This window comes from Porphyromonas endodontalis ATCC 35406, from assembly GCF_000174815.1.
Classification (GTDB): Bacteria; Bacteroidota; Bacteroidia; order Bacteroidales; family Porphyromonadaceae; genus Porphyromonas; species Porphyromonas endodontalis.
The window spans coordinates 1-230,686 of sequence record NZ_ACNN01000026.1; the positions used below are offsets into that span (position 1 = coordinate 1).

At 46.1% G+C, this 230,686-nt stretch carries 184 protein-coding genes and 3 tRNA genes (1 of these 187 cut by a window edge); 70 read left to right on the plus strand and 117 right to left on the minus strand.

The genetic code is table 11. The annotated features are described in order from the left end of the window. Positions 1-163: 163 nt before the first annotated feature. The 29 genes from rho to glsA all read right to left on the minus strand — a co-directional run bounded on the left by rho (position 164) and on the right by glsA (position 36,213). Positions 164-2,113 (minus strand): transcription termination factor Rho, encoded by a 1,950-nt coding sequence (gene rho, locus POREN0001_RS05900; protein ID WP_004334346.1) that lies wholly within the window; start codon positions 2,111-2,113, stop codon positions 164-166. A gap of 398 nt (positions 2,114-2,511) precedes the next feature. After that, complete coding sequence (locus POREN0001_RS05905; RefSeq protein WP_004334268.1) at positions 2,512-3,099, minus strand: RNA polymerase sigma factor; 588 nt, start codon at positions 3,097-3,099, stop codon at positions 2,512-2,514. A 210-nt stretch (positions 3,100-3,309) separates the two neighbouring features. Next, entirely contained in the window at positions 3,310-4,536 is a 1,227-nt protein-coding gene (locus POREN0001_RS05910) for an ROK family transcriptional regulator (protein ID WP_004334330.1), read from the minus strand. A gap of 36 nt (positions 4,537-4,572) precedes the next feature. Beyond that, positions 4,573-5,928, minus strand: a complete 1,356-nt coding sequence (locus tag POREN0001_RS05915) for a DEAD/DEAH box helicase (RefSeq protein ID WP_004334337.1) — start codon at positions 5,926-5,928, stop codon at positions 4,573-4,575. A gap of 263 nt (positions 5,929-6,191) precedes the next feature. Continuing rightward, positions 6,192-6,590: an HIT family protein gene (locus POREN0001_RS05920; protein WP_004334106.1), complete on the minus strand. Its 399-nt coding sequence runs from the start codon at positions 6,588-6,590 to the stop codon at positions 6,192-6,194. A gap of 38 nt (positions 6,591-6,628) precedes the next feature. Next, positions 6,629-7,099 carry a transcription elongation factor GreA gene (greA, locus tag POREN0001_RS05925; RefSeq protein ID WP_004334269.1) on the minus strand — a complete coding sequence of 157 codons (471 nt, stop codon included), beginning with the start codon at positions 7,097-7,099 and terminating at the stop codon, positions 6,629-6,631. 371 nt (positions 7,100-7,470) lie between these two features. Then, positions 7,471-9,396, minus strand: a complete 1,926-nt coding sequence (mutL, locus tag POREN0001_RS05930) for a DNA mismatch repair endonuclease MutL (protein ID WP_004334310.1) — start codon at positions 9,394-9,396, stop codon at positions 7,471-7,473. Then, positions 9,393-9,803: a hypothetical protein gene (locus POREN0001_RS09065; protein WP_052296692.1), complete on the minus strand. Its 411-nt coding sequence runs from the start codon at positions 9,801-9,803 to the stop codon at positions 9,393-9,395. The genes mutL and POREN0001_RS09065 overlap by 4 nt, the downstream gene beginning before the upstream one ends. After that, entirely contained in the window at positions 9,716-11,695 is a 1,980-nt protein-coding gene (locus tag POREN0001_RS05940; RefSeq protein ID WP_052296693.1) for an OstA-like protein, read from the minus strand. Before POREN0001_RS05940 ends, POREN0001_RS09065 begins: the two co-directional genes overlap by 88 nt. A 70-nt stretch (positions 11,696-11,765) precedes the next feature. Further along, positions 11,766-13,151: a peptidylprolyl isomerase gene (locus POREN0001_RS05945; protein ID WP_004334149.1), complete on the minus strand. Its 1,386-nt coding sequence runs from the start codon at positions 13,149-13,151 to the stop codon at positions 11,766-11,768. 37 nt (positions 13,152-13,188) lie between these two features. Continuing rightward, entirely contained in the window at positions 13,189-15,363 is a 2,175-nt protein-coding gene (gene recQ, locus POREN0001_RS05950; protein ID WP_004334372.1) for a DNA helicase RecQ, read from the minus strand. A 35-nt stretch (positions 15,364-15,398) separates the two neighbouring features. After that, a complete protein-coding gene (gene clpX / locus POREN0001_RS05955) occupies positions 15,399-16,661 on the minus strand; it encodes an ATP-dependent Clp protease ATP-binding subunit ClpX (protein ID WP_004334219.1) in 1,263 nt (420 codons plus the stop codon). A 49-nt stretch (positions 16,662-16,710) separates the two neighbouring features. Beyond that, positions 16,711-17,397, minus strand: a complete 687-nt coding sequence (clpP, locus tag POREN0001_RS05960; protein ID WP_004334212.1) for an ATP-dependent Clp endopeptidase proteolytic subunit ClpP — start codon at positions 17,395-17,397, stop codon at positions 16,711-16,713. Positions 17,398-17,684: 287 nt separating this feature from the next. Then, complete coding sequence (locus POREN0001_RS05965; protein WP_004334285.1) at positions 17,685-19,853, minus strand: ATP-dependent Clp protease ATP-binding subunit; 2,169 nt, start codon at positions 19,851-19,853, stop codon at positions 17,685-17,687. A gap of 197 nt (positions 19,854-20,050) precedes the next feature. Beyond that, positions 20,051-20,126, minus strand: a tRNA-Pro gene (locus POREN0001_RS05970). A gap of 193 nt (positions 20,127-20,319) precedes the next feature. After that, entirely contained in the window at positions 20,320-21,684 is a 1,365-nt protein-coding gene (locus POREN0001_RS05975) for an Ig-like domain-containing protein (RefSeq protein ID WP_004334237.1), read from the minus strand. 126 nt (positions 21,685-21,810) lie between these two features. Then, the gene (locus tag POREN0001_RS05980) at positions 21,811-22,560 is read right to left on the minus strand and encodes a cell division protein FtsQ/DivIB (protein WP_004334068.1); all 750 of its coding nucleotides are present in this window, start codon (positions 22,558-22,560) and stop codon (positions 21,811-21,813) included. Positions 22,561-22,572: 12 nt separating this feature from the next. Next, positions 22,573-23,967 carry a UDP-N-acetylmuramate--L-alanine ligase gene (gene murC, locus POREN0001_RS05985; protein ID WP_004334195.1) on the minus strand — a complete coding sequence of 465 codons (1,395 nt, stop codon included), beginning with the start codon at positions 23,965-23,967 and terminating at the stop codon, positions 22,573-22,575. Positions 23,968-23,987: 20 nt separating this feature from the next. Beyond that, the gene (gene murG, locus POREN0001_RS05990; RefSeq protein WP_004334291.1) at positions 23,988-25,112 is read right to left on the minus strand and encodes an undecaprenyldiphospho-muramoylpentapeptide beta-N-acetylglucosaminyltransferase; all 1,125 of its coding nucleotides are present in this window, start codon (positions 25,110-25,112) and stop codon (positions 23,988-23,990) included. Next, a complete protein-coding gene (locus POREN0001_RS09070) occupies positions 25,105-26,523 on the minus strand; it encodes an FtsW/RodA/SpoVE family cell cycle protein (protein WP_004334115.1) in 1,419 nt (472 codons plus the stop codon). The genes murG and POREN0001_RS09070 overlap by 8 nt, the downstream gene beginning before the upstream one ends. 22 nt (positions 26,524-26,545) lie before the next feature. Beyond that, on the minus strand, positions 26,546-27,904 hold the full coding sequence (gene murD, locus POREN0001_RS06000; RefSeq protein ID WP_004334351.1) for a UDP-N-acetylmuramoyl-L-alanine--D-glutamate ligase: 1,359 nt from the start codon (positions 27,902-27,904) through the stop codon (positions 26,546-26,548). 50 nt (positions 27,905-27,954) lie between these two features. Continuing rightward, complete coding sequence (locus POREN0001_RS06005; RefSeq protein WP_004334086.1) at positions 27,955-28,410, minus strand: GatB/YqeY domain-containing protein; 456 nt, start codon at positions 28,408-28,410, stop codon at positions 27,955-27,957. Positions 28,411-28,460: 50 nt separating this feature from the next. Further along, positions 28,461-30,002 carry a cell division protein FtsZ gene (locus POREN0001_RS06010; RefSeq protein ID WP_004334282.1) on the minus strand — a complete coding sequence of 514 codons (1,542 nt, stop codon included), beginning with the start codon at positions 30,000-30,002 and terminating at the stop codon, positions 28,461-28,463. A 27-nt stretch (positions 30,003-30,029) separates the two neighbouring features. After that, positions 30,030-31,484: a cell division FtsA domain-containing protein gene (locus tag POREN0001_RS06015; RefSeq protein WP_040580984.1), complete on the minus strand. Its 1,455-nt coding sequence runs from the start codon at positions 31,482-31,484 to the stop codon at positions 30,030-30,032. A gap of 575 nt (positions 31,485-32,059) precedes the next feature. Continuing rightward, the gene (locus tag POREN0001_RS06020; RefSeq protein WP_004334074.1) at positions 32,060-32,830 is read right to left on the minus strand and encodes an SDR family NAD(P)-dependent oxidoreductase; all 771 of its coding nucleotides are present in this window, start codon (positions 32,828-32,830) and stop codon (positions 32,060-32,062) included. 38 nt (positions 32,831-32,868) lie between these two features. After that, positions 32,869-33,864, minus strand: coding sequence for an ROK family protein (locus tag POREN0001_RS06025; RefSeq protein WP_004334327.1), 996 nt, complete (start codon positions 33,862-33,864; stop codon positions 32,869-32,871). A gap of 137 nt (positions 33,865-34,001) precedes the next feature. Next, the gene (locus POREN0001_RS06030) at positions 34,002-34,385 is read right to left on the minus strand and encodes a YraN family protein (protein WP_004334134.1); all 384 of its coding nucleotides are present in this window, start codon (positions 34,383-34,385) and stop codon (positions 34,002-34,004) included. A gap of 8 nt (positions 34,386-34,393) precedes the next feature. Further along, positions 34,394-35,338, minus strand: coding sequence for a glycine N(alpha)-acyltransferase GlsB (gene glsB, locus POREN0001_RS06035; protein WP_004334323.1), 945 nt, complete (start codon positions 35,336-35,338; stop codon positions 34,394-34,396). A gap of 32 nt (positions 35,339-35,370) precedes the next feature. After that, entirely contained in the window at positions 35,371-36,213 is an 843-nt protein-coding gene (glsA, locus tag POREN0001_RS06040; RefSeq protein ID WP_004334098.1) for a 1-acyl-sn-glycerol-3-phosphate acyltransferase, read from the minus strand. Between the two features lie 588 nt (positions 36,214-36,801). Between glsA and POREN0001_RS06045 the strand changes: the two genes are divergently transcribed. The 12 genes from POREN0001_RS06045 to POREN0001_RS06100 all read left to right on the plus strand — a co-directional run bounded on the left by POREN0001_RS06045 (position 36,802) and on the right by POREN0001_RS06100 (position 51,166). Beyond that, positions 36,802-38,157, plus strand: coding sequence for a hypothetical protein (locus POREN0001_RS06045; RefSeq protein WP_004334221.1), 1,356 nt, complete (start codon positions 36,802-36,804; stop codon positions 38,155-38,157). Positions 38,158-38,674: 517 nt separating this feature from the next. Continuing rightward, complete coding sequence (serC, locus tag POREN0001_RS06050; RefSeq protein ID WP_040580986.1) at positions 38,675-39,757, plus strand: phosphoserine transaminase; 1,083 nt, start codon at positions 38,675-38,677, stop codon at positions 39,755-39,757. 101 nt (positions 39,758-39,858) lie between these two features. After that, complete coding sequence (locus tag POREN0001_RS06055) at positions 39,859-40,782, plus strand: NAD(P)-dependent oxidoreductase (protein WP_004334053.1); 924 nt, start codon at positions 39,859-39,861, stop codon at positions 40,780-40,782. Positions 40,783-40,898: 116 nt separating this feature from the next. Further along, complete coding sequence (locus POREN0001_RS06060; protein ID WP_004334101.1) at positions 40,899-42,146, plus strand: DUF1015 domain-containing protein; 1,248 nt, start codon at positions 40,899-40,901, stop codon at positions 42,144-42,146. 218 nt (positions 42,147-42,364) lie between these two features. Beyond that, entirely contained in the window at positions 42,365-43,345 is a 981-nt protein-coding gene (gene msrB / locus POREN0001_RS06065) for a peptide-methionine (R)-S-oxide reductase MsrB (RefSeq protein ID WP_004334084.1), read from the plus strand. A gap of 198 nt (positions 43,346-43,543) precedes the next feature. Beyond that, a complete protein-coding gene (locus POREN0001_RS06070) occupies positions 43,544-44,134 on the plus strand; it encodes a hypothetical protein (protein ID WP_004334080.1) in 591 nt (196 codons plus the stop codon). A gap of 7 nt (positions 44,135-44,141) precedes the next feature. Next, entirely contained in the window at positions 44,142-45,053 is a 912-nt protein-coding gene (locus POREN0001_RS06075) for a DUF2764 family protein (protein WP_004334102.1), read from the plus strand. A gap of 7 nt (positions 45,054-45,060) precedes the next feature. Beyond that, positions 45,061-46,812 (plus strand): V-type ATP synthase subunit A, encoded by a 1,752-nt coding sequence (locus POREN0001_RS06080; RefSeq protein ID WP_004334349.1) that lies wholly within the window; start codon positions 45,061-45,063, stop codon positions 46,810-46,812. A gap of 39 nt (positions 46,813-46,851) precedes the next feature. Further along, positions 46,852-48,183 carry a V-type ATP synthase subunit B gene (locus POREN0001_RS06085; protein ID WP_004334140.1) on the plus strand — a complete coding sequence of 444 codons (1,332 nt, stop codon included), beginning with the start codon at positions 46,852-46,854 and terminating at the stop codon, positions 48,181-48,183. Between the two features lie 12 nt (positions 48,184-48,195). Beyond that, positions 48,196-48,813 (plus strand): V-type ATP synthase subunit D, encoded by a 618-nt coding sequence (locus POREN0001_RS06090; protein ID WP_004334374.1) that lies wholly within the window; start codon positions 48,196-48,198, stop codon positions 48,811-48,813. Then, positions 48,810-50,636 carry a V-type ATP synthase subunit I gene (locus POREN0001_RS06095; RefSeq protein ID WP_004334069.1) on the plus strand — a complete coding sequence of 609 codons (1,827 nt, stop codon included), beginning with the start codon at positions 48,810-48,812 and terminating at the stop codon, positions 50,634-50,636. The genes POREN0001_RS06090 and POREN0001_RS06095 overlap by 4 nt, the downstream gene beginning before the upstream one ends. A 50-nt stretch (positions 50,637-50,686) precedes the next feature. Then, positions 50,687-51,166: a V-type ATPase subunit K gene (locus POREN0001_RS06100; protein ID WP_004334321.1), complete on the plus strand. Its 480-nt coding sequence runs from the start codon at positions 50,687-50,689 to the stop codon at positions 51,164-51,166. 236 nt (positions 51,167-51,402) lie between these two features. Here POREN0001_RS06100 and POREN0001_RS06105 read toward each other — a convergent pair whose 3' ends face one another. The 11 genes from POREN0001_RS06105 to POREN0001_RS06155 all read right to left on the minus strand — a co-directional run bounded on the left by POREN0001_RS06105 (position 51,403) and on the right by POREN0001_RS06155 (position 63,488). Further along, positions 51,403-51,873, minus strand: a complete 471-nt coding sequence (locus POREN0001_RS06105; RefSeq protein ID WP_040580990.1) for an HU family DNA-binding protein — start codon at positions 51,871-51,873, stop codon at positions 51,403-51,405. Positions 51,874-52,204: 331 nt separating this feature from the next. Continuing rightward, positions 52,205-52,804, minus strand: a complete 600-nt coding sequence (locus tag POREN0001_RS06110) for a response regulator transcription factor (RefSeq protein ID WP_004334299.1) — start codon at positions 52,802-52,804, stop codon at positions 52,205-52,207. Positions 52,805-52,857: 53 nt separating this feature from the next. Next, positions 52,858-53,568 (minus strand): hemerythrin domain-containing protein, encoded by a 711-nt coding sequence (locus tag POREN0001_RS06115; protein ID WP_004334104.1) that lies wholly within the window; start codon positions 53,566-53,568, stop codon positions 52,858-52,860. Between the two features lie 120 nt (positions 53,569-53,688). Continuing rightward, positions 53,689-54,702, minus strand: coding sequence for a glycosyltransferase family 2 protein (locus tag POREN0001_RS06120; protein WP_004334056.1), 1,014 nt, complete (start codon positions 54,700-54,702; stop codon positions 53,689-53,691). Between the two features lie 7 nt (positions 54,703-54,709). Then, a complete protein-coding gene (gene mtaB, locus POREN0001_RS06125; protein ID WP_004334289.1) occupies positions 54,710-56,047 on the minus strand; it encodes a tRNA (N(6)-L-threonylcarbamoyladenosine(37)-C(2))-methylthiotransferase MtaB in 1,338 nt (445 codons plus the stop codon). Positions 56,048-56,056: 9 nt separating this feature from the next. Continuing rightward, positions 56,057-57,550 carry a replicative DNA helicase gene (gene dnaB / locus POREN0001_RS06130; protein WP_004334062.1) on the minus strand — a complete coding sequence of 498 codons (1,494 nt, stop codon included), beginning with the start codon at positions 57,548-57,550 and terminating at the stop codon, positions 56,057-56,059. A gap of 32 nt (positions 57,551-57,582) precedes the next feature. Then, a complete protein-coding gene (lepA, locus tag POREN0001_RS06135) occupies positions 57,583-59,370 on the minus strand; it encodes a translation elongation factor 4 (protein ID WP_004334342.1) in 1,788 nt (595 codons plus the stop codon). A gap of 26 nt (positions 59,371-59,396) precedes the next feature. Next, complete coding sequence (gene lpxB / locus POREN0001_RS06140; RefSeq protein ID WP_004334118.1) at positions 59,397-60,542, minus strand: lipid-A-disaccharide synthase; 1,146 nt, start codon at positions 60,540-60,542, stop codon at positions 59,397-59,399. 15 nt (positions 60,543-60,557) lie between these two features. After that, on the minus strand, positions 60,558-61,337 hold the full coding sequence (surE, locus tag POREN0001_RS06145) for a 5'/3'-nucleotidase SurE (RefSeq protein ID WP_004334108.1): 780 nt from the start codon (positions 61,335-61,337) through the stop codon (positions 60,558-60,560). Between the two features lie 47 nt (positions 61,338-61,384). Next, on the minus strand, positions 61,385-61,939 hold the full coding sequence (locus tag POREN0001_RS06150) for an FKBP-type peptidyl-prolyl cis-trans isomerase (protein WP_004334325.1): 555 nt from the start codon (positions 61,937-61,939) through the stop codon (positions 61,385-61,387). Then, a complete protein-coding gene (locus tag POREN0001_RS06155) occupies positions 61,932-63,488 on the minus strand; it encodes a glycine--tRNA ligase (RefSeq protein WP_004334283.1) in 1,557 nt (518 codons plus the stop codon). The genes POREN0001_RS06150 and POREN0001_RS06155 overlap by 8 nt, the downstream gene beginning before the upstream one ends. A gap of 516 nt (positions 63,489-64,004) precedes the next feature. Here POREN0001_RS06155 and POREN0001_RS06160 point away from each other — a divergent pair. The 3 genes from POREN0001_RS06160 to cdd are packed head-to-tail and all read left to right on the plus strand — an operon-like array spanning position 64,005 to position 67,826. Next, on the plus strand, positions 64,005-65,600 hold the full coding sequence (locus POREN0001_RS06160; protein WP_040580995.1) for a hypothetical protein: 1,596 nt from the start codon (positions 64,005-64,007) through the stop codon (positions 65,598-65,600). Positions 65,601-65,657: 57 nt separating this feature from the next. Then, the gene (locus tag POREN0001_RS06165; RefSeq protein WP_040580997.1) at positions 65,658-67,340 is read left to right on the plus strand and encodes an OmpP1/FadL family transporter; all 1,683 of its coding nucleotides are present in this window, start codon (positions 65,658-65,660) and stop codon (positions 67,338-67,340) included. 12 nt (positions 67,341-67,352) lie between these two features. Then, on the plus strand, positions 67,353-67,826 hold the full coding sequence (gene cdd, locus POREN0001_RS06170; protein WP_004334303.1) for a cytidine deaminase: 474 nt from the start codon (positions 67,353-67,355) through the stop codon (positions 67,824-67,826). A 482-nt stretch (positions 67,827-68,308) separates the two neighbouring features. Here the strand turns inward: cdd and POREN0001_RS06175 are convergent, their stop codons facing one another. From POREN0001_RS06175 to upp, 8 genes are all read right to left on the minus strand, one after another. Beyond that, a complete protein-coding gene (locus POREN0001_RS06175; protein WP_004334324.1) occupies positions 68,309-69,025 on the minus strand; it encodes an ABC transporter ATP-binding protein in 717 nt (238 codons plus the stop codon). Between the two features lie 6 nt (positions 69,026-69,031). After that, complete coding sequence (locus POREN0001_RS06180; RefSeq protein ID WP_004334249.1) at positions 69,032-69,802, minus strand: MlaE family ABC transporter permease; 771 nt, start codon at positions 69,800-69,802, stop codon at positions 69,032-69,034. 15 nt (positions 69,803-69,817) lie between these two features. Beyond that, positions 69,818-70,873 (minus strand): thiamine-phosphate kinase, encoded by a 1,056-nt coding sequence (gene thiL / locus POREN0001_RS06185; protein ID WP_004334047.1) that lies wholly within the window; start codon positions 70,871-70,873, stop codon positions 69,818-69,820. 32 nt (positions 70,874-70,905) lie between these two features. Further along, on the minus strand, positions 70,906-71,982 hold the full coding sequence (gene lpxK / locus POREN0001_RS06190; protein ID WP_004334078.1) for a tetraacyldisaccharide 4'-kinase: 1,077 nt from the start codon (positions 71,980-71,982) through the stop codon (positions 70,906-70,908). A gap of 110 nt (positions 71,983-72,092) precedes the next feature. Then, a complete protein-coding gene (sppA, locus tag POREN0001_RS06195; RefSeq protein ID WP_040581000.1) occupies positions 72,093-73,844 on the minus strand; it encodes a signal peptide peptidase SppA in 1,752 nt (583 codons plus the stop codon). Positions 73,845-74,182: 338 nt separating this feature from the next. Further along, on the minus strand, positions 74,183-74,452 hold the full coding sequence (gene rpsO / locus POREN0001_RS06200) for a 30S ribosomal protein S15 (protein ID WP_004334214.1): 270 nt from the start codon (positions 74,450-74,452) through the stop codon (positions 74,183-74,185). Positions 74,453-74,584: 132 nt separating this feature from the next. After that, positions 74,585-76,453, minus strand: coding sequence for a peptidase U32 family protein (locus POREN0001_RS06205; RefSeq protein WP_004334244.1), 1,869 nt, complete (start codon positions 76,451-76,453; stop codon positions 74,585-74,587). A gap of 12 nt (positions 76,454-76,465) precedes the next feature. Continuing rightward, complete coding sequence (gene upp, locus POREN0001_RS06210; protein WP_040581056.1) at positions 76,466-77,122, minus strand: uracil phosphoribosyltransferase; 657 nt, start codon at positions 77,120-77,122, stop codon at positions 76,466-76,468. A gap of 150 nt (positions 77,123-77,272) precedes the next feature. Here upp and porT point away from each other — a divergent pair, with 150 nt between their 5' ends. After that, the gene (gene porT / locus POREN0001_RS06215) at positions 77,273-77,965 is read left to right on the plus strand and encodes a type IX secretion/gliding motility protein PorT/SprT (RefSeq protein WP_224208877.1); all 693 of its coding nucleotides are present in this window, start codon (positions 77,273-77,275) and stop codon (positions 77,963-77,965) included. Here the strand turns inward: porT and queG are convergent. The 26 genes from queG to POREN0001_RS06345 form a co-directional block, all read right to left on the minus strand. Then, complete coding sequence (queG, locus tag POREN0001_RS06220) at positions 77,946-78,911, minus strand: tRNA epoxyqueuosine(34) reductase QueG (RefSeq protein WP_040581003.1); 966 nt, start codon at positions 78,909-78,911, stop codon at positions 77,946-77,948. The genes porT and queG overlap by 20 nt on opposite strands. Before the next feature lie 32 nt (positions 78,912-78,943). Then, positions 78,944-79,969, minus strand: coding sequence for an HU domain-containing protein (locus POREN0001_RS06225; RefSeq protein ID WP_004334058.1), 1,026 nt, complete (start codon positions 79,967-79,969; stop codon positions 78,944-78,946). A 78-nt stretch (positions 79,970-80,047) separates the two neighbouring features. Continuing rightward, positions 80,048-82,018, minus strand: a complete 1,971-nt coding sequence (locus POREN0001_RS06230; protein ID WP_169307833.1) for a putative porin — start codon at positions 82,016-82,018, stop codon at positions 80,048-80,050. A gap of 105 nt (positions 82,019-82,123) precedes the next feature. After that, entirely contained in the window at positions 82,124-82,582 is a 459-nt protein-coding gene (locus tag POREN0001_RS09075; RefSeq protein WP_004334072.1) for a hypothetical protein, read from the minus strand. A gap of 18 nt (positions 82,583-82,600) precedes the next feature. Further along, the gene (locus POREN0001_RS06240; RefSeq protein ID WP_004334277.1) at positions 82,601-83,017 is read right to left on the minus strand and encodes a hypothetical protein; all 417 of its coding nucleotides are present in this window, start codon (positions 83,015-83,017) and stop codon (positions 82,601-82,603) included. A gap of 27 nt (positions 83,018-83,044) precedes the next feature. Further along, complete coding sequence (gene pyrE, locus POREN0001_RS06245; protein WP_004334089.1) at positions 83,045-83,680, minus strand: orotate phosphoribosyltransferase; 636 nt, start codon at positions 83,678-83,680, stop codon at positions 83,045-83,047. Between the two features lie 13 nt (positions 83,681-83,693). Continuing rightward, positions 83,694-84,386, minus strand: a complete 693-nt coding sequence (trmD, locus tag POREN0001_RS06250; RefSeq protein WP_211205619.1) for a tRNA (guanosine(37)-N1)-methyltransferase TrmD — start codon at positions 84,384-84,386, stop codon at positions 83,694-83,696. 183 nt (positions 84,387-84,569) lie between these two features. Continuing rightward, positions 84,570-86,732, minus strand: coding sequence for a methylmalonyl-CoA mutase (scpA, locus tag POREN0001_RS06255; protein WP_004334366.1), 2,163 nt, complete (start codon positions 86,730-86,732; stop codon positions 84,570-84,572). A gap of 17 nt (positions 86,733-86,749) precedes the next feature. After that, positions 86,750-88,609 carry a methylmalonyl-CoA mutase small subunit gene (mutA, locus tag POREN0001_RS06260; RefSeq protein WP_004334205.1) on the minus strand — a complete coding sequence of 620 codons (1,860 nt, stop codon included), beginning with the start codon at positions 88,607-88,609 and terminating at the stop codon, positions 86,750-86,752. A 92-nt stretch (positions 88,610-88,701) separates the two neighbouring features. Then, the gene (locus POREN0001_RS06265) at positions 88,702-91,764 is read right to left on the minus strand and encodes a PD-(D/E)XK nuclease family protein (protein ID WP_004334326.1); all 3,063 of its coding nucleotides are present in this window, start codon (positions 91,762-91,764) and stop codon (positions 88,702-88,704) included. A 9-nt stretch (positions 91,765-91,773) separates the two neighbouring features. Further along, positions 91,774-92,529, minus strand: coding sequence for a CPBP family intramembrane glutamic endopeptidase (locus tag POREN0001_RS06270; protein ID WP_004334094.1), 756 nt, complete (start codon positions 92,527-92,529; stop codon positions 91,774-91,776). 506 nt (positions 92,530-93,035) lie between these two features. Next, positions 93,036-93,881, minus strand: coding sequence for a 3-hydroxyacyl-CoA dehydrogenase NAD-binding domain-containing protein (locus POREN0001_RS06275; RefSeq protein WP_040581068.1), 846 nt, complete (start codon positions 93,879-93,881; stop codon positions 93,036-93,038). 63 nt (positions 93,882-93,944) lie between these two features. Then, entirely contained in the window at positions 93,945-94,721 is a 777-nt protein-coding gene (locus POREN0001_RS06280) for an enoyl-CoA hydratase-related protein (RefSeq protein WP_004334307.1), read from the minus strand. A gap of 21 nt (positions 94,722-94,742) precedes the next feature. After that, positions 94,743-95,756 (minus strand): electron transfer flavoprotein subunit alpha/FixB family protein, encoded by a 1,014-nt coding sequence (locus POREN0001_RS06285; RefSeq protein ID WP_040581074.1) that lies wholly within the window; start codon positions 95,754-95,756, stop codon positions 94,743-94,745. Positions 95,757-95,764: 8 nt separating this feature from the next. Then, positions 95,765-96,550 (minus strand): electron transfer flavoprotein subunit beta/FixA family protein, encoded by a 786-nt coding sequence (locus tag POREN0001_RS06290; protein WP_040581076.1) that lies wholly within the window; start codon positions 96,548-96,550, stop codon positions 95,765-95,767. An 18-nt stretch (positions 96,551-96,568) separates the two neighbouring features. Then, on the minus strand, positions 96,569-97,708 hold the full coding sequence (locus tag POREN0001_RS06295) for an acyl-CoA dehydrogenase (protein WP_004334333.1): 1,140 nt from the start codon (positions 97,706-97,708) through the stop codon (positions 96,569-96,571). 41 nt (positions 97,709-97,749) lie between these two features. Continuing rightward, positions 97,750-98,412: a 3-oxoacid CoA-transferase subunit B gene (locus POREN0001_RS06300; RefSeq protein WP_004334146.1), complete on the minus strand. Its 663-nt coding sequence runs from the start codon at positions 98,410-98,412 to the stop codon at positions 97,750-97,752. A 44-nt stretch (positions 98,413-98,456) separates the two neighbouring features. Then, entirely contained in the window at positions 98,457-99,260 is an 804-nt protein-coding gene (gene kamE / locus POREN0001_RS06305; protein ID WP_004334313.1) for a lysine 5,6-aminomutase subunit beta, read from the minus strand. Continuing rightward, positions 99,257-100,828 (minus strand): lysine 5,6-aminomutase subunit alpha, encoded by a 1,572-nt coding sequence (kamD, locus tag POREN0001_RS06310; RefSeq protein ID WP_004334103.1) that lies wholly within the window; start codon positions 100,826-100,828, stop codon positions 99,257-99,259. The genes kamE and kamD overlap by 4 nt, the downstream gene beginning before the upstream one ends. Before the next feature lie 3 nt (positions 100,829-100,831). Further along, on the minus strand, positions 100,832-102,223 hold the full coding sequence (gene kamC / locus POREN0001_RS06315) for a lysine 5,6-aminomutase reactivase ATPase KamC (protein ID WP_040581079.1): 1,392 nt from the start codon (positions 102,221-102,223) through the stop codon (positions 100,832-100,834). Then, positions 102,220-103,185: a lysine 5,6-aminomutase reactivase subunit KamB gene (gene kamB, locus POREN0001_RS06320; RefSeq protein ID WP_224208847.1), complete on the minus strand. Its 966-nt coding sequence runs from the start codon at positions 103,183-103,185 to the stop codon at positions 102,220-102,222. The genes kamC and kamB overlap by 4 nt, the downstream gene beginning before the upstream one ends. A 71-nt stretch (positions 103,186-103,256) precedes the next feature. Then, a complete protein-coding gene (gene kamA, locus POREN0001_RS06325; RefSeq protein ID WP_004334271.1) occupies positions 103,257-104,513 on the minus strand; it encodes a lysine 2,3-aminomutase in 1,257 nt (418 codons plus the stop codon). A gap of 250 nt (positions 104,514-104,763) precedes the next feature. After that, positions 104,764-105,807, minus strand: a complete 1,044-nt coding sequence (gene kdd, locus POREN0001_RS06330; protein WP_004334052.1) for an L-erythro-3,5-diaminohexanoate dehydrogenase — start codon at positions 105,805-105,807, stop codon at positions 104,764-104,766. Positions 105,808-105,848: 41 nt separating this feature from the next. Further along, entirely contained in the window at positions 105,849-106,676 is an 828-nt protein-coding gene (gene kce / locus POREN0001_RS06335) for a 3-keto-5-aminohexanoate cleavage enzyme (RefSeq protein WP_004334180.1), read from the minus strand. 13 nt (positions 106,677-106,689) lie between these two features. Next, positions 106,690-107,082: a 3-aminobutyryl-CoA ammonia lyase gene (kal, locus tag POREN0001_RS06340; protein ID WP_004334096.1), complete on the minus strand. Its 393-nt coding sequence runs from the start codon at positions 107,080-107,082 to the stop codon at positions 106,690-106,692. A gap of 44 nt (positions 107,083-107,126) precedes the next feature. Continuing rightward, positions 107,127-107,777, minus strand: coding sequence for a CoA transferase subunit A (locus POREN0001_RS06345; RefSeq protein WP_004334316.1), 651 nt, complete (start codon positions 107,775-107,777; stop codon positions 107,127-107,129). A 552-nt stretch (positions 107,778-108,329) separates the two neighbouring features. Here POREN0001_RS06345 and POREN0001_RS06350 point away from each other — a divergent pair. The 17 genes from POREN0001_RS06350 to POREN0001_RS06430 all read left to right on the plus strand — a co-directional run bounded on the left by POREN0001_RS06350 (position 108,330) and on the right by POREN0001_RS06430 (position 126,783). Next, positions 108,330-108,620 carry an HU family DNA-binding protein gene (locus POREN0001_RS06350; protein ID WP_004334174.1) on the plus strand — a complete coding sequence of 97 codons (291 nt, stop codon included), beginning with the start codon at positions 108,330-108,332 and terminating at the stop codon, positions 108,618-108,620. Between the two features lie 433 nt (positions 108,621-109,053). Further along, a complete protein-coding gene (locus POREN0001_RS06355) occupies positions 109,054-110,622 on the plus strand; it encodes an Rne/Rng family ribonuclease (RefSeq protein WP_004334182.1) in 1,569 nt (522 codons plus the stop codon). Continuing rightward, a complete protein-coding gene (gene recR, locus POREN0001_RS06360) occupies positions 110,623-111,243 on the plus strand; it encodes a recombination mediator RecR (protein ID WP_004334239.1) in 621 nt (206 codons plus the stop codon). A 41-nt stretch (positions 111,244-111,284) separates the two neighbouring features. After that, positions 111,285-111,827: a GNAT family N-acetyltransferase gene (locus tag POREN0001_RS06365; RefSeq protein WP_004334172.1), complete on the plus strand. Its 543-nt coding sequence runs from the start codon at positions 111,285-111,287 to the stop codon at positions 111,825-111,827. Continuing rightward, positions 111,815-113,830 carry an NAD-dependent DNA ligase LigA gene (gene ligA, locus POREN0001_RS06370; protein WP_004334067.1) on the plus strand — a complete coding sequence of 672 codons (2,016 nt, stop codon included), beginning with the start codon at positions 111,815-111,817 and terminating at the stop codon, positions 113,828-113,830. Before POREN0001_RS06365 ends, ligA begins: the two co-directional genes overlap by 13 nt. Positions 113,831-114,797: 967 nt before the next feature. Continuing rightward, complete coding sequence (locus tag POREN0001_RS09080) at positions 114,798-115,301, plus strand: helix-turn-helix domain-containing protein (RefSeq protein ID WP_052296697.1); 504 nt, start codon at positions 114,798-114,800, stop codon at positions 115,299-115,301. 59 nt (positions 115,302-115,360) lie between these two features. Beyond that, positions 115,361-116,137 (plus strand): dihydroorotate dehydrogenase electron transfer subunit, encoded by a 777-nt coding sequence (locus POREN0001_RS06380; RefSeq protein ID WP_004334055.1) that lies wholly within the window; start codon positions 115,361-115,363, stop codon positions 116,135-116,137. Continuing rightward, on the plus strand, positions 116,134-117,057 hold the full coding sequence (locus POREN0001_RS06385; protein WP_004334241.1) for a dihydroorotate dehydrogenase: 924 nt from the start codon (positions 116,134-116,136) through the stop codon (positions 117,055-117,057). The genes POREN0001_RS06380 and POREN0001_RS06385 overlap by 4 nt, the downstream gene beginning before the upstream one ends. Positions 117,058-117,312: 255 nt before the next feature. After that, on the plus strand, positions 117,313-117,900 hold the full coding sequence (locus POREN0001_RS06390) for a nitroreductase family protein (protein WP_004334275.1): 588 nt from the start codon (positions 117,313-117,315) through the stop codon (positions 117,898-117,900). A gap of 108 nt (positions 117,901-118,008) precedes the next feature. Continuing rightward, positions 118,009-118,079, plus strand: a tRNA-Gln gene (locus POREN0001_RS06395). A 137-nt stretch (positions 118,080-118,216) separates the two neighbouring features. Beyond that, positions 118,217-119,293, plus strand: coding sequence for an LptF/LptG family permease (locus tag POREN0001_RS06400; protein ID WP_004334293.1), 1,077 nt, complete (start codon positions 118,217-118,219; stop codon positions 119,291-119,293). Between the two features lie 46 nt (positions 119,294-119,339). Continuing rightward, on the plus strand, positions 119,340-120,137 hold the full coding sequence (locus tag POREN0001_RS06405) for a thymidylate synthase (RefSeq protein WP_004334076.1): 798 nt from the start codon (positions 119,340-119,342) through the stop codon (positions 120,135-120,137). 7 nt (positions 120,138-120,144) lie between these two features. Next, entirely contained in the window at positions 120,145-120,657 is a 513-nt protein-coding gene (locus tag POREN0001_RS06410; RefSeq protein ID WP_004334224.1) for a dihydrofolate reductase, read from the plus strand. Continuing rightward, positions 120,654-122,024 (plus strand): histidine--tRNA ligase, encoded by a 1,371-nt coding sequence (hisS, locus tag POREN0001_RS06415; RefSeq protein WP_004334286.1) that lies wholly within the window; start codon positions 120,654-120,656, stop codon positions 122,022-122,024. Before POREN0001_RS06410 ends, hisS begins: the two co-directional genes overlap by 4 nt. Before the next feature lies 1 nt (position 122,025). Beyond that, entirely contained in the window at positions 122,026-123,933 is a 1,908-nt protein-coding gene (gene dxs, locus POREN0001_RS06420) for a 1-deoxy-D-xylulose-5-phosphate synthase (RefSeq protein ID WP_004334063.1), read from the plus strand. Then, positions 123,930-125,276 (plus strand): Trk system potassium transporter TrkA, encoded by a 1,347-nt coding sequence (gene trkA, locus POREN0001_RS06425; RefSeq protein WP_004334113.1) that lies wholly within the window; start codon positions 123,930-123,932, stop codon positions 125,274-125,276. Before dxs ends, trkA begins: the two co-directional genes overlap by 4 nt. A 13-nt stretch (positions 125,277-125,289) precedes the next feature. Then, the gene (locus POREN0001_RS06430; protein ID WP_004334095.1) at positions 125,290-126,783 is read left to right on the plus strand and encodes a TrkH family potassium uptake protein; all 1,494 of its coding nucleotides are present in this window, start codon (positions 125,290-125,292) and stop codon (positions 126,781-126,783) included. A gap of 447 nt (positions 126,784-127,230) precedes the next feature. Here the strand turns inward: POREN0001_RS06430 and trxA are convergent, their stop codons facing one another. From trxA to POREN0001_RS06455, 4 genes are all read right to left on the minus strand, one after another. After that, positions 127,231-127,545, minus strand: a complete 315-nt coding sequence (gene trxA, locus POREN0001_RS06435) for a thioredoxin (RefSeq protein WP_004334189.1) — start codon at positions 127,543-127,545, stop codon at positions 127,231-127,233. Positions 127,546-127,594: 49 nt separating this feature from the next. Next, a complete protein-coding gene (gene dnaE / locus POREN0001_RS06440; RefSeq protein WP_004334370.1) occupies positions 127,595-131,350 on the minus strand; it encodes a DNA polymerase III subunit alpha in 3,756 nt (1,251 codons plus the stop codon). A gap of 607 nt (positions 131,351-131,957) precedes the next feature. Next, positions 131,958-132,755, minus strand: a complete 798-nt coding sequence (locus tag POREN0001_RS06450) for a class I SAM-dependent methyltransferase (protein WP_004334192.1) — start codon at positions 132,753-132,755, stop codon at positions 131,958-131,960. Positions 132,756-132,848: 93 nt separating this feature from the next. Next, the gene (locus POREN0001_RS06455; RefSeq protein WP_004334334.1) at positions 132,849-133,463 is read right to left on the minus strand and encodes a DNA alkylation repair protein; all 615 of its coding nucleotides are present in this window, start codon (positions 133,461-133,463) and stop codon (positions 132,849-132,851) included. 219 nt (positions 133,464-133,682) lie between these two features. Between POREN0001_RS06455 and POREN0001_RS06460 the strand changes: the two genes are divergently transcribed. The 19 genes from POREN0001_RS06460 to POREN0001_RS06550 all read left to right on the plus strand — a co-directional run bounded on the left by POREN0001_RS06460 (position 133,683) and on the right by POREN0001_RS06550 (position 152,491). After that, the gene (locus tag POREN0001_RS06460; RefSeq protein WP_004334066.1) at positions 133,683-134,543 is read left to right on the plus strand and encodes a glycosyltransferase family 2 protein; all 861 of its coding nucleotides are present in this window, start codon (positions 133,683-133,685) and stop codon (positions 134,541-134,543) included. 119 nt (positions 134,544-134,662) lie between these two features. Then, the gene (locus tag POREN0001_RS06465) at positions 134,663-135,574 is read left to right on the plus strand and encodes a YitT family protein (RefSeq protein ID WP_004334280.1); all 912 of its coding nucleotides are present in this window, start codon (positions 134,663-134,665) and stop codon (positions 135,572-135,574) included. Further along, positions 135,571-136,266 (plus strand): peptidylprolyl isomerase, encoded by a 696-nt coding sequence (locus POREN0001_RS06470; protein WP_004334097.1) that lies wholly within the window; start codon positions 135,571-135,573, stop codon positions 136,264-136,266. Before POREN0001_RS06465 ends, POREN0001_RS06470 begins: the two co-directional genes overlap by 4 nt. 17 nt (positions 136,267-136,283) lie before the next feature. Further along, on the plus strand, positions 136,284-136,997 hold the full coding sequence (locus tag POREN0001_RS06475; RefSeq protein WP_004334050.1) for an SAM-dependent methyltransferase: 714 nt from the start codon (positions 136,284-136,286) through the stop codon (positions 136,995-136,997). Positions 136,998-137,009: 12 nt separating this feature from the next. After that, positions 137,010-138,449: a methyltransferase RsmF C-terminal domain-like protein gene (locus POREN0001_RS06480; protein ID WP_004334298.1), complete on the plus strand. Its 1,440-nt coding sequence runs from the start codon at positions 137,010-137,012 to the stop codon at positions 138,447-138,449. A 143-nt stretch (positions 138,450-138,592) separates the two neighbouring features. Then, on the plus strand, positions 138,593-139,054 hold the full coding sequence (gene queF / locus POREN0001_RS06485) for a preQ(1) synthase (RefSeq protein ID WP_004334117.1): 462 nt from the start codon (positions 138,593-138,595) through the stop codon (positions 139,052-139,054). A 23-nt stretch (positions 139,055-139,077) separates the two neighbouring features. Next, positions 139,078-139,983, plus strand: coding sequence for a diacylglycerol/lipid kinase family protein (locus POREN0001_RS06490; RefSeq protein WP_004334125.1), 906 nt, complete (start codon positions 139,078-139,080; stop codon positions 139,981-139,983). Continuing rightward, complete coding sequence (locus POREN0001_RS06495; RefSeq protein WP_004334295.1) at positions 139,980-140,990, plus strand: calcium/sodium antiporter; 1,011 nt, start codon at positions 139,980-139,982, stop codon at positions 140,988-140,990. The genes POREN0001_RS06490 and POREN0001_RS06495 overlap by 4 nt, the downstream gene beginning before the upstream one ends. Positions 140,991-140,996: 6 nt before the next feature. Further along, positions 140,997-141,533, plus strand: coding sequence for an FHA domain-containing protein (locus tag POREN0001_RS06500; protein ID WP_004334142.1), 537 nt, complete (start codon positions 140,997-140,999; stop codon positions 141,531-141,533). Positions 141,534-141,554: 21 nt separating this feature from the next. Then, on the plus strand, positions 141,555-142,721 hold the full coding sequence (gmd, locus tag POREN0001_RS06505) for a GDP-mannose 4,6-dehydratase (RefSeq protein WP_004334320.1): 1,167 nt from the start codon (positions 141,555-141,557) through the stop codon (positions 142,719-142,721). Positions 142,722-142,742: 21 nt separating this feature from the next. Beyond that, a complete protein-coding gene (locus tag POREN0001_RS06510) occupies positions 142,743-143,828 on the plus strand; it encodes a GDP-L-fucose synthase family protein (RefSeq protein WP_004334315.1) in 1,086 nt (361 codons plus the stop codon). A gap of 49 nt (positions 143,829-143,877) precedes the next feature. Further along, positions 143,878-145,176 carry an L-cysteine desulfidase family protein gene (locus tag POREN0001_RS06515; RefSeq protein ID WP_004334136.1) on the plus strand — a complete coding sequence of 433 codons (1,299 nt, stop codon included), beginning with the start codon at positions 143,878-143,880 and terminating at the stop codon, positions 145,174-145,176. A 42-nt stretch (positions 145,177-145,218) separates the two neighbouring features. After that, the gene (locus POREN0001_RS06520) at positions 145,219-146,964 is read left to right on the plus strand and encodes a hypothetical protein (RefSeq protein ID WP_004334153.1); all 1,746 of its coding nucleotides are present in this window, start codon (positions 145,219-145,221) and stop codon (positions 146,962-146,964) included. Between the two features lie 27 nt (positions 146,965-146,991). Further along, the gene (gene pncB / locus POREN0001_RS06525) at positions 146,992-148,170 is read left to right on the plus strand and encodes a nicotinate phosphoribosyltransferase (RefSeq protein ID WP_004334332.1); all 1,179 of its coding nucleotides are present in this window, start codon (positions 146,992-146,994) and stop codon (positions 148,168-148,170) included. A gap of 33 nt (positions 148,171-148,203) precedes the next feature. Further along, the gene (nadD, locus tag POREN0001_RS06530; protein ID WP_052296698.1) at positions 148,204-148,770 is read left to right on the plus strand and encodes a nicotinate (nicotinamide) nucleotide adenylyltransferase; all 567 of its coding nucleotides are present in this window, start codon (positions 148,204-148,206) and stop codon (positions 148,768-148,770) included. Positions 148,771-149,093: 323 nt separating this feature from the next. Then, positions 149,094-149,819, plus strand: coding sequence for a 4-hydroxy-tetrahydrodipicolinate reductase (locus tag POREN0001_RS06535; protein WP_040581016.1), 726 nt, complete (start codon positions 149,094-149,096; stop codon positions 149,817-149,819). Positions 149,820-149,861: 42 nt separating this feature from the next. After that, on the plus strand, positions 149,862-151,271 hold the full coding sequence (gene lepB, locus POREN0001_RS06540; RefSeq protein WP_004334061.1) for a signal peptidase I: 1,410 nt from the start codon (positions 149,862-149,864) through the stop codon (positions 151,269-151,271). 24 nt (positions 151,272-151,295) lie between these two features. Further along, a complete protein-coding gene (locus POREN0001_RS06545) occupies positions 151,296-151,859 on the plus strand; it encodes a S26 family signal peptidase (RefSeq protein ID WP_004334065.1) in 564 nt (187 codons plus the stop codon). Beyond that, positions 151,856-152,491 carry a WbqC family protein gene (locus POREN0001_RS06550; RefSeq protein ID WP_004334344.1) on the plus strand — a complete coding sequence of 212 codons (636 nt, stop codon included), beginning with the start codon at positions 151,856-151,858 and terminating at the stop codon, positions 152,489-152,491. Before POREN0001_RS06545 ends, POREN0001_RS06550 begins: the two co-directional genes overlap by 4 nt. A 1-nt stretch (position 152,492) precedes the next feature. Here the strand turns inward: POREN0001_RS06550 and dnaA are convergent, their stop codons facing one another. The 15 genes from dnaA to rplM form a co-directional block, all read right to left on the minus strand. Continuing rightward, on the minus strand, positions 152,493-153,908 hold the full coding sequence (gene dnaA, locus POREN0001_RS06555) for a chromosomal replication initiator protein DnaA (RefSeq protein ID WP_004334357.1): 1,416 nt from the start codon (positions 153,906-153,908) through the stop codon (positions 152,493-152,495). A 622-nt stretch (positions 153,909-154,530) separates the two neighbouring features. After that, a complete protein-coding gene (locus POREN0001_RS06560) occupies positions 154,531-155,670 on the minus strand; it encodes a glycosyltransferase family protein (protein ID WP_040581093.1) in 1,140 nt (379 codons plus the stop codon). An 11-nt stretch (positions 155,671-155,681) separates the two neighbouring features. Beyond that, positions 155,682-156,788 carry a DNA-processing protein DprA gene (gene dprA / locus POREN0001_RS06565; RefSeq protein ID WP_004334046.1) on the minus strand — a complete coding sequence of 369 codons (1,107 nt, stop codon included), beginning with the start codon at positions 156,786-156,788 and terminating at the stop codon, positions 155,682-155,684. A 21-nt stretch (positions 156,789-156,809) separates the two neighbouring features. Then, on the minus strand, positions 156,810-160,496 hold the full coding sequence (gene purL, locus POREN0001_RS06570; protein ID WP_004334230.1) for a phosphoribosylformylglycinamidine synthase: 3,687 nt from the start codon (positions 160,494-160,496) through the stop codon (positions 156,810-156,812). Positions 160,497-160,683: 187 nt separating this feature from the next. Beyond that, positions 160,684-161,118 (minus strand): ribose 5-phosphate isomerase B, encoded by a 435-nt coding sequence (rpiB, locus tag POREN0001_RS06575; RefSeq protein ID WP_004334311.1) that lies wholly within the window; start codon positions 161,116-161,118, stop codon positions 160,684-160,686. Between the two features lie 195 nt (positions 161,119-161,313). Next, positions 161,314-162,042: a response regulator transcription factor RprY gene (rprY, locus tag POREN0001_RS06580; protein ID WP_004334336.1), complete on the minus strand. Its 729-nt coding sequence runs from the start codon at positions 162,040-162,042 to the stop codon at positions 161,314-161,316. Between the two features lie 66 nt (positions 162,043-162,108). Continuing rightward, positions 162,109-163,701 carry a sensor histidine kinase gene (locus POREN0001_RS06585; protein ID WP_004334199.1) on the minus strand — a complete coding sequence of 531 codons (1,593 nt, stop codon included), beginning with the start codon at positions 163,699-163,701 and terminating at the stop codon, positions 162,109-162,111. Between the two features lie 500 nt (positions 163,702-164,201). Beyond that, positions 164,202-164,276: transfer RNA gene (locus POREN0001_RS06590), tRNA-Pro, on the minus strand. A 31-nt stretch (positions 164,277-164,307) separates the two neighbouring features. Continuing rightward, positions 164,308-165,390 carry a 3-dehydroquinate synthase gene (gene aroB / locus POREN0001_RS06595; protein ID WP_004334049.1) on the minus strand — a complete coding sequence of 361 codons (1,083 nt, stop codon included), beginning with the start codon at positions 165,388-165,390 and terminating at the stop codon, positions 164,308-164,310. Positions 165,391-165,393: 3 nt separating this feature from the next. Then, positions 165,394-168,018, minus strand: a complete 2,625-nt coding sequence (alaS, locus tag POREN0001_RS06600) for an alanine--tRNA ligase (RefSeq protein ID WP_040581019.1) — start codon at positions 168,016-168,018, stop codon at positions 165,394-165,396. A gap of 200 nt (positions 168,019-168,218) precedes the next feature. Then, on the minus strand, positions 168,219-169,142 hold the full coding sequence (locus POREN0001_RS06605; protein WP_147286656.1) for a hypothetical protein: 924 nt from the start codon (positions 169,140-169,142) through the stop codon (positions 168,219-168,221). A gap of 339 nt (positions 169,143-169,481) precedes the next feature. Then, a complete protein-coding gene (gene tsf / locus POREN0001_RS06610) occupies positions 169,482-170,306 on the minus strand; it encodes a translation elongation factor Ts (protein ID WP_004334090.1) in 825 nt (274 codons plus the stop codon). Between the two features lie 38 nt (positions 170,307-170,344). Next, the gene (gene rpsB / locus POREN0001_RS06615) at positions 170,345-171,214 is read right to left on the minus strand and encodes a 30S ribosomal protein S2 (protein ID WP_004334284.1); all 870 of its coding nucleotides are present in this window, start codon (positions 171,212-171,214) and stop codon (positions 170,345-170,347) included. 236 nt (positions 171,215-171,450) lie between these two features. Next, positions 171,451-171,837, minus strand: a complete 387-nt coding sequence (rpsI, locus tag POREN0001_RS06620) for a 30S ribosomal protein S9 (RefSeq protein WP_040581099.1) — start codon at positions 171,835-171,837, stop codon at positions 171,451-171,453. 11 nt (positions 171,838-171,848) lie between these two features. Then, a complete protein-coding gene (gene rplM / locus POREN0001_RS06625) occupies positions 171,849-172,304 on the minus strand; it encodes a 50S ribosomal protein L13 (RefSeq protein ID WP_004334296.1) in 456 nt (151 codons plus the stop codon). 489 nt (positions 172,305-172,793) lie between these two features. Here rplM and cobM point away from each other — a divergent pair, with 489 nt between their 5' ends. Continuing rightward, complete coding sequence (cobM, locus tag POREN0001_RS06630; protein ID WP_004334210.1) at positions 172,794-174,629, plus strand: precorrin-4 C(11)-methyltransferase; 1,836 nt, start codon at positions 172,794-172,796, stop codon at positions 174,627-174,629. 22 nt (positions 174,630-174,651) lie between these two features. Further along, complete coding sequence (gene cbiD / locus POREN0001_RS06635) at positions 174,652-176,466, plus strand: cobalt-precorrin-5B (C(1))-methyltransferase CbiD (protein WP_004334305.1); 1,815 nt, start codon at positions 174,652-174,654, stop codon at positions 176,464-176,466. 60 nt (positions 176,467-176,526) lie between these two features. On the opposite strand, the gene POREN0001_RS06640 is transcribed toward cbiD, so the two are convergent. From POREN0001_RS06640 to POREN0001_RS06690, 11 genes are all read right to left on the minus strand, one after another. Further along, positions 176,527-177,678: a hypothetical protein gene (locus POREN0001_RS06640; protein WP_004334288.1), complete on the minus strand. Its 1,152-nt coding sequence runs from the start codon at positions 177,676-177,678 to the stop codon at positions 176,527-176,529. 4 nt (positions 177,679-177,682) lie between these two features. Continuing rightward, positions 177,683-178,462, minus strand: coding sequence for a class I SAM-dependent methyltransferase (locus POREN0001_RS06645; protein ID WP_169307834.1), 780 nt, complete (start codon positions 178,460-178,462; stop codon positions 177,683-177,685). A gap of 148 nt (positions 178,463-178,610) precedes the next feature. Then, entirely contained in the window at positions 178,611-179,405 is a 795-nt protein-coding gene (mazG, locus tag POREN0001_RS06650; protein WP_004334338.1) for a nucleoside triphosphate pyrophosphohydrolase, read from the minus strand. 6 nt (positions 179,406-179,411) lie between these two features. Then, the gene (locus POREN0001_RS06655; RefSeq protein ID WP_004334263.1) at positions 179,412-181,511 is read right to left on the minus strand and encodes a protein-disulfide reductase DsbD family protein; all 2,100 of its coding nucleotides are present in this window, start codon (positions 181,509-181,511) and stop codon (positions 179,412-179,414) included. Between the two features lie 17 nt (positions 181,512-181,528). Next, positions 181,529-182,521, minus strand: a complete 993-nt coding sequence (locus tag POREN0001_RS06660) for a pseudouridine synthase (RefSeq protein ID WP_004334345.1) — start codon at positions 182,519-182,521, stop codon at positions 181,529-181,531. Further along, complete coding sequence (locus POREN0001_RS06665; protein ID WP_004334128.1) at positions 182,518-182,877, minus strand: hypothetical protein; 360 nt, start codon at positions 182,875-182,877, stop codon at positions 182,518-182,520. Before POREN0001_RS06665 ends, POREN0001_RS06660 begins: the two co-directional genes overlap by 4 nt. 24 nt (positions 182,878-182,901) lie before the next feature. Continuing rightward, the gene (locus tag POREN0001_RS06670; RefSeq protein ID WP_004334328.1) at positions 182,902-183,264 is read right to left on the minus strand and encodes an FtsB family cell division protein; all 363 of its coding nucleotides are present in this window, start codon (positions 183,262-183,264) and stop codon (positions 182,902-182,904) included. 340 nt (positions 183,265-183,604) lie between these two features. After that, positions 183,605-184,057, minus strand: a complete 453-nt coding sequence (coaD, locus tag POREN0001_RS06675) for a pantetheine-phosphate adenylyltransferase (protein ID WP_004334152.1) — start codon at positions 184,055-184,057, stop codon at positions 183,605-183,607. 63 nt (positions 184,058-184,120) lie between these two features. Further along, positions 184,121-186,058: a DNA topoisomerase IV subunit B gene (locus tag POREN0001_RS06680; protein WP_004334302.1), complete on the minus strand. Its 1,938-nt coding sequence runs from the start codon at positions 186,056-186,058 to the stop codon at positions 184,121-184,123. Continuing rightward, positions 186,058-187,185 carry a hypothetical protein gene (locus POREN0001_RS06685; RefSeq protein WP_004334364.1) on the minus strand — a complete coding sequence of 376 codons (1,128 nt, stop codon included), beginning with the start codon at positions 187,183-187,185 and terminating at the stop codon, positions 186,058-186,060. The genes POREN0001_RS06680 and POREN0001_RS06685 overlap by 1 nt, the downstream gene beginning before the upstream one ends. A gap of 43 nt (positions 187,186-187,228) precedes the next feature. Continuing rightward, a complete protein-coding gene (locus POREN0001_RS06690; RefSeq protein ID WP_004334187.1) occupies positions 187,229-188,902 on the minus strand; it encodes a Na/Pi cotransporter family protein in 1,674 nt (557 codons plus the stop codon). Between the two features lie 115 nt (positions 188,903-189,017). On the opposite strand from POREN0001_RS06690, the gene POREN0001_RS06695 reads away from it, so the two are divergent. From POREN0001_RS06695 to POREN0001_RS06750, 12 genes are all read left to right on the plus strand, one after another. Beyond that, positions 189,018-190,685: a nucleoside kinase gene (locus POREN0001_RS06695; RefSeq protein ID WP_004334266.1), complete on the plus strand. Its 1,668-nt coding sequence runs from the start codon at positions 189,018-189,020 to the stop codon at positions 190,683-190,685. A 12-nt stretch (positions 190,686-190,697) separates the two neighbouring features. Beyond that, positions 190,698-191,027 (plus strand): translation initiation factor, encoded by a 330-nt coding sequence (locus POREN0001_RS06700; protein WP_040581022.1) that lies wholly within the window; start codon positions 190,698-190,700, stop codon positions 191,025-191,027. A gap of 76 nt (positions 191,028-191,103) precedes the next feature. Further along, complete coding sequence (locus POREN0001_RS06705) at positions 191,104-192,153, plus strand: DUF4837 family protein (RefSeq protein WP_004334111.1); 1,050 nt, start codon at positions 191,104-191,106, stop codon at positions 192,151-192,153. A gap of 36 nt (positions 192,154-192,189) precedes the next feature. Further along, positions 192,190-193,305: a 4-hydroxythreonine-4-phosphate dehydrogenase PdxA gene (gene pdxA / locus POREN0001_RS06710; protein ID WP_004334331.1), complete on the plus strand. Its 1,116-nt coding sequence runs from the start codon at positions 192,190-192,192 to the stop codon at positions 193,303-193,305. Positions 193,306-193,332: 27 nt separating this feature from the next. Continuing rightward, on the plus strand, positions 193,333-194,943 hold the full coding sequence (locus POREN0001_RS06715) for a UvrD-helicase domain-containing protein (RefSeq protein WP_004334057.1): 1,611 nt from the start codon (positions 193,333-193,335) through the stop codon (positions 194,941-194,943). Continuing rightward, positions 194,921-196,606: a 3'-5' exonuclease gene (locus POREN0001_RS06720; RefSeq protein ID WP_004334292.1), complete on the plus strand. Its 1,686-nt coding sequence runs from the start codon at positions 194,921-194,923 to the stop codon at positions 196,604-196,606. The genes POREN0001_RS06715 and POREN0001_RS06720 overlap by 23 nt, the downstream gene beginning before the upstream one ends. Positions 196,607-197,035: 429 nt before the next feature. Then, positions 197,036-197,605 carry a hypothetical protein gene (locus POREN0001_RS06725; RefSeq protein WP_004334091.1) on the plus strand — a complete coding sequence of 190 codons (570 nt, stop codon included), beginning with the start codon at positions 197,036-197,038 and terminating at the stop codon, positions 197,603-197,605. A 247-nt stretch (positions 197,606-197,852) separates the two neighbouring features. Next, entirely contained in the window at positions 197,853-198,707 is an 855-nt protein-coding gene (nfo, locus tag POREN0001_RS06730; protein WP_004334123.1) for a deoxyribonuclease IV, read from the plus strand. Between the two features lie 23 nt (positions 198,708-198,730). Then, entirely contained in the window at positions 198,731-200,170 is a 1,440-nt protein-coding gene (locus POREN0001_RS06735; RefSeq protein ID WP_004334341.1) for a DUF4836 family protein, read from the plus strand. Between the two features lie 38 nt (positions 200,171-200,208). Then, positions 200,209-205,113 (plus strand): translocation/assembly module TamB domain-containing protein, encoded by a 4,905-nt coding sequence (locus POREN0001_RS06740; protein ID WP_004334353.1) that lies wholly within the window; start codon positions 200,209-200,211, stop codon positions 205,111-205,113. Next, positions 205,097-207,415, plus strand: coding sequence for a translocation and assembly module lipoprotein TamL (tamL, locus tag POREN0001_RS06745; RefSeq protein WP_004334335.1), 2,319 nt, complete (start codon positions 205,097-205,099; stop codon positions 207,413-207,415). Before POREN0001_RS06740 ends, tamL begins: the two co-directional genes overlap by 17 nt. Positions 207,416-207,428: 13 nt before the next feature. Continuing rightward, complete coding sequence (locus POREN0001_RS06750) at positions 207,429-208,409, plus strand: glycosyltransferase family 2 protein (RefSeq protein ID WP_004334319.1); 981 nt, start codon at positions 207,429-207,431, stop codon at positions 208,407-208,409. Positions 208,410-208,535: 126 nt separating this feature from the next. Here the strand turns inward: POREN0001_RS06750 and POREN0001_RS06755 are convergent, their stop codons facing one another. Then, on the minus strand, positions 208,536-208,955 hold the full coding sequence (locus POREN0001_RS06755; RefSeq protein ID WP_004334318.1) for a 5-fold beta-flower protein: 420 nt from the start codon (positions 208,953-208,955) through the stop codon (positions 208,536-208,538). Positions 208,956-209,133: 178 nt separating this feature from the next. On the opposite strand from POREN0001_RS06755, the gene POREN0001_RS06760 reads away from it, so the two are divergent. Continuing rightward, positions 209,134-209,841: a peroxiredoxin gene (locus POREN0001_RS06760; RefSeq protein WP_004334051.1), complete on the plus strand. Its 708-nt coding sequence runs from the start codon at positions 209,134-209,136 to the stop codon at positions 209,839-209,841. 270 nt (positions 209,842-210,111) lie between these two features. On the opposite strand, the gene POREN0001_RS06765 is transcribed toward POREN0001_RS06760, so the two are convergent. The 5 genes from POREN0001_RS06765 to POREN0001_RS06785 all read right to left on the minus strand — a co-directional run bounded on the left by POREN0001_RS06765 (position 210,112) and on the right by POREN0001_RS06785 (position 217,175). After that, positions 210,112-212,271: an elongation factor G gene (locus POREN0001_RS06765; RefSeq protein ID WP_004334261.1), complete on the minus strand. Its 2,160-nt coding sequence runs from the start codon at positions 212,269-212,271 to the stop codon at positions 210,112-210,114. Between the two features lie 332 nt (positions 212,272-212,603). Next, complete coding sequence (locus tag POREN0001_RS09085; RefSeq protein WP_004334301.1) at positions 212,604-213,932, minus strand: VWA-like domain-containing protein; 1,329 nt, start codon at positions 213,930-213,932, stop codon at positions 212,604-212,606. Then, positions 213,929-214,996, minus strand: coding sequence for an AAA family ATPase (locus POREN0001_RS06775; RefSeq protein WP_004334157.1), 1,068 nt, complete (start codon positions 214,994-214,996; stop codon positions 213,929-213,931). Before POREN0001_RS06775 ends, POREN0001_RS09085 begins: the two co-directional genes overlap by 4 nt. Before the next feature lie 32 nt (positions 214,997-215,028). Continuing rightward, positions 215,029-215,874 (minus strand): hypothetical protein, encoded by an 846-nt coding sequence (locus tag POREN0001_RS06780; protein WP_147286657.1) that lies wholly within the window; start codon positions 215,872-215,874, stop codon positions 215,029-215,031. A gap of 275 nt (positions 215,875-216,149) precedes the next feature. Next, entirely contained in the window at positions 216,150-217,175 is a 1,026-nt protein-coding gene (locus POREN0001_RS06785) for a hypothetical protein (RefSeq protein ID WP_004334144.1), read from the minus strand. Between the two features lie 358 nt (positions 217,176-217,533). Here POREN0001_RS06785 and dapA point away from each other — a divergent pair, with 358 nt between their 5' ends. Genes dapA through POREN0001_RS06800 form a run of 3 tightly spaced genes read left to right on the plus strand, consistent with a single transcriptional unit; the run spans position 217,534 to position 219,882 of the window. Further along, positions 217,534-218,445, plus strand: a complete 912-nt coding sequence (gene dapA / locus POREN0001_RS06790) for a 4-hydroxy-tetrahydrodipicolinate synthase (protein WP_004334281.1) — start codon at positions 217,534-217,536, stop codon at positions 218,443-218,445. Between the two features lie 11 nt (positions 218,446-218,456). Next, positions 218,457-219,575, plus strand: a complete 1,119-nt coding sequence (recF, locus tag POREN0001_RS06795; RefSeq protein ID WP_004334070.1) for a DNA replication/repair protein RecF — start codon at positions 218,457-218,459, stop codon at positions 219,573-219,575. A gap of 16 nt (positions 219,576-219,591) precedes the next feature. Next, positions 219,592-219,882: a DciA family protein gene (locus POREN0001_RS06800; RefSeq protein ID WP_004334198.1), complete on the plus strand. Its 291-nt coding sequence runs from the start codon at positions 219,592-219,594 to the stop codon at positions 219,880-219,882. 176 nt (positions 219,883-220,058) lie between these two features. On the opposite strand, the gene POREN0001_RS06805 is transcribed toward POREN0001_RS06800, so the two are convergent. The 7 genes from POREN0001_RS06805 to POREN0001_RS06835 form a co-directional block, all read right to left on the minus strand. After that, on the minus strand, positions 220,059-220,640 hold the full coding sequence (locus POREN0001_RS06805) for a superoxide dismutase (protein WP_004334079.1): 582 nt from the start codon (positions 220,638-220,640) through the stop codon (positions 220,059-220,061). A 162-nt stretch (positions 220,641-220,802) separates the two neighbouring features. Then, positions 220,803-223,352 (minus strand): zinc-dependent metalloprotease, encoded by a 2,550-nt coding sequence (locus POREN0001_RS06810; protein ID WP_004334226.1) that lies wholly within the window; start codon positions 223,350-223,352, stop codon positions 220,803-220,805. Between the two features lie 81 nt (positions 223,353-223,433). Then, on the minus strand, positions 223,434-224,585 hold the full coding sequence (locus tag POREN0001_RS06815) for an iron-containing alcohol dehydrogenase (RefSeq protein WP_004334059.1): 1,152 nt from the start codon (positions 224,583-224,585) through the stop codon (positions 223,434-223,436). A 301-nt stretch (positions 224,586-224,886) separates the two neighbouring features. Then, a complete protein-coding gene (locus POREN0001_RS06820; RefSeq protein ID WP_004334203.1) occupies positions 224,887-225,657 on the minus strand; it encodes a tRNA1(Val) (adenine(37)-N6)-methyltransferase in 771 nt (256 codons plus the stop codon). 29 nt (positions 225,658-225,686) lie between these two features. Continuing rightward, positions 225,687-228,914, minus strand: a complete 3,228-nt coding sequence (carB, locus tag POREN0001_RS06825; RefSeq protein ID WP_004334163.1) for a carbamoyl-phosphate synthase (glutamine-hydrolyzing) large subunit — start codon at positions 228,912-228,914, stop codon at positions 225,687-225,689. Between the two features lie 90 nt (positions 228,915-229,004). Further along, a complete protein-coding gene (carA, locus tag POREN0001_RS06830) occupies positions 229,005-230,072 on the minus strand; it encodes a glutamine-hydrolyzing carbamoyl-phosphate synthase small subunit (RefSeq protein ID WP_004334235.1) in 1,068 nt (355 codons plus the stop codon). 1 nt (position 230,073) lies between these two features. Continuing rightward, positions 230,074-230,686, minus strand: the end of a protein-coding gene (locus POREN0001_RS06835) for an amidophosphoribosyltransferase (RefSeq protein WP_004334208.1). Its footprint extends 1,280 nt past the window's final position; the window shows 613 of its 1,893 coding nt (coding positions 1,281-1,893); the start codon falls outside the window, past its right edge; it ends in the stop codon at positions 230,074-230,076.

Sequence of the window (230,686 nt, forward strand, 5' to 3'; positions counted from 1 at the left end):
AAGGGTACTCCCAAATAATTGCTCCCTCAATCGAACAGTTAAGTGTCACTGTATCTTGTTGAGTGGGGAGGTTGCCTCCTTAAAAAGAACTCCCCATAACAAAAAAGTACCTACACTCCTATCTGGAGAGAAGGTACTTATAAACCATTGAACTATGGCCTTTTTAGCTATTCATCGATGCTAAGAACTCAAGATTCGAATCCGTAGATTCAATACGTTGTTTAACGAATTCCATAGCTTCGATGGGATTCATATCTGATAGATACTTCCGCAAGATCCACATGCGATTGAGGGTTACAGGATCGAGAAGAAGATCATCTCGGCGGGTGCTACTCGACATGATATCCATAGCCGGGAAGAGGCGTTTATTGGCGATTCTTCTGTCGAGTTGCAACTCCATATTCCCTGTTCCCTTAAACTCTTCGAAGATCACTTCGTCCATCTTGGAGCCCGTATCGGTGAGGGCTGTTGCGAGTATCGTAAGACTCCCTCCGTGTTCGATATTACGAGCCGCACCAAAGAATCGTTTAGGCTTTTGTAGAGCATTCGCATCAACACCCCCTGAGAGGACTTTGCCGGAGGCCGGTTGCACAGTATTGTATGCTCGGGCAAGGCGCGTGATTGAGTCTAGTAAGATTACAACATCATGCCCACATTCCACCATACGTTTTGCCTTGCTTAGCACGATTTCTGCAATCTTTACATGACGCTCAGCCGGCTCATCAAAGGTGGAGGCGATAACCTCAGCATTAACGTTGCGAGCCATATCTGTCACTTCTTCAGGGCGCTCATCAATGAGCAATATGATCTCATAGACTTCGGGATGATTGGCTGCAATGGCATTGGCAATGTCCTTTAGAAGCATTGTCTTACCCGTCTTAGGCTGGGATACGATAAGCCCACGTTGTCCCTTCCCAATAGGGCAGAATAGATCTACAATGCGCATGGCTGTTTTATCGAATACGCCTGCCACATCAAGACTTTCGAGCTTGAATTTTTCTTCGGGGAAAAGCGGAGTCAGGTGGTCAAACGGCACTCTGTCTAAAATCTCCGACGGGAGCTTCCCATTCACCTTCTCAAGAGAAGCAAAGGGGAAATATTTCTCTCCATCTTGAGGAGGATAGATGGTTCCCTCTACCACATCTCCCGATTTTAACCCATAGGTCTTGATCTGCTGTTGTGAGAGGTATATGTCATCCGGCGAGGAGAGGTAGTTGTAATCGGCACTACGCAAGAAGCCGTATCCATCAGGCATAACCTCCAGCACTCCAATGCAAGGAAGCATACCTTCGAAATTGTATAGAGGGGTTTCTTCTTCGCCGTGGCTCTCTGTTTTTCCCGCTTTATCTTGGCGATTTTGCTGATTACGATTGCTCTTTTCTGCATTTTTCTGTCCCTTACGCTCCTGGGGTGCTGCAGGCTTCTCTCCATTTGTACCCTTTGTAGGGGTAATTAGCGGCATAATAGAGTCGAGGAGGGAGTCTTTGGCATTAACATTGGTGAATACCATTTGAGTGGGTTTATTCGGAGAATTCGACTCTTGAGACTCTTTGGCTGCCGGAGTGTCGGGGAGGATGGCTGCCGCCCCCTTGGGGTATGTATCTTCGTTTTTGATGGTTGAAGCTATTTCTTCCGGGATGGAGCTGGAAGAGAGTAAAGCCGGATGGATTGAGGAGCTTTCCGTCTTAATATTTCCTGTTAGATGACTTGCGCTCTCGGCTGAGGCAGCTTCGATGGCTTTTTTCCGCGCTTCGTCGTCCATGTCCGGAGAGAAGAGACTCTTCTGCTTGGGAGAAGAGGAGCTATTTGTAGAGGCCCTTTCTGCCCCCTTGGGGGTATTGGAGCGATCTTTCTCCTTAGATTGAGAAGAGGACTTCCCCTCTGTTGTATTTGTATTGCCTGTATCGGGACGCTTAGAGTTACCCCGGTCTGCTTTAGATTTTCCTTGTTCTTTTCCAACTTCTGCCTGGAGTTCTGCCTGGAAGTCTAGAATGGCATAAATGAGTTTATCTCTGCCCGAGGGGGTGTCTTTCATCCCTAATTCTTGGGCGATAGCGCGCAGCTCTTCGTCTGTTTTGCCATCAAGAGATACAATAGTGTACTTTGTTTGCATCGTGTGTATTACCTTCTGCTATTTTGCTTTTATGCTCCTTTAGTCTTTTCTCCTTATCTCAAAAGATTATGCAGACTATGGAGATGATAAATATATGATTGGCTACGATGGAGAATCAATCAATTCCAAAAACTTACGAAACTCGAAAATAAATCACTTTCCCAGAGGAGAAAGTTTTACTTAGCGATTAGTTCAGAAAAAGGGACGATTCTTTCTACAAGGACAAGGAAGACTTTATACCTCCTAATATAGATCCATCGATACTATTTCCCTGCAAATGTACAATACAAAATCTAAATAGCGGTGCTTAAAAAACACAAAACTCCTTATGAAAGCTTTTTTGTTTCCTCCCGACTGGAGGGAGAGTGCTTTAGACTTTTGTAAGGAGTCTGGCTGTTTTAGTCAAAGGCTTGACGAGGTGCCATCTTGCGCAAGTTCATAAGAGCATAACGCATTCGCCCCAATGCCGTATTGATACTGACTCCAGTATAATCGGCAATCTCCTTGAAACTCATATCTTTATGGTAGCGCAAGATGAGTACGTCTCGCTGTTCTTTGGGGAGACGTGCCACACAAGAGTGTAATAGATCTCTGCGATTTCGCTCTACCAACTGCTCCTCTATATTAGGGCTAGGGTAGGGAAGTCTATCAAGATACTCTTCGCGAAAATTTTCGTCATGGATCGAGACAACATGCTGTGCCTTGGTGCGTCTAAAATAGTCTATCACCATGTTACGAGCGACCCTAAACAGCCACTGGCGGAACTTGCCTTGCATCTGATAGGTACCGGCACGGAGCACATGAATAACCTTGATAAAAGTATCTTGGAATAGGTCATCTGCCACATCGCTATCGCCTACTTGTAGACGTATATAAGAAAACAACTCACCGTCATATCTGTCGATAAGTGCATCGAAGGCTTCGTTGCAACCTTCAACATAGAGTGAGATCAACTCATCGTCTGATCTCAGCTTTATATCTTTCATATTGCTATGATCTTCTAATAATTAAAGAGTAGCAATGTTTCGATAGGCAATCGTGATCTAGTTTTATATTCCTCAGAGAGAGAGAGAGAGCAGCCTTGGTAGACTATTCCTCCCTCTCTGGTGCAAAGTAACACTATTCTTACGAAATATGCAACAAGAGGGAGGGAAATTGGAGGGGAAGAAATTTTTATCCTCCCCTCTGTTTTTAGATTAGTTTGTTTTGCCAAAGCGGCGAGAGCGAGCCATCATGCAAGAGCCAATAAGCCCGGCTTCTTTTCCAAGAGTGGCAATCTTGATAGATGTGTCGTTACTTACAACATTGAGTGTATAGGTACGTACAATAGTCTCAACGGGGAGGCGTAAGAACTCGCCTGTTGCTGCCAAAGCTCCTCCCAAAATCACTACTTCGGGGTTGAAGATATTGATGAGTCCTGCAAGTTGTCTACCTAGTTTGCGTCCAATCGAATCAAGAACTTCGAGGCAAAGTACATCCTCATGATTGATAGCATCGATGATGTCGGACAGTGTGATATTCTGCCCTTTGTTGTAGAGGTCAGAAAGCACAGATACCTCTCCTGCAGCAATACGTTGTGTGAGGACGCGATGGAGGGCGAGTCCGCCAATCTCGGTTTGCATACAGCCTTTCTTTCCACAAGGGCAAAGTATCTCATTGTCGAAGATGCTCATATGTCCAAACTCACCACTGAAACCGGATTTACCTGTGTAGATTTTACCATCGAGGATAATACCAAGCCCAAGTCCCCAGCTTAGATTGAGGTAGAGAACGTTCTTAGCATCAGAGCCTGCTGTTACCCCTTGCGTATATTCTCCGTAAGCCATGCCTCGTGTATCGTTGTCCAACGAAACATTAAAGCCTAGTTCTTTATTGAGAATCTCTGCGAGCGATATTTCTTTTTGTAGCTGTTGGAAGAAGGTATAGCTATGCCCTGTTAGAGAGTTGATACGCCCCGGCATATTGACATTGATATTGAGTAGGTTGCTCGTGTCAACCTTATGTTCCGAGATAAAGGAGCGAATCAGGTTGCAAAGCTCGCTGAGAGCTTCCGGGGTATCACTTAGCGTGTAAGGAATATCGTAGTCTTGTAGGAGGATGTCTCCCACCAAATTCATAAGTCCAATGTGGATACGATCGTGCTGTACATCTACTCCGATGAATATCCCTGCTTCGGGGTGTAACCCATAGATGTAGGGATAACGCCCTCCATTAGTCTCTAGCTTGCCATAGTTGGCAATGCACTTTTTGTTCTCTAGCTCTGTGATGAACTTAGTAACGGTAGGCGTGCTAAGCATTAAATGATGCGCGAGATCGGTAATGGTAGAAGGACCATGTTCGATACAATATGCAATGATCTGGCTTTTCGTTTGTCCAACCTTTGTCCCAGATGAGACTTCACTGAGTAATATGGGTTCTTTCATTGATTTCTTCATTATTGGCAATAGAGATAATAGTGTTTATTCTTCCCCCTTAGATCGCTTTTTTCTGAAAAAGGGTTTTCTAGAGCGGTGCGAAACCCGTCCTTTGGGGGTTGTTCCGTTTTCAGATTGTGTCTGTTTTTGTTTTCCGTTAGAAGCTCTTTTAGCTTGCTTTTCGCCCTTCGGGCGACGTCTATTCCCTCCGTTATTGTAACGCTTTTGAGATGTTTTTGGAGAGTACTTAGGGGCTTCTCCATACTCCGACCCTATGGGAACTTTGTATATCGAGTATCCTAGGAAGTGTTCTAAAGCAGCAAAGCTACGTTGTTCTTCTTCGTTGACAAGGGTGATAGCAACGCCTCTTCCGTCAGTCCCTCTTGCCGTACGTCCGATACGGTGTACGTAGTCTTCGGGATCATGAGGCATATCGTAATTGATTACCACCTTGATGTCATCAATGTCAATACCTCTGGCCACAATATCTGTAGCTACAAGCACCTCCACATAACCCGTTTTGAAGTCACGCATTACCTGTTCTCTCGTGGTCTGGTCGAGGTCCGAGTGCATTTCTGCAACATTTACTCCTCTGCTTTTTAGAGCAGTAGCAAGCTGATGTACCTTGAGCTTTGAAGAGGAGAATACCACCGTTTTGGTTGGTTTCTCTTCAGACATTGAGGACAAGAGATCTGTAACAATGGGTAATTTTTGTGCTTCGTAGCAGATATAGGCACTCTGTAGAATGGTCTCGGGAGGTTTGGAAATTGCGATGGCAACGTGTACCGGATCCTTAAGAATACTACGAGCGAGTTCCTCTATCTTGGGAGGCATTGTGGCCGAAAAGAGTGCAATTTGGCAGGTCTTAGGTAGATGTCTACAGATGCTCATTATATCATCATAGAAGCCCATATCGAGCATTCTATCAGCCTCATCAATAACAAAATAGGAAGTGTGAGATATGTCCGCAGCTTGTAGATTTAGCATGGAGATTAGCCTACCCGGGGTGGCTACAACAATATCGGTCCCCCGCTCGGCTCCCCGCTGAGCTTGTGCCCAAGCTGATCCATCAGTCCCCCCATATATGGCAAGAGAGGAGATAGAAACAAAGTATCCAAATCCCGTAATTTGCTGATCTATTTGTTGTGCTAATTCTCGTGTAGGAGCCATTACGATAGCCTTGATATACCCCTCTTCGAACTCGCCTAAATAGATTCGATTAATGATGGGAAGAAGATAAGCTGCCGTTTTGCCAGTACCCGTTTGGGCACATCCAAGAAGATCTCGCCCCTCCAAAAGAGGTGGAATAGTCGCCTCTTGTATGGGGGTTGGCTCTGAAAAATTCATGGCATCCAGTCCGTCTAGGACTTCGTCTGCAAAGTCAAAATCGAAAAAATTCATTACATACAATCTTTCCCTAGCAAAGATAGGAGTTTTTTCTTTATAATGGCCTTTTTGTAGAAGAAATGTTTTTGAAACTCTATAATAGCTCCCTTTGCTTGCTTATCTCTTGCTTTCTAAAGTGTTTTATATCTAAACTATTCTTTGAAAATCTCTTTGACTAAAAAAAGAACTCCCATACAAATAATAAAACTTGTATGGGAGTGATAGGATAGGGCAGATTTGCCTTTGGAGGAGGGACTCCTGCTTGGTTCGTTTCTTCTTTATTTGATCCTTTGTGCTATACTGTCTGCAATACGTTGCATCTCTTCGCTACTTAGCGAGAGGTGTTGCCCCGAGGCAAAATTTACGCTCGATTCGTCTTGTAGGGGTATGAGGTGGATATGTGCATGGGGAACATCTAATCCCAATACAAAAGAACCTACCTTGCGACATGGAATAGCCTCGCCAATGGCTTTTGCTACCTTTTTGGCAAATAGGTGAAGGGCAGCTGTACTCTCATCATCGAGGTCGAATATGTAATCGACTTCTTGCTTAGGAACTACAAGAGTGTGCCCTATGGCCTTAGGATTGATGTCTAGGAATGCAAAATGATGCTCGTCTTCTGCCACCTTATAACAAGGTATCTCTCCTGCAATAATTCGAGAAAAAATCGAACTCATAGCTTATTACCAATTTGTAATCTTACGGAGTGAGACCCTTAGATAGAGATCTCCAAAATTTCGAAGCGAAGAAGCCCTATAGGTACTTGTACTTCGGCTATCTCTCCTACCTTTTTCCCGATAAGTCCTCGGGCGATAGGGGCAGTAACGGAGAGTTTCCGCTCTTTGAAGTTGGCATCTATCTCGGGCACAATCGTGTATTCTATAATAGAATTGTCATCAAGGCGCTTCACTTTTACCTTGGTTAGTAGTTGCACCTTGCTAGTATCAATCGTACTTTCGTCTATAATGCGTGTGTTGGCAGCTTGTGTTTTAAGTTGCGAAATCTTTGCTTCGAGCAGCCCTTGAGCTTCGCGAGCAGCGTCATACTCCGCATTTTCTGAGAGGTCTCCTTTGTCCCGAGCCTCAGCAATTGCTTGGGCTATGGCAGGACGCTCCTCCCTTTCCAGACGACTAATTTCATCCATTAGACGGTCGAATCCGTCTTGAGTCATGTAGTGATATTCCATTTCTCTTGGGTTAGAACCATTTCTCTTGCTCTTTCATTTACTCATTGGGAGGAGGAATGGCTATTGTTTTCACCTTAATGTCAAAAAAACAATGGGCAGGTTCTCTATGCGTCCTTCTTGGTTTCCCTGTTCTAGAAGTCAGAAAAAAGTTTCTGTTTCATAGAGTGCTTGACCCATTATGTGCTGCGACACCGTAATAGGCCTTTATCGCAATACGAGTGCAAAAGTAGCTATTTCTTTTTAATGTAGGCCTATCCTCCCTATCCCCTTTTAGAAATACAATCCCATCAGCTCTAGAGTAATCTTATTGTAGCACATGTGGTTAAGACCTAGAGCTTGAGGGAGAAAGAAGGGCGTGGAGAGATAAGCTTTTAGTCGAAGCTTTGCTGTATTTCGTTGTTAGACAATACGCGCATGATTAGTTTCCCTTGCGGAGTGTAGGTACTCTCTTGGCAAGAGAATAGTTTTGCAATAAGAGCTTCAATCCCCTCTGGAGAGACTGGGAGGTTGCTAATTGCCCCCCTATAATTCGATAATTTGAGGGCGAGGATTTCTACAAGAGCCTCCTTAGTAGAGATGGATTGCTCTAGGGCATTGGATATAATTTGTTCGACTAGTTCTTTTGCATCAGTCTCTACCATTTCCGGAACTGCCAAGATAGAGTAGCTCCCTCCCCCGAGTGAGGAAATCTCGAATCCGATGGATTCTAGTTCGGGAAGAAGGCTATCCACCAAAGCAACATCCTTTGTAGGGAATGAGCATAACTCAGGAAAAAGTAGCTTACGAGTTGCGTGTTCTTTTCCCTCTTTGGCAAACTCCCTCTTTACCTCTTCGTAGATAATCCGTTGTTGAGCTCGCTTGTAGTCGATGAGAACAACACCTCTACTAACAGAACTAACGATGTATTTATTGTCGTGGAGAAAGCAGGGTGTTTTCTCTAGAGATACTGCCTGAGAAGAAAAATTTTCTTGGGTAGAAAAAAGTTGATTTTGGGGTGGATTTTTTTCCGAAACTAGGCAGCTTTCCGGAGAGATTGGGGCTGCTTCTTTTTGAGAGAAGGTTGTAGCCCTGTTTTCTTTGTGTTGCTCGAAGCTCTCGAACATGGACTTCCAATCCACCTTCGGTCGCCGAGAGGGGGCTGAATACCCCTTAGCACTTGACTGGGTAATGGGTAGGTCTGTCGAATTAAACGGATTGTAGTCCGGGTCTAAAGGCTGATCGGGAGAGGGGAGTACCTCTTTTTGTTTCCCTGAGTAAATGGGGATATCTACAACGTTTTTATGCTCGAAGTCTATGGTCGGTACAGCCATAGTTGTGCTCAGCGACTGCCGAATGGCGATAGCTAGGAGCTTGAAGATGGCTTGTTCGTCGAGGAATTTTATTTCCGTTTTTGTGGGGTGTATGTTTACATCAATACGAGAGGGATCGATGGAAAAGAACAGAAAATAATTGGGGGCATAGCCGGGGGAGAGTAGCTTCTCGTACACAGAGAGGATGGCACGATGGAAGTAGGGATGGCGCATATATCGCCCATTGACAAACAGATATTGCTCTGCACCTCGTTTCTTTGCGTAGTCCGGTAGGGAAACGAATCCGTTGATATTGGAGATTTCGTTTTCGAAATGGATGGGAATTAACCCCTTATCCACAGACTGTCCCAGCGTGTCTGTGATACGGCGCCGCTGTGTAGTGGCCGGTAGATTGAGCGTCAGGTTTCCATCACTATAAAAGGAGAAAGAAACCCCGGGATAGACCAATACGATGCGCTCGAATTGTTCTATAAGGTGTTTTAGCTCGGTCTGATTGGATTTGAGGAAGCGCCTACGTGCCGGTACATTGAAGAAGACATTTCGTACCATAAAACTACTCCCTACGGGGGCAGCAACGTTGCGTACACTCACAACGTCGGAGCCATTAAGGGTAAGTTGGGTAGCCATTTCGTCTTCAGCGCGTCTCGTAGTCAGCTCAACTTGCGCAACGGAGGCAATAGAGGCTAGAGCCTCCCCCCGAAATCCCATTGAGCGTAGAGAAAAGAGATCTTGGACGTCAGAGATTTTGCTGGTGGCATGACGCTCAAAAGCCATGCGAGCATCCATTTGAGACATTCCGCAGCCATCGTCCGTAACCTTGAGACTCGCCTTCCCGGCCTCTTCTACTTCCACAATAATACGCTTTGCACCGGCATCAAGAGAGTTCTCGACCAATTCTTTCAGGATGGATGCAGGACGCTGGATAACCTCCCCGGCTGCTATTTGGTTGGCAATACTATCGGGGAGTACATGTATTATATCGCTCATTTTTTATAATAGAGGAACCATACCAATACTCCCAATACGAGGAGTACGAGCAGGATCTTTAGTATTTCATTTATTCTCCCTCTGCCCGATATCCCTTTCTCTTCTTGCTGACTAAGATGGCGCATGTTTTGCAACATAGAGGAGTGGAGTTCGTCAGCAAATTGAGTGCGATGCTCCTCTGTTTGTGCCTTCTTTTTTGCCTCGTGCTCGGCAATTTGTTTCCCTAAAAGAGTCTCTGTATTGTAGAGGTCTACTTCTTTGTCGGGAGAGATCTCTCCTTTTTCTTCGAGTTCTTTTCGGATGCGTGCTACTCGCTCCTCTAGGGCTTCTCGCTCTTGATTCCAATAGATTGGCCTGTGTTCGAAGCGTCTTGCTCGTTGATTGTTGAAGAAGAAAAAGAGTCCCATAGTTGTTTCATTGCATTATTGAAAATATCAAGAGGCTGGGGAGCCAGCCAAGAGGGTGTGCTTTCATCGGGACGGCGAATGTAGAGACTTAGTTTCTCTTCTTGCTCCGCTTTGTCCTTATCGTTGCCATCGTTTTGAGACTCTTTCTGCTCTAGAGCGGCTTGCTGAGTCTCTAGCTTCTCTACCTCTTTGTCTAGGAGTTGATAAGCTGCCAATGCGGCTTGTGCTCCGCTAAAGCCTCGGAGGGTGGAGGCTTGAGGGTGTGTGTAAGGGATGGGAGTTCCTAGAGAATCTAGCTCTTGGGTAAATAGATCGTCGGGAGATTGGGGGCGTTTCTCCGGCTGCCAAACCAAGCCGCTAATCCTAGATATGTCTGGGCTTACACTCTCAATAGGGTGAATCCCTCCCGAGGCGGGGCCTTGCCATATTGTTTTTTGCAAAGTATCCGCAGCGAGATAGGTATATACATGCGGCGACTTTATGCGACCCACCGCATAGTAGTGCTTGATGGATTCTTGCAAGGCATAGTACACCATCTCGACCTCTCCGTGGGCTTGCATCTCTCGTATGCTACTATCCGCAAAGAAAGCAATGAGAGAATCCCCTTTGATTTGTTCGAACTTATCGTCTTCCAACAGGCGCATGGCCTTTGCATTGAGCCAAGCCGTTGCATGATGTAGCGTGTCATCAGCAAAGTGCAGGCGTATTGTGTCACCCTCTAGCTGCATGCTATCCCTCCATAGAATAGGGGCTCCATAGAGAGCCATTGTAGAGTCCATAGAGAAGTAATGGAGGGAGTCTGCTACCGCTTGGGCGTCATTTCTATACACCCTTGTATTGTGGTAGGCTCGCGTTATGCGAATGTCTTTGGGTTCCTGCTTTCGGGTGATTAACTCAAGAGTATCGGCTCCGAGATAGAGAGTATCGGGCTTTGAGTAATCCGTAAGCCAAGCGTGTTGGGTAGAAAAGGCATACTCTTTATTCTCGTCATAATAACCATATTCCCCTCTGAGTATTGCTTGATTTACGGTATCAATCAGCACCATATTACCAAAGGCCTCTGCAAACTTCAACCGATTGTCATAGAGTAGAGAATCTCCCTCTACGGTACCGTGTGTGTTGTACACTATAGAGCGATCGAGTAGGATACCTAGGTCTTGTTCTGTGTCGTACACTCCCCGTGTGCTTTCTATATGACCGGAGTCCGAAACAATATATGTAGGCCCATCATATACTGCAATTTTTGTTCGCGTATTGTAGACGAGATAGTCTGTATTCAGAGTAAAATCGGGATTGACAAGTTCTACTGCATCCCGAAAGATAGCTTGGTCTGTACTGGGGGTGTACTCCCCATAGATGGAGGTTAAGGTATTGAGAGAGTCTACAATGGTTCCCGTATCGAAGTAATACCCTTTACCTGCAACCCTGTCATAATCCAAACTATCGGTGTAGAGGGTGGCTGTGGAGTTACGAAGCTCCACGGTATTTCTGAGTCTTGCAAACCGAGCCATTCCATCGTAATTCAGGTATTTCGATAGGATGGTTATAGAGTCCCCTTCGTGTATTTCCACATTTCCGAAAGCTTCAAATTGATCCGTCTCTTGGTCGAGAAAGGCACTATCACAGGTCATTACCCAATTGAGATGGCGCAGCTGGACATTTCCAACAAGACGCTGTACTCCGGGAGTAAGTTCGGCATTATACTCTAGGCGATCTGCATGATCAAGGATAATGCGTCGCGTCCCTTTTGCTTGCGTGTTACCCCCTAAGGTAGGAGGTGGTGGCATTAGGGCGAACGAAGAGAAGAGAATAAATAAACCAATGAGCACCACAGTGGAAATCTGCCACCGTGCGTGCTCTTTAGTGTGAGGGTGAGAGTCTTTGTTCGACATTCTCTATCGAGATAGGGATCAATCCATGCTCTTAGGGAGGGAGAATGGCTTTTGTGCGACCTTTGTTCGGTTATTTATTATCGTGAATCCAACCTGGGTACTTGAAGTCACAATTGCGATAACCCTCGGCAACTTCGATAAATGTTTTGAGTTGTTGTGTGCGTACCCAATCATCGAGCTCTTGGTTTCGCTTTTGCTGGAGAGCCATTTCTTTGATTGTTTGATAGTCTTCTGTAAGCGTAGCGCGGTGAGCATCGTGTTTATTGCGAAGTTTTACTATCAAGACCTCTCTATTGCCTTTCTCATTGATCATTACGAAAGCTCGTGACAGCTCTCCTACCTTTAGATTAGCCACTTCTCGGCTAATATCTTGGGGAAGCTCCTCAAGAGGGAAGAACGAACTGCCGGCATAGGTGCTTTGGTAATTGGTATTTACGAGTAATCCCTCGCTATTGCTTGTTTCTTCGTCTTGCGAATATTGAGCTACAGCAGCCTCAAAGGAGAGGGCTCCACTCGTTATCTGACCGGCTATACTATCGAGTTTGGTAACCTCCGTCTCAAGGGCTTCGTCGGCAACTTTGGGGCGCAAGAGAATGTGGCGGAAGTTGATAAGATCTCCACGTTTTTCTATGATTTGTACAATGTGGTAGCCTTCTTCACTTTGGATAATGGGAGAAACTCGTTTGTTGTTGGGCATATCGAAGAGAATGCGAGCGAACTCACTTTCCAAACTCGTTTTGGCCACAAATCCATATTCTCCGCCATTGAGGGCTGTACGAGTGTCTTCGCTGTAGAGGCGAGCAAGGGTGGAGAAAGAAGTTTTTCCGGAGTTGACCTCTTCAGAGTATTCGCGAAGTTTTTGTTTAATACGATCGATCTCCGATAGCTTTACAATGGGCTTGCGCACAATTTTTTGTACTTCTAGTCGGGTAGGAATATAGGGTAGAGAGTCTGTGGGGATGGAGGCGAAGTAAGCACGTATCTCCGACGGACTTACCGAGATGTTCGACACCAGCTTTTGCTGCATGGCACGCACGATCTCTCCGCTTTTGGCCTGCCGTCTCTGGTCTTCTCTAATCTGAGTTAGACTTTTATTGAAGTACTCTTCGAGTTTCTCTTTAGAACCCACTTCCGCTATCATCCCTTGGATATTGGCTTCCACATAGCGATTGATCATCGCATCATCTACCGTGATGCTATCAATTTTTGCCTGGTTGAGGAAGAGCATTTGCACGGCAAGTTGCTCCGGTAGGGCGCACTCTGAGTTGGCATCTAGGCGTACACCTTGAGAGAGAAGGCGTAGCTTTTGATATTCTACATCGGAGCGAAGGATCGCTTCATCCCCCACCATCCAAACTACTTCGTCTATGACTTGCTGAGCCAATAGGGTACACATGGAGACACATGATAGCCCGATGGCTAGAATCCAAGGGCGTAGGGAGTTGAGTCTTTTCATTTTCTTTATTGCTTAGAGAAATGGGGGTTGGGCTAGGTTAATTGGCTTGCTCGGATATGAATTTGATGCGAATAAGACGTAGCTCCTCTAGGGAATAGACATCCCCAAACTCTTCGAGAACAGCATCTATGGAGTCCGTCTCTGATTGCTTGAGGTAGGTATATACCTCCAAAACATCACTATCATCCATTATCTCTTTGATGGCATAGTCGATATTGATGCCCGTGCCAGAGTATACGATTTCTTCCAATTCGGTGAGGAGCTCATCAATCTCTAAATTGTTGAAGAAAGCGATATCTTCGAGCGATACCTTGCGGTCGATCTGTTCGATAATGGTGAGCTTGATCTTAGACTTGTTGGGGATAGTACGTACATGGAAGTCTATGGGGCGTTCTATTTCATTCTCCTCCACATGTTTGCGAATGAGCTTGAGGAATTCGGCTCCGTAGCGCTTTACCTTACTCGAACTTACTCCGGGAATGTTCTGTAATTCCTCCTCGGTGGTGGGGTAGAGTGTAGCCATAGCCTTGAGAGAGGCATCTTGGAAGATCACGTAAGCCGGCACCTTTAGTTGTAGAGCCATCGTCTTACGAAATTCTTTCATGATAGAGAAAAGCTCGGGGTCTCCTGCCTCTCCGGAAGCATCCTCTTTACCTACCATGGCATCCTCTTCATCGTCTTGATCATCAATTACGACCTCGAATTTGGTGGGCTTCTTTAGGAACTTTTTTCCCTTTGCTGTTACCTTCAGGATACCATAGTTCTCTACATCCTTGTCTATAAATCCTCCTATCACAGCTTGGCTAATGACGCATTGCCATAGATCGGCATCTACATCATTTCCTTGCCCAAAGCACTCTAGTTCGGTATGGCCATAGGCTTCTGTATCCGCAGTATCCACGCCTCTTAGCACGTCTACTACGTATTCTGCTTTGAATTTTTCTTTGAGTGCGAGTACCGTCTCTATGAGAGATTGTAACCACTCACTTGCGTTTAATTTCTTTTTTGACATCGTACAATTGTCACAATTTCCACAATTCTCCTCTCTGTATTCTTCTCCAAAATAATGAAGTAGGAGCTTGCGCCTACATAGGGCGGACTCGGCATAGTTACTTGTTTCTGCAAGCAGTTGTTTGCCTATCTCTCGCTCACTATTGCTCTTGTCTTGCATAAACTTTTCCAACCGTTGCATGTCGCTCTGGCTGTAGTAAGCAATGCATACTCCCTCTCCTCCGTCTCGTCCCGCTCTACCGGTCTCTTGATAATATCCCTCAAGACTTTTAGGCATATCGTAGTGAATGACAAAGCGTACATCGGGCTTGTCTATCCCCATGCCAAAGGCGATGGTTGCTACAATTACCTGGCACTCTTCGCTAAGGAATGCATCTTGATTAGCGGCTCGCTCTTGAGCATCTAAACCGGCATGATAAGGAAGGGCACGGATACCATTGATCCGAAGAATCTTGGCAAAAGTAGTGACTTTGCTCCGACTCATGCAATAGACTATGCCACTTTTTTGAGGATTTGAGAGAACAAATCGAACAATATTTCGATCAACATCCTCATTTTTAGGGAGTATGCTGTAGAAAAGATTGGGTCGATTAAATGAAGATCGGAAGATATGAGCTTGAGGAATTTGTAGGGTTCGCAGGATATCGTGCTCCACCTTGGGGGTGGCTGTTGCCGTGAGAGCAATGATGGGACGGCGTCCTATAACATCGATCATAGGGCGTATTTTACGATACTCCGGACGGAAGTCATGACCCCACTCAGAGATGCAATGAGCTTCGTCTATGGCAAAGAAGGAAATAGAAATAGATTGTAAGAAAGCTTGGTTCTCCTCCTTAGTAAGACACTCGGGGGTAACATAGAGAAGTTTGGTTCGCCCCGCTAGGGTGTCCTGTCGCACAAGATCCATTTGACTCTTGCGTAGAGACGAATTAAAGAAGTGCACTACACAGTCGTCATTACAGTAGCTACGTAAAGCATCTACTTGGTTCTTCATAAGAGCAATGAGAGGAGAGATGATAATTGCCGTCCCCTCAGAGATAAGGGCGGGCAACTGGTAACACATACTTTTCCCCCCTCCGGTAGGCATCAACACAAAACAATCTTTGCCCTCCAATAGGGCGCAAATAATCTCTTCTTGGTGATTTTTGAATGTCTCGAAGCCAAAATGCTCTTTGAGATGAGCCAGTAGGGTTAGATCCATGTTAGAGGAGTGGGGGATAGAATGCAATCTCTCTTCTAATTGCGAATATGTAGTTCCTTGCTATGCTCTTGTGCGTATTCTCGTGTTACGAGAAGTTCGGAAACGTCGGTATTACCCGGGAGGGTGTACATCGCTTCCATCATGATTGTTTCCACTACGGAGCGAAGTCCTCTAGCTCCCAGTTCCTCTTTGATCGTTTTGTCTACGATATAGTCGAGAGCCTCATCGGTAAAATGAAGTTTGATTCCATCCATTGCAAAGAGTTTTACGTACTGACCGATAATGGCGTTTTTAGGTTCAGTAAGAATGCTCTTGAGGGTACTTCTTTCTAGAGGATCAAGATAAGTAAGGATGGGGAGACGCCCAAGGATCTCGGGAATAAGCCCATAGGCTCTAAGATCTTGGTGGGAGACATGTTTGAGAAGATGCTGAGGATCAACATGAGAACGCTCACCTTCTTCTTGGTAACCAATGTAGCGAGTATTTAATCTGTTGGCAATTTTTCGTTCGATACCATCGAAAGCCCCTGCACAGATAAATAGAATATGACGAGTATTTACGTGGATGAACTTTTGATCGGGGTGCTTGCGACCGCCTGCCGGAGGTACATTGATAATGGACCCCTCAAGCAACTTGAGCAACCCTTGCTGCACACCCTCTCCACTCACGTCGCGAGTAATGGAGGGATTATCACTTTTGCGCGCAATTTTGTCTATCTCATCAATGAATACGATTCCACGCTCTGCTGCTCTTTCGTCGTAGTTGCACGATTGCAAAAGACGAGTGAGGATACTTTCAATATCTTCCCCTACATAACCAGCTTCGGTAAGTACGGTAGCATCTGCAATGGCAAAGGGTACGTCTAGCATACGGGCTATAGTCTGGGCAAGGAGTGTCTTACCTGTACCCGTAGGCCCTACCATGATGATATTGCTTTTTTCTACCTCAATATCTTCGTCATTGGGCACTTGGAGCACCCGTTTATAGTGATTGTATACAGCAACCGAGAGGTATTTTTTTGCAGCATCTTGTCCAACTACATATTGGTCTAAGAAGGCTTTTATGTCTTTGGGGCGGGGCAATTTTTCAAAACAAAGGTCTGCTTTGGGAGGGTTCTCTACCGTGCTATCTACAGGAGTAGGACCCATCGCTTGGCGGATCATCTTGTTCATTTCGTTGATACAAAGGTCACATATGGCTACACCTTCTTCGCCTTGTATCAAGAAGTTTACATCTTCTTCTCCACGTCCACAATAGCTGCAATGCTTATGATTGCCGTCTTTCTTTTTAGGAGCCATCTCTCTTTTTACTGGAGGAGTACTATCTCTTTGTGTGTATAGAGGTCAATCAGTTTCCTTTCTTTGGCTTGGGGCTGAGTACCTTATCAATCATACCATAAGCCTGAGCCTCTTCGGCTGTCATCCATTTGTCTCGATCGCTATCGCGTTCAATGACTTCTAGTGGTTGCCCGGAGTGCTCAGAGATGATTTTGTAAAGCTCTCCCTTTACACGCAAGATCTCTTTTGCTGCGATCTCTATATCACTGGCTTGCCCTTGCATTCCGCCCAAAGGCTGATGAATCATGACACGAGAGTGCGGTAGTGCAAACCTTTTTCCATGAGAGCCGGCTACTAACAGTACTGCCGCCATAGAGGCTGCCATACCCGTACAGATAGTAGATACGTCGCAACTGATATACTGCATTGTGTCGTAGATCCCATAACCGGCATATACAGATCCGCCTGGGGAGTTGATATAAATAGAGATGTCTTTTCCGGGATCAGAGCTATCCAAGAATAGTAGTTGAGCTTGTATTACGTTGGCGGTATAATCGTCTACACCCGCACCAAGGAAAATGATCCTATCCATCATAAGACGAGAGAATACGTCCATTTGAGCCACATTGAGCTGGCGTTCTTCTATGATAGTAGGGGACACATAACCTCCGTTTGCGGATATGTAATGGTGTAGGGTATTGCTGTTGAGCCCTAGCTTACGGGTTGCAAAGTGCTTAAATTCGTCTTGTACTGTCATCTTGTATCTGTTTCGCTATCTCTATGCTTATAAGATGCCTTTAGGGTAGGTAAGCCCTCAAGAGAGATTCCCTATCTACCAAAACAAAGGTAATAAAAACAATAACAATAATCTCCCCCTTTCATCCATCTCTCAAGCAAGAGGAGGGGGAGCAATGGTGTGCTAGAGGGGTGTTTCAGAATCTCTTCTTAGAAGACAGACTTCTTACTTCCCCTCTGGTAGAGAATCTATTGAAGGCAAAAGAAAGAATTACAGCCCATGGATTTCTTCTCCACGGGCTGTAAAATTTAGATATTGGTAAACGTGAATTTCTTCGTCTCTGCATCCACATCAATATGGATGGGGCGATCCTTGTCAACACTATTCCCCAGCAAAGCTTTTGAGAGCTCGTTGAGGATCTCTCTCTGCAATACACGTTTGAGAGCTCGCGCCCCGAACTCAGGGCTGTAACCCAACTCCGTGAGTCGAGCAACGGCAGCGTCTGAGTAGGTCAGTTCTATGTCGCTACTCTTTAGGAGTGCGCCAATAGACTGCAACTGCAGGCGTACGATGCTTGCAATCTCTTGTGCAGTGAGAGGCTTAAACATTACAACTTCGTCAATACGATTGAGGAACTCGGGTCGGATACTTTTCTTGAGTATAGCCCAGACCTCTTCTCGCGCCTCTTCCTCTACTCTTTCCCTATTCTCAGGGGTAATGTGGGCAAACTTTTGATTAATCTCGTAGCTCCCTAAGTTGCTTGTCATTATGATGATCGTATTCTTGAAATTGACCACATGCCCCTTATTGTCTGTTAGACGTCCGTCGTCCAATACTTGCAATAGGAGATTGAATACATCGGGATGCGCTTTTTCGATTTCATCGAATAGAACCACAGAGTAAGGTTTGCGTCGTATGGCTTCGGTAAGCTGCCCCCCCTCTTCGTATCCAACATACCCTGGAGGTGCACCAATCAATCGGGTTGCACTAAACTTCTCTTGATATTCGCTCATATCAATACGAGTCATCATGCTTTCGTCATCGAAAAGCACCTCTGCCATAGCCTTGGCAAGTTCTGTTTTCCCGACTCCGGTGGTACCCAAGAAGATGAAGCTACCGATAGGGCGGCGAGGGTCTTGTAGGCCGGCTCGAGAGCGACGTACAGCATCGGAAACCACGCGTATCGCTTCGTCTTGCCCAACTACTCTCTTATGCAATTCTTCCTCTAAGTGGAGTAGCTTTTCTCGTTCACTCGTAAGCATACGATTCACTGGGATGCCGGTCCATTTGGCTACAATCTCGGCAATATCGTCGCTGCCGACTTCCTCTTTGATAAGAGGTTCTCCTGAGCGGATTTCATCTAGCTTCTTTCGCTCTTCTTCTACTCGGGCATCAATATCTCGTATCTTACCATAGCGGATCTCTGCTACCTTGCCATAATCTCCTTCTCGTTCGGCCTTATCGGACTGAATGGATAGTTGCTCCTTGTCGGACTTCAATTGCTGGATGGTGTTGATGATCGTCTTCTCCTTATTCCAGCGAGATGATAGTTCGCTTTCTTGCTTACGGAGCTCTTCAATCTCCTGGGAGAGTTGAGACACCTTTTCCTTGTCGTGCTCCCTCTTGATTGCTTCGCGTTCGATCTCTAGTTGCTTGATGCGTCGGCTTATTTCGTCTAATTCCTCGGGTTGAGAATCGATTTGAATACGAAGCCGTGCAGCCGCTTCGTCTATCAAGTCGATGGCTTTGTCGGGCAAAAATCGATCTGTGATGTAGCGGTGTGATAGATGCACTGCGGATAGAATGGCCTCATCAAGGATACGGACTTTGTGGTGATTTTCGTAACGCTCTTTGAGACCTCGTAGGATGGAGATAGAGGCAAGTTCGTCGGGTTCTGAGACCATTACCATTTGGAATCGACGCTCCAAGGCCTTATCTACTTCAAAATACTTTCGGTATTCGTCGAGAGTGGTTGCTCCGATGGCACGAAGTTCACCTCGCGCCAACGCTGGCTTTAGAATATTGGCGGCATCCATGGCTCCGGAGCTCTTTCCGGCTCCCACCAAGGTGTGAATCTCATCAATGAACAAGAGGATTTGTCCCTGACTTTCCACTACTTCTCGTACTACTCCCTTGAGTCGTTCTTCGAATTCTCCCTGATATTTAGCTCCAGCGATGAGAGCTCCCATATCGAGAGAGAATATCTTTTTGTCGTGAAGATTCTCTGGTACGTCACCACGAATAATACGTTGTGCAAGCCCCTCTACAATGGCTGTTTTGCCCACCCCCGGCTCTCCTATCAAGATGGGATTGTTTTTCGTTCTTCGGGATAATATTTGCAACACACGGCGAATCTCCTCATCGCGCCCGATCACGGGATCTAATTTTCCCGCACTGGCAGCTTGACAAAGGTCGCGAGCGTAAAGGCTGAGAGCACTCTGTTGCTGAGTTGTTGATTGTCTGTTTTGATTTTCCATAGGTCAATGCTTTATTATTTGCTCTCCATGGATGCAAAGAATATGCCTTACCCAAAATTGCTAGACAAAATGTCCAATCTATGTCGTTTTGTTCGTTTTTTCGGACAATGATTACCAAGGTCGTTGAGCCTCCACTCTGAAGAGATATAAAAAAGACGTGCTGAATAAATCTTTACTCAACACGTCTTCTTGTTTGTTGGTCGGGATGAGAAGACTCGAACTTCCGACCTCCACGTCCCGAACGTGGCGCGCTACCAACTGTGCTACATCCCGATGGACTTTTCCGACCGCAAAGGTAATAAGAATATTAGACTTAGCCACCTTATAGCGATCAAAAGAAGTGCAGAAATGCTTGACAATTGGAGAGCTTTTTCCATAAGGAAGCCCATAAATAGAAACTCTCCCACCCCAAAAGATGGAGTGAGAGGCTTTTAATTATACTCTTCTCAACGTGGAAAAGTATTGCTTATTCGGCTAGGATGGCTACACCAGAACCGGCAGGGAACAGGTTACGTAGGTGTGTTTCTTCATCTCCGCTATCCACCAATACTCTCTTAAGACCCGTATTGCCTTCTTTTATTTCGTACTGGGCATCTTCGTTATACTCGCCGTTTCTTAGGTTTATCTCCTCAAGCGTGGGAATGTATTCCGACCTTAGGTCACGTATAAGTTTATTGGACGATAAATCAATCTTGACTAGAGGGTTCTTATCAATATCCAGATGGAAGAGCATTGGGAGCTTGCTAAGATCGATTGATTTTAGCTCATTTTCGTGGGTGTGTAGGAACATGAGCTTAGGTAAGTCTAGCTCTAGAGTCTGCAACTTATTATTGTAAACACTTAGGTGCATGAGAGCGGGCAGGTCCTTCAAGTTAACTCTCGTTAGTTGGTTATTATCAATGTAGATCTTCTTTATGGCAGGTAACCCCTTAAATGAAACGCTAGAAATCTGACATTTAACGGCAAGGACTTGATTAAGTTTGGGAAGGTCTGTAAGGATTAAGCGAGTGAGGTTTGTTCGGTTTACATTGAGGTCTATAAGCTCTTTATTGTTGGTTACATCAATCTCTGAGATTTGAGTGTCTTGGATATAGAGAGTATCAAGCTTAGTGTTGCTTCTAACATCAATCTCCTTTATATTCTTATTACCAAAGAGACGGAGGTCGCGCAATTCCGGCATCTCTTTTACTTGTATAGAGGGAATCTCTGTATAAGTAATGTAGAGCTTTTCGAGCTTTTTGAGAGCTTCTACAGGAGTAGCATCTTTGATAAATTGGTTTTTGAGATTGAGATAGGTAAGGTTGGTAAATAATTCGATTCCCTCAACACTTGTGATTTTTTCCTCCGCTGTCGCTTTGGCCTTGTCCTTGATCTCAAGATCTAATTCTGTGAGCAGAAGAGCCTCCTCCGGAGTGATAGCTCCATCTTTATTGGTATCAATTTCGGGGTGGAGTTGTAGGATCCTCTTTGGGAGGTTAGGGTCTGTAAACCTGAAACCTTCTGGGGCTACAGTTATGGTACATAGGGCAGTTTTCTTTATTCCATTGATGGTTGCTTCTGCATACACATTAGTAGTACCGGCATTCAAGGCACGTACGAGCCCATTATCCACAGAGGCAACATTGGGTTTTTCTACACTCCATGAAATCTGGGTTTTCTTGGAAATATATCCACTGAATTTGAGTGTAACTTGTTCACCTATTTTAAGCGTGATACTTTCTTGCTCGAATTGAAACTTGCTATTGCATGGCTCTGGTTTGAGACAAGAGCTAGTAAGAAGTACTACCAAAGCAAAGGGAATACTTAGAATGCTTTTGATAATCTTGTTCATAACTTATCGTTTGTTTATCTAGATGTTTTGATGTATGTCTTTTTTTCGATAGGGGAATGTCTTGTAAAAGGAGAGCACTCCAATCTTTCAGAGGCTTACTCCATCTTGTTTCCTCTGTCCACCTCTCTAGAGAGAAATGCGCTCAGTAGCCGTAATGCGGTTGGGGTACTCAAGAGAGATCTGACTATAGGCCTGCCAACCGACTTTGGGGATGGCTTGGTCTATGAAGGTGCGGAGTTGCCACAATTTGTATTTCCAGTCCCCCATCGAACCAAAGTTGATGGAAAGATGATCGTATTGCGTGTCGGCTACTACATTTTTGCTCCCGGGTTGTACTCGTATGCCCGTGAAAAAGCTACTCCAGTAGGCATCTGACGAAATGAGATTACAGAGATCATAGATCTCTCCTATAGCCTCCTGCTCTTCCACGTCTCCATACACTACAAGCAAGGGTTGTGAGTATTTCCCTAGTTGTTCGGCCGGGATACATTTACGAGCTTTCGATACATAATAGCTTTTGTTGTCGCTAACTACTAAGAATACAGGCTCTGCGGGGGTAATATCCACGTGCAATTCACCCTCTAGGGTATAGTAGACATTTACTTTTTCAAAGAGTCCGTTTTGTTTTAGTTTTGCCTCAATCTTATGTACATCAATCGAGTCTATACTTTTAGTTTTTCCGCTTGGGAACATCTGTTGCAGCTCGTGTATTACATCCTCTTCGTCTATATTGGCAGCACCTTCTACTCTTTGTATGTTGGCAACATACTTGACAATATGGATGTGACTGCGATCGCGATGCGTAGTGATTGCCAGGGTGATGAGAGTAGCAATTAGGAGCAGTCCTACGATGAAGAAAAATAATTTACGATTCATTCTCAAGGACGTTTAATTTCGCTCCAGGAGCATATCTCGCAGCGGAGCTACAATACGATCGATATTCCCAGCGCCTAGTGTTAGAATTACTCGATTAAGATTCTCTCTCTCTCGTAGTCTTTCTATCAATTCTTCTCTAGGGATTAAGGATTTCTCTGCAGTGGAGACTTTATCTAAAATAAGAGAGGAAGAAACCCCCGGTATAGGCTCTTCTCGCGCAGGGTAGATGGGCAGCAAGATAACCTCGTCTAGCTCAGAAAGGACCTCGGCAAACTCAGGATAAAAATCTTGTGTACGTGAGTATAGGTGAGGTTGGAAGATTCCCGTTATCTTGTCGTGGGGGTAGAGTGCTCGTACAGAGGCTATGGAGGCTCTCAGCTCTTCCGGGTGATGGGCGTAATCGTCTATGAGCACTCTGTTGGGTGTATCTAGCAAACGCTCAAATCTGCGGTGAATACCACGGAAAGAGGCTAGTGCAGAACGGAGTTCTGTTTCGCTTACTCCTAATAAGCAGGCTGCCGTGAGAGCTGCTGTAGCATTCTCCACATTGATGGTAATAGGTACTCCCAACTCTAGATTCTTGAACTCTATGCCTCGTTCTGGGAAGTGCCAATCGAAAAAAAGACGCCCCTCGTCGAAGTGGATGTTGTCGGAGTAACTATCGGCTGTCTCGCCCATAGCATAGGTATAGCATTTGACCTCTTCTTGTGTTTCGGGAGTGGAGGTAATCCCCTTTTTATAGATTAGGGTTCCTCCAGGTTTTACTTGTCGGATGAATTGAGCAAAGCCCTCACGATAACCTTCGGGTGTCCCATAAATATCCAAATGGTCGGGGTCCATGGAGGTGACTATCGCAATGTGAGGGTATAGGTGCAGGAAAGATCTGTCGTACTCGTCAGCCTCTACTACTACATAGGGACTCACTGAGTCTAGCAGTAGATTAGACTGATAATTGGCACTAATTCCACCTAAAAAAGCATTTGTTTTTACCCTACTATGGTGCAAAAGATGGGCAAGAAGCGAAGAGGTGGTGGTTTTCCCGTGCGTTCCGGCCACGGCGAGTAGGAGATCATCTTGCACTGCGGCTCCCAAGGCTTCGCTCCGTTTTACTACTCGGTAACCCTCATGTCTAAAGTATTGTAGCTCTCCCAAATGGTCGGGGACAGCTGGTGTGTACACAACGAGTGTGGTTGCTAGAGGAAAAGCACAACGAGCAAGATACCCCGGATCATCGGTGTAGTGTACGGAGATTCCTTCGCTTTGTAAAGCCTCTGTGAGAGGACTCGGAGTCAGATCATACCCTTCTACCAAGGAGCCTTTGGCATGAAAATAACGAGCCAAGGCACTCATACCAATACCTCCGATACCAATAAAATATACGTGGCTATAGAACTTATCTTTGTTCATAGGATAGGGCTTTCTTGTTGCTATTGGGAGATGATACTTTCCAAAAGCTCTACGATACGACGAGCTGAATGAGGTGCGGCCAATTGCTTGACATTCGCTGACATGTCATTTTGCCTCTGCTTATCTTTTATTAAGGCTAGAGCCTCATCCACGAGCCGATTGCGAGCATCAATATCTGTTACTAATACGGCTGCATTGCGAGTGGATAGAGCCTTTGCGTTGCAGGTCTGGTGGTCTTCTGCAACATTGGGAGAGGGCACTAGAATAGAGGGCTTCCCTAGCAAACATAGCTCACTAATGGTGGTGGCCCCTGCGCGAGATACCACTACATCGGCACAAGAGAAGGCATCCTCCATGTGATCAATAAAGGGCATTGATACGATCCATTGCGCTGCATCGGGACCTAACGCCTTAATAGCGTCTTGGGCTCTAGAGGCGAAGGCCTTGCCTGTTTGCCAAATCAAACGTATTTTATTCTCCATTAGAAGAGCCAAACCGGCTTCTATACTTTCGTTGATGGTTCTAGCACCGAGGCTTCCTCCTACGACCATCAGTAGAGGATATTCTTCGTCAGTAAACCCAAAACGAGCGAGGGCTCCACTCCTATCGGGTAGGGGAGAGTCTTCGAGGATAGGGCGAACCGGATTCCCTGTTAAGATGATAGATTCTTTTGGGAAAAAGCGGTCCATATTGGGATAAGCAACGCAGATATACTTTGCTCGGGTAGCCAGCATCTTATTGGCTTTACCTGCAAAGCTGTTTTGCTCTTGGATGAGCGTGGGTACCCCTAAGCGTTGAGCCGCTCTAAGGGTAGGGGCAGAGGCATATCCTCCCACACCTACTACCACTTGGGGATGAAACTCCCTTACCAGCTTCTTCGCCTTTTGTTCCGATCGGAGGAAGTCAAGCAATACTTTGAAGTTGCGCCACGGACGCTTACGATCAAGACCTCTAACAGAGAGCCCTTCTATCTTGTAGCCGGCTTTGGGCACTCGCTCCATTTCCATACGTCCCTCAGCTCCTACAAAAAGGATCTCGGCGTTGGGATATTGGGCTCGTACTGCATCGGCAATAGCGATGGCCGGGAATATATGCCCCCCAGTGCCTCCTCCTGATATGATAACTCGGTCTATTGACTTATTCATGTTTGTTGATTGTTTCTTCATCGAGGCCTTCTAGCTCTTCTGTAATGGGGGCTTGGGAGGTTTCGATGATAGCGCCTGTCTCTGATTTTTCGCGTTCCTCTTGTTCTCTTTTGTCTGCCATTTTTTCCCTGTATATGATGGAGACAACGGCTGCAATAAGCCCAAACTGTATGGATACTGCCCACTGCGAGGATCCTCCATAGCTTATAAGGGGGAGCGTCTGCCCTGTAACGGGGATCATGCCAGTGGCTACAAACATATTGACGAGAGCCTGGAGCACGATACTCGTAGTGAGACCATAGAGGACAATTTCGTAGAAGCGATATTTTGAGTCTTGGGCTATTTGTCGAATATAGAGCAGCAATAATAGATATATGATGGGTACCCCGATGAGCCCCAAATAACCATACTCCTCAATGATAAGAGAGTAAATAAAGTCGTTGTATATCTCGGGCATGAAGTGACGCATCTTGCTATTCCCCGCTCCTTGTATCCCATTGTGCAACCCTCTTGCTACTGCCATCTTTGCATACTTCTCTTGCATAGTGGCATCTGTTATTACATAGTTTAGAGAGTCTTGTTGCGTCTTCGATAAGGCATTATATTCCTCCTTTGTCAAGCCTGCACGGTCTGGTTCCAATCTGTTTTTCCAGGTGATCATGCGCTCGAGTTTGGTGCCACGCACCGCACTATCAGGAGTATATTTTATAGCTAAAAATCCTACTCCTGCAATGATCGCCATACCTAGTACTACCTTGATAAAAAAGCGATCAATCTTACCCCCATATAGTACGAGTATTAGGGAGAGTAAGACTAAAAAGATAGTCATAGATAGAGCATGAGAGAATACAAAGAATAGGGGGGTAAATACCAGAATAAAGAAAGAAGCCGTGGGGCTACACTCGAATTGTGGAATCCCTCTGAAGATCCTTCTTAGGAGGTTCATTAGGTTGTCGGCCAATCGGCTGATGGGGTGATTGAAATCCCCGAATACCATGGCAGCCACAAAGACAATCCCAATTTTGAAAAACTCAGTGGGTTGAATAGAACCTATTATTGGCATGGGTAGAGAGCGTCGGGCTCCATTAATCTCTAGTCCTATGAAAGGGACGAGGACTATCCCAAGCACAGAGAGAAGATAGATTATCCACCCTGTATTTATCAATCTATTACGCCGTTGGATGCTGGAGAACGAAAAGAATAGCACAAGAGTGCTGAACATGATCCCCAAAGATTTGACTAATACACCCAAAAAAGTACGTCCTTCTTCTCCGGCCAAGAAGCTGATAGCACTGAATTGTACCAGTACGGCAATAGCCCAAAGTACAAGGAAAAGACTGACAATTACACGATTGGAGCGAAAGAAACTCTTACGCAATCCATCTGCTTTCGATACAACATCTATTGGCATATACCGCTCTGTTTGGGGGAGGCTATCTATCCTTAATTGCTAGTACTTTGTTCTTAAATTGCTCTCCTCGATCTTCGTAGTTTTTGAAAAGATCGAAGCTGGCACACGCAGGGGAGAGTAGGACTACATCTCCGGACTGGGCGAGCTCTTGGGCATGGGTTAAGCACTCATCCATGGAGCGAGCATCGCGTATTTGATCAATTTTACCATCGAAGGCTCGGTGTAACTTATCGTTGTCTATCCCCATAAAAATGAGGGCACGACATTTACTGAGTACTACATCCTCAATCTCTGAATAATTATTCCCCTTATCCGTCCCTCCTAGGATTAGTACCACAGGGGTAGTTTGCGCCTCTAAGGCATAAAAGGTGCTTTGGATGTTTGTTGCCTTGCTATCATTGATATAGCGTACGCCATCAATCTCTGCTACGTACTCAATACGGTGAGGAACATTCTTAAAGTCTCTTAGTGCTTTACCGAGGTATTCGTTGCTCACCCCAAACTCACGAGCTACGAGAGCGGAAGCCATTGCATTGAGTAGATTATGCTTACCCACAAGGGCTAAATCACGCTTGGGGATGGAGAAGGCCGAGAGGTTGTGTTGGGCTTCTATGTGGAGCGTTTCTTTATCGCTCTCATATAGGGCTTTTGCTCCACTAGTTTGTAGAGAAAAGGGAAGTAGGGTGCACTCCATTGAGTGTTGCTCTAGATACTTCTTTATAAAGGCGTCTTCTTCCCAATAAACAAAGCTATCTCCTTTGCCAAGTTGCTGAGTAATACGCATCTTCGATAGGGCATATAACTCAAATTTATGCTTGTAACGATCTAAGTGGTCGGGGGTAATATTGAGCAGTACAGATACATTGGGATGAAATTTGTAGGTGCCATCGAGTTGGAAACTACTCATCTCTACTACGTAGTATTTGTGAGGATCTTCCGCAACAAGTCGTGCCATAGAAAAGCCAACATTGCCGCACATGGCAGCATCGTATCCGGCCGTTTTTAGGATATGAGTAACCCAATTGACGGTGGTAGTCTTACCATTCGAACCCGTAATAGCAGCGACCTTTGTATCCTCCGGTAGGTATCGAGAGGCAAACTCTATTTCGCTAATAACAGAGATCCCACGCTTTATAAAGTCTTGAATTAGGGGGAGAGAATCCGGTATCCCGGGGCTTTTAATTACTTCGTTGGCATCGAGAAGCCAATCGGGAGAGTGCTTACCCTCTTCGTAGGGAATCCCTCGTTTTTCTAGTTCTTCTCGGTACTGAGGGTTCAATTTCCCCTTATCACTAACTCGGCAAGGCAACCCTACCTTTTGTGCGAGAATAGCGGCACCTACACCGCTTTCTCCACCTCCTAATACCAATAAATACGACATATAATACTTACACTGTGTACACCATACAGAGATTAATTCTGTATAGGATTTTATTCAGAAGCTAGTACCTTTTTTACAACCTCGCCGATGAGCTTTCCATCCGCTTTTCCTGCTAGTTGCTTGCAGAGTATACCTACTAAGCGACCGCCTTGCTTGGGGTCGGTAATGCCGTTTTCTTGGGCAGCAGCTCGCACTATGGGCATGAGTTCTTCCTCGCTTAGTTGTTTGGGAAGATAGCGCTCGAGTACATGGCTTTCCGCAAGTTCGGCTTCTGCAAGCTCGGGACGACCATTTTGTGTGTAAATTTCGGCGCTGTCGCGTCTTTGCTTTAGTAGTTTTCGGATAATGGCAAGAGCCTTGTCATCCGGCAACTCCCCATTGCTCCCCTTGGCTGTCTTTGCTTCGAGGAATTCTTTTTTGATCCCGCGTAGAGCCTCTAGGGTTACTTTGTCGCGAGCGAGCATTGCGCTCTTTATGTCTTCACTTATTTGATCAAATAGATTCATAGAATATTACGGATAAATAGAGTTAGTATAAATAGAGGGACCCCTTTTCCTTAGTCGAAGTCGATAACATTGCTTACGAGGGGTTTATCGTCGATGGTATTGGTACCACTGAAGCCACTCGCTTTGTTTTCTCCTCCTGTCATGTCGGGATTCCTCAGTTTGCGCAGGCTCTCAAGCTCCTCATGATTACGGTTGTAGGCAGGAGTCTTGAGTAGGGCATTTATAAACTCATCGTCATCAAGTTCTTCTTCTTTTAGGATAAAGGGAAGATTGAGGTGCCCACGAAGTTTACGATTGAAGTTATCAACCGACTGAGTACCCTCGTAGTATTTATTGATGAGTTGCTGTTGATTTTTATGCCGTTGCAGTAGCTCGCTTTTGGCGATAGGATCTCCTAGATTGGCACTTTCGATAGTGGCGGAGAGGTCGAATCCCGAAGCCAAAATAGTTACTCGTAGATTTTCTTTGAGAGACTTGTCTTCGTAGAACCCAGGTATGAGCTTATAGTCTTGCATTCCCGAGGTAAAGTCGTTAAGTGCATCCAACTCTTCTGTCTGGAAGTTGTAGGTTGGATCTTCGTCGTTGTCGGGGGCATGGGCAATGGCTATCAGCACACGCTTGGCTTGGGTAATGTCATTGTTATTGAGAACGGGAGAGGAGAGAGCATCGTCAATGGCTTTCTTGAGACGATCTTCTCCGCTTGCAATACCAGTACTAATGATAGCTACCCCTCCATTATTCAGCGTCTTCTTTACATCATTAAAGTCGAGGTTTATATACCCCGGATTGATAATGAGATCGGAAATACTACTGGCTGCCTTAGATACAGCGGTGTCTCCTATGTAGAGAGATTTGGTAAAGGAGTTCTTTTGAGCCGCGTTGTATTGGCGGAGGCGTTCGTTATTGACAATTAAGATGGAGTCTACTTCCTCTTTAAGTTTTTCTACCGCCTCTAGGGCTTTTATAATCTTGTGTGACCCCTCAAAAGCGAACGGGATAGTAACGATGGCTACTGTGAGAAGTCCTAGTTCCTTCTTGGCAATATTAGCCACTACGTGGGCAGCTCCGGTACCGGTACCACCTCCCATGCCTGCTGTGATGAATACCATCTCGGTATTGCCATCGCGGAGGGCTTCTCTAATCTTGTTTGCACTCTCTTGAGCAGCTTGGCGAGCGATCTCGGGCGTATCACCGGCACCAAGCCCCCTTGTTACATTCTCTCCGAGTACGATTTTGTGAGGGATCTTATTGTCGTTGAGTTGCTGTACATCGGTGTTTAGGATTAGATAGCTTACGCCTTCTACTCCTTCTAGATACATGTGCTCGGCTGCATTACCACCACCACCACCGATACCTACGATCTTTATAGGCTTGCGCTCTGCCATCGAAGTGGTAAGAAGGTCAAACGGAAGTCCCCCCTTTAGCACCTCCTCGTGCTCTTCCATCAAGTCGCGAGAGGCGTTTGCTTGGGCGGGCGCGGGAGTTGGTGTCTCTGAAGCATTATCTGAGTTTACATCAAACTCAATCGAAAAACCCTCTTCGCTTCTCTTGAGAGGAGTATCATTTATATCCTTATTATCTTCTGGAAACATGTTGTTTTCGATTCTAGTGCTTGCTCTTTATTCTTTGTCGTCTTCGGGCCGTGCATTGGAAGCCGCATCGAGGATATCTATGAAGACCTTCCCAAAAGAAAATTTATTTTTCTTCTCTTCTTTCTTAGGCGAAGGATCGGCTTTTCTATTCCTATCGTCTGTCTCGCTCTTGTTTTCTTCTTTCTCTATTGACCTTTCTACAGAGGAGTTGTCGAAAGATTCGTCTTGTTGCACAGTCTTAGAGGTATCTTTTTCGAGATCCTCTTGCTCTGTAAGTGGCGAGAATACCGTGTTGGCAACTTCTAGACACCCCTTTGTGGCGCAATAAATGGCACCTACAATACTTGCATATTGAGAGGGGGTTGCAAAAAACTCATTCGTATTAGGCTCTGCAAAGAAGAGTTTGTCGTTAACAGAGGTGATCTGTATGGAGTCATTAGTCCCCATATCTTTTAGTAGACGATTGAAGCGGCCAATAAGGCAACCACCCCCTGTGAAAATATATCCTCCATCGATGCGATTAGCCACTCCGGAGCTCTCTACCAAGGCTTGTACATTGGCGATAATCTCTTTCATGCGGGCTTGTACACAGCGATTGAGGTCTAAGAGTCTAATTTGTTGAGGCTCTTTGCCGATAAAAGAGGGGATTTCCACAAAATAATCTCCGTCTTTCATTTCGCTTACTGTGCTAAGTTGGCTGCACTTGATCTCCTCAGCATCCTCTCGTAGGATATGCAACGTAGAGAGGTCGCTGGTTACGGCATTCCCTCCTACGGGGTAAACGCGCAACAACTCTAGAGCATCTTCTTTGTAGACAGATACTGTAGTACAATCTGCCCCGATGTTTACAAGAGCACATCCCATTTGCCGAATTCCAGGGCTCAAAATTACCTGGGCTTCGCAGATGGGAGCTGCCAAGATACCGGCGAGTTTTAGACGCAATCTCTTTTCTACCAAGTCGGTGATGAGGCGAACATAGGTCTTGCGTACGAGCAGCAATGTGTAATAGGCACGTACTTCTCGGCACAACATTCCCACAATGGAGTTTTCTCTTCGCCCATTCACATAGTAGTAGGGTGGGAGTACAGAGAGTATTTCGTATCCATCAAATTGCTCTTTTAGCACCTCCTCTTCCAGCTCTTTCACATGCTCTTCCGTGGCGAGTATTCCATCACCATCATAGCTGTGAGAGACGATATGTCGTAGAGAATGAAGAGAACGACAATCTATCGAAATGTACACTTGTGATATGCTATAGCCACTTCCTTCTAGCTCTCGGTCGAAGTCTTTGATGATCTCTTTGGCTATCGCGCTTGCTGCATCTATGTTGTAGATCGTCCCATGTACGATACTTCCTTTACTCTCCACCCGACGCGAAGCCATAGGCACAACGCGCCCTAGAGCATCTTTGTAGGCAAGTAGCCCGCTGAGATGAGAGCTACCTGGCTCAAGGGCAACATACACTAACTTGTTTGTGTCCATATTCCAACGACTGATATTATTACAAACTCCTTTCCTAAAGTATTACAACGGAATTATTCCCTACAAAAGTAACTATAATAGATGACTTATACCCCTATATGCTACCGAATTAATTGGAACGGATATAGGGGTTGTGAAGATGATGTATAACAGAGGTTGAAAGGAACTGCCTGTTGAGGGATTGAATGGTTATTTATTTCCCCTCATAGCGAAGGAGGAGAAGCCCTCTCGAATCCAGCTAGCCCCTTTTGGAGGCGTGGGGATGTCCCGAAAAAATCTTGCCTAATTTTCTGCCGACAACTGAGTGAAACTTTTTGTAATCTTAGGCAAGACAAAAATATTTACAGGGCAGAATTCAGAAAAATCTAGGCTGTGACATTACGACGATTTTACCCAATTCGTGATCGAAATGTTTGAGGGTGGATGTTTTGTGCTAGCGCTTTGTTTATAACAAAGAAGAGCAGCTTGGGAAGAGAGAGCTCGTAACTCTCAATTCCCAAACTGCCCTTCAATATAGGATTAAATCTTCCGTGATGTGTAGTACAGAGGAATAAAAAGAAAATGTTCGCAGGGGGTTATTTGCGGTAGAAGTCTCGACTAGAGCCCTGAGCCTTAGGGAGAACCAGCATGTCTGCCAAGCAAACGTTGTCAGGTAAGCGGAGGGCGGCTTCGATACAAGAAGCTATATCATCGCCAGTGAGGGGTGTATATCCCTCATAAACTTTCTCAGCACGAGCCGTATCATCATGGAAGCGAACGAGTGAAAACTCCGTTTCTACAGCTCCTGGAGCTATCTGGGTTACCTTTATACCATACTTGTGCATGTCAATTCTCATCCCCTTGGAGAGTGCATCCACAGCATGTTTGGTAGCGCAGTATACGTTGCCGGAGGGGTAAACTTCACGCCCTGCGATAGAACCAATATTAAAGATATGCCCACGTCCCCGAGCGATCATCCTGGGAGAAACTACTTTAGTTACATAGAGTAGCCCCTTGATGTTGGTATCAATCATTCGCTCCCAATCATCTACCAAGCCGTCTTGCAGAGGCTCCATCCCAGCGGCTAATCCGGCATTATTTACAAGCACTTCAATATCAGTCCACTCCGAGGGGAGAGTGCCTAAATGCTTCTGAACCTCCTCAAAGGAGCGTACATCAAAAACTAAAGGCAATGTGTGGCTTTTTGTTTCTTTTTCTATCTCCTGACTCAAGGCAACAAGACGTTCGCTACGACGCCCCGTAATGATAACATTGTATCCCATGTGTCCCAGCCTCAATGCTGTAGCACGACCGATACCTGATGTAGCCCCTGTTACGAGAGCAATCGGATGTGATTTTTTTGCCATAGTAGTTCGATATCTAATTTGAAAAGGATATAATATTATTACGAAGCCATTGCGCCTTTACTTTGTCCACTAGCGTGGAGGGCTGCCTCTACTCCTACAGCTGCAGCGCCTAATATGGCGGCATCATCGGTAGGAAGTTCAGAGAGAAGCAATTGGGGTGTTTGGTAAACGCAGAGAAGATTTTTGTTAAGAGCTTTCCGGATGGGCTGCAGCAATCGCTCCCCGGCTGCCGTAACTCCTCCGAAGAGAATAATCGCTTCCGGACTCGAAAAGGTCATGAAATCTGCCAAACTTTCGCCCAATATCTCCCCTGTCATCTCAAATACTTTTTGAGCAATCGGATCCCCGGCTTCGGCGGCATCATAGACAGCCTTACTTGTGATTTCTTCCTCTTTGACGTGGCGCAAGGGGCTGTCTTCTGTACTTTCTTGGAGCAATTCTATCGCAGTGCGTGCCATACCGCGTGCCGAACAGTAGGTCTCTAAACATCCACAACGTCCGCAACCACAGGGGCGACCCCCACGGCGAATTATAAAATGTCCCAGTTCTCCGGCTAGTCCATCATGACCAAATATAAGCTCTCCATTGGCTACAATACCACTCCCAACACCAGTACCCAAGGTAATGATAATGAAGTCGCGCATGCCGCGTGCCGCTCCGTAGGTGCGTTCTCCAATGGCGGCAGCTTTGGCATCGTTTATAAGGGCGACGGGTAGATGTGTTCGCTCTTGGAGCAGCCGGACGATGGGAAAAGGCTCTTTCCATGGGAGGTTAGAGGCAAAGGCTATGGTACCATTTCCATGGTTACCATTGGGAGCACCAATCCCAATTCCATCAATCTTGCCGGCAAGATTATATTGCTGGGTAAGCGCGTAAATATACCTCTCTATTTTATCTGTAAAACAAGTGAAATTGGCACCACAAGAACGTGTCGGGAATTTTTCTCGAGCAAGAATAGTGCCATTAGTCGCCACTACACCTACCACAGTATTGGTTCCTCCAATATCTATGCCTATAGTATATGTTGTTTCCATATAATAACCTTTACTCTTTATATGCAAAGGTATTAAAAATATTATGGTAGGTGTATGTTAGTTGCAATATAAGAGAGCAAATTGGCAACTTCAAGTGTGCAAACTTGTGCTTTCTAGTGCTGTTTTGTTTTTCTTGGCTAGTATTTCTTTCGTACTGTTGCCCTAAAGGCATCTTTATAATACTCTATATCAAAGGATTGATCAAAGGGATGGAAAACGGCTGTGAGCACATCAAACCGTATGGGTAGGGTAATGCCCTTTAGACGGATGTAGGCGTTTGTAAGGGATATTATGTTGGCTTGCTTACGCCTAGTAACTGCCGATAATGGAGAAACAGAATAATCTTCGTTCCGTGTTTTGACCTCAATAACAATGAGTTCTCTCTCGTCTGTGGCAAAAATATCCACCTCCTTCTTGCCATCAATAGACCAATTCGTATCGAGTATTTTGTACTTCAATTGTTCTAGATAGCGGTAGGCAGCTCGTTCGCCCAATACGCCAAGGTCATTGTGTTGTGCCATCTATTGCTCTAGCTCGCGGGGTGAGACATTTTCTGAAACGTATTGATGTGTCGCTCTTTTTTCTCTTCTAAAATTTGATCTATACGGATCAGAATCCCTGTCTCTTCCACCTCACTAAACTCGTAATTAATCGCTGTGCCGAGGAAGAGGAGTTGGGGTGAAAGGGATATATAGGCACTGAAGAGAGGTGGAATGCTGATGCCTGTTTTGCGAACCTCGCGCTTGAGTGCTAGATAATCGGCACTGAGAGTCCCTGCTGAAAATAGCCGATTCATCTCCTCCGGATCAACATCAATGGTTAGAGGTTGCTTGGGAGTAACGAGGTGTCGATCGTCGTGGAAATGGCGTTGCATAAAGTGCAAAATGAGGTTGCGACAACGACGATTGTAATTGGCATACATGGTTACCTTTCCAAAGAAGTACTGAATCTCAGGATTGAGTACCGTGAGTGCTCCCAAGCCATCCCATAGGTTGTCTAATGCAAAGATGGAGAGGTGGTGAAAGCGGGTAGACTGGAAGTCGGGAGAAACAAACGAGCGTCCCAATTCTATTGTATAGGGAAGAATATCTCGTACGAACTCATCGCTGTAGTCAAACATATGAGAAGTGGCAAGTATATCGGTACCTTTCGGATGTTTTACCACGTCGGAACCTAAAATATAGCGATAGCCCCCTACAATCACTTGAGCCTCGGGGTTCCAAACTACGAGTTGTTTATAGCCCAATGGATCAAGGTCATACTCATCAATATCACACGCAAGACCACTCCCTCCGCCGCCGGCACGGAAAGCCTCTTCCCTCAGTCGTCCAACCTCTCGCATGGTGTGTGGGGCCTCGTGTGCTGAGAAAGTGTAAATGTTATTGCGTCCTTTATTTGTGGGGCGAAGCAACTTGTCGGGGGTAAGTTCCTCCATGATAAGTTCCGGAGCAATAGGGGCTATAATGGGTTGCATAGATTATTGCAATAAAATGATTGAGGTGAATACTAGAGGGACGATGGCGCACTCTCTTGCGGAAGACGATATACACGTTCACGAATGGCAAGAGCAATATCTGCCGGGCGTTTCCCCATAGAGGGAAGCTCTTGATAGGGGATAGGTTCTCCTACCCAAACCCGGAATGACGAGCCTTGGGCACGAAACATCTCATCGGGGAGCAATGCAGTACCGATGTTGAATTTGAGTCCGAGGTTTCTGCGCACTCGCTCTATCCTATAAAAGCGTTTACTATTATAACCTTCGAAAAAGAGGGGTACAATGGGACGATGGAACTCCTCGGCATGACGTACAAAGCTCTTTTGCCATGTGAGATCTTGGATGCGGCCGTCAAAGTGGCGGGAGCAAAGGCCTGCAGGGAAGGTGATCACCGGTAGGTCACCCGCTAGAGCGGCATTCATTCTTTCAATAGAGCTACGGCTCTGGGAGCCATACTTATTGACGGGGAGAAAAATAGACTCTAGAGGTTTGAGATTTCCTAGGAGGTCGTTGACAATGTAGCGAATGTCTGATTGATAGTGTCCTGCGAGCATGTGAGTAAGACAGATGCCATCTAGCCCTCCTAGAGGGTGATTGGAGACGAAAAGAGCACGTTTGTCTTGTGGCAAACGCTCCTCATGAACAAAACCCAGAGAAAGCCGAAAAATCTCCACTAGCTTATCCATAAAGGCAACGCCTTGTAGGTGCCCGTGGTCTCGCAGTATCTCATTGATTTCTCGTTGATGGATAAGTCTCTCTACCAAACGCACAACAAAGTGCGGAACGCTTCGCCCCCACTTTGCCGATATGATGGCACCGATATCTATTTGTTGTGGAGTGATACTCCCTTCCATACGTTCTTTTTATAAGTGATGTCATACCCAGCCTCGTAAAGGATGTGGATACAACTTTCCTTTCTTTATCTATGTTGTGTGGTGTTGCTTATTACAAAAGTAGTAATATATCGTTGTATGAATGTCGTCTTTAGTAAAGTTGCACGTTTTAGTCGCATCGTGCAACTAAATCCCCTTATATTCCCTAGTCTTGGGGCGTTATTTTCATCTTTGTTCCCCCCTTTTTCAGCTCTTCGAAAAGAGAAGTGCCTTCCTGTAAAAGAACAATGTTTTCTGTCTTTTCTTTCAGTTTTATTCGGTTTTTATGAGAGTATTATGTGGAATTTAGCTAAAAACAACGTCTTGGAGCGAAAGACATGCGGATGTTTAATGTGTTATTGGAGTGGTGCAGATTTCGTTCTCAATATAGTGAAAGTATATAAAATCGAGTTACATTTGTCCCGAGATGGATGTTTGTTGTGGATCAATAGCGCCTTTTTGGCTAAGTGGAGAAGCTGTAAAACATATTATCTCTAAGATAATTTCGTGCTAAGCATGGTTTGTTGTAAGTCGAATGTATAAGTACATAAATAAATCAAAATCAGAACAATGACAAGAAAGTTATTCCCTGCCACACTTCTTGTGGTATTAGCGTTTTTGATGGCTGCTTGTGGTAAAATTCCAAGTCCGAAGCCCGCTCCTATTTTGGTAACGCTCCCTAGCTCTCTTTTCGGTAAAAGCTATGATGCTCTCGAAGCTGAGGCCAAACAGCTAGGTCAGATTGTGACAAAAGATGCCGAGGCACGTGCTCTCACAGTCAGGATAAATGGGGACCAGGGGCTAGCCCGTACCATTTACCTCCAGTTTGATGCTGAGGGGAAGTATCGCTATGCCATGGAAAAGATTGCAAATACAGAGTCCGAAGGAGCTTTTGTAGCAAGCCTCCTAAGTCAAGGATTTGTACAAGAAAAGACTGCGACTAAGTTGGCAACTGAGGGGGTGTTTGTTCACAAACAACGTGGATGGGTAGTCTTCATTTCGCATCGTAGTGATAGCGACATTTCTTATGTTTTCGCTCCTTTTGATGAGGCTATTACCTCATGGTCTCGTATTGATAAGAAGGAACATGCAACAGGGCTTTGGGCTCCTCTTATGGGGCTTGATAATACCCTTGATATGGTAACTCGCTTTGAGGCTCGTATGGGACACACTCTTGATCCCGAAGCAACGATGGCGGACAAGGGGGTCTATTCTTTCAAGACTGGCAACCCCAATTACCCTAGCACCCGTTATTGGTTTGATGTGAAAACCAAATCTTTCGTAGAGGAGTGCGCTATCTTCGTGGCTCCCGATAAGCGTCCTAAACCCGATGATGTTACAGAGTATATGCGCTCTATGGGATTTTTGATCACCACACTTTCTGACCACGGTAATCCTGTGTACTATAATAAGGACACCAATATGGCTGCTGTGGCTGAGCTAAACAAACCTACAGATGGAAGCGCATTCGTTCCCAAAGTGCAGTTCTTCAAAGGCAATCCCCAGATGGCAGATTCCTTTATGAAAGAGGAGTTGGATATTCCTTTGCCAATCCTCGAATTTGGCAAATACACCTTGGCAGAAGCTCTTGAATTGTACAAGAAGCAACCTTACTTTAAGTCTCTTGATAAGAATGAGCTCGGTGACGTTGTTAATACAACCTCAAAAGATTTCCCTATGATGCTTATATGGGAAGGTGAAGGAGAATATGCCGGTAAGTATGCCATGGCGATTGTGTTTACTGACGATGTGAGAGTGATCAACTCAACCTATATCGAGAAGTTTTTTACCGGTAAAGGATGGGAGAAGTATTCGAAATCGGCCATACTTACCTACATCGATCGTAAAAACAATGTGATGGTACAGGTGGATCAATCGGGTAATTTTGGTGGATTGTGTCTCGCATTTAGTCCGAATGAATTCTAAACTTTCGCTTTAGAAGATTTTATCTCCCCGCTAATTAGGGGATAGTACCTCTTCATTGATTCCCTCGAAAAGGAGTCGACCCTTTCTAGCAAAAGGGTCGACTCTTTTTTTATGAACAGAGGGAGGAGGTTGCTTTCTGTACTAATTTTTATTTCACTTCTATTGCGCAGATCTCAGAGGCTACTCCATGGAGATAAATATTTTTGGGCAGAAGGGTAGGGGGGAATCAGCTAGTTTTGTACCCTGAAACTACCTGGAAAAGTTTTTTCTTTTGCCCAAGAATTTTTTTGTTGTAGGGCAAGAAAGTTTTTCTTTTCAGGCAGCATTCCGAATACTTCTTTTGGAGCCCTCTTTGTGAAGAAAGAGGGATGTATTAGGGTGTATTTGGCTTTATTCAAATGTTTAGTTTACCTTTGTAGGTGCTTAGGGGTTGGGGGATGTGCAACATTCCAAGCCTCGGTTCCGTGTGATAATAGGAATAGACTAATATAAGTAATCAATAAAAACAGTTGCGGTGATGAAAAAGCACAATTTTTATGCCGGACCCTCAATTCTAAATCAAGGGGTTATCAAGAATGCTGCTGATGCAGTAATGAATTTTGCAGGTACAGGTCTTTCTGTACTTGAAGTATCGCATCGTGGTAAAGAGTTTACCGCTGTGATCGAAGAAGCTGCTCAGCTCTTCAAGGAACTTCTCGATATCCCCGAAGGATACGAAGTTATCTTCCTCGGTGGTGGTGCAAGCCTCCAATTCTACATGGTACCTCTTAACCTTATGCACAAGAAGGCTGCCTATATCAACACAGGTACGTGGGCTACAAATGCTATCAAGCAAGCCGGATATGTATCTAAGGTATTTGGTGGAGAAGTAGAAGTTTTGGCTTCTAGCGAAGATAAGAACTTTACTTACATCCCCAAGAACTTCGTTATCCCCGAAGATGTAGACTACTTCCACTACACCTCCAACAATACCATCTATGGTAGTGAAATTCGCAAGGACTTCGACTGCAAGGCTCGCTTGGTGTGCGATATGTCTAGCGATATTTTCAGCCGTCCTGTAGATATCAGCAAGTACGATCTTATCTATGGTGGTGCACAAAAGAATTTGGCTCCTGCCGGTGTTACTTTCGTGATTGTAAAGAAGGATGCACTTGGTCGTTTCGAGCGTCCTATCCCCACAATGCTCGACTACAACACTCACATCAAGAAGGAGTCTATGTTCAATACTCCTCCTGTATTCCCCATCTATGTGGCTCTCCAAACCCTCAAGTGGTACAAAGAGTTGGGTGGTCTCAAGGTACTCGAAAAGCGCAACCTCGACAAGGCTGAGCTCCTCTACAACGAAATCGACCGCAACAAACTATTCCGTGGTACCGTAGCTACCGAAGATCGCTCTATCATGAACGTTTGCTTCGTGATGAACGACGAATACAAAGAACTCGAAGCTGAGTTCGCCACTTTCGCTGCAGAGCGTGGCATGATCGGTATCAAGGGTCACCGCTCGGTAGGTGGTTTCCGTGCAAGCCTCTACAACGCTCTCGAAATGGATAGCGTAAAGGCTCTCGTAGACGCTATGAAGGAGTTTGAAAGCAAACACTAATTAATCACATCTTAGTGCTCTCGCTCATCTAGATACTTCTATTTCTTTTAGAGGTCTCATCTAGTGAGCAGAGCACTTCTTTTTAATCCTAATATATTGTTATGACAAAGGTTCTTATTGCCACAGAAAAGCCTTTTGCTGCTCCTGCTGTTGCAGCGATTAAGGATATTGTAAGCAAGGCAGGTTATGAAACTGTATTGCTAGAAAAGTATACCGAAAAGAGCCAGCTCCTCGCAGCTGTTGCCGATGTAGATGCTATCATTATCCGTAGTGATAAAATTGATAAGGAAGTATTTGATGCCGCAAAGAATCTTAAGATTGTAGTGCGTGCAGGTGCCGGTTATGACAATGTAGACCTTGCAGAGGCAACCGCACACAACGTGTGTGTAATGAATACTCCCGGTCAGAACTCAAATGCTGTGGCTGAGCTTGTGATGGGTCTTCTCGTATTCAATGCTCGTAATCAGTTCAATGGCAAGTCGGGGAGTGAGCTAAAAGATAAGAAGATGGGTATCTTGGCTTATGGTAATGTGGGTCGCAATGTGGCTCGTATCGCCAAAGGCTTTGGTATGGAAATCTTCGCTTATGATGCTTTTGTACCTGCAGAAGCTATCAAAGAATCGGGTGCAACTCCTATTGCTACCGTGCCCGAATTGTTCGCTACTTGCGATGTAATTTCGCTCCATGCTCCTGCTACTCCCGAGACGATTAAGTCTATCAACTACGATCTTCTCATGAAGATGCCCAAGGATGCCGTTCTCATCAATTCTGCTCGTAAGGAGATTATTGACGAAGAGGGCGTACTAAAGGCTCTCACAGAGCGTACAGACCTTCGCTATCTCACGGACATTATGCCCGCTAACCACGAAGCTATGGTAGCTGCTCTTGGCGATCGTTACTTCTCTACCCCCAAAAAGATGGGTGCACAGACTGGCGAAGCTAACAACAATGCAGGTATTGCAGCTGCTAACCAAATCGTTGACTTTATAGCCAATGGTGTGGAAAAGTTCCGTGTAAATAAGTAATTTCTTTTTTGTAGTATTAGAACACAAAAAGATCGACAGAGTGGGGGAGCACATGGGTTTTTATCGTAGAGATACCATGTCTCCCCTTATTTCGATTTTTTCTTTGAGTATATAGTATGGCTAGAATTAAACCTTTCAAGGGACTTCGTCCTCCCGTTAACCTCGTAGAGAAGGTATCTTCTCGTCCTTATGACGTCCTCAGCAGCGAAGAAGCTCGTGCTGAAGCAAAAGGAAATGAGATGTCTCTTTATCATATTATCAAGCCCGAAATCGACTTCCCCGAAGGTACGGATGAGCACGATGAACGTGTTTATACCAAGGCTCGTGAGAACTTCGATCTCTTCCAAGAGAAGGGATGGCTTGTTGAAGACGCCAAAGAAAACTACTATGTATATGCCCAAACCATGAATGGTAAGACCCAATATGGTTTGGTAGTAGGTGCATGGGTAGAAGATTATATGGATGGTGTAATCAAGAAGCATGAGCTTACCCGTAGAGACAAAGAAGAGGATCGTATGAAGCACGTTCGTGTAAATAACGCTAACCTCGAACCCGTTTTCTTCGCTTATCCTGATAATGCAGAACTTGACGCCATCGTGGCTCGTTACACCAATGCTGCTCCCATCTACGATTTTGTAGCTGATATTGATGGCTTTGGTCATAAGTTCTGGATCATTGATCAAGAAGCCGATATCAAGCGTATCACGGAGATTTTTGCAGGATTCGAAGCTCTCTATATTGCCGATGGGCACCACCGTTCGGCTGCAGCTGCCCTCGTAGGAGCTGAGAAAGCAAAGAATAACCCTAATCACAAGGGCGATGAAGAGTATAACTACTTCATGGCAGTTTGTTTCCCTGCCAACCAATTGACGGTTATCGATTACAACCGAGTTGTAAAAGATCTCAATGGTTTGAGCGAAGCTGACTTCCTAAAAGCTCTAGAAAAGAACTTCATTGTAGAGAAGAAGGGTGCTGATATTTACAAACCTGCCAAGTTGCACAATTTTGCTCTTTACCTTGGTGGTACATGGTATTCGCTCACAGCAAAGCCCGGTACTTATAACGACAACGACCCCATCGGGGTGTTGGATGTTACCATCTCTTCTAATCTAATCTTAGATGAGATCTTGGGTATCAAGGATTTGCGTTCAGATAAGCGAATCGACTTTGTTGGAGGTATCCGTGGTCTCGGCGAGCTAAAGAAGCGTGTTGATAGTGGTGAGATGAAGGTCGCTTTGGCTCTTTATCCTGTTACTATGAAGCAAATTATGGATATTGCTGATACGGGGAACATTATGCCTCCCAAGACAACTTGGTTTGAGCCTAAACTCCGTTCCGGTATTGTTGTTCACAAGCTCGACTAAATGAGTTTCGTGTTATAAACACGGACAATAAGGTCTATCTAGTAAAAAGAGAAAGGGAGGATTTGAGGCGATCAAGTCCTCCTTTTATTTTCTCTATTTGCTGCATGCTATTCTCTTTTGCTCATAATTCTATTCATCTCTTCGGGTTTAATGGTGAACCATCACAAGTTATTATCCGTTTTGAGAGTAGAAAAAGTAGTAACTAAACAACAAACAAAATGATCGCAGTAAACCAACCCGTAATAGAAGCCCAAGCACCTCGTCCTAGTAAGGAGAATCTAAAGACAATCTATTTAGCAGGCGGATGCTTTTGGGGAATGCAGAGCTATTTTGATGGAGTACAAGGCGTGGTAGAGACCACTGTTGGCTATGCTAATAGCACTCGTCCCAATCCCAAATACGAGGATGTAGATACCGATTATGCCGAGACAATTCGTGTCGAGTACGATGCCTCGGTGGTCCCTCTAAAGTTTATCCTAGGGTTGTATTTCGATGTAATTGACCCTACTATTCTCAATCGGCAGGGCAATGACGTTGGGCGTCAATACCGAACGGGTATCTATTATACTAATGCTCAGGATGAAGTGGTGGCGAAGGAGATGCTTCAAACTCTGGCGAAAAAGTATCCTAAGCCTATTGTTGTAGAGTGTATCCCGCTGAAGAATTTTTATCCGGCCGAGGCTTATCATCAAGATTATCTAAAGAAACATCCTTCGGGGTATTGCCACATAGGAAAAGATAAAATAGCAAGAGCGCATGCACAACGCTACGTGGATAAGGAGCAGTTACGCCGTAAGCTTACTCCTATGCAGTACCATGTGACTCAAGAGCAGGGGACAGAGCCTCCTTTCAAAAATGAGTATTATGATCATTATGCTAAGGGTATTTATGTAGACGTGGTGGATGGTACGCCCCTATTCGTCTCTACAGATAAGTTCGAAAGTGGCTGTGGATGGCCGGCTTTTTCACGTCCTATAGATGATAAACTTCTGCTAGAACGTACGGATACATCGCATGGAATGGTGCGTGTAGAGGTTCGGAGTAAATCTTCGGGGAGCCATCTTGGTCATGTCTTTGAAGATGGACCGAAAGAATTGGGAGGGGAACGTTATTGTATCAATAGTGCATCTTTGCGCTTTATTCCGTTGGAGGAAATGAAAGAACAGGGGTATGAAGATTACATTAAGTATGTAAAATAGAAGATATCTATTTCTATTTGTCAAGCTTGATCTGTGGGCCTTTGTTGGGATACTACCCAAAGAGGCCTATAAATCAAGCTTTTGTTGTACCTTTGCTCGGAGTATAGAGGGTATGGCTCCTGTTGTCACTTTCGAAAGGCAAGAGGAGTTGTAGTTTTCTATGGAAATAGCGAATACAAATTATAACATAGATAAGATATGGATGCTAAGATCCGGGAACTAACTGACAAAATTTTCAACGAAGGGGTTGAAAAAGGGAAGCTAGAAGCAGATAGACTCGTGGCTGATGCCCAAAGCAAAAGCGACGAAATGCTCAACCAAGCTAAGGCGGAAGCTGAGAGAATCATCCGTGACGCTGAAAAGAGATCTGATGAACTCAAAAAGAATGTTGAGGCAGAACTCAAACTCTATGCTGCTCAAACTCTAGATGCCTTGAAGGCTTCTGTGGCAAATTCTATTACCGACAAGATTGCCCAAGGCAACGTAAAAGCAGCTGCTGAAGATCCCAACTTTATGCGCGAAGTCATTCGCAAGATTGTTGAAAACTGGACTCCTGGAAACGATGTTGTAATTGAAACAGCCGATGCCAAGGGGTTGGAAGAGTATTTCGCCTCAAATGCTAAGGACCTCCTCAATAAGGGTGTTACCATTAACGAAGTAGCTGGTACGGCAACCAATTTCGTTCTAAAACCCGCAGATGGATCGTACAAGATTCAGTTTGGAGAAGAAGAACTAAAGTCTTTCTTCCAGAGCTTCTTGCGTCCTCGTCTTGTGGAAATGTTATTCTAAGTGCACCATGGCAAAGTATTATGCCACAATATCGGGTTTACCGAATATTGGTGTAGACGATAGAAAACTCCCCTTTTCTTCGGAGCTCTTCGTAGAGGAGCTTAGAGAAGTGCTTACCTCGGGCGATTTTAAGCTTTTGGAGGTGCTTCGCTGGGAGCGCGAGAATAGATTTCTTATCGATTATCTCGAATCTCCGGAGAAAGCATTGGAGGCAACCGAGCAACCTCAGCTACTTTCTTACGAAGAGGTCGCTACGGTGATGGATGCTCTCAAGAAAGGTACAAAGCTTCCTAAGCATCACTTACCTGCTTATATCATAGATTTTCTCAAGGATTTTGTGGTAGAGAAGGACGAGGAAGATGACGTACAAGACGATGAGGAAGAGGTACGTATGTGGCCCCTTCGCCTTGAGGATAAACTTGCCGATTACTATTATACCAAGTTTGCTCTTCCTGCTAGAAATCATTTTGTAGCAGAGTGGTCGCGTCTTAATCTTGATATAAGGAATGTTTTTGCAGCCTTTACAAGTCGCAATCTAGGTTGGGATCCCAAAGATTATATCGTGGGAGACTCCGAAGTAGAGCGTAAACTAAAGACGTCGACGGCCACAAACTTTGGTCTCTCCGAAGAGGAGATGGACTACATCGCTGCTCTTACTTCAGTGCAAAATGAGACTGATATTACTCGTCGGGAGCGCATGTTGGATGTCCTCAAATGGAACTGGCTAGAGGAGCGTGTCTTCGATCGTACGTTCAATGTTGAGACCATCTTGGCATACTATCTACAGCTACGTATCATAGAGCGCTGGACGGAGCTCAATGAGAAAACGGGAGAAGAAACATTCCGTTCCATTGTAGCAACACTCAAAAAGGAGAGTAACGACTCTCTCAACGAGTTCAAGAGAAATCAAAAGAAATAATATATCCATGACAAAAGGAGTTGTTAAGGGGATTGTGTCCAACCTTGTGACCGTTGAGGTAGATGGACCAGTCTCTCAAAACGAAATTTGCTTTATCACGGTGGGTGGAACTCGCCTGATGAGTGAGGTGATCAAGATCATCGGTGCCAAGGTGTTTGTGCAGGTGTTTGAGAGTACTCGTGGTATGAAGGTAGGGGATGTGGCTGAGTTTGCAGGTCACATGTTGGAGGTAACACTCGGTCCCGGCCTCCTTTCCAAGAACTTCGATGGTTTGCAAAACGACCTCGATAAGATGGATGGGGTTTTCCTACAACGTGGTACGTATACCTATCCTCTAGAGGAAGATAAATTGTGGGAGTACAAACCTCTCGCTCAGGTAGGTGATCTTGTAGAGGCTGGAGACTGGCTTGGTGAGGTTGATGAAAACTACCAACCCCACAAGATAATGGTTCCCTTTGTTTTCGAGGGGCAGTACAAAGTCGTAAGCCTTAAGCCTGCCGGCAAGTATCGTGCTGATGAAGAAATCGCAGTACTTGAGGATAAGAATGGCGAGAAGCACTCTGTTACAATGATTCAGAAATGGCCTGTAAAGAAAGCCATTCCTTGCTATGCAGAGAAGCCCCGTCCATTTAAGTTGCTCGAAACCGGGGTACGTACGCTTGATACACTCAATCCTATCGTAGAGGGTGGTACGGGCTTTATCCCAGGGCCTTTTGGTACGGGTAAGACGGTGTTGCAGCATGCTATTTCTAAGCAAGCTGAGGCAGACATCGTGATTATGGCGGCTTGTGGAGAGCGTGCAAATGAGGTTGTGGAAATCTTTGCTGAGTTCCCAGAACTTGTAGATGCTCACACCGGACGTAAGCTCATGGAGCGTACGATCATTATCGCTAATACCTCAAACATGCCTGTTGCAGCTCGTGAAGCATCTGTGTACACGGCCATGACTATTGCTGAGTACTATCGTACAATGGGTCTTCGTGTTCTCCTCATGGCGGACTCTACTTCTCGTTGGGCACAAGCTCTTCGTGAGATGTCAAACCGTCTAGAAGAACTTCCTGGACCTGATGCTTTCCCAATGGAGCTTTCGGCCATCGTAGCCAACTTCTACGCCCGCTCTGGGTTCGTTTATCTCAAAAATGGCAAGACTGGTTCTGTAACCTTTATTGGTACGGTATCTCCTGCAGGGGGTAACCTCAAGGAGCCTGTGACAGAAAATACTAAGAAGGTTGCTCGATGCTTCTACGCACTAGAGCAAGAGCGTGCCGACCGTAAGCGTTATCCGGCCGTTAACCCTATTGATAGTTATTCAAAATATCTCGAATATCCTGAGTTCCAAGAATACATTTCGCAGCACATTGCACCCGATTGGCTCGAAAAAGTCAATGAGCTAAAAATGCGTTTGCAGCGTGGTAAGGAAATTTCGGAGCAGATCAACATCTTAGGGGACGACGGGGTACCTGTAGAGTATCACGTTACATTCTGGAAGGCTGAGCTTATCGACTTCGTGATCCTTCAGCAAGATGCTTTCGATGATATCGATTGTAACTCTCCTCTTGCTCGCCAAAAGTATATGTTGGATCTTGTAGCAAAGATCTGCCATACCGGGTTTGAGTTTGAAGATTTCAATCAGGTAACGGCGTTCTTTAAGGGCCTTATCAACGTACTCAAGCAGATGAACTACTCAGAGTTTGAGAGCGATGACTTTAAGAAGTACTTGGCACAATGCGAAGAGATGATTGTCAAAGGTGGCAAGTAATCTCTAGGGAAAGAGAGACCTCGTATAGAGAAAATTAATATGGCAACACAAGCTTTTAAAAAGATATATACCAAGATCTCGAACGTTACCAAGGCAACTTGTATGCTAAGTGCTACAGGGGTTGGTAATGACGAGTTGGCTTTGATCCATGGACGAATGGCTCAGGTCGTAAAAATCATTGGCGACGAAGTAACCCTCCAGGTTTTTGAGGGTACTGAAGGTATTCCTACCAATGCAGAGGTTGTATTCCTCGGCAAAGCTCCTACGCTCAAGGTGAGCGATCAGCTTGCAGGACGCTTCTTCAATGCTTATGGTCTTCCTATTGATGGTGGAGCGCAGCCCGAAGGACGTGAAGTAGAAATTGGTGGTCCTTCTGTAAACCCCGTGCGTCGTAAACAGCCTTCTGAGTTGATTGCAACCGGTATTGCAGGTATCGACCTCAATAATACCCTCGTAACCGGACAAAAGATTCCATTCTTTGCGGATCCGGACCAACCCTTTAATGAAGTAATGGCTATGGTGGCCATGCGTGCCAAGAGTGATAAGATTATTCTTGGGGGGATGGGGATGACCAATGACGACTACCTCTTCTTCAAGAACACTTTTAGCAATGCCGGTGCTCTAGATCGTATTGTTAGTTTCATCAATACAACCGAAGACCCCTCTGTAGAGCGTCTGCTTATCCCAGACATGGCTCTTACAGCAGCAGAATATTTTGCGGTAGAAAAGAACGAAAAGGTGCTCGTGCTCCTTACGGACATGACCAACTACGCGGATGCTTTGGCTATCGTATCAAATCGTATGGACCAGATTCCTTCGAAGGATTCTATGCCGGGTTCGATTTACTCAGACCTTGCTAAGATCTACGAAAAGGCAGTGCAATTCCCCGATGGTGGGTCTATTACCATCATTGCCGTTACCACGTTGAGTGGTGGCGATATCACGCACGCTGTGCCCGATAATACGGGGTATATTACCGAGGGTCAGCTCTATCTCCGTAAGGATAGCAATGTGGGTAAAGTTATTATTGACCCATTCCGCTCTCTCTCTCGCTTGAAGCAGCTTGTAATTGGTAAGAAGACTCGTGACGACCATCCTCAGGTGATGAATGCCGCCGTACGTCTATTCTCCGATGCTGCCAACGCACAAACAAAGATGGAGAACGGTTTCGACCTTACCGACTACGATAATCGTTCTCTTGCTTTTGCAGACGATTATTCTCGTCAATTGCTTGCTATCGACGTAAACGTGGATACGACTGAAATGCTCGATATTGCTTGGAAACTTTTTGGAGAACACTTTACTCCTGCAGAAGTAAACATCAAGCAATCTCTTGTAGAGAAGTATTGGGTTGGTGAGAAAAAAGCCTGATAGATAAGAGTCATGGCTATTAAGTTTCAATACAACAAAACTTCGCTCCATCAGCAGGAGAAGCAGCTGAAGATGCGAGTGCGCACGCTCCCTACGATCAAAAGTAAGGAGAGTGCTCTTCGTCTTGAGGTGAAGAAGACGAAAGACGAAGTGGTGAAATTGGAACAAAAGTTAGAAGATGGCATCTCTAGTTATCAGCACATGGTTGGGCTTTGGAATGAGTTTAATCCGGAGCTTATATCTGTGAAGGATGTGAAGTTGTCTACCAAGAAGATTGCCGGTGTTATAGTACCGGTCTTGGATAAGATAGACTTCGAGGTGAAGCCATTTAGTTTGTTCAATTCTCCTTCGTGGTTCTCTGAGGGATTAGAGTTGCTTAAGGTGCTTGCTACTACTGGTATAGAAGCTGAGTTCCTTGGCCTCAAACTAGAATTCTTGGAGTATGCTCGTAAGAAGACCACTCAGAAGGTAAATCTTTTTGAGAAGGTACAGATCCCTGGGTATAAGGATGCTATTCGTAAGATTAAGCGATACCTTGAAGATGAAGAGAGTCTCTCTAAATCGTCTCAGAAGATCATGCGAGCCAATATTGAAGAACGCGAACGCAAAGAAAAGGAGGCACTGCTATGATTGAAAAAATGCAGAAGTATCTTTTCTTGATATACCACAGAGAGTATGAGGGCTTTTTGCAGAGTCTTCGTGAGCTTGGCGTGGTACACATCAAGGAAACTAAGAGCCCTAAGCAGTTCGATAACCTACAAGCCCTCCTCGCTAAGCGTAAAGACTTGGCAGACCTGCGTCGTCGTGTAAAATCATTGCGATCCAAAGATGCTCCGGAGGTTTCTATGATCCTCCCTCAATCTGAGGAGCAAGGAGTGGCTGTGAGGTCTGAGATAGAGGAGCTCATGGAAAAGGAAAGGAATCTTGCTAACCAGATTGCTGCCCAACGACGTGAGATCGACTATTGGAGTATTTGGGGTGAGTATGACCTCGATCTGATGAAGAAACTTGAGAATGCTGGTTACAAGCTGCACTTCTATGTAGTGGCTTCGCAGCAGTTCAAGGAGGAGTGGATTGAGGAGTATCGCGCCGTAAAGGTTAATGATTTTCGCGCTCAAGCCTACTTTGTTACGATTGGACAAAGTGGTGACGCTCGTCCCGAAGCCGATGAGGTAAAGGCTCCAACGGCTTCTATGGATGAGATGCAAAGGAAGTTGGAAACCCTACAGCAGGAGGCAGAAGAGACCCATAATAGGATTGTTGAATTTGCTGATACTCGCTTGGGCGAACTAGATGGATATGATCGATTCATCGAGCGCGATTTTGATTTCGCCAATGCTCTCTTGCAGGCGGAACCCGAGGCTAACGATACCCTTATGGTATTGGAGGGCTGGGTGCCCGAGAGAGTGGCAGACAAAATTGCTCCCGCTCTAGATGGAGTACCTTGCTACTACGAGCAGGTAGAGATCCAAGAGAATGACAATGTCCCTGTGAAGCTTAAAAACAATCGTTATGCTCGTCTTTTCGAGATGATAACGAAGATGTATTCGCTTCCTAACTATGGCGAGTTGGATATTACGTCGTTGTTTGCTCCCTTCTTTATGCTCTTCTTTGCTCTTTGTTTTGGAGATGGTGGGTATGGACTATTGCTTTTGATAGGAGCCACCGTTGCTAAGACGAAAGCTAAAGAGGATGGTGTTAAGTCTGTGTGTAGTATGCTCATGTGGTTAGGTGGAACTACCGCCATCGTAGGCTCTCTCATGGGGACTGTCTTTGGTATGGTAATGCCTTGGACCGGTGGTACGATACTCGGCTCTGTGCCCGATACCTACATCCTCAACCAGAACACAATGATGTATTTGTCCGTTGTGCTGGGGCTTATTCAGATTGTATTCGGTAAGTTTATTGCCGGCTATAAGATGCAAGTACAGAAGGGATTCAAGTATGGTTTGGCTACTTATTGCTGGGCAGCTTTGATCCTCTTTGGAGGACTTGGGCTCGTAGCGATGATGCTGGGTGAAGGTAATCCTATGCTTGCTATGGCATCAAAAGTCCTCTTGGGGATTGCTGCTCTCGCCTTTGTTATTGCTTTGTTCTACAATACACCGGGCAAGAATATCTTCCTCAATTTTGGTTCCGGTTTGTGGGCAACCTACAATAATGCTTCCGGACTTTTGGGAGATACGCTCTCGTACATTCGTCTGTTTGCTATCGGTTTGACCGGTGGTATCTTGGGTGGGGTGTTTAATAACCTTGCCGTACAAGTGGGCGGAGGGCTCCCTGTAGGTCTCAATTTTGTGGTAATGGCAATCATTTTGCTATTTGGTCATGGTCTCAATTTTGGGCTGTGTATGATTAGCTCTTTGGTGCACCCTCTACGTCTTACATTTGTTGAATTCTACAAGAATGCAGAGTTTGAAGGTGGGGGGCGTCAATACACTCCTTTCAAGTAATCAATAATAGAAAAATCAAATAACTCAATCAATTAATTACAGTTCAAAGTATGATTAACGTTCTAACCTACTTAGGAATTGCCCTCATGGTGGCCCTCACTGGTATTGGCTCGGCAATTGGTGTAACTATTTGCGGTAATGCTACCGTTGGTGCTATGAAGAAGAATCCCGATGCAATGGGTTCGTACATTGCTCTTTCAGCTCTTCCTAGTTCTCAGGGTCTTTACGGCTTCGTTGGTTTCTTTATGGCTCTTGGCCTTGTACAACAACTCGGTGCCGGCCTCAACATTATCGCTGCTTGGGCTATCTTTGGTGCAGGTCTTACCCTTGGTGTTGTAGGTCTTCTTTCTGCTATTCGTCAGGCTCAAGTTTGTGCTAATGGTATCAAGACGATTGGTGGTGGTGACAACGTATTCGGTGCAACTATGGTGATGGCCGTATTCCCCGAGCTCTACGCTATTCTTGCCCTTCTCGTTGCTATCTTGATCTTCGGTGCTGCTCCCGAACTTGCAGCAGCAATCGCAGCTTAAGAGTATCTAGAGAATAATCTTGTTTCCCTTTATTTAGGGAGATAAATCATTTCTATAGCTCCTGCTCTCACTCCGGTAGAGCAGGAGTTTTTTTATGCCCTTTTGTTTACTTAAACCTTGATAATAACGCCACGGCTTCCTCGGTCTAGGTGGCGAAGCTTACATTAGCGGAACGACTGTCGTTAGTAAACAGTCGCTCCGCAGAGAGTGTGATGATCGTTTCTCAGAGAGGCAAGCTATTCGTTGCCCTCATTGCTGCCTTGATTAGGCTTGGGTGTAGGTTTAGGCTTTGCCGTTTTCTTCGCAGGAGCTTCCACACGTTCATAACTTACACCCGAGAGTGTGAAATACTTGCGTGAGGGCGAGAGGCGCACGACAGGCTTGGTGATATGGACATTGGGGTTGAACTCCGTCTTGCCTTTCTCCACGATTTTGCTTTGGAACGAAGGCGTGAGTGTACCGATGTCACCAAACTCCACAATGTCTCCGTTTTCCACGTGCCGTTTCGCAATTTCGGCGGCAAGTCGTAGTACAGCTTCCACTTCGGCTCCCGTGAATGTAGTTGCTCTTGCCACTTCCTCACAGAAGTTGCGGTGGTCGATGCGCTTGCGTCCTGTCGGACGTGCCTGAAGCACTGTTTTTCCTGCCATTGCTCCGATGGCTGCCTTACGCTCGGTAAGCGTGTAGGCCAATGGTCTGTTTGCCATAGTCTTTTAGTATTAAGTTTGTTCCTCGTAAATGATGTTCTGCCAACCGTCAGAGCGAGGAGTTTTCTCTCCCATTGGCAGGGCCTTTCGTTACTTGGTGGCAAATGTACGAAAATATGATATCATTTCTGGCGAAATATGACGTCATATTTGTAGGGAAATGACGTCATATTTTTAGTGAGCACTCGTCTTTTCACTTGATCCGGGCGTGTAGCCGGTATTATCGTTATCATACAGGAGAGAAGCTCCTATTTAATAAGAAACCCCGGAGAGTATTCGGAGTGTGAGAATACTTCCCGGGGTGGTTTTGTGAAAAGAATTGCCCCTATTACTAGGTATGAATTTCGTCGATATTTACAAGCTTATTGACAATAGCATAGATCGTGAGTCCGCTAGGGCTATGAATCTTGAGTTTCTTGGCAATATTACGCCTGTGGGTAATTACGGTGTGAATAGAGATAGAGAGCTTAGCGGATATTTCTTTATTCGTAAGCCCTTTTGCCACGTAAGCCACCACGTCTTTTTCTCTCGGTGAGAGTAGGCGTTCGTTGTCTAGATCCATCTCTTCGTTCTCGGCTTGGCTAACAACGGAGAGAAGGTTTTGTAGAATGGTTTCCGTAGAGTCTCCAATGTTGATAGTCGCGTCGTAGCTATAAAGTACAGACGGATCAACAGAACCTGTGGTAAGCGCCAAGATTTTGGCACGTGCTACAGTCAAGAATCTCTCATCTAGGTGTACGCCCATTACGATGGGATTCATCAAGATAATATCGGGAGTAAAGAAACGAATGGTAGAAATAATGCTTTCTATATCAAGCTCAAATGCAATCTGCGTTCTGAACTTATTCGATCGCTTGATCACCGCTTCTATCCCCAAGGCAATTACGGGATTAGGCTCTACGATGAGTAGTTTATGTACACTTTGTATCATCTCAAAATTTATTTCCTCTAAGAGTAAGACTTTAGCCCCAAGGGTATGAGGGATTATGAATTTTGCTTCTGTTCCATCGAACGGATGAGAGGAACAAAAAGGAAATCTTCGACAAAGTTGTGTGTAGCGAGGTCATCTTCGGCAGAGAATAGCTCGTGCAGTACACTGGTTAGCTCGTAGCCGCTACCATCGGGGAAATACTTGATCAAGATATTCTTAAGCTCTCCAATACGAGCCTCCACCTTATCGTGCCGGCGAGAGAATATGTCTATATTGTATGCCCCGGCACCCCGTTTTTGAGTACCATCTACTAGAGCACGTACATAAGGGAACACGTTTTTATCCTCATATCCCATATGTTTGTGTACCTCTGCTACGTATTGATCGAAGAATTTATTGATGAGAAATACGATCTCTTCGGGGCCGCCCTCTATGGCACGACGGAGGTGCACCAAAAGTTTGGGTAGGCGATAGTCTAAGAAATAATGGTGTGAACGCTTCAAGAAGTCTACCAAAGCCATGGGAGAAAGCGATGCAAGTAGTTCTTGGCTAGGCTTGGTATTGTGAGATACAATAGTATTGACTACAGCAATAAGTGTCTCTACATGTACATTATTTTCCTCACAAACCTCGCGTATAGTCTGGTCTCCAAACCCAAGGGGGATACCAAAGCGAGTAATAACGAGTAGGAGGTCGTATCGTTCACAAATAAGATCGCTCATGAGCGTATCTGCTGAGTAGAATTGCGTTATGCGTAGTGACATACTTCTATCAATCAATTAGTAATACAATGCAAAGATAGGCTAGCCCAGCATACTATACAAGTAAAAGCTATCCCCAAAAGTAGTGAGATAGCTTTCTGATGTAGTGTTGAATTTCCCGTTTTAGGGCTTTAAGTCGGAGAAATGTCGCTTGCCCAAGAAGAAGTATTGCCAGACAATAGAGTGTGGATATACGCTGCTTAGCTGCACTGGTGGAGCAAGAGGGGGAGTGTAGTGCTGTTTCATTTTTCTGAAGTCTCTATGAGCTTTGTAGATAGCCCAAGCGAAACGAGATTTCCCTTTGACTAGATACATGCCTGCCGATAGTCCATCCAGTAGCATACGTTTGGGGAGAAGTCTTTTTGCTTGCTTCCTAGGAAGGTTTTTATAGAGCATCAGAAGGTTGTTGCGAAAGTTGAGATACACCTTGCGAGCATTACTAGTGCTAAGAGTGGCACCACCCAAATGATATATTGTGCTATTGGGGGTATATCTCACTTCGTAGCCACTCCGTAGCCATCGCCAGCAGAGGTCAATTTCTTCCATATGAGCAAAGAATCGCTCATCTAATCCGCCTACTTGGAGGTAAGCATCACGGCGAACAAATAGACAGGCTCCTGAAGCCCAAAAAATAGAAGCCTCTGTATCGTACTGCCCTTTGTCCTCCTCTATGGTGTCGAATACCCGACCTCGACAAAACGGATATCCTAGATGATCTATGAAGCCTCCTGCTGCCCCTGCATATTCAAACTGAGAGGGATGGTGAAAGCTTCGTATTTTCGGTTGTACTGCTGCGAGACGAGCATTTGCTTCAAGCATAGCAAGAGGAGCATCTAGCCATCCTTCTGTCACGGCTACATCACTATTAAGCAAACAATAATAGGGAGTCTCGCATTGTGCCAGAGCCTGATTGTAGCCCTTTGCAAATCCGTAATTCTCTGAGAATTTAAGGAGCTTTACGGATGGGAATCCCCTCTCCACGACCTCAATGGAGTCGTCTGTAGAGCCATTGTCAATTACCACAATGCAAGCCTTATCACTAGGCGTACAGCGTACAACATCGGGGAGGAACTTACGGAGCAGATGGCTCCCATTCCAGTTGAGGATCCCTATGGTGATAAGAGGTGCCGTGCTCATAATCTTTTCATTCTAGGGAGCAAAAGGCTATACCCGGCTCTTTTTCCCTTCCAATTTTGGCTTGAGTGATAGCTCCTGATAGAGCAATATCGGGGCAAAATTCGTGCTCTAGTCGGATATAATTGTCTGTAAAACCATACATCTTACCATCTACACAAGAGTGCTCCCAAAGTACGGGACGCTTTTCTCCTTCGTGCTCTTTGTAAAAACTGCTTAGCTTACGATTCGATAGATCGATAAGGGCTTTACTACGTTCTTTTTTCTCTTCGGGAGACACTACGAGAGGTATGGATAGAGCAGGTGTACCACTGCGTTCACTATAGCTAAATACATGGAGTTGTGTTACAGGTTGCCCCTCAAGGTATGCAAGACTCTCTTCGAAAAACTCAAGAGTTTCGCCTCTCATCCCTACAATTACATCCACACCAATAAAGGCTGCCGGCATCATTTCTTTGATACGAGCCAGACGATCGGAGAAAAGCTGGGTGCGGTACCGCCTTTTCATCAGAGCTAGTACGGTATCGCTACCACTCTGTAGCGGTAGGTGCCAGTGGGGCATGAAGCTTCTTGATTGAGCAACAACTTCGAGCAACTCATCGGAGAGCAGATCGGGCTCTAGAGAGCTAATGCGGTAGCGTTCTATGCCATTGACCTGATCCAAAGCCCGCACTAGGTCTACAAATTGTTCGCCTGTGGAGCGACCGAAATCCCCAATATTAACTCCTGTAAGTACAATCTCTTTTCCTCCCTCTTGGGCAACTCTTTCTGCTTGAGCAACCAGAGAGGCAATGCTTCCATTGCGACTTACCCCTCTAGCCTTGGGGATGGTACAATAGGTACAGCCGTAGTTACAGCCATCTTGTACCTTTAGGAAGTGTCGCGTTCTGTCGTCGCTGCTACAGCCTTCTTCGAAGCGGTGTAGATGAATCCGCTCGCCGGCGTAGTGATGCTTATTGGTAGGTGTCACCCCTTCTCCAGAGAAGAAGGTAATAAGATGCTCTACGACTTCGCTTTTTCTACCGGCCCCCACTACTATATTCACGCCTGGGATGTTGAGAATTTCTTCCCCCTTCAGTTGGGCATAGCACCCCATGACTACCACGGCTGCATGTGGATTCTCCCGAACTACTCGGTGGATGAGGGTGCGATCTTTGCGATCGGCCGCACTCGTTACGCTACAGGTATTGATGATACATATATCGGCAGAGGAGCCCTCCGTAGCCAATACTACTCCTAACTCTCGCAATTGCCGACCTATGGTAGAGGTCTCTGCAAAGTTTAGTTTACACCCTAAGGTGAAAAATAAAGCCGTCTTACCCTGTAATACCGTTGTGTCTGGAAGCATGGATAAGTATTAGAATGGAACGGAATTCCCGTCAAGGGCAATGGGCGAAAAGTTTCCTCCGATACCGCTATCGATGGTAACGAAGTTAACGCTATCGTAGGGGGCAAACTTTGTGTATTCTCCGCGGAATATAAGTTTTACGTCTCCGATAGGTCCATTACGATGTTTTGAGATAATGAAGAAGCCCATCCCTTGGGTAGATGTATTGTCTTCGGGGTTAACCTTGATATTGTACACCTCGGGACGATGGATAAAACATACCATATCGGCATCTTGCTCAATGGCTCCGGATTCGCGAAGGTCTGAGAGCTGAGGTCTCTTACTATTGGAGTCCCCCTGTCGTGTTTCTAGGGTGCGGTTGAGCTGGGAAAGGGCTATAATGGGAATGTTTAGCTCCTTGGCTAGGATCTTGAGAGAGCGGGATATCGTACTTACTTCTTGCTCTCGGTTACCAAAGCTCATACCTTGGGCATTCATCAGCTGTAAGTAGTCTATGATAATAAGCTCTACATGTTGCTCTCGTACTAACCTGCGAGCTTTGGTACGAAACTCGAAAACAGAGAGGCTCGGAGTGTCATCTATATAGAGAGGTTTGTCTTGAATATCTCGCAGCTTAGTACTAAGTTGCGTCCATTCATAGGCTTCCATCTGACCATTCTTTAACTTCTCTCCCGGTATCTCACATACGTTGCTGATGAGACGCTTTATAAGTTGTTTTGCACTCATTTCGAGGTTGAATATAGCTACCGGTATACCTAGGTCGATAGCCATATTCTTGGCCATTGACAAGACAAAAGCTGTCTTACCCATGGCAGGACGCGCTGCAATGATAATGAGGTCGGACTTTTGCCACCCTGCGGTCATCTTATCTATCGCAGGGAAACCGGAGGATATACCACTAATACCATCTCCTATATTTCTAGCCTCTTGTATCTCCGATATGGTCTCCTCTAGGAGCGAATCGGCTCGGCGAATGTCTTGCTGGATATTCTGCTTTGAGAGTTCGAAGAGAGCTGCTTCAGCCTCTTGCATCTGTACTTCAGACTCAATAGAATCTTCGTATGCCTTGGTAAGAACTTCGGAGGCAAAGGAAATTAAATTACGGCTCGTGGCTTTGCCAGCAACGATATGGGCATGATAGAGCACGTTGGCAGTAGCTCCTACGCTTGTTGTAAGGTTGGCAATGTAGGCGGCTCCACCTACCTCTTCGAGCTGATCTGTACGACGAAGCTCCTCTGTGACGGTGAGCATGTCGATGGGCTTCTGGTTCGCTTCGAGCTCCCAGATCACCCTGAAAATAGTTTCGTGTGCTCTTACATAAAAGCTCTCTGGCTTAAGAATTGTTGCTACATCGCCCATAACTCCGGGTTGAAGTAGTATTGCTCCCAGCACAGCACGCTCCAGCTCTACCGCTTGAGGGGGTATATGCCCATCTAGCGCTGTTACTGCACTTTGGCTCGAAGAAGCCTTACTCTTTTTTCCCTTTGTGTCGTTTTTTGCCATATCTGATCCTCCGACCTTATGTTTCTATAGGCCTAATCGAGTTTGAGTACAGCAAGGAATGCTTTCTGAGGCACCTCTACCGTACCAATCTGTTTCATTCGTTTCTTTCCCTCTTTTTGCTTTTCTAGAAGTTTTCTCTTACGCGAGATATCCCCCCCATAACACTTGGCGGTTACGTCCTTACGTACGGCTTTGATCGTTTCTCGTGCAATGATCTTTGCTCCAATAGCTGCTTGTATGGCAATATCGAATTGCTGACGAGGGATAAGCTCTTTGAGCTTTTCGCACATCCTCCGCCCGAAGGATACACTGTTGTCTATGTGGGTTAGGGTAGAGAGGGCATCAACGGGTTCTCCGTTTAGTAATATATCCAACTTGACAAGTTTAGATGGGCGGAAGTCGCTGATGTGATAGTCAAAAGAGGCATATCCTCTAGAGATACTTTTTAGTTTGTCGTAGAAGTCGATAACGATCTCTCCTAGGGGCATATCAAAGAGTACTTCTACGCGATTTCCCGATATAAACTCCTGCTTGATGAGAATGCCTCGCTTATCCATACAGAGGGATATGATGGGGCCAATATAGGCAGCTTGAGTGATGATGGTAGCGCGGATATAGGGCTCGTCGATATGATCAATTAGGGTGGGATCTGGCAGGCCGGAAGGGTTATGCACTTCGCTCATTGCCCCCTTCTTGTCGTACACTTGGTAAGAAACGTTGGGGACTGTGGTTATTACGTTCATGCCGAACTCTCGGTCAAGCCTATCCTGTACAATCTCCATATGGAGCAGACCTAGGAAGCCGCACCGAAATCCAAAACCTAATGCTACCGAGCTCTCAGGGGTAAATGTAAGGGAGGCGTCATTGAGTTGCAATTTCTCAAGAGAGGTACGAAGATTTTCAAAATCCTCTGTTTCGATAGGATATACCCCTGCAAATACCATCGGTTTCACCTCTTCAAAACCCTCAATCGCCTCCAGAGCCGGGCGCGCTATATGGGTGATGGTATCGCCCACTCGTACCTCTTTACTTGTTTTTATCCCTGATATAATGTAGCCAACATCGCCTGTTTTTACCTCTTTGCGAGGAGCCATCTCCAATTTGAGTACGCCTACTTCGTCGGCCTCATACTCCATACCTGTGGCGATAAATTTCACTTTATCTCCTGTCTTGATAGAGCCATTGACCACCTTGTAGTACGCGATAATTCCTCGGAATGGATTGAAAACAGAGTCGAAAACAAGGCACTGAAGGGGGGCTTCCGGATCTCCCTTTGGAGGGGGGACTTGCTCTACAATGGCATGAAGAATAGCCTCAACTCCCATGCCGGTCTTGCCGCTTGCTCGTATGATGTTTTCGGCAGATTCTCCTAGCAAATCTACAATCTGATCCTCTACTTCCTCGGGAGTGGCACTCGCTAGGTCGCACTTATTGATTATGGGGATAATGGTCAGATCGTTCTCTATCGCCATGTATAGATTGGAGATGGTTTGAGCCTGAATCCCCTGAGTTGCATCCACCACCAAGAGAGCACCCTCGCAGGCGGCAATAGATCTTGAGACTTCGTAGCTAAAGTCCACGTGTCCCGGAGTATCTATCAGATTGAGGATGTATTTTTCTCCTCCCTCTTCGTACTCCATCTGTATGGCATGGCTCTTAATGGTGATACCCCTCTCGCGCTCCAAGTCCATATTGTCGAGTACTTGAGCTTGGAGATCCTTGCCGGAGACTGTCTTTGTGTACTCAAGAAGACGATCTGCCAAGGTACTTTTACCGTGGTCGATATGGGCGATAATGCAAAAATTGCGGATATTCTTCATCGAAAGATAGCGTGATGTCTTTGTTACTAATGAATGATAGAGCGAGTGATAACTTGGGCAGCAGTGCGAGCAGCCGGCACACGTCCGAGCTGGGAACGAAGGCGTGCATAGCCCTCAGAGATCTGTTGTGTCGGAGACAGAAGTCGCTCAATAGCACTATGGAGATGCTCAGGAGTTGCTTTGGCTGCAAGTAGCTCTTCTAGTAGAGGGGTATCTAATATGAGATTTACTAGAGAGAAGTAGGAGATAGGCAAGCGCGAAAAAGCCCAATTGACAAGAGGAGATCCGATGCTTCGGTAACAGACTATCTGAGGAGTCCCGATGAGTGCCGTCTCTAGGGTAGCGGTGCCCGATGTTACAAGGGCAAAATCTGCTGCTGCCAAGATGCTGTAGGTCTGTCCAAAAAGGACTTCTGCCTTATGTCCTTGGATGAGTGGGGTATAAAACTCTGCCTCAATGCCTGGGGCTCCTGCTACGACGCATTGATACTCTGGGTAATAAGTCCGTAGGGTGGAGAGCATAAGGGGTAGATTGTGTTTTATCTCTGCACGTCTGCTCCCTGCGAGTATTGCTACAATCGGATGCTCTATTGTGAGTTGAGGTGTTTTATCGAGTAGGGATACTTTTGCTTGTGGGTCGCCCCATGTATCCCAATACTTTCCCACTGCGTCTACACACGGATTACCTACATAGTAGGCATTGACGTTGTGGCGAATCAAAAATTCCTCCTCAAAGGGGAGGATGCTCAGCACTTGTGTACAAAGGGTACGGAGCTTCTTTGTACGCCTTTTCTTCCAAGCCCACACTTTGGGAGGGATGTAGTAAAAGACGGAAGTGCGGGGCAATGCCTTGTCCACAAAAGGGAGAATGTAACGAAAGTTGAACCCGGAGTAGTCAATGGGTATTACAACATGTGGATCGAAATCCTTGATCTCTTGCTGCACAAGATGAGCTGTGGAGCGAATCTCGGGGAGGTGTCTCAAAACTGAGATAAACCCCATAAAGGCAACCTTGCTGTAATGGACAATAGGTCGCCTCCCCGCTTCGTAGGCCATCTGATCTCCGCCCATAAATGCGAATGTAGCCGAAGGGTCTTCGGCTTTTATGGCTCTGATGAGGTGAGCACCATGAAGGTCTCCCGAAGCCTCTCCTGCTATCAAGAAATATCGCATCGTGGGGACGTGATTTTATTCGGGGAGACCATCGCGAAATGCCTCATGGAGCTGAGGCAAGAAATTCCTATCGGTCATGTCAATACGGATAGGCGTGAGGGTTGCATACCCTTCCTCCAAGAGATCCCAGTCCGTATTGGGTTCATCCTCTGTTTTTACTTGGCTTCCTACCATCCAGTATACTCGTCCCCCGGATCCATTTGTGCTCTCTAAGAATTCGTCTCTAAAGCGCCCTACTGCCTGTGGAGCCACCTTGAATCCCAAGGGTGTAGTACTAGGGAGATTGAGGCTGAGCATCGTATGTGTTGGTATTTTGTTTGAGAGCATCCAACGGACTAGTGTGTTCGTGTAGGCTACGGCATAGCGCATTTCCGCATCATCTCCATGGTCATTGACTGATACTGCTAGGGAGGGAATACCCGCAATACAGCCCTCTAGAGCTGCCCCAACGGTACCCGAATAAACAACACAGATACCATCATTACGCCCATGGTTAATCCCGGTCACAACAAGATCGGGACGGCATTCTTTTGAGAATAGTACGTTAAGAGCTAGCTTTACACAGTCGGCAGGAGTGCCGGTACAGCGATAGACTCGGTAGCCCTCTTCCTCTTCCATCTTGGTCAGTTTCAAGGGCAGGGAGGAGGTGATTTGAGACGAAGCTCCCGATCTCGCTCCCTCTGGGGCAACAACGGTAACATCCCCAATTGTGCGAAGCATAGTGCTTAGGGCTGCTATGCCGGGGGCGTGAATACCATCGTCGTTAGATATAAGAATATGGGGTCTGGATACCATTAATATCTAGTTGGATTGCAAATAATATAGACTACCTCTTGGGAGAGTTATTCAGCAGATTCAGGTACGATGCTATCAAGACGAATCTCGTACCTCAAAGCTGAGTAACCTGGGATGTTAATGTTCTGTGATTTAGTAGTTTTAGCACCATAGGCTAGATACCAAGGGATAATCACCTCGGTATGATCTCCTACTACCATATTTTGGAGTGCAATTTGCATACCTGCAATCGCCCTTTGTTTCTCTCCTCTATTGAGTGAAAGGCGTAACCCCTGTTCTTGATCAAAGTTACCATCCAAAGGCGCTGTGCCTGTAGATGATGTAGAAACAAGGAGGTACATAGCATAGTGGATAATCACACGTGAGGTGGATATAGGATGCTCTGTACCGGTGCCTTTGGTCTTGGTCTTCATAAAGACGTAGGGAAGAGAGCCATCTGTCGTAACCTTTTTGTACTCACTTTTGCTCTCATAGTCTGCAAAGGCCTTTTCGTTACGGCGACGCCACTCCTCAGAGGAGTCTACTGAGCTCTGGCATGCAGGTAGCAGTGCTGCCATCAAAGTGGCAACAACTATCAAGATTGGAAATATTTTCTTATTCATGGTTGTCACAAGCTATTTTCCGTAGTAAAGTCCCCATATCCACCTTTTGGGCGATTTCTTTGCGGAGATCTGTTATAGCAACTCTGTGCTGCTCCATCGTGTCGCGTTCTCGGATGGTAACAGTATTGTCCTCCATTGTTTGATTGTCAATAGTGATACAATAGGGGGTACCTATGGCATCTTGACGACGATAACGCTTCCCGATGGAGTCTTTTTCGTCGTATTGACAAGTAAAGTCGAAGCGAAGCTCACGTACCACTTCGCGTGCCTTTTCGTCCAAACCATCTTTGCGTACGAGAGGGAGTACAGCGAGTTTGATAGGCGCCAAGGCAGCGGGGAGGCGTAGTACGGTGCGCATCTCGCCATTTTCTGTAGGCTCTTCGCAGTAAGCACCACACATCAAGCTGAGGAATAGGCGGTCTACCCCGATAGAGGTTTCCACTACGTAGGGTATATAGCTCTCTCCTGTTTGAGGATCGAAGTAGCGGAGTTTCTTTCCGCTGAACTCCTCGTGACGGCTCAAATCGTAGTTGGTACGGCTATGAATCCCCTCTACTTCTTTGAATCCGAATGGCATTTCGTACTCAATATCTGTAGCTGCATTGGCGTAGTGCGCTAGCTTCTCGTGGTCGTGATATCGATATTTGTTGTCGCCCAGTCCGAGAGATTTGTGGAATGCCATACGTGTCTTTTTCCAGTACTCAAACCACTTCATCTCTTCACCGGGAGCTACAAAGAACTGCATTTCCATCTGCTCAAACTCACGCATACGGAAGATAAACTGACGGGCCACAATCTCATTGCGGAAGGCCTTTCCTATCTGAGCAATCCCAAAGGGGAGCTTCATACGCCCTGTTTTCTGCACATTGAGGTAGTTAACAAAGATCCCTTGAGCCGTCTCCGGGCGCAGATAGATTTTTGAGGCACCATCTGCTGTAGATCCCATTTCTGTGGCAAACATCAAATTGAATTGGCGTACTTCTGTCCAATTACAGGTGCCACTAATGGGGCAAACAATCTTTTTGTCTATGATGATGGTGCGGATTGCCTCAAGATCGTTGTCGTTGAGTGCTTTGGAGAATCGCTCTAGTGTTTCGTTTTTCTCGGCTAGATAGCCCTGTACTCTGGGATTGGTTTCGCGATAGAGTGCAGCATCAAAAGATTCTCCAAAACGCTTTGCAGCTTTTGCAACTTCCTTGTCGATTTTTTCGTCAAGTTTGGCGAGATAATCCTCGATCAAGATATCGGCACGATAGCGTTTCTTCGAGTCCTTATTGTCGATAAGGGGGTCGTTAAAAGCATCCACATGCCCCGAGGCTTGCCAAATCTTGGGGTGCATAAATATGGCCGAGTCTATCCCCACTACATTTTCATGCAATAGGGTCATACTCTTCCACCAAAAGGCTTTTATGTTATTCTTCAGCTCAACACCATATTGCCCATAGTCATACACTGCTCCCAACCCGTCGTAAATCTCCGAAGAAGGGAATACAAATCCATATTCTTTGCAGTGGGATACTATTTTCTTGAAAAGATCTTCTTGAGCCATTTATCCTATTCTATTTTATGAGTGTATTTATCGTCTATAAAAATCTTCCGCTCCTCTGTTTTTTCTCGCACTCTAGAGAGAGGCAAAAACAAGAGTGCTGCCTGCAAAAGTAATCATTTTGCAGCAGATGGCAGGCTGACTAGTGTAAACATGGAATAGGCTGTGAAAACAGAAAAAGAGACTGGGCAGAATTTTTTCGGATTTAGGCCTGTAGCAAAATGTTTTTCAGCCAGTAAGAGGGGAGAGTTCTGCCCAGAAAAGTTTCTATTTCTAGCCAATATGAAATTCATTATCAGCCTGTCTTTTTTTCTTCTTTGGGCGCATTGTGTCTTCTAGTTGCGGGATTTGTGTATCTTTACCTGCGGATAGTGGTCTGGCATATTTAAACATTGGTGCTACGAAGCTGTCTAATACTAAAGAGTATAGAGAGGTAGAATGAATATCTCCGGTTCTCCGTGCGGGAGAGCTTCTATTTTGAGTAAAAAGAATAACATCAACACTTTAATTATAAGGACTATGAAACGAAACAGATGGCTAATCCTCATGGGGATAGCAGTTTTGGGAATAACCTCGGCATCTGCTCAGAATGATTGGGATTTTGATGATATCTACAACAATCAGAAGCAGGTGCAGGAGCAGCGTAAGGCGATCTCAGCTCGCGAAAAAGCAGAACGTGAGAGACTTGCGAGAGAACGTAGGCAACGCGAAGAGGAGTGGGCTCGTGCCAATAGAGAAAACTCTCGCTATGCATACGACAATTACGAGGATGAATATGACCAAGAGGACTATTACGATGATCCTTCCGACCGAGATATTGACGCCTACAATCGGAGGGGGAATGCAAACGACTCTCTCTCTAGGCGTTCTGTAAGGAGAGGGAACAATACCTCAAAGCAATATGCCTCTAGAGAAAGAGGGAGTGACTACAAAACTCGCTCACGCTCCTCTCGAGGCCGTTATACCGATCGTATTGCACGCTTCCATGACCCCTCTACCATTGTTGTACAAAGAGGGAATAGTATTGTCATATACACGGACGAAGATTACTACGGTTGTGGCTACAATTGTGATCAATGCTCCTACTACGGAGGTGGAGATGTGAACATCTACTTCGGAGTCGGTTGCGGTAATTGTGGCTATGGTTGTGGCTCCAATTACTATGGGGGCTATCCCGGTTATTATTCAGGGTATTACCCAGGGTATTATTCTTGGTACTCGCCTTGGTATGGCGACCCTTACTGGTATTATGTATGGTATGGACCTTCTTATCCTCGCTACCGCAGGTATGGCTGGTGGGGATACAGCTCTTGGGGCTGGGGTTGGGGCTCAGCTTGGGACTACTATAGCAACCCCTACTATGCTTGGCACAATGGTTATCGGCAGGGATTTATAGATGGTTATTATAGCGGGTATTATGGTAGTTATGGCTATGACCCCTATGTTGGCTCTTATTACCGTTCTGCGAATCGCACCCCTAATGGTCGTCGCAACAACGAGTATTATGGTGGATCAAATAATAGCTCCCGTAATAATAACAGCTCCGTAACTACGGCATCTACATCCAACCGACAGCTCTCCGATCGTGAGGCTCGTCGCTTAGAAGCGGTAAACGAAACACGAGGAAATTATTGGACAGAAAACGCCAATCGTGTAACGGATAATACTGCCTATAATCCTAGAGAGTATCGTCCCTCTCGCTCGGGCAACGCTCGTGGTTCTTATGGAGAAGACTCTCGAGGTAATAACTCTCGCGTATCTTCTGATAGTGGGACACGCCGTCGTAACGAAAGTGTCACCGAACGTCCTGCGCGTCGTGGTTCGTACGAAGGAACAACACCCCAACGGATAGATCGCTCGCAGCAACGTATAGAGCAAAGAGAAGTGCCCTCTCGTTCGCAGAGAAGCCAATATGAGTCTTACCAACCTCAGCGCAGAGGCACTTACGATACACCTTCGGAGCCAAGACGCAGTACCTCTTCTTCACAGCAAACCATACAGCAACACCGTTCGTTTGACTCAGGCTCTTCTTCACAGAGTAGTGGGAGTAGCTCTTCGCGCGGCAGCTATGATGGAGGAGGTTCTTCGTCAACAACTTCTCGAGGACGTCGCTAAGAATTGGGAGGATATATCCGCAGAAATAGATAAACACCAATGCAATTATTATAGATCATGAATGGACTTTTGAAAATGTATTTGGGGATCGTGGCTTGCTCTCTTGTGGGGGTTGGCTCGGTCCATGCACAGAGTGAGACGGATGCTTTTTCTCTAAGTAGAACTGAAATAGACGGGTCGGCTCGTTTTCAAGCTATGGGGGGAGCGTTTGCTGCCTTGGGGGGAGATCTCTCCTCTATATCCCAAAACCCCGCAGGTGGAGCCGTCTTTCACCGATCGGAAATGGCGATGTCTTTCGGGTTTTCGAACCGTTCTACAACGGCATCTTGGTACAATCAAGAATCAAAACAGAGTCTCAGTAACGTAAAAATTCCCCAGATAGGCTTTATTTCTTCTTACTACAATCCCACTACGGGCAATGGCTTTTCGTTTGGTATTAGCCGTAATAGGGTGGTTAGTTATGATCGAGATTTCGAGGCAGAAACGAATCCTAAGGGCACTCTTCTCGACTATAATGGTGTCAAGGGAATTCCCTTTTCTATTGCAGACTATACTGCAATGATAACCCCCGATGACCTCCGCTACGATAGTTTCTACGACCCACAAAGAGGAGGTCTTTATGACGCCAATGCTTCGTGGATGACGATCCTTGGTTATGAGGCCGGTTTCATCAATCCGGGTGCTGGAGGAGCGGGCCCTTATACTACCAACTTCTATTACCCCGATGGTTCGGGTTCTAAGGTTCCCTTTGGCCCCAAGCGAGCTACCTTACGGATGCAGGAGAGGGGTGCTGTGAATGCCTACGACTTCAACCTTGGCTACAACTGGGGAGATCGTTACTATCTAGGTGCATCACTCAAGTATACTTCCGTAGAGAGGCAACTCGCTTCTACCTATGGCGAAGACTTTTCGTACGACGACTACCTTCAGCTTTACAACGAATTAGCTACCACAGGGAGCGGTTTTGGACTAAGTATTGGTGCGATATTGCGCCCTACTGATGGATTACGGATTGGTCTTGCCTTCCATTCTCCCACTTGGCTTTCTTTGGTAGATCGCTACTATGCTACGGCAAGAACTCGCTACACGTCACTAACTGATGATGGAAAAACCATAAAGAAGGTGTACAATTTCAAGGGAAAAACTCCTAAGGGAAGCAATAGCTATTTTGTTACTACTCCCAGTAGATTTGTAGTGGGGCTTGCCTATACCTTTGGTAATAGAGCACTCATCAGTGTGGATTATGATTTGATGCCCTACAGTATGATGCGTCTTAAGTTCCCGGGCACTGTCTCGGCTGGTTCGGATAATAGGGCCATTGAATCCCACTACGGATGGCAACATACTGTGCGTGTGGGGGGCGAATTGCGGATATTGCCTTCGCTGAGCCTTCGCTTGGGAGGGGCTTATTCTACAACTCCTATGAAGCCTGGGAATGGGCTTACATCCTTCGAGGGCAGTAGCCAAACTCCGATGCTTGTAGCAGGTACGCTTCCTCATTACACCATTCAAAAGACCCAATGGATCTTTGGTGGAGGGTTTGGGTATCGCTTCTCTAAGGACTTCTATATAGATGCTTCTTTAGTACGAGCACAGAATAATAGTTACGTTTACGCATTCCCCGCGTTGGCAGATCGTAGTGGAGCCCCTCTGAAGAAAGATGTCTTCGCTACCCCCAATGCAATAAAGCTATCGAACAGCAACATTCGTGCAACGATCACCTTTGGTTATAAATTCTGATTCTCTATAACGATGCATACGCTGTCCATCCCTTACGAACGAATCCAACGAAAAGACTTCGATGCCACACTCCTTCGCTTGGAGGGGGCTGCCGTAGAGGTGGCTCGTAATGCCTATGCTCCCTATAGTCGCTTTCGCGTAGGGGCTGCTCTTCTGCTCTCCAATGGCGTAGTCGTAGTGGGGAGCAATCAAGAAAATGCCGCCTATCCCTCGGGTTTGTGTGCTGAGCGTACGGCTCTTTTCGCAGCCGGAGCGCAGTATCCCAATGAGGCTGTGGAGATCCTATTGTTGGTGGCCTTTAGTGAAGAAGATAGGGTAGAGAGCATAACGCCTTGTGGAGCATGTCGCCAAGTGCTTATGGAGACGAGTAGCAGGCACCAGAAGCCTTTTAAAGTGATTATGGTAGGCAAAGAACAAGCCCTCGTACTCCACGACAATAGAGGACTCTTGCCCTTTGCTTTCGATGGTAGTGACCTGCCCGATTAGATAAATAGAGACTTGGATTCATACTAAAAAGGTTGGCTTCTCTTTCCCGGAGGCCAACCTTTTTTCTATACTCTCAATTATTAATCTAATAATTGGCAAGAACCAATCCCTATGATTATATGAGGATATTTCGTTTCGTTCGGAAGAGAATAAATTTTCGTGCGGAAGGAAATAAATTTCTGTGCGGAAGAAAAATAATTTCCGTGCGGAAGAAAATAAATTTTCGTTCGGAAGAAAATAAATTTCCGTGCGGAAGAAAATGGCTTGTTAAGAGCTGAGGTAATCTCTCAAAAGCTAAAAAGCTTTTTGTGGTAAGTCAATTATCGGTAGTGTCTGTAGAGGGAGCTGTCTCTTTGCGAGAAAGGGCCGACACTTTTGCTGTAAGTGTCGACCCTTTTCCTGTCTGTCTCTCTCAGTTTGGTCTTAAACTAATCTCCGAGAGTATTCTTTCTGTGTGCCCTTATCTCTGAAGGGAAGAGACATTACAAGATAAACCGCTTTAGTTCGGGTGTCCCCGTCTTCTCGATATCGCTGGCAGAGCCCTCCCAGTTTTTCTCTCCACGGTAGAGGAATATGATATTCTCACCGATGTTGTGTACCGAGTTCATGTCGTGCGTATTGATGATAGTCGTTACCTCGAACTCTTTGGTCAGGTCATGGATGAGTTGGTCTATTTGCCCACCGGTCTTAGGGTCTAGCCCCGAGTTGGGTTCATCACAAAAGAGGTATTTGGGTCTTGTTACCAAGGCACGAGCAATAGCAGCACGCTTCATCATACCTCCACTTATCTCAGAGGGATATTTGGCAGCGGCATCTGCTAATCCCACTTTCTTGAGGTATTCTTGGGCAATGGCTCGGCGAGTTTTGAGAGGCTTGCGGAGGAACATATCTAAGGGGAACTGTACGTTCTCCAACACAGTCATGCTATCGAATAGTGCCGACCCTTGAAACATCACCCCCATCTTGCGGTAGAGTTGCTTTCTCTTCTCCTTATCGAACTGAAGAATGCCCTCCCCATCAAAAAGAATTTCTCCACTAGTGGGGGTAACTAGTCCGATGAGAGACTTCAGCAATACAGTCTTACCTGCCCCACTTTTCCCGATGATAAGGTTGGTGGTGGCACTCTTAAAGATAGTAGAGATACCCTTGAGGACTTGCTTATCCTCAAACTCTTTGACAAGATTCTTTACTTCTATCATAGTCCGTTAGATGAGCAAGAGATTAGTGAGTAACACATCGGCTAAGAGTATGAGTACGCTACTTGTTACCACAGCATTGGTACTCGCTACCCCTACTCCTAAGGCACCCCCCTTTACATTATAGCCGAAGTAACTAGAGCCGGAGGTGATAATGAAGGCATATACAAGACTCTTGATGACAGAGTAGAGTACGTTGTAGGGATTGAAGTAGAGCTGCATACCATACTCAAAGTCTTCTGCCGTGAGTGAGGGGGTTAGCCAGGTTGCTAAGAATCCACCCCCAATAGCCGTGGCCATACTGATAATAGAGAGTACGGGGATAAAGAGTAGAAGCCCTATAATCTTGGGGAGAATCAAGAAATTAGCCGAGTTAATGCCCATTACCTCTAGAGCATCAATTTGCTCTGTGACCCTCATGGTCCCGAGTTCGGATGCTATACTCGAACCGATCTTTCCCGCTAGGATTAGACACATAATGGAGGACGAAAACTCTAGCAATACGATCTCTCTTGTAGAGTAGCCAATCGTAAAGCGAGGGATCATAGGGGAGCTAATGTTGATGGCAAGCTGTATGGTAATAACCGTACCAATAAAGAAAGAGATGATCATCACAATGAGAATGGAGTCTAGTCCAATCTTTGCAATCTCTCGTACCAGTTGTTTGAAAAACATGCTCCAGCGAGCAGGGCGACTAAACACCTGTCGCATCAATAGGGTATATTCTCCAATCGTTCGGAAAGAAGCGGTGAATTTTCCCAGCCTTTTTGTTTTGATCATTGTTGGTGTGAGGAGTTATTTTTGAGAATTTTCTTGGAGTTTTTGTTGGGCGTTCCATCCCTGAGCTTCTAGGGGCGAGAGCGATCCGTCTCCGGTAATGAGATGGCATCCTTCGTCAGCTTCTGTTGTATGTCCGATGATATGTACTCCAGGGATCGTTCGGATCTGATCGGCATAGGATAGGGGGACGGTGAATAGGAGTTCATAATCTTCACCACCATTGAGAGCAACGGCAATCGGGGAGAGGTGCAGATCTTCTGCCGCAGCAAACGTTTCGTGATCTATGGGGATTCGCTCTTCGTAGAGTCTGATTCCCACATGACTAGCCTGAGCGAGGTGAAGAAGTTCGCTAGAGAGCCCGTCCGAGATATCCAACATGGCCGTGGGTTGTATGCCGTGGGAAAGTAGAGTAGAGATCACATCCCCTCGGGCCTCAGGCTTCAATTGGCGTTCGATTAAGTACTCTCTACCATCGAAATCGGGAGTGAAGTAGGGCGTTGGATCGGTTTCGAACACACGTTTTTCACGCTCTAGGAGCATCAATCCCATATAGGCAGCACCCAAGTTCCCCGATACACAAATGAGGTCTGTGGGCTTAGCTCCACTACGATATACAACCTCTTCTTGGCGAGCATAGCCCAGAGCCGTGATACTGATAACAAGTCCATTGAGAGAGGCACTTGTGTCACCACCCACTACATCCACGCCAAAACGCGAGGCGGCAAGATAGATACCTTCGTAGAGTTCGTCTATCTGCTCAACAGAAAATTTGGAGGATATACCAATGGAGACGGTTATCTGAGCGGGCTTGGCATTCATCGCAAAAACGTCAGAAAGATTGACCATAACGGCTTTATACCCGAGGTGCTTGAGGGGCACGTAGGTTAGGTCGAAATGCACTCCCTCTAGAAGTAAATCGGTTGTCACCACTTGCACTTGTCCCTCAGGGGCACAGAGTACAGCGGCATCATCCCCTACGCCTTTGAGGGTAGAAGATTGGGTTGTCTGGTGTTGAAGGGTTAGTCTATCGATCAGGGCAAACTCGCCCAATTCTGCAATAGGAGTTGGCATATATGTAAGATGTAGTAAGTATTGGAAGTGATTTATCTGGGATAGTACTTTCGTAGCGTGGTGTGCAGCAGTTCTTGCAGTCGCTCTGCACTACGTCCCAAAAATAGAGTTTGGATGGGAAGGTAGTAAATCCGTTGCCGGAGAAGAGGGGAGAGCTTGTAATCTCCTCCTTCTAGGCGCATGGCATCCTTTTCTGTCATAATGATGAAATCGCAAGAAGAGCGCAGCCATGTTTCCATTTGTGCAATCTCTCGGGGAGAAAATACATGGTGATCTGCATAGGTATGAGTCTCTACTCGAGAGAATCTACGAGACAATTCTCTAAAGAAAAGCTCAGGTTGCCCAATACCTGCAATGGCGATAACACGTGCTGTATGTGGATCTTGGATCAGTTGGGGTATTGCCTCTTCTGGGAATAGAGGGGACAACTGACCGTATTGAATCGTTGAAAAATAGATTGTTTGATTAGAGTAAAGTGATAGGTTCCGCTCCATAATGCGCTGATCCATGGGAGACATATCTTGAGGACATCGCGTTACCACCACGGCATCTGCACGAAGTCTCCCCTTTATAGGTTCGCGAAGTCTCCCTGCCGGTAGTAGCTTGTCACTCATAAATGGATGCTGACAATCAGTGAGCAATAGACTTAGAGAAGCTTTTGTCGCTCTGTGTTGGAAGCCGTCATCTAGAAGGATAACTTGTGGGCGTTCCTCTTCAGGAAGAGTCATAATGTACTCAATGGCTCGATTCCTATTCCCCTCCACAACCATTGTAATATGGGGGTATTTGCGGAGTATTTGCCTGGGTTCATCTCCTATCTCACGTGCTGTAGACTCAGGAGTTGCGTGTAGTAAGCCTTTGGTGGCACGTTTGTATCCTCGGCTTACGACGGCAATTCGGTACTCACTTTGGAGTGTTTCTATTAGGTACTCCACTAGAGGAGTTTTGCCCGTTCCCCCAACAGCCAAATTCCCTACACAGATAATAGGGATAGGGAAGCTCTTACCGGAAAGTATATTACGGTCGTAGAGCCAGTTGCGTAGCCTCACTCCTGCACCATAGAGTGCAGCAGCCGGGGCGAGCCATGGGGATGTGCCAACGGGTTTCATTTTATACGTCTCGCTCCACCTCAAAGGCGAGAGGAGAAGAGACCAATACTAGACTGTTGTATGCTTCTTAGAGGTCTCTTACTCCTCTTTTGTGCGATTAATCTGCTTTATTAAAACTGAATGTCGTACAGCAAACGAGCTTGTACACCGGTACTACTGCGCATGATTCGAGCTTTCTTGAGAGCCTCGATTTCCTCTTCGGTAAGTATATTGCGCACTAATTTATCGGAGCCTTCAAACAGGTAACGATCCACTAAGTTTGAGAACTTGTCCTGACGACTTGACTCGTACCACACCGAGGGCGTATTTATGTTTGCAAGTTCAGCAGCCTTGGCGATGGCTTCATCCAGCCCTCCGAGTTCGTCTACGAGGTGGCGGGCCAATGCCTGCTTCCCTGTCCATACGCGTCCTTGTGCAACAAGGTCAACTTGAGACTTTTCTAACTTGCGTCCCTCTGCAACACGAGAGAGGAACGTATCGTAGCCTCGCTCAATGTAAGCTTGCATCAAAGCTCGCTCTTCGTCGGTCATGGGACGAAATACATTGCCAAAATCGGCATATTTTGCTGTTTTTACCCCATCTTCGGTAACGGAGAACTTTTGGGCAGTCCCTGCAAAGTTGGGGAATAATCCAAAGATCCCGATAGAGCCTGTTATGGTTGTAGGTTCGGCAAAGATGTAGTTGGAGGCACAAGAGATGTAGTAACCACCGGATGCTGCATAGTCTCCCATAGAAACGACAATAGGTTTCTTGCTCTTGGTATAGCGCACTGCGTCCCAGATTTGGTCAGAGACATAGCTGCTACCCCCAGGGGAGTTTACGCGGAGAACTACGGCATCAATATCATCGTCATCTGCCGCTTTTAGTAGGCGACCTACAAGAGCCTCGGTAATGGTACCAAACTCAACCCCTGAAGTAATCTCCCCTTCGGCAAATAGTACCTGTACTGTGCCATCTCCGGAATTGTCGTAGCGACGCTCACTGTTATATACTCGATTGAGGGTTACAAAGTGATCTTCTTTTATTCCATACTCATCCTCAAACATCTTGATGACCTCGCGCTCGTAGCAGAGTTTGTCAACTAGTTTTGAGGCTACAAGCTCCTGCTGTGATAGGAACATGGGAGCACGATCTACAAGTCTAGAGAGAGAGTCAAGGGCAATATTTCTCTCCTGAGAGATCCCTTGTAGCATATTGTTCCAAAGTTCGGAGGTAAATGAGGTGATCTGAGCTCGGTTAGGTTCGCTTAGTTTGTCGAGAAGGAAAGGCTCTACCGCCCCCTTATAAGTACCCACTTTGAATACCTGCATAGTTACACCAAACTTCTCCAATGCATTCTTGTAGAATACATTAGATACATACATACCATCAAGCTCCACAGCCCCCTGGGGATTAAGATAAATCTCATCGGCAACTGAGGCTAGGTAGTATCCCTTTTGGCTGTATTGGTCCGCATAGGAAATAACAAACTTACCGGACTTCTTGAAGTCCTTGAGGGCACGACGCAATTCGTCTATTGAAGCCAAACCAGCCTCAGGCATAGCACTTGTAAGATAAATCCCCTCAATGCGTGGGTTCTCCGCCGCATATCGGATGCTGCGGATAGCTTCGGTAAGTGTAAGACTCTTTTCTCGTTTTGAGCCTAAGAAATTATCGAAAGGAGAGTCTGTTTCAATCTCTTTGATTGAGGATAAATCTACTACCAAGAGAGATTCTTTTGGGATACTTACACTCTTATGAGATTGATTTGCCACAACGGCAATGAAACCCATCATGCAGAAAGCTGTAATACAGGTGAGTATCACCGATGCCACGATAAAGCCAAGTATCGAGGCTAAGAACATCTTCAAAAAATCTTTCATTTTCGTTAGTTTGTCGTTTGTTTTCCTACTTGTCGTTAGTCTTTCTCTCTAATCCTTAGGGAGCCAATGCCTCCTAAGAGAAATACAAGTATACCCGGAGCAACTTTAGGGTTATTGGTCGGATACACTTTCATTCCCCGTCACAAATATATGTATAATGTATGAGTTCGGGGATTACTGCCAGAAAATATCAATGATCTAATACAAATAACCTCTCCCTTCCATGCTACGCACAAGGCGAAGACGAAGAAGAGAGAGGCAATAATTCACTCTTATAGAAGAGACCCTAGGAAAGACCCTAAGAGCACCTCCTCGAGAGGAGCAGAATGGAATCTCTATTAACGACGGATACCCAATTCTGCAATGAGTTTACGATAGCGTTCGATATCTTTCTTTGCCACATAGTCGAGCAAGCGACGACGCTTACCAACGAGCATCTTAAGAGCGCGAGCCGTTGCAAAGTCTTTGCGATTGCTTTTGAGGTGCTCTGTAAGGTGGGCAATGCGGTAAGTGAAAAGAGCAACTTGGCTCTCTACGCTACCCGTGTCAGTAGCAGATTGACCATGTTTTTCGAAGATTTCTTTCTTCTTTGCTGAGTCTAGATACATTTCGTTTTATCAATTAACGAGTTAAACTTAGGGTACTACACCCGCCTCGACTAGACTTTGCTGTACTCAGCGGTTGCAGACCGTTTGCAAAGGTAATACATTTTAGGCAATCTCAATACATAAACGTCCAGCCTATTGGGCAGAGTAAAGTTTCATACTACACTCTTTGCAATCGAATGCAAGTCGGATACGCTCCTTGCCATGTACAAGATAGAGTGGCTCCTTATAAGGCATCTTTCGCTTGCTGCGTGTACAATAACCCAAGTGGCGGCGAATGCAATGCCGGCAAGTCATGAGAGGAGCATCTTTTGTGGGAGAGACCTCATATGCAGGGGCAATCTGGCGAGCACCCCAGCTCTGGTAGGCCTTTTTTGCAGCGCAATTGGCTACATTGTAATCAAAGGTAATGGTACCATCGGTACCTATAGCTTGTGGAATACTTGCGTAAGAAGGTCGGTAAATAGGATGAGCTAAATGATGCAACCTAAGGGCTCTATCAAGAGCCTCTACACCCAATCTCTTTAGCGAACTTGCAACGGATAGGGGTACAAAAAATCCCTTTGTATCGACTTCAATCGTAGTCAGGAAAAAGCCGGTTCCACCTAATTTGGCAAGAGCATCTCGCAGACGAATCTCTCCGTTGTTTTGTGTGGCCTTTTCCATCTTGTGGGGTAGTGTAACGCGCGTTGTTACCTTAGATTGAGGGCTATCAATTTCCAAATCAAGCATAAATCCCCAGGGAAGAACTCCAAACTTGAGCTTCACGGGCAATAGCCGTTCTGAGCTATCGGGGCGATTGATTACGCGCTCAAATTGAGTAGAATAATTGCGGTAGATCCTTGTCCCCGGCTTAATGTTCGCAGGGTTATCTACAACGATTTTTCCCTTTTCTTGCAGATGGTTAATGCGCGTCCCTTCCATCGTACCCGCAGGTGTATAGAAGTCAAGTCCATCTCCATTGGCAAGGTCACAACTGCGATCGAGCCATAGGCTATTTCCTTCCATTTTGGAGACAATCCCTACAAATTCGCCCTCACTTTTTGGACTTTCCGGGCGTATTAATACCTCATTAAAATCCCCTTTTCTTAGTTGGTAGGAGGTGGCTCCTCTCGCAAAACTTTTGAAAGGATCGGGAGTAAAAGAGAGGGAAATACGCCCTAGCGAAGACCTTGAATATCGCTTAGGTTGGGCCGCAACAATGTCTTCTAAAAGTTGGTGGTAATATGCTGTAACATTGCGTACATAAGAGGCATTTTTGAGCCGTCCCTCAATCTTAAAACTAACGGCCCCTGCCTCTACAAGTTGGGAGAGAATAGATGATCTATTAAGGTCTTTGAGGGATAGAAGGTAACTCCCCTGTACAATCTTACGCCCCGTAGCATCCTCTAGTGTATAGGGTAATCGGCAATACTGAGCACAGGCTCCTCGATTGGCACTCCTGCCGGCAAATGCCTGGGAGAGATAGCAATGCCCACTATAACTGACACAGAGAGCACCATGGACAAAAGTCTCTAGGCGAAGGTCGGGTACTGCTTGATGCAGCACGGCCGTCTCCTCGATAGTCAACTCACGAGCGAGTACAGCCTGCTCAAAACCCAAGGCTGCTAAGCGTTGTAGTTGTGCTACCGAGTCATTATGGCATTGTGTACTGGCATGTAGGGCAATGGGGGGTAAATCAAGGGTCAAAAGCCCCATGTCTTGGACAATAAGAGCATCAACGCCTATGAGGTAGAGGCGACGAATGAGAGCCTCAGCCTCCGAGAGTTCATTGTCGTATAGAATGGTATTGAAAGCGACATAAACCTTTGCTCCATAGCGGTGTGCTACGGAAACAAGGTGTTGTATGTCTGATAAAGAAACGTTGGCTGCTGCTCGTGCGCCAAATTTGGGAGCACCCACGTATATGGCATCTGCCCCCGAGGAGAGAGCTGCCAAACCGCATTCTACATTCCCTGCAGGGGCAAGTAGCTCAAGTTGGATAGGGGAGGTCGTAGATGCCAAAGAGAAAAATGATTAGAGTTTTTCTCCGTAAGCAAGGTCTCCGGCGTCTCCCAAGCCCGGTACAATGTAGGAGTGATCGTTAAGCTCGGGGTCTATGGATGCTACCCAAATGGTTGCATCAGTATCCGGATCTATGGCGTTTTTTAGATAATCTACGGCTTGCTGGCTAGCTATTACGGATACAAAGTGTACTTGTCGGGGCTTGCCATGAGAGAGCAACGCACGATAGGCAAGTTCCATACTTCCGCCGGTAGCAAGCATGGGGTCTGTGAGAATGAGTACCTTGTCCGTCAGATCGGGGCAAGCGATGTACTCTACAAAAATGTCGAATTTGAGTTTGTCTTTGTATTTACGATAGGCAGATACAAAGGCATTTTCTGCATGGTCGAAGTAATTCAAGAAGCCGGCATGGAAAGGTAGTCCGGCTCGTAAGATAGTACCGATAACCACAGGATCTTGCAGACGATAATTGTGTGCTATGGCAAGCGGTGTCTGTACTTCCTCTTTTGCATAGCTAAGATGCTGGCTCACTTCGTAGGCAAGGAGCTCTCCTATGCGCTCTATGTTACGACGAAAACGCATGGAGTCTTTTTGTACATTAACATCTCGGAGCTCAGCCATATAGTCACTCATCAACGACGGGCGATCGGAGAAATTGATTACTTCTATCATACTATTTTGTCTACTAATTCATTGCAGTATATCTGACGGGCAAAAGTACAATAAAAAGCCAAGCTAACGCGTTATCTCAGCGTGGTAGTACATAAGTTAGTCGCACAATACACCTCTTCTCTATGGAGATGGTTCCTGCTAACCTTTCTGTTCTTAGGAGGGAGTGTAGCGGTTGTATGGGGGCAAAAGCAAGTAGTTCAGCGCCGCCCTTATGCTGATTATCGTGTGTTTCATCTCGGATTTCATGTGGGAATGCACACGCAGGATCTCGCAATAATCAATTCGGGTGCAGCCTCTTCTTCAGCAAGTGGAGCACCGAGCACCCCTCTGTATGGAGAGGTCATGGATTATACCCCGGGCTTTTCTGTGGGACTGATTGCCGACTATACGATCAAACTAAACTGGGAGCTTCGCTTTGTGCCTACACTGCATTTATCCGAAAGAGCTATCTCTTTTTCCGATGGAGAAAAACAGATCGAACGACTCTCCTCTCGCTCCAATCTGATAGAGTTTCCTCTATTGCTTAAGTACTCTTCTCAGCGGATGAACAATATTCGTCCCTATATGCTTGCCGGAGGTTATGCCGCATTGCAAATCGGGCAGAAGCGAGGGGATGCTGTTCATTTCAAGCCTATAGAATATGGTCTTAAGGTGGGGGTGGGCTGTGATATCTATCTTCCTTTCTTCAAACTTTGCCCTGAGTTGTCTCTATCCTATGGCTTAGGAGACGTGATACAGCACGAGCGACCCGATATAGCAGATGATGCTCGCTTTCGATTTACTCAGGCATTGAGAAGCGCTACCCCCCGCATGATTCTACTCACTTTTCACTTTGAGTAGATGATTCTAGATCCTCAGAGGGGAGTAACGAATTGATATTGCGACGTAGACCATCAAACCCGACACGTTGGACGGCAGAGTGTTCAAAAAGTTGTTCAAACGTCTCGTTATCCAGATTTTTCCAGTCATCACTTGTCATTTCCAATAGGTCGGGAGCAGGTTTCAATAGCCCCTCTTGATGCGGATAAGCAAAGCGATTGTGAGGGCATACCAATTGGCAGGCATCACAGCCATATATACGCTCTCCGAGTTGCGCTATTACTTTGGGGGCGAGGCTCCCGTGGTGTTCAATGGTTTGATAGCTAAGGCAACGAGTTGGAGAGAAGCGACCATCTTTGCTAATTGCTTGGGCAGGGCAATGCTCTACACAGCGCATACAGCGACCACAGGGAGAGCCTTCGCTGGGAATGTCTGCCGGCAATTCCAGTGTGGTTACAATCTCTCCCAAAAAGCAAAACGAACCGAAACGAGGGACTATGAGAAGCCCGTTACGCCCTACCTTTCCTACTCCGGATTGTACAGCCCAATAGCGTTCCATCAGAGGAGCCGAGTCCACAAAAACACGCGAAGAAAAGGGCGTTTCGATTCGCTCTTGTAAGTACTTGAGTAGAGTAAACAGCTTGTCTTTTACTACACGATGGTAGTCTTTTCCATAGGCATAGTAGGCAATTTGGGGGGCATCAGTGCGTTGTGTTTTTTCCGGAAAGTAGTTAAAGGCTCCTACAATGATACTCCTAGCTCCCGATACCAATTTGTCGGGATCGAATCGTACTTCTAGGTTGCGCTCCAGGTATCCCATGTCCCCAACGCCCTGCTCTTGCAGGCTGGATATATAGCTCTCGCGTACCTCTTGGGGGATGGGATGAGACCTCGCAATCCCTAAAGCAACAAAACCAAGGCTTTTTGCCAAGGCTTTTATTTCATCAATGATATTTTGGGGCACCACGCCTCTAGGGGAGATAAGAAAAAGAGTAGAGATTACTCACAATAGTGGAGCAACCAAGCCTCGGAGTATTCCGTTCCAGACTTGCGAAGGGTGGCAAGATAGCTCTCTGCCTCATCGCTTGACGTGAAGCGTTTGGCATAGATCAGGCGATTCTTTCCTTTTTTTACGGCTCCCATGGAGGCCGCAAAGGCACTATCTCTATGAGCCTCTAGGTATTCATTTACCTTGGCTTCAGTCCGAAAAGAGCCAATTATCACGTAATAATCCCCTAGAGAACTGGGTGATAATTCTTCGGATTCTGCCTGAGAATTTTCTTCTTTGCAGGTAGTTTCTGTAGAAATTTCACCCTGTTGCAAAGTTTTTTCTCCCGGAAAAATGGATGTTTGTTGCGTCTCTGTGGGAACAAAGCTCGCACTAAAGTATTCTTGTACGGGGTGGGTGGTTACCGGGAGTAGGCAGACAAGGAGCACAGCAGCGGCGGCAGCCCAACCCACAACGCGGCGCGAAACACGAAAATGTAGGTACTTAGCATCCGACTTTTGTTGCAAGGGATCTGCTTTTTCTGTGGTGGCATCCAACTCCTCTACAAGGGGCTTTGCCTCCTCTATCGCAAGGGAAGTAAGGGTCTTTTCACTTAAACGAGGTAGGGTATAGGTGCTAAGCCCATAAGCTTCGCCATACCCAAGAGGGAGACGATTACGCTCGGGTTGGAAATCCATTTTCCCATCCGCCCCAATCATAAGACGCCCTACATGACCTATCAAGATCCCCCCAAGACGAATCATATCGCGACGAAGTTCTTCCACATCGGTATCTACCAAATTGCGTGCTCGTCGCATACTTACGTGGTAGCTCTTCGCATACAAATCATCGAGAAGTCCGTCACGCTCGCGAAGCTCCCCATTGAAATGGAAACACTCTTCCATAGGATATACCATGTACTCTGCATCACTGTAGTGAGCCGGTACATACTCTTTGATAATAGCCCCTAGCGAAGGTATGATCACACAATCGTGCAGAGCAAGCAGCTTATCAAGATGGCTTACGAGTCGGTACATCTATTGGTAGGAGATTCTTATTTGTTCCTTTTTTCTTTGCAACAAAGATAGGGCATTCTTGCGAGATGGCAGGCTCCGTTAGTTGTTGAAATCGAAATTGATACCCAAGCGGAGAGTCATTGGATTGACGGGATAGTGAGCCAAAGACCAGCGTTTAGAGGGTTGAATCAGCATCTCTCCGGCATTGTAGAGCATCACAAAAAAGCGCACCCTTCTTAGTTTGAAGTTGGCAAAGAGATTAAGCAAGGGGAAGTTCCCAATCTTTACTTCTTGCTGATTGATAAATTGCTGCACCGCAGGTTCGTAGTAAGGGGCATAGTACTGAGTGTGATAGTGGCAATCAATCCCCAACTGTGTGCGCATAACGCGTGCCGTATAGAAGTCTAGATAAAGTGACCCATAGGCCGCAAGGGTAGGCAAAGGCATTACTTCTTGGTTGCTCGACAGCTGATAGGCGACCTCAGCTTGCCACCCCAAAATACCCCAATGATACCGATGCTTTAGTCTCCCCTCAAGTATTTCGATGGGAGGGGCATATTGCTGGGCGCGACGTGTTGTATCAAAGTAGATCGTATTGGCAAGTGTGGCCGAGTGTAGTGAAAACTCGGTTCCCCACTGAGGAGCGGAGAGCTTCCCTCCCACTACGAGTTGTTTTGTAAAACCAAATTCATTATCCCACCACACATAGGATCCATGGTGATGACGCCATAGGTGGGGTACTCGGAGGAAATGAAAGCGGGCATCAGCCTCAATACCAATTGGTACTCCCCAAAGCGAAAATTGGGATGATACATTACCGGAGAAGCGCATAGAGCCAATATCCGCACCCAGGACGGCAATTTCCCCTCCTGCGTCAAAGTTCAATCCGGTACCATTGTGCCGCTCAACTCGTCCTCCTATATAGGTGGCAAACTCTTTGGTTTCTTGTTTCCCAGGAATTGAGTCTTGTACATAAAACGCACGGTTTTCGAGTCGAGCATAGCCTGTAAGCCCCATCTTTACCCAGGGGCGAAATCCTTCGCGAAGGGATAAGGAAAAAGTATTGGCAAACTGAACCATGCGAGTGGAGTCCAGCGGATGGAAGGAGAGGGTATCTTGAGTTGCTCCGGGTTTCCGCCACAGATGATTATATGTTTGCCCATAAACAGAGGGTAGCGAACTGGCTCTCTGTGCGATAAAAAGACGTACCCCACGGTCGTACGAAAAGCGATGCCCGATGCTACCAACAGGAACAAAAAGAGCTGTATCTCGCTCCGTAATTGTGCCATTAGGGAGGGTGCTGCCCCTACGGAAGTCCCGAAGAGAGCCTAAGTTATAGCGGTGAGCCAACATGATATGTCCTACCCACATGGCATTACCAACACCCGAAGAGTATTTAACGGGCATCTCAATAGAGCTAATATTTGTACGCCCGGATCCGTACTCTTGTGGGGAGTCTATATAGCCATCTTTTGCCAAGCCTCCGTTTTCGTTTTGCTTGATATAATTATTACCAGCCGAGGTAAATAATTCATATCTAGGGAGTAGGATACTGGCAAAAAGTCGATAACTCACCCCACTAGAGTGGTTGGCAATGTATTGACCTCTGGAATAAGAATAGTTGAAGTCTCCTCCAAAATTGAACGCCTTCCCAAGGTTCACCGCCATGGTCATATCAAGCTCTTCCTCTCGCTGCTCTGCGGTACCATTGCGCTGATAGAGCATGTTGGTATAGGGCGATTTGGTATTGTAGAAGAGTAGGTTGTCGGGGTGGTAAAGGATTCCTTGATAAGCCGATCCAAAGCTAAAAGTGGCATAGTCGGGTTGTCTATTAAAGAATGTTTTGAAGTGGCGAGGGCTAATTAGATTGCCGGTGTATCCCATGGCAAGTCCTTTCCCCTCTACCATCTTTCGTCTATAGTAATCAAGAGCCATGGTATCGATATTGCTCTGATAGGGAGCTCCCGTGTAGGGATGCAGACGAAATCCTCGGAGGGTTTCTCCCCGGTTGATAAGCTCTATATCGCCAAAATCTTTTGCTGTACCAATTGCATAATCAGACTGAGCCAAGAGAGCTTTGCTCGTGAAAATACTCAAGAAGATAAGGGCAAATAATAGCCTTATCCGATGAAATGGAAGATGGACTCGGTACAGACGGATCATGCAAACAGAGGACTAATAGCGATTGTAAACAAGGAGACCACGTGAGGTGCGCTGAGTGGCATAATTTCTAAGAGGAGCTTTTGTTGGTCCCCCTGTAGGCCCACCTCCTCCGTAGAGTATACTATAGGTACTGTGGCATTGGGGGCACTCGGCTTCCAATTGATCATTCACAAAAAGACGTACATCTGCACTTACCTCGTGCGGACATGCAAGGTCGTAGGCATAGTAAACTCCATTCTCAAGCATACTATGGACAACGAGCAGTCCCCCAAAACCTATGGCACTATTCTCTATGGTGCGCTCTTCGATACGAAGGTAACCGGATGGTTGTCGCAATGGAATTGCCTCCGACGAGGCAAAGTCTATCTCGTAGTACACCGGTGCATCGGGTACAGTGGAACGCACATCTACCCCACACGAAGAGAGGAGTAGAAGGGTAATCCACAGGTAAAGAGTCTTAGGATGCACCATGAGAGCATTGACTTTTGTTTATGTGTACTGCACCTTAGTGAGCATTTCTGCCACTTTGTCTAACCCTTCCTTGAGAGGTTTTTCTACCATCATGCGAGCAAAGAAAGGGATATCGGCATCCAACAAAAGGACCAGCCCTGTGCTAGACTCCTCTTCCGAAGAGAGCTGTATCTCAATGCTGAGAGAGGAGGTAAGGACTGTTTGCCCTACGAGACGAATGAGCGAATGGGGCACACGCTTCTCTACAGATAGGGCAATATCCCCAACTTTGGGCACACAGAGTGAGCAACTATCGGAGGTGATATCCTTTATTTCAATCCCCTTGCTTTCTGCAAGCGGAGCAAGTGAACGAAGATTTTCTAGATTAGAAAGTTTGGCAAAGACAGCCTCACAAGAGGTATCAATGCCAACCTTCTTGCTTCTGAAGTCGGACATGAAACGAATTATTATTCCTCCAAAAAACTATTGACGCCAATGCGCAGGATCTTTGCGCCACTCATCGAGTAGAGGTTTGAGATCGGGTGTGATATATCCAATTTTCTCTGCTTCGGTGAGTACAGCACCATAGTTGCTTAGTGTATGCATGGGCACTTTGGCTTCGGCAAACAGCTCTTCGGCTACGGAAAAACCATGTGTATACACGGCATAGAGGGCTAATACATCAGCACCTGCCGCACGCAGAGCCTCTACCGCTTTGAGGCTGCTTCCTCCCGTAGAAATAAGGTCTTCTACCACAAGTACTTTGCTTTGCTCGGGGAGATAACCCTCAATCAAATTTTGCATTCCGTGGTCTTTAGCTTGAGAGCGTACATACACAAAAGGGAGGTGTAAAGCATCTGCCACTAAAGCACCCCAAGAGATGGCTCCCGTAGCAACTCCGGCTATTACCTCCGTTTGAGGGTAACGATCGGCAATCGCCTTTGCCATTGCCATCTTGATATAATCGCGTGCAGAAGGGTAAGATAGGGTGCGACGATTGTCGCAGTAGATGGGGCTCTTCCAGCCTGATGCCCAAGTAAAAGGCTCATTAGGACGTAACTTTACGGCTTCGACCTCAAGGAGGTAGCGGGCAACGGTTTGTTCGGTTAGCTGTGACATAATTATCGTAGTGCTATGGTTTTTTATTGTACTTCTCGAGGAGGTCGGGACGAAGCCTTTTTGTGCGCTTTAGCGCTTGACTCTCTCGCCAGGCATTGATTTTGGCTTCGTGCCCACTTAGTAGAATATCGGGTACGCGCCAACCTCTAAATTCGGCAGGGCGTGTGTATATGGGGGGGGCTAGTAGATCATCTTGAAATGTATCACTCAGAGCACTCTCTGCATCCCCCAATACGCCCGGTAAAAGACGCACGATAGCATCGGTCATAAGAGTAGCAGGGAGTTCGCCTCCCGTGAGTACATAGTCCCCAACAGATATCTCTCGGGTGATGAAATGCTCACGTATGCGATGGTCGATACCCTTGTAGTGCCCACATAAAATAAGGAGGTTTTCTCTAAGGCTTAGATCGTTTGCCATACCTTGACTGAAGCGTTCCCCATCGGGCGATGTATAGATAACTTCATCGTAGGTACGCTCTTTTTGTAGGCTCTCTATGGCATTGACAACGGGTTCTATTTTCATCACCATTCCAGCCTCTCCTCCAAAAGGATAGTCATCTACTCGGTGCCATTTGTCAGTAGAGTAGTCCCGAAGATTGTGCAAAACAATCTTGGCAAAGCCCTCTCGCTGCGCTCTGCCTAGTATAGAATACCCTATGAGAGGCTCTATCATCTCCGGGAGTACCGTTATAATGTCGATGCGTATCATATAGTTCTGCTCTGGCTACAAAAGTACTAAGACCTACCCAATATCCGAGTACCTTGCATCAAGTGATAAGGATAAATGCATGGAGCTTGCTTTCTTCTTTTTGGGGAGGTTATTCACAAAAAAGGTATCAACCGAAAAGAGACTTCCGATTGATACCTAAAGGGAAAAAAGGGCTAGAACTTACTTGTTATCACCCTCTTCGAGGAGTAACTCGAGGCATTTTGCTGCAGAATAGGCAACGGGAGTACCCGGCCCGAATATCGCAGCAACTCCCGCTTGATAGAGGAAATCGTAGTCTTGAGCGGGGATAACACCTCCGGCCGTTACGATAATATCGGGGCGTCCGAGACGCTCTAGTTCTGCAATAACCTGAGGAATAAGAGTTTTATGCCCGGCAGCAAGAGAGCTAACCCCTAGGATGTTTACGTCATTCTCTACAGCCTGACGAGCCGATTCTTCTGGGGTCTGGAAAAGAGGTCCCATATCTACGTCGAACCCAACATCGGCATATCCCGTTGCTACCACTTTGGCTCCACGATCGTGACCATCTTGCCCCATTTTTGCAATCATAATGCGTGGTTGTCTCCCATTACGTTGGGCAAATTCTTTTGCTAACTTGGTAGCATAGGCGAAGTCTTTGTCCTCACCAGTTTCTTTTGAATACACTCCGGAAATCGTTCTAACTACAGCTTTATAGCGACCTACCACCGCCTCACATGCATCTGAGATTTCTCCCAAAGAAGCGTGTAAAGATGCCGCCTTTACGGCAAGTTCTAGTAGGTTGCCTTCTTTTGTTTTGACAGCCTGAGTAATAGCAGCAAGAGCCTCTTGTACGGCTTTTTCGTCGCGGTGGCTACGCAAATCCTTAAGGCGAGCAATCTGTTGCTCTCGCACGGCTGTATTATCAATCTCAAGTATATCGATAGGAGCTTCTTTCTCCAAACGATACTTATTTACACCCACAATAATCTGGCGATGAGAGTCAATGCGAGCTTGGGTGCGAGCAGCAGCCTCCTCAATACGCATCTTGGGAAGCCCTGTTTCGATGGCTTTGGCCATCCCTCCCATGGCCTCTACCTCCTGGATATGTTGCCAAGCACGCTCTGCAAGCTGGTGGGTAAGCGTCTCTACATAGTAGGAACCGCCCCAAGGATCAATCTCCTTGCAGATCATGGTTTCTTGCTGAATGTAGATTTGAGTATTACGAGCAATACGAGCCGAAAAGTCCGTAGGGAGGGCAATAGCTTCGTCCAACGCATTCGTATGTAGAGACTGAGTATGCCCGAGAGCAGCTGCCATGGCTTCGATACAAGTGCGTCCTACATTGTTGAAGGGGTCTTGCTCTGTAAGCGACCATCCCGACGTCTGACTATGTGTACGAAGAGCCAAACTCTTGGGATTGGTAGCCCCAAAACCTTTGACAATCTTTGCCCAAAGCATACGTGCGGCACGCATCTTGGCAATCTCCATAAAGTGATTTACTCCGATAGCCCAGAAGAAAGAGAGACGAGGAGCAAACTTATCTACTTCTATCCCTGCGTTAATCCCGGCACGGAGGTACTCGATCCCATCACAAAGGGTGTAAGCCATTTCTATATCTGCCGTAGCCCCAGCCTCTTGCATATGATAGCCTGAGATGGATATAGAGTTGAACTTAGGCATCTTTTGCGAAGTGTACTCAAATATATCCGCAATGATATGCATTGAGAACTCGGGAGGATAGATGTATGTGTTACGCACCATGAACTCCTTGAGGATGTCATTTTGGATGGTACCTGCCATCTCTTCCAACTTAGCCCCTTGCTCTAGACCGGCATTGATGTAGAAGGCAAGGATGGGAAGAACAGCCCCGTTCATCGTCATCGAAACGGACATTTTAGATAGAGGGATCCCATCGAAAAGGACCTTCATATCCTCTAGAGAGCAGATAGAAACACCCGCCTTACCAACGTCTCCCACTACTCGGGGGTGGTCTGCATCGTATCCACGGTGTGTGGGGAGGTCAAAGGCAACGGAGAGGCCTTTTTGCCCCGAAGCAAGGTTGCGTCGGTAGAAAGCATTGGACTCTTCTGCCGTAGAGAATCCGGCGTATTGTCGGATCGTCCAGGCACGGAGAGGATACATAGCACTGTAGGGCCCTCGTAAATAGGGAGGGATCCCCGATACAAAATCAAGGTGCTCTAGGTCTTTTATATCCTCGTGGGTATATACTTTCTTAACGTGGATTTGCTCAGGAGTAAGCCAAGCCTCGTCTTCTATAGAGGGCATACTTTGTACCGTAGGGGTCGTAGTAAAGCCCTGCTTATCTATGTCGATAGCTGCGTAATTGGGTCTTGTGTACATAATATTACTCTACGGATTTAGATGCCAAAATGCTGATTGAAACTAGCGAGCGTAGCCAAAACGTCGCTCTTCACATGTATGTAATGCTCAATCCCCAGAGCCTCTAGCTCAGGGCGACAAGCCGGATTCCCTGCCACTACCATGGGGCATTTCCCCCCGATAGCTTGATAGGCTTCCGGAGCATAGCTGGCGTACTCATCGTCGCTAGAGCAGAGTACTATGATATCAGCTCCCTTGCTAAATGCTTCGTCTACCCCTTCTTGGATAGAGTCAAACCCTAGGTTATCAATCAATTTATATCCGGCACAAGCGAAGAAGTTACCTGCAAATTGGGCACGAGCAAGGCGCATGGCAAGATTACCAATCGTAAGCATGAAAACCACGGGTTGCTTAGTGGCCTGCTCTGTACTGAGGCGTAAAGCCTCAAAGTCCGAAGCTCCACGGCTGAAGTCCAAGGCGAGTACATCCTCTTCCTTAGAGTGGTCTACACCACAAGAGTGGTGATGTGCTTTTGTTTGAGGAATCTTATCGTGTACCGTTTCTCCAAAGTTGGGGAACTCGTTGGTACCGAGTAGAGACTCTTTGCGTTGTGCCACCGCCTCGTGTCGAGTGCGATTGGTTGCATTGATCTTCTCTTGTACCTTCCCGTCTCGCACAGCTCCAGCAAAACCGCCCTCCTGCTCAATAGAGAGGAACAACTCCCATGCTTTATGGGCAATGTTTGAGGTTAGAGTTTCGATATAATAAGAGCCGGCAGAGGGGTCTATAACCTTGTCGAAGTGACTTTCTTCTTTGAGTAGAAGTTGCTGATTGCGAGCGATGCGCATGGAGAAGTCGTCACTCGAACCATAAGGAGTATCAAAGGGAAGTACCGTGATGGAGTCTACACCACCAAGGGCTGCCGACATGGCCTCTGTTTGCGTACGAAGTAGGTTCACGTAGCTATCGTAGAGAGTCATATTCCATTGCGAAGTAATGGCATGTTGATTGATTTTTGCCACCTCGCGATACTCTTCGCCATGAGCTGCTACAATCTCTGCCCAAAGCCAACGTGCTGCTCGGAATTTGGCAATCTCCATGAAGTAATTAGAACTGATGCCAAAATTGAACTTAATACGTTTTGTTGCCTCCTCTACAGTATAGCCATCCTCTATTTGAGCAGAAAGCATCTCTGCTCCCCACGCCAAGGCATAGCCTAGCTCTTGGGTTATGTATGCCCCTGCATTAGCGAGCATATAGGCATCTACTTGTAGTACTCGCATCCCTTTGAGGGCTTGAGCTGCTTCAACAACGCCTCGAGCCTCGGCGCGCCAATCGGGATTGCGCTTTCTACGTACAAGCTCTCTCTTGAATGGATTGTAGTCAATGGAGCCAATGACTTTGGCTGGATCGATCCCTCTACCTTGGAAGTATAGAGTAAGCTCACGAGCCAAGCGAGCGGCTTGAGATACGCAGCAGCTAAGGTTTAATTCGATAGCTGTTGGTTCTATATCTTTTAGGAGTGCAGAGAGCCCCTCTTGGGTAATCCATGAGGCGGCAAGGGTAAATGAGGGTGCATCTACGCCTTTGAAGAGCAAATCAAGAGCTATACGATTTGCTTCTTCTGGCGAAGAGGCCTGAATCTCTTGCCGTGTGTACCATTCGTTGTTAAGTCTGGTAGAACGTACATAGGGGTACTCGCCGGGAGCAACCATTGGGGTGAGCAATCCATTGAGGTCCTCACGGCGGTAAAACGGTTGTACGTCAAAGCCTTCCTTGGTGCGCCATACGAGTTTTTTATCGTAGGGGGCGCCTTTGAGGTCAGCAGTAATTTTTGCTTTCCACTCTTCTGCCGAGGTAGGAGAGAAGTCTGCAAAAAGATTTTGTTTTGTTGCCATATATATGTATTGTCTTTTCTATCTCAAAATAATAGGTCCGATACGCTTATCGGCTATGCAAAGTAAGCACTTTATGAGCTATTAGAGATACATTAGCGGGCACAAATAGCCTTAAAAGCGCAATAACGGCAGGCTTCTTCATCTTCTGTTTGAGCAAAGGGTACATCCGGAGAGAAGAGACGGAGAAGAACTTCGTGCAGCTCGTGGCAATAAGAATCGCGTATCTCCGAGGTTGCATAGTCCTCTATCTCTGTTTGATTGAACCTTATCAGGGGGTTGTAACTCTCCTTATTGCTACACATCCCCTTTAGTTGATACAGAGAGGGTTGCACCCGATTGTGCCTAGGTTGCAGCCAATTTAGCCCCTCTTGCTGAGCCCTTCCGTTTTCCACCAAGCGGAGAACGGCCTCCGAATAAAGAAAGATTTGGGCAATAGCTTTGCGGTGCTGAGATTTCTCTTGGGCGAAGTAGAGTTGATTCCAATCCTTGAAAGTTTGGGAGTCCGATCCTGTTTTATAGTCCACAATGCGCAAGAGACCATCTACCTCATCCAATCTGTCTATGAAGCCCTTGAAGCGTACATCAATCCCCAGTTCTGGGAGAGGCTCTATCATATCAATTCGCTGCTCGGAGGCCACATAGGCGAGTTGATGCCCCCTTCGGATGTACTGCGCATCAAACTTCAAGACAGCGTAAACCTCCTCCATTATCATCCTAATGTACATTTGATGCATCCCCTCAATTTCTTTGGGAGTACTATTTTGATGCAGTACATTTTGGGCATAGTAGGAGTTTACTATTGTACTGATTCTCGGCAGAGAGGTATGCGGATCGATCAACCACTCATAGTCTTGAGAAGAAAGCAACTTTCCCTCATAGGGCTCATACAGGTGCTGCATTACATCGTGTATAACAGTACCAAAGTCCCCTGGGGAGAGTAGATCTGTGCGTTCTTCTATCTCAGGAATCTGTCGTATGTATTTGTAGTAAAATTGCAGAGGACATAGGGCATAAGTGGAGAGACTACTAGCCGAGAGTGCTTTCTTTATGTCGTCTCTGTTGCTCGTAGTGTATTCCCTAAGAACTGTCATTGCCGCCTCATCCTTAGGGATGACAATCTTGGGCGTTTGAGTCGCCAGCATAGATACCTTTACGGTATGCTCTTGGGGTGTGAGATGGAAAAGGTAGCGTAGTTGTGCCAAGAAACGAGAGGGTTCTTTTTCACTTCTACTATCCACAATAAAGAAAACCCTACGGGCACGGCTTATAAGGCGATAGAAGTAATAAGCCTCCGTGTAATCATCGGATTGATAGGTAGGCATATTATATCCTAGGCGCACGTTGTATGGGATATATCCTCTGTTTATGGGACGTTTGTGAGGGAGTGCTCCCTCGTTGCTCTCTGGGATAATGAGATAATCGAAGTTAATGAGTCGGCTCTCTAAGAAGCCCATAATTTGCAGCCCCTCCAGCGGTTCTCCTTCGAAGGGGAGCGTTTCCTCCTCTACCAACTTAAAGAGAAGACGATACAGAATGGTGCGCTCTGCGGTATCTCCCATCAGAGGGAGTAGGTTGCCCACTTGTATGACGAGGTCTCTCAGTTTTTTGACAAACTCGATCTCAAGCACACGGATGTAGTGAACGTGACCGGCCTCTGCCTTTGAGTCTGCCTCCTCTGCATCATTATCTTCTTCTTGGAGCAGGGAGGCAAGCCGGTTGAGTAGGGTGATGAGCCTTTGAATTAGGACTGACTTATCCGATATGGGCTCAATAAGAAGGCGAAGAGGCTCCGGGAGATCTTGAGGGTAAAGAGCACATATCTTTTGATAGTCGATGTAGTAATAGTTGTATCGAAGAGCTTCGTTGAGCGGGGATAGTTCCTCACTACTTACCAAGAGGTTGCTCAGCGGATGCTTGATGAGGTGCTCAAGAGCGTCAAGTGGGAGAAGTTCCCCTTTTTCACTCCATCGGGTAAACTGCTGTAGCTCAATGTATCTATGGAGCCATACTGCCACAGAGGAGAGATGCAGGGGATATCCCATGGTTATATTGATGGGATGGGAAATCCCTTGTAGAGCATCGAGTAATGGAAGTAGCGTATTAACCTCGGGGAGTGCAATGGCACACTGCAAATCTTCTACAGCACGTGGAGCATCGCCTATGAGCTCTTGGAGTAGAGTAGGCACTAACTTACTCCGCCCTATATCCGAAGGGATCTGTACAATATCTATCTTGGGCACCCCTTTCTCTTGGGTACTTAGCCACTCGCCTCCTAGCTCTTGCTTACTCTCTTGCATCGTTTTGCCGATCAGAAAGCCCCAGTCGGAGGGGGTGGTATGATTCGCAAGCTTCACCTCTTCCCAATAAAATGAGGTGGAGTAGTGGTTATTGGTGCGTTTCAGGCGTTTTAGTATCTCGCGTTCGGCTGTTGATAGGTGATACAATCCGGCAACAATAATATGCCTAACAGATGGGGAGAGAAGCTTTTGTAGATTCCTGTCAAAAGTCTCTTCGTCTAGTTCTGCAGCACGGCGGGCAAGCATTCCACTATACCCTAATCCTAAACTCTCGAGGGTGGCTCGAAAACGATGATAGAGAAGTTGCATCTCGGTGGTCATCGCCGAGAATAGCTCCTCAAGGCGTTCTTTCTTATCGCTATTAACCTTGCTTAGGTACCCAAAAAAGATTTCGATTGCTTCTTTTTGTTCCGGGCTTATATAATCGAGAGAGGTAAGGTCATCTAGAGCCTTTAGGTTGTGGAAAATCTCGTCCGGCTCTACGAGATAGTTGTCTATATCATTGAAGTCCGACAAAAGCTTCTCAGCATGATCAAAGGGGAGGTGAGGGTTGCTTTTCTCATCAAGGGGAAATCCGAGTTCTTCTCTTAGGGTTACAATCTCGCGATAGAGAAGGCAAACTTGCTGGGTACGTTGTGCTGATTTGAGTCCGGATAGTTTCTCAGTAAGGCTCTCTACTGTAATAATCTGTGGAGAAAAGGAGGGCTGGGTCAGGCGTTTGCTTAACTCATAGCGGAAGAATGTACCGGCACGTTGCGAAGGAAAGACAAAACAACATTGATGAAGCTCAGCCCCATATTGATTGATACAGCGAGAGGCAAGGAGAGAAAGAAAAGAGTCTTCTTGAGATTGCATCATGATAAGCGATTAAAAGAGAGCCAAGCTATTGTTGAGTATATGGATAAGTACCCCCCAAACAATGGAGCCGGAATAGTGACGAAGACATCCAAACCAAAGGGCTAGTACCATAATGGGAAGAAAATTAAGGACTGACTGATGTAATAAGCTAAAGATGATAGCTGTCAAGAGGATGCCGACAATGGGGCTATGAGTTAGGCGAATAAGCAGAGGTTGTAAAGCCCCTCTCAGCAAAATCTCTTCGCAAACGCCCGTTAGCATACCGATGATAAGGATCTGTTTCAAGCGACTTCCTACAGAGCCATCACCCTGCAGCATCTCTAGCATGGATCTACTTTTTTCTTCGTATTGGGTTATCCATGCCCCTACCTCTTTGGGTAGTGCTTCGATAGCTTCTCCCGCGGCATATTGCAACAGCGCTGATATTCCCCAAACAAGGAGTGTTATTCCCAGTATAATTCCTCCTTCGTACCATCTGCTTTTGCCTTGTATAATAGGTTGTGGAGCTGTTAATCCCAAAGCTTTGGGAGCCTTTTTGCGGAATACGCAATAGGCATAGAGCGATGCTGACCCCAAAAAAACAACGATATTTTGCGTAATGGCAATCCCGAATATCGAGTGAGATAATAGGGGAGAAAGCAGGGTGTAAATTGCACCAAACAATCCAAACCCCAAAAGGAGGCTCAAGATAAAGGTGAGGACTTCTTTTGCCGGAGAAATACCGAGATGAGGGGAAATGGCTTGTGCAGGAGGGGGCAAAATCATAGAGGGGACTATTGGGAGAGGAGTCAATTATTTCCTACTCAAATGGTCTTCTGAATAGTTATTACAAAGATACAAAATAGACTAGGTCTTGTATCTCTTTCTCCTGTAATAAGGAAAAGGGAACATGTATGATTAAAGGACTTATTTCATGTACAGAGAAAAGGTTAGAGTAGTACTCTTCTAGTATTTAGCTAAAATAGAAATCTTTCTCAGGTAGAATTGGGGCTCTTTTTAGCTGAAAGTGTCCCCTCCTTTTGGGTGAAATCGGTTTCATTTTTAGGCAAGAGGGGGGAGGATTTTGGCAGAAATGGAATCTTTATGGATACTAGTATTTCTAGGTAAAGAGAAGGAAGAGTGCCGACATCCTCTGACGTCTTCTCCAAAAGGGAGCCTCGAAGTACCTCTCAAAGGCAAATGAATAGAAAAGAATAGGGTTGAATGCACCCCATGGTGCACTCAACCCTACTATATTGTTTAGCTTAGAACGATCTTAAACGGTGGCGATCTTATTTAGAATAATCGTAGATGCCATATCCCGTTTTACGTCCGAGCTGACCGGCGCGTACCTTCTTGCGCAAGAGAGGATGGGGGCGATACTTATCGTCGCCATACTCATTATGAAGCACTTCCATAATGGCAAGGCAAACATCAAGCCCGATAAAGTCTCCCAATTCGAGAGGACCCATGGGGTGATTGGCACCAAGCTTCATAGCGGCATCAATCTCTTCTGCAGTAGCTACGCCATCAGCAAGTTCCCCGATAGCTTCGTTAATCATGGGGATAAGAATCCTATTTACAACGAAACCGGGAGCTTCGCTCACACGCACTGCGGTCTTTTCGAGTTGTGCGCAAAGGTCAAGAACCACAGCGAGCACCTCGGGACATGTACATTGTCCGCTGATCACTTCTACCAACTTCATCTGAGGTACAGGATTGAAGAAGTGCATACCAATCACCTTTGCAGGACGATTCGTTACCGAGGCTAGTTCTGTAATACTCAGAGAAGACGTGTTGGTAGCAAAGATAGCTTCTGGTTTGATGATACCATCAAGATTGCGAAGCGTTGCCTTTTTTACCTCCATATCCTCGGAGAGAGCTTCGATAATGAGATCGGCGTCGGCTATATCTGCAAAGTCTTGTGTAGCCTTAATATGGGCATAGTACTGAGCAGATTGTTCTTCTGTAATCTTACCCTTTTCTACGAGACGTGCAAAGTTCTTTTTTAGCTTGAGCATTGCCTTATCAAGAGACTCCTTGCTGCGTCCTTTCATTACGATATCCATATTGTGCTGAGCTGCGCATTGTACAATGCCTGCACCCATGGTACCGTTACCGATAACTGCTATTTTCATCTTATCTGTAGTATTAATTTTGAATACAACCTCCCAAGAGGGGAGAATGTTCATCCTTTTGATTTAGAATTGAGGTTTACGCTTCTCCAAGAATGCGGACATCCCCTCTTGTTGATTGGGATGTGCAAAGGCAAGACCAAAGAGCGTATTCTCTGCTGCAATGCCTGTGTCAATGTCGCTTTGTAAGCCTCTATTGATAGCCTCTTTGGATAGGCGCACCGCATTGGGCGATTGGGATGCAATCTCTTGGGCGAGCTCAAGAGCCGTATTTATAAGCTCCTCTGGCTCCACAACCTGGTTGACCAAGCCTATGGCAAGAGCTTCGTCTGCTCTGATAACACGACCCGTATAGATCAATTCTTTTGCTTTCCCTACACCAATTGTACGAGGCAATCGCTGAGTGCCACTAAAGCCGGGCATAATACCCAAGCCAACCTCAGGCTGTCCAAACTTTGCCTTAGACGAAGCAATACGGATATCTGCACTAAGAGCCATTTCACATCCACCTCCCAAACAAAATCCGTTGACGGCTGCAATAACCGGCATAGGCATTAATTCGATCGTGCGAAATACTCGACTACCCAACGCTCCAAAGTCTTTAGCTTCGGAAGGAGATAGCGAACGCATCTCGGCAATGTCGGCTCCGGCAACAAAAGCGCGCCCCTCTCCGGTGAGGAGAAGGACGCGGATTTCCGTATTACTAGCGACTTCGTGCAAAGCCTGTTCTAGCTCCTCCAATACTTTACGAGAGAGCGCATTGAGGCTTTCTGGTCGGTCGATTGTAAGCGTTGCTATAGCACCTTTACAATCGAGACGAATTGTAGTGTACGAAGTACTCATAGCGAATCTTTTTAAGTGGGGTTAGCGCCCCGACTTAGCAAGTTCTACTTTTAGCTTTTCGTTCAGAATGGGTACAATCTTGTGGAGATCGCCTACGAGACCAAGGTCTGCAACTTGGAAGATAGGAGCAAACTTATCCTTATTGATGGCGATAATGTATTCAGACTCTTCCATACCGGCAAGGTGCTGAATAGCTCCGGAAATACCCAATGCGAGATAGAGATTAGGACGAACAGTCTTACCCGTCTGACCTACCTGACGATCGTGTGACATAATGCCTGCGTCAACCATTGCACGAGAAGAAGAAACTTCTGCTCCGAGGGTTGCTGCAAGAGCGGTGAGCTTTTCGAAGCCATCATTGGTACCAACACCACGACCTCCTGATACGAGAACGTGTGCTTCTGTAATGTCAATGAGGTTCTTTTCTTCACGCTCCTTACGTACCAAGCGAACGCGGCACTTCGATTCGTCAAAAGGTACTACAACCTTTTCTACTTCGCCCTTACGAGAGGGGTCGCTTTCCTTTCTACGCATCACGCCGGGACGCACTGTAGACATCTGAGGACGATGCTCCTTACAGATAATCGTAGCCATGAGGTTACCACCAAAGGCGGGACGAGTCATGAGAAGATTGCGATCTTCATTGATCTCAAGGGAGGTACAGTCTGCTGTAAGACCGGTGTGCATACGTGCAGAGAGGCGGGGACCAAGGTCACGACCTATAGTTGTAGCTCCTAAGAGGAATATCTCAGGTTTGTATGTATTGAGGATGTGAGTAATAGCTTGTGCGTATTGCTCTGTCACATAGTCTTTGAGGAGATCGTGCTCAACAAGGAGTACACGGTCTGCACCGGCAGCAATGAGCTCTTGGCTGAGGTTTGCTACATTCTGTCCGAGAAGAACAGCTGTAACCTTTTCTCCAATAGAGTCTGCCAATTCACGTGCCTTACCGATTAGCTCGAATGCAACGTTCTGAACTACACCTTCACGTTGCTCCGCAAAGACTTGAATTCCTTTATATTGTTCCTTGTCCATAGTATGCATTAGATAATGAATTTCTCTTTGAGTTTTTCGATAATAATATCGGCAGCCTCTTCCGGAGTGATCTCATCGTGGAGAGTCCCCATAGCCTTAGCTCCCTTGGTAAATGACTTCTTAACGCTCGTAGGAGATCCCTTAAGACCTAAACGTTCGGGATCTACAGGGAAGCTATCAGCATTCAATTCAACAATTTCTTTGTCGAAGGCTTCCATGATACCACGTACGTTCATATAGCGAGGTTCGTAGGCAGAAGCAAGGAAAGTAAGCATACAAGGAAGCTTTACTTCGAGTACTTCGTGACCTTCTTCTACATTGCGACGAACGGTCAATAGATCCTTACCATCGAACTCAACATTCTCAACATAAGTAACCTGTGGGAGGTCGAGTTGCTCAGCGATCTGAGGACCAACTTGTGCCGTATCCCCGTCGATAGCCTGACGACCAGCCAAGATAATATCATACTCAAGAGTACGAAGAGCTTGAGAGAGGGTGTAGCTTGTTGCGAGGGTATCAGCACCACCAAAACGACGGTCTGTTACAAGGTATCCCTTGTCTACACCCATAGCGAAAGCTTCGCGGATGATTTCCTTTGCTTGAGGAGGTCCCATGGTAATACAGGTTACCTCAGCACCAAACTTGTCTTTGAAGAGAAGGGCTTGCTCTAGCGCACCCTTATCATCGGGGTTCATAATGCTAGGTACCCCATCACGGATGAGCGTTCCTTTTACGGGATCGAGCTTAATCTCAGTTGTATCGGGAACTTGTTTGATACAAACAACTATTTTCAACATCTATAGTCCTCCTTCTTATTTTAATAGGTTTGCAGAAATAACCATGCGTTGAACTTCGCTGGTTCCTTCGTAAATCTCTGTAATCTTGGCATCGCGCATCATACGTTCAACAGGATATTCGCGAGTATAGCCATAACCGCCATGGAACTGTACAGCCTTGGTTGTTACCTCCATTGCTGTCTCTGCACAGAAGAGCTTTGCTTCGGCTGCAGCTACAGAGTAGGGGAGTTGGGCATCCTTGAGCCAAGAGGCACGACGGATGAGAAGCTGAGCACATTCGATGCGAGTTTGTAGATCTGCAAGCTGGAATTGTGTGTTTTGGAATTTGGCAATGCTGCGACCAAACTGCTTACGCTCCTTCGTGTACTTAACAGTTTCGTCCATAGCACCGCGGGCAATCCCTACAGCTTGAGATGCGATACCAACACGACCACCATCAAGAGTCTTCATGGCAATCTTGAAGCCACCGCCGATTTTGCCGAGGAGGTTTTCTTTGGGAACAATGCAGTTCTCCATAATAAGCTCACACGTAGCAGATCCACGGATACCGAGCTTAAGCTCTTTCTTACCAATGCTAAAGCCGGGCATATCCTTTTCTACAATAAATGCAGAAATACCATGATTACCTTGGCTCTTATCGGTCATTGCAAAGATGATGTACACGTGTGCGTACTCAGCATTGGTAATAAAGATTTTAGTACCATTGAGTACCCAGTGATCTCCATTATCTACGGCAAAGGTTTGTTGAGCAGAGGCATCTGTTCCGGCATTGGGCTCTGTGAGACCAAACGCACCAATCCACTCACCAGAGGCAAGCTTGGGTAGATACTTCATTTTTTGCTCTTCAGTACCATGCTCAAGGATAGGAGCACAACACAAAGAAGTGTGAGCCGATACGACTACCCCAGTGGTAGCACATACGCGGCTTAGTTCCTCTACAGCCATAGAGTACATTTGATTGGTTGCACCGGCACCGCCATATTGAGTAGGAATGGGGATCCCCATAATACCCAACTTCGCCATCTTCTTAACCGTTTCGATGGGGAAGCGTTCTTGTTCATCAATCTCTGCAGCTAAGGGTTTTACTTCCTTCTCTGCAAAAGCAGTGATCATCTGCAAGAACAGTTGCTCTTGTGGAGTTTGTGAAAAATCCATAGTGATTTATTTGATTCTTAATAATAGTCTCTCTTCTCTTCTCATTGGCGCATTGGGCGCAAATCTTCCGCAAAGATAATAGAAGCTTCTGTAGCTGCAATAACTTCCTCGCGAGTAAAGTGCTCATTAAGCTCCGTTACTACCAATCCCTCACCTTTGCGTACCTCAATCACACACATTTCTGTGATAATCAAATCTACTTGTCCCTGTGCCGTAAGAGGGAGACGGCATTTTTTGAGAATCTTTGGGGTCCCTTTGGCGGTATGCTCCATGGCAAGAATTACTTTACGAGTACCTACGAGGAGGTCCATTGCTCCCCCCATACCCGGTGCTTTTTTGCCAGGAATAATCCAGTTTGCGAGGTCTCCGTTTTCATCCACCTCGAGAGCTCCCAAAATACTTACATCCACATGCCCACCACGGATGATTCCAAACGAAGTTGCACTATCGAATGTAGCGGCCCCCGGCACCGGTGTAATAAAACCGCCTCCGGCGTTGGTCCACTCTGCAGACTCTTCTCCCTCTTTGGGAGCAGGTCCCATGCCGATCATTCCATTTTCACTCTGGAGCATTACCTCAACATCGGCTTTAAGGTAATTGGGAACCATTGTTGGCAGACCTATACCGAGGTTAACCACATCTCCATCTTTTAGTTCGAGAGCTACACGTCGTGCAATAGTCTCTCTTATTTCATTCTTGTCCATGGCTATATGCTTTTAATTGATTCTTCTTTTTGTCTTGTTGAGATTTACTTTTCCACTAACCCTTCTTCCATACGGCGGTGGAGCTCCTGTGCTATATAGGAGGCCACATCGTCGGCAAAAGTATTAGCACCAAAACCTGCATCATACCCGAGTTCTTTGGCAAGCTCATGCGTAATACGTGGACCGCCACAAGCCAATATTACCTTATCTCTTAGGCCTTCTGCTTCGAGAAGTTCTACGAGTTCTGTAAGGTTTTTGATATGTACATCTTTTTGTGTTACGGTTTGTGATACGAGTAGAGCATCGGCTTTGTAATCAAGAGCCTTGCTGATGAACTCTTCGTTGGGCACTTGGCTTCCGAGATTGAGAGCCTCGATCATGTCGTATCGCTCCAGGCCATAATGGCCGGCAAATCCCTTCATGTTCATAATGGCATCAATCCCCACAGTGTGAGCATCGGTACCTGTACTCGCTCCTATAATGCGGATAGGACGACCTATATTCGTACGGATAAAATCATCCGTTTCGCCCATATCCCAAGTAGTAGTTTCTACTTTAGGAACATAAATATTGGAGTAGTCTACCGTATGACTACAGTTGCCATAGCAGTTGAAGAAGGTAAATCCATTGGTAAGTTCCTTAGAGAAAACTACCATGGGGTTTTGCAAACCCATCTCTTTGAGTAGTAGCTTTGCCGCTTCTTCTGCTTCTGCTCCGATGGGTACAGGTAGAGTAAAACTCAACTGTATCTTACCATCGTTCATTGTATCTCCATAGGGCTTTACCTTCGCTAAGTCTAGCGTGCGGTCAAAGTCCTTTTCCTCCATCGAATATAATCCACCACTCATAGCTTACCCTCTATTCTAAAGTTTTTCATCAGTTCAATCGTTGGGTTGTAGTAATGATCTCCCTTAGAAGCAACACCATCCAACCCCTTTCCTCCATCAATAGGACGCTTTACATCGGCAAAAGTTCCTTTAGAAAGTGCCGTAAAGATACCCTGTTGATTGATTTCGTCTAGGAGGTTAATTGTTTTGTCTAGGACTAAACGTGCACGGGTTTGCATGATTCCCCCTTCCTTAAACTCTACATCTTCGCCAATTGATCGCATATTGTTGAAAATATAACGAGCATTTTCGATAGAGAGGTAGCGATCACTCATGAATGGAGTATGGATAGCCTCTGTAGGCATCCCAAGAAGTTGAAGCCCTTGATGTGTCCAAATCCCAATCATATTGAAGAGAGCATCTTGTATGTGGCCACGGAATATATTCCCTGTCATAAACTTCGTAGGAGGCATATATTTGAGCGGAGCCTTGGGGAATATCTCCCTTGTCATCTGAGCCTGAGCAAGCTCGTAGAGGAAGCCATTCTCTAGCATAGGATCCATCTCAAAGGCATGCCCAAGTCCCATTTGTTCCTCCGGTAGACCTGCTTTTAGAGCAAATTGCTCATTAATTAGGTCGGAGGCAAGTACGGTATGGGCTTCTTCCACGGCATCCGCCGTAGTGAGGTAATTGTCTTCTCCGGTGTTGATGATTACTCCGGCAAAGCCATTGATAACGCGACTCATGTACTGGTCTACAAGAGTACGTTGCATATTGATGTCTCGGAATAGGATACCATAGAGAGCATCGTTGAGCATAACATCAAGGCCTTCGAACGCTCCCATGATGGCAATTTCGGGCATACAGAGCCCGGAGCAGTAGTTACAGAGACGGATATAACGTCCAACTTCTTCTCCCACTTCATCCAAAGCCTTACGCATAATGCGGAAGTTCTCTTGAGTAGCAAACGTACCTCCAAAACCTTCTGTGGTTGCTCCATAGGGTACATAGTCGAGCAAACTTTGTCCCGTGGTGCGGATAACTGCAATAATATCGGCACCCTGGCGAGCAGCAGCCTGAGCTTGCACTACGTCTTCGTAGATGTTGCCTGTAGCTACGATCACGTATAAGTAAGGCTGAGGTCCCTCGCCTATGGTACGAAGATACTCTTCACGGCGAGCTCGCTTAGCAGCGATTTTCTTTATCCCTTCTAGGATATAGGGTTCTAAGGTATTGGCCACCCCCTCTTTATCAAGCGACGGATAGCGTTTTAGATCTATAGTCCCCTCTGCTACACCTTCTGCCACCTGCTGGGGATTTTTCCCCGTTGCTGCCATGGCATTGGCTATATAAAACAGAGCCCCATCCGATAGAAGTTTATTCTCGTGAAGATGGTTTACAACGACATTTGGGAGGGGAACTCCATTGGCATCAACATCGTCAATGCCAATAAAGCGGCAGAGCGTACGTTCTACTGCCACCGTAGTGTACCTATCTACAAACTCTTGTACCTCATTGGCAATCTCGCGAGCTGTATGACGGGCGCGTTCTACTTTAGAGAAGTCTATCCCTACTTTACTCTTATTCATTCTCTATAAGTTCAATTTTTCTTTACAGTACTGGAGCAACTCTTTATCAATACCCAAAATCTCGGCAATACGTACAGCCTCGTGTGGGGCTGTATCTGAGGAGTCTTTGATTAGGGAGTAATCAATGTATTTGTTTAGCTTATTTACTTCGAGAGGGAGTTGCAACCTCTCTTCGATAAATCCACGCACTCTATATCTACAACAAGGTGCTGATATACCGCTATAGTGTGTGGTGATAACGGAGCGTACATTGTACTTTGCAAATAGCCTCACGAGGGCGTCCACGAGGGCGCAACCTTCGTCCGGATTTGTAGTGCGGGCAGGTTCATCTATCGGAACCAAGAGGATACTGCCAGCTTTAATGGCTTGCACAATGTTATTGAGACGCAAGACTTCAGCTCCAAAAGAGGAGAGACCCTCATCAAAGTTTTGTCCGTCTCCTATAGAGCCGATGATGTCATCTACAACAGCAATCTTAGCTTCTCTTGCCGGTACATAAAAGCCATATTGCATGAGAGCTTGTGCCAATGTAATAGCAGAAAGCAATACACTCTTTCCTGCCATGTTGGCTCCTGTTATAAGGGTAGGATGGGCACCAAAGCGAATGGATACCGGTTGAAAGTGCTCCCCACGTTCAGTCAGTTTTTCAGCGACTTCCGGGTGAATTAGATCACAAAAATCAGTCTCTGAATCTGCCGATAAAGGGGTAGGGCAGCAGTAATGATGCTCATAAGCCCAGCGCGCCTTGGCCAGCAAAAGATCGTCCATTGCCAGAGCTCCAAGTACGCGACTAAAGTCATCGGCAAAGGGGGCTAGCTCTTTCGTTAGACGGCGGCGCACCCGATCCTCTTCCTGTGCTGCGGCCATAGCTAATCGGTCTCGCTCTTCGTCCGTTTTAGTTCTCTCTATCTCTTTTCGTTGCTGCGCTAAGGTGGCACTATAACCATCAGAGATAAAGAAAGAGGGAAGACGCTCTCCATCAATATCAAGGATAGAGAGAGGAGCTTCTAACGAGGGCATATCTTCCAATTGAAGTGAATGCATCTCTGCTAAGCGACTCACTTTGGCTGCAACCAGCGCAAGGCACTTAAGCTCATAGAAATCTACATCACTACAACTGCTATGACGCTCTTTTAGTAAAGCAATAGAGCCGGCTATATTGCGTACATCTTGTAGTAGAAGGTGTAACTCTTGCAAGCCCTTGTTGCTCTGTTCGTCCTCTAAATACTTATAGAAGCGCGTTACTTTTTCGAGGCGTTGTAGTATATTTTCTCTACTCGAAGTCCAAGAAGTCTCTAGAAGAGCCTGCCTACCGGGGGAGGACGCCAGCTCTAGCGAGTTCACGACGAAGCGAAGACCCGCAATAGACTCTATACTATTCCGCAATACATTCATAACCGACATACATCATATACGGGTACACCCAACGACTCTTGCAAGCGTGTACACATCTTTTCAGAATCAAGCCGATAGCCCGAGGGGGCTAGGGGATTAAAGGTAACAGCCATGAGCTTAGTGCCATAGAGCACGCGCAATTCTTTCCCCGAAGAGAGGTACTTGTCGATGGCAAGAGGCGAAGCGAACAGACGAGTAAAGTCTCGTACCACGAGCGTTCGATGGCTATCTATCATTCTGAGTTTCTCCAAGAGAAGGTCTGAGACTACGCCTGCAACGAAAAGGGTATCCCCCCGTTGCAGCCATTCCACATCCTGCCAGATTCGATCCGACAGGGCAGAAATAAATCCCGTCTCAAAAACATTCCCTTCAGGATCAATCACAAACATACCCCTCTCCGCATCTGCAAGACCCTCTGCAATAGCTCTTGACGGATACTCCGGCAGTTGTATAAGCCGATAGAGATGGTGTGTTTTGCGGATTAACTCCTCCGGTTGTACACTATAAGCTGCCCCTGTTGCCAAAATCATTCCTTCTGACACAGAGGGAGCAGCTAGGCTGATACGAGATAGGGCGCCATCGATAATGGTTAGATCAATGTTCCTATCTCGCATCTTCCTTATAATGTGTTTCAAACCTCCTGTTGAGGCAGGGCCTGCAATCAGTACCTTGCCTGTTCCCTTAGACTTTGCATAGATGGCTCGACCAAGAGAAGTCGTGTATTGCTCATCGATACCTACCACCTCCGCTGCAACCATCTTGTTACGATAAAACTTTTCGGCCGTAACAAAGAGAGTGCCGGGGTGTAGACAAATCTCGGGTTTATCGGTTTGAGTTACTTGATCCCGACGCTCTCCATCAATACCAATAGAGGTCAATGCCAAACTTACTTGGGGATACTCTTCCCACAAACGACGCAAAACATAGTTAAGACATTCCGTCTTTCCTGTGTTTTTTGCCATTCCTACGATGGAAAGACTACGCAGCTGAGTAAGGCCTGATATAAAGGGCATTGATGAAGAGAGAAACGTGATTATTTACTTTCTTGACGCTTGCGGTTGCGTTCTTTACGAGCCAATTTACTAGGCTCGATGGCAAGCTGTTGCCCGGCAAGCAGAGCTGCCACTCCGTCCTTGCGTTGCTTTTCGCACTCGGGGCAATGGCACTCCTCTTCGTAATGAGCAGGCTCTGTGTAGGTGGTAAGTACACCTTCATAATTGCGGAGTACCACTCGATTAGGAGCCTGAGATACGATATAATTGGGCATAACGGGGATCTTCCCTCCACCACCGGGAGCGTCTACCACGAAGGTAGGAACAGCGTATCCGGAGGTGTGCCCACGGAGGTTTTCTATGATCTCAATACCCTTAGATACGGGAGTACGGAAGTGCCCAATACCACGAGACAAGTCACATACATAGATGTAGTAGGGGCGTACACGAATCTTTACTAACTCATGTACCAACTTCTTCATCACGTAGGTGCAGTCGTTAATCCCTCGGAGCAATACCGTTTGGTTACCAAGGGGTACTCCGGCATTGGCTAGTCGTTCACAAGCTTCCTTCGACTCTGCCGTAATTTCATTGGGGTGATTGAAATGAGTGTTGAGCCAAATGGGGTGATACTTCTTGAGGATTTCCACTAGCTCAGGAGTGATACGCTGTGGCAAAACTACGGGAGTACGAGAGCCAAAGCGGATAATTTCCACATGATCGATGGCACGCAAACGCTGTAAGATATACTCGATCATAGAGTCGCTAACCATCAAAGCGTCTCCTCCCGATAGTAGCACGTCTCGTACTTCGGGGGTACGTTCGATATATTCTATAGCCTTATCGATTCGCTCACGAGGCGATGCTGCATCTTTTTGTCCCGCAAATCGACGACGTGTACAATGGCGACAATACATTGAGCACATGTCTGTAATTAAGAACAGCACACGATCGGGATAGCGGTGTGTAAGCCCCGGAGTAGGAGAGTCTTCATCCTCACTTAGAGGGTCAAGTTGGTCTTCTTCGCTAATGATTAGCTCGTTGGCCGTAGGTACAGACTGCTTACGTACGGGGTCATTAGGGTCGTTGGGATCTATTAAGCTAAGGTAATAGGGTGTGATAGCCATGCGGAGGCTCTTGAGAGACTCCCGTACTCCCTCCTCTTCTTCAGGGGTGAGAGTAACATACTTTTTGAGATCATCGAGTGTCTCAATCCGATTCTTCACCTGCCAACGCCAGTCGTTCCACTGTTCATCGGTTACGTCAGGGAAATAGTATTTTCTTCTACTTTCGTTCATTTCGGAGATATTCTTGAGATAATATCTGAGGTTGCCTTAAAGGAGGAAAGAAACAAACACGAACCCTCCCTAGTAGGGAGTAACTCTTGGAGTCGACCTCAGTACCTTAATTGTGAGCCGGGCAGCGGAGGTAAACAGATGAGCAAATGAGGGGGAGAACCCACCCCAAAAAAGAGCGTGATTGCTTTGGAAATAGATGTAGAACCTCCCCTCTCTAGGAGATGCCCTACATCTATCTCTCTAGGTCAAATTATGCGTAAAGATCGGTAAAGATCTTACGGAGAGCTTCGTTTTCTCTGAGTTCTTGTAGCGTGATTTCGGCATGACCCTTTGTATAGCCATTACCTACAATCATCGTAACGTCGCTACCAACACCTTCTGCACCAAGAGCTGCCTTGGTAAAGCTGGTTGCCATAGAGAAGAAGTATACTACACCATCGTTTTTGGTGCAGAGGATACTTGTCATCTCTGTATCGGGGATGTTTACGTTATTGATTGTAACATCGCACATTTGGCCACCTGTTAGCTCAGAGATTTTTTCCATTACAGGTACGGGTTGAGTAGCATCTGCTGTAAATACAGTGTGGCAGAAGCCGAGGGCTTTGAGACGATCTGCGCTCTTTTGAGAGTGGCAAAGACCGATTACCTTACCTGTAACACCGGCACGCTTCATGGCTTCGTAGCAGCAGAGCATACCGCTCTTACCACCGGCACCAATGATCAATACTGTATCGCCGGGCTTTACAAGCTTAGCTGTTTGAGCAGGAGCACCAGCCACGTCGAGAGCAGAGAGAGCTAGCTTTTCGGGAAGGTCTGTAGGGATCTTGGCATAGATACCGCTTTCGAAAAGAATAGCCTTACCATCAATGTCCACTTGGTCTACATCAGGGCGAATTTCCTTGATCTTATCAATGCGAAGTGGAGTAAGAGAAAGGGAAACAAGAGTAGCAATCTTATCTCCTTCTTTGAGATCGATTTTGCCTTTGAGAGCATCACCAATCTTCTCAACAGTCCCGAGGAGCATACCACCGGAACCTGTTACAGGGTTGCGGTGCTTACCTTGCTTTTCTACGATGCCGAGCATGATTTCTGCGATCTTTGCCTTATCGCCGCCAGCTTGCTCGTGGATCTGTGTAAAGCTAGCAGAGTCAATATTCAAGGTTTGTACATCGATGAGAATCTCGTTGTCGTAGATCTCATCCATGTTGTTGTCAATCTTGTTGGCAGGCTGTGGAAGTACGCCTTGAGGATCGAGTACGCGGTGCGTACCGTATTTGTTGCCTTTTTTTTGCATAGAGCGAATTATATTGAATTAATCGTTTTAATGATAAATAACTACTTGAGAGGACGAAGGGAGAGGATGGCACGAGCTTCGGCAGGCGAGGCGATCTCACGACCCAATTCACGAGATAGACGCACCACTTTTTCTACCAACTCTCCATTAGAGCGAGCAAGCACTCCACGAGAAATATTCAGATTGTCTTCAAAACCAACGCGAACATTTCCTCCCATTACGATGGTGGGAGCAGCCAATGTAAAGGCACTACGGCCAATACCTGTGGCAGTCCAAGTAGAACCTGCGGGGATGCGATTAACCAGCCACACAAGATTTTCTACCGTTGCAGGAGTACAGCCCGGAACGCCCAATACGAAGTTAAATTGCATAGGATCACCGGGAACTTCGCCCTTGGCAGCCATGCGTAAGATGGTATCCAAGTGCCCCATTTCGAAGCATTCGTACTCGGGCTTGATATTATTTTCGAGCATTCTCTTCCCAAAGGTGCGCATCATGGGCATGGTGTTTTCGAAAACTTCGTCTCCAAAGTTACATGTACCACAATCCAATGTTGCCATTTCGGGGAATAGCTCTGTGGGTTGCAAACGCTCTTCTGCAGTCATCCCTACAGCTCCTCCGGTAGAGGGAATAAGAATAACATCAGGGCAAGCCTCGCGCACAGCATCCATGCATACTTTGAAGCGATCTCGGCTCTGAGTGGGCGTTCCATCATCTTCGCGTACGTGGATATGTACAACGGCAGCACCGGCATCGTAGGCGCTTTTGGCCTCACGTACAATCTCTTCTACAGTATAGGGTACCGCAGGATTCTGTTCTTTGGTTACCTCTGCGCCACAAATGGCAGCTGTAATAATGAGTTTTTCCATACCGAACTATACCTTATTTATTACGCTGGCATTTAACGGGTACCACACAGGTACCTGTAGCACGACATACTACGATGGGTTCTGCCAATACGTCGGCTGCAGAGTCGCTAATGTCAGGACGAGGCTTAATTACCTTACGAGCCTCAAACGTCATCTTACGAGAAGAATTACCTACATGGGTTATTTCCCCTACAGCTTCGATGTAGTCTCCTGCATATACGGGGTTTAGAAACTCCACGTTGTCATAGGCACAAAAGAGACCTTCGTCACCATCTTGGATAATGAGAAGCTCTGTTGCCACATCACCAAAGAGCTGCAGCATACGTGCACCATCTACAAGATTGCCACCATAGTGTGCATCTGCTTGAGACATACGCAGACGAATCATAGATTTTGGATTACTCATAAACTTATTGTATTAGTATAGTTTACACTCCTATTAATAATGGGTTATTTATCTACTACGATATGATCTACAAAGATACTGGGGGTATGCACAGCATGGGGCTCTATAGCTCCTACCGGCACCAACTCTTCAATCTCTACTACAACGGTATCTGCAGCCATTGCCATGAGAGGTTGGAAGTTTTGTGAAGTCCCTTTATACACGAGGTTACCCTTTTCATCGCCAATAGAGCCTTTGAGAAAAGCAAACTCAGCACGGATGGGCTTCTCAAGTAGATACTCTTTCCCATCGACCTTTACCAACTCTTTACCTTCGGCAATAACAGTGCCCAAACCTGTGGAAGTGAGAGCACCACCAAGCCCAGAGCCTCCGCAGCGGATGCGTTCGGCTAGAGTGCCTTGAGGGCTGAACTCAATTTCTAACGAGCCATCATTGAGCTGCTCTCCTGTTAGAGGATTCGTACCAATATGCGATACAATGAGCTTCTTTACTTGATGATTGGCAATGAGACGACCGCAACCCATTTCGGGATACGAGGTGTCATTGGTAATGAGAGTGAGATCCTTAACGCCGCTCTCTACGAGGGCGTCTACAATTCGTTCCGGGGTTCCATTCCCCAAGAATCCGCCCATCATCACAGACATACCGTCGTGAAACTTGGCGGTGAGCTCGGCTAGTGTAATAGCCTTCTTCATGGTTCCTGTCATTATATTATATGTTATCTGTTGCCTAAATAACAAACTCCACCCGCACCCATTTAGCCTCTGAGCAAAGGTTAAATGGTGAGCAGATTTCGTTTTCGCCCCAAAGTTACCAATTTATAAGTGATTAGCACGAATAGTTGGCGAAAAAGATTCTGGAGTTTTGGAGAAAGGGGGAATAAGAGGTATCTCCTGGAGCCTAACCCGATAGATCTAGATTATTCTAGAAGAGATTCTTTGCCCCCAGCCGGAGCATTAGGACTAAGGCAAAGCCATCAGAAAACTAGGGTAGTATCAAAAAATATTTAGCCTAAGAATACCCTCGGTTTCTACCTGAGAAAATTTCTGTTTCCAGCCAAGAAAAATATTGCTCTAGGCCTATACTTTTTTAAGTCTAGGGCAGCAGCATTTTCTCCGTTTCTCACTTGTGCTTCATTTCCCCGTGATAGGAAAAATACTACAAGCCTGTATTTCCAAGCGAATTAATTGCTACCTTTGTACACCGAAACTGTATAGAGTATCAGATAATTATAAATTAAGATAGTAATGACAAAGGCAGACCTTGTGGCTCAGATAGCTAAGAGAACAGGATTAGATCGTGACGAAGTATTGCGTACCGTAGAGACTTTTATGGATGTTGTCAAGGATGAGATGGCTCAGGGCAACAATATCTATCTCAGAGGGTTTGGGAGTTTTGTTATTAGAGAGAGAGCTCAGAAGATAGCTCGCAACATCTCAAAGAAGGAGGCTATTATTATCCCGAAGCACAATGTTCCCAGCTTCAAGCCTTCTAAAGTTTTCTCTGAGATGCTAGGGGGAACAGAGATCAAGAAATAAATCAAAAGTGGCTCTATTAACATAGTGTTGATAGCTACCAAAAACAATAAACAAAGTAAGTTTCACCCTTTAATTTGGAGACAATATGCCAAGTGGTAAGAAGAGAAAAAGACACAAGATGGCAACGCACAAGCGTAAAAAACGTTTGAAGAAGAATCGTCATAAGAAGAAGTAACCCTACAGCCTTTGGGCTGTTTTAGGGTTCGGGCTTGTGCTGAAACCTTTGCAGGCTCTTCGTAAGAGGGAACTCCTGAATGTGGGTAGTATCCCTCTTGCGTGGTTATAATGGGGGATACAGCACGAAAGTCCGAGTTTTGTTTCCTAAGGAGAAAAAGATGGGATACTGCCCCCAAAGCACATAAAATCCCTTCTCCCTCTCTAGGATTGGTAGCAGACTACCAAAGATTATATCACAAGTAAACAAAGTAAACACGTGGATAGTCAATTAATCATTGATGTACGGCCCAAAGAAGTGGCTATGGCCCTTCTTGAGGATCGTAAACTCGTGGAATTTCAGCGAGAAAAGAGCAACTCTTCTTGCGCCGTGGGGGACATTTACCTCGGAAAGGTACGGAAGATTATGCCTGGGCTGAATGCAGCTTTTGTGGATATAGGGTCTGGGCAGGATGCTTTCTTACATTATTATGATTTGGGGATGGAGTTTGGAGCTACCGAAAATTACCTAAAGATGATAGCTCAAGGCCGTAATCTTCCCCCTCTCACCAAGGTAGCGCCGGGTGTTGCCCTTCCTCGCGAGGGTAAGATAGAGAATGTTTTATCAGCTGGTCAAACCCTATTGGTACAAGTAACAAAAGAGCCTATCTCGACCAAAGGAGCTCGCCTTTCTACTACGCTATCTCTTGCAGGGCGCAGCATGGTGTTATTCCCCTTTGGCAACAAGGTTTCTGTATCGAAAAAAATCTCCTCAAAGGAAGAGGGTAAGCGGCTTAAAAGCCTGATACAGAGTATTAAGCCGGAGGGATTTACAGTAGTGATACGTACCTCGGCGATAGGGAAAAAGGCTCTAGAGCTACATGCGGAGCTTAATCGTTTGGTCAATCGCTGGAACGATAGCGTCAAGAAGCTCCCTCGAGCAAAAGCTCCTGCGCTCATTTGTGCAGAACCCAATAGGGCACTAAGTCTATTAAGGGATACCTTTAGTGCTGCTACTTACACGGAAATTGCTATAAACGACAAGGATATGTATGGGGCTATTAAGGACTATATTTCAACCATAGCTCCCGATAGCACAGACATAGTATCGTACTACGACAATAGCAAGCCTATCTTCGATCACTACGACGTAACCAGACAAGTAAAATCACTCTTTGGGCGCACCGTTACCTACAAGGGTGGGGCATACCTCATTATCGAAAAGACGGAGGCAATGCACGTGGTTGATGTAAATAGTGGAAATCGCTCGCGCAAGTCGAATGCGCAAGAAGATACAGCTCTAGATGTGAATCTCTCTGCCGCAGAAGAACTTGCACGCCAACTTCGATTGCGAGACATGGGCGGAATCATTGTTGTAGACTTTATCGATATGAACGACCCTCAGCATTGTAAACAATTATACGATCACATGAGGGCTCTTATGAAAACAGACCGAGCTAAACACAATATTCTCCCGCTTAGCAAGTTCTGTGTCATGCAGATAACGCGCCAAAGAGTGCGCGAAGCAACTACCGAGCATACCGAAGAAACCTGCCCTACTTGTATGGGGACGGGCAAAATGCAAGCCTCAATACTCCTTGTTGAGCAGATAGAAAAAAAGGTGGCCGACCTCATAGAGAATCATAATGTAAGACAATGCAATTTGCATGTAAACCCCTATGTTGCTGCCTACCTACAGAGACATGAGATCTTCTCGCCATCTGAGTTTTCTCGATGGCGTAAGAAGTATTCCCGTGGACTTAAGTTGGTAGAAGACCAAAGTATTGCATTCTTAGACTATAAGTTTTACGACAAAGAGGGTAACGACTTAGATGTTTTCGACGATTAAATGACTTCGAAATATCCGTCTAAGTGGCTCGAAAAAGCCGTAGACCAACTATCATTATTGCCCGGTGTCGGGCGGAAAACAGCTCTTCGGTTGGCTCTTTATATTTTGCGCCGACCGGAGAGCTTTGCCAATTTATTAGGCTCTTCCATCATAGAATTGAGGGAGAATATTATCTATTGCGAAAGATGTCATAACATAAGCGATAGCCCATGCTGTCCTATCTGTTCTGACCCCTCTCGCGATACGCAAACCATCTGTGTAGTGGAGAATATCCGCGATGTTATGTCTATCGAACGCACTGCACAGTACAAAGGCTTGTACCATGTATTAGGAGGGGTTATATCCCCCATTGACGGAATTGCTCCCCAAGACTTAGAGATAGAGTCTCTTGTAGAGCGCGTTCCTAGAGAGCAAATAAAAGAGGTTATCTTAGCCATCAGCCCCACTATGGAAGGGGAGACTACTAACTTTTATATCTACAAGCGTTTAGCCCCTCTAGGGGTGCATGTGAGTTTGCTCTCAAGAGGAATTGCTATGGGGGATGAACTAGAATATACTGATGAAGTTACCCTCGCAAGAGCTTTACGAGATAGGAGTGACTTCACACAGTCTTTCCGATAAAACGGAAAAAGAAGAGTATAATCCATTAAGTAGGCAAGCCAATGAGATTAGACTGTTTGAGGGACAAAGAACTTGCTCTACGCCTTGTAGAACCGGATGATGCCCACTTGCTTCACTCTTGGGAAAATGACCCATTGCTAGCCGAAAGTAACACGCTATACGAGCCTTTGGCAAGGTATCAGGCACAACAATTTGTGCAGCTTGGCAATTCGCATCTCATAGAAAACGGCTCCCTCATGCTCATTGCAGAAGTAAAGTCCGAAGAAGAGGAAAATCCCACCCCCATAGGATACATAGAGCTTTACAACTACGACCATTTCCATCGGCGAGCTGCCGTGGGGCTCGTTGTGCTACCCTCGTGGCAGCATAAGGGCTACGGAAGACGGATGTTATCGTGCATAGAGCATTATACTTTTGACCTATTACGCTTGCATCAATTGTACGCAGAAGTGGTGGGATACAATGCCAAGGCCATGAGTTTTTTTGACCAAAGCCACTATAAAAGGGTAGCACGATTACCTCAATGGCAGTGGCAACATGGAGCCTATCAAGATCTAATTATATATCAATTATGCCCGGAGTAGAAGAGAGAATAGAGCAGCTAAGGAGCGAAATCGAACAGCATAATTATCGCTATTATGTACTTTCTACGCCTCTGATTTCTGACGTAGAATTCGATCGTCTGATGCAACAATTGATTGATCTGGAAGCACAGCATCCCGAGCTTATTACCCCCACCTCTCCTACCCAACGAGTAGGAAGTGATCGGAATCCCAGCTTTGTCTCAGTGCGGCATTCCGTTCCTATGCTTTCCTTATCCAATACCTACAATTATGACGAGGTGCGGGAGTTTTGGCACCGTTTGCACTCGGGGAATGGCTCTTTGACCTTGGATTGCGAACTCAAGTTCGATGGTCTTTCCATCGCTGTCGTCTATCTCAATGGGGAGCTTAGCCAAGCAATTACTAGAGGAGACGGCATTGAGGGTGACGATGTTACAAACAATATTCGCACGATTCGCTCAATCCCCCTTCGGCTATTAGGGGAGAATATCCCCCCCAGAGTAGAAGTGAGAGGGGAGATTTTACTCCCATATGATGAATTTGAAAGGATAAATAGCCAACGATTGGCAGAGGGAAAGGATCCATTTGCCAACCCGAGAAATGCCGCTTCAGGCACCTTGAAACAGTTAGATACCAGCGTAGTATCAGAGCGCAGACTTGATGCTTTTTTCTATTATTTATTGGTGAATGGGCTAGATATAGATAGCCATGCAGAACGTCTTCATTTGGCAAAGTCTTGGGGAATAAAAGTCTCGGACTACAGTGCCCAGTGCTCTACGCTAGAGGATATATACGCTTTTATTGACCATTGGGATACAGCACGTCGATCCCTTCCTTTCGCCACCGATGGAATTGTCCTCAAAGTGGATTCCCTTGCATTACAGCAAACAATCGGTTTTACGGCCAAAGGTCCACGTTGGGCTATCGCCTATAAATACCAACCGGAGCGGGCCTCTACTCAGTTGATTGATGTCTCCTATCAAGTGGGAAGAACGGGGATTATTACCCCCGTTGCAAACCTTGCTCCCATACTGATATCGGGCACGGTAGTACGCCGAGCCACTCTGCACAATGCTGACTTTATCCTCTCATTGGATTTGCATCAAAAGGACTATGTATATGTGGAAAAAGGGGGTGAAATCATCCCTAAAATAGCAGGAGTTGACAAATCTCTTCGGCAGTCTGATGCCCTGCCAATCGTCTTTCCTTCTACGTGTCCGGACTGTGGTACGACCCTTATAAAGGCTGAAGGTGAAGTCGGATATTTCTGTCCGAATAAACTAGGGTGCCCTATGCAAATAAAGGGCTCCATAGAGCATTATACGCAACGAAAGGCTGCCGATATTACCATTGGCCCCGAGACGATAGATGCCCTTTACAGCCGCGGTTTTGTCAAATCCATCTGCGATTTGTATCGCCTTACAGCCGATGATATTCTCTCTCTTGATGGGTTTAAAGAATGCGCTACGGGGAATCTCCTGGGAAGTATAGAGCAATCCAAGTCGCGTCCGTTCCCCGCAATCTTGTTTGGATTGGGTATTCGCTATGTGGGAGAAAACGTGGCAAAAATCCTAACTCGCACCTTCAATTCGATTGAAACCCTAATGGAAGCCTCTCAAGAGGAGCTACAAACTATTGATGGTATTGGTGAACGCATTGCTGAGAGTATTGTTTCTTTCTTTGCCGATGAGCGCAATCAGAAGATTATTGCAGCCCTCAAAGAGTTTGGAGTGACCCTATCTAACCCTGTGGAGGAAGGCATTTCTGAGGCGATTTCGCGCCCTCTGGAGGGGAAATCTATTGTGATAAGCGGAACCTTTAGTCAGCATACTCGGGACGAGTATACGCAGATTATAGAGCAGTTAGGAGGGAAGAAAGTCTCCTCTATTTCCCAGAAAACATCTTTTATCTTAGCTGGAGAAGATATGGGCCCCAGCAAACGAGAGAAAGCCCTCTCTCTGGGTATTCCTCTTCTATCCGAAGATGAATTTCTCGCACTCGTAGACCTCCCAAACACAAAATAGAAGAAGGGATACTTTTTCCCTCTTTTGAAGTAAAGTACCTCTGATATACTGTCAAGAGGTACTTTTTTTAGGCCTATTTGTACATTAGTTCTTCGCTGCTTTTGTATCCTTTTTAGCCCTATTTTTTAGAAGAAGTAGGGTAGGAGGGGATTTATTCCTACCCAGAATAATTTTCTTTTCTGAGCTACCATCTACTCAAATCTTCCGCTTTTAATTTTTCATGGCAATGGAGAGGGGGAGGGGGCGGAGCCGATTGGGAGAAAAATCTTCCTCGTATAGGGCCTTGATTTGCAGCTTTTGAATCGAACATAATATAACCCTCCAGTTTTTCAATATTCTAGCATTGCCACTCATTAGGGTAGAAATATCGAAAAAGTAAAATCAGGCACTTTTTTCACCCTTCAAAAGGGAAGAGAGGAAATTCGATCACTCATTTTGTATTCGTATTCTTCATTTCAGTTTCTCAAACGAAGAAAGTTAGAGCGTTTTTATTTGCATATAGCAAAATACATTCTGTAAGTCCATAATAATCTCCATGAGAAACACTTCATTGTCATAGTTGAAAGACTTCATTTATTCCTAAAACTCATCGCACTTTCAATTGAGAAGTCTCTTTGTTTTCTATAATATAAAAGCCAGAAAATGGAAATTAAATCCCTGAAAATAACAGTAATAATAATGTGCAATGAAAATTGATAGTCGACTTTTGAGGCTTATGCACTCAGTTTCTATCCATCCTGCCTATAAGAGTGCATAAAATCTCTTATGCTACTGATAAATAGTAGAATAGTACTTTTATTGAGAAATAATATAGGGTATAATCTACATATGGACACTCATAGAATGAGAATTGCAAATGCAGATGAGAAAAGCAGTGCCTCCGTGAAAATAAAAGTCATAACCACGAAATGGAAAATCATTTGTATATTTGCATCGTGGGAATGAGAATGCAGAATTACTAGAAATTATGGACAATATCCCTGCAACTATAGACCAAATTACACAGAGACTTCGCTACATGATGGAGTCTTTGGGCATGACAGCAAAAACTTTTGCAGAACAAGCAGGAATCCCTCCTGCTACATTTTCCCAAACATTAGAGAATAGGAACAAGCCTTCTTTGTCCACTCTCTTAAAAATCGCTAATGGCTTCCCGGAATGGAATCCTACATGGATTATTTTCGGGCAGGGGGAGGAGAGAATGGAAATATCGAAAAATAGAGAGGGTTTATTCCTCGAAAATAGCTTTGGAGAAGGTGTTGATACTTCTGTATATCAGAAAAATACAAATCTAAAAAGCTGGGAAAACAGTGAGGAAAAAGTAGCTCCATCTAGAGAAATACCGGAGGAATTAATTAGTAAGGTCGTTTCTGAGACCCTTCTGCAGCAAAGTTCCGCAGAAAAAAGGAGTATCACCGAAATTCGAGTCTTTTATTCGGATGGAAGCTTTGAGACCTTTGTGCTCAAATAATGGTTCATTTGACTTGCAGGCTGTATCTTTGCCGAGAGAAACGAATGACACCTCAGTGAATGAAGAAAGAGATTTTACAAAGTATAATTCTATCCAATAGTGCGCTCAACGAGAGCTACTATAGGCTAGAATTACAACTCCCAGAGACCTGTCAAGGAGAGATGATGCCGGGGCAATTTGTACAATTGCTCGCCAAAGAAAGCGGAGCATTTCTGCGCCGTCCTATATCTGTGTGTGACTACGATAGCGGAACACATCGCCTTGTGCTACTTGTACAAAAAGTGGGTTTGGCGTCGTCCTATTGGAGCACTCTTGCCCCAGGGGCAACTATCGATCTGATTGCTCCTCTAGGACACGGATTCTCTTATTCCCATGATTTCTCTGGGGAGACTCCTTTATTAATAGGAGGAGGAGTAGGAATTGCCCCCCTACTCATGCTCGGGAAAAAATTGCAGCAAGAGGGTATCAAACCTACGTTTTTGCTAGGAGCTCGAACGAAGTCTCTTCTTGTACTGCAAGACGAATTCAAAAATATAGGGAATCTCTATTGCACTACAGAAGATGCCTCCTTCGGAGAAAAAGGACGAGTAACCGATCACAGTATATGTGTTACACCTATATATAGTAGTGTATATACTTGTGGTCCTCTCCCTATGATGAAGAGTGTAGCTCGATGGGCAAAGCAGCATTCCATTCCTTGCGAAGTTTCCCTCGAAAATAAAATGGCTTGTGGGATCGGGGCTTGCCTTTGCTGTGTGGAAAATACAGCCGAAGGGCATAAATGTACTTGTACAGAGGGTCCTGTTTTTAGAACGGAAGAATTACTATGGTCATGAACAATACAATAGATACAACTACGGATCTTGGAAAGGGGTTAGTATTGAGAAACCCTGTAATGACCGCCTCCGGAACGTTTGGTTATGGTACGGAATATTGTGATTTTTTGGAGCTAAACAGACTCGGAGGCATTGTTGTAAAAGGGACCACTTGGTCGCCTCGAGAGGGGAATCCCTATCCAAGGATGGCAGAGACACCTTCGGGGATGCTCAATGCTGTGGGGTTACAAAACAAGGGAGCGCACTATTTTGTAGAGCATATTTATCCTCAAATAAAGGATTACGACACTCAAGTATTGGTGAATGTAAGTGGCTCTAATATAGAGGACTACGTTAATACTTCTGCCCTTATAGCCACCTTGGATCACATACCGGCCATAGAGCTTAATATCTCCTGTCCTAATGTAAAAGAGGGTGGGATGGCTTTTGGTGTGACAGCCAAAGGTGCTTATGAGGTTGTAAGTGCAGTACGGGCAGTTTACCCCAAACACCTAATGGTAAAACTATCTCCCAATGTGACTGATATTACGGAGATTGCAGGGGCTGTAGAGGATGCAGGAGCAGATAGTATCTCCCTTATAAATACAATACTTGGGATGGCCATAGATGCAGAGAAACAACGTCCTATTTTATCAACAATAACGGGGGGGCTATCGGGTCCCTGCGTTAAGCCAATAGCTCTACGCATGGTATGGCAGGTGGCTAAGAAGGTACATATCCCCATCATAGGTATGGGGGGAATTGCCTCTACTTCGGATGCGATTGAATTCCTTCTTGCCGGTGCTTCTGCAATCCAAGTTGGGTGTTACAATTTTGTAGATCCCTCTGTGACACAAAAGATTGCAGATGGGATAGAATCCTATATGGAGCGTCACCAGATGACCAGCATATCAGAGCTTATCGGGGCTTTACAGGTATAAGTAGACCCAATTTAGCTATAACATATGTTATGTTCGGTTTGCGATTAGGATAATAAAGGTTGAAGGATTGTTTGTGCTCAAGAGCCAAGCTTGTGCTACTCCACAAGGCTTTGCTCCTTTACTTAATCTACCCTGCATTAAAGAGGTATGGATTAAGACTTTACAAAACGGTGAAATGCCCACTAAGAATTCAACTATACTCCGCAACCTAACAACTTATATAGTAAGTATATAAAGAATAGAAACAGAACTATTATGATGGAGAAAAAGCAACTGCTCGAATTACTTGAGAGCAATCGAAGTTACCGACGCTTTGATTCTTCCGTGCAGCTCTCAGAAAAAGAAATTAGATCTTGGATAGAGGCTCTACGCTACACTGCTTCTGCAAAAAATGCCCAGCCTCTGAAGTATAGGATTGTAACGGATAAAGCTCAAGTAGATGCCGTTTTTGCATTACTCCACTGGGCTGCATACCTGCCGGATTGGCAAGGTCCTTCTCTAAAAGAACGTCCGGTTGCTTTTGTGATCCAGGTATTAGATCGTACCATTTCAGCTTCTTCTCGTTTTGACGAAGGTATTCAGCTGGAGGCTCTTACGCTAATGGCACGCTCTTCCGGCTACGGAGGATGTATTTTAGCGGCATTTGATAGTGCAAAGATGTCAGACCTATTATCCTTGGATACAGACCGTTACACCCCTATTACTGTGGTAGCACTAGGCAAGCCTATTGAGGAGGTTGTTATAGAGGCTCTCCCTACTCCCGATGGGGATATTCGTTACTATCGCACGGAGGATAAAGTGCATCATGTACCCAAGCGAACGATGGACCAACTCATCATCTAAGGCTTCACATAATCACTAATCTGTGATTTTTCTCCTATAGGTACTTGCACAATCGAGAATTAGTTACTACCTTTGCGCTCGCAATTCGATAAGAGTTGCTCACGGTTTTGTCTCGTGGTGTAATGGTAGCACAACAGGTTTTGGTTCTGTTTGTCAAGGTTCGAATCCTTGCGAGACAACACACATTGATTAAGAGCTCCCACTACAGCATCTAGTTTAGATCGTGTAGTGGGAGTTTCTTACATTTGCAAGTGGTATGCGTATAGATAGTGTCAAGAGGTATATAAGACATGGAATACTAAACCCTTCTAAGCCGATGTTTCTCCGATTAGATCGTTACATCATTCGGCTTTTCTTAGGGACTTATTTCTCGTCTATCTTGCTGATATTATCCGTAGCTATAGTCTTCGACATCAATGAGCGTATCTCCAAATTTCTCAATCCGGAGTGCTCTTTGTACGAAATTGTCTTCCATTACTACCTCAATTTCGTACCCTACTACGCAAATATGTTTAGCCCTCTCTTTGTTTTCTTGTCAGTTATTTTCTTTACCTCTAAACTGGCAGAGAAGACCGAGATTATTGCCATATTGGCTAGTGGAGTGAGCTTCAAAAGGCTGTTGCGTCCTTACCTCTTTTCAGCAGCAATTGTTGCTCTCCTTACATTCTTATTAAGCAGTTTTGTCATCCCTCCCGGGAGCCGTGTTCGCAACGATTTTCAGAATAAATACTTTAGGGATAAGCGTCAAACCTATGCGGAGAGCGTGCAGATACAGGTCTCTCCCAGCCTATTCGCTTACATCCACTCCTATAGTGCGGATAATAAAACGGGCTACAACTTCATGTTGGATAAGTTTGAACACAATACTATAAAGAGCAGACTTACCGCCCAAACGGCAGAGTACGACACTCTTAATACTTGGCGATTATACGATTATAGTATTACTCGATATGGAGCAAAAAGGGACACTTTGGAACGTGGAACTCAGCTTGATACCACGATTAACCTGAAGCCCCAAGACTTCCTTATCTCTGCCGTAGATGCCGAGACCTACACCACCCCCGTACTCCACCAATACATCGGGGAACTAAAATCTCGAGGGGCAACGAATGTGGATCTGCTAGAGGTGGAGTTGCAAAAACGTTATGCAGCTATTCCTGCTGCATTCATCCTCACCATAATAGGTGTTTCGCTCTCCTCCCGAAAGCGCAAAGGAGGAACGGGGCTTTCTCTCGCTATTGGTATTGCTCTTAGCTTTACCTACATACTTTTTCTTACCCTAGCCTCCAGCTTCTCGGCTTCGGGTGCCCTATCCCCTATTGTAGCAGCCCAAATGCCCAATGCCATCTATGCTATAATCGCCATCTTCTTGTACAAGAAAGCTCCTCGGTAATAGTTCTGGTTTTTGTATCTTTGCCCTATTAGCTGTTGGTTTGACTATGAGACAGTATCTAGAATTACTCCAAAAGATTATGGATGAGGGGACTTTGCGCTCCGATCGTACAGGCACAGGTACCAAAAGTATTTTTGGGCACCAGATGCGGTTCGATTTAGAAGACGGATTCCCATTGCTTACAACAAAAAAGCTTCATCTCAAGAGCATTATATATGAGCTTCTTTGGTTCCTGCGAGGAGATTCCAACGTTGCCTACTTACAAGAGCATGGTGTCTCTATCTGGGACGAATGGGCGGATCCCGAGGGAAATCTAGGACCCATCTACGGAGTGCAATGGCGCTCTTGGCCTAGTTACAATCAAGGGGAGGCCTATGACCAAATAGCTCAAGTAGTAGAAGATATCCGTACTTCTCCCGATAGTAGAAGGTTGATGGTCAGTGCTTGGAATGTAGCTCAGATCGATCAGATGGCACTCCCTCCTTGTCACTGTCTAATGCAGTTCTATGTAGCCAATGGTCGCCTGAGTCTGCAGCTGTATCAACGCTCTGGGGATGTATTCCTTGGCGTTCCTTTCAATATTGCTTCTTATGCGTTACTCCTTATGATGGTAGCCCAAGTAACAGGGCTTAAGCCGGGAACTTTTGTACACACTCTTGGGGACGCTCATCTGTATTGCAACCATCTGGAACAGACGGCCTTACAGCTAACGCGTTCTCCTCGTACTCTGCCAACAATGCAGCTGAACCCGGAAGTGCGCAATCTAGAAGACTTTAAATTCGAAGACTTCAAACTATTGGATTATACCCCCCACCCCCATATAGCAGCTCCCATCGCTGTATAAGCATCTTATGACTTTATCTATAATAGTAGCCGTGGCTGCCAACAATGCCATCGGAAAGGACAACGATCTATTGTGGCATCTACCCGGAGATCTTAAGCGATTCAAGGAAACAACAACGGGGCATGCCATCATTATGGGAAAAAACACCTTCCATTCCCTCCCCAATGGGGCACTACCCAATAGACGTAATATCGTTGTCTCCTCTACATTAGTTCCGCCCGATGGGGTTGAGTGCTACTCTACTCTACAAGCGGCTTTGGAGGCTGTAGCGGGGGAAGAAGAGGTCTTTATTATAGGAGGAGCGCAACTATATGCTGCATCCCTTCCCCTAGCAGATAAGATTTATTTTTCTCGTGTAGAAAAGGGATTCCCAGAGGCAGATACCTATTTCCCGGAGTTCGATCTTACGGAGTGGACTCCCTCCTACTGCACCCTATATCCCGAAGACGAACGCAATGAATATGCTGTTACACTTACAATATATCAACGTATTGCCTACTTTAAGCATAGACTAAAATGAATAAACCATCTATACCAAAAGGGACTCGCGACTTTAGCTCTCTTGAGATGCAGCGTCGCAACTATATATTCAATACCATCGGCGACGTGTATCGCTTGTATGGATACAAACAAATAGAGACTCCTGCTCTCGAATTACTTTCGACCTTGATGGGGAAGTATGGAGAAGAGGGGGATCGTTTGCTCTTCAAAGTACTCAATTCCGGAGACTTCTTGAGCGATGTAACTCAGCAGGATTTCGATGAAAAGAACCTACCTCACATTGCTAATAAGTTAAGCGAAAAAGGCCTTCGATATGATCTTACAGTGCCCTTTGCTCGCTTTGTCGTACAGCATAGAAATGAGATAACATTCCCTTTTAAACGCTTTCAAATACAGCCTGTATGGAGAGCTGACAGACCTCAAAAGGGGCGTTATAGGGAGTTTTATCAATGCGATGCCGACGTGGTAGGGACAGACTCTCTCTTGTGCGAAATAGAATTGATCCTGATTATCAACGAAGTATTCTCACGACTAGGGATAGCGACACGTTTGCATCTCAATAACCGCAAGATCCTCGCAGGGATTGCAGAGGTGGTAGGCGTTCCCGATCAGCTCACAGAGCTTACCATTGCTATGGATAAGTGCGATAAAATCGGACTTGACGGGGTAATGGAAGAGCTTCGTGCCAAAGGATTCTCCGACGATACAATCCAACGCCTCCAACCCTTCCTCCACCTTGAGGGAGAAAATGGGGAGCGACTAGAAGCCTTGGCTACCCTACTCGCTTCCTCCGAAATTGGCTGTAAGGGCGTAGAAGAATTGAGCTTTATATTCGAGGGATTAGCCTCCCAGCACCTTACAACGGAGATCCTTTTTGATCCCTCCTTGGCTCGTGGATTAGGATACTATACAGGAGCCATTCTAGAGGTGAAAGCCAAAGACGTAGCCATTGGGAGCATTACAGGAGGAGGGAGATACGATAATCTCACAAGTATTTTTGGGCTTGATGGGATGTCTGGGGTAGGTATCTCTTTTGGTGCCGATCGTATATACGACGTCCTCTTGCAGCTAGACGCATTCCCTACGACTACGAATACCTCTACCCAAGTGCTCATTATTAACTTTGGTAAGGAAGAGGTGCAGCAGATGCTTCCTATCGTGCAAAAGCTCCGAGCTGATGGTATCTCCGTGGAGATTTATCCCGATGCTGCCAAGCTCAAAAAGCAAATGAGTTATGCCGATAGTCTTGCCATTCCCTATGTCATATTAGCCGGTAGCGAAGAGCTAAAGCAGGGAATATTTACCCTAAAGGATATGGCAGAAGGAAGCCAAGAAACCCTTTCTCAAGAGCAACTAACGCATTTCTTTACTTCAAAAGAGCATTAACATGGCTACTCCCTATCCATTACTTAATGGAATAGACTCCCCTAAAGACCTTCGATCCCTCTCTCCGGATAGGCTTTCGGAACTTTGTAGAGAACTTAGAAGTTTCCTCCTTGATGTCCTTTCGCAGCACCCGGGGCACTTGGGGTCTAGCTTGGGAGCCGTGGAGCTATCGGTAGCTCTGCATTATGTATTCCGCACCCCTTACGATCGTATTGTATGGGACGTAGGGCATCAAGCCTATGCGCACAAAATTCTCACGGGGCGACGCGACCAGTTTGAGACCTTGCGCCAATGGGGAGGCATAGCGGGCTTCCCTTTCCCCGATGAAAGTGAGTACGATACATTCCCCGCAGGGCATGCTTCCAACTCTATATCAGCGGCTCTTGGGATGTCTGTTGCGGCGGAACTCTATAAAGAAAAGCGCAATGTAATTGCTGTTATTGGGGATGGATCCATGACAGGGGGCTTGGCATTTGAGGGGCTGAACAACGCTTCTTCTTTCCCCAACAACCTCCTAGTTATCCTCAACGACAACAATATGTCTATCGATGCTAACGTAGGAGGACTCAATCACTACCTAGTAGATCTTAATACGAGCCATGCTTATAATACGGTTCGATACGATGTCTATCGAGGCTTGAAGCATATAAAGCTTATCAACGATGGCAACAAGCGTAATATTTTACGCTTGAATAACAGCATTAAAAGTCTCTTTTCCAACAATCAATCCTCTTTCTTCGACGGACTGAGTATTCGCTACTTTGGTCCGATAGATGGGAATGATATCCTCCGATTGGTAGAGGTGTTGCGTAAAATAAAGGACTTAAAAGGGCCCAAGATTCTCCATATTCGCACGATAAAGGGAAAGGGCTATCCTGCTGCAGAGAAACACCCAACTATTTGGCACGCCCCTGGGCATTTTGATATTCTTACAGCAGAGCGACTCGATAAGAAGAAGGCTGGAGAGGCACCTAAGTTTCAAGACGTTTTTGGACAAACGCTAGTTGAACTTGCCGATCAAGACGAACGTATCGCGGGTATCACCCCGGCTATGCCTACAGGCTGTTCTATGACCTACATGATGAAAGCTCACCCCGAGAGAAGCTACGATGTAGGTATTGCAGAGTCGCATGCTGTAACGTTTTCCGCAGGGCTTGCACGAGAGGGAATGATCCCCTTCTGCAACATATACTCTTCATTTGCCCAGCGAGCTTATGACCAATTGATCCACGATGTGTGCCTCCCTCGCTACCATGTAGTACTCTGTCTCGATAGAGCCGGACTTGTTGGAGAGGATGGAGCCACCCATCAGGGGGCTTTTGACCTTTCTTATCTCAGCTGCATCCCCAATCTTACGATAGCTGCCCCTCGTAATGAGCACATGCTGCGCAACTTGATGTACACTGCCTATAAGGGACAGGAGGGTCCCTTCGCCATACGTTACCCAAGGGGCAAAGGTTCGTGTCCGGAGTGGCGTAATAACATGGAAATATTACCCATTGGCAAAGGCGAGTTGCTTCAAGAGGGAGAAAAGATTGCCATCCTGTCTATAGGTGCCATTGCCACAGAAGTAAGCAAGGCCATAGAGCTACTCAAAGAAAAAGGAGAGGCTATACCGGCTCATTATGATATGGTATTTCTTAAACCATTGGACACGACCCTTCTCGAATATGTTGCAACCCATTATCAAGCCGTAATAACGGTAGAAGATGGCGCTGTACACGGAGGTCTCGGATCTTCAGTCCTCGAAACCCTCGCCGAGATGGGCTACCAAGGGCGTGTTAAACGCTTGGGAATACCCGACCAATTCATCCCTCACGGAACCCCTAGAGAGCAGTACTCGTTCTCTGGTATAGATGCTCAGAGTATTGCACAGACTATTCTCTCGCTTAAAGAACAACTTCGATGAAAATTGTAATCGCCGGAGCCGGAGAAGTTGGCACACACCTTGCCAATAAATTATCGGCAGAGGAGCAACAAGATATTACGCTGATGGATCCCGATCCTAAGCGTTTGAGTGGATTGTCGAATTCTGCAGAGCTTCTTGCCGTGGTGGGCGATCCCACAGACGCGCAAGACCTACGCGATTGCAATGTGCAGCATGCCGATCTTTTCATCAGCGTGATGCCGGACGAGCCTACCAATATCTTGGCATGCACTTTGGCAGCTTCTATCGGAGCTCCGGAGACGATAGCACGTGTAAGTAACCATCGATATTTAGCTCCGGAATACACACGTTTTTTCGAGGGGCTTGGCGTTACCAGTCTTATTTATCCAGAAGAACTTGCGGCCGAGGAGATCAATATAACCTTCCAAAACCCTTGGGCGAGACAGTATATAGAGCTCTTTAATGGCAACATTGTACTCCTAGGTGTAAAGGTGCGCAATGGGTCCGAACTCGTGGGAAAGAAGCTGATCGAACTCCCCCATGTGGAACGGAAAAAATTCCATGTGGTGGCCATTAAACGTGGTACTGAGACCATTATCCCCTCGGGGCAGACCTCTATAGAACACGGAGATATTGTCTTTTTTACGGCCATAGGCAGCGATATAGACGAAGTAAGGCAACTAGCCGGAAAGAAGAAAGTAGAGGTAAAGCGCGTGGTCGTGATGGGAGCCAGTAGCATCGCCATGCGTACCATTGCCAAAGCGAATAGAAGTATTGAGTTTATTCTATTCGAGAAAGAAAAACGCCGTATAGAGGAAATTCGGGACAAACTCCCCTCTAATGTTACCCTCTATCATGGGGATGGTAGAGATCCTGCTTTACTTGAGGAGGTGGGGATACGAAACGCCCAGGTTTTTATGGCTCTAACGGAGAACTCCGAAACAAACGTACTGGCCTGCCTGGCTGCCAAACGCTACGAGGTATTCAAAACTATTGCCAAAGAAGAAAATATAGACTACATACCTCTAGCAGAACGGCTTGATATAGGTACTATTATCAACAAAAAACTGATAGCTGCCGGCTACATATACCGCTCTCTCTTGGGACAGGATACAAGCACTGTGAAGTGTCTGACGATAGCCAATGCCGATGTTGCCGAGATTGTAGCACGCCGTGGCTCTCCCATTACAGGAAAGCCCGTAAAAGACTTGGCACTCCCCAAAGGAATTACTCTAGGGGGGATGGTGCGCAATGGTGTACCTCATATGATTGATGGTAATACTATTATAGAACCCTACGATTTGGTAGTTGTATTCTGTTACGAGCTTGCTATCGACAAGGTAAAAGCTCTATTCGAGGAGTAAACCACAAGCACATATGTTCTCGGTTCTTCACGCTCAAAGATCTAAGTCATCGGGGATTAATTTCCCCTTTATTGCCTCGGTTGTTGGCAGTATGTGTCTTTTTGAGACCCTCTTTCTGTCGATCTGTTTTTTTGTTGCATTGTATACACGAGGGGGAGATGCACTCCCCTTTCTCTATACAATTGGCATCATGGCAGTTGTAGGGTCGTTTCTTTTCTTCTATGGGAAACTCGCAAAAAAGAATCGGAATACAGGGATCCGAGAAGGGATGCTGTCGGTTACAACAACTTGGCTAATACTCTCTTTGATAGGAATGCTTCCCTTTGTCTTTGGGAGTTATACCCCTACTGTTATTGACGCTTTCTTTGAGACTGTATCCGGCTTTACCACTACCGGAGCTACCATATTCACCTCAGTACATCAGTTGCCCCATGGGATTCTGCTTTGGCGTAGCCTTATACAGTGGCAGGGAGGTATTGGTATCGTTGTCTTTACCTTGGCCCTTATGCCTACACTAGGCTCTGGAGGAGGATTGCTCTATAATGCGGAAACTACGGGTATCAAACACGATCGTTTCATGCCGCGTATCACCGAGGTGGCAAGAAGACTTTCGATTGTTTATTTGGGGCTAACGGCTCTACTTACCATCCTTCTAATGTGTGGAAAAATGAATTTTTTTGAGTCCATTTGCCATGCATTCACTTGCGTCTCTACGGGAGGATATTCTACTCGAGACAATGGTATTTTAGAGTTCAATTCTCCCTATATAGAGTACCTCATTACCCTATTCATGTTCATTGGGAGCCTTAATGTTACCCTGCTCTACTTTACCTTTTTCGGGAAAAAACCCGGCAAACTTTTCCGCGACGAAGAGTTTCGCTGGTTTACTATATTCGTGGGGATTTGCATCGTACTTTCTACGGCTTGGCTTTCGTACCAAAACCTGTTCGACACGGCCGAAAGTACCTTCCGTCACGCTGCTTTCCAAGTCATCTCCCTAATTAGTAGTACTGGATATGTTACGGCAGATATGAATGAGTGGCACCCTCTTTTCTTCTGTTTAGGGATGATAATGATGGCGATCTGTGGATGTGCAGGGTCTACAGCCGGAGGGCTTAAAATGAGCCGTTTTATGGTGATGATGAAGAACCTAAACAACGAGTTTAAGAAGCGAATCCACCCCAAGATGGTAACGAATGTGCGCTTCAATGGCAATAGTATCTCGGGCGATTATGTGGTGCAGGTGCTTGCTTTTATCTCCTTGTACATCACGCTGATCTTGATTGGCACCATCGCCTTAACCATTTCTGGCAACAACTTTATTACAGCCGCCTCTTCCGCCTTCACCTGCATCAGTAACGTAGGACCTTCGTTCGGTAAGTTCTCTATGCATTTTGCCTATGCTACAGGGTTTGAAAAGATTATTTTGAGCTTCATCATGTTGGCAGGGCGTCTAGAAGTCTTTACAGTAATCTGCATCCTGCAACCATCTTTCTGGCGTAAATAACTCTTCTGCAGCCGAAGGGGCTGTCTCCTTTTTATCTCCTGACATTTTCGGATCATGTGTGCCGGAGGGGCTTCTATCCCCTCTGTATGCCCCTCTCTTGCCCTAAAGGAGAAAGAATTCTACCTGAGAATAGGATATTTTCTGGGCAAGATTGAGCGCGAAACCAGGTAACTTATGGGAGAATCTCACGCAGTAGGGAAAGGGAAATTAGGCTCTGCTCTACCCTCCCGATTACTTGATTTTCTTGCTCCTTATTGAGCAGGTTAAAAGGGATGGCTACCGGCTCTTGTGGGACGAGGAGACTAGGTAAACAAAAAGGGAAACAACGAACTCCCAAAACGGACTCCGTTGTTTCTCAGTCTATCAATAGGAAGATTCCATCCCCGAGGGGAGGAATCTTCCTGTTATATCAGCCCCAATATCTCAGGGGTAAGGTTCTGATTCTTCTTAGAGAAGCTTCTCTGCCTCTGCAATTAGGGTAGCTTTTGATTGTGCTCCCACGAGCTTATTCTGCACCTCTCCATTTTTGATAAACAAGATGGTAGGGATATTGCGTACACGGAATTGTGCAGGCAAGTCTTGGTTACTATCTACATCTACCTTACCTACGATGATGCGTCCATCATATTCGGTTGCAAGCTCGTCAATCATAGGACCAACAAGCTGACAAGGACCACACCAAGTAGCCCAAAAATCTACGATCATAGGTTTACCTTCGGCAAGAAGTGCCTCAAAGTTCGTATCAGTTATTTGCATTGCCATAGTTCAAACTGTTCTTTAGTTACTAATTTATTTATACTACAAATATACTCTATTTTACGGAATAAGGGATCTCGAATGACTCCAAAAGATCTACCAACCAAGTACCCAGAGTGAATGCTCTCTCGGTCATTAGGTACCTCTCTATCGGATTGCCAAACTCATCACAGAAGGATATGATAAGCTTTGTTTGGGCATTATTGGCTTTCTCACTACCATGGGCATCTATCTCGGTGATAAACTCTTTGACAAACAATTCGTCGATCTCTTTATAGGGGATAAATAACTCAACCTCTTTGATTGAAGAATAGTATTCGTCGGTCAGAAGTTCAATTGAGTTGAAAGAAAGGTCGAATCGTTCCGGTTCATCGGGCTTCTTGAATTGCCACAGCTTTACACTGGCATGGCAGATCAGGAAGATCTCGGTTTTGAGGAAATGTTTGTATTCAAGGTACTGTTTCCCAAAGAGGGCAAACTCATGAGAACCGGACAAATCTTCGAGGGTGAAGCGACCATAGGGCTTGTTTGTCTTGGTCAGCCCTTCCATCACATTTGTGACCAATCCGGCAAATACCATCCTGGTGTCTTTGAATTCCTCCAAGTCCTTTTTGTCGAGATCATCGAGCTTTACGGTACAAAGCTTATCTAGGATAAGGCGGTAAGGCTCCAGGGGATTCGAACTAATATAGATACCAACAAGTTCGTACTCTTTGCTGAGTTTGGTAAGATTATTCCAAGGCTCGGCTTGGGGGACTTCCGGTTCTGGGATCGAAAGTTCCTCACTCTCTCCAAAAAGCCCCATGCTCTGAGACGAACTCTCCTCTTGCACAATGCGACCATAGGCAAGCAGGGTGGCTATAAATGAATCCTCACGGGAGTTGACAGGAGGTGCAAAGAAGCTCTCTCTCTCAATACCGAAGCTATCGAAGGCGCCGGAGAGAGCGAATGCTTCCATCGTTTTTCTATTGATAAACTGTCGGGGGATGCGAGCAACAAAGTCGTAGATGCTTGTAAAGGGACCATTTTGCTCTCGGTCTTCGATGAGTTTATCGATTGTTGTTTGGTTTACCCCTTTGATGCCACTAAGTCCAAAGCGTATATCGCCGTTGCTATTGACACTGAACTTTTGCATTGATTCGTTTACGTCGGGAGAAAGAAGGCGGATACCCATTGCCTTGCACTCCTTCATGAGTTTCGCTATTTCCGGAGCATTGCTGAGGTTGCAACTCAAGTTGCCCGCCATAAACTCACTCGGATAGTGCGCCTTGAGGTAAGCCGTTTGGTAAGCCAACCAGCTATAACAGGCAGCATGACTCTTATTGAAGGCATATTTGGCAAAGTCCTCCCAGTCCATCCAAATCTTCTCTAGGACCTCTTTGGAATGCCCATTCTCTACGCCCCCTTTGAGGAAGTCTGCCTTGAGCTTCTCCATCTCCTCAATTTTCTTTTTCCCCATCGCCTTGCGGAGGGAGTCACTCTGGCCACGTGTGAAATTGGCCAGAGAGCGAGATAGAAGCATTACCTGCTCTTGGTATACGGTTACACCAAAAGTCTCCTCAAGTATTTCCTTGGTTTCCGGCACATCGTAGATGATCTCCTCTCTACCGTGCCTTCGGGCAATGTACTGAGGGATATACTTCATCGGCCCCGGGCGATAGAGAGCATTCATTGCAATGAGCAGCTCAAATCGATCGGGTTGTAGCTCTCTCAGATACTTTTGCATCCCTGCGGATTCGAACTGAAAGATCCCCACCATTCGTCCCTCGCAGAAGAGTTTGAATGTCTTCTCGTCGTCTAGAGGGATGTGGTCTATGTCAATATCCTTATGGAATCGGTGTTTTACATTCTCCAATCCCTCTCGGATGATACTGAGCGTTTTGAGTCCTAAGAAATCCATTTTGATAAGACCTGTGGACTCGATCACCTTACCCTCGTACTGGGTAATCAATACCTTTTCTCCGTTCTCATCGAAAGAAGTCGAAATAGGGATTACGTCGCTTATATCATACTTCCCGATGATCACTCCACACGCATGAACCCCAATATTGCGAATACTCCCCTCCAACTTCTGTGCATACTTGAAGGTATCTTGTATCTGAGTATTGCTCCCGACCTGTAGTTTCTTTAGCTCGGGTACGACTAAAGTAGATAGTTCGATAGTTACGTTGCCCTTTGCATTTTCATAGCCGGGCGTCTTGTGTATAAGCTCCATATCGCTATCACTAAACTTATCGGGGATGAGCTTAGTAATGCGTCGGCTCTCTTCTACCGGTATATGTTTTAGGCGCGCAACGTCGGCAATCGAGCTTTTGGCTTTCATTTCGCCAAAGGTGATGATCTGAGCCACGTTTTTGTGTCCGTACTTCTCGGTAGCCCATTGGAGGATCTTTGCACGCCCGGAGTCGTCGAAGTCTATGTCAATATCCGGGAGGGAGATACGATCCGGATTGAGGAATCGCTCGAAAAGCAAGCCGTATTTCAGTGGGTCTAGATTCGTTATCTTGAGGCAATAGGCTACGGCCGAACCTGCTGCCGAACCACGCCCCGGCCCCACACACACTCCCATGTCTCGAGCTGCCTGAATGAGGTCTTGCACGATAAGGAAGTATCCGGGGAATCCCATCGACTTAATCGTGTTCAACTCAAAGTCAATCCGCTCCTTTACCTCCTCGGGGATGGGGTCGCCATAGCGCATTTTTGCCCCTTCGTAGGTGAGGTGCTGGAGGTATTTGTCGGCATCATCAAACCCTTCGGGCAGTGGGAAGTCCGGCATAAGTGCCGGGTTTTCGATGGTATAGAACTCTACTTTGTTTAGGATTTCCAGCGTATTGGAGAGAAGTTCGGGGCGATCTGCAAACACGGCATTCATCTCCTCTTGAGTTTTGAGCCACTCTTGCTGCGAATAACGCATACGCTGAGGGTCGTCTAGATCTCTCTTCGTACCCAAGCAAATGAGCATATCGTGCGCCGTGGCATCCTCCTGATTGACAAAGTGGACATCATTCGTTGCCACTACCTTTACCCCTGTACGCTCTGCAATATCGTAGATCACTTCGTTCACAGCCAGCTGCTGCACAAAGGTCTCTCTATTGGCATTTGGGTCATCCGTTTGATGGAGTTGCACCTCTAGGTAATAGTCTTCTCCAAAGATGTTTTTGAACCAACGAACGGTCTCTTCTGCTCGCTCGGGATGCCCTCCTAGGATGTGTTGCGGGACTTCTCCTCCCAAACAGGCACTCATTACGATAACCCCTTCGTGGTATTGCTCAAGCAAATCTTTGTCGATACGGGGGCGATAATACTCCCCTTCGGTAAATGATGCGGATACCATTTTGCAGAGATTGAGGTACCCTTGTTTGTTCTTGGCAAGGAGGATGAGATGCCACCCACTTCGGTCTATGGAGCGGCTGGGGTTGTAGGGATCCGGCACGTCCTTGTCTTTGTCGAAGCGGGTGCGTCGTGCGCAATAGGCCTCACAGCCGAAAATCGGCTTAAACATCTGACGCTCTACCTCACTTATCTCCTGTTCCAATTTCTCTATTTCTTCCTTATCCTCAGGGGTGGGCGACTCCTTTTTTTGCAGCTCCTTTATCTCTTTTTTGAGTGCGGAGATGCGAGAACGATGCTTTGAATTGACCTTGTTGCACTCATCGAAGAATGTTTTAATCCCAAACATAACTCCATGATCCGTAAGGGCAATACCGGGCATACCATCCCCGATGGCTTTTTTTACGAGAGCCGAGACGGAGGCTTGCCCATCAAGGATTGAGAATTGTGAGTGAACGTGTAGGTGGACGAAAGGAACCATACTATATCGATTGTCGTTGCTCTGAATGTGATCTCTACTTATCTGCAAAGGAGAAAAGCTGTGGTTTCTCTTCGGGGAGAAGAGCCTGCTACAAAGTTAGGCGATTTGCTTTATTCGTCCACCATCTCGCAGGGTAATTGACTTGTCGCAAAAAGCTCATGAGCTTTCATCAAATTTCTAATGAGCTTTTAGTAAAAAGCTAATGAGCTTTTGTCGGATTCCTCATGAGCTTTTGAGAGAAAGCTAATGAGCTTTTATAAGAATGGTCATTAGCAATCGCCTGAGTGGTCATTAAGAATAGAGAAAAAGGTTCATATTGAGGAGGAAGAGGCAGAGATGAAGAAGCTCTTCCGCTTGATGGTTTTTTGAAAACGTCTAGAGAGCATTGACAAAATAATGGGTGTTTGTCCATTGCCAGCACACAAACAAATCCACACCCAAATCACTGACCAAAAGATTGTGAAGGATATGGAGAGGTTGATACTACAAAGAAGTATGTAGCCCAAAACTGAAAGAACTTGCTTCGTGTTTAGTGGAGCAAGTTCTTTACATTTTATGACTTTTTTCTCAATAGTCATACCGCTTCTTTTTTATCACAATTTCGCCATCATCTTGGAGGTTTCACGGCAACAACAGAAAACAGCATCGGTATCTCGCCATTCTTTCCTGCGATTTTGAATGTTCCGTTCTTTTCAGCAGTCATATTCCCAAATAGATTGAAAGGCGAATAATCATACTCTCCGAAAGACTTTATCTGCAAATCATTACAGAGCAAGCCATTCAGCACCACAGCCAGCCCGTGGTTCCATGTAACGGTCTTTTGCCGATTGTTGGTTTCTGAATCAGTGTAGGTGGCTTCTTCAACAACATAGGGTTCTTTGCGTGAATAGGCATATCGGACTTGCGAAAAATCTTCATTGAACATCCACAATACAGGGTGAAATTCCACGAAAACGAACTTCCCTCCATCTTTCAGCATTCGTGAAACCACCTGTCCCCATTGGACTAAGTCGGGCAACCAATTAACAACGCCATAAGATGTATATACAATGTCAAACTGTTGCCCTTGCAGCACGGCAGGTGCATCGTAGATGTTGCAGCAGCAGAATTGTGCATTCAGTCCTAATTCCTCATTCAAAGACTTTGCCGTTTGTATAGCCTCTTCTGAGAAATCCACTCCCACTACATTGGCTCCCATCTTTGATAAGGAAAGCGTATCCATGCCGAAATGGCATTGGAGATGCAGAATAGACTTTCCCCGAATATCACCCAGCAAGGACAAATCCAAGTCGGGAACAGACTTTACCTCTCTTTTGAACTTGTCCAAATCATAAAATGAAGAATGCAGATGAATTTTTGTTCTTGCATTCCATGCTTCCTTATTTGTTTTATAATAATCTTCCATCGTTTATTTCTTGTGATTTAACTTCGTATTCTTACATTACAACTTCATTTTGAGCATCGGGAAAGAGCTCCCCCAAGTGTATAGCGCGAGCTTTTATTTCAATAACTTTGTTGCAAGTTTATAAGTGAACATAATTCGGGAATTGGATAAATCCCATTGTTGCACTTCCTGCCGTATCAATTCTGCGTGTTTCTTGCTTATATCCCTTAAAGCATTTCCAACGGATTTCCGAAGATATTCGCTTTCGTGTCCCTTGTGCTTAGCGATTAGAGCAATAGCTACCGATGGGTTTTCTTTGAAGAATGGGCGACTTGTCCAAATTCTCAACCCTTCGGTTACAGCACGGATAACATTCGGATTATCATCATTTATCCACTCTTCGATGAGGGGTAAAGACGCTTCATATCCTCTATATTTGCAAACCTCATCAAATGCCTTTGCAAGCATTTCCTGCACACGCCAATTCTCATCAGTACTTACTTGTTCTTGAAGAAAACAAAGGGCTTCATTATCCGTTGTTGCTAATCGTCCCAATATTGTTGTTGCCAACATGCGGACTTGATAGGATTCTTGCTTGAATGTGTCAAGGGCAAATTCAAAACATTGTTTTTCTGAATAAGCAGAAAGGATTTCATCAGCTCCATCAAGGATATGCTGAAATCCATGCTCTATTTGCAGTATCTTGTTCAGTGTTTTATTGACTTCCATCGCTATCTATGCTATATAACTAAATCCAATTTGTCATAATTCAATAGGGCATTCTCCTTTACTATTGGACTAGTGGCGCAAATGTACTTGATTTATTACGAAAAGATACCGAGCGGCGAGATTGGGGAGACATTTAGCTGCTTACTTCTGTGAGGTTGCCCATGGAAGAGAGAGAGGGGTTCGGTGAGAATCTCCTACCTTTGCCGGAGATTAAACGTTATGGATAAGACAGCCTACACTCCACGTCGCATTGCTGCCATTACAATGGCAAGAAATGATGATTTTTTTCTCAATCGCTGGGTACGCTACTATGGAGAAGCACTCGGTTATGAACACCTATATATATACCTAGACGGACTGGAGCAGGCAATTCCCTCACGAGCTATCCCCGAACAGGTAAAACGTTGGGAGCATCGTACGTTATCCCGAGCTCAAGGAGATAAATATCGTATCGGCTTGCTCAGCTCTCTTGCACAGCAGTTGTTCGCCAAGGGATACGATCTCGTAATAGGCTGCGACGCTGATGAGTTCCTTATCGTAGATCCCCAAAGAGAAATGGGACTTGTAGAGTATCTTTCTCGGCAAAATTTGCCCTCGTGTGCTAGTGCATTAGGACTGGATTTGGGGCAGTGCATCGGGGAAGAAGAGACGTTGGATAGCACTCGTTCTATCCTTGCTCAAAGGCACTACGCCGTATTGAGTTCGCGCTATACCAAGGCTGTCATTTTGGCTCGTCCCTTGCAATGGGGGTCGGGGTTTCATCGAGTTAAGGGGCATAATTATCATATTCTGCCCGATTTATACCTCGTTCACACGGGATACTGTGACTTAAAACGTCTCCAACTCCGTACGCAAGATACTCAGAGGACGGATGCCTCTTGGGAAGCCCACCTCAAGCGCAGAGCCAAAACGATCTATTATACTACGCACCGCAAGGCAATCTCTGCAGACAAAATACTCTCCCGTGCTCGACGTTGGCAAACGCTCTACCGCCCCCTATACGCCCTAAACAAACCCAAAATGCCTTGCCCTCCTCGGGTTGTACGTCTCCCCTCTCGCTTTTCGCAGATTGAGATCTAGGCTTTTGGCTGTAACTCCCCCTTCAGCTCTCTTGAGAGACCAGAGTAACTAGTCCAAATTTCCCTACCTTTGTATCCAAACAATTAGGTGATATAAACGAAGAAACCCTATTCATCCGGATGAAAATGAGAAGGAATCCATTCATCTCCAATCCAACAATCACGGGGAAGCAAGTTGCCAACGATTTATTTTTGGTGCTCATCGGTGCTATCCTTCAGGCCGCCGCCTATTCCATTTTTATTGCACCGGCAGGGATTGTACCCGGGGGTGTATATGGTATCAGCATTGGTATCAATCACCTAACAGAGGGGCTTTGGTCACTCTTCCCCGAGGGGCTGCCCATTGGTAAAGTCTCCCTGTGCTTCAATATCCCTCTATTCCTGCTGGCGGCTCGTAAGCTTGGCATTTATTCGGGAGGGAAAACCATCGCTACATTCCTACTCATTGCCCTGCTGACCGACCTTATCACAACACATATAACCAAAGGGCTCCCCATTATAGAAGACGACCCCTTCCTTGCCGCTGTTTACGGAGGGGCGATTTTGGGGCTGGGTGTATTCTTCACCTTTAGAGCAGGGAGCACGAGTGCCGGTACCGATGTACTGGCTCGAGTTTTGGGCAAGGGGCGCAATATCAAGACCAGCAACCTCATTATCCTCATCGATTCTCTTGTGGTACTATTCGGGCTTATCGTCTTCCGCGATTTGAGAGTACCCCTATACTCCCTTGTTACCATCTTTGTGTATGGTAAGGTACTAGACCTGATGAACCCCGAGAATCCCAACAAAGCCATCTTTATCATCTGCGAAAATCCGCAAGAACTACGCGCTCTTATTATAGACGAACTACAGCTCCGAGCTACTTACCTACATGGTAGAGGGATGTATGCAGGTGTAGAGCGCGATATTATCTTTATGATTGCAGAGCGCAAAGATGTACCTCGGCTCAAACAATATGTGCTAGAGAAAGATCCAAAGGCTTTCATCGCTACCGCTAATGCAACCAACGATACATTACCCCCATTAATATGAAAAGACTTGTACTCTCTTTCCTCTGTCTCATCTCCCTCACTACCCTACTCAAAGCTCAAGATACAGCTCCCCTTACCAACGAAGCAACCTTCTTTGTAAAGGTAGAGACCAACAAGGGAAATTTCGTGGTTGCTCTCTATGATGGCACTCCACGCCATCGAGACAATTTCTTGCAGCTAGTTCGCGCTCATAGTTACGAGGGTACGCTCTTCCATCGTGTCATCGACCGCTTTATGATACAAGGGGGGAACCTAATGACCCGAGGGGCTACTGCGTCTACAGATGTGAGCCAAGACACCATAAGTACACGCATTCCGCACGAAATTGATCTCACACGCTTCTTTCATAAACATGGGGCGTTGTGTGCGGCTCGCGAAGGAGATGAGGTGAATCCGGAAAAAGCCTCTTCATCTACTCAATTCTACATTGTAACGGGGAATTACTTTACCGATCTTGATCTTGATGAGCTGGAGGCTCGCACCGGACGCAAGTACACACCCGAGCAACGAGAGGCTTACAAGCTCTATGGAGGAACACCCCACCTCGACAATGGCTACACCGTCTTTGGCGAAGTGGTAAGTGGAATGAACGTGGTAGAGGAGATACAACGTGTAGCTACCGACGACCAAAACAGACCTCGTAAAGATGTTATCATCAAGAAAGTAAGCATCGTTGCCAAACCTAAGAAATAGGAGCATTCTAACGTCTTATGACAAACTCTTCCGGCATCCTCTATATGCTACCTGTACCCATTGCAGAGGGTAGTATAACGGACTTTTTTCCTCAAGCGAATGCTCCCATAATAGAGCAACTAGATCTATTCTTTGTCGAAAATATCCGCTCGGCACGTAGGGCAATTAGGCTCTTTTGTCCCCATAAACCGATAGATCCCATCACCTTTATAGAGATCGGGAAACATGCCGATGAGGCGACCCTTAGTGAGGCTTTTCTTATGATGGAGAAGGGTGAGTCTGCGGGAGTACTCTCCGAAGCCGGATGCCCCGGAGTGGCAGACCCCGGAGCCAGAGTAGCTCGTCTAGCCCATGAGCACAAGATACGAGTGGTACCCCTTATAGGCCCCTCTTCTCTCCTACTAGCTTTGATGGCATCCGGTCTTAATGGCCAATGTTTTGCCTTCTCCGGTTATTTACCCAAAGAACCTACAGAGCTAAAGAAAAGCATTGCGAAGCTAGAGAGGCGCATTACGGAAGAAGGGCAATCTCAACTATTCATCGAAACTCCCTATCGCAACGAAAAGATAATGGAGAGTTTGCTTGCCCATTGCCGCCCTACTACTCGCCTCTGCGTTGCTCAAGATATTACGGGGCAAGAGGAGCATATAGAGACTCGCTCCATCGCTCAGTGGCGCAAGAAACCCATCTCGCTAGCGAAGGTCCCTACCCTTTTCATCCTAGGAGCGTAGAGGAATAGCACTATGGAAGACCTTATTCCCCCCTTGCCTTGTGACTTTGTTCATCAGATTGAGCAGGATTTCCCTCAAGAGGTAGCGACTCTTTTATCCGCATTAGATCACACTGAGCCTGTTGTAAGTCTTCGTCTCAATATCCGCAAATGTGCGCGTTACAAAGCGTCTCCTTCACTAGCTTACCCTTCTACGCCGATCCCTTGGTGCCAAGAGGGATATAGACTTGAGGGACGCCCATTTTTCGCTCACGATCCCCTCTGGCACGCCGGCATGTACTATGTACAAGAGGCTGCCTCTATGGCTCTCGCCCAGCTTGCGCCTCTCATCCCTAAGCGTCCCATAGAGGTGTTAGACCTGTGTGCTGCTCCGGGGGGAAAGTCAACTCTTTTGCTCAATATTTTATCCGAGAATAGTACCCTCGTTGCCAACGAACCAATTCCCAAACGTGCTCAGATCCTCCGGGAGAACCTCATGAAATGGGGCTATCCCAATACAATAGTTACCAATAATTATCCGGATCAGTTGGCAGCAACGGCGGCTAAGTTCGATATGATTGTAGTAGATGCCCCTTGCTCGGGTGAAGGGCTCTTCCGCAAAACACCGGAGGCTCGTCTGGAATGGTCGCTCCAATCGGTAAACGAATGCGCCTTGCGTCAGCGAGAGATCCTCGATGCTGCTTGGACTATGTTACGCCCCGGTGGCATGCTTGTATATTGCACTTGCACCTTTAATAGACACGAAGACGAAGAGCAAGTGGAATATCTCTTGCGAGAATACAATGCAAGCCTCATCGCCGCGATCACCCCTCCCGAAGAATGGCATTGGATTGAGGGGAAAGGAGGAGTGGGATGGCACTTCCTCCCTGGCATGACAATGGGAGAAGGATTTTATTTCGTCGCTTTCTACAAGCCTCAAGAGGGGGATAATAGTTCCTCTCCTCCTCCCTCCAAAGCAGTAAAAAAGAAAGCAGGACGTAGAGAAACATCCGGTATCTCATTTTCTGATATAGATAGACGCTGGTTCCTTTGCGAAGAGGGGGACGAAAGGGAAGCAGGAAAGTTCGTGACCTCTCCCATCGCTCCTGAGTTGATACAATGGATCCCCCCACAGCTTCTTCCTAAGTACCAGGAATTGGCATCCTCACAGGCCATCCGCATTCTATCTGCAGGGGTTTCTGTGGGAGAATCTAAGGGAAAAGAAATAGTTCCCTCTCCTCTACTCCCTTACAGCCAGCTTTGCAACATCTCAGCCTTCCCTACCATAGCTCTTGAGAGGGAGCAAGCATTGGCGTATTTGGCTGGAGAAACTCTTGCATCTCATCCTTCGACTCCCAAGGGGTTCTGCCTCGTTTGCTACGAAGGGATTCCCCTTGGTTTTGTCAAAAACATTGGGTCAAGGTACAACAATCTCTATCCCAAACCTTATCGTCTAAGGAACCTACCTCAGTAGTTTTCCCCCGTTCTACTCTTACTCTGCCTAGGGGGAAAATCCATCCTATTAGCTTAATCCCTAGGAGAAAGCAACTAAGAATAATGGTATAAGCGTATGTTTGACTACTTTTGTAGAGACAAACGGAATATACTATAAGTTCTATGGATAGATCAGAAGAGGGGCTTGAGCTCCTTGGTAAAAAAACGGAGTATAAAGGAGATTATGCTCCGGAGGTCCTGGAGGCATTCAGCAATAAGCATCCCCAACGTGATTACTGGGTTCGATTTGTCTGCCCGGAGTTTACGGCTCTTTGCCCCATTACGGGGCAACCCGACTTCGCCACAATCTACATCGATTACATCCCAGACGAACGCATGGTAGAGAGCAAAAGTCTCAAACTCTACCTCTTCAGTTTTCGTTCGCATGGTGCTTTTCACGAAGATTGTGTCAATATCATCATGGATGATCTCATCAAGCTGATGAATCCTAAATACATAGAGGTAACCGGAGACTTTAGCCCTCGTGGAGGGATTAGTATTGTGCCCTTCTGTAACTATGGACGCCCCGGGACGCAATATGAGGCTATAGCTCGTGAGCGACTGCTCCGCCATGATCGCCATTAATCATCATTCTCTAGAAGACTTTCATGCTCAAGCCTAGTCGCATACTTGCCATCATTAATCCCATCTCCGGAGTTGGCTCCAAGACCCGTATCCCGGGGCTTCTTGCAGATGCCTACAACTCAAGAGAAGAAGAGCTACTCATCACCTATACAAAAGGAGAGGGTCATGCCACTCGCCTAGTAAAGGAGGCAATAGAAAATGATATAGATAGTATTATTGCTGTGGGTGGAGATGGTACCATCAACGAGATTGCGAGTGCATTGCATGGCTCTCACGTCAAAATGGGAATAATCCCCAAGGGGAGTGGTAATGGTTTAGCACGAGCTTTGGGACTCCCTCTCTCCAGCGATGCCGAGGCTGTTCGAGTAATCACAGAAGGGCATACCACAGCCATAGATACAGGTTTGGTTGATGGTAAACCCTTCTTCTGTACTTGCGGCGTGGGATTTGATGCGGAGATGACCAAGCGGTATGCCGAGACTTCGCGCCGAGGGCTGATTACTTACATCAAAGCGGCCATTGATGAGTACATCGCTTTCCGTCCTCAACAGTACCGCATTACCATTGACGGCGAAATCGTTGAGACGAAAGCCTTTCTTGTTACGGCAGCCAACATAGATCAATACGGCAATAACTTCTATATAGCTCCGGATGCAAGTCCCTCCGATGGGTTACTCGATCTTGTCATTCTACGCCCCTTCGATCCCCTACTCGCTGGGCATGTTGCCTTGCAACTTGTAACTAAAAATATCGACAAAAACAGTTGTGTCGATAGCTATAGAGGGGCTAATATTGTGATAGAGCGGGAGTGCGATGATAAAGCCCCTGCTCAGATTGACGGAGAGTCTGTACTGGCCGGCAATCGTATAGAGATTGGCGTACGCAAACAGAGTCTTCTCGTTTATACTCCCCAGTCTGCTGAAAAATGAGTACACTTCTTAGTATTGGCATGTTGCTCGGGGGGCTGGCTCTGGTTTTTTATGGGGCCAACTTTTTGACCGATGGGGCTAGCTCTATTGCCCGACGGATGCAGGTATCGGCTCTTGTTATTGGGCTTACAGTTGTCGCTATTGGCACTTCTACCCCCGAACTTGCCGTCAACCTCTCTAGTGCCATACAGGGGAAAGAGGGCATTGCATTAGGGAACGTCTTAGGAAGTAATATCTTCAATATTTTGAATATCTTAGGTATTACGGCTATCATTACTCCTCTTCGGGTCGGTAAGAGCACATTGTATGCCGAGATCCCTATAGTGTTTGTTATCTCCATTGCTCTCATTCTACTTGCTAATGACACACTCCTACATAATAGCACCATAAATAGCCTTGATCATGGTGATGGTCTTGTGTTGCTTCTTTTCTTTTTCCTCTTTATGTGTTACACCTTCTACATAGCCCGTAAAAAGGGCACAAAGGGAAAAGGTGCGACACAGCAACCCGACAGTAATGCTCCTCAAATCAAAATTTATGGTTGGTGGCTATCTATCGGGATGGTAATAGGGGGCCTTGTAATGCTCATCGTTGGAGGAAATTTATTCACGGAAGGAGCCTCTGCCATTGCTCGCGCTCTAGGAGTTAGCGAATCCGTAATAGGGCTTACTCTCGTTGCGGTGGGTACCTCTGTTCCCGAACTTGCCACCTCCATTGTAGCAGCACGAAAAGGAGAAGTAGATATGGCAATAGGCAATATCGTTGGTAGCAATATCTTTAATATTGCACTAATCCTCGGGACAACTGCCACTATTCGCCCCATTGAAACCGGAGGCATTACCCTTCTAGATTATGGAGTAATGCTGCTCGCTGTTGTACTACTCTTTCTTTTTACTCTATTTTACGGTAAGCGCGAGATTAAACGATTGGAGGGGGTAGCGCTTCTTTCGGTCTACATCATCTATACTGTTTGGCTAATCCTCCAAGAAACCTCTTACTTAGCATAAAACAACATGAAGTACATACTGTGTCCCTATTGTAAGAAGCGCCTTGAGGCTACTTGGATTCGGAGTGTTTTGGATAAGAATGGACATGTAGATACTCCTTGTCCCGGATGCCATAGACAACTCGCCTTTACCCTACGTCCGCCCAAAGCTTCTAAGCAAACGGAAGGCGAGAATACAGGTCGTTTGTGCAAGCGAGAAGAGGGGCAACCTCTTGCTTATTTACAGGTTGTAGAAAATGTATTTGGCTATTCGGCACAATTTCCCCTCTACGAGGGGCTCAATAGGATAGGTCGTTACAACGATAGACATACGGAAATTGAGGTCGCCATTCGCACGGCAGACCCAAGCCTTGATCGCAATCAATCGCTACTAACCATAGAGAAAGATAAACAGGGGAATGTAGTTGCTATCCTTATGGATGATGATAGCATGACAGGGACCTTTGTGAATGCACGCGAACTTGACCCAGGTGAGAAACGCCAACTCTCTGATGGAGATGTAATAACCCTAGGGGCTACATCTCTTATTTTTTCCATAAAGTAAACTTTGCCATAAGAGTGAGATATGAGTACACCTACCTCTAGAAAAAAGGCCCTTATCACCGGAGTCACAGGGCAGGATGGAGCCTATTTGAGCGAATACCTACTCAAGCGAGGATACGAAGTTCACGGGCTGAAGCGCCGCTCTTCTCTATTCAATACAGAGCGGGTAGATCATCTGTACCAAGATCCTCATCTAGAAGGGCGAAACTTTTACCTTCACTATGCCGATATGACAGATGGGCAGGGGCTAACTCGTCTCATTGGGGAGATTGCTCCGGATGAGGTATATAACCTTGCAGCACAAAGCCATGTAAAGGTTAGCTTTGAGCTACCGGAATATACTGCCGATGTTGTCGCTTTGGGTACTCTTCGCCTGCTAGAGGCAATACACCTCCTCCGTATGGAAGATAAAGTGCGTTTCTACCAAGCCTCTACCAGCGAACTATTTGGGCTTGTGCAAGAGATGCCTCAGAGAGAGACAACCCCATTCTACCCCCGAAGCCCCTATGCCGTTGCCAAACTCTATGCCTATTGGATTACGGTGAACTACCGAGAGGCATATGGAATACATGCCAGCAATGGTATTCTCTTTAACCACGAATCACCTCTCCGTGGAGAGACCTTTGTAACTCGTAAGATAACCAGAAGTGCCAGCCGCATTGCCATGGGATTGCAAGATCGGCTCTACCTAGGGAATCTTTCGGCACGACGGGATTGGGGGCATGCCAAAGATTATGTGCGCTCTATGCATCTCATCTTGCAACGCGATACTCCTGACGATTATGTGGTAGCTACGGGAGTTACCACAGAGGTACGTACCTTCGTTCAACTCGCTTTTTCTGAGATCGGGTTTACTATTGAATTCCGCGGAGAAGGATTGAATGAAGAGGGGGTGGTTACCGCTATAGATGCCGATCGCGTAGCTCAATCTGTGGGAGAAGAATTTCTCTCTCACGCACGCAGCTTAGTTGGGAAAGCCATCGTTGCCGTAGACCCTGCCTATTTCCGTCCTACTGAGGTAGAGGTTCTTTTGGGAGATGCAACTAAGGCTCGCAACCTTCTGCATTGGCGACCGGAGTATACTCTTGCTGATATTGTACACGATATGATGGAAAGTGACGTGCAACTCATGAAGCGAGAAGCCTACCTAAAGCAGGGAGGATTTTCCATCTACAACTACTTTGAATGAAAACTTTCCGCCGTTATACTTATGGATAAGAGTGCTCGTATCTACATTGCAGGTCACCGCGGACTGGTAGGTAGTGCCATCTATAGAGAGCTCAAGCGACAGGGATACAAAAACCTCATCACTCGTACCCATTCGGAGCTTGACCTCCTTGATGCTGTAGCTGTTCGCAAGTTTTTCGACGAAGAGCAGCCTCAGTACGTATTCCTTGCAGCAGCTTTTGTTGGAGGGATACTTGCCAATAGTCGCTATCGGGCAGATTTTATCTATAAGAACCTAGGGATACAACAAAATGTGATTGGCGAGAGCTATCGCCATCATGTGGAGAAACTCCTCTTTCTAGGGAGTACTTGTATTTACCCAGCCAATGCCCCCCAACCCATGAAAGAGGACTGCCTCCTGACCTCTTCTCTAGAGTATACCAACGAGCCTTATGCTATTGCCAAAATCGCAGGGCTCAAGATGTGTGAGAGCTTCAACCTACAATATGGTTGCAACTATCTTGCCGTAATGCCTACCAATCTCTATGGTCCCGGGGACAATTTTCATCTCGAAAATAGTCATGTACTACCGGCTATAATGCGCAAAATGCATTTAGCGAAACTTCTTCGCCATGCAGATTTGGAAGCCTTACGACACGATATTGCTTTGCGTCCAATCTCGGGATTGAACAAAAACTCCTCCCTGGCTCAAATTACCGAGCGTCTTGCCTTCTTTGGTATCACTTCGGATGAACTTGTACTTTGGGGATCGGGCTCTGTTTTACGGGAGTTTATGTGGAGTGAAGATATGGCAGCAGCATGTATCTACGTGATGAATCACGTTGATTTTCCTCATCTATCGGCAGATGCTCCTAAAGGAGAAATCCGCAATTGTCATCTCAATGTGGGCACAGGCGTAGAGCATTCTATCTCTCAAATTGCTGAAGAGGTACGAAAGGCTGTCAACTTTGAAGGCACTATTGCCTTCGATCATATTCACCCCGATGGTACCCGACGAAAACTTACAGATCCCTCTCGCCTCAAAACCCTTGGATGGGAATACACCACCTCTATAGAAGAGGGGCTTCCCAAATTGTACCAATGGTATTGTCAAACGAATACTCTATAAAACTACTCCCACAACAATACGAACTTATTTTCTTCCGTTGATAGATTGTATGCTTACTCCAGAAATAGAAGCTCAGTGTATTGAGCTTATCAAAAACGAAGTTGTACCCGCTACAGGATGTACAGAGCCTGTAGCCGTAGCTCTAGCTGCAGCACAAGCTGCCAAAACTCTTGGGGAATCTCCTACGTCCATAGAAGTTCTCTTGAGTGCCAATATGCTCAAAAATGCCATGGGAGTAGGCATCCCCGGTACGGGAATGATTGGGCTTCCCATTGCTGTTGCTCTAGGAATTATTTTGGCAGACCCCTCGAAGGATCTTACCATACTAGAAAACTTTAGCCAAGAGCAACTGGCTAAAGCAAAAGCCTTAGTGGAGAAAAAGATCATGTCTATACGTCTCAAAGAAGGCGATATAGATAAGCTCTATATAGAAATTAACCTCCAAGGGGCTAACCATACAGCAAGCACAATTATCCAAAGTAACCACCGCAATATCGCTTACATACGTCGGGATGATGAGGTTCTCCTAGATCAGCTCTCCGGAGATAATTGTTCTGCACAAGGGGCTAGTGACGAAGCAGAAGCCCTACAGCTTACTTTTGACCTAGTCTATGAGTTTGCCACTACAACTCCCTTAGAGAAACTTACTTTTATACAAGAGGCTGCTCGACTCAATAAAGCAGCAAGTGAATTTGGTCTCAAAGGCTCTTACGGTCACTCTGTTGGACAGATGATACAAGGGGATTGGGGAAAGAAATATCTCGGGAACTCGGCTCTCACGGAGATGCTTACCTACACAAGTGCAGCTTGCGATGCCCGTATGGATGGTGCTCCCGTTACCGTTATGAGTAACTCAGGTAGCGGTAATCAGGGAATCACAGCAACCCTACCCGTACTAACCTTTGCACAGCATGAGGGTGCAAGCGAAGAGCAGACTATACGAGCACTAGTACTCAGCAACCTTATGGTGATCTACGTAAAGCAGAAATTAGGTCGCCTATCAGCTCTCTGTGGATGTGTTGTAGCTGCAACAGGATCAAGCTGTGGATTGACCTATCTGATGGGTGGTAGTCGAGAGCAAATCGAGTTTTCTATAAAAAATATGGTGGGCAACATTACGGGGATGCTGTGCGATGGAGCCAAACCGAGCTGCAGTATGAAGGTCTCAAGTGGAGTATCCACCGCCATGTTCTCAGCCCTACTTGCTATGGAACACAAAGTTGTAACCAGTAGTGAAGGCATTGTAGATGAAAGTGTTGACTCTACTATAAGTAATCTTGCAAGCATTGGCCGTGTAGGGATGAATGAGACGGATCGACTTGTACTCGACATCATGACTCAAAAATAACATTAAGCTTCCCTGTAAAGTATTCAACCCTTCTAATCATATATGGATTCTACTTTCTCTCCTTCAAAGACTGTTCTTCCACAGCGCATGTCTTTCTCTGCATTTGTTCGCCTTGTAGTGCTCAATTGGTATTGGTTTGCCCTATCATTGGTAGTAGCTTTTGGCTTTATCAAGATGTTTGGGAATAGTTCTGCTATTGGGAACAATAAGTACCGCATGGCTGTAATGACACGCTTCCCTATACAGACTTCTAAATCTGATAAGGTTTTCGTGGATGCGAACTCAGGAAAAGAAGCTCCTCTTTGGAAGCATACTCCCGCATTTGATGCTGCTCAAATCTATGGATGGATTGTCTCGGCCGACATTATCTATCGAACAGGAAAGAGAGAGGGTTTCGAAGTAGAATACGCTCAACGAAGCGGTTTTTCTTCTCGCGATATATACAATCACATCCCTTTCAGACTTATTTTCCCCGATGCTGCCGATGCCGACTACTTTACCTTGGTAGTACGACAAGAGGCTGACGGATTACAACTCTCCCAAATAAAGGGGGTATATCAAGGGAAGGAGCTAAAAGGGACGGGTTCATACACCATACTATTGCCTTGGAATAGTACTGTTGAGACCCCTGTAGGGAAAGTAATACTACAAGACAACCCAGGATGGGAAGAATACGGAATAAGATCCTATGCCTTAGACAAACCCATCTATATCACACGTAGAAGTGTAATAGAAACTCGTGCCCAGTACGACTGGGATATGGTGATTGATAATACACTACCCAATTTCCTCAATGTGGAAGTCTCTACCACAGGCTCCGCTCGACGTGCAAAACAGATTCTTGCTGGAATGCTGGTCGATTTAGACTCTCTAGTGCGCTACAATGTAACGCTCGACTTAGACAAAGAGCAAGAAATGATAGAAGCCGCTCTTCGTAGGTTAATGCACCCCGACTCTCTTTCTCCCAGCCTTACAGCAGAAAGCCGTACACAAGAGATAAAAGAACTGCAACAGAGGCTTGCTCGTACTATAAGTAATCGGGAGGTGCTACGCTATGATCATTTGATTGAAGTTACCGCATCCCCTGCTATTCAGCCATCTCCCGTAGGAGCATTCTCGGTCAAGATCATCTTTTTGCTTCTAGGGCTGATTATTCCTACTGTATTAATCTATTATGCTTGGCTCTTACGAGGGAGTGTTTTGGAACCTCGGCAACTATCCCCCTTCTGGCAGAAAGCCCTTATCTCAACGCTTCGTCTGCATCGCAAGAGAGGGAACTACTCAGATACTCCCGAAACGATTGATGCCCTCCGTTTTACGCTTCAATCTAACCTGGAAGAGGATACCGATGCCCGTCCTATACTGTTTACCACTCCATCTAAAAGCTCAAAAGCACAGAAACGATTGAATAAGTTGGTGGCTGATCTTGCTGCAAGTTACTCGTTGGGAGGAGGAAATACAGGAAAAATAGTACATCTTCTCCACGCCTCCAATAATTCTGTGCCTACCCTATCTCACGCTCGCATTATAGAACAGGGGTACTGGGGTGGTAAACAATTTTCTCAAGACCTAGCTCCTGCAGAAGCGGAGAGAAAGACCCCTACCCTCTTGATAGCACCCTTCGATTCGGTTCACCTATTGGCTTCTCAAGTTGCCCAAATAGTTGTAGTGGTTGAGCAAGATCAGAGTAGGACCACTCTACTCTCGGATCTCGAGCATTCTCTGTCTCAAGGCACTCCGCCTATCCATGCTCTGTGGGTATGCAATATTTTTCCATTTTTCCGCTAATCCACTCAAAGACTACCCTCTTCCCTTATGATCATCAATAGTCTTCTCGATACAGACCTGTACAAGTTTACCACAGGCTACGCTTATGCCAAACTATTCCCCTATGCCTATGGACACTTCAAGTTCATAGATCGGGATCATCGCATCTATCCCAAGGGGTTTGCCCAATTGCTGAGAGAAGAAATTGACCATATGTCTCGAATTGTCCTAAGTGATAGCGAAGCGCAGTTCATAGCCCATCGAATGCCCTATATCCCCCCCACTCACATTGATATGCTAAGAGGGTTTCGTTTCAATCCCGATGAGCTTACCATCACACAAGACAGCGAGGGGCATCTGTATATAGATGCGGAGGGGCCTCTCTATCGGGTAACTCTCTGGGAAACACCCATCCTAGCTCTAGTAAGTGAATTGTACTATCGGGTAATGAATATAACTCCGGACGAAGAGTACATGCAGCGAGTGGCTATAGACAAAGCTACCCGACTAGAAAAGGAGAAACTTAACTTCTCGCTATTCGGGATGCGCCGACGCTTTAGCTACGAGGTAGAAGACCAAATCACACGTATCATGCAAGAGTATGCTCCACAGCACTTCTTTGGTACAAGCAATGTGCACTTTGCGCACAAATACAACCTCAATGTATCGGGGACTCATCCTCACGAGTGGATCCAATTCCATGGAGCCATATACGGCTACAAAATGGCAAACTATATGGCAATGGAAGACTGGATCAACGTCTATGACGGAGACCTAGGGACTGTGCTAACAGACACCTATACGACGGATGTTTTCTTGAGGAATTTTAGCAAAAAACATGCCCAGCTATATACGAGTTTGCGCCATGATAGTGGAGATCCTTTCCAATTTGTGGACAAAGCAATTGCCCGCTATCGAGAGCTAAAAGTAGATCCGAAAATCAAATACATCATCTTCTCCGATAGTCTCAATGTGGACAAAGCGATAAGGATACGGAACTATTGTGCAGATCATATCCGTTGCTCTTTTGGTATTGGCACTAACCTTACCAACGATACCGGTTGTGGTGTAGCCCCATCAAACATTGTAATGAAACTATGGCGCTGCAAGATGACCGAGCGAGAGGAGTGGAGCTACTGTGTAAAACTTAGTGACGCTCACGGGAAATATACAGGCGTGCCCGAAGAAATTAATTTGGCTCGTCTCACATTAGGGATTAACGACTAATCATCCCCCGAAAGCCCCATTGACATGGAGAGAATGAAGCCCCAAATTGCCCTCTTTGCAGGTTCTTTTGATCCCATACACATTGGGCACATGGCGCTAGCCAATTATATCCTCTGCCATAACAAAGGGATAGAGCAACTTTGGTTTGTACCCACCGCTCAAAACCCGCTTAAGCCCAGAGCTACGGAACTCTCCTTTACGCGGCGATGCCATCTTATCGAAGAAGTGATAGCCAATGACTCTCGCTTTTCTTGCTGTCGCATAGAGGAGACTTTGCCCGCTCCTCATTACACGATATACACTCTAGACAAATTGAGGGATCATAACCCTCAATACCAATTTATCCTCATAATGGGAGCCGATAATTGGCTTAGTATAGAGCACTGGTATCATTGGAGAGAATTGATTGAGCAATACCCTATCTTAGTTTATCCACGCCCTGGATACACTCTCCCCAGAGAGGCGGGAAATAGCAATGTCACTCTACTACACGATGCTCCGCTAATGGAGATCTCTTCTTCTGAAATCAGATCTGCTCGGCATAAGGGGGAAGACCTCCGCTACTGGATGCCTCGCCCCGAACTTTTTGAACTTCTCTAATCCCTTATCAATCAATGCCCAGACCTCGACGCAAACTTTCTGCCCTGCAAGTAACCTGCATTTCGGCTATTTGGTTTGTAATTGCAGGCTGGCTTTTTTCGTCCGTTAGGCTGGATATTTTTTCAATATTAGCCATCATTCTTTCGGGAATCATCGTATTTATTGCCTTGTATAAGAGTCGCCGATAATTCCTTCCAATCTCTTAGGATACACACATCACGGGGCTATTGCTTCGACCATAATGCCACTATTCTACTAGTTATTCGTACTTTTGAGGGTAGATTAAGAATGAAACTGTACTCGTCTCAGATATATTAAGACTCATGGATATACTATTAGTAGGCTATGGACGCATGGGAAAAGTCATCGAAAAAGAGGCTATACGAAGAGGACATCGTATTACAGGGATTTTCGATGCTGATGGTGGATGCTTTACGGAGCAACAGCAATTGCCACCTGCCGATGTCTGCATCGAGTTTACAACTCCTCAGACTGCCTATAAAAACTGCCTACATGCAATCAATAAAGGATTACCGGTAGTATCGGGTACAACGGGTTGGCGCGATGATGTACAGAAGCTACAAGAGACCATTTTGAACTCTAAGAGCGGCACATTCTTCTATGCCAGTAATTTTAGTTTAGGGGTAAATATCCTCTTTGAACTCAATAGGCAACTTGCCCGAATCATGCAGAAGGCTCCTGAGTACAGCGTTTCTCTTGAGGAAACGCACCATGTGCACAAACTTGATGCCCCTAGTGGTACTGCTATCACTTTGGCAGAAGATATAATAAAGGAGTCTCCTAATTTGGAAGGATGGGCACTTGCCCCCAATTTAGATCCTCATACACTCCCGATAGAAGCTAAGCGAATAGGAGAGATTCCCGGTATTCATAGCATCAAGTGGCATTCTCCAGTTGACGAACTAACTCTTTCCCACGAGGCATTCGGAAGAGAGGGGTTTGCCCTTGGAGCTGTACTCGCTGCCGAATATGCCGTGACACATCATGGTGTACTCTCCATGAGAATGATGCTCGGATTTTGTGACTAGATCCTCCTAATCAAAGAACTAAGAACCTAATATTAAGCATATATGCAACACAATAGCACACAGAAGAAAAACCTATTAACCCGACGCAACATTGTAGGGGTTATTGTGTCTCTCCTCTTTATCGCGTTTGCCATTTGGGCAGGTTGGCTATGGTTGATTTTCCTTCCCCTTATCATAGACTATTACTTCTTTCATAAGATCAAATGGAATTGGTACAACTCCATCCAAAACAACCTGTTGCGTAATATCTGTGCCTGGCTCTGCGATATTGTTTGCTGTGTTATTGGGGTGGCTTTACTCAATATCTACTTCTTCCAAAACTTTGCCATCCCCTCCTCTTCGCTTGAAAAGACCTTGCTTGTAGGGGATTACCTCTATGTTGATAAACTAAGCTATGGGCCTAGGCTTCCTAATACGCCTCTGGCCATCCCTCTTGTCCACAATACATTTTTGGGAGGGAAGAGCTATAGCGAAACACCTACTCTCAAATATCGCCGCCTCCCTGGGCGAGGTCATGTAGAGCGTGAAGACCTGGTCGTTTTTAATTTCCCCGCCGGAGATACTGTGGCTGTAAAGGTTCCCAATCCCGACTACTATACCCTTATTGCGCTTTATGGGCGAGACGTCGTATGGAAAAATACATCTGAATTTGGAGAAATAGTGTATCGTCCCGTCGATCGTCGCGACCACTATGTAAAACGCTGCGTGGGAATGCCCGGGGAAACTCTACAAATCCGCAACAACGATCTCTATATCAATGGGGAAAAACAGGCTCGCCCCAAGTACATGCAGCTTAATTATTATGTACAAGCAAAGCCTGAAGGTTTGTCGGTACGAGACTTTGAAACTTTAGGAATTAGCGAAAGTGATCGCGGATACATACAGCTATCTCCCGAAACCTCGAGTTCCCTATCGAGCATGGGTTTTGACCTAGCCTTAGAAGGGGGTAAGAGCACTTTCTATCACTTCCCTCTTACTGAAGAAATGCTACAAAAGCTACAAAGCGACACTAGAGTGCTCAAAATCGTTGTGGAACCCGACAGCGAAGGATTTACCTATCCCGTAGAAGCCCACCTAGGATGGAGCCGAGACAACTATGGTCCTATACTAATCCCCAAAAAGGGACTAACTATCAAGTTGTCTCCTAATAACCTTCTTCTCTACAAGCGTTGCATAGAAGCCTATGAAAGACACTCTGTAGCTATAGATAGCAACGGAGCTATTATGATTGATGGAGAGGCTAAGGATACATACACTTTTGCTATGGACTACTATTTCATGATGGGAGATAATCGCCATAATTCTGCCGATAGCCGCTATTGGGGCTTCGTTCCCGAAGATCATGTCGTAGGCAAACCTGTCCTTCTTTGGCTCTCCTTGGATAAAGACAAAGGCCTATTCTCTGGCAAAATTCGCTGGCATCGTATGTTTCGTAAGGTGACCAAATGGTAATAACCACCTTCCCAACTTGGCGAGATGGCACCCAAAGAGAGAATCAAGAAGAAATGTCCGGCATGGAAATACTATGCCCTACCGCTCTTTTCTATCATCTTGGTAGTGCTACTGCGTCTTTGGGTGGGCTTTGTATACCATGTCCCCAAGGAAAACGAGGCTTTAGGGAAATATGCAGGACGTTACCACTTGATGGTGCGAATAGGGTCTCCCAAACGGGGAGAACTTGTTCTTGTAATTCTAGAAAATAAAGGGAAGAAAAGTGATACACATAAGCAGCCCTTGTTGGTTGCGGGGCTACCCGGCGATACCATCGAATCGTATGCAGGAGCTATCTATGTCAATGGCAAATCTTGGTACCCTTCACACGATCAGCAGCAACGCTCTTCTGCATCTAAAAGTATTGCTTCTTCGCACCTATTATCTCCCCCTTCGCCAGACTCTGATTCTTCAGATAGTACTTACTATCGTTTAGTACTTCGGCCTAATGAGTTCTGGTTACTAACCTACTCTATCCGTAACACCATGGACTCTCGCCACTATGGCCCGATACATCGCAACCGGTTGTACGGCATACAAGCCCTATGATATTATCTACAGCCTACGCTCCTCCGATACAATACTTCGCAAAATTAGCCTCTGGTAGAGTACTACTTGAGGCCTGTGAGCATTACATCAAGCAGACCTATCGCAATAGGTGTCGTATACTAGCGGCTAATGGCATGCAAGAGCTAAGCATTCCGGTAGAGCAAGGAGCCTCTGAGCAATGCCCCATCCGTGAAGTACGCATATCAGAGCACAATAATTGGCGTGCAAGACACTGGCAGACCCTAAAAAGCTGCTATGGTATGGCACCTTTTTACGAGTATTATGCTCCCGATATTGAGCCATTCTATCGAAAGCGATATACGTTCTTGTACGACTTTAATCTGGAGTTAATCGAGCTTATTGCGGGGCTAATGCATCTAGATATTTCAATCGCAGAAACAGAGACTTATCAAGCTACCTCTCCCGAGGATTTTCGTCTCTCTATACGTCCCAAGAAGCCTCCTTTCGACCCCTATTTTAATGCCCAAGTCCCCTACTATCAGGTATTCAAAGGGGAAAATAGTGCAGACTTTACACCTAATCTGAGCATTTATGATCTACTTTTCAATGAGGGGCCTCTAGCCCCAATTCTACTCAAAAAGTCGATTATCTCTCACCCCTCTATCCTGTGAACTAACACTGTAATTGCTGCTCTAGTTTGGAGATCGTTGTAGCAAATTCGTGGTCTATGGATATAGCATCGCGAGTAGAATTACAGCCATGGATAACGGTAGCATGACTTCTCCCTCCTAGATAATGCCCAATGCTGGAAAGGGATTCTTTGGTATGCTTATTAGCCAAGAACATGATAATATGGCGAGCCATAACAATGTCTTGACGGCGGCTTTTCCCCTTTACTTGATGTGCTGGGATGTGGAAGTTCTCACATACAAGCTTTTGTATATTCTCCAACGTTACCTCTCTCTCCTCCATCCGTATGGTACGAGACAAAATCTCCCGACTAAATGAAAGGTCTATGGGGCTACCTGTAACGGAGGCACTCAAAAAGATACTAGAGAGCACTCCATCTATCTCTCGTACACTATGGGAAGCGTTCTTGACAATAAAGTCACTCACCTCTTCTGTAAGGACAACTCCTCCCTGACTTGCCAGCTTATTAAGGATCTCCCGACGAAGACAAAGATCCGGGCGTTTGATCTGCGCTGTAAGAGAGCCTGCCATACGAGAGACAATACGCTCACTCAACGCATTAAAGTCACTCACGGAGCGATCCGATGTGAGAACAATCTGCTTGCCAAGGGAATACAAGTGATTGAATATCTCAAAGAAAGCCTGCTGCGAACGTTCTTTCCCCTCCAATTCTTGTATATCATCAAGCAATAATACATCTATCTGCTGATAGTACTTGATGAAGTCGGGTACCTTCTTATTCTTACTTGCCGCTGTAAATTGCTGTACAAACTGCAACGTAGTGACGTAGAGCACGCGCAAGTCCGAATGTTGACGAAGGATTTCCCACCCCATGGCATTCATCATATGCGTCTTCCCAACTCCTGGAGGGCCATAAATAAAGAAAGGGTTCATCATAGCATCTCCCGGCTCTACACAAATGCGACGAGCAAGAGAAAGAGCTACATCATTAGACTCTCCACGGATAAACGAATCGAATGTAAAAGGAGGGAGTAACTTCGTGTCCCATTGAGTGGGATTTGTTGCCCCGACATCGTTGTGAGGGACTGAAATACCTTGAGGGATACTTGCAGGGGATGTAGATAAAGAAGCTTCGGACATAGAGGTCAGTAGACAACCCTCTGCCGTATTATTGGAAGTGCTATCCACCATTGCGAGGTACCTCAGTCGAGCATGTTCACCAAGTACAGACCGCAAGGCCTGCTGCATTTGGATTGCAAAATTCTGCTCAATGTATTCGCAGAAAAAGGCACTAGGCACCTTCACTACGATGGTATTATTCCCCTCTAAGCGCACGGGCTCTATGGGATGAAACCAAATATTAAACTGCTTGGAAGGAATATGAGAACTCAAGTGTACGAGACACTCTTGCCATATGCTATTTACGTTCTGTTCCATATTCTCTCTTTAGACGTTCTATATTCTTGTTTCAATCCTTATCATACCTTCCTCAGAGAGAGGGGAAACTCCCCCTAGGGAGAGAAAATCTACCCGCCTTAAGCTTCCCAATAACAAGGGTAACAACGTGGCGTAATCAACCTCTCCTTCCTATCTATCCGAAGGTGTAATTTGGTCTTTCAAGATAGTATTACCTATCTCTCCACTTCACTCTGAATGAACAAGGAGAATCAGTATTTCCCTTCGTTCAATCACATCGCAAAACTAGTGCTTATTTTTGGGCTAAACAAACCGAGAAAATCCACAATGAGGCTAATGATATAGCTAACTACCTATAGAATCAGCACCTTGTATAACCACTTATAGACTATGAAGAGAATTGTGCTCAAATTCCTATATATCAATTAGATAGAAAGAAGTTATTTTATGAAACGACAAGTTATCAACAATCAAGAAAAAGCGTAAGTCCCTTACTATATTGCACTTTAGGTGTGTAACAACATGGGGAGAAGAGCCCTCTTTGATAATCAGACAAAGTACAACTTTATAGACTAGATTATAAAGAGAAAATAGCCATACGGCTTATTTGTTTCTAGGCATAAATCCATTAGTTTTCGAGGCTTCAATCAAAGGTATGGATACTCTGTGGGAGAATATCAAGAAGGAGTTGAGCATTATAGAGATCATCATAACGTGGCGATAAGAGTTTTACCCTTCGTTCTTCTTCTTCCAATGTAAACTCTTGAGAAGCAATGGCACAAGCTTGATGTAGAATATCCTCATCACTCTTTACTCTATAGACACACTCCTCTAGTCCCGTTCCGTAGACCATCTCTTCGTTTGCTATAACATAACGACCGGAATAAAGGGCATTAAGGAGTTTCAATTTAAGCCCCGTTGGCTGACTTGTAACTAAGATATGTGCAGAAGCCTGCTCAATAAGACGCTCCATTCGCTCTCCCGACACGTTGGCTTCCAAACGAACATTTTCGCTTCTCTGCACACATTTTTGGAGGCTAGGCGATGGATCTCGTCCTGCTACTACGAGAGGAAGGGGAAGTTGAGGGGCTAGGCGAATCAATCTCTTTGCCGTAAGTTCATTCTCTAATACAGAGAGTTTGCCATGAAATAAAAAGTAATCCCCCTTCCCCAGCTGGTTCTTTACCTTCTGATCTCCATGAAAACCCGAAATCCATTGCACCTCTACTCCTGGGTAATGGTGAGCAAAATAATCTCGCTCTCGGGGGGTAATTGCTAGAATATGGTGTGCATAAAGAAGGTTCTTCTCAAAGAGACGCAGTCGATAACTCTCAAGGGCAAAATAGAGCTTCTTAAATAGACTTCGAGTACCCTTTGCCAGATAGTGATAATACTCGTGCTCTATGTTGCAGGCTCGGACAATACGAAGCCGATTGCTAAGAGCAGGGTGTGACAAAAAATGACACGTATGCAATCCCTCAAAGAGAATAGGTGCATCATCCTCCAAAAGATGGGAGAGAAGGTTTTGAGAACGACGGCTATAAATGATATAGGGCTCACGTGATAATGCGGAAAATATCCCCCTAAGACGCGGATAGTAATAGACCTTTTCACACAAATTCTCCAGTTCCTGTTGCTCGGGTCTGCCATACTGATAGCAATGAAGTATTATGCTGACTCCTCGGTCGGCAAGAGCCTTTATCTTATAGTAAACATCTATTACTCCTCCATAATCAGCAGGATAGGGAACGTCAAAAGATACTATATGTAATCGTCTTTCCATGGTATTGACCATTATGATTTAGCATAGAGGCCTCCGGGGAGAGGCTTAATGAAGCCGTCAAACTCAAGCGTGAATAATTTATTAGATAGCTCAGCTGCAGACATTCCCAAGCGCATGAGAAGATCATTAAAGTGTATTGTTTCTTCCTCTACAATGAGGCGTAATACAGGGTCGTCCGGAAGATCTTGAGGAACAAAGAGAGAAGATGAGCTTTCCTCTTCCCCTCCATTACTCTTTCCCCACCCTAATACGGATATGATGCTATCAGCATTAACGGCAGGGATAGCCTGCATAGAAGCTATAATACGATTGCACCCCACAGAGGTAGAATCTGTAATACGCCCCGGAACGGCGAATACTTCCCGACCGTACCCCGAAGCCATTGCAGCAGTAAGAAGCGAACCTCCACGGTCAGCACTCTCTACTACAAGGGTGGCGTGAGAAAGGCCTGCTACAATACGATTACGCCCCACAAAATGGTGACGCTCTACTTTACTTCCCCAAGAATACTCGCTAAGTAATCCCCCTTTTTTGACCATCTCGATAGCGATATTGCGGTGAGCCGCTGGATAAATCCTATCTAAACCATGAGCTAATACTCCGATGGTAGGGATCCCTAAGTCAAGAGCTACTTTGTGAGCCTTTACGTCGATACCAAATGCCAACCCACTAATCACCACGAGATCGGGCAACTTGTTTGCCAAATCTTCAAGCAGGACTTCTACTGCTTTTAAGCCATAACGAGAAGCGCGCCTTGTTCCCACTACACTGATGCAATGAGGAGAGTGCAAAGCGTCTCTATTACCAAAATAAAAGAAGGCAGGAGGTGGGTCTGCACACTCTGCAAGTAACTGGGGATAGTCCACATCCCCTAATCCAAAAGTATCAATGTGCTTTCTTTTGGCCTCCTCTACCTCCCGCTTGGCACTCTCAAGGAGCTCAGAAAGAGAAAGGTGTGACACCACACGCCTATAAAGCGCAGGTGCCACACCTTCTAAAATAGCCGGATTGGAAAATATGTCGCAGACATCATCTACAGCATCTAAGATACGACGGAGAGTAATAGCACCTACTCCCTCTATCCGACTTAGGGCTAAAAGATAAGCTGCCTTACCCATCAGCTTCCCAAAAACTAGTTATTAATGCTTCTTCAACCAACTCAAAGCATTAGCAAAAGCCTCCATCCAAGGGGTTACTTCATGCGAACCATCAGGATAGAAACCGCACTGCCAGGGGAATACAGATCGCTCTGGGTGTGGCATAATGGCTAGGTGGCGACCATCATCACTGCAAATGGCAGCGACTCCTTCCGGAGAGCCATTAGGATTACCGGGATAGGTCTTATAGTCGTATTGAGCAACAACATTGTACTTATCAACAGGAGCGTCAAAGGCAAAACGACCTTCGCCATGAGCACACCAGACTCCGAGGGTAGCACCGGCAAGTGAACCCATCATTATCGAATTGTTTTTGGGAATTGTTAGCCCAACAAAGCAGCTCTCAAATTTCTGCGACTCATTGTGCAACATTTTGTGTCGAGGTCTCTTGTCTGCATAGAGTAGCCCAAGCTCAGCCATCAGTTGACAGCCATTGCAAACTCCCAAACTTAGGGTATCGGGGCGAGCATAAAAAGCATCAATAGCCGCTTTTGCGCGTTCATTGTACAAGATGCCTGCAGCCCATCCCTTGGCAGAGCCTAGTACGTCACTATTAGAGAATCCACCACAGAAAACAAGCATCCGTACATCCTCTAAGGTCTCGCGCCCAGAGGTAAGGTCCGTAAGGTGTACGTCCTTTACATCAAAACCTGCAAGGTGAAGGGCGTAGGCCATCTCACGCTCCCCATTCGTACCCTTATCTCGTAAAATGGCAGCGACAATACCCGAGTGGTTGCTCCGGTCTGCATCAAGCCCTAAAGAAGTTTTCTTCCCCGAGAATTTCTGAGGTAGACGATAGCAGATAGGTTGAATAGGATAATTATTAAAACGCTCCTGAGCAAGTTTCTCTGTTGATTGATAACAATCCAATAAGAATGATGGGCGATACCAATCCGTACGAGCCTTATCTATATCGATAGTAATCAATTTATCTCCCTTCTTAATCAAGAGAGTACGCTCTTCGGAGGGAGTCGCAATTACAGAGAAAGCAACGCCCATTTCATCTAGCACCCTCTGAGCCTTATCAAGATTATTTACTTGGAGTAGTACCCCGGGATTCTCTGCATAAAGGAGCTTGGTAAGATCTTCTTCTACTAGCTCTGAGAGGTCAATAGAGAGCCCTCCCTTGGTATTGGCAAAACACATCTCAAGCAATGCCGTTAGCATCCCCCCTGCCGATATATCATGCCCGGCAAGTACAAGATCTTTCTTAATCAGGGACTGTACCGCAGCAAAAGCATCTGCAAAATACTCCGCATTAGCAACCGTTGGAGCAGATTCTCCAACCTTTCCCAGACTTTGGAAGAAAGCAGATCCGCCTAATGCAAGGGGCGCAAAACTAAAGTCTATGTACAAAAGAGACGAACCGGCAACAGGCTGAATAACTGGTGTTACAATCTTACGGACATCGCTTACCGGAGCTGCTGCCGATATAATAACCGTACCAGGGCTTACGACGGATGGCTCTGTCGGATACTTTTGTGTCATAGAGAGAGAGTCTTTCCCTGTGGGGATATTGATACCCAACTCTATGGCAAAGTCCGAACAAGCCTCCACAGCACGATACAAACGAGCGTCTTCCCCCTCATTGCGGCAGGGCCACATCCAATTGGCACTTAGCGAAACGCTCTGTAATCCTTCGGTAAGAGGAGCAAAAACGATATTGGTCAAAGACTCAGCAATAGAGAGTATTGAACCCGTAGCAGAGTCTATAAGTCCTGCTTGAGGCGCATGCCCAATAGTTGTAGCATAACCCTTCTCTCCACGATAATCGAGAGCAATAGCACCAAGATCTGCAAGAGGGAGCTGTAGCTCTCCACAACATTGCTGGCGTGCAACGCGCCCTGTCACAGATCGGTCTACCTTATTGGTAAGCCAATCTTTACAGGCAACGGATTCCAAACTGAGCACACCTTGGAGATACTTCTCGGGTGCTTGAGCGTCGTATGTAGCGTCTTGATAAGAATGCTCCAGTGTAGAGTCTCTCATGATAGTACGCGGAGGCTTTGCAAGCATATCCTCTACAGCAAGATGGATTGCTTCTTCTTTGGTAGATTTTCTTCCAAAGCAAAGCTCGTGACTATCGGTCGTTTTACCCACCTTATATATAGGAGCTTTCTCTCGTGCAGCAATAGCAGCAATTCGCTCATAGTCTTTTTCTTCGATGAGCAAGCCCATGCGCTCTTGACTCTCGTTGCCAATAATTTCCCTATCAGATAGGGTGGCATCCCCTACGGGAAGCGCGTCAATATCAATCTCCCCACCCGTGGCTTCGATAAGTTCTGTAAGGCAGTTAAGGTGCCCACCGGCTCCGTGATCGTGAATACTAATGATAGGATTATCGTCACTCTCGGCAAGAGCTCGCACCACATTTTCTACACGTTTTTGCATCTCCGGATTGGCTCTTTGTACGGCGTTGAGCTCAATGCCGGCACTGTACTGCCCTGTATTTACAGAACTTACAGCACCACCGCCCATACCGATACGGTAGTTGTCACCACCCAATACCACAACCGTCTCTCCTGCCTTGGGCTCCTCTTTTATAGCATCACGTTGTCGAGCATAACCAATCCCCCCGGCAAGCATAATTACCTTGTCGTAGCCATAACGTGTAGCCTTGTCATCTTCTTGATGTTCGAAGGTAAGTAGTGACCCCGTAATAATGGGCTGACCAAACTTATTCCCAAAGTCACTGGCTCCATTGGAGGCCTTTGTAAGAATTCCTTGAGGATGCTGATAAAGCCAAGGGCGAGCCTCCATAGACATAGGAATGGCAGACTGGAGACGAGGATAACTTGTCATATATACAGCCGTACCAGCCACAGGGATTGAAGCCTTCCCCCCTGCCATGCGATCTCGTATCTCCCCACCAGTACCCGTAGCTGCGCCATTAAAGGGCTCTACCGTTGTGGGGAAATTGTGTGTCTCTGCCTTGAGAGAGAGTACAGTATCTATCGGTTTGGTGGAGAACAATGAAGGGCGATCTCCACAAGATGGGGCAAATTGCTCCACCCTTGGCCCCTTGATAAAAGCTACATTGTCTTTGTAAGCGGATACCAAACCATTGGGATTAGCTTCCGAAGTAGCCTTGATCATGGAGAAAAGAGATTGCTCCTGCTCCTCTCCATCAATAACAAAGGTGCCATTAAATATCTTATGTCGGCAATGCTCCGAGTTTACCTGAGAGAAGCCAAACAACTCACTATCCGTAAGCTTACGTCCCAAACGCTTTGAAAGATTTTGAAGGAAATCAATCTCTTTTTCGCTTAGAGCGAGCCCCTCAGATTGGTTGTAGGCTGCAATATCATCTATGTATGCAATGGGAGCCGGAGTTGCATCTGTATGGAATATAGATGCCCCAGGAGCATGGTACACACATTCGGTCATAGGATCGAATATGGGTTGCTCTTCCTTAACACGTCTAAGCAACTCAATACGCGTAATCCCCTCAATACCCATGTTTTGAGTAATCTCTACAGCATTGGTACTCCAAGGAGAAACGATCTCACTACGAGGGCCGATATAATCTCCTTCGGCCTGCACTGTGGGGATAACTTTGTCCTCTAAAGCAAAAAGCCACTGGAGCCTCTCAAGGTCTTGATCAGAAAAAACACCACTATGCTCCACGGCATAGAGGATATCGCACTGCGAGGGGAAATAACTAATCATCGCTATTCGGTAATAAAAAATAAATCTGGTATCCTAAATTCTCTCCCTTGAGAAAGTGCAGGAACTCCACAAAAGTAGGAAAAATCTCGCATCTAGCGAACATTCTTGCGTGAGAGCACAAAAAAAAGGGAGACTTATTTTGAGTAAAGTCTCCCCCGTAATATCTATAGAGATTTTCTTTCTGTTCTTAACAAAGAGGAATCTTTGCTACACGAGCTTCATGCCGTCCCCCCTCAAAATCTGTAGAGAGGAATGCCATTATAATCTTCTTAGCCTCATCCAACGAAACAAATCGAGCAGGGAGCGAAAGCACATTGGCATTATTGTGTGCTCTACCCAGTGCCGCAATCTCTTCGTTCCAAGAAAGTGCAGCACGCACATGGGGATGCTTATTGAGAGCCATAGATATGCCATTACCCGAGCCACATATGGCAATCCCCCACTCTAGCTCGCCACTATCAATAGCCTCTCCCAATTTGTGTGCAAAATCGGGATAATCGGCACGCTCTTCGCTGTAAGTGCCAAAATCTTGATACTCAATACCCAGGTCTGTGAGGATCTTCTTCACCTCTTCTTTGAGAGCAAAACCGGCATGATCCGAACACAATCCAAATCTCTTCATAGCAAATAAAAAACTTCTTTATTTTATCTCTTTCGTAAAATCCTTAGCCCTTTTTCCACGATGCCCCGGATAAAAAATTATCTCCTTTTTGCGCACGACAAACATAGGGGAATGAGCCACTTCATACACCCACTAGAGGGTAGCAGCACTCATTCCCCAAGCCATTGATGGATAGGCTTAGACCTATCTATTTGCTTAAATCTTGGTTACAAGATCTTCGGGTACACCATCTCCCAATGTTGTATTGAGGCGGTATCCCTTCCCATGTACGTTCTTAATTTCGAGAGAGGGGTCTTCCTTCAAGATTTTGCGTAGCTTGGTAATGTATACATCCATACTACGTGCATTGAAGTAATTGTCGTTCTCCCAAATTGTTTTAAGGGCATAGTTGCGCTCCAAAGTTTCGTTTGCAAAAGAGCAAAGGAGACTGAGAAGCTGACTTTCCTTAGTGGTGAGTTTAATCACCTTTTCACCAATTGTAAGCGTTTGCTTCTGTATGTCAAAAAAGAACTTACCCAACTGATAGTAGGGCATTATCTTAGACTCAACTCCCTTTACACGTCGCAATATAGCTTCGATGCGAGCTAATAATTCATCGAGACTGAATGGCTTTGTTACATAATCATCAGCCCCTACTTCAAAGCCATGAAGCACATCACCTTTCTCTGTTTTTGCTGTGAGGAAAATAATGGGCACCATAGTATTGATTGCACGAATGTCCCTAGCAAGAGTAAAACCATCCTTACGAGGCATCATTACATCAAGGATACAGAGGTCGTACTCTGTCTTCTCAAAGTTATGAAGCCCCTCTTCACCATCGCGAAAGAGATGCGTTTCAAATCCCTTGGTATCAAGATATTCCTTGAGTAAGAGACCTAGATTGTCATCGTCTTCGCAGAAAAAGATTTTCGTTTTTTCATTCATAGCTACTTATTATTGATTGTTTCTTTTTATTCTTAATCCCTCTATAATAGAAAATCTAAAGGAGGACTATTGTTCATCTAAGGGAGCGTCTTCGGTGGGCAACTCGAAGATCATGGTTGTTCCTATCCCTATCTCACTTTCTACTTTTACATGCCCTTTCATAGATTTGACTGTGGCTTTTACATAGGAAAGCCCCAATCCAAAACCTTTTACATCGTGTATATCTCCCGTATCTACTCGATAATACTGACGGAATATATTACGTTGGTCCTTACGCGATATGCCAATACCATTGTCTTTTATCTCAATGCGAAGCACTTTGGGCTTAGGATTTGATGTAGATAAATAAAGCCTAGGAGGCACATTGGGTTTGGAGTACTTAATGGCATTGTCCAACACATTAAATATAATGTTTTGAAAGTGCATCTTATCCACGTTGAGATAACTATTCTTCGCACGTAAGTCCGAAGTCATTACTCCCATTTTCTCTTCGCACTTAAAGGAATAGACCGTAATAGCATCTTCGAGCAGGCTATGAGCATCAAATAAAGAGGGATTAAATCGTACTCTACTCTCATTGACAAGCGTAAACTGCAAAATCTTCTCTATCAAGAAAAAGAGCCGCTTAGTCTCGCTTTGCATTGCCCCAAGTAAACGATGACGGCGTGCAGGATCTTTTACAAGTACGTCATCATCAAGCATCTCAGATGCTAATTTTATTGATGTTACAGGGGTCTTTAGCTCATGGGTCATGTTGTGCACAAAGTCTTTTCGCCCTCGCTCAAAACGTTGCTGGCGGACAAAGAAAACTAGAGCTACGGCAAATACTAGCAATAAGACCAGTGTAGTAAATATGGTAGCAACTGTGTAGGTATGTGTTGTGATATATCTATCATGCTCGTAAAAGACAACATCTACGAACCCCTGTCCAGAATTGCTCATTGCAATCTTATCGAAAAGGGTATGCCGTACACTATTCTCCGGAGTAGCAAGAGCGTTGTGAGAAGGACCTTTTTCATACACCAAATGGTTCTCTTTATCGTAAATACGAACTATAAAGTCTTCGTATACGCCCACACTCTCTAGCGAATATTTGAGACAAGCATCGAGATAAGAGTAAGAAATCTTGTCGAAAGAGGGATGAATATCACTCTCCAAGTCTATAATAGAACTCAGTATTACTTCGTTAAGTGCGTCTTGATGAAATAAGTAAGCATCAAGCAATCGTTTCTGAATTCCCATTGTAAACAGCGAACGAGAATCCGTTACAACGGGAGGAGGCGGTGGGAGGGTATCTTCTAAATATGCCATTGAGCGATTAGAAAAACGAGAGCGATTGGCCGAAGAATTCCATGAAACAAGATCTTTGATACGCTTATCAAGCACAGAAGGTAATGCCCTACGCTCCTCTTCTCGACAATCCTCTTGCACCTTACAAACCATATTACGAAGGTCGAGCTGACTAGCAACAAACTGTGCCACAGCCTCTCGCTCCACCTCCTCTACAGCTTGATCTACAGCATTCTTTATATTAGAAAGAAAATACTCCTGACGCATCTCATGCATATCTCGTAGGAAACGGAACTGCATATAGAGTGATACAGCCAAAGCCAAAACAGGTAGAACGAAAAGAATTATGACCCAACGCTTCTTAAACATACAACCTCCTTACCTCTTTGCTCTCTCTTATGCAATACAATACATCAGGGGATAATTTCTTTTGTTATGGAACAACGCAAACCCTCCTTGCCCTCGGAAAATCTGCGAATTCGGGTACTTGAGGATACTCCCAAACGCGATAATTAGCTTTCTATTTACACCCTCTCGCATCATCTTACAAGTACAAAAATAACAATAATCCCCTAATAGGCAAGAGGTTTAATAATATCTCTTTTAAAAACCTTTCTGTCAGGCTCCAAAGAAGTCTTGAAAATAAGTAATAAAGGATATACTAGACAGAAAGGGGATTCCTCTCCGTAAAGAAAAACAGAAAGGCAATCAAGCCCCCCTTTATGATACCCTCAACAATTCTAATAGGCAGATAAAACTCACTTTTCCTCGCCCTGATCGTCCATACCAAGAGAGTGGGTTTCTCTCTCTCCTCTTAAAAAAAAAGAAGCACTCTGCAATTCTATGCAAAGTGCTTCTTCCAACTTTTGTCGGGATGACTAGATTCGAACTAGCGACCCCACGCCCCCCAGACGCGTACTCTAACCGGACTGAGCTACATCCCGAACAACGGCTGCAAAGGTAGATACTTTTTTTCTACTGACCAAACATTTCCCGATAAAAATCGAGAGATTCTTTGAGTAAGTCGTCCGTACAAGAGAGTTTCTCCATCTGACCCAGAGACTTAAAGGCAATAATAGAAACAGTATCATCCTCATTTTTTTTATCCTGATGAAGGAGAGACAGGATAGTAGGATAATGTTTACAAGAAAAAGTATAGGGAGAAAAATATTCCCTCATAAGGGCGATAAGATCTGAGAGATAACTTTTATCAGCACCAAGCAAAACATGTGAGAGATAAAGTTCACATACGAGCCCGATAGCCACGGCCTCACCATGCCGCAGTACCCTACTTGAACTTTCTTGAGCCCGGATATGCGATAGCCCCTCCACTCCATGTCCGAGGGTATGTCCGAGGTTTAGCCATTGGCGAAGCCCCTTATCGGTAAAATCGGCCTCCACAAATTGCTCTTTGAGAGCCACACTCCTATTTATGAAGGGGAGCCAAGAGTCTATACTACCAAGAGGATCGAATCCTTTGATTTCTTTCCATAGATCTCCCGAGGAGAGAAGTCCATATTTCACCAATTCCCAATACCCCGAGAGTATCTCCTCTTGCGGCAGGGTAGATAGGAATTGAGGATCTATCATCACAGCTTTGGGGAGAGAAAAGGCTCCTAACAGATTCTTTACCCCGGCATAATCAACCGCCGTTTTTCCTCCGATAGAAGCATCAATCATGGCCATGAGAGTGGTAGGCACATAGACACAAGGTATACCTCTCTTATATATAGAGGCAACGAATCCCAGAAAGTCGAGCAAGGCTCCTCCTCCCACAGCTACCAATAGCGTTGAACGCGTAGCCGATCGTGCAAGAAGCCAATCAATCGTTTCTTCCACACGAGAGAGGGATTTCACTCCTTCTCCACCAGGGATCACAAGACGGTCGCAAGGCTCTACACAAGCCCATAGGGGAGCGAGACGCTGGGCAGCCTTTACTGCGACCTCTTCATCTACAATCGCTAGACAACGGTCAAAGTCTCCCTTTGCATAGAAAGGTAGCCACCTTTCGTTAAGCACATCTAGAGCAATGTAAGAGGGAGAGGTCGCTAATGACATAGCTTATCTAGCGTGGGCATCCACCCGAGAGAGGATTAGCTCTAGAGCCTGGGGGAGCCCATTAGCGTCTTTCCCCCCTGCTGTAGCAAAGTGGGGCTGTCCGCCACCACCACCTTGGATCAGGCGGGCAGCCTCTTTTACGAGATTGCCGGCATGGAGCCCCAAGGTAACCGCCTCCTCACTCAACATTACGGAGAGAAGCCCTCTTGCACCCTCTGTGGTTGCTGCCACAAAAACGAAAGGCTCTTGCAACTCGCCTCGCAATTGGAAGGCTATATCCTTGATTATGTCGGCCTTTTCTTCTCCTTGCAGTACAAATAAGCGATAGCCGGAACGCTCGATGCTCGATGCCAAAAGTTCTTTTTTGAGCCTTATTGCATGGGATCGTTGCAGAGTATCAAGTTCGGATTTGAGGGCGCTCTCTTCACTGAGGAGCTTCTGCAAAGCCTTTACTACATCTGGAGTATTGTTGAGAAGAGCTTTTATCTCCTTGAGCGTATCCTCTTGTTTGTAGAGGAAAGCCTCTGCATTAGTTGCGGTAACGGCTTCGATACGACGTACTCCGGCAGCAATCGAACTTTCGGACACAATACGGAAAGCCCCAATCATACCCGTAGAGGGGACGTGAGTACCCCCGCACAATTCGATAGAAGTGCCATACTTCATAACGCGTACTTCTTCGCCATATTTCTCTCCAAAGAGAGCCATAGCCCCCATAGCACGAGCCTCGGCAATAGGTATATTACGATGCTCTTCTCTCGGATAATCGGCACGTACTGCCTGGGTTACTAGCTCCTCTACTTGGCGAATCTCCTCGGGGGTGAGTTTATTGTAGTGCGAGAAGTCGAAGCGCAACACCTCAGGACTCACAAAAGAGCCCTTCTGCTCTACATGCTCCCCAAGTACCATGCGAAGGGCTTGATGCAAGAGATGCGTTGCAGTGTGGTTGGCCTCTGCCATGCGACGACGCTCCTGATCGATCTCAGCACGGAAGGTTTGTCCGGGATCATTAGGGAGTTTAGGCATGAGATGTACGGGGAGGTTATTTTCACGTTTTGTATCTACGATGGCATAACGCATGCCCTCTTCGTCTACAAGAATACCGGAGTCGCCTACCTGTCCCCCCATCTCGGCATAGAAGGGAGTAGCAGAGAGTACAACTTGATAGAAGTCTTTATTCTTTTGCTTTACGTGGCGATAGCGAAGTATAGAGCAGTCTGCCTCCGTCTGATCGTACCCAACAAAGAGAGTTTCCCCCTCTGCGAGAGTTACCCAATCGTCCGTCTCAAGTTGAGCGGCACTCCGTGCTCGAGCTTTCTGCTCTGCCATCTCACGATCAAATCCCTTTTGGTCAAGAGTCATACCATGCTCACGCAAGATCAATTCCGTCAAGTCTAGAGGGAAGCCGAATGTATCGTATAGCACAAACGCATCGTGCCCCGAGAGTTGTCCCTTATTTCCCAACTCTTCTATTTTCTTATCAAGGAGTTTGATGCCAGCCTCCAGTGTACGCAAGAAGCTCTCTTCCTCCTCTCGCATCACCTTTTGGATAAGCTCTCTCTGTGCTATTAGTTCGGGATAAGCCCCTCCCATAGACTCAATAAGAGTGGGCAGGAGAGCATACATAAAGGCTTCTCTACGCCCTAAGAAAGTGTATCCATAGCGTACAGCACGACGCAAAATACGACGAATAACATAACCGGCCTTGGCGTTGGAGGGGAGCTGACCATCTGTAATTGCAAATGCAATAGTGCGCACATGGTCTGCAACTACGCGCATCGCCACATCACTACTCTCCTCTTTCCCATAGGGAATACCCGAGAGCTGGGCAACGGCTCCAATCAAGGGTTGAAAGACGTCGGTATCGTAGTTAGAGCGTTTCCCCTGCATGGCCATACAAAGACGCTCAAAGCCCATACCGGTATCAATTACTTTGTGCGGAAGAAGAGATAGAGAGCCATCTGCCATACGATTATATTGCATGAATACAAGGTTCCAAATCTCTACTACTTGGGGGTGATCTCGATTTACGAGCTCCCTACCGGATTGCTGCATACGCTCCTCGTCGCTTCGCAAATCAATATGAATTTCGCTACAAGGCCCACACGGACCTGTCTCTCCCATCTCCCAGAAGTTATCCTTTTTATTACCATCGAGAATCCGTTCTTGGGGGAGGAAGCGTCCCCAATAGGAGGCTGCTTCGTTATCTCTCTCTGAACCATCGCTCTCAGCTCCCTCAAATATGGTAGCATATAAGCGGTCGGCAGGAATCCCCAAACGCTCGTGCAAGAACTCCCATGCCCACGAGATAGCCTCTTCTTTGAAGTAATCACCAAAAGACCAGTTACCGAGCATCTCAAACATAGTATGATGATAGGTATCGTGCCCTACCTCCTCGAGGTCATTGTGCTTACCACTCACGCGAAGACACTTCTGAGCATCTGCAATGCGCGGATACTTTGCCTCCACATTCCCAAGGATTATATCTTTGAATTGATTCATCCCAGCATTGGTAAACATAAGGGTAGGATCGCCCTTAACTACCATAGGGGCAGAGGGTACTATATGGTGTTGCTTCTCAGCAAAAAATGCCACAAAAGCGGCACGTATCTCATTCGCAGTCATCATATCTGTATAATATGGTTCTCTCTTTATTTCTTATGCGTGCAAAGGTACAAATTAGCTACTATATGGCATCTCTAGGGATAAAAAAAGCCTCCCCAAAAAGAAGAGAGACCCCATGGGTGAGTATCAAAAAGAGAAAGCCCTCATATCTGAAATCAGATACAAGGGCTTTCTTACTAAATCCTTAAGAGAAAAAAGTTATTTCATTTTTCATAAGGGATGCTATAAGGCATACGTTTGCTAAGAGTAGTAGCAGATTTAGATTGCAATTCCGAAATTTGAAGAGTCACATGTTCATACTCTTGACCATTTCGCGCCGTCTGCTTTTTCATGAACATAAGAGCATCCAACCCACGGGCTTTATTCTCACCACCAGCAGCAGGTGTTCCATCCTTCAGTTTAGCATCAAGTTTCTGGTTATCAACAAAACCAAAGAGATCGAGAAGATTTTTCTGGGTGTCCTTCTTCCAAAAACCTAATTGATAGCCTGCTTCAGCAGAGATAAACTTGGGGCCTGACGTAGGATTATGAACAAAAGTTACACGTCCTAGCACAGATTGAACTCCGTCTTTAGCAACAAAGAGATATGTTCGCTCCGAGTTCTTGTCATCATCATAAGCTGTAAACTCCCAATTTATAGACCCATAAGCCTTTAGCAATTCAGCTTTCCAATCCTTCATCATCTCAAACTTCTTGTCGCTAGGAATATAGATCTCTTTCCCCAGGAAATTCTTAGGATCGAAAGTTACATCTTCTCCTTTTTTCACTGTAACAGCAACTTCCACTTTAGCTTTACCGGAAGTAAAAGTAACCTTAGCAGTACCAGCAGCCTTAGCCTCAAGAGCTGTGTTAGAAGCTGCTACAACGTTCTGATCAGAACTTGTTACCGTGAAACCAGCGGGTTTAGCAACCACAACGAGAGCACCATCTGCTGCAGAAGCTGCATTAGTAGTAATCGCTACTTTGTCGCCAACACTCATAGTAAGAGCAGTAACATCCTTTCCTCTCTGCTTTACTGTAATGGAGTCTTCAACCTTAGGGTCTTTCCCTTTACATCCCACGGCAACCATACCTACGATTGCCAAGGCACCAAGTGCCGCAAAAAACTTTTTCATTTTCAATTTCATTTAGTGTTAGACATATCTAAATTGTTCATTATCTGCACGCTAGTAGGATCCTCCCGAGATCCGGAGTTTTTGACACACAAGCCCCAAAAACCCAGCCTCTAAAAAGAGGAAGCCCAACGCCGCAAAGATAGCAATTTATTTATTCCTCACAATAGCTGAGACGAAAAGAAATCGTCGATATTCTAGTATTATGAGGCGATAAAAAAGGGAGAATAATGCAGAAAACCCACCCATCCCCCAAGAGAGAGGACGAGTGGGTATAAAAGTAGTACATTATCTATTTCTCTCTACCGTAGCCCCTTTATCCAAGAAGTCCGAGGGGGAGAGAAAGGAAGTGCTTTACTCTGCGTTCAGTGTTACGCGACGGAAAGCATTCACTGTAAGAGTCTTACTTGCTGTCTTGAGGTAAGCTTCCACATCCATCTTGCCATCACTAATAAAAGCCTGACGTAGGAGGGTATTTTCCTTGTAGTACTTCTGTAGGGCACCTTGGGCAATGCGATCGATAAGCTCGGGTTTCTTCCCTTCTTCGAGGGCTTTCTCACGAGCAATCTTTAGCTCACGCTCTACCACTTCTTGGGGAACTTCTTCCTCACGAACAGCAACGGGATTCATAGAAGCAATCTGCATAGCTGTCATACGAGCCATTTCTTGATCAACAGCTTCGTTGAAAGCAGCAACAACAGCAAGCTTATTCCCCGGGTGGATGTAAGAAATTGTATGCTCAGCCTTTACGAATTCATAAGCTCCGAGCTCCATCTTTTCTCCTGTAGTACCGGTGCGGTCTGTGATGTGATCGGCCACCGTGCGACCATCAGCAAGAGCAAGAGCAAGGAGTGCTTCTTTATTCTCAGGCTGCTTAGCCATTGCCACGTTGAGTATATCCTTAGTCAATTGGATATGCCCTTCGTTCTTAGCAACGAAGTCAGTTTCGCATTGAAGAGATACGATTGCTGCAAACCCAGTAGCGTGGTCTGCAAGTACGCACCCTTCGGCAGCTTCACGATCGGAACGCTTAGCAGCTACAGCCTTACCCTTAGCACGGATAATCTCCATAGCCTTGTCGAAGTCTCCATTTGTTTCTTCGAGGGCGTGCTTGCAGTCCGTAAGCCCTGCTCCACTCATCTTGCGGAGCTTTGCAATATCTTGGATTGAAATAGCCATTTCCTTTATTTCTAGTATGTTTTCTGAAAAGAGTGTTGTTATTCGGCAGCAGGAGCTTCAGCTTCTACACTGGGTGCTTCGGTTTCTGCGCTAGTAGCTTCGGGAGCCTCTTTTGAGGTCTCCTTAGAGCGCTCACGACGAGCACCGGCACGCGTACGACGACCCGAGCGGGCTCCTTCTACAGCTGCTTCATCTTTTACCTCTTCTTCTACATTCTGAGACTTGTACTCGGTAAGCCCTTCGCTAATGGCACTACACATAGCACCCATGATGAGCTCAACAGTTTCTCTAGAGTCGTCATTAGCAGGGATAACATAATCCACAAGTTTAGGATCTGCATTGGTATCTACGATAGCAAATACAGGGATACCCAAACGAGTAGCTTCGCGCACGGCAATGTGTTCTTTGATGATGTCTACAACAAAGAGAGCCGAAGGCAAGCGGTTCATATCTTGGATAGAACCTAACGTCTTCTCAAGCTTAGCACGCTGACGCTCTACTTGGAGCTTTTCGCGCTTTGAGAGGTTGCTATAGGTACCATCTTCCTTCATCTTGTCTATTTGCACCATCTTCTTTACCGCTTTGCGGATGGTGGGGAAGTTGGTAAGCATACCGCCCGGCCAACGCTCTACTACGTAGGGCATACCTACAGACTTCGCGAGCTCTTCGACGGGTTCCTTTACTTGTTTTTTGGTTGCTACGAACAAGATCTTCTTGCCGTTGCGTGCCATATTGCGGATAATCTCGGTAGACTCCTCTATCTTAGCAACTGTCTTGTGGAGGTCGATAATATGGGTGTTATTACGTTCCATGAAGATATAGGGAGCCATAGCGGGATTCCACTTGCGGGGTTGGTGTCCAAAGTGAGCCCCGGCTTTGAGTAGCTGTTCGAATGTGATCGATGCCATATTGTTTGTTTCGTTTACGTTCTTGATTGATTAAACCATTGATTTTGCAACCACTTGGTAGGGTTCTACCTCCCATTTGTACCCACCGGATGTATGTACAAGAGATGGTGAAAAAGAGCCATCCAAGCAGTTTAGATACTAAACGCGAGTAATCTGTATTCTTCCCTTCTATCGTGCCAAAAAAATAATCTTTGTTTCTCCGTAACGGAGAGCAGTAGAGGGGAAAGAGAAGGAGATTAACGCTTGCTGAATTGGAATCTCTTACGAGCCTTGGGACGACCTGGCTTCTTACGTTCTACCACGCGAGGATCTCGAGTTACGAAACCTGCAGCGCGGAGCGTAGCCTTGTCTTCGGGGTTGATCTTGATAAGGGCACGTGTGATAGCAAGGCGAGCAGCTTCGCTCTGACCCTTAAAACCTCCACCACGGAGATTTATCTTAATGTCGTACTTCTCAGCAACTTCGAGCTTGTTGAGTGGCTGACGCACTACAAACTGCAAAATGCTAGAGGGAAAGTAATTAGCAAGATCCTTCTTATTGATTACAATCTTGCCTGTGCCTTCGGTTACATATACACGTGCTATGGCACACTTACGACGGCCTATTGCATTAATCTGTTCCATCATCCGAGGGGTTATTTAAGAGTGTTGATGTCAATAGTACGAGGCTGCTGAGCGGCATGTGCATGCTCACTACCTTCGTATACGTAGAGATTGTTGAGGAGCTTATCACCCAACTTATTCTTGGGGAGCATACCCTTTACTACTTTGCGGAAGAGACGATCAGACCCCTTCTTCTGGAGATCACGGGGGCTAAACTCGCGCTGACCACCGGGGTAGCCACTATACTTGAGATAAACGCGATCTTCCCACTTCTTGCCCGTGAGCACAACCTTTTCGGCATTGATGATGATAACGTTGTCGCCACAATCTACGTGTGGAGTAAAGCTGGGTTTGTACTTGCCACGAAGAAGCTTTGCTACTTTGGAGCACAAACGACCCAAGCTCTGACCATCGGCGTCCACAATCACCCATTCCTTGGATGCAGTTGCCTTGTTCACCGATACTGTCTGGTAACTTACAGAGTTCATTTCTTCTTTTACTTACAATTGTGTTACTTACTACTCCTCTTCCGGCTCAACACTACGCGGCTTATAGCCTCTACCATTGTCACCCACTACCTCGCAATCTAGAGGGCTTGGACAGGGTCCTCTCTTCGAGTAGTACCAAGGCAGAGACTCGCTCAGCACCTTGCCATTATTGGAGCTTCTTTATCTTTCGATAATAATCAGCGCGGCAAAGGTACAAAATTCCACTCTAATAGCAACTATATTTCTGCCCTATTCCCTCAGATTTATTAGGCAGAAAGCCCCTCCCACTTTGCCTGAGAAATATTTTTTTCTTAGCCTGTAGCGATTTATTTATCAGGCAGCGTTTTTTGAGCGTTTCACGCCCACTATACAGCCCCCTTGACCCATATCTACCAAAGTATCGCATTCTTCGGGGGCGAATCTGTACCTTTGTGACGAAAAAACAGGAGAAAAAAGTACATAGCACCCCGATATAATTGCACCTCAGTTATGAGTAAAGAGAAGAAAGAGACTGCCCTAGTAGTAATCTCAGAAGCGGGGCTAAAGGTCGCTCGTACCATACAAAAAGAACTCCCCAACGCCATCATTTACTACAAAGGAGAGGCCGAGGGCACCTATTTTATCAGCTCCTATCAGACCTTTGTAGAGGAACACTTTGGAGAATGCTCTGCCCTCATTTTTGTTGGAGCTCTAGGCATCTGTGTGCGTTGTATTGCAGCTCAGGTGGCTCACAAATACCACGATCCGGCTGTGGTGAACGTGGATAGTACCGGCAAATTTGTGATACCCGTACTATCCGGTCACGTGGGAGGCGGCAACGAATTGGCACGCCACTTGGCCGGCATTACGGGCGGAGAAGCCATTATCACAACCCAAAGCGACAATCAAGACCTCTGGGCTTTAGACCTTCTCGCTGGTCAGTGGGGATGGCATACCACCATCTCTCCCCAAGAGATGAATCAGGCGATATTTGCATTCGTGGGAGGGAAAAAGACCGCACTACTACTAGAGGTACGAACCTCAGGCGCTGAGCATTTAGAAGCTTCTCGCCCTCCCCATGTAGATATATTCTACCAATACGAGGATATACCTCTTGCAAAATATGACCTCCTTATCTCCGTGGGGTATAGCATCTATTCTCCTCAGAATATTCTTCACTTAGCATACTATACTCCGCTTCTTACGCTCGGGGTGGGTTGTAAACGAGACTGCCCTACCCTTGGTGTTAGTGATACGATAGAGCAAACTCTAATAAGTGCAGGCATTTCTCCCCTTGCTATCGGCGAGATTGCCACGATAGAACTAAAAAAAGATGAGCCTCTCATAGCTCATCTTGCCAAGCACTTTACCTGCCCCTCTCCCCAAATTTATACGGCATCACAACTTGGTGAGATAGAGGTACCACACCCCTCGCAAAAAGTATACGAGACTACCGGAGTATGGGGCGTAGCTGAGGCTTCCGCTCTTGCCTCCTCTCAAAAGGGGCGACTTCTTATCGAGAAGACAAAAGGTTCCACCAAAAACGAAAACGACTTCACCTTTGCCGTAGCTCTCCCCCTTTCGTGCGATCGCTCTCAAGGGCATATCGAAATTGTAGGGGCAGGCCCCGGGGATCCGGAGCTAATCTCGGTACGAGGGAAAAAGATGCTCCAGAGAGCCGACCTAATCCTCTACGCGGGGAGTCTTGTACCCCGAGAGCTAACTCTTTATGGAAAAGAGGGGGCTGTGATACGAAGTTCGGCCAATATGAATCTCGAGGAACAGTTCTCTCTAATGAAAGAATTCTATGACAAGGGACTCTTTGTGGTGCGACTACACACGGGAGACCCTTGTATTTATGGGGCAATTGCCGAGCAAATGGCGTTCTTCGACCGCTATAATATGAGTTATCACATCACCCCGGGGATTTCTTCATTCCAAGCTGCCGCTGCTGCGCTACGCTCGCAGTTTACCATTCCCGAGGAGGTGCAAACCATTATACTCACACGTGGCGAGGGGCGCACTCCCATGCCCGAACGAGAGCAACTCCACCTACTGGCTCGCTCCCAAAGCACCATGTGCATATACCTAAGTGCAGTCATTGTGGAGCGAGTACAGGCAGAATTGCTACAAGTTTACCCTCCCAATACGCCCGTTGCAGCCTGCTATAAACTCACACACAAGGAGGAACGAATCTATCGAGGAGAGCTAAGCCAACTTGCTCAACTGGTGCGCGAGAATAATCTCACCCTCACAACCCTACTCGTAGTAGGCAAGGCCATTGATCACCGCGAGGGGGTATCACGGCTCTATGCAGACGAGTTCAAACATCTCTTCCGCAAATAAGAAAAAGTCTATCCACTCTTATATGATTCTCGTCTTTGGAGGTACAACAGAGGGGCGTATAGCTATTGACAGGCTCACCGAGGGGGGAAAACCTTTTTACTACTCCACACGTGGAGAGCAACAGAAGGTAGAAGAGCCCCTTGTGCAGCGCATTACAGGAGCCATGGATGCCCCTGCCATTGAGGAGTTTTGTCGTACACACGAGATCCGTCTTATCATAGATGCAGCCCACCCCTTTGCCCAAGAGCTACATAGAAACATAGGAGTGGCAAGTCTATCGCTGGGGATACCCGTTATCCGTTTGGAGAGAAACTATCCCCCTCATGCCCAGGATATAACTTACTGCTCGAGCTACGAAGAGGCTGTAGATAGGATGCTTGCGGATGGAGTTAGGCATCTGCTGGCTCTCACTGGCACTCAAACCGTTGGGAAACTTCGTCGATTTTGGCAACAGCGCAAGACAACATTCCGCATCCTATCACGCCAAGAGTCCCTCGATATTGCCTGCAAAGAGGGATTTCCTGAGCAACAACTGATCTTCTACACGCCCGAAGAGGGGGAAGATGCACCCATTAGCCGAATTCATCCTGATGCCATCATAACCAAAGAGAGTGGAGAAAGTGGTGGTTTTTTAGAGAAAATAGAGGCTGCCCGACGTGCAGGCATTCGTATTTACGTTGTAGTGCGCCCACCACTCCCCCCACACTTTCATCTCGTTGAGGGGCAACATGGATTATACCGCATGGTACGCCGTTATATCCCGGACTACTTCCCTCTCAAACGAGGATACACCACAGGGACGTGTGCCACAGTCACAGCCAAAGCTGCCCTTATGGCTCTACTCTACGAGAGTGAAGAGCAAGAAGTAGAGGTAGCCCTACCCGATGGCGAAATTATAACGCTCCCTATTGAGAGCATAGAACGCCTATCTCCCACCAAGGCTCGTGCAACCATCCGAAAAGATGCAGGAGACGACCCCGATGTGATCCATGGGCACATCATTGCAGCTACAGTAGAGCTTGTAGCGGGGGATGAACTACGCTTTTTGCAAGGTGAGGGCGTAGGCGTAGTTACCTTGCCCGGATTAGGACTTCCCATTGGCTCTCCTGCTATCAATGCCACGCCCCGCCGTACTATCACACAAGAGCTCCGAGCCCTTTATCCCGAGGGTGGTATTGATGTAACCATAAGCATTCCGGATGGGGCAGCTCTTGCGGCCAAAACATTCAATCCTCGCTTGGGCATAGTAGGAGGGCTCTCTATTATCGGCACCTCCGGTATCGTAAAACCCTTTTCCCACGAGGCTTTTGTGGACTCCCTTCGCAAGGAGTGTAGCGTGGCTTTTGCCCTTAGCCCCTCCCGCCTTGTTATGAACTCAGGAGCCAAAAGTGAGGCTTATATAAAAGCCCTTTACCCCCAGTTGCCCCCTCAAGCCTTTGTGCATTACGGCAATTTTATTGGTGATGCTCTCAGTATAGCCCAGGAGATGCACTTTGCTTCGGTTAGCCTAGGTATCATGGTAGGTAAGGCGGTCAAGCTGGCAGAGGGTAACCTAGACACCCACAGCAAGAAGGTCGTTATGAACAAGGATTTTCTGCACAAAGTAGCTTACGAAGTAGACACTAGCTCCGATACACATGCCTTGATTGACGAGCTAACCATGGCGCGAGAGCTTTGGGGCATTCCCTACATCCAAGAGCGAGATCGCCTCCTCCTTGCCCTCCTCCAGAGGTGCCACTCCGTAACAGCCTCACAGCTATCTCCCAATACCCCCATCATACTACACCTTATAAGCGAAGGAGGAGAAACGATACTCTCCTATCCCGAGAAAATATAAAACCTCCCCTCTTTACTAAGAGAGAAGGTTATCAGATTTTCCCCTAATCAGGGGGTAAAATCAAAAACGGAAGCGGGGAGTAAGCGCAAGATTTAGCTCTAGAGAGTGGCTAAAACGCTTGGGGGATCCCTCCAAATCGAGGAGATGATACCACCCCCGAGCCACGAATGCCATCTGCACAAGAGGGGTAGAAAAGAATTGGTAATGCGCTCGAATCCCCAGAAACGAAGTCCGCTCTTGATCCCGAACCAAGGGCCCCTCCCAAAGCACCCGACTATTAACAAAGGGGCCTCCCATGGGAGAGACAAAGTGACTACCCTGCCAATAAGCAAGCTCTGTGAGCAAATGTTTTCTTTGATATCCCAAGGTGACATAAAAGGCATGCCCCATAGGCGCAGGAGCCTCTGCCCTAAGAAGAGAGGGCAGATAATACGTAGCCGCCTCCATTCTGCCATGCGATAATGCCCAGGAAGCACGTAACCCGATAGCTGACGCCAAGTAACTATGCACCGTATCATGACGATGCCAACTTATCTCTCCCCCTCGGTGTGTAGCTACCACCTGCCCTATAGCACTCAGAGAATAGGTGCTTTTTTCCACAATAGGGAGGTCAAGAGAGAGTCCCATGGTAAATGCTTCTTGATGCCGATCGGCTCGGAAGGTGAAGCTCTGCCAGTCAATCCAAAAATCGCTCTTGAGCCAAGGATAATTGGCCTTTAACTGCACGCCCATCTCCGGATCGGCAGAATAATGCAATTCGGGATTGTACAAAGGCTGGATAAGTTGGTGCGCTTCGCTATTATCCACTCGCCCCACTCGCACCTCAAGATGGGGATTGGCGCGAAGAAGGACACCGAAGAGAGGAACAAGATGAGGTACGGCGCTTACGGTCGATTCGTCCGTCCAATGGGGCAGCTCAGCCCACCATGTACCCGTAGGATAGCGTCTTGCTCCAAAGAAACCCGTGGCATGGGCTCCCACTTCTATTGCAGCTCCTGAGAGCACTTCGGGCATGGAGTAGGCAACAGTCCCCTGCAAACGATACCCAGGGAGCGTGTAGCCTGTACCATAAGATTGGGCATATTCATTGTTTCGAAAGAAACCTTCAGCTCCAAGATTGGCACTCCACCGAAGAGAGTCTTGAGCCTGCAACCCACTCCCAAATAGGCTCAAACAACAAAGGAGCAATAGGTAGTGGAGAAAATGTTTCATCGTATTAAACTCTGCGGAAAAGATAAATAAGCGAACTCGCGGCACGCGCATCCATCAGAGTCCGCACGTTACCCCAAAGCCCAATTGCCACTGCCCGAAGCCAAGCATTTAGGCCTTTACGCCCTCGTTGTTGCTGGGTCATGAGAGCAATATAATAGACATCAAGCCACATAGGGCGGAGCTTCTCCAAACGGAATCCGTACCGTTCGGCAAGAGTTATCAGGCTATCGGGGGTAAAGTGCCATACGTGGCGGGGAACATCGTAAGCAGCCCACTCGCTTTGTAAGAGCTGAGCATCGTAGCTTGTAGGATTGGGGACAGCTATCAGTAAAGCTCCCCCTTGAGTGACAAGTTGGGATAGGCGTTGCATGTGATCCTCAAGGTCTACAATGTGCTCCAGAACGTGCCAAAGCGTAATAACCTCGAAGGAGCGATCTGCCCAGTCGGTGTGCAACAAAGCCTCTGAGGGCGTGAGTGAAAACTTTTCTTTAGCAAACGCACGAGCCTCGGCATCCTGCTCTACACAAGAAACTTGATAGCCCAGTTGTTGCATGTGATGAGCGAAGTATCCCGTACCACAACCCACGTCCAAAAGGCGAGGAGAAGCACCCTCTATATGAGGGGTAGCTCGCTTTACCAACGTCCCCTTCTGCTTGAGCATCCTGCGCCTAGCGGCATGGTAAAGGCGATTCATCAGCCCCTTGTGCACATCGCTATGCGATATGTAGTTATTGCTTTTATAGTAGGCTCCCAACCCCTCTTTTACGGGAAGGGATCCAGTCATAATAAGCCCACAATGACTACAACGCACAAGAGGGAAACTCTTGCTACTTACCAAATGATCCGAAGCAATCCCCATAGGAGTTTGCTGCTGATGGTGACAAATAGGACAGATCACAGAAGAAATAACTAAGAATAATCTCTGGTCAAGATCAGTTTTGCGAGTGCTTTAGATGTTTTGCTTCCTCCCAAAGGGCATCCATTTCAGCAAGAGTGAGATCCTTTATATCTCGACCTTGGGCTTTGGCTTGGCTCTCTATATAACCGAAACGAGATATAAACTTACGATTGGTTCGCTCCAATGCATTATCAGGATTGACCCCATAGAGCCGAGCCGCGTTCACTACTGCAAACAACAAATCGCCGAACTCACCTTCGACATCTTCGGCATCTTTTGTCTCTAGAGCTTGGCGTACCTCCTGTATCTCCTCCTGCACCTTTGTCCAGACTTCCTGCGCTTCTTCCCAATCAAAACCCACGGCTCGAGCTTTGTCTTGGACGCGATAAGCTTTTACCAGAGAGGGCAAGGAGGTGGGGACTCCAGAGAGTACCGTTTTGTTTCCTCCCCGCTCTTGCTGTTTTATCTGCTCCCATTGCGAGGTCACTGCCGAGGCTGTATTCACAACACTCTCGCCGTACACATGAGGATGGCGGAAGATAAGTTTATTACAAAGAGTGTTGCATACATCCGCAATATCGAAGCGGTTTTCCTCCTGAGCCATTAGGGCATAAAAACAAATATGAAGGAGCACATCACCGAGCTCCTTCTTCATATCCTGATAATCTTCTTGCAAGATAGCCTCCGAGAGTTCGTAGACCTCCTCTATCGTATTGGCTCTGATACTCTCTTTAGTTTGCTCCCGATCCCAAGGGCATTGCGCCCTTAGGGTATCGAGAACATCTAGAAGGCGAGCAAAAGCTTCAAGTTTCTCTGCCTTGCTATTCATTGTTGTTTATTCTTGTGGCGAGGGCGATGCAAGAGAAGGAATGGGCTTACCATCCTTGCGAGCCGCAAACTCTTTCTTCCCATTCTCTAAGAAGTGAACGTATTTGCTGATATCCAAATCATGCTGATACGAAGGACCAAGAGGCATCCCTACATGGTCTATAGGAACGTAGAAAGGTTGCGAATTAGCACCAAACTTACTACGCTGCAGATAGCTCCACTTGTCGCCCACGGTGCGTAGTTTTCGAGTCTTTCCATTCTCTGTAACCTCTATAACCTCGGGCAATTCCGTCTTATCGTCGACCATCAAAGTAATCACAACATAATCTTCATCGAGTATCTGCTTTACCTTGTCATCAATCCAAACGTTATTCTCCATCTCGCGGCAGTTGACACACCCATAACCGGAGAAGTCAAGCAGAATAGGCTTGCCCATCTCACGCGCTTTGACCACCCCTTCTTCATAATCGGTGTATTTTGCATGTACTTCGCCCTCGTAGAGGTTAAAATCTTGCGTATAAAGAGGAGGAGCAAAAGCACTAATAGCCTTAAGAGGTGCACCCCAAAGCCCGGGTATCATATAGACGGCAAACGACAGCGATATGAGAGCTAAGAAGAAACGCCCTACTCCCACTTTTTCCATAGGCGTATCGTGGGGGAAACGAATTTTCCCAAGAAGATAAAAACCAAGGCAGGCAAAAATCACAATCCACAATGCGAGGAAAGTCTCACGGTCTAAGATACCCCAGCCATATGCCAAATCCGCAATGGAGAGGAACTTGAGAGAGAGAGCCAATTCGAGGAATGCCATTACAACCTTTACCGAATTGAGCCATCCACCACTCTTTGGCAGTCCTTGGAGCATATTGGGGAATATGGCAAAGATGGAGAAGGGAAGAGCCAAAGCCAAGGCAAAACCAAACATACCCAACGCCGGCCCTAGGTATTGCCCCATAGAGGCAGCCTGTACAAGGAGCGTACCGATGATGGGACCCGTACACGAGAATGAGACGAGTACCAATGTAAATGCCATGAAGAAGAGGCTCACAAAACCCGTTGTTGAGTCACTCTTGCTGTCCATCTTATTGGTCCACTTAGAGGGAAGAACCAATTCAAATGCCCCAAAGAATGATACTGCAAAAAGTACCAATAGAGCAAAGAAGATAAGGTTGAAAACGGCATTGGTAGCAAGCTCATTTAGCTTACTTCCTCCGTAACCAATGGTTACAGCCAAGCCCAATACTAAATAGATAATGATGATGCCCATCCCATAGAGGATAGCGTCGCGAACTGCTTTTTTACGCTCTTTAGTCCGCTTAAGGAAGAAGCTCACCGTCATGGGGATCATCGGCCAAACGCAAGGAGTTATAAGGGCCACTAACCCACCCAAGAAGCCGAAAATGAAAATCTGCCAGAGAGAAGCATCTGCCCGACTTAGGGATTCATCCCCATAGGCTTTGAGTGTATCAATTACAGGGGTCCATAGAGCTTCTGCGTCTCCTCCCGCAGAGGAAGTAGCTGCAGCAACTAGCGCACTATCAGCCACTACGGCACTCGTACTATCGGCTAGCACAGCATCAGTAACCCCATCGGCCTCAGAAGTTGCATCTACAGCCTTAGACTTGAGATCTTTGGGCGAAAAAGAAACTTCAATCCCATCCGGAGGAAGACACGCCTCATCGTTGCAAGCTTGAGATTTTACACCGACCTCTATAGCAAACTTATCGGCATCTGTAACAACGATTTTCTGACGAAAAGTAACGGTTCCATCGAAAGAGCGCACTGTCATCTCAAACTGCTTTTCATACGCCTCGTGAGGCTTACGATCGGCAACAAAACCCCCTACACGTTTTGCTCCTTGGAGCTTGTAAAACTTAAACTCCGTAGAGTTGGGGCCATCTTCCGGCATATTCTGATCATAAATATGCCAACCAGACTTGATTTTTGCAGAAAAAACAAGGGTCTTTTCTGCCGTACCTTTATCCTCTAGAGAGGCTTTCCAGGTAACGATGTCATTCTGCATCTGAGCCTTAGCTGCCCAAGAGAAGAGCAATGCTAGGCTACAAAAAAAGCTTAGGAAAGAAAGATTCTTTATTTTCTGATACATAGGCTAATGTAATTAGTTCAGTCTATTTTTTTGAGAGAATCGAAAGAAAGGTCATTCTCACTTTCTGTTCGTTTTTCGATGATTTTGCGCTCTGAAGTAGTCAAACGACGGCGTAGTAACTTGTAAAAAAAGGAGGGAATAGGCGACTCAAAACGGAGTTTTTCCTTCGTTATAGGATGCAATAGCACTAGCTCTTGTTGGCTTAAGGCGATAGAGGGAGCCCCTTTGATCACGCCTTTGCTTTCGCCAACTAAGGGATACTTCTTCTCGTTGAGCTGACTGCGAATACCATTATAACGCCCTAGTAAAGAGATCCGGAGAAGAGTACGCCACTGCCCTCTCTCCTCCACCAGATAGGTAGCTCGAGAGCGGCGAGAGACCACCACCTTCTTTTTGGTGTCCTTATCTCCCACCGTTTTTTTAGGCTTGGGAGGGGGAGCAAACTCGCCTTTTTCTTCGGGAACAACGCCTTCGACCAAGGCGGAAAAAGTCTGACTCAAAATGTATTTCTCCCAATTATCTAAAATCTCCTGCTGCACTTCCCTATCACGAGCAAAGAGGATTAATCCTCGTGTGTCCCGATCAAGTCGATTGAGTAGGAATATCTTTTCCCGAGCATCTCCACTCTTATAGTGGTCTGCAACAATCCGGTATACTGTATGTCTATCCCCGGGTTTGGAAGCGATCGTAGGGATCCCCGGCTCTTTTTGCACAAGGATAAACCAATCGTCTTGCCATAGTACTTTCACCTCTGTATTGTCCAATACAGGAGCAAACCCCACACTATACACAACTACTTCGTCCCCTACTGCTACTGGGGCGTTGTGCTCAGAAACGACCTGACCATTGACCTTTATACAACGATCTCTTAGGTATTGTTTGTGGGTCGTTCGGCTACTCTCGGGGAGCAACTGAGAGAGCATACCCATAAGTGTAGTAGCCTCAGAAGCTGTCCCTTGCACTATTACACGACGATAGCGCCGTGGAGTTCCCTTTTTATTATAGGTCATTTATTACGAGATTTACTATCCCCACGACTCAATGCTATATTGCTATAAAGCATGAATACGCAAGCCACTGAAAAAAAGAGGATCCACAACTCACTCTTGAAAAATAGGCACACAGTACCCGCGAGCCAAAGCAATCCGGAAAAATGAGCTAGACGAATGAGACGCCTAATTCGGAGCGTATCTTTACCGGCTCGATAGGCTACTACTGCCCACAAATACCCCAAGGAACCCAAGAGAAGGATGTAACGAGCATGAGGCCATACAACAAGAATCCGTAGAATAAGCCCTGCAAGAAGTATAGAGGTGCTTACGGTGTAGACAATTGCATTGAGCCAAGATGAATTAGTTCGTCGCATATATACTCCTGATTTATCTCATTTTTAATCTTGATGAGAAGTAGTGTCTACAATCAAAAAAGTAACCTCTCCAGGCTTCTCAAAGTTGTACTTTATCCGAGCAATACGCTCCAACTCTTCGCGTTCATTGAGTTGCTGAAGAGCCAAACTATCCTGCTCAAATTTTTTCCTTGCATCTCGTACAGAGTGCTTAAGGCGCGATATGGTAGCTCTGTGCTCTATCTGCTTAAAGACACTTGCCTCACCAAAAGCAAGCTCCGTTACAGACAGGAGAACAAAACAAGCAAGTGCCAATACCCACGGATGTGCCGCATTGTATCGATCAATACGCTTGAGAAAATCTCGTGTGCGTGCTGCCACTCTATTGCCCAACTTCTTACCTATCATAGTTTATACAAAACACTCTGTCCTCTAAGATTGTTTTCTTACCTCTCCCGCCCTTCGTGGTATTCCGGAAGATTTGGATACAACCATATTCTAGGTACAAAAATACATCTTTTCCCTTAACTTCCCTCAGTTTTTAAAAGAATGTGTCCATTGGTCCAATTCCCCTTATGGGAAGCCTAAAATCCGACTCTACACTTTGATGTTTCTCCACACTAGGTAAAAACATAAAAAATCCTGCCCTGTAAGAAAAAAGTTCTTGCCCTAAAATCACCTCCAAAACCAGCCTAAAAAAGAAAAGAAATAGGGCAGAGAATACGGATTAATAGAGCAAAAAAACAAACTAGAGGACAAAGCCGGGAGGGAGCATGCCAGAAACATCGTGACCATGGTTGATAAGTTCTCGAATAGCCCCACTACTAACATGAGACAAATGTTGAGCTGTAAAGAGGAATACAGTCTCTATACCCGTAAGACAACGATTAATGTCTGCCAAAGAGCGTTCGTACTCGTAATCAAGTCCGGAACGGATCCCTCTAAGAAGCACCGTAGCCCCCACTTCTTTGGCAATATCCGCTGTAAGCCCTGTATAAGCGATTACTTTGATACGCTTTTCTTCTGCATAAAAAGAAGAGATTTGGCGAAGTCGCTCCTCTGAAGTGTAGAGGGGTTGTTTCTTGTCATTAACACCAATAGCTATAACCACAGAGTCGAACAAACGCAGACCTCGCGTTACAATATCGGCATGGCCAATGGTAAAGGGATCAAAAGACCCGGCAAAGAGAGCAGTAGTCATTAGAACAAAATCTTAGGTTCAAGGTGTAGGATAAAAGAGAATCTACCAAGAGAAGGCTTCTTGTTACTGCTCATCTTCCATCACAAGGTTCTCTATGATGAAATCTTGTCTATCCGGCGTATTCTTGCCCATGTAGAAGTCGAGCAAATGCTTATAAGTATCCTCTTTTCGTAGGGTTACCTGGCGAAGTTTGATATTTTCTTCTGTGATAAGCTCCTTAAACTCATCGGCAGAAATTTCTCCAAGCCCCTTAAATCGGGTAAGTTGTGCCTTCTTTCCCAAGAGGTGAAGAGCCTGGTCACGCTCCTCATCGCTATAGCAGTAGTAGGTATATTCCTCCGAGGTTGCTTTCTCTCCCTTCGTCTTACGTTTCTTTCTTTGGGCAATCTCCCCTGGGGGTAAAGCCACACGATAGAGAGGAGTCTCAAGGATGTAGACATGCCCCTTACGCACCAAATCGGGGAAAAACTGAAGGAAAAAGGTGAGCATCAATAGGCGAATGTGCATACCATCATCATCGGCATCGGTAGCAATAATCACCCTGTTGTAGCGTAGCCCTTCTAGCCCCTCTTCTATATTGAGAGCAGCCTGCAACAGGTTAAACTCCTCATTTTCGTAAACGATTTTCTTGGTCAACCCAAAGCAATTGAGCGGCTTCCCTCGTAGGCTAAAGACGGCTTGATACTTCGGGTCTCGGCTTGTCGTAATAGAGCCACTTGCCGAGTTTCCCTCGGTAATGAAGATGCTCGTACGCTCAGGTTCCTTATCCTTTAGTTTGGTATCATTGAGGTGAATGCTACAATCTCTCAGCTTCTTATTATGAAGGCTCGACTTCTTTGCTCGCTCTCTTGCAAGCTTAGCCACCCCACTCATGGACTTGCGCTCCCGTTCACTCTCCTGTATCTTCTTGAGCATTACGTCCGCCACATCGGTATGGATGTGTAAGTAGTCGTCAAGTCGATCCTTGAGGAAATCTCCAACGAACTTCTGTATACTCACCCCATAGAGAGGCTCATCCTTGTACTGATGCTCCTCGGGAACCATATCCTTAGAGCCCAGTTTTGTCTTTGTCTGGCTCTCAAAGGTCGGTTCGATCACCTTGAGACTGACGGCAGCAACAATCCCGGAGCGAATGTCCGAATAGTCAAAGTTCTTAGAAAAATGCTCCTTAATGACACGTGCTACCGACTCTCGAAAGGCAGAGAGATGCGTCCCCCCTTGGGTTGTATTTTGACCATTAACAAAGCTATAAAACTCCTCTCCGTACTGGTTGATATGGGTAATAGCCACCTCTATATCATCTGATTGCAAATGGATCACAGGATAGAGGGGGTCGCCCGTAAGATCCTCATTCAAGAGGTCTTGCAGGCCATGACGGCTAAGAAACTTCTTGCCATTATAAATAATGGTAAGACCGGCGTTGAGAAAGGTGTAGTTGCGCAACATGGCCACAACGTACTCTTCCCGGAATTGATAGTTGCGGAAAAGTGTAGCATCGGGGGTAAAGCATACCTCAGTGCCCTGCGGCTCATCACAAGGCACAACTTCGCCATCATACAAAATCTTAGCCCGCTCAAACTCTACACGTTTGGTCTGACCTTCTCTACGAGATTGAACGGAAAAAGAGGAAGAAAGCGCATTTACCGCCTTGATACCAACGCCATTAAGCCCAACTGATTTCTTGAAAGCGCGAGAGTCCATCTTGGCCCCCGTATTCATCTTACTTACGGCATCTATAAGTTTGCCCAGGGGGATACCTCGGCCATAATCGCGCACAGAGACAGCACCTTCGGCGATGGTAACCTCAATTACCTTACCCTGCCCCATTACAAATTCGTCTATCGAATTGTCTATTACCTCCTTGAGTAGAACATATATACCATCGTCACTCGCCGAACCGTCGCCCAGCTTCCCGATGTACATACCGGGCCTGCGACGAATGTGGACATCCCAATCTAGGGTGGTAATACTACCCTCAGTGTATCCCGTAACTACTTCCATTACAACTTTTTAATGAAAGCTCTACGTGTCTTATGGTGCTTACGCTCGAAATAATCCCACTGCATCTGCACCGACATATTGGTCTCTAGCTCCGGATTGCTCTCGGCATATTCCACACCAAACTTTTGGTATATGGGTATCAAGTCGTTGAAGAGAAGTGCATTGACTCCTCGGTTCATATATTCGGGCAAAACCCCCATCAAATAGAGGTCAATCACTCTTGGTCTCCCCTTTAAGGCTCTCAATAAATGAATGAAACCAAAGGGGAAAAGCTTGCCATTCGCGAGCTTGAGGGCTTTACTCAAGTTAGGCATAGAGATAGCAATACCCACTACTTTTTCGTCTTTCTCTCGCACAATGAGCGTAACGAACTCGGGACGAAGCATTGGGATATAGAGTTTGGTATAGTACTCAATCTGAGCAGGACTCAGCTCCGAATAGCCGTAAAGATTACTATAAGCCTTATTGATGGTTTCGAAGACTGCAGGGCCATAAGGGAGTAGCTCCTTGCGATCTTTAACCTTAACTACGCGCAGGCCATACTTCTCTCGTACAATCTTAGAGATGCGGATGTGCTTCTCAGGAATTTCTTTAGGGATATATATTTTAAACTCCTTCCAGTCCTGATCCTTGATAAAACCGAGACGCTCTAACTGCTTGGGATAGTAGGCATAGTTATAGATGGTGCTCATCGTCCCCAATTGGTCGAAGCCCTCTATAAGCATCCCCTCTTTGTCCATATCGGTGAAACCCATAGGCCCCTGCAGCATTTCCATTCCCTTGCTTCTAGCCCAATTCTCTACCACTTCAAAGAGGGCATCTACCACGGCATTATCGTTGATAAAGTCGAGAAAGCCAAACCGAGCATTGCTCTGGTTCCAGGTTTCATTGGCTCTATGATTGATAATACCGGCAATGCGTCCTACAATGTGCCCATTGCGGTATGCTAAAAAATACGCAGCTTCGCAAAACTCAAAGGCAGGGTTGCGATCCTTATCAAGAGTCCCCAGCTCATCGTCAATAAGCACGGGTACATGGTACGGATTCTTCTTGTAAAGCTCATTCCCAAACTGCACAAAGCGTTTGAGTTCTGACTTATCCTGTACTTGTCTAATCTCTACTGCCATAATAATCTCTGTAAGTTGTATTGTGGAAAACTGAGTGTGTCGATTATACTTTTTTCTCTACAATGGCTTGTACTACATTGAGCGCATAATCTCCAAAGTGCTCGTATTCATCTATTATATCAAGGTAATACACCGACTGCTGATAGGGATATACGTGATTGTCGAGATCCTGCATATTTTTCTGTTTCAGGTCATCACGCATATTGTCTATCTCATTTTCTATGTTGTAAGACTGGTGGGCGGCATCTGCTCCGGGGTTGCTCATTTGTAGTACCTCTATCATATGTAGAGCACTCTTTAGCACTACTTCGTGTAGAGCAAGAAGGTTCTCTACCAAGAGCGGTTCGAAGGAAGTATTGCTACTATTGCGCTTCTTGAGAGACCTTGCGATATTGAAACAGGTGTCTCCTAGGCTTTCTATCTCAGTGGCCGCGCGCATCATCACACGTACTTCCTGCTTGGCATCACTACTCAAGTCCCCATCCGAGAGGGCATTAAGATAGTTGACAATCTCTACCTCTACGCGGTCACAAATATTCTCGAACTTCTCAATCCGATTAAAGGTATTGTTAAATTCTGTAGAGTCCGTAGTTGAGATAAGCACTCTATCCATCTGCAACATCTCTAGCACACGATTACTATAGGAGCCGAGTTCCTTATGCACTTGGATGAGAGAAAGCTCACTCGTGGAGAGCATACGTGTGGAAATGAATTGGAGGTGACGGTCTTCGTCTTCCCCAGGGATTGAGGTCTTGGGAGAGCGGATCACTCGCTCGCAAATCTTTACATAGATTGGGACGAACCAAATCATCAGCAAAGCGTTGGCAATATTGAAGAGGGAGTGGAAAAGAGCCAGCCCTACAGAGGGATTTTCTCCCGATAAATCTTTTACCAAATGGGCAAGCGGATAGAAAAGGCAAAGCACCCAAACAACCCCTAAGAAGTTGAAGAGGAAATGTGAAAAGGCCGTCCGCTTAGCAGCCACATTGGCGTTGAAAGCCGCAAGATTGGCCGTGATAGTAGTCCCAATATTTTCCCCTAACACCATGGCAAGAGCAAGCTCAAAAGGAATCCATCCATTGTAGCACATGATAAGCGTAATAGCTACCGTGGCACTAGAAGACTGCACGATAATGGTCATGACAGTACCTATCAGTAAGAAAATAAGTACGGATGCAAAACCTAGATCTGAGTAGGCAGAAAGAAATTCCAAAGCCTCCGGGTTGCTTTGTAAGTCGGGCATTGAGCTTTTGAGAAACTCCAATCCCAAAAACAATAAAGAGAAACCTATTACAAACTCTCCGATGTTGTTCCACTTCGACTTTTTAGAGAAAATTAGAGGGATAGCGAAGGCAAACAGGGGAATGGCAAAGGCACTAATATCTACCTTAAAGCCAAGCAATGAGATAATCCAAGCGGTAACGGTGGTACCAATGTTAGCCCCCATCACCACACTAATGGACTGAGCAAGACTAAGCAACCCGGCATTAACGAAACTTACAACCATTAGGGTCGTAGCCGAAGAAGACTGGATCAAAGCCGTAATCGTAATCCCCGTAAGGACTCCGAAAAAGCGGTTAGAGGTCATTGCAGAGAGGATGTTACGCATCTTGTCTCCGGAGATTTTCTGGAGACCTTCACTCATGATCTTCATCCCATAAAGGAACAAACCAAGAGCACCAATCAGACGAATAAAGTCAAGAATTCCAAAAGTCATGTCTACACACTACTCTGCTACTATTTCTATACTTTCACTTGTGAGGCTAGAGCCTTTCTTTGCTACTCTTTGCCTAATTTTGAGGACAAATATAGTCGAAAAAGATTAGAAAGCTATGGACCCAATACAGATCATCTGCACAAATACAGGATACAAAGAACTGGTTAATAAGGGAATAACGATATTAGAACTAGCAAAGAAATACGAGCAAGAACTAGGCTTTAAGCCTATCAACTGCCGTATGAATAACAATACAGTAGGGCTAACCGAGAAAATTACCAAGAGCTGTGAATTGTTCTTTGTAGGGCTAAACGAGGAGAGCGGGCAACGCACCTATTTCCGCACCCTGAGTTTTATTTTAAGCAAAGCTGTACGAGAAGTTATCCCCACAAGTAGACTACGAGTAGAACATTCTTTGTCTAATGGCTACTATTGCAGCATCAAAAACGGACACGAAGTTACCGATCAAGAGCTTGCCAATATAACCATCCGAATGGACGAAATCATAGCAGCCGACCTCCCCTTTGTTACTCGTACTGCATCTCAAGAAGAGGCTGTAAAGGTATTCAGAGACCTTGGAGAAGAGGACAAGGCAACCCTGCTTGAGACCTACAATGTCCCCTTCATTACTTACCAAGAGTTGGATGGATATCCCGATACCTATTACGGCTCTTTAGCCCCCTCTACCGGTTATATCCATATCTACTCCATAGAACGATACTTAGATGGCTTTCTAGTGCGCGTTCCCTCTCGTACCAATCCCAATGAGCTTGCTCCTCTTACTGAACAGCCGAAACTTCGCGAGGTGCTCAAAGATCAAAAAGAGCTCATACAAATGCTCGAAATACCCTATGTAGGAGATCTTAACAAAGCCATTACTCGAGGGGAAATCAATGACATTATTATGGTAAGTGAAGCTGAGCAAGAGAAGAAAATATCTATGATTGCTCAGGAGATTGCTCAGCGTTACCACGAAGATGGGGTACGTATCGTACTTATATCAGGTCCCTCTTCATCGGGAAAGACCACCTTTACCAAGCGTCTTTACACCCAACTCCGCACTTGTTTTATCAAGCCTCACAGTATCTCTCTCGACGATTATTTTGTAAATCGAGACCGAACTCCCCGCGACGAAAACGGAGAATACGACTTTGAGTCTCTCTATGCCGTAGACCTTGATGCTTTCAATCAAGATCTACAAAAGCTACTAAGAGGGGAGAGTGTAGAGCTACCTACCTTCGACTTCAAGCTTGGAGTTCGCTCCTATCGCAACGATGCCTTTACCCTCCGCCCCGGAGACCTCCTTTTGATAGAAGGGATTCATGCTCTCAATCCCGAGCTAATCCCTACAATCCCCACGAATACGACATTCAAAATCTATGTTAGTGCTCTCACGGCTATTGGCTTAGATGCACACAATCGTATCCCCACAACAGACAATCGATTACTACGCCGCATAGTGCGAGACTATCGCTACAGGGGCAAGAGTGCAGTAGAGACCCTCTTCCAATGGGCTTCGGTACGAAGGGGAGAAGAACGCTGGGTATTCCCCTATCAAGAGAACGCCGACAGAGTGTTCAATAGTGCTATGGTGTACGAACTTGCAGCCCTCCGCCGTTTTGCAGAGCCCCTACTTATGGAAGTCCCTGCCAACGTGCCAGAGTACAGCGAGGCGCAACGTCTTCTGCGCTTCTTACGCATGATTCATTACATACGAATAGATAAGTTGCCGGGCACCTCCCTCATCAGAGAATTTTTGGGAGGTAGTGCATTCCGCTATTAATTTGATACCAATATGAGTAAGAAGAACATGGGAGGATTGGTCTACAGCACAGACCCTAATTTTTGTCCCAACAGCCCAACCAATGATACAATAGAAACCCTCTCCCCGGAGAAACAACGTCTGCGCCTACGCTACGAACGCTCAGGGCGCGGAGGGAAGGAGGTTACACTCGTTACCGGATTCGTCGGGAGTAGTGACGACCTCAAGGCTTTGGCTACTAAGCTAAAGCAAGCTGCCGGATGCGGGGGCTCTGCCAAAGATGGAGAGATTATACTACAGGGAGATAAGCGTTCCTTACTCATCCCCTTGCTGCAACGAATGGGCTACAAAGACACAAAATAGCCTGCATCCACCCTCCCTAAAGCGATTATATCGTATCTTTGAGAAGATTTTTGAACAATTCCCATAGAGCATAAACATGACAAAAGTAACCCATACCCTAGTACTCCTTGCAAGCTTTATAGTGCTTGCAACAAGTTGCAACAAAAAGACCAATACCTTTATGGCTGCGGCAGGAAGCCCCGGAGAGATGCTTCTTGTAATGGATGGTGATTGGCTCAAAGGATCAGAAGGTGAGCTTGTAAAGGCAATGCTCCAAGAGGAGGTACCCGGGCTCCCTCAAGTAGAGCACTGGATGCGTGTACAAACCGTAGCCGAAGCCGACTTTGGAGACTTCCTACGCAACACACGAAATATCCTCATTGTAAAAGCTAATGAGGATACCTATACGCACAATTCTGTCAAGTATTCTTACAACGAATGGGCTCAAGGACAACTCCTCATCGTCGTGCAAACGCCCAATGCAGACTCTCTGAAAGCACTCGTTGCCAACGATGGGGATAAGATCCGCCACCTATTGCTGCGCCACGAACTCTTCCGCTATGCCGAAGTCTGGAGCGGAGAATTTAGTACCAAAGCAGACGAATATTGTCAAGAAGTCTTAGGTTGCCACGTCAATATGCCCCAAGACATGCTCTCCTACAAAAAGGGTAAAGACTTCTTTTGGATGTCGAATAATTCCGATAAAAAACGAAGCGATATTGTTATTTATAGTCTCCCCTACAGAGGCAAAGAAGATCTATCCCTAGAGGTAATGCACGCACGCCGTGATAGTGTGCTCGGTAGCAATATCCCCGGAGCGACCCCAGACAGCAAGATGACAACCGTCCCCGAAGGGCTTATCCATCAATACCTACAAATGCCAGACGGATCCTATCGAGGGGTGCTTCATGGGCTTTGGGAAACTTCGGGTAAAAGTGCCATGGCCGGACCTTTTGTAATGCATGCCATTGCTCGCCCCGAAGAGGGGAAGGTGTACTATATAGAGGGCTTTGTGTACTACCCCAACGAAAACAAACGCGACCTCGTACGCCGCCTAGAAGCAGCTCTATTCTCGCTGCGACCACTCTCCCAAGAGACGTTCGATCCCGCACCCATCAAGCAGATTTGGTGGTCAGACATTCACTGATAGTAGCAACAATAGACTCCTCCATCCTCTTTACATATGGAACAAAACAGCAATCGCAAACCGGTAATAGGTATCACTCATGGAGATATAAATGGGATTGGCTACGAAGTCCTTTTCAAAGCCTTTGCCGAAGCTAATATTACCGAACTCTTCACACCCATTATTTATGGTTCGGCAGAAGCAGAAGCCTTTTGGCGCAACTATCTTACTGTAGAGACGGCTCCTTGGCGAAAAATCACAACCTCGGGAGAGGCGAAAGAGGGTGAAATAAATCTCATATCTTGTACAACGCAAAACGTACAGGTGGAGGTAGGCGTGCCCACCCCTTTAGCCGGCAGATGTGCATTCGATGCCCTAGAGAGAGCTATGGAAGATGCTCTAAACAATCGGATAGACGCCCTCGTTACGGCTCCTATCAACAAAGCCACAATGCCTCAAGACCTATTTCCCTTTAAGGGACATACGGATTACCTGGGGGCAAAGTGCGGATTAAAAGAGAACGAATCTCCCCTTATGATACTCACGAGTGGCGATATACGTGTGGCACTGGCCACTACACACGTTGCCATTAGCGAGGTAGCAGGGCTTTTGAGCGAATCGCTACTGCTAGAGAAACTCCAAGCCATAGAGAGTAGTATGCAACGTGATTTCGACATAGAGAAACCTCGCATTGCCGTACTCTCTCTCAACCCCCATTCAGGAGATAGAGGACTAATGGGGAGAGAAGAGATAGAGATCATTACCCCAACTCTGCAAAAAGCTCGAGAGCAACACAAATTACTTGCCTTCGGCCCCTTCGCTGCAGATGGTTTTTGGGGCTCCGCCGAACTCTATAAATACGATGCCATCCTAGCTCTCTATCACGACCAAGGGCTGGCTCCTTTTAAGTCTCTCTTTATGAACGAGGGCGTCAATTTTACCGCAGGACTCCCCATCATACGCACCTCTCCCGACCATGGAACCGGGTATGATATTGCAGGGAAAAATCTTGCCAGTTCTGCCTCTCTCACGGCTGCCATTTATTTGGCAATTGACACTATCCGTCGTCGTAATCGCTACAACTATGCCCGTCGCAATCCTCTAAGAAAAGGGTATAATGAGCGTGGCAACGACAACGAAATACTTGCCCCAACACCCCATTCTGAGGAATAACACCTCACTTACGCCCCCCTTTCTTCCATGGCTCAACTGAATGTCTATACGGCATCAGCCGGTGCAGGTAAAACCTACACTTTGGCACTAGAGTACCTCACCCTTGCCCTAAAGTATCCGGAAGACAAATTCCGACACATACTGGCAATGACCTTTACCAATAAGGCAACCAACGAAATGAAAAGCCGTATTGTGGAGGTGCTCTATCAGCTAACCACCGAGAGAGAGCCCAGCCCTCTTGCCCTTGCCTTGGGGGAGCGACTAGATCTTTCTCCAGAGCAAATTACGGACAGGGCACAGCGCACGTTGCGTAGTATATTGGGGGATTACTCCTCATTCCGTGTAAGCACAATAGACTCCTTTTTCCAGGAAGTTGTGCGCTCCTTTGCCTTTGAACTGAACTTTGCAGGGAACTACAAAGTAGAAATGGATCAAGAGCTTTGGCTACACAAAGCCATTGTGCTGCTACTCCACAGTCTGGCAGAAGAGCAAATGAGCGATACCCGAGAGTGGGTGTATCAATTAGCTCAAGAAGAAATCAATGCAGGCAGAAGCATCCAAATCGATCAAGCCCTGAGTAATCTGGGGAAGCAACTATTTGCAGAAGCCCCTTTGGCTGCGGTGCGTGATGGATACTTCCCTCAAAAAAAAGAGATTGCCCTAGATAGGCAAGCCATTGATGCCTACACAGAAGACTTCGAAGCGGAGCGTTACAAATTAGCAGAGGCCTTTTTGAAAAAACTACACGGGGCAGGTCTACAAACTTCGGGCTTATACGGAGGAGCAAGAAGCCCCTTTTTCTACTACGAAAAGGTGCTGAAGGATCGTCATCTAGGCGACCAGCCTCCCCAGAGATGTAAGCAGGCTGCCGAAGATCCTCTTGCTTTATTCCCACAGAAAAGTCCCCATAAGGATCTTCTTACAGGGCTATGGGAGCAAGGATTACGAGATATATTATCAGACACCATTTCCCTAGAGGAGGGGCGCGGAATATACTATCGGACGGCTCTTTGCACACGCAAAACCCTCAACGTACTGGGGACACTCGGCGACATCAATGCCATGATGATGCAACAAGGGAGGGAGAGCAATACCCTTTTACTTGCCAGCACACAACAATTCATCCAGCGCATTATAGATAATGCAGATGCCCCCTTCATCTACGAGCGGCTAGGGAGTGTTTTACATCATCTCATGCTAGACGAGTTCCAAGATACGGCACGCATTCAATATGAGAATATCCGTCCGCTTCTCGAGAACACGCTATCCTCGGGCAACGACAACCTGATAGTTGGGGACGTAAAGCAGAGTATCTACAAATTTCGTCACTGCGACCGCCACATTCTAGGCTCCACACTTCATAAAGAGTTTGCGGACTATTATTCGCACCATCCCCTACGGTACAACTGGCGAAGTACACCGGAAGTTGTCCTCTTTAATAACGCCATATTTAAGCAACTCCCCTCTTTAATAGAAACGAATCTCGGGAAAGAACTATCCGAGGCCACAGGGCAACTAGAGAATACTTCCTTTGCCCATTTGATCCCGAATGAGGAGAGTATCCACGAAATCTCGAATAGTTACACCGAGGCTAAACAGCTCATAGCCCCTCCCAATGAAGAAAAAAAGGAGGTATAGAGGTCCATTACTATCCCACAAAGAAGAAGGGAGAAAAAAAGAAGAGGCAACCAACGCCCTCAACCTCCCGGAGTTTAGTGTCCCCTCTGTAATCCTATCCCTGATAGAGGATCGTCACTATAGACCGCAAGAGATTGCCATTCTTGCCAATACCAATAAGGAGGTTGCAGCCCTTGCCGGATGCCTTATTACTTATGCTCAAGAGCATCCCGAGAAGGCTCCCTTACTCAAGTTTGTATCGGGGGAAGCTCTCAATATTACCAATTCTGCCATAGTGCGGTTCCTTATTTCTCTGCTAAAAGATCTATCGGAGGGGCGAACGAGGAACAAAGCACTCTACCGCACTGCCCTAGTTCACTACGAGCAATTAATAAGCAATGCCCCTAAAGGAGCCGAAAGCGGACTTCTCCCCTTTGACCAACTGCACTCTTCTTGCCTAGAGCAACTACCCTACCTCTCCCTATACGATCTCGTAGAAAGCATCATCCATCAGCTATATCCTCTTATAGCTCCTGCAGATCAACCCTATATTACAGCCCTATTGGATCAATTATATCTCTACCACTGCGATGAGGTGGCAGACCTACAGGGTTTCTTAGATTGGTGGGAAGTAAAGGGGATTAAGACCACGTTACCCTTCGACGATGGCGGTGATGCTATCCGCATTATGACCATACACAAATCCAAAGGGTTGGGATTTCCGTTGGTACTGCTTCCTTTCCTGGATTGGGATTTGAGCACAGGCAAACACAAATCCTCCTACATTTGGAGCCACCCCAGCCCATTGCTAACTCAAGAGATAGGCTGCCAGCTCCCCATTGTCCCCCTAGAGATGAGTTCCAAACTTGCCAAGACCTTCTACATTGGGGACTACTACAAAGAGAAAACAGATGCTATTATAGATAGGCTCAACCTTTTCTATGTAGCTATGACTCGAGCCAAACAGGGGATTGTACTATGGCTACCCGACCCCACGGAACTAGACGAGAAGAAAGTGACATTCGACCTCTCAAAGCTCCTTGGCTCTCTACTTCAGCAAAGCGAAATAGAGAAACTTATCACCCCCATTCCGCCCCACTCGGGAGTAGATTCCGGTGATAAACAGGAACAGACAAAGCCCTCATATCCATTCCCCGGCATCTCCCCTCACACGGAAAGAACCCAACGCATTGCGATCAAACGAACTGGAAGTCAAGCCTACAAAGAAAACCGCTCAATCCGCTTTGGCTCGGCAATGCACTATATACTTAGCCTAATCAATACGCACCACGATGTGGACAACGCCGTGGAACAGGCTCTCAACGAAGGGGCTTTGCTAAGAGAGGAGAAAGAATCCATTGTGGAGTACCTCCAAAAAGAGCTTTCTCGACCCGAAGTTGCCCTGTGGTTTTCTCCAGAGGTACAAGTGTTCAATGAGCAAACCATACTCCTATCGCTCCAATCTCACACCTACCGCCCCGATCGTATTGTGGTTACTCCCCAAAACGAAGCCATCGTAATTGACTACAAATTTGGCAAGCCTCTCCCCCGCTATCGACGTCAGGTACAACGATATATGCAGCTTCTTAGCAAGATGGGTTACAGCGCTGTACGTGGATACCTTTGGTACTTCGCTTCCGAATCCTCACAGATAGAGGAAATTTTGCCGGCTCCCAATAACTAAAATAATACTGGCTACTTCTGAAAAAAATCTTGGGCAATAGTCAACCATACTACTGCCCAGAAAATATTTTTCTTTTGCCCTAGATTCAAAAAAATCTTGGGCTGCGATGGAACCGGATTTCAGTGAGCATCCTAAAGCCTATCGGTTATCAGCTCAAAAGCTATTGTCAGGGTCCCTTGCTATCTCCACCTACCCTCAAAAGAAGAGACGTACAGGACGTAAAAGGATCTAGACTCTACTCCTCTTTTTCAGAGAGACTTAATGTTGGCAATATCTCCACAGGATATTTGCTGAGCAATCCGTGGTTTTACTTTCTTCCAACATCTATAACATGGTGCTAATAAATAGAGAAGAATAGAAAATTTTATTGGTTAGAATAATACTTTTCTCTATATTTGCCATCAACAAACACACTAACAGTAAATGGATATGCGTAGAACTTACTTTGCAATTCTTGGAGTATTTATTTCCCTACTCCCCCTTGTTTCGGGATGCCGATTCTTTTCCCCCCCGAAATACGACATTGACAAGGATTCGCTCTTCTTCAGTGCAATGCCCCCTCGCACAGAGAATGGTGCCAACATTGTAGCCTTTGAGTTCGATGGAGAACCCTACGTCTTCCCTAAAGAGGGAATGCGCCAAAGTTTCTTCACGAGGCTTCCCTGGACATCTAAGATTTCGGTGAGAAAAGAAAAGGATACCATAGAACGAGTATTTATATGGCATGCGGATAGAGATAATAAAAAATACAATGCTAGCACATCCTATATCCACATTTATCTGTCCGAAGAAAACTTGCATCAAGAAACTTTCAAGGGCAAGGGGAAATTGAGGTTGGGAGCTTGGCACTCTGGGAGTGAGGGTATAACCTTTGAGATTACAACACATATACCCTCAAGAGGGCTAATCTGTGGAAGATTCTCCGGAGTCTTGACAAAAGGAACTGATGTCCCTAAAAAGGTTGAGAATGGATTCTTTGACCTCAAATACACTTTCTAAGAAAAGCTCATTCAAGCAATAAAGAGATGCAAGCTATACTAGCTCTCTTCTGCAATCTAGATAGAAAGAGGATGCTCTAAATCTTACCTCTCAGCCTTCTCCTCTACTCAAAACTTAGCCGAGATAGAAGAATAAAGGGTATATTTGCACGAGGGAAGTGTAAAGTACGCTCCCCCTGTATTACTATTTCTCCGGAATAAGAAATAGAACACTTATACGAACAAGCAGAGTAGAGAGCTCTTCTCTTATGAAGACAAACAATAAGTATATCGGAGCACATGTCAGTGCTACAGGAGGCGTGGAAAATGCTGTACGCAACGCCCATGCCATAGGGGCTAAAGCCTTCGCCCTATTTACACGCAATCAACGCCAATGGAAGTCCGCACCTCTCCCTCAAAAGAGTATCGACTTATTCCAAGAGCTAATGGTCGAGTTTGGCTTCAAACCCGAGCATATTCTCCCCCACGATAGCTACCTCATCAACATGGGGAATCCCGATAAAGAGATGCGCCAGAAGAGCATTGATGCCTTTATCGACGAGATGAGTCGTTGTGAGCAGTTGGGGCTCAAGCTCCTCAATTTCCATCCTGGGAGCCACCTTAAAGCCATTGACGAAGAGGGATGTCTCCAGCTTATTGCCGATGGGGTAAATCAGGCACTCAGCGTAACCCATGGCGTTAAGGCTGTACTAGAGAATACCGCGGGGCAAGGGACAAACCTTGGGTTTCGTTTTGAGCACCTCGCCTATATTATTGATCGCATAGAAGATAAAAGTCGCATTGGCGTTTGCATTGATACAGCCCACACTCTCGCCGCAGGGTATGAGATCCGTACAGCCGAGAGTTATCAAGCCATGTGGAGCAAGTTCGATCGTATCATTGGCTATTCATACCTATCGGGGATGCACCTAAACGACTCGAAAAAAGAGCTCGGTACTCGTGTGGATAGGCACGACAGCGTAGGAAAAGGCACCATGGGAATGGAGCTATTCCATCTTGTAATGAACGATCCGCACCTAGACAATATCCCCATCATCTTGGAGACTCCCGACGAATCTCTATGGGCTCAAGAGATTGCTCAACTCTACTCTTTTATCAAATAGTCACCCCTCTAGAATAACGCTTTATGCGCCTTACTCGTTACATTTTCCCACTCGCATCGGCATTCCTTTTACTCATCACGTCGGCATGCCACTCGTACAAACCACAAACACTTCTCTCCACTATCCCTCAGGATGTAGACTATCTTGCCTACCTTCATCTAGAGAAGTTCTCCAAATTAGTCAGCGATGAGGCGCTTGGCTACCATATTGAGCCAAGAGATAAAGAATGCCTAGAAAAATTGGGCAAGTACGTAGCTTGGAAAGAGATCTTGGCTTACGGAGCAGGCGACGACCTATACATCACCCTACACGTAAAGAATGCTGATGCTCTCCTTACCAACCTTAGAGACTATGCAGACTCTATTAGCTCCGAAAACGGACTAAACTACGCCTATCTCAACGGTTGGAACGTTGCCTTTAGTGAGAAGCAGATTTGGATAAGCCAACAAGGCTTCTTCACCTCTCTCTTTGAGCGCAGCCAAGATCTAGTGGCTGGTAAAGGGGCATCAGCCGCAGAGATTGTGGGAATAAAAGACCTCTTGCAGCAAGACTTTGGTCTATACCTCAATCTCTTCCACACACAAGAGCAGATAGAGAGTGTATCTTGGCTAGCAGCATTAGCTCCAGACCTACAAGAGAAAGTACGCAACACACACTTAATAGTCAACGGCAGCTTCAAAGAGAAAGAACTAAAGCTCGACTATAAACTCGTAAACAACGAAGGAGATATTATAAACGATGAGTACAATATCTCTCAGAAGGTAGATAAGGAGATTCTCAACTACCTTGCAGATGATTGCGACCTCGTTGTCCTACAAGGATTAGAGGGCAAAGGACTAGTCCAACTTTTTAGCAAAATAGACAACAAAGCCAATACCAAAGAATGGGAAACCATCTTGGGTGCTTTAGACGGCACAGTTGCCTTCTCAGCCTCCTTTGCTCCTAATGGCGCCTACAACACAGAGAATTGGTCTCTCGTAGCTCAAGTGAAAAAAGGTGAGGAAACTCCATCCATGGTAGCACTACTAGAAGTTTTAGGGGTAGATCCCAAGCAATGTAAAAGACTAGGGGATGACTATATCGTAACCCATCCCCGATATGGAGAGTTTTATGTCGGGGCACGCAAGCGTATTATATTCGCAGCTTCTCGCCCTGTAAATAAGTTCACTCCTTCGTTTGAGAGTCGCCCGATCACTCGTGCCATACAATCCGGTGTGGGTAATATATTACTTGACATTCCCTCCGATGGTTACCTCAGCCAATCTATCGCAGAAAGGCACAATTATCATTTCGAGGGATACGCAGCCCTCCGAGCCGAGAGCCTAGGCTCCGGTAAGCTAGTCCTACACAATGACGTAGAAAAAGAGGGGAATATCCTCAATGGAATACTAAAAGCATTGCGTCCCATCCCCGTAGACGAAGCAAAAATTTTGGTGCAAGAAGAGGCTCTTAAACACGAATAAAGACTCTTTTTGTAGTACTTTTGCTTCGGTAATTTGTGATGGAAAAGGAGATCAAAGAGGCAACTCCCATAGCCGAAACCTCTGAAAGAGCTGATGCTCAAGTAGTTTCTAACGAAAATCCACAACCCCTCAAAAGTAAAAGGAGTAAGTGGAAACGTGTTGTTGTAGCCCTACTTCTGGCTCCTTTTGCCCTCATTTTTCTTCTTATTTCTCTGCTATATCTACCTCCGGTGCAGCGTGGAATTGCGAGATTTGCCGAGCAACAAGTAAAGAAGAAAACAGGCATTGATCTAACTATTGGCGACCTGGGACTTCGTTTCCCCCTCACCCTCTCCCTGCGAGATATAAGAGCTATTAGCCCTGAGGGAGATACCCTAGTAGCTCTATCAAGGTTAGACACAGATATTCCCCTATTTCCCCTCTTCAATGGTCAGATAGAAACGCCTAGGCTCCAGGCCGAAGGGGTCTCGTTTTGCATACCGGACTCGGCACGTACCATGATTATAGGAGGGGGAGCACAGCACCTAGAAATAGCAGCCGTAGCCGTTAATCTAAGCCAACAAACCGTAGATGCAGGGGCTCTGTTGCTAAAAGATGGAGGTTTCTCATTATATAGTGTAGATACGATCAAAAATCCCAATCCCACCCCCGTAAAGTGGAAAATTGCTATTGATCGTATTGACCTACAAAGGGCAAAAGTAGATCTCACGATGCCTTTTGATAGCCTCTATGTACGAGCCGATATCGACAAAGGAACCATGGAGGGATTCTCTTACGATATAGAAGCACTACGCCTAGAGGCTAACCGAGTATCACTCCGTGCAAAGTCGGGGAGCTATGCAAGAGATGCCCGTCTTCCTAGTACGCCCTATGTAGACTACACCCATCTCTTTGGGTACGATATGGAGGTAGATGGGACTAATCTTGTGCAACAAAAAACACTCCTTATGGCAGAGGTATCACATCTGTCACTTCGGGAGCACTCGGGAGCACGCATCAACGATGTATCGGGGTCCTTTTTTATGCAAGATGGACTTATCGAACTCGAAGAGATGCAACTCACGACTCCTTATAGTAGAGCAGATGGATCTTTGAGGATTCCTCTATCCATATTCATAGCGAAAGACACTACCGCAATACTACGTGCTGACCTCCGGGCCCAACTCCATCCCAAAGATATTTTCTACTTTACAACAATAGATACACATAAGCTACTGGGCAAGCAAGCGAGCCTATTGGATACCCCCATAGCACTTGAGCTAAAAGCAGAAGGAACAACAGAAGACCTCACCCTCTCACGTGCCTATGTATCGCTTCCTCAGATGCTATCCTTAGAACTAGAAGGTAAATTACAACATATACTTTCACCCAAGCAACTTAAAGGGAGTATTGATTTCGACCTCAAAACGAACTCTCAAGCCCATCGCTTACTCTCCTTTCTTGATAGCTCCACAGCACAACGTATTGCCATCCCCTCAGGCTCTCGCCTTCGTGGGAAAACGCGTATCACCCCTAATAGTTATGCCTTAGATGCGCTGCTCACCACAGCCCATGATGGGATGGTAACCCTCAAGGGAGCGTTCTCTCCAAAGACTATGCAGTATAGAGCAGATACGGAGGTCAAAAACCTAAATATATCTGCTTTCTTACCCCATGATTCTATTGGGATTGTAGATCTCAACTTGCATGCTATGGGCAACGGATTTAATTTTTTGTCCACACGCACCATTGCCGAGTTACAACTCAACCTGCATCATCTCTCCTACAAGCAATTCGATCTCGATAGTGTAGACCTTGTTGCCACAATGCGCAAGGGAGAGTTTCAAGCCCACACCAAGAGCCTAAATCAAGGGGCTTTGCTATCCTTTGATTTGGCAGGAGCTATACAACAAGGATCCTTAGTGGGGACTATCCACGCCCAAATAGATACAGTTGCACTGCATACAATTGGCATTTCGGATACACCCTTAGCATTTGGAGTGGGATTACAAGGAAACTTCTCTACCAATTTGAGTGACCGGCACTCTATCCAACTAGTAGCTCGCGATCTTTTTGTCCATCTAGACGATGGCCGGTACGGCTACGACTCCCTCTCTCTGCGAGCCCTAGTATCCCCAGATACAACAACAGCCTCTTTTGTTGCGGGAGACCTATATCTCGATGCCTATATAGGGGCAGGGATGTCCACCCTAGGCAGCACAAGTCAGCAAATAACGGAGTATATCCCCCAGCTTCTCTCAGATTCCATACAACCAGAGGCTCTATCCAAGATGCTCGACCTCTTACCTCCTATAGGTATAGAGCTTGTAATGGGGCAACAAAACCCTATTAGCAATATCTTACGAGAGACCAAAACTTACTTCTCGAGTGCTAATGTGATGCTCACCAATACTCCTAGAGAGGGGTTGGACTTAGAAGCAACCATACAAGACCTCAGACAAGATACACTCCGTATAGATAACGTATATGCGAGTATCACCTCAGAGACAGGGCACAGCCGTACAACCCTATCGGAGAGTGTGTATCAGTCTCTCAAGGGATTTACATGGAGCGATGCGCAACCTATTCGTTACGATCAAGTTGCCAATACTCGAGAAGGAGCAGAAAAATATCTACGTTTGGACCTCCGTGTCAACAAGAAAAAGTATCGTGCACAACCGCCCTTTTCTGTTTACCTCCATGCCATAAGCGACCTAAGGACTCTCGACCTTGATGCAAACTACACAGGCCTAGGGCAAGGAGATTATGCGCTAAGTGCGATTCTGTTTAAGAATGCCAATGGAATTGGGATAAGTTTCAAAGACAAACCCATTGTGCTAGCCGGCTATCGACTGCACGCAAACCCTCAGAACGCTCTCTTCTACAACTTTGGGAATTCTAACGTCCACTCTTCTCTACAACTACGCAGCGACAATAATGCGGAACTGTCTCTAACCTCTCAAGAAAACGATGCTTCTCCTTTTAGTTCTCTCTATTTGAACATAAGCCAGCTAGAGCTAAGAGACATCAATCACTTCTTCGGGATGGAGAGCCTTGAGGGGAATACATTCGCAGATATAACTATTGAACGCAACCCTAAAACCGGAATTCCGAGTGCTACTGGAGATGTTTCTATCAACAACTTAGGCTACGACAAAACCAATATCGGGCATATTGGTATGGCTCTCTTCTACGAGCCACGAGATAATAGCTCGCATTACGTTACTACTCAGGTCAACTATAATGGGAAGTTAGCCTTCTCAGCAGAGGGAACTTATAGCCCTCGCAACGAAGCGTCTCCTATTGATATGACAGCCAATGTTGCAGGATTCCCACTGTCTCTTGCCAATCCTTTTATCGGAGCTAAAAACGCGGCTCTTGATGGAACAATAGATGGCTCTCTCTCCATCAGAGGTACCACTAACAATATGCTTTTCAATGGTCTAATTACCCCTCACGAAGCATCGTTTTTCCTCCCTTTGGTGGGGAATAAGTTTGCCATTGATACCCCTCCCATCAAATTCCACGACAGTAAGCTAATCTTCGAAGACGTCAATCTACGTGCACAAGGCAAGAAACAATCCTTTAGCATCAATGGTTATCTTACTCTACTTGGTAGACAAGCCCTCACAACCGACCTCCAAATCGTTGGAAACGAGGTAGAGCTTATCGATAGCAAAGCAAGTAGAGGACAAATGCTCTATGGTAAGTTACTAACGAGTGGAAACATAAATGTGAAGGGGCATATAACCCATCCCAAGGTAAGAGGGAAGTTGGATGTCCTTGGTGGAACTAACATAACCTACGTTTATAGCCAAGCAGAAGCAAAGGCTACTGATAAGCTCGCCGGAGTTGTCGAATTTACAGACTTTACAGATACTCTCAGTAGGGCCGATGACGAGGCACGCAATAAAGTCTCCCTTGGGGGCATGGATGTAGTATTGGATCTGCATATAGACCCGGCAGTGCGAGTAGGTGTAGACTTATCGGCAGACCACCAAGATCATGTGTATGTACAAGGAGGAGGAGACTTCCGTTTTACCTATCCCCCCTATGGAGAGATGAGCCTAATGGGACAGTATAATCTCTCGGGGGGTGGTGATGTTCGCTATGCCTTCCCCGTTGTAGGACGGAAGATATTTGCCATCGATCCCAGTAGCAATATCTCATGGAGCGGCAATGTAATGAATCCGCATATAGACTTCAAGGCAACACAACGAGTACGCGCCAGTGTAGTAGAAGGAGGGAAGCCTCGTAATGTGAACTTCGATGTACAGATTGTTGCCAAAGACCAACTAGAGAATATAAATCTGGCATTTGACGTTTCCGCACCTGAGGATCTTGGCATACAAGGGCAACTCTCTTCTATGAGTGCAGAGGAGCGAGGGAAGCAAGCTGTAGGCCTTATGGTAAGCGGTACCTTCCTGGCTTCAGAGTCTAGTAAAACCACTCCTCAACAGTTACTTAGCGGGCTAGCAGTGAGCGAACTCAATAGCCTTACAGGTAAGGTATTAGAAGGGACAGACTTTAATGTAGGGATGGAATTACACGATGCTGCCGAGGCTGGATCTGCCTACACAGACTACACCTATAGCTTTAGCAAGCGGCTCTTCAACGATCGTCTTAGTGTAACCATCGGGGGTAAGGTAAGCACAGGGAAGATCCCCACCAACCATGAGCAAACCTTTATTGACAACTTCAATTTGGAGTATCGCCTAGACAAAGCCGGCTCCATGTACCTCAAGGGCTTCCACAAACGCAATAGTGACAACCTCATTGAGGGGCTGGTAACAGAGACCGGTCTCGGCTTTATCATACGTAAGAAGTTTAGTCGTTTGGTAGATATTTTCCGAAAACAAATGCCTTCTATTCCCCCTAATGGCAAAGCACAAGAGCAGAATACTCTTATAGCACCAGCTCCCAAGGAATCAGAAAAACCGGTTAGCCATGACGAAGAGAAGTAACCATATACCTCTACTTGCCGAGGGTAGTTTTGCACTGCTAATTCTACTCCTACTGAGTGCTTGCTCCATCACTGCCCACCTCCCGGAGGGGGAGCAACTCTACATCGGTATAGGGAAAACTCAAATCATCAATCAAGATCATAGCAAACAAGGCAAGGAAGCTATTGAGGCAGCAAAAAAGGAGATAAGCGTTCCTCCCAATGATTCTTTTTTGGGGTCAGCTCGCTATCGATTCCCCATCCATCTTGGACTCTGGGTGTACAATAGCTATCAAGACGATAGTACTTTCCTAGGGAAAAAAATCTACAAGATGTTTGCATCAGAGCCTATTCTACTCAACAATGTAAGCCCCCAAATACGCTCTAGATTAGCACAGAACGTACTGCGCGAACATGGTTATTTCGATGCTATTGTTAGAGATAGTATTGCCCTAGAACCCAAAGACTCTCTGCAAGCTCGGGTACATTACACAATAGACATGGGACTGCCCTACCAGCTAGGGAGTATACAATACTTGAGCGACAGTGCTTTTGTTGCTAAGTCTCACCTTGATCATGCTGCCATCTCCACTCTGCACAAAGGGGATCAATTCAACTTGAATAAGATACTAGAGGATAGAGAAATTGTGAGTTCCCATCTACGCAACAATGGTTACTACTACTATACACCCGAAGCTCTGGTATATCGCATTGATACAGCCATTGCGCCCCAGTCAATTGATATGCGCATTGGCTTTAAAGATGGACTTGAGCCACGGAGCTTAGTACCTTGGAAAATTGGCAAAGTAACCTTTGATATTGGGATCTCTCCATCCTCTCCCGTACGAGACTCCACACTCATTGATAGTATCAAACTAAGGTATAACGAAACACGCACTACCCGCCTTTCTGTACTTGGTAAGCGTGTGTTCTTACGCCCCGGGAGTCTATATTCTCAGCTCAATGAGCAGAATACACGACAGGCCTTAACTCGCTTGGGAGCCTTCTCTGCTACAGATCTATCTTTTTCCATTGCGGATAGTAATCTACACATCCTCAACCTCCACATCACCTCTACTCCGGATAAAGCATGGGATGCCACTCTTGAGGGTGCCATAAGGTTCAAAAGCAATGGTTTTAAAGGCCCCGGCTTGCGAGCCTCGGTAGCTAAACGTAATGTCTTTGGAGGAGGGGAACAATTGTCCGCTTCCCTCTATGGTTCGTATGAGAATGCGAGTAAAACAGGCTCTCTCTTGCATAGTTACGAATTTGGATCTGACCTAAGCCTATCAGCTCCGTCCATCCTTTTCCCGGGGTTAAGTAGCCTCTTGCTCACGTTCCCAACCAACAGCGATATTACCCTATCTGCCTCTATAGTCAACCGGGCTCGCTACTTCAGAATGGCCTCTTTGGGGGCTTCTGCCAATTACCTTTTCAACCCCAAAGAACATCATAAACATCGCTTTACAGCACTACGTCTTCAATACAATTTCCTAAGCCATCGATCCGAAGAGTTCAATCGTATTTTAGCAGAAAATACAACTCTGGGACTTAGTCTCAAAAGCCAATTTATTCCTCAAATAGGTTACACCTACACCTATGACGATATCATAGAAGATCGTGGTTCGCACCATGTTTGGTTAGAGCTGTTTGTATCCGAGGCCGGCAATATTACTAATGCTATACAGTCTTTTGGGAAAAAGAAATACAACGAAACAAAGAAACTCCTTGGAGTGCCCTATGCACAATTCGTTAAGCTCATGGGTGATCTTCACTACACCTACACGATCAATCCTAACCAAACCATTGCTACACGCTTCTCCACGGGAGCCATCTTTAGCTATGGCAATAGTAGTGTAGCCCCTTATAGCGAGCAATTCTATGTTGGGGGAGCCAACAGTATTCGCGCTTTTACCGTGCGGAGTATTGGGCCGGGGAGCTACCAACCCAAGAACGATAAATACTCATTTATCGACCAATCGGGAGATTTCAAACTAGAGATGAACATGGAGTGGCGTTTCCGACTTATCAAAGCACTACAAGGGGCTATATTTTTTGATGCCGGGAATATTTGGTTACTTAATAAGGATACGAACCGTCCTGGAGGCTCCCTACAAGAACTAACCTCATTCAAGCAGTTCATCAATCAGATCGCACTCGGATCTGGTTTTGGTATTCGCTATGATTTGGGGTACTTTGTAATCCGTGGCGATGTAGGTATTGGCTTGCACGTTCCCTACGATACAGGTGTTTCTAGCTACTACAATATACCCGACTTTTGGAAAAGTGTGGACTTCCACTTAGCTATCGGGTACCCATTCTAAAAGAAAATCCATCATGCCTGCTCCCCTATTTTCACTTATAATCCCCGTATACAACGTAGCTCTCTATGTACAAGAGTGTCTTGAGAGTTGCTTTACCCAGAGCCTAATTGCTCCGGAGGAGTATGAGGTAATTGTTGTAGACGATGGATCCAAAGATGAGAGTATAAGTCTTGCACAACCCATTATAGCCAAACACCCGAATGCTCGTATTATACACCAAGAGAATCGGGGTCTTAGTGAAGCTCGAAACGCAGGATTTAGGGTTGCTACTGGTCGATATGTATGGTTTATAGACTCTGACGACTTCATTACCCCGGGGATACTAAAGCAACTAAAGTCTTTTTTAGAAGAGGCAAACAATCCGGATATGGTTTCGCTTTCTTCCCGACTTTTCGGAGAAGGATATATACGTACCCTTGAGTTACATCCCAAGTTTACAGAGCCGATGAGTGGGCTAGAACTCCTCGATAGCGGACAACAGATTATCCCTGTACATCACTACCTCTATAAACGTAATTTCCTCCTATCAAATCAGCTAACATTCTATCCTCGCATCTACCATGAGGATGAAGAATTTAGTCCTAGAGCTCTCTATTTTGCAAGAGAAGTTGCCTTCTTCCAAGGCGTAGCCTACCACTATAGACAACGCCCCAACTCCATCATGCACTCAACTAATCTCAAACGGCCCCGAGACTTAGCCATCATCGTGCAACGCCTTCTAACATTCTCCAAAGATCATCCATCTCAAGGGCTCAATCAAGTTATTGCCCGACTTCTCCTGAGTACGATAGTACTGTATCGGGAGATGAAATGCACTAGAGAACCAATTGCATTCCTACGTAAAGCAAGGAAAAACAAAGCATTAGTTCGAATACTTTCTCAACATCCGGATAAGAGATTCCGCCATCTAAGCTGGGCTATACGAGTTCTTCCTTCCTCTCTCTCTTGGCATACTTATCTATTGCACAATAGGCTTACAAAAGACCGAAACTAAATACCTCTCTTTAGTATTTACTCTGAATAAGATGGGTCTAGTGCCAATATCTTTGAGTCCTAACAAACTCGCCCACCCCCAATACAAATGAAAGGGAGTGGGCGAGTTTCTTTAGGGATGACCTACCTAGAATCTAAAGAATATGACTACAGCAGCCCATTCCTTTTTCACACCGGGAGCTCTCCCGATAGAGCGATTCTGTCTATCTCGTACGGTGCCGTCACTTTCGATTTTACCTATTTGGCTGTTACGATCATCACGCACAGTACCATCCCTTTCTACTTTACCCATGGTACGCCCTTGCCCATCGCGGATAGTGCCATCACTTCCAATTTTACCAACAGAACGTCCCTGTCCATCGCGGATTGTACCATCACTATCAATCTTTCCTACGGAACGATTACTCCGATCACGGAGGGTACCATTCGAATCCACAGAGGTAACTTGCTCTCCATTGGCATTATAAATGTTTTGAGCATGACTCAGATGCACACTGGCAAGCAAGGTGCAGAGAACCGTGAGAATAACAAAGAATTGTCTCTTCATTCTTTCATTGATTAGAGGGTTAATTATCTAAATACGGAGCCCTTACCGACGCGAAATCTCGTGGTAGATAGACTCCCTCTATACAAAGATAGAAAAAAGCATTTGATATCAGTAGCCCATCATTCTACCTTTGCACCAGAGAAATAATAAAACAATCAACTAAAACAATAAACGTATGATGGAACAGAATCAAACAATTACAATGCCTCGCCTTGGCGAAGCTGCACCCGCTTTTACAGCCGTTACCACTCAAGGTGTAATCAACTTCCCTTCCGACTATAAGGGTCAATGGAAGATCCTTTTTAGCCACCCGGCCGATTTTACTCCCGTATGTACTTCTGAGTTTATGACCTTTGGGCATCTTGCTGCCGATTTCGAAGCTCTCAATTGTCAACTCGTAGGACTATCTGTAGATGGATTGCAGAGCCACATTGCATGGCTTCGTACCATAGAAGAGAAGATTGATTGGCACGGATACAAAAACATAGAAATAAAGTTCCCCCTCGTAGTAGACGTTTCTATGGAGGTAGCTCACAAGTATGGTATGATACAACCCGGAGAAAGCAGTACTGCTGCAGTGCGTGCCGTGTTCTTCGTTGACCCCGAAGACAAGATCCGTACGATCATGTACTACCCCCTCTCTCTCGGGCGTAATTTCGATGAAATCAAGCGTGTACTTATTGGGCTACAGACCGTTGATAACTTTGGGGTAGCACTCCCTGCCGACTGGCGTCCCGGAGACGAAGCAATCGTACCCCCTGCTACCACCTGCCGCGTGGCTAGTGAACGTGCTTCGGGCAAAGAGGCCAACCTTCATTGCTACGACTGGTTCTTCTGCACAAAGCAAATCAGCAAAGAAGAAGTAGAAGAAAAGCTAGGTAAATAAGTTACTTTTACCTATCTTTGCTCTTAGGATAGTAATCTAGGGAGTCTCCTGCTTAGGGGAATAGGTCAAAGTGAAGTAATCAGAAAGATCTGAGGAATCTTCCCATCGAATCTAGAACCAAAGCTTGAGTGCTCCCTTCTTTTGAGGGTAAATTGCTCAACACATTTACTTGCCTATCCTCCCAACTCTCAACTTACTTATACTAAATAACAAGGGCTGCACTTTCAAACTGAAGAGTGCAGCCCCATTCTTTTATCAAGCCCTAGAGGGTTAATCTTCCGCCTCTTGCTCCTCGGCGTACGACTTCAATAGTTTTTCTTGTAGCTCAGTAGGAACAAGTTCATAACTTGCAAACTTCATCATAAAAGAAGCACGTCCTCCCGAGAGGGAGCTAAGAGCCGTACTATAATTCATCAATTCTTTCAAGGGAACCTTAGCCAAAAGTTGTTCATAACCTTTCTTACTATTCATCCCCATGATGACAGCTCGCCTACCCTGCAAATCGCTCATTACGTCCCCAATATAATCCGCAGGCACGGATACCTCAACATCGTAGATCGGTTCCAAAATCTTGGGAGCAGCTTCACGGAATGCCGCACTAAAGGCATTACGCCCTGCGAGCATAAATGAAACTTCGTTGCTATCTACGGGGTGCATCTTACCATCATAGACAATAACGACTACATCGCGAGCATAAGAGCCGGTGAGCGGTCCACGCTCCATTCTTTCCATAATCCCCTTGAGGATAGCAGGCATAAAGCGCGTATCTATGGCACCTCCTACCACGCTATTAATAAAGACAAGTTTACCACCCCAAGCAAGAGGAATCTCTTGACGGTCTCTTACGGTAATCTTAAATTCCTGCCCTCCAAATTTGTACACTTCAGGGATATTTTCTCCCTCTACATAGGGTTGGATAATAAGATGAACTTCTCCAAATTGACCGGCACCCCCGGACTGCTTTTTGTGACGATAGTCCGCCCGAGCAGCCTTAGTAATGGTCTCGCGATAGGGAATGCGAGGCTCACTAAACTCCGTAAGAATCTTATCGTTGTGTTCCAATCTCCACTTGAGGGTGCGCAGATGGAACTCTCCTTGACCATACACAATAGTCTGGCGCAATTCCTTGCTTTGCTCCACAATCCAAGTAGGATCTTCCTCCATCATGCGATGGAGAGCTTCGCTCATTTTCTCAGCATCGGCACTATTTACCGGCTTTATAGCCCGCATAAACTTGGGTGCGGGATATTCTATAGCAGGATATTGCCAACTGCAATCCTTTTCGTTTAGGGTATTACCGCGGCGCACATCCTTTAGTTTTACGGTAGCACCGATATCTCCGGCAGCAAGTTCGTCCACCTTAGTACGCGTCTGACCTGCCACTACAAATAGTTGTCCCAAACGCTCTTTACTCCCTCTTGTTATATTGATGAGATCGCATCCTTCTCGTACAGTACCCGACATCACTTTGAAGTAAGAAACTTCGCCGATATGGGGTTCGACAGTGGTTTTGAAGAAGTAAAGACTGATGGGACCGGAGGGATTAGGAGCCACCTCTTCGGCTTCGGTAGTTATAGGATTGGGCATCTCGGTCACGTGCGGTGCAACGTCTCCCAAAAATTCCATCGTACGACGCACACACATATCCTTGGCAGCCGACACACAGAAGACGGGATACATATCTCCCAAAACAATGCCTTTGCGCATCCCTTCTACGATCTCTTCTTCCGAGAGACTCCCCTGCTCAAAGAAGCGATCCATAAGGGTTTCTTCGTGCTCCGCAGCACTCTCTATAAGTTGCTGGCGCATCTCTTCTGCTGTAGCTCGCTCGCTATCGGGGATCTCTAACACTTGAGGTTTCCCACCTTCGGCTCCCCATTGGTACATCTTCATGCGAAGAAGATCCACCACTTGGTTAAAAGAGGGACCACAAGTAACGGGGTATTGAGTTACCACTACCTTAGATCCGTAACGCTCTCGCAACTGAGCGATGCTCATTTGGAAGTCAGCTTTCTCGTGATCAAGCTGGTTTACAATAAAAATAGCAGGTTTATGAAGTCGCTCTATATGGCGAAATTGATTGATCAGCCCCACCTCTACCCCATACTGGGCATTGACTACCATAAGACAGCAATCTGCAATATTAAGAGCCGATACAGCGCCACCGGCAAAATCGTCACTCCCGGGGCAATCGATAAAATTGAGTTTGCGCTCTGCCCACTCAACACTAAAAACAGTAGAAAAAACAGTATAGCCATACTCCTTCTCTACTGGGAAATAATCGCACACGGTATTGCCTGAGGCAATGTCTCCACGACGTTTTATCACACCACTCTCGAAGAGCATAGCTTCTGCGAGAGTGGTTTTTCCTGCGCCGGAACTTCCCAAAAGTGAGATGTTCCTAATCTCTTCTGTTTTGTACGATCTCATGATAAAGGAACCTTTTTAAATGTTATACTTCTACTTACCCTAGAGCAAAAGACTGCTAAACAGAGTATTTCTCTACGGCGGTGGGAAGTTACAAAGAAAAATACAAATAGCAATATAAAAATGAAGAACAAAAGGCAATTTGCAGCTGAATACTCTGTTTTACTATCATTTGTCAGAGCATAGAGGGTAATAGACTTGGTGCAATATAAATGCTACAGACAGCTAGATTATAGAAAAACCCTCCCCTATCCCATTAGCTTTATAGAGGAGAGTTACACTATTTCTTGAGGAAAAAAGGAAGCTTCAGAGAGGGGCTACTATGAGTACAACAACTAGGCTCGGATATAGAGCTTTGGAGCCCCCTCAAAGCGTTTATAAGCTGCTAAAGAACTTAAAATCCAGAGCAACTTACGGCGAGTACGCACTTGTGGCAAGGGGGCATACCCATCTGTGAATATAATGAGTCCATCGTACTCTGTGTGCTCTTCGAAGTACCGGATGAGAGGATCAAAGTTTGTACCTCCGCGTGCCATTACCTTGATACTCTTGCGCACTCGGAACATCTCTTGTACAGGCAGGCGCAATTCACTATCAAACTGCACCACCTCTATATGCTCTATGCCCTGAGTAAAGAAGTGGTTAATCACGCTCAAAAAATTTTGAATATCGTCATTGGCAATAGAGCCACTTACATCCACCCCAATCAGCAATCGGGTTGTATAGGGGTGTCGAATGCCCATTTGCATGAAACCATATCGACGGCTGGGCTTCATGCGACTAAGTACAACTTTATTGGATAGAATGCCGGTACGAAACTGGGCGAGCTGACGACGAATATTGACCTTGGCAAAAATAGAAGTCTCCAGAAGTTGCTGTAGCTCACGCGATAGGGTGCCCCACGTTTTTGTATTACGAGCCTTCTCAATGAGTTTTTCTATCGTTTCGTTTTGCAATTCATCTTCCTCCCACAGGGCAGAACGCTCCTCCCACTCCTCGGCATGCATCTGCAACTCACGCGCTGCATCGTGCTTTTGAGAAGGCTCTCCCTCAGAAGAAGTGGCAGTTGTAGAAGAAGAAAGCCCTTCGCTCTCACCACTGGCCAAACCATTGGCCCCGTCTCGAACGCTTCCTTTAGCTCTTCCGCCCTCGGGGCTACGCTCGCCGGCACCCCCATTCACGCCTTGTTTCTTTTGAGAAGTCTCCCCCTGCTCTAGCCCCCCACGCTGAGTTTTCTTTTCTTCTTTAGAAGAGGAGTTTTGCGGAGGAATAAGTGCATCTACCATCGAATAATACTCCTCAAAACTATGGTTAGGAGGCAACTTCATCATGGTACGTGTGGCCATTGTCTCATTCGCATCGTAGTACTCGGCAATAGTCATATCACTGGCTATCGCCAGACAGAATGGACGATGATTAAGCGGTTGCCGCTGGTAAGGGTGACGAAGTAATATCCGTACGACTTCGATACGCAGACGCTTGGCTATATACCCTTCTGAGCGATTGGAGAGCTTCTCTGTATTGTATTCTATGCGCCCTTTCCCCACACGCATTTCCACCTTTAGGTCAAGGTTTTCTACCAATTCGTGGGAACAAAGAGTGTCAAAAAGGAGTGGCTCGGCAAGGAACCACTCGTCAGAGATATGCCGCAAAAGCTCTTTCATAACTGCCTCAGGTAGTCTGTCATGAGCGTATAGATGGAGGGTAGCTTGGTCATGATAGTAAGGTTTGCATTCGGATAAGTAGCCGACGAAAAGTTATTGATAAGGTGCATCAGAGCCTCTCTTTGGTCATTTTTGTCAAGCCAAAGGATGTACTTCTCCAGATTGGTACCCACTAATTCAATCTCTTCCTCCGGATAACCACGAGCCTCTAAACAGCGGAATAGGTTATCATTGACAAGAGCCAGTTGGGGTAATTTCATTGTCTTAAGCCTCTTTTTTACCTCTCCGAAGTGCAGTAGGAGGTCGGCTCCACTCACTACAGAAGTCTCACTAAGCGATTCCGCCAATCGGGCAGCGGCCTTTACCCCTACAATGCCGCTAATCAGTTTAAGAGTAAGATCATCTACCTCCTCCAGACCTTTCATGATATCGGAGACTCGCTCCCAAGCTCGGCGATCGGCACACTTATCGATAGAATCAGCATTTATATTGAACGGAGCATCTAGGGCATCTTGATTGTTTTCAATAAAGTGAATAACCCGCTCATCTAGCTCTTGTTCCTCAGCCCAAAGCAACCACTCTGCAACGGTAGGACGGAAGAAATAAACATTGAATCGGGATACAAGTGCAGGGTCAAGCTCCGTAATTTGGTATTCGGCTCCGTCATTGACCGCAGAGATAACACGAGACCCCTCGGGCAACCGACGGCCAGCCAGCATTCGATTGAGTGCTAGATCCATCACCGATTGGAGCATCTCGGGGCGCGCTCTATTTAGCTCATCCAAGAAGAGAACGATAGGCTTATCTCCTTTGGGGAACCAATAGGGAGGCATGAACTCAGTACGCCCTGTTTCTGTATTTAGATGTGGCAAGCCTATCAAGTCTCCGGGGTCGCTCATTTGCCCCAAGAAGAGGGTGATCACCTCTATTCCCTTAGCTCGGAAAAACTCAGAAATAATACGAGATTTGCCAATGCCGTGGACGCCCACCAACATGATATTATGATGGGAGGGTGTTTTCTCTAAGATGCTTTGTAACTGCTTATTATTGATGGTGATAGCCATACCTATATTGTATTGTTTTTTTGCCAATGTGGTCAATTAGTGGAAGTCCAGACCTGCTTATTCCCATAGGTTTTGAGGGAAGCCTCGGGATACTCTTGAGCTACAAGAGACTGCATTGCCGAGAGTGACTTCTGCGCATTACAGCGGCTTAAGAAGCCCGGGAGCTGCTGCAATTGTGTCATATAAGAGGTGGGAGAGAGTACAAGGGTGAGCATCTTTTTGCGCCGCAAACGGAAGGAGAGAAGAGCTTGCCCGGCCGAGATCTGCAAATGGTAGGGATGCTCCGATGGAGCTAGCAAACTCTCCACCACCCTCTCGATACTGCCTAAGAATAGGGTACGGATCTTTTCTTCTCGAGCACACTCCACTACGAGAGAGTCTAGAGACTCTGAGAGATGCATCAAGGCTTCTCGCTCCTCAAATAAAAGGGTGAGTAGGGGCTCTATGCAGGGAATATTTTTGCTGCTTATACCATAGCCCGGCTTCTCTACCGCTCTATCGTATTGAAGCCTTAAGTAAAAGGGATCGAGGCGCTTGGAGCGAGAGGCCCCTACCATACGGATATACTCGTTACGTGCCACTTTATTAAACAGCACGTAGAGGGAGATATTATGATAGGAGATGCGCAACCCACTACGGATAGGATACCAAAGGAAAGAGAAGCGGGTACCATCAGGCAACTCCTCCACGGCGAACCCCAACAGGAGACAACGATCTCTGAGTTGCTGGATGTAATCTGAGGATAAAGTGCGATAGGCAGCGGCTCCACAATGAAAGAGTTTTTGCTGAGTACTCGTCTCCAAAAAGGTAGTGGATAGCCAATCTTTTAGGGACAATTGGACCCGACTACACAAATCTAACTCTGTAACTTCATCCATTTTTATAACGTTTATCCATAAGGACTCCAGATAGAGAACAAAGGGTAGGCCCAGTTGTTCACCAAGGGAATTATTCCCCTTGACAAAGTTACAAAGCAAGCTACAATAAGAGAAAGGATATGGGCAAATCTCTTTAGAAGAGAGAGAGGGAGGCCACCCATCAACTAGAGAAAAGAAAAAACACCCTAGGCCAAGAGAAGAACCTCTCTACCTAGGGTATAACATGGGAAATACACCTCGTCTCAGAAGTGTCTATGACTTATCTCTCTATGCCCCTACCTATACAATGTGGCTTTGCCATCAAGCACGACTACAAGAGGAAACGATGTGGTAGAATAAGCGAGCTGAGTGGAGAAAGAGTCGGTAAAAGAGGTCTCGGGCAGGAGACGCACCCCATCAAGCGAATAAACGGAGAGGCGATGCGACTTGCCATCCCTCAAATTCACACTCAGCACCCCCTCTTTCATATGTATGCTTGCCGGGGCACTCTGCACATTGTCTAAAGCGGTTGGTTCCGAAGAAATCACTACCCTCCAAGTAAAATCAGCAGGCTGGTTGCTAAGCGCATGCTGCACCCCTTTCGCATCTGTATACCCTAGTAAATACTGAGGCTTAGATCCGGTCATTCTTTTGTTTGTATAAAAGGGAGAATCTTCTAAGGTGCCAATCCCCTCTACCCATACAAGAGACATGTAAGCATTCGAAGGTGAGTAATGGATATTTGTATAGGAAATATGAGGGTAATTATAGCCACCTCGAGTAGTATTTGAGTGGGATTGAGAAGGATACTCATAGCTAAAATAGTAGACTCTTCTATTCTCTCCTGCTATCAGTTTGGTCTCGATGGACTTTAGAGTAAACTCATCGTAAGAAGCCTCGAACCCGGGAGATTTTCCCATGCCTATGTATTTTTCTCCCGGCTTGATGGCATAATCGAAGAGTACAAATTCCCTATCCGTACTTTTTTGATAGAGGTAAACTTTAGTTCCCTCCTCACGGGCATAGAAGTCTACGCGCTCTGTTCCTTTGGTCGTAACAACGTGGAAGTATTCTTTGCCATTAAAGGATTCTTTTCCTTGTACACCGTACTGATAGTTCTCCCCTTCATTTACCCAATGGTAATACCCAGGCTCCCACTCTCTTTTGATGTGCTTTACGGAAACGCTCCACTTTGCACCCTCTGCAAACATGGGAATAGGCGAAGACGGCTCCTCTTGAGAGGCTGTACTCTGACCAAATAGCTCTAGAGGGAGCAACAGTGCCGTAAGTAGTAGTAATGAATGAAATAGCTGCTTCATCATAATTCCATTTAGTAATTAATCTATATCTACACTCTATAATTCAATGTACAACAACATCCAAATATACCTCTCTCTAAAGGGGGGTAGAAATGTTTTTCGCCCTAAAGATATAAGTTTTTTTTGGATAGCAACACCTATTTATACACTTATAACACATCTATCTTGTAGGGCGAGAAAGAAGTGCTCGATTTCACAAAGGAGAAAGGCAATATCAACGCCCCTAATGAGGAGACTCTACCTCGAAAAGAATGAACCAATAGCCCTTATTTCCGAAAAGAGTAGGTGAAACATCCAATCGAAAAGCGTATTTTTGTCTGTGGATTTGAATGATCGCAGATTAAAGTAACACTTTATTCCTATGGTATACTCCCCTTTCCCTCCCGCTCAATTTATGGGACTTGGTGTAGCCCTTGTCACTCCATTTCTCGTTGATGGACAAGTAGACTACCAATCTCTCGGGGCTATTGTTCGCAATATCGTAGCCTCAAAAGCAGATTTTATTGTAGTTTTTGGCACCACAGGAGAGTCCCCCGTTGTTACTCGCGAAGAGGTGGAAAAAGTACTCTCCGCCGTACGCAGAGAGGCTGGGCCCAACTACCCCATTGTCTTAGGGCTTGGGGATAATTCTACCCAACGACTCATAGAACGACTCTCTCTTGCCAATAGCTATGATATACAGGGGATTCTGAGTGTTGTTCCCTACTACAACAAGCCATCTCAAGAGGGGATTTATCAGCATTTTGCCGCTGCAGCACAAACCAGCGACAAACCCATTATTCTATACAATATACGGGGTAGAACAGGCGTGGACATGGACCCCGATACCGTGCTTCGGCTACGTAATAACTTCCCAGATAAGATTGTCGCCATCAAGGAAGCCTCGGGGATAGAAGAGCGTGTAACCAAACTAGCAAGCCTCTTAGACCCCGCCTTTACAATCCTATCCGGAGATGACCATAGCACCCTCGAATTGATCCATCAAGGAGCCAATGGGGCTGTATCTGTAGTGGCCAATGCCTACCCGGCTTGGACAAAAGAACTTATCGATCTGGCAGGAAGTGAACGTGCTGTAGAGATCGATAATGCCTTTGCCGCTTGCTATCGACTTCTTTTCGATGAGGGGAATCCGGCAGGGATCAAAGAGTGGCTCTACAAGATGCAACTTATCAATACCCCTACACTACGCCTCCCTCTGACTCGGGTCTCCGATAAGCTCTCCCAAAAGATGGAGCAGTCTATCGACACGCTGATGAAGCTAGGAGCTCACTAACCTACCATCCCATGGTATTAGAGCATCTCGAGCTTGTCGCTTTTAAGAGCATTGCTACGGCCTCTTGCGACTTTGCACCCAAACTCAATTGCTTCTTTGGTGGCAATGGTATGGGCAAAACGAATCTACTCGATGCCATCCACTACCTATCGATGGCACGGAGCCACCTCAATACGGTAGACCGCCTGGCCATCCGCATTGGCTCCACAGAGGCTATCTTATCGGGAGACTACCGAGCAAATGAAGGAGAAGAGACGGACAGAATAGCCTTGCGGCTCCGTATGGGGCAAGCCAAAGCTCTCAGCCGCAATGGTAGGCTTTACAAGCGACTTAGTGAGCATATAGGGCGCTATCCTTTGGTGATTATTTCGCCCCAAGACTATCGCCTGATCCGAGGAGGTAGTGACGAGCGCCGCAACTGGCTAGACCGACTTCTCTCCCAGCACGATGCACTCTACTTAGACCTCCTCATACGCTACGATAGAGCTCTACAACAACGCAATACCCTCCTCAAGAGTGACTTTCAAGACGAGATGTTGCTCTCCATTGTGGAGGAGCAAATGGCTCTTACAGGGGTAGAGATAGCCCAAAAGCGAGCAGAGTTTGTTCGGGACTTTACCCCTACATTCAATCAACTCTACCAAGAGATCTGCGGAGATAAGAGCGAATGTGTAACTCTAAACTACCTCACAGCAACGGCTCCGAATAGGGAACTTTTTACTCAAGACCTACGCCAGAGACGGAGAGAAGAGAGGGCTACCGGATATACAACTTATGGTATCCATAAAGACGACCTTGAGATGCTTTTGGGCGAGAATCTGATGCGAAAAATCGGCTCTGAGGGGCAGAATAAGACCTTTCTTACGGCACTCAAATTCACCGAATACAATCTACTTGCCAACAAGCTACAATGCCGTCCCATTTTGCTTTTAGACGACCTCTTCGATAAACTTGATGCAGAGCGCGTGGAGCGTATCATCGGCATTGTCTCCCGTCCCATCTTTGGACAAATATTCATTACAGACACAAACCGCAAGTATCTCGACGACATTATAGAGGCACAGCACGAGTCTTTTCATCTATATGCTGTAGACCACGGCAATATCGCCTTGCAAGCGACATCACACTAGAATCCCTACTCAGAGTATGAGACGCAGTGAACCCCAACGCCTGGGAGCTCTACTAAAGAACCTCATAGAAGAAGAGCCTGAGCTGGCACAAGGGCTCTACCGAGAACGGGCTATTGCTTTCTTCTGGGAGCGATTTGCCCCAATACGTCCTTTCGTCCGAGATATCTTCTTCCGCAACAACACGTTGCACATACAACTACGCTCCTCCGCTGCGGCACAAACAATTTCTGATCAGAAAGAAAATATCATGCAACTCATCAATCAGGAGCTGCACTATCGCGTAATTGAAGAGATTAGGATATTCTAGACTTTAATCAAGTCCTCCCCTATCCCACAAACGAAAAAGAGGTACCCGTGATTGCTATCACAGAGGTACCTCGTCTTCTATTAAACGGTTGTTGAGGTTGGATTACACCTCAAAGATAAGAGAGAGGAGGGATACGAACACTTAGCTCCTATCCCTTCTCTCCTTTTGTTTATAAGTTACTTATTGTAACGCTCTTCCACTACATCCCATCTAACAATTGACCAAAGATCTTTGATGTGGTCTGCTCTGCGGTTTTGGTAACCTAGATAGTAAGAGTGCTCCCATACGTCGAAGCCGAGCAATGGATTAAGCCCCTTACGGATAGGATTACCGGCATTGGGTTCTTTTTCGATGGTCAAAACGCCATTTTCGTCAGAGGCAAGCCATACCCAGCCTGAGCCAAAGAGCCCTGTACAAGCCTCGAGAAAAGCTGCTTGGAAAGCCTCAAACGATCCCCATTCCTTTGCAATAGCATCTGCAAGAGCACCCTTAGGAGCACCACCTGCATTAGGACCAAATTGTGTGAAGTAGAGATTATGATTGAGTACCTGTCCGGCCTGGTTAAATATTTTCCCCTCACTCTTACGTACAATATCCAAGAGGTCGGCATTTTCGAATTCAGTGCCGGGGATAAGACTATTGAGTGTATTTACATAATTGAGGAGGTGCTTGCCATGGTGAAACTCTACAGTTTCTTTGCTAATAACAGGAGCAAGCGCATCGGCCGCATAGGGGAGGGTAATAAGTTCGTGAGTCATACTCTTCTAACTTTCTATTGTCTAATTATTTCTTATTCGTTACTATTGACATAACACCAACAGGCTCTCTGTGGTTCATCTTACCTCTCTAAAAAACAAAGCAGCTAGCTCTGTAAACACAAAGCTAACTGCTCTCGTTAGGATGAAAGTAGACTAACTACCTCACTTGACAGCAAGGGCGGAAGCAATACGGCGGAGCTGATAACGATAGAACGCCTTGGCCGCAGCATCTCCACTATTTGCCTTTTGCTTGTAGAGCTTCTCTACCTCTTCGAGGGCTGCCATCCAGTACGGAGCGATGCGCTCGGGGCTGAGAGGGCGATAAGACATCGTCATGCGAGTAAATGACTCTTCACCATCATTGTACTGATGAGCGGAGGAGACTCCACAGGGGATAGAGGGAACATTAACCCATTGATCGAACTGCTCTTGACAGGCCTCGGTGAAGGCAAGTTTCTTATTCTCCACCTTAACAGTAGGCGTTAGTAGCGCATTCTCCAACATCAAATCTATCGCACAAGCCTCTAGCATACGGTCGTATTCGCTCGTCTTACCGGAGCGAGTAGCTGAGAAGAGAGCCGTTACAACGTCGTGTGTATAATCAGCTAGAGAATAAGCATCTTTGGCTCCCGAGAGATTAAACTCATGAATGCGACGCAAATTACCACCACGGAAGAAGTTTCCAACAAAAGAATTGGTAAACTGCTTGACAAGAGTATTACTACCGTTGTCTATTCGATTGAGGAGATCTTGACGCAAGAGCCAAGTGCTGACCTCGTGGGCTTGGCTACCGAGCCACTCTACTGCACGCTTCTGCTCCGAGCGTGGCACATAGGTATAAGAGGGCTTACCATCTCCCTGACGACTTTCGCTAAAAACGATCCCTCCAATATGGGCAACAATGTGCCCCACATGGCGCATATATTGACCTACAATCTGGTAATATACCTCCTCGAGGTCGCGATAGTCCTCTCCCTCTTGATAGAGCCATTTGTCAATATTCTTGGTAATAATCTTGAGATTGGAGATGGACATATCACCCGCCGTAAAATGATCATTGGAGAGATCTTCGGTTTGAGCGGTGGGATCTACAGTGTTGGGGAATTGCTGAGCACCAAAGAGAAGCATTGGATCTTTGGCATTCTCTTCGAGCATTTTTCGAAGCTGCTTTTTCTCTCCTTCGGTATCTCCTCGGAAAGTCTCAGGGAGAATTGAGTAGCCCCACTTGATGGCGGCAATATCATACTTACCTAGAATGGGAGGCGTAAGACGTACACCGCGCTCATAGTCCCCTGGTTGGGCTACAAAATTGTTGCGAGCATAGTCCATAATACTAGGGGTTGTACCATGCTCTTTTGTGAACTCCGGCGAACGCAAGTTTTCTATGGTATAGGCGTTACTTGCCCCCATGTTGTGCATCAAACCTAAGGTATGCCCCACTTCGTGCGAAGCTACATATCTAAGGCTCTCGCGCATCACATCGTCCGTGAATACATGCGTACGTACTCGAGGATCCACTGCCCCCGTCTGTACCAAACGCCAATTGTGTACCAATCTTATCACGTTGTGGTACCAGATAACCTGAGCAGAAATAATCTCTCCCGAGCGCGGATCCACATAGCTAGGCCCCATAGCATTCTCAATAGCTGTTGTGGCATAACGGAATGTATTATAGCGAGCATCGTTGGGGTCGAAGGTCGAATCGGAGGGATAATCGAGCGCCTTGATGGCGTTTTTGAAGCCTGCAGCCTCAAAAGCCGTATTCCAATCTTCTATTCCTTGCTTGATGGTAGAGCGCCACTTTTCGGGGAAAGCATTGTCCACATAAAAGATGATGGGCTCTACGGGTTCAACGAGTTCTCCACGCTGATAGGCGGCTGTATCTTTGGGTTCGAGGCGCCAACGATGGATGAGGCGGAAGCTCTCCACCTTGTCTTTGTCCGAAGTAAAAAGACGACGCGTAGAGGAGAAATAGCCCATACGATTATCCGCATACCGAGGTTGCATAGGCTCTTTGGGAAGGAGTAGAATTGAGCGTTGCATCTCCACAGTATAGGGCGCACCATGGGGGCGAGTATTATAGGTTAGGCGGCTCACAATCTCCACATTTTTGGGATAGGCCTTAGCCGATGCGACTAGAGAAGCCTCCCCATCAAGAGTTCCCTGTATAAAGCGCTCTGCCAACGGACCGGAGACTTGTCTCAAAGGCGATATTAACTTCTCATCTCCCGAGAAGAACTTCGTAACGTCTATTAGAGAGCGGTCTCCCTCTCTCGTAACTATGGGGAACGTCTTTACTACCCTATCCAATGAGTTTGAGCGAAAAGAGCTGGCAATGGCATCTCCCTTACGTACAACGTCAGACACGTTGGGGCATACGAGATACACGTTATTGTCGTCTTTGGTAAAACGGAAAAGGAAGGGAGAAGACTGGATAACCCCGGCTACCAACTCTCGTGTATCACTCACTCCGGCTACGCGGTTGATGAAGTAGAGGTCTCTACCCATCAGAGAATCGGGAATCCCAAAGTAGAGTTTATTCTTCTTATTGTGGTAAACAGAAAGGAGACCCTTGCTCTCTCTTGCATCGGCAATGGTCTGCTCATACGTGCTCTTCTCTGGAGCTTTCTTTTTCTTTTTGGTAGCACAGCCCCCCAAAAGCACACTAATACCTAGGGCAGCGACAACCAAAAATTGTCGAGTTACATGCATTTTTTGTAGACTTATTATGTGGTTTATTCTTTGTTCCTAGCCTCTTTTTCAAACGATCTTAACCTCCGAACAAGAAGACAATTAGCGACAATCTGCTAAAATCTCACGTACGACCTCGGGGGTTACCGTTCCATTTTCCCCAAATACTACGCCTCTCTCTGTAAACCGACGTACTATTTCGTCTTCTACCTCTTGAGATACTCCAGCTTCGCGAAGGCGTGTAGTAAGACCCAAAGAGCGGAAAAACTGCTCCGTTGCCTGAATGGCTGCCTCTATACGTTCCTCGTCATTGCCCTCCTTGATACCCCAAATATGCTCAGCATATTCGAGCATCTTGTCGTGCTTATCACCCATCCGGCTCATGACGCGCAGGGTAGAGGGCAAAACAATAACCAAAGAGTGCGCATGCGTGAGCCCTGCAATAGCCGTAAGCTCATGCCCAATCATGTGTGTAGACCAATCTTCCTTTACCCCCCAATTGATGGAGCCATTAAGGGCGTGAGTAGCTGCTACCATAAAATCAGCTCGGGCATCGTAGTTGGGTTCTCCACTAAGTACCAAAGGGGCAATCTCTCTGAGGGTGAGCAAAATCCCCTCTGCAAAGCGATCCATCAAGCGACTCTGCCCCGGGGCTGTAAGGTATTGCTCCATTACATGCACATAGCTATCGGCAATGCCGCAGGCCAATTGGAAAGGAGGAAGAGTGTATGTAACCTCCGGATCGAGGATAGAAAAAGTGGGGAATTGGCCGTGAAATGGGAACTTTTCCTTTGTCTCCGAAGATGAAATAACAGCTCCGGAGTTCATTTCAGACCCCGTAGCAGGGATAGTTAGCACAGTACCCAACGGAACAAACCGATCGCGTACAATACCCTGCAATACCAGCTGCCAAGGGTCTTCATCTCGCAATAGAGCTGCGGATATAAGCTTGGAGGCATCAATTACCGAACCACCCCCTACGGCTAGTACAAAATTGCTCTTCTTTTCTTTCCCTTGGGCTACAGCTCGGCGGATTGTCTCTACCGTAGGATTCGACTCCAGCCCCCAAAACTCACTATACTCAAAGCCATGGAGAGCTGAGGTTACCTGCTCGTAGACCCCATTACGGCGCACACTCCCTCCCCCATAGGTTACGAGGATCTTCGCATCTGAGGGCAAAAGTTTGGCTAGACGAGCTATACTGCCTTTACCAAATATCAGTTGTGTGGGATTGTAATACCTAAAGTTATTCATATCTTAGTTCCATTATTTACTGTGATTCAGGCACAAATATAGTATTTTCTTGCCTAATCTTGGAGAAATTCTTGCCCAAGAATCCTAGAGATTTCAGGCAGAATGCAGTGCTATTTCTGGCTGAAAAAGATTTGAAAATCAGGCAGAAAAGAAGGAACTTTTCAGCTGACGCCAAACGAAGCAAGAAGTTGTAGGTAAAATGGAAATGCTCCCCTTACAAAACAGGTTTAGAGAGGAAGGCAGAAAATATTCCCGAATTAGAAGAGAGGGGGGCACTCTCCTCTACAAAGTGGGCGAAGTACTAGAGAAAGGTATAAAAGGGGTGGACGAGATCAAGATATTCCGGAGAATAAGAGGCGATAGTATCCCCGTGAATAACAAGCGTTTGCAACGAAGCAGGCTGTAATAGCTGCCCGTCTCTCCTTGTCCATTCGCTCAATAGGCGCTTGGGTGGTTTGCCCGGAGTGGTATGTACTGCCGCTAGGCGTATAGGAATTAAGCCCTGAGTAAAGGCAAACATTCTCAGTTCTTCTAATTGGTCGTAAGGGGTAACTAGAGCCACAACACCCTGGGGACTTAGAAGAGCCGAAGCACGACGCAAAACCTCTTTTGGGGAGAGAAAACCAATCGCCCGAGCCGTATGTCTTACCTCTGATCGCGCTTGCAACGTATTCTTGTAATAGGGAGGATTGGATACAATCAAGTCATACAACGCTTGGGGAGCTTGCCAAGTTGAAAAATCGGCTTGCACTACCCTAACCCGAGACGAAAAGGGAGATTGAGCCGCATTGTAGGTAGCTCGCTCCACAGCCGTAGGTTCGATCTCTAGAGCCGTTACCTCTGCCCGAGGATAGCGTTGTGCCAGCATCAAGGCGATAAGCCCCGTGCCACAGCCCACATCTAGAATCCGTAACGGAGTCTCTTCTCGGGTATCAATAGAGGCCCATGCGCCCAGGAGAACCCCATCCGTCCCGATACGCATTCCACATCCAGCCTGATCGAGACTGAATTGTTTGAAGTGAAAAAGATCTCCGCTCGGCATAAAAGAAGGGTGCTCCGGATCTATATCCATCCGAAGCGCCCACTATAAATCAAATCGTGTTACTTATACTCGCTCCAAGACTTAATCTGAATATCATCTTCGGATAAGCGACAGAAGGCGGTAATAAAGGCAGAAGCCAAACGAGCATTCGTAATTAGCGGTATATTAAGATCGATAGCCGAGCGGCGCAACTTGTAGCCATTAGTCAGCTCGCCAGGCGTAAGGTTCTTGTTGATATTGACCACCAAGTCTACCACATGCTCCTGCAGTAAACTGAAAATATAGGGCTTACCTACCTCCTTTTCCCAGTAAACTCGTACAGAGGGTATACCATTCTCTTGCAAGAAGTTGTGTGTACCTTCCGTAGCATAGAGGGTATACCCCTTCTTGGTGAGAAGGCGACATGCATCCATCAAAGCCACCTTCTGCTTATATCCTCCCGAGGAGAGCAAAATACCCTTGCTGGGGATACGCTGCCCCACGGAGAGCATGGATTTGAGGATAGCCTCGTCCGTATCGTCTGCAATACAGCCTACCTCCCCTGTAGAAGTCATATCCACTCCGAGTACAGGGTCGGCTTTTTGCAAACGGGTAAAGGAGAATTGCGAAGCCTTAATCCCCACGTAGTCAAGATCGAATGCGTTCTTATTGGGTTTCTCTACAGGCAAGCCCAGCATGATACGTGTGGCAAGATCTATGAAGTTTATCTTAAGGACCTTGCTGACAAAGGGGAAACTTCTGGAAGCTCTTAGGTTACATTCGATCACCTTTATATCGTTGTCTTTGGCAAGGAATTGGATATTAAAGGGGCCCGAAATCCTGAGAGCTTCTGCAATTTGTCGACTGATCCGCTTAATACGGCGTACCGTCTCCACATAGAGCTTCTGAGCCGGGAATTGGATGGTTGCGTCCCCCGAGTGTACACCGGCAAACTCTATATGTTCACTAATGGCATAGGCAATAATCTCTCCATTGCGAGCCACGGCATCCATTTCCACCTCCTTGGCATGCTCAATAAACTGGCTCACTACTACGGGGTGCTTTTGCGACACATTGGCTGCCAACTTGAGGAAACGCTCCAACTCTTCGTGGTTGGAACATACATTCATGGCAGCCCCCGAGAGCACATAGCTCGGGCGAACCAATACGGGATAACCCACCTCGCGAACAAAGTCGTCAATATCCTCTATCGAAGTTAGTTCTCGCCAAGCCGGTTGGTCAACACCAAGGCGATCAAGCATAGCAGAGAACTTGTGACGATCTTCTGCATTGTCGATACTTTGAGCAGACGTACCCAAGATACGTACGCGTTCTTGATCCAATCGGACTGCCAAGTTATTGGGGATCTGCCCCCCGGTAGAGAGGATTACCCCCATGGGGTTCTCCAACTCTAGGATATCCATTACACGCTCGAAGGTAAGTTCGTCGAAGTAGAGTCGGTCGCACTCGTCGTAGTCGGTACTTACCGTTTCGGGGTTGTAGTTAATCATTACGGAATCATACCCCTCTCTGCGTATGGTATTAAGAGCATTTACTCCACACCAGTCAAACTCTACAGAGCTACCAATACGATATGCCCCCGAACCTAAAACTACGACGGCAGGCTTCGTCGTATGGTAGGAGAGATCGTGCTCCACGCCATGGTACGTAAGGTAGAGATAATTCGTTTGCGCAGGGAACTCAGCTGCCAAGGTATCTATTTGTTTTACCACAGGATAGATACCCTGCTTTAGACGGAAAGCTCGTACTTCGTTGGAGGCTTGCTCTAGATCATTACGATTGTGCTTCCAAACAGCTCGGGCAATCTGGAAGTCGGAAAAACCTTGCTGCTTAGCCATTCGCATCAGCTCTGGGGTAATGCCTTCCAAATCGGCGTGCGACTCAAGCTCTTCCGCCGTATTCAAGATATTCTTGAGTCGGCTCAAAAACCACTTATCGATGCGTGTAAGCTTGTGAATATCATCGACTGAATAACCGGCTCTAAAGGCCTTACTAATCACAAAAATACGTGTATCGGTAGGAGCCTTAAGGGCGGCATCAATATCTTTGATCACGAGTTCTTTATTCTCACAGAAGCCGTGCATCCCCTGCCCGATCATGCGGAGCCCCTTTTGTATCGCCTCTTCAAAAGTACGACCAATAGCCATTACCTCTCCCACACTCTTCATGCTACTGCCCAACTCTCGGGAGACTCCATGGAATTTACCAAGGTCCCAACGAGGGATTTTGCAGACGCAGTAGTCGAGAGCCGGCTCAAAAAAGGCAGGAGTAGTACGCGTAACGCTATTCTTGAGATCGAACAATCCATACCCAAGACCCAGCTTAGCCGCAATAAAGGCAAGGGGATAGCCAGTTGCCTTAGAGGCAAGAGCCGAGGAGCGAGAAAGACGCGCGTTTACCTCTATTACACGGTAATCTTCACTCTCAGGATCGAGAGCATATTGTACATTACACTCCCCTACAATACCAAGGTGACGGATGATACGAATCGCAAGCGAACGCAATTTGTGGTACTCATTATTGGAGAGAGTTTGCGAAGGTGCAATTACAATACTCTCACCGGTATGGATACCGAGAGGGTCGAAATTCTCCATATTACATACCGTAATACAATTGTCGTAGGCATCTCGTACGACCTCGTATTCGATCTCCTTCCAGCCCTTTAGGCTTTTCTCTACAAGCACCTGAGGTGAGAAAGAAAAGGCCTTTTCACAAAGGATATCAAGCTCTTCTTCATTATCGCAAAAGCCACTTCCTAACCCCCCAAGGGCAAAAGCGGCTCGGATAATTACGGGGTAGCCAAGATGCTTAGCAGCCTTACGTGCAGCCTCGATGCTCTCAACAGCCTCGCTAGCGATAGTCTTAACGTTAATCTCATTGAGCTTCTCAACAAAGAGTTCGCGGTCTTCGGTTGCAATGATGGTCTCCACAGGAGTACCCAATACCTCCACGTTGTAGCGATCCAAAACTCCCTGCCGATAGAGAGCCACTCCGCAGTTGAGCGCAGTCTGTCCTCCAAAGGCAAGCAAGATGCCATCAGGGCGTTCTTTGGCGATTACTTTCTCTACAAAAAAAGGTGTCACAGGGAGGAAATAAACCTCATCCGCAACACCCTCACTTGTCTGCACAGTGGCAATATTTGGATTGATAAGGATGGTTTTAATGCCTTCTTCTCGAATAGCTTTGAGAGCTTGGGAACCGGAATAATCAAATTCCCCTGCTTCTCCTATCTTAAGAGCACCAGAGCCGAGTACTAATACCTTCTTCGGTTTGCCATTGCTAGTCATATTGTCTTCTTGATTGCTTGGTCTGAAATATAGAAATAGATGGATTCGAAAAATCTTTATCTCCCCTCACACTCTTGGGATACAACCGCCCTAGAGGAGAGAAAGAAATTCATCGAAAATGAAGAGCGTATCCTTAGGTCCTCCAAAAGCCTCAGGATGAAATTGTACAGAACGGATGGGCTTTGTCTTATGCTTAATCCCCTCATTCGATCCGTCATTGAGATTGACGAACCACTCCTCCCAGTCGGCTCCCAATGTACTGCCATCCACTGCAAAACTATGGTTCTGACTCGTGATAAAGCAGTTATTTGTACCGACCATACGCACCGGTTGATTGTGGCTCCGATGCCCATACTTGAGCTTATAAATCTTAGCACCCGCCGCCAATGAGAGGAGCTGATTACCCATACAGATACCATAAATGGGCTTATCTCCAGCAATAACTCGACGCAAGTTCTCTACGGTCTTTACACACATCTCGGGATTACCGGGGCCATTACTGATGAAAACGCCATCGTACGAGAGCGTGGTAAAGTCGTAGTCCCAAGGTACACGCACCACGGTAACATCCTCACGCAATAGCTGACGGATGATATTGTGCTTCACCCCACAATCGATCAATACTACCGTTTTAGAGCCTTGACCGTAGCGCACTACTTCTCGAGTAGAAGCCTCAGCGACCAAGTTACGCTCTTCCCATTGAGCATCTTCTATTGGGGTATCAACGGCCTCGATAGTAATTGTTCCCTTTTGAGAACCATGCTCACGAAGGTGCTTTGTAAGGGCTCTTGTATCAATATTTGTAAGCCCCACAGTCCCCTCCTCTTTGAGGCGATCTGCGAGAGAAGACGCAGCATTCCAATGGCTATATTCTGTAGAATAGTCTGCCACCAAGATGGCCTGCATATAGATATGCTCGCTCTCAAGATAACGCGATATTCCCTCGGGAGAGACTTCACTAGATGGGATACCATAATTTCCCACCATGGGGTAGGTCATCACCATAATCTGCCCCATGTAACTTGGGTCTGTCAAGCTCTCGGGATAGCCATTCATAGCTGTATTGAATACAACCTCTCCTACAATATTTTTCTCTGCTCCAAAAGAATAACCCTCAAATGAGGTACCATCTTGCAGCGTTAGGGTTGCTTTCTTCATATTACTCCTTATGCCAATCGTTTTCCACATAGTTGATGAATGCCTCATTTACAAGGTGTGCCCCTCCCGGTGTTGGGAAGTTCCCTGTAAAATACCAGTCTCCGGGATGATTGGGGATAGCGTCGTGCAACCCCTCAATGCTCTGGAATACAATCTTCACCTCAGCCTTAAGCTGCTGAGGTTTTACCAGTTCTACAATCTTTTCGGAGATCTCCTCGGACGAAAAAGGCTTGTATATGGCCTTTACCACATTGGGTACAAAGTTGTTGCGCGACACCTTACGCAACCCCAAAGCCTCACGGTATTGTTGCTCTATAATGTAATTGGTACCACGCTCCTCATGCAGGGCAATCGCAGCACGGAAGGCGATAAATTCCTTCATCCTACTCATATCAATCCCATAGCAATCGGGGTAACGTATCTGAGGAGAGCTGGATACAATAACAATTAGTTTAGGGCCAATGCGATCGAGTATTTTGAGAATACTTTGCTTGATAGTCGTACCTCGTACGATACTATCGTCTATGATTACAAGATTATCTTTCCCATACTCTATGCTACCATAAGTAACGTCATAGACGTGGGCAGCGAGGTCATTACGGCTATTCCCTTCC

Excerpts from the sequence above, each read along its gene's own strand:
- rho (WP_004334346.1), bottom strand. The coding sequence starts at position 2,113 with ATGCAAACAAAGTACACTATTGTATCTCTTGATGGCAAAACAGACGAA.
- POREN0001_RS05905 (WP_004334268.1), bottom strand. The coding sequence starts at position 3,099 with ATGAAAGATATAAAGCTGAGATCAGACGATGAGTTGATCTCACTCTAT.
- POREN0001_RS05910 (WP_004334330.1), bottom strand. The coding sequence starts at position 4,536 with ATGAAAGAACCCATATTACTCAGTGAAGTCTCATCTGGGACAAAGGTT.
- POREN0001_RS05915 (WP_004334337.1), bottom strand. The coding sequence starts at position 5,928 with ATGAATTTTTTCGATTTTGACTTTGCAGACGAAGTCCTAGACGGACTG.
- POREN0001_RS05920 (WP_004334106.1), bottom strand. The coding sequence starts at position 6,590 with ATGAGTTCGATTTTTTCTCGAATTATTGCAGGAGAGATACCTTGTTAT.
- greA (WP_004334269.1), bottom strand. The coding sequence starts at position 7,099 with ATGGAATATCACTACATGACTCAAGACGGATTCGACCGTCTAATGGAT.
- mutL (WP_004334310.1), bottom strand. The coding sequence starts at position 9,396 with ATGAGCGATATAATACATGTACTCCCCGATAGTATTGCCAACCAAATA.
- POREN0001_RS09065 (WP_052296692.1), bottom strand. The coding sequence starts at position 9,803 with ATGGGACTCTTTTTCTTCTTCAACAATCAACGAGCAAGACGCTTCGAA.
- POREN0001_RS05940 (WP_052296693.1), bottom strand. The coding sequence starts at position 11,695 with ATGTCGAACAAAGACTCTCACCCTCACACTAAAGAGCACGCACGGTGG.
- POREN0001_RS05945 (WP_004334149.1), bottom strand. The coding sequence starts at position 13,151 with ATGAAAAGACTCAACTCCCTACGCCCTTGGATTCTAGCCATCGGGCTA.
- recQ (WP_004334372.1), bottom strand. The coding sequence starts at position 15,363 with ATGGATCTAACCCTACTGGCTCATCTCAAAGAGCATTTTGGCTTCGAG.
- clpX (WP_004334219.1), bottom strand. The coding sequence starts at position 16,661 with ATGGCTCCTAAAAAGAAAGACGGCAATCATAAGCATTGCAGCTATTGT.
- clpP (WP_004334212.1), bottom strand. The coding sequence starts at position 17,397 with ATGACAGTACAAGACGAATTTAAGCACTTTGCAACCCGTAAGCTAGGG.
- POREN0001_RS05965 (WP_004334285.1), bottom strand. The coding sequence starts at position 19,853 with ATGGAAAATCAAAACAGACAATCAACAACTCAGCAACAGAGTGCTCTC.
- POREN0001_RS05975 (WP_004334237.1), bottom strand. The coding sequence starts at position 21,684 with ATGAACAAGATTATCAAAAGCATTCTAAGTATTCCCTTTGCTTTGGTA.
- POREN0001_RS05980 (WP_004334068.1), bottom strand. The coding sequence starts at position 22,560 with ATGAATCGTAAATTATTTTTCTTCATCGTAGGACTGCTCCTAATTGCT.
- murC (WP_004334195.1), bottom strand. The coding sequence starts at position 23,967 with ATGAACAAAGATAAGTTCTATAGCCACGTATATTTTATTGGTATCGGA.
- murG (WP_004334291.1), bottom strand. The coding sequence starts at position 25,112 with ATGAATAAGTCAATAGACCGAGTTATCATATCAGGAGGAGGCACTGGG.
- POREN0001_RS09070 (WP_004334115.1), bottom strand. The coding sequence starts at position 26,523 with ATGCCAATAGATGTTGTATCGAAAGCAGATGGATTGCGTAAGAGTTTC.
- murD (WP_004334351.1), bottom strand. The coding sequence starts at position 27,904 with ATGTCGTATTTATTGGTATTAGGAGGTGGAGAAAGCGGTGTAGGTGCC.
- POREN0001_RS06005 (WP_004334086.1), bottom strand. The coding sequence starts at position 28,410 with ATGAATCTATTTGATCAAATAAGTGAAGACATAAAGAGCGCAATGCTC.
- POREN0001_RS06010 (WP_004334282.1), bottom strand. The coding sequence starts at position 30,002 with ATGTTTCCAGAAGATAATAAGGATATAAATGATACTCCTCTCAAGAGA.
- POREN0001_RS06015 (WP_040580984.1), bottom strand. The coding sequence starts at position 31,484 with ATGGACACAAACAAGTTAGTGTATGTTGCCCTTGAGCCAGGTAGCTCT.
- POREN0001_RS06020 (WP_004334074.1), bottom strand. The coding sequence starts at position 32,830 with ATGGCAAAAAAATCACATCCGATTGCTCTCGTAACAGGGGCTACATCA.
- POREN0001_RS06025 (WP_004334327.1), bottom strand. The coding sequence starts at position 33,864 with ATGGAAACAACATATACTATAGGCATAGATATTGGAGGAACCAATACT.
- POREN0001_RS06030 (WP_004334134.1), bottom strand. The coding sequence starts at position 34,385 with ATGGCACAACACAATGACCTTGGCGTATTGGGCGAACGAGCTGCCTAC.
- glsB (WP_004334323.1), bottom strand. The coding sequence starts at position 35,338 with ATGCAACCCATTATAGCCCCTATTGCTCCGGAACTTATCATGGAGGAA.
- glsA (WP_004334098.1), bottom strand. The coding sequence starts at position 36,213 with ATGGAAGGGAGTATCACTCCACAACAAATAGATATCGGTGCCATCATA.
- POREN0001_RS06045 (WP_004334221.1), top strand. The coding sequence starts at position 36,802 with ATGACAAGAAAGTTATTCCCTGCCACACTTCTTGTGGTATTAGCGTTT.
- serC (WP_040580986.1), top strand. The coding sequence starts at position 38,675 with ATGAAAAAGCACAATTTTTATGCCGGACCCTCAATTCTAAATCAAGGG.
- POREN0001_RS06055 (WP_004334053.1), top strand. The coding sequence starts at position 39,859 with ATGACAAAGGTTCTTATTGCCACAGAAAAGCCTTTTGCTGCTCCTGCT.
- POREN0001_RS06060 (WP_004334101.1), top strand. The coding sequence starts at position 40,899 with ATGGCTAGAATTAAACCTTTCAAGGGACTTCGTCCTCCCGTTAACCTC.
- msrB (WP_004334084.1), top strand. The coding sequence starts at position 42,365 with ATGATCGCAGTAAACCAACCCGTAATAGAAGCCCAAGCACCTCGTCCT.
- POREN0001_RS06070 (WP_004334080.1), top strand. The coding sequence starts at position 43,544 with ATGGATGCTAAGATCCGGGAACTAACTGACAAAATTTTCAACGAAGGG.
- POREN0001_RS06075 (WP_004334102.1), top strand. The coding sequence starts at position 44,142 with ATGGCAAAGTATTATGCCACAATATCGGGTTTACCGAATATTGGTGTA.
- POREN0001_RS06080 (WP_004334349.1), top strand. The coding sequence starts at position 45,061 with ATGACAAAAGGAGTTGTTAAGGGGATTGTGTCCAACCTTGTGACCGTT.
- POREN0001_RS06085 (WP_004334140.1), top strand. The coding sequence starts at position 46,852 with ATGGCAACACAAGCTTTTAAAAAGATATATACCAAGATCTCGAACGTT.
- POREN0001_RS06090 (WP_004334374.1), top strand. The coding sequence starts at position 48,196 with ATGGCTATTAAGTTTCAATACAACAAAACTTCGCTCCATCAGCAGGAG.
- POREN0001_RS06095 (WP_004334069.1), top strand. The coding sequence starts at position 48,810 with ATGATTGAAAAAATGCAGAAGTATCTTTTCTTGATATACCACAGAGAG.
- POREN0001_RS06100 (WP_004334321.1), top strand. The coding sequence starts at position 50,687 with ATGATTAACGTTCTAACCTACTTAGGAATTGCCCTCATGGTGGCCCTC.
- POREN0001_RS06105 (WP_040580990.1), bottom strand. The coding sequence starts at position 51,873 with ATGGCAAACAGACCATTGGCCTACACGCTTACCGAGCGTAAGGCAGCC.
- POREN0001_RS06110 (WP_004334299.1), bottom strand. The coding sequence starts at position 52,804 with ATGATACAAAGTGTACATAAACTACTCATCGTAGAGCCTAATCCCGTA.
- POREN0001_RS06115 (WP_004334104.1), bottom strand. The coding sequence starts at position 53,568 with ATGTCACTACGCATAACGCAATTCTACTCAGCAGATACGCTCATGAGC.
- POREN0001_RS06120 (WP_004334056.1), bottom strand. The coding sequence starts at position 54,702 with ATGAGCACGGCACCTCTTATCACCATAGGGATCCTCAACTGGAATGGG.
- mtaB (WP_004334289.1), bottom strand. The coding sequence starts at position 56,047 with ATGCTTCCAGACACAACGGTATTACAGGGTAAGACGGCTTTATTTTTC.
- dnaB (WP_004334062.1), bottom strand. The coding sequence starts at position 57,550 with ATGGCAAAAAACGACACAAAGGGAAAAAAGAGTAAGGCTTCTTCGAGC.
- lepA (WP_004334342.1), bottom strand. The coding sequence starts at position 59,370 with ATGAAGAATATCCGCAATTTTTGCATTATCGCCCATATCGACCACGGT.
- lpxB (WP_004334118.1), bottom strand. The coding sequence starts at position 60,542 with ATGCGATATTTCTTGATAGCAGGAGAGGCTTCGGGAGACCTTCATGGT.
- surE (WP_004334108.1), bottom strand. The coding sequence starts at position 61,337 with ATGGTATCCAGACCCCATATTCTTATATCTAACGACGATGGTATTCAC.
- POREN0001_RS06150 (WP_004334325.1), bottom strand. The coding sequence starts at position 61,939 with ATGAATAAGAAAATATTTCCAATCTTGATAGTTGTTGCCACTTTGATG.
- POREN0001_RS06155 (WP_004334283.1), bottom strand. The coding sequence starts at position 63,488 with ATGGCTCAAGAAGATCTTTTCAAGAAAATAGTATCCCACTGCAAAGAA.
- POREN0001_RS06160 (WP_040580995.1), top strand. The coding sequence starts at position 64,005 with ATGAAACGAAACAGATGGCTAATCCTCATGGGGATAGCAGTTTTGGGA.
- POREN0001_RS06165 (WP_040580997.1), top strand. The coding sequence starts at position 65,658 with ATGAATGGACTTTTGAAAATGTATTTGGGGATCGTGGCTTGCTCTCTT.
- cdd (WP_004334303.1), top strand. The coding sequence starts at position 67,353 with ATGCATACGCTGTCCATCCCTTACGAACGAATCCAACGAAAAGACTTC.
- POREN0001_RS06175 (WP_004334324.1), bottom strand. The coding sequence starts at position 69,025 with ATGATAGAAGTAAAGAATCTTGTCAAAGAGTTTGAGGATAAGCAAGTC.
- POREN0001_RS06180 (WP_004334249.1), bottom strand. The coding sequence starts at position 69,802 with ATGATCAAAACAAAAAGGCTGGGAAAATTCACCGCTTCTTTCCGAACG.
- thiL (WP_004334047.1), bottom strand. The coding sequence starts at position 70,873 with ATGCCAACTCCTATTGCAGAATTGGGCGAGTTTGCCCTGATCGATAGA.
- lpxK (WP_004334078.1), bottom strand. The coding sequence starts at position 71,982 with ATGAAACCCGTTGGCACATCCCCATGGCTCGCCCCGGCTGCTGCACTC.
- sppA (WP_040581000.1), bottom strand. The coding sequence starts at position 73,844 with ATGAAAGATTTTTTGAAGATGTTCTTAGCCTCGATACTTGGCTTTATC.
- rpsO (WP_004334214.1), bottom strand. The coding sequence starts at position 74,452 with ATGTATCTAGACTCAGCAAAGAAGAAAGAAATCTTCGAAAAACATGGT.
- POREN0001_RS06225 (WP_004334058.1), bottom strand. The coding sequence starts at position 79,969 with ATGTACCGACTCGTAAGCCATCTTGATAAGCTGCTTGCTCTGCACGAT.
- POREN0001_RS09075 (WP_004334072.1), bottom strand. The coding sequence starts at position 82,582 with ATGGTGCATCCTAAGACTCTTTACCTGTGGATTACCCTTCTACTCCTC.
- POREN0001_RS06240 (WP_004334277.1), bottom strand. The coding sequence starts at position 83,017 with ATGTCCGACTTCAGAAGCAAGAAGGTTGGCATTGATACCTCTTGTGAG.
- pyrE (WP_004334089.1), bottom strand. The coding sequence starts at position 83,680 with ATGTCACAGCTAACCGAACAAACCGTTGCCCGCTACCTCCTTGAGGTC.
- scpA (WP_004334366.1), bottom strand. The coding sequence starts at position 86,732 with ATGTACACAAGACCCAATTACGCAGCTATCGACATAGATAAGCAGGGC.
- mutA (WP_004334205.1), bottom strand. The coding sequence starts at position 88,609 with ATGGCAACAAAACAAAATCTTTTTGCAGACTTCTCTCCTACCTCGGCA.
- POREN0001_RS06265 (WP_004334326.1), bottom strand. The coding sequence starts at position 91,764 with ATGATGCAATCTCAAGAAGACTCTTTTCTTTCTCTCCTTGCCTCTCGC.
- POREN0001_RS06270 (WP_004334094.1), bottom strand. The coding sequence starts at position 92,529 with ATGATTTTGCCCCCTCCTGCACAAGCCATTTCCCCTCATCTCGGTATT.
- POREN0001_RS06275 (WP_040581068.1), bottom strand. The coding sequence starts at position 93,881 with ATGAAAATAGCAGTTATCGGTAACGGTACCATGGGTGCAGGCATTGTA.
- POREN0001_RS06280 (WP_004334307.1), bottom strand. The coding sequence starts at position 94,721 with ATGAGTACTTCGTACACTACAATTCGTCTCGATTGTAAAGGTGCTATA.
- POREN0001_RS06285 (WP_040581074.1), bottom strand. The coding sequence starts at position 95,756 with ATGGACAAGGAACAATATAAAGGAATTCAAGTCTTTGCGGAGCAACGT.
- POREN0001_RS06295 (WP_004334333.1), bottom strand. The coding sequence starts at position 97,708 with ATGGATTTTTCACAAACTCCACAAGAGCAACTGTTCTTGCAGATGATC.
- POREN0001_RS06300 (WP_004334146.1), bottom strand. The coding sequence starts at position 98,412 with ATGGACAAGAATGAAATAAGAGAGACTATTGCACGACGTGTAGCTCTC.
- kamE (WP_004334313.1), bottom strand. The coding sequence starts at position 99,260 with ATGAGTGGTGGATTATATTCGATGGAGGAAAAGGACTTTGACCGCACG.
- kamD (WP_004334103.1), bottom strand. The coding sequence starts at position 100,828 with ATGAATAAGAGTAAAGTAGGGATAGACTTCTCTAAAGTAGAACGCGCC.
- kamC (WP_040581079.1), bottom strand. The coding sequence starts at position 102,223 with ATGAATGTATTGCGGAATAGTATAGAGTCTATTGCGGGTCTTCGCTTC.
- kamB (WP_224208847.1), bottom strand. The coding sequence starts at position 103,185 with ATGGCAAAAAACACAGGAAAGACGGAATGTCTTAACTATGTTTTGCGT.
- kamA (WP_004334271.1), bottom strand. The coding sequence starts at position 104,513 with ATGAACGAAAGTAGAAGAAAATACTATTTCCCTGACGTAACCGATGAA.
- kdd (WP_004334052.1), bottom strand. The coding sequence starts at position 105,807 with ATGCAAAAAAAAGGCAACAAATACGGTACGCACCGCGTACTCGATCCT.
- kce (WP_004334180.1), bottom strand. The coding sequence starts at position 106,676 with ATGGAAAAACTCATTATTACAGCTGCCATTTGTGGCGCAGAGGTAACC.
- kal (WP_004334096.1), bottom strand. The coding sequence starts at position 107,082 with ATGAGTAATCCAAAATCTATGATTCGTCTGCGTATGTCTCAAGCAGAT.
- POREN0001_RS06345 (WP_004334316.1), bottom strand. The coding sequence starts at position 107,777 with ATGAAGAAGGCTATTACACTAGCCGAGCTCACCGCCAAGTTTCACGAC.
- POREN0001_RS06350 (WP_004334174.1), top strand. The coding sequence starts at position 108,330 with ATGACAAAGGCAGACCTTGTGGCTCAGATAGCTAAGAGAACAGGATTA.
- recR (WP_004334239.1), top strand. The coding sequence starts at position 110,623 with ATGACTTCGAAATATCCGTCTAAGTGGCTCGAAAAAGCCGTAGACCAA.
- POREN0001_RS06365 (WP_004334172.1), top strand. The coding sequence starts at position 111,285 with ATGAGATTAGACTGTTTGAGGGACAAAGAACTTGCTCTACGCCTTGTA.
- ligA (WP_004334067.1), top strand. The coding sequence starts at position 111,815 with ATGCCCGGAGTAGAAGAGAGAATAGAGCAGCTAAGGAGCGAAATCGAA.
- POREN0001_RS09080 (WP_052296697.1), top strand. The coding sequence starts at position 114,798 with ATGGACAATATCCCTGCAACTATAGACCAAATTACACAGAGACTTCGC.
- POREN0001_RS06380 (WP_004334055.1), top strand. The coding sequence starts at position 115,361 with ATGAAGAAAGAGATTTTACAAAGTATAATTCTATCCAATAGTGCGCTC.
- POREN0001_RS06385 (WP_004334241.1), top strand. The coding sequence starts at position 116,134 with ATGAACAATACAATAGATACAACTACGGATCTTGGAAAGGGGTTAGTA.
- POREN0001_RS06390 (WP_004334275.1), top strand. The coding sequence starts at position 117,313 with ATGATGGAGAAAAAGCAACTGCTCGAATTACTTGAGAGCAATCGAAGT.
- POREN0001_RS06400 (WP_004334293.1), top strand. The coding sequence starts at position 118,217 with ATGTTTCTCCGATTAGATCGTTACATCATTCGGCTTTTCTTAGGGACT.
- POREN0001_RS06405 (WP_004334076.1), top strand. The coding sequence starts at position 119,340 with ATGAGACAGTATCTAGAATTACTCCAAAAGATTATGGATGAGGGGACT.
- POREN0001_RS06410 (WP_004334224.1), top strand. The coding sequence starts at position 120,145 with ATGACTTTATCTATAATAGTAGCCGTGGCTGCCAACAATGCCATCGGA.
- hisS (WP_004334286.1), top strand. The coding sequence starts at position 120,654 with ATGAATAAACCATCTATACCAAAAGGGACTCGCGACTTTAGCTCTCTT.
- dxs (WP_004334063.1), top strand. The coding sequence starts at position 122,026 with ATGGCTACTCCCTATCCATTACTTAATGGAATAGACTCCCCTAAAGAC.
- trkA (WP_004334113.1), top strand. The coding sequence starts at position 123,930 with ATGAAAATTGTAATCGCCGGAGCCGGAGAAGTTGGCACACACCTTGCC.
- POREN0001_RS06430 (WP_004334095.1), top strand. The coding sequence starts at position 125,290 with ATGTTCTCGGTTCTTCACGCTCAAAGATCTAAGTCATCGGGGATTAAT.
- trxA (WP_004334189.1), bottom strand. The coding sequence starts at position 127,545 with ATGGCAATGCAAATAACTGATACGAACTTTGAGGCACTTCTTGCCGAA.
- dnaE (WP_004334370.1), bottom strand. The coding sequence starts at position 131,350 with ATGGTTCCTTTCGTCCACCTACACGTTCACTCACAATTCTCAATCCTT.
- POREN0001_RS06450 (WP_004334192.1), bottom strand. The coding sequence starts at position 132,755 with ATGGAAGATTATTATAAAACAAATAAGGAAGCATGGAATGCAAGAACA.
- POREN0001_RS06455 (WP_004334334.1), bottom strand. The coding sequence starts at position 133,463 with ATGGAAGTCAATAAAACACTGAACAAGATACTGCAAATAGAGCATGGA.
- POREN0001_RS06460 (WP_004334066.1), top strand. The coding sequence starts at position 133,683 with ATGGATAAGACAGCCTACACTCCACGTCGCATTGCTGCCATTACAATG.
- POREN0001_RS06465 (WP_004334280.1), top strand. The coding sequence starts at position 134,663 with ATGAAAATGAGAAGGAATCCATTCATCTCCAATCCAACAATCACGGGG.
- POREN0001_RS06470 (WP_004334097.1), top strand. The coding sequence starts at position 135,571 with ATGAAAAGACTTGTACTCTCTTTCCTCTGTCTCATCTCCCTCACTACC.
- POREN0001_RS06475 (WP_004334050.1), top strand. The coding sequence starts at position 136,284 with ATGACAAACTCTTCCGGCATCCTCTATATGCTACCTGTACCCATTGCA.
- POREN0001_RS06480 (WP_004334298.1), top strand. The coding sequence starts at position 137,010 with ATGGAAGACCTTATTCCCCCCTTGCCTTGTGACTTTGTTCATCAGATT.
- queF (WP_004334117.1), top strand. The coding sequence starts at position 138,593 with ATGGATAGATCAGAAGAGGGGCTTGAGCTCCTTGGTAAAAAAACGGAG.
- POREN0001_RS06490 (WP_004334125.1), top strand. The coding sequence starts at position 139,078 with ATGCTCAAGCCTAGTCGCATACTTGCCATCATTAATCCCATCTCCGGA.
- POREN0001_RS06495 (WP_004334295.1), top strand. The coding sequence starts at position 139,980 with ATGAGTACACTTCTTAGTATTGGCATGTTGCTCGGGGGGCTGGCTCTG.
- POREN0001_RS06500 (WP_004334142.1), top strand. The coding sequence starts at position 140,997 with ATGAAGTACATACTGTGTCCCTATTGTAAGAAGCGCCTTGAGGCTACT.
- gmd (WP_004334320.1), top strand. The coding sequence starts at position 141,555 with ATGAGTACACCTACCTCTAGAAAAAAGGCCCTTATCACCGGAGTCACA.
- POREN0001_RS06510 (WP_004334315.1), top strand. The coding sequence starts at position 142,743 with ATGGATAAGAGTGCTCGTATCTACATTGCAGGTCACCGCGGACTGGTA.
- POREN0001_RS06515 (WP_004334136.1), top strand. The coding sequence starts at position 143,878 with ATGCTTACTCCAGAAATAGAAGCTCAGTGTATTGAGCTTATCAAAAAC.
- POREN0001_RS06520 (WP_004334153.1), top strand. The coding sequence starts at position 145,219 with ATGGATTCTACTTTCTCTCCTTCAAAGACTGTTCTTCCACAGCGCATG.
- pncB (WP_004334332.1), top strand. The coding sequence starts at position 146,992 with ATGATCATCAATAGTCTTCTCGATACAGACCTGTACAAGTTTACCACA.
- nadD (WP_052296698.1), top strand. The coding sequence starts at position 148,204 with ATGAAGCCCCAAATTGCCCTCTTTGCAGGTTCTTTTGATCCCATACAC.
- POREN0001_RS06535 (WP_040581016.1), top strand. The coding sequence starts at position 149,094 with ATGGATATACTATTAGTAGGCTATGGACGCATGGGAAAAGTCATCGAA.
- lepB (WP_004334061.1), top strand. The coding sequence starts at position 149,862 with ATGCAACACAATAGCACACAGAAGAAAAACCTATTAACCCGACGCAAC.
- POREN0001_RS06545 (WP_004334065.1), top strand. The coding sequence starts at position 151,296 with ATGGCACCCAAAGAGAGAATCAAGAAGAAATGTCCGGCATGGAAATAC.
- POREN0001_RS06550 (WP_004334344.1), top strand. The coding sequence starts at position 151,856 with ATGATATTATCTACAGCCTACGCTCCTCCGATACAATACTTCGCAAAA.
- dnaA (WP_004334357.1), bottom strand. The coding sequence starts at position 153,908 with ATGGAACAGAACGTAAATAGCATATGGCAAGAGTGTCTCGTACACTTG.
- POREN0001_RS06560 (WP_040581093.1), bottom strand. The coding sequence starts at position 155,670 with ATGGAAAGACGATTACATATAGTATCTTTTGACGTTCCCTATCCTGCT.
- dprA (WP_004334046.1), bottom strand. The coding sequence starts at position 156,788 with ATGGGTAAGGCAGCTTATCTTTTAGCCCTAAGTCGGATAGAGGGAGTA.
- purL (WP_004334230.1), bottom strand. The coding sequence starts at position 160,496 with ATGATTAGTTATTTCCCCTCGCAGTGCGATATCCTCTATGCCGTGGAG.
- rpiB (WP_004334311.1), bottom strand. The coding sequence starts at position 161,118 with ATGAAGAGATTTGGATTGTGTTCGGATCATGCCGGTTTTGCTCTCAAA.
- rprY (WP_004334336.1), bottom strand. The coding sequence starts at position 162,042 with ATGAATGAAAAAACGAAAATCTTTTTCTGCGAAGACGATGACAATCTA.
- POREN0001_RS06585 (WP_004334199.1), bottom strand. The coding sequence starts at position 163,701 with ATGTTTAAGAAGCGTTGGGTCATAATTCTTTTCGTTCTACCTGTTTTG.
- aroB (WP_004334049.1), bottom strand. The coding sequence starts at position 165,390 with ATGTCATTAGCGACCTCTCCCTCTTACATTGCTCTAGATGTGCTTAAC.
- alaS (WP_040581019.1), bottom strand. The coding sequence starts at position 168,018 with ATGATGACTGCGAATGAGATACGTGCCGCTTTTGTGGCATTTTTTGCT.
- POREN0001_RS06605 (WP_147286656.1), bottom strand. The coding sequence starts at position 169,142 with ATGAAATTGAAAATGAAAAAGTTTTTTGCGGCACTTGGTGCCTTGGCA.
- tsf (WP_004334090.1), bottom strand. The coding sequence starts at position 170,306 with ATGGCTATTTCAATCCAAGATATTGCAAAGCTCCGCAAGATGAGTGGA.
- rpsB (WP_004334284.1), bottom strand. The coding sequence starts at position 171,214 with ATGGCATCGATCACATTCGAACAGCTACTCAAAGCCGGGGCTCACTTT.
- rpsI (WP_040581099.1), bottom strand. The coding sequence starts at position 171,837 with ATGGAACAGATTAATGCAATAGGCCGTCGTAAGTGTGCCATAGCACGT.
- rplM (WP_004334296.1), bottom strand. The coding sequence starts at position 172,304 with ATGAACTCTGTAAGTTACCAGACAGTATCGGTGAACAAGGCAACTGCA.
- cobM (WP_004334210.1), top strand. The coding sequence starts at position 172,794 with ATGAGTAAAGAGAAGAAAGAGACTGCCCTAGTAGTAATCTCAGAAGCG.
- cbiD (WP_004334305.1), top strand. The coding sequence starts at position 174,652 with ATGATTCTCGTCTTTGGAGGTACAACAGAGGGGCGTATAGCTATTGAC.
- POREN0001_RS06640 (WP_004334288.1), bottom strand. The coding sequence starts at position 177,678 with ATGAAACATTTTCTCCACTACCTATTGCTCCTTTGTTGTTTGAGCCTA.
- POREN0001_RS06645 (WP_169307834.1), bottom strand. The coding sequence starts at position 178,462 with ATGACTGGATCCCTTCCCGTAAAAGAGGGGTTGGGAGCCTACTATAAA.
- mazG (WP_004334338.1), bottom strand. The coding sequence starts at position 179,405 with ATGAATAGCAAGGCAGAGAAACTTGAAGCTTTTGCTCGCCTTCTAGAT.
- POREN0001_RS06655 (WP_004334263.1), bottom strand. The coding sequence starts at position 181,511 with ATGTATCAGAAAATAAAGAATCTTTCTTTCCTAAGCTTTTTTTGTAGC.
- POREN0001_RS06660 (WP_004334345.1), bottom strand. The coding sequence starts at position 182,521 with ATGACCTATAATAAAAAGGGAACTCCACGGCGCTATCGTCGTGTAATA.
- POREN0001_RS06665 (WP_004334128.1), bottom strand. The coding sequence starts at position 182,877 with ATGCGACGAACTAATTCATCTTGGCTCAATGCAATTGTCTACACCGTA.
- POREN0001_RS06670 (WP_004334328.1), bottom strand. The coding sequence starts at position 183,264 with ATGATAGGTAAGAAGTTGGGCAATAGAGTGGCAGCACGCACACGAGAT.
- coaD (WP_004334152.1), bottom strand. The coding sequence starts at position 184,057 with ATGACTACTGCTCTCTTTGCCGGGTCTTTTGATCCCTTTACCATTGGC.
- POREN0001_RS06680 (WP_004334302.1), bottom strand. The coding sequence starts at position 186,058 with ATGGAAGTAGTTACGGGATACACTGAGGGTAGTATTACCACCCTAGAT.
- POREN0001_RS06685 (WP_004334364.1), bottom strand. The coding sequence starts at position 187,185 with ATGGCAGTAGAGATTAGACAAGTACAGGATAAGTCAGAACTCAAACGC.
- POREN0001_RS06690 (WP_004334187.1), bottom strand. The coding sequence starts at position 188,902 with ATGACTTTTGGAATTCTTGACTTTATTCGTCTGATTGGTGCTCTTGGT.
- POREN0001_RS06695 (WP_004334266.1), top strand. The coding sequence starts at position 189,018 with ATGGACCCAATACAGATCATCTGCACAAATACAGGATACAAAGAACTG.
- POREN0001_RS06700 (WP_040581022.1), top strand. The coding sequence starts at position 190,698 with ATGAGTAAGAAGAACATGGGAGGATTGGTCTACAGCACAGACCCTAAT.
- POREN0001_RS06705 (WP_004334111.1), top strand. The coding sequence starts at position 191,104 with ATGACAAAAGTAACCCATACCCTAGTACTCCTTGCAAGCTTTATAGTG.
- pdxA (WP_004334331.1), top strand. The coding sequence starts at position 192,190 with ATGGAACAAAACAGCAATCGCAAACCGGTAATAGGTATCACTCATGGA.
- POREN0001_RS06715 (WP_004334057.1), top strand. The coding sequence starts at position 193,333 with ATGGCTCAACTGAATGTCTATACGGCATCAGCCGGTGCAGGTAAAACC.
- POREN0001_RS06720 (WP_004334292.1), top strand. The coding sequence starts at position 194,921 with ATGAAGAAAAAAAGGAGGTATAGAGGTCCATTACTATCCCACAAAGAA.
- POREN0001_RS06725 (WP_004334091.1), top strand. The coding sequence starts at position 197,036 with ATGCGTAGAACTTACTTTGCAATTCTTGGAGTATTTATTTCCCTACTC.
- nfo (WP_004334123.1), top strand. The coding sequence starts at position 197,853 with ATGAAGACAAACAATAAGTATATCGGAGCACATGTCAGTGCTACAGGA.
- POREN0001_RS06735 (WP_004334341.1), top strand. The coding sequence starts at position 198,731 with ATGCGCCTTACTCGTTACATTTTCCCACTCGCATCGGCATTCCTTTTA.
- POREN0001_RS06740 (WP_004334353.1), top strand. The coding sequence starts at position 200,209 with ATGGAAAAGGAGATCAAAGAGGCAACTCCCATAGCCGAAACCTCTGAA.
- tamL (WP_004334335.1), top strand. The coding sequence starts at position 205,097 with ATGACGAAGAGAAGTAACCATATACCTCTACTTGCCGAGGGTAGTTTT.
- POREN0001_RS06750 (WP_004334319.1), top strand. The coding sequence starts at position 207,429 with ATGCCTGCTCCCCTATTTTCACTTATAATCCCCGTATACAACGTAGCT.
- POREN0001_RS06755 (WP_004334318.1), bottom strand. The coding sequence starts at position 208,955 with ATGAAGAGACAATTCTTTGTTATTCTCACGGTTCTCTGCACCTTGCTT.
- POREN0001_RS06760 (WP_004334051.1), top strand. The coding sequence starts at position 209,134 with ATGGAACAGAATCAAACAATTACAATGCCTCGCCTTGGCGAAGCTGCA.
- POREN0001_RS06765 (WP_004334261.1), bottom strand. The coding sequence starts at position 212,271 with ATGAGATCGTACAAAACAGAAGAGATTAGGAACATCTCACTTTTGGGA.
- POREN0001_RS09085 (WP_004334301.1), bottom strand. The coding sequence starts at position 213,932 with ATGAAAGAGCTTTTGCGGCATATCTCTGACGAGTGGTTCCTTGCCGAG.
- POREN0001_RS06775 (WP_004334157.1), bottom strand. The coding sequence starts at position 214,996 with ATGGCTATCACCATCAATAATAAGCAGTTACAAAGCATCTTAGAGAAA.
- POREN0001_RS06780 (WP_147286657.1), bottom strand. The coding sequence starts at position 215,874 with ATGGATGAAGTTACAGAGTTAGATTTGTGTAGTCGGGTCCAATTGTCC.
- POREN0001_RS06785 (WP_004334144.1), bottom strand. The coding sequence starts at position 217,175 with ATGATGAAGCAGCTATTTCATTCATTACTACTACTTACGGCACTGTTG.
- dapA (WP_004334281.1), top strand. The coding sequence starts at position 217,534 with ATGGTATACTCCCCTTTCCCTCCCGCTCAATTTATGGGACTTGGTGTA.
- recF (WP_004334070.1), top strand. The coding sequence starts at position 218,457 with ATGGTATTAGAGCATCTCGAGCTTGTCGCTTTTAAGAGCATTGCTACG.
- POREN0001_RS06800 (WP_004334198.1), top strand. The coding sequence starts at position 219,592 with ATGAGACGCAGTGAACCCCAACGCCTGGGAGCTCTACTAAAGAACCTC.
- POREN0001_RS06805 (WP_004334079.1), bottom strand. The coding sequence starts at position 220,640 with ATGACTCACGAACTTATTACCCTCCCCTATGCGGCCGATGCGCTTGCT.
- POREN0001_RS06810 (WP_004334226.1), bottom strand. The coding sequence starts at position 223,352 with ATGCATGTAACTCGACAATTTTTGGTTGTCGCTGCCCTAGGTATTAGT.
- POREN0001_RS06815 (WP_004334059.1), bottom strand. The coding sequence starts at position 224,585 with ATGAATAACTTTAGGTATTACAATCCCACACAACTGATATTTGGTAAA.
- POREN0001_RS06820 (WP_004334203.1), bottom strand. The coding sequence starts at position 225,657 with ATGGATATAGATCCGGAGCACCCTTCTTTTATGCCGAGCGGAGATCTT.
- carB (WP_004334163.1), bottom strand. The coding sequence starts at position 228,914 with ATGACTAGCAATGGCAAACCGAAGAAGGTATTAGTACTCGGCTCTGGT.
- carA (WP_004334235.1), bottom strand. The coding sequence starts at position 230,072 with ATGAAGAAAGCAACCCTAACGCTGCAAGATGGTACCTCATTTGAGGGT.